The sequence below is a fragment of the Rhodococcus pseudokoreensis genome (assembly GCF_017068395.1).
In the GTDB taxonomy this organism is placed as follows: domain Bacteria; phylum Actinomycetota; class Actinomycetes; order Mycobacteriales; family Mycobacteriaceae; genus Rhodococcus_F; species Rhodococcus_F pseudokoreensis.
The window spans coordinates 6,192,870-6,423,555 of sequence record NZ_CP070619.1 but is presented as its reverse complement, the minus strand read 5'-3'; the positions used below and the strand labels follow the sequence as shown (position 1 = coordinate 6,423,555).

Annotated in this window: 203 protein-coding genes, 2 tRNA genes, 1 pseudogene and 2 riboswitches (1 of these 208 running past the window's edge); of the genes and pseudogenes, 84 read left to right on the top strand and 122 right to left on the bottom strand. The window is 68.5% G+C overall.

Going from position 1 to position 230,686, the window contains the following annotated elements:
• Both JWS13_RS34415 and JWS13_RS34410 read left to right on the top strand, forming a co-directional pair.
• Positions 1–425 carry the end of a glutamate ABC transporter substrate-binding protein gene (locus tag JWS13_RS34415; protein ID WP_206009906.1) on the top strand. The gene continues 550 nt to the left of window position 1, outside the view, so the window shows 425 of its 975 coding nt (coding positions 551–975); its start codon lies off the left edge, out of view; it ends in the stop codon at positions 423–425.
• 8 nt (positions 426–433) lie between these two features.
• Positions 434–2,794: a serine/threonine-protein kinase gene (locus JWS13_RS34410; RefSeq protein WP_206009905.1), complete on the top strand. Its 2,361-nt coding sequence runs from the start codon at positions 434–436 to the stop codon at positions 2,792–2,794.
• A gap of 3 nt (positions 2,795–2,797) precedes the next feature.
• On the opposite strand, the gene JWS13_RS34405 is transcribed toward JWS13_RS34410, so the two are convergent.
• Positions 2,798–4,000, bottom strand: a complete 1,203-nt coding sequence (locus tag JWS13_RS34405) for an acetate kinase (RefSeq protein ID WP_206009904.1) — start codon at positions 3,998–4,000, stop codon at positions 2,798–2,800.
• Positions 3,997–6,117, bottom strand: coding sequence for a phosphate acetyltransferase (gene pta / locus JWS13_RS34400; RefSeq protein WP_206009903.1), 2,121 nt, complete (start codon positions 6,115–6,117; stop codon positions 3,997–3,999). Before pta ends, JWS13_RS34405 begins: the two co-directional genes overlap by 4 nt.
• 70 nt (positions 6,118–6,187) lie before the next feature.
• Between pta and JWS13_RS34395 the strand changes: the two are divergent.
• Positions 6,188–6,517: pseudogene (locus JWS13_RS34395) on the top strand (nitroreductase/quinone reductase family protein); the annotation flags it as partial.
• A 32-nt stretch (positions 6,518–6,549) separates the two neighbouring features.
• On the opposite strand, the gene JWS13_RS34390 reads toward JWS13_RS34395, so the two are convergent.
• The gene (locus tag JWS13_RS34390) at positions 6,550–7,872 is read right to left on the bottom strand and encodes an HNH endonuclease (RefSeq protein WP_206009901.1); all 1,323 of its coding nucleotides are present in this window, start codon (positions 7,870–7,872) and stop codon (positions 6,550–6,552) included.
• A gap of 187 nt (positions 7,873–8,059) precedes the next feature.
• Between JWS13_RS34390 and JWS13_RS34385 the strand changes: the two genes are divergently transcribed.
• Positions 8,060–8,683 carry a CatB-related O-acetyltransferase gene (locus JWS13_RS34385; RefSeq protein ID WP_206011855.1) on the top strand — a complete coding sequence of 208 codons (624 nt, stop codon included), beginning with the start codon at positions 8,060–8,062 and terminating at the stop codon, positions 8,681–8,683.
• A gap of 1 nt (position 8,684) precedes the next feature.
• On the opposite strand, the gene JWS13_RS34380 is transcribed toward JWS13_RS34385, so the two are convergent.
• Positions 8,685–8,951 (bottom strand): hypothetical protein, encoded by a 267-nt coding sequence (locus tag JWS13_RS34380; protein ID WP_206009900.1) that lies wholly within the window; start codon positions 8,949–8,951, stop codon positions 8,685–8,687.
• 255 nt (positions 8,952–9,206) lie between these two features.
• Here JWS13_RS34380 and JWS13_RS34375 point away from each other — a divergent pair, with 255 nt between their 5' ends.
• Positions 9,207–10,121, top strand: coding sequence for an AurF N-oxygenase family protein (locus JWS13_RS34375; RefSeq protein ID WP_206009899.1), 915 nt, complete (start codon positions 9,207–9,209; stop codon positions 10,119–10,121).
• A 71-nt stretch (positions 10,122–10,192) separates the two neighbouring features.
• Here JWS13_RS34375 and fgd read toward each other — a convergent pair whose 3' ends face one another.
• Together fgd and JWS13_RS34365 are read right to left on the bottom strand one after the other, a co-directional pair.
• Positions 10,193–11,200, bottom strand: a complete 1,008-nt coding sequence (fgd, locus tag JWS13_RS34370; protein ID WP_206009898.1) for a glucose-6-phosphate dehydrogenase (coenzyme-F420) — start codon at positions 11,198–11,200, stop codon at positions 10,193–10,195.
• A 55-nt stretch (positions 11,201–11,255) separates the two neighbouring features.
• A complete protein-coding gene (locus JWS13_RS34365) occupies positions 11,256–11,597 on the bottom strand; it encodes a YidH family protein (RefSeq protein WP_073370691.1) in 342 nt (113 codons plus the stop codon).
• Between the two features lie 92 nt (positions 11,598–11,689).
• Here JWS13_RS34365 and JWS13_RS34360 point away from each other — a divergent pair, with 92 nt between their 5' ends.
• On the top strand, positions 11,690–12,649 hold the full coding sequence (locus JWS13_RS34360; RefSeq protein ID WP_206009897.1) for an alpha/beta hydrolase: 960 nt from the start codon (positions 11,690–11,692) through the stop codon (positions 12,647–12,649).
• Here JWS13_RS34360 and JWS13_RS34355 read toward each other — a convergent pair.
• The 27 genes from JWS13_RS34355 to JWS13_RS46555 form a co-directional block, all read right to left on the bottom strand.
• Positions 12,605–24,082 carry a non-ribosomal peptide synthetase gene (locus tag JWS13_RS34355; RefSeq protein ID WP_206009896.1) on the bottom strand — a complete coding sequence of 3,826 codons (11,478 nt, stop codon included), beginning with the start codon at positions 24,080–24,082 and terminating at the stop codon, positions 12,605–12,607. The two genes, JWS13_RS34360 and JWS13_RS34355, sit on opposite strands and share 45 nt — an antisense overlap.
• Positions 24,069–24,911 carry a 3-hydroxyacyl-CoA dehydrogenase family protein gene (locus JWS13_RS34350; protein WP_206009895.1) on the bottom strand — a complete coding sequence of 281 codons (843 nt, stop codon included), beginning with the start codon at positions 24,909–24,911 and terminating at the stop codon, positions 24,069–24,071. Before JWS13_RS34350 ends, JWS13_RS34355 begins: the two co-directional genes overlap by 14 nt.
• On the bottom strand, positions 24,908–29,329 hold the full coding sequence (locus tag JWS13_RS34345) for a condensation domain-containing protein (protein ID WP_206009894.1): 4,422 nt from the start codon (positions 29,327–29,329) through the stop codon (positions 24,908–24,910). The genes JWS13_RS34350 and JWS13_RS34345 overlap by 4 nt, the downstream gene beginning before the upstream one ends.
• Positions 29,330–29,349: 20 nt before the next feature.
• Positions 29,350–38,451 carry a non-ribosomal peptide synthetase gene (locus tag JWS13_RS34340; protein WP_241032451.1) on the bottom strand — a complete coding sequence of 3,034 codons (9,102 nt, stop codon included), beginning with the start codon at positions 38,449–38,451 and terminating at the stop codon, positions 29,350–29,352.
• Positions 38,444–40,018 (bottom strand): amino acid adenylation domain-containing protein, encoded by a 1,575-nt coding sequence (locus tag JWS13_RS34335; RefSeq protein ID WP_206009892.1) that lies wholly within the window; start codon positions 40,016–40,018, stop codon positions 38,444–38,446. Before JWS13_RS34335 ends, JWS13_RS34340 begins: the two co-directional genes overlap by 8 nt.
• Positions 40,015–41,067: an HAD-IIIC family phosphatase gene (locus JWS13_RS34330; RefSeq protein ID WP_206011854.1), complete on the bottom strand. Its 1,053-nt coding sequence runs from the start codon at positions 41,065–41,067 to the stop codon at positions 40,015–40,017. Before JWS13_RS34330 ends, JWS13_RS34335 begins: the two co-directional genes overlap by 4 nt.
• Positions 41,064–42,074, bottom strand: coding sequence for a 3-oxoacyl-ACP synthase (locus JWS13_RS34325; RefSeq protein ID WP_206009891.1), 1,011 nt, complete (start codon positions 42,072–42,074; stop codon positions 41,064–41,066). The genes JWS13_RS34330 and JWS13_RS34325 overlap by 4 nt, the downstream gene beginning before the upstream one ends.
• A complete protein-coding gene (locus tag JWS13_RS34320) occupies positions 42,071–43,168 on the bottom strand; it encodes an acyl-CoA dehydrogenase family protein (RefSeq protein WP_206009890.1) in 1,098 nt (365 codons plus the stop codon). The genes JWS13_RS34325 and JWS13_RS34320 overlap by 4 nt, the downstream gene beginning before the upstream one ends.
• Positions 43,165–43,464 (bottom strand): acyl carrier protein, encoded by a 300-nt coding sequence (locus JWS13_RS34315; RefSeq protein ID WP_072947118.1) that lies wholly within the window; start codon positions 43,462–43,464, stop codon positions 43,165–43,167. The genes JWS13_RS34320 and JWS13_RS34315 overlap by 4 nt, the downstream gene beginning before the upstream one ends.
• Positions 43,465–43,508: 44 nt before the next feature.
• Complete coding sequence (locus JWS13_RS34310; protein ID WP_206009889.1) at positions 43,509–44,651, bottom strand: LLM class flavin-dependent oxidoreductase; 1,143 nt, start codon at positions 44,649–44,651, stop codon at positions 43,509–43,511.
• A complete protein-coding gene (locus tag JWS13_RS34305; RefSeq protein ID WP_206009888.1) occupies positions 44,648–45,562 on the bottom strand; it encodes an LLM class flavin-dependent oxidoreductase in 915 nt (304 codons plus the stop codon). Before JWS13_RS34305 ends, JWS13_RS34310 begins: the two co-directional genes overlap by 4 nt.
• A gap of 2 nt (positions 45,563–45,564) precedes the next feature.
• On the bottom strand, positions 45,565–46,362 hold the full coding sequence (locus tag JWS13_RS34300; RefSeq protein WP_206009887.1) for a DUF1684 domain-containing protein: 798 nt from the start codon (positions 46,360–46,362) through the stop codon (positions 45,565–45,567).
• Entirely contained in the window at positions 46,359–47,723 is a 1,365-nt protein-coding gene (locus tag JWS13_RS34295) for an NtaA/DmoA family FMN-dependent monooxygenase (protein WP_206009886.1), read from the bottom strand. Before JWS13_RS34295 ends, JWS13_RS34300 begins: the two co-directional genes overlap by 4 nt.
• 4 nt (positions 47,724–47,727) lie before the next feature.
• The gene (locus tag JWS13_RS34290; protein WP_206009885.1) at positions 47,728–48,864 is read right to left on the bottom strand and encodes an LLM class flavin-dependent oxidoreductase; all 1,137 of its coding nucleotides are present in this window, start codon (positions 48,862–48,864) and stop codon (positions 47,728–47,730) included.
• Positions 48,857–50,515, bottom strand: coding sequence for a dipeptide ABC transporter ATP-binding protein (locus JWS13_RS34285; protein WP_206009884.1), 1,659 nt, complete (start codon positions 50,513–50,515; stop codon positions 48,857–48,859). Before JWS13_RS34285 ends, JWS13_RS34290 begins: the two co-directional genes overlap by 8 nt.
• The gene (locus JWS13_RS34280; RefSeq protein WP_206009883.1) at positions 50,512–51,432 is read right to left on the bottom strand and encodes an ABC transporter permease; all 921 of its coding nucleotides are present in this window, start codon (positions 51,430–51,432) and stop codon (positions 50,512–50,514) included. The genes JWS13_RS34285 and JWS13_RS34280 overlap by 4 nt, the downstream gene beginning before the upstream one ends.
• Positions 51,425–52,417 (bottom strand): ABC transporter permease, encoded by a 993-nt coding sequence (locus JWS13_RS34275; protein ID WP_206009882.1) that lies wholly within the window; start codon positions 52,415–52,417, stop codon positions 51,425–51,427. Before JWS13_RS34275 ends, JWS13_RS34280 begins: the two co-directional genes overlap by 8 nt.
• Positions 52,418–52,420: 3 nt before the next feature.
• The gene (locus tag JWS13_RS34270; RefSeq protein WP_206011853.1) at positions 52,421–54,052 is read right to left on the bottom strand and encodes an ABC transporter substrate-binding protein; all 1,632 of its coding nucleotides are present in this window, start codon (positions 54,050–54,052) and stop codon (positions 52,421–52,423) included.
• Positions 54,053–54,207: 155 nt separating this feature from the next.
• Positions 54,208–54,291 (bottom strand): putative leader peptide, encoded by an 84-nt coding sequence (locus tag JWS13_RS46235; protein WP_310794466.1) that lies wholly within the window; start codon positions 54,289–54,291, stop codon positions 54,208–54,210.
• Positions 54,292–54,295: 4 nt separating this feature from the next.
• Positions 54,296–54,389, bottom strand: a riboswitch (SAM riboswitch).
• Positions 54,390–54,436: 47 nt separating this feature from the next.
• On the bottom strand, positions 54,437–55,831 hold the full coding sequence (locus JWS13_RS34265) for an NtaA/DmoA family FMN-dependent monooxygenase (protein WP_206009881.1): 1,395 nt from the start codon (positions 55,829–55,831) through the stop codon (positions 54,437–54,439).
• A gap of 15 nt (positions 55,832–55,846) precedes the next feature.
• A complete protein-coding gene (locus JWS13_RS34260; protein WP_206009880.1) occupies positions 55,847–56,905 on the bottom strand; it encodes an LLM class flavin-dependent oxidoreductase in 1,059 nt (352 codons plus the stop codon).
• On the bottom strand, positions 56,902–57,963 hold the full coding sequence (locus JWS13_RS34255) for an LLM class flavin-dependent oxidoreductase (protein ID WP_206009879.1): 1,062 nt from the start codon (positions 57,961–57,963) through the stop codon (positions 56,902–56,904). Before JWS13_RS34255 ends, JWS13_RS34260 begins: the two co-directional genes overlap by 4 nt.
• A complete protein-coding gene (locus JWS13_RS34250; RefSeq protein ID WP_206009878.1) occupies positions 57,960–58,496 on the bottom strand; it encodes a GNAT family N-acetyltransferase in 537 nt (178 codons plus the stop codon). The genes JWS13_RS34255 and JWS13_RS34250 overlap by 4 nt, the downstream gene beginning before the upstream one ends.
• Positions 58,497–58,508: 12 nt before the next feature.
• Entirely contained in the window at positions 58,509–59,480 is a 972-nt protein-coding gene (locus JWS13_RS34245) for an ABC transporter substrate-binding protein (protein WP_206009877.1), read from the bottom strand.
• A 36-nt stretch (positions 59,481–59,516) separates the two neighbouring features.
• Positions 59,517–60,299: an amino acid ABC transporter ATP-binding protein gene (locus tag JWS13_RS34240; RefSeq protein WP_206009876.1), complete on the bottom strand. Its 783-nt coding sequence runs from the start codon at positions 60,297–60,299 to the stop codon at positions 59,517–59,519.
• Positions 60,296–61,168, bottom strand: coding sequence for an amino acid ABC transporter permease (locus tag JWS13_RS34235; protein WP_241032614.1), 873 nt, complete (start codon positions 61,166–61,168; stop codon positions 60,296–60,298). The genes JWS13_RS34240 and JWS13_RS34235 overlap by 4 nt, the downstream gene beginning before the upstream one ends.
• A gap of 266 nt (positions 61,169–61,434) precedes the next feature.
• Positions 61,435–61,509, bottom strand: a complete 75-nt coding sequence (locus JWS13_RS46555) for a putative leader peptide (protein WP_369426197.1) — start codon at positions 61,507–61,509, stop codon at positions 61,435–61,437.
• A gap of 7 nt (positions 61,510–61,516) precedes the next feature.
• A riboswitch (SAM riboswitch) is annotated at positions 61,517–61,613 on the bottom strand.
• Between the two features lie 212 nt (positions 61,614–61,825).
• Here JWS13_RS46555 and JWS13_RS34230 point away from each other — a divergent pair.
• The 7 genes from JWS13_RS34230 (at position 61,826) to JWS13_RS34200 (ending at position 67,890) form a co-directional block, all read left to right on the top strand.
• Positions 61,826–62,593, top strand: a complete 768-nt coding sequence (locus tag JWS13_RS34230) for a sulfite exporter TauE/SafE family protein (RefSeq protein WP_206009874.1) — start codon at positions 61,826–61,828, stop codon at positions 62,591–62,593.
• Positions 62,594–62,669: 76 nt separating this feature from the next.
• Positions 62,670–63,443: an HAD-IIA family hydrolase gene (locus JWS13_RS34225; protein ID WP_206011852.1), complete on the top strand. Its 774-nt coding sequence runs from the start codon at positions 62,670–62,672 to the stop codon at positions 63,441–63,443.
• A 220-nt stretch (positions 63,444–63,663) separates the two neighbouring features.
• Entirely contained in the window at positions 63,664–64,230 is a 567-nt protein-coding gene (locus tag JWS13_RS34220) for an alternate-type signal peptide domain-containing protein (RefSeq protein WP_206009873.1), read from the top strand.
• Positions 64,231–64,244: 14 nt separating this feature from the next.
• Positions 64,245–64,805 carry a hypothetical protein gene (locus tag JWS13_RS34215; RefSeq protein ID WP_206009872.1) on the top strand — a complete coding sequence of 187 codons (561 nt, stop codon included), beginning with the start codon at positions 64,245–64,247 and terminating at the stop codon, positions 64,803–64,805.
• Positions 64,805–65,377, top strand: coding sequence for a signal peptidase I (locus JWS13_RS34210; protein WP_206009871.1), 573 nt, complete (start codon positions 64,805–64,807; stop codon positions 65,375–65,377). Before JWS13_RS34215 ends, JWS13_RS34210 begins: the two co-directional genes overlap by 1 nt.
• Complete coding sequence (locus tag JWS13_RS34205) at positions 65,367–65,960, top strand: TasA family protein (RefSeq protein ID WP_206009870.1); 594 nt, start codon at positions 65,367–65,369, stop codon at positions 65,958–65,960. The genes JWS13_RS34210 and JWS13_RS34205 overlap by 11 nt, the downstream gene beginning before the upstream one ends.
• Before the next feature lie 7 nt (positions 65,961–65,967).
• Positions 65,968–67,890: a S24/S26 family peptidase gene (locus JWS13_RS34200; protein WP_206009869.1), complete on the top strand. Its 1,923-nt coding sequence runs from the start codon at positions 65,968–65,970 to the stop codon at positions 67,888–67,890.
• A gap of 7 nt (positions 67,891–67,897) precedes the next feature.
• Here JWS13_RS34200 and JWS13_RS34195 read toward each other — a convergent pair whose 3' ends face one another.
• Both JWS13_RS34195 and JWS13_RS34190 read right to left on the bottom strand, forming a co-directional pair.
• Positions 67,898–68,416: an LppA family lipoprotein gene (locus JWS13_RS34195; protein WP_241032448.1), complete on the bottom strand. Its 519-nt coding sequence runs from the start codon at positions 68,414–68,416 to the stop codon at positions 67,898–67,900.
• Between the two features lie 11 nt (positions 68,417–68,427).
• Positions 68,428–70,086 carry an alpha/beta hydrolase gene (locus tag JWS13_RS34190; protein WP_206009867.1) on the bottom strand — a complete coding sequence of 553 codons (1,659 nt, stop codon included), beginning with the start codon at positions 70,084–70,086 and terminating at the stop codon, positions 68,428–68,430.
• Between the two features lie 93 nt (positions 70,087–70,179).
• On the opposite strand from JWS13_RS34190, the gene JWS13_RS34185 reads away from it, so the two are divergent.
• Positions 70,180–70,500: a WXG100 family type VII secretion target gene (locus JWS13_RS34185; protein ID WP_206009866.1), complete on the top strand. Its 321-nt coding sequence runs from the start codon at positions 70,180–70,182 to the stop codon at positions 70,498–70,500.
• Positions 70,501–70,566: 66 nt separating this feature from the next.
• Here JWS13_RS34185 and JWS13_RS34180 read toward each other — a convergent pair whose 3' ends face one another.
• The 3 genes from JWS13_RS34180 to JWS13_RS34170 are packed head-to-tail and all read right to left on the bottom strand — an operon-like array spanning position 70,567 to position 72,707.
• On the bottom strand, positions 70,567–71,790 hold the full coding sequence (locus JWS13_RS34180) for an O-succinylhomoserine sulfhydrylase (RefSeq protein ID WP_206009865.1): 1,224 nt from the start codon (positions 71,788–71,790) through the stop codon (positions 70,567–70,569).
• Positions 71,787–72,206, bottom strand: a complete 420-nt coding sequence (locus JWS13_RS34175; protein WP_206011851.1) for a rhodanese-like domain-containing protein — start codon at positions 72,204–72,206, stop codon at positions 71,787–71,789. The genes JWS13_RS34180 and JWS13_RS34175 overlap by 4 nt, the downstream gene beginning before the upstream one ends.
• Positions 72,207–72,254: 48 nt before the next feature.
• A complete protein-coding gene (locus tag JWS13_RS34170; protein WP_206009864.1) occupies positions 72,255–72,707 on the bottom strand; it encodes an Rv0361 family membrane protein in 453 nt (150 codons plus the stop codon).
• Positions 72,708–72,920: 213 nt separating this feature from the next.
• On the opposite strand from JWS13_RS34170, the gene JWS13_RS34165 reads away from it, so the two are divergent.
• Both JWS13_RS34165 and JWS13_RS34160 read left to right on the top strand, forming a co-directional pair.
• Positions 72,921–74,312, top strand: coding sequence for an FAD-dependent oxidoreductase (locus JWS13_RS34165; protein WP_206009863.1), 1,392 nt, complete (start codon positions 72,921–72,923; stop codon positions 74,310–74,312).
• A 145-nt stretch (positions 74,313–74,457) separates the two neighbouring features.
• Entirely contained in the window at positions 74,458–75,213 is a 756-nt protein-coding gene (locus tag JWS13_RS34160; RefSeq protein ID WP_206009862.1) for an amidohydrolase family protein, read from the top strand.
• Positions 75,214–75,228: 15 nt separating this feature from the next.
• On the opposite strand, the gene JWS13_RS34155 is transcribed toward JWS13_RS34160, so the two are convergent.
• The 5 genes from JWS13_RS34155 to cobF form a co-directional block, all read right to left on the bottom strand.
• A complete protein-coding gene (locus JWS13_RS34155) occupies positions 75,229–75,993 on the bottom strand; it encodes a hypothetical protein (RefSeq protein ID WP_206009861.1) in 765 nt (254 codons plus the stop codon).
• 96 nt (positions 75,994–76,089) lie between these two features.
• Positions 76,090–76,572, bottom strand: a complete 483-nt coding sequence (locus JWS13_RS34150; protein ID WP_206009860.1) for a DUF456 domain-containing protein — start codon at positions 76,570–76,572, stop codon at positions 76,090–76,092.
• A complete protein-coding gene (purT, locus tag JWS13_RS34145; protein WP_206009859.1) occupies positions 76,569–77,780 on the bottom strand; it encodes a formate-dependent phosphoribosylglycinamide formyltransferase in 1,212 nt (403 codons plus the stop codon). The genes JWS13_RS34150 and purT overlap by 4 nt, the downstream gene beginning before the upstream one ends.
• A gap of 38 nt (positions 77,781–77,818) precedes the next feature.
• On the bottom strand, positions 77,819–78,685 hold the full coding sequence (locus tag JWS13_RS34140; protein ID WP_206009858.1) for an Fpg/Nei family DNA glycosylase: 867 nt from the start codon (positions 78,683–78,685) through the stop codon (positions 77,819–77,821).
• Between the two features lie 55 nt (positions 78,686–78,740).
• Entirely contained in the window at positions 78,741–79,481 is a 741-nt protein-coding gene (gene cobF, locus JWS13_RS34135) for a precorrin-6A synthase (deacetylating) (protein WP_124394924.1), read from the bottom strand.
• 86 nt (positions 79,482–79,567) lie between these two features.
• On the opposite strand from cobF, the gene JWS13_RS34130 reads away from it, so the two are divergent.
• The 5 genes from JWS13_RS34130 (at position 79,568) to JWS13_RS34110 (ending at position 83,059) form a co-directional block, all read left to right on the top strand.
• On the top strand, positions 79,568–80,371 hold the full coding sequence (locus JWS13_RS34130) for a thymidylate synthase (protein ID WP_087559049.1): 804 nt from the start codon (positions 79,568–79,570) through the stop codon (positions 80,369–80,371).
• Complete coding sequence (locus tag JWS13_RS34125; protein WP_206009857.1) at positions 80,371–80,865, top strand: dihydrofolate reductase; 495 nt, start codon at positions 80,371–80,373, stop codon at positions 80,863–80,865. The genes JWS13_RS34130 and JWS13_RS34125 overlap by 1 nt, the downstream gene beginning before the upstream one ends.
• 75 nt (positions 80,866–80,940) lie before the next feature.
• A complete protein-coding gene (locus JWS13_RS34120) occupies positions 80,941–81,267 on the top strand; it encodes a cupin domain-containing protein (protein ID WP_087559051.1) in 327 nt (108 codons plus the stop codon).
• On the top strand, positions 81,264–82,334 hold the full coding sequence (locus tag JWS13_RS34115) for a tellurite resistance/C4-dicarboxylate transporter family protein (protein WP_206009856.1): 1,071 nt from the start codon (positions 81,264–81,266) through the stop codon (positions 82,332–82,334). Before JWS13_RS34120 ends, JWS13_RS34115 begins: the two co-directional genes overlap by 4 nt.
• Positions 82,331–83,059, top strand: coding sequence for an SRPBCC family protein (locus tag JWS13_RS34110; RefSeq protein WP_206009855.1), 729 nt, complete (start codon positions 82,331–82,333; stop codon positions 83,057–83,059). Before JWS13_RS34115 ends, JWS13_RS34110 begins: the two co-directional genes overlap by 4 nt.
• A 12-nt stretch (positions 83,060–83,071) precedes the next feature.
• On the opposite strand, the gene JWS13_RS34105 is transcribed toward JWS13_RS34110, so the two are convergent.
• A complete protein-coding gene (locus JWS13_RS34105; protein ID WP_124394920.1) occupies positions 83,072–83,695 on the bottom strand; it encodes a Tat pathway signal protein in 624 nt (207 codons plus the stop codon).
• A gap of 117 nt (positions 83,696–83,812) precedes the next feature.
• Here JWS13_RS34105 and JWS13_RS34100 point away from each other — a divergent pair, with 117 nt between their 5' ends.
• Complete coding sequence (locus tag JWS13_RS34100) at positions 83,813–85,459, top strand: sensor histidine kinase (protein WP_206009854.1); 1,647 nt, start codon at positions 83,813–83,815, stop codon at positions 85,457–85,459.
• Between the two features lie 8 nt (positions 85,460–85,467).
• On the opposite strand, the gene JWS13_RS34095 is transcribed toward JWS13_RS34100, so the two are convergent.
• The 4 genes from JWS13_RS34095 to JWS13_RS34080 form a co-directional block, all read right to left on the bottom strand.
• A complete protein-coding gene (locus tag JWS13_RS34095; RefSeq protein WP_206009853.1) occupies positions 85,468–86,103 on the bottom strand; it encodes a response regulator transcription factor in 636 nt (211 codons plus the stop codon).
• 31 nt (positions 86,104–86,134) lie between these two features.
• Complete coding sequence (locus tag JWS13_RS34090; protein ID WP_206009852.1) at positions 86,135–87,025, bottom strand: universal stress protein; 891 nt, start codon at positions 87,023–87,025, stop codon at positions 86,135–86,137.
• Between the two features lie 49 nt (positions 87,026–87,074).
• Positions 87,075–88,115 (bottom strand): LLM class F420-dependent oxidoreductase, encoded by a 1,041-nt coding sequence (locus JWS13_RS34085; RefSeq protein WP_012689174.1) that lies wholly within the window; start codon positions 88,113–88,115, stop codon positions 87,075–87,077.
• A 73-nt stretch (positions 88,116–88,188) separates the two neighbouring features.
• Positions 88,189–89,073, bottom strand: a complete 885-nt coding sequence (locus JWS13_RS34080) for a universal stress protein (protein ID WP_124394916.1) — start codon at positions 89,071–89,073, stop codon at positions 88,189–88,191.
• Between the two features lie 248 nt (positions 89,074–89,321).
• On the opposite strand from JWS13_RS34080, the gene JWS13_RS34075 reads away from it, so the two are divergent.
• Entirely contained in the window at positions 89,322–89,795 is a 474-nt protein-coding gene (locus JWS13_RS34075; protein WP_206009851.1) for an RrF2 family transcriptional regulator, read from the top strand.
• Between the two features lies 1 nt (position 89,796).
• A complete protein-coding gene (locus JWS13_RS34070; protein WP_206009850.1) occupies positions 89,797–90,978 on the top strand; it encodes a globin domain-containing protein in 1,182 nt (393 codons plus the stop codon).
• 18 nt (positions 90,979–90,996) lie between these two features.
• On the opposite strand, the gene JWS13_RS34065 is transcribed toward JWS13_RS34070, so the two are convergent.
• Positions 90,997–92,505 (bottom strand): glutamate-cysteine ligase family protein, encoded by a 1,509-nt coding sequence (locus JWS13_RS34065; RefSeq protein WP_206009849.1) that lies wholly within the window; start codon positions 92,503–92,505, stop codon positions 90,997–90,999.
• Positions 92,506–92,623: 118 nt separating this feature from the next.
• On the opposite strand from JWS13_RS34065, the gene JWS13_RS34060 reads away from it, so the two are divergent.
• The gene (locus JWS13_RS34060; protein WP_005251602.1) at positions 92,624–92,884 is read left to right on the top strand and encodes a hypothetical protein; all 261 of its coding nucleotides are present in this window, start codon (positions 92,624–92,626) and stop codon (positions 92,882–92,884) included.
• Between the two features lie 4 nt (positions 92,885–92,888).
• On the opposite strand, the gene JWS13_RS34055 is transcribed toward JWS13_RS34060, so the two are convergent.
• Together JWS13_RS34055 and cycA are read right to left on the bottom strand one after the other, a co-directional pair.
• Complete coding sequence (locus tag JWS13_RS34055) at positions 92,889–93,677, bottom strand: M23 family metallopeptidase (protein ID WP_206009848.1); 789 nt, start codon at positions 93,675–93,677, stop codon at positions 92,889–92,891.
• A gap of 113 nt (positions 93,678–93,790) precedes the next feature.
• Positions 93,791–95,263, bottom strand: coding sequence for a D-serine/D-alanine/glycine transporter (cycA, locus tag JWS13_RS34050; protein ID WP_206009847.1), 1,473 nt, complete (start codon positions 95,261–95,263; stop codon positions 93,791–93,793).
• 133 nt (positions 95,264–95,396) lie between these two features.
• Between cycA and JWS13_RS34045 the strand changes: the two genes are divergently transcribed.
• A complete protein-coding gene (locus JWS13_RS34045) occupies positions 95,397–95,654 on the top strand; it encodes a hypothetical protein (RefSeq protein ID WP_206009846.1) in 258 nt (85 codons plus the stop codon).
• Between the two features lie 13 nt (positions 95,655–95,667).
• Here JWS13_RS34045 and JWS13_RS34040 read toward each other — a convergent pair whose 3' ends face one another.
• A complete protein-coding gene (locus JWS13_RS34040) occupies positions 95,668–96,438 on the bottom strand; it encodes a dienelactone hydrolase family protein (RefSeq protein WP_206009845.1) in 771 nt (256 codons plus the stop codon).
• A gap of 71 nt (positions 96,439–96,509) precedes the next feature.
• Here JWS13_RS34040 and JWS13_RS34035 point away from each other — a divergent pair.
• A tRNA-Arg gene (locus JWS13_RS34035) sits at positions 96,510–96,585 on the top strand.
• A gap of 325 nt (positions 96,586–96,910) precedes the next feature.
• Here JWS13_RS34035 and JWS13_RS34030 read toward each other — a convergent pair.
• Together JWS13_RS34030 and JWS13_RS34025 are read right to left on the bottom strand one after the other, a co-directional pair.
• Positions 96,911–98,101 (bottom strand): adenine nucleotide alpha hydrolase family protein, encoded by a 1,191-nt coding sequence (locus JWS13_RS34030; protein ID WP_206009844.1) that lies wholly within the window; start codon positions 98,099–98,101, stop codon positions 96,911–96,913.
• A gap of 130 nt (positions 98,102–98,231) precedes the next feature.
• Positions 98,232–99,002 carry an alpha/beta fold hydrolase gene (locus JWS13_RS34025; RefSeq protein ID WP_241032447.1) on the bottom strand — a complete coding sequence of 257 codons (771 nt, stop codon included), beginning with the start codon at positions 99,000–99,002 and terminating at the stop codon, positions 98,232–98,234.
• A 742-nt stretch (positions 99,003–99,744) separates the two neighbouring features.
• Between JWS13_RS34025 and JWS13_RS34020 the strand changes: the two genes are divergently transcribed.
• Positions 99,745–100,941, top strand: a complete 1,197-nt coding sequence (locus JWS13_RS34020) for an adenine nucleotide alpha hydrolase family protein (RefSeq protein WP_206009842.1) — start codon at positions 99,745–99,747, stop codon at positions 100,939–100,941.
• Between the two features lie 172 nt (positions 100,942–101,113).
• On the opposite strand, the gene JWS13_RS34015 is transcribed toward JWS13_RS34020, so the two are convergent.
• On the bottom strand, positions 101,114–101,989 hold the full coding sequence (locus JWS13_RS34015) for an amidohydrolase family protein (protein WP_206009841.1): 876 nt from the start codon (positions 101,987–101,989) through the stop codon (positions 101,114–101,116).
• 59 nt (positions 101,990–102,048) lie between these two features.
• Complete coding sequence (locus JWS13_RS34010; protein WP_206009840.1) at positions 102,049–102,591, bottom strand: ribonuclease H family protein; 543 nt, start codon at positions 102,589–102,591, stop codon at positions 102,049–102,051.
• Positions 102,592–102,663: 72 nt separating this feature from the next.
• Between JWS13_RS34010 and JWS13_RS34005 the strand changes: the two genes are divergently transcribed.
• From JWS13_RS34005 to JWS13_RS33970, 8 genes are all read left to right on the top strand, one after another.
• A complete protein-coding gene (locus JWS13_RS34005) occupies positions 102,664–103,590 on the top strand; it encodes a DNA-3-methyladenine glycosylase family protein (RefSeq protein WP_206009839.1) in 927 nt (308 codons plus the stop codon).
• Between the two features lie 127 nt (positions 103,591–103,717).
• A complete protein-coding gene (locus JWS13_RS34000; RefSeq protein WP_160094548.1) occupies positions 103,718–104,413 on the top strand; it encodes an energy-coupling factor ABC transporter permease in 696 nt (231 codons plus the stop codon).
• Positions 104,410–104,757, top strand: coding sequence for a PDGLE domain-containing protein (locus JWS13_RS33995; RefSeq protein WP_206009838.1), 348 nt, complete (start codon positions 104,410–104,412; stop codon positions 104,755–104,757). The genes JWS13_RS34000 and JWS13_RS33995 overlap by 4 nt, the downstream gene beginning before the upstream one ends.
• Before the next feature lie 2 nt (positions 104,758–104,759).
• Positions 104,760–105,524, top strand: coding sequence for a cobalt ECF transporter T component CbiQ (gene cbiQ, locus JWS13_RS33990; protein WP_206009837.1), 765 nt, complete (start codon positions 104,760–104,762; stop codon positions 105,522–105,524).
• Positions 105,521–106,315, top strand: a complete 795-nt coding sequence (locus tag JWS13_RS33985) for an energy-coupling factor ABC transporter ATP-binding protein (RefSeq protein WP_206009836.1) — start codon at positions 105,521–105,523, stop codon at positions 106,313–106,315. Before cbiQ ends, JWS13_RS33985 begins: the two co-directional genes overlap by 4 nt.
• A gap of 50 nt (positions 106,316–106,365) precedes the next feature.
• On the top strand, positions 106,366–107,436 hold the full coding sequence (locus tag JWS13_RS33980; RefSeq protein WP_206009835.1) for a class I SAM-dependent methyltransferase: 1,071 nt from the start codon (positions 106,366–106,368) through the stop codon (positions 107,434–107,436).
• A gap of 182 nt (positions 107,437–107,618) precedes the next feature.
• Positions 107,619–108,221, top strand: a complete 603-nt coding sequence (locus JWS13_RS33975) for a DUF8020 domain-containing protein (protein ID WP_087559207.1) — start codon at positions 107,619–107,621, stop codon at positions 108,219–108,221.
• A gap of 192 nt (positions 108,222–108,413) precedes the next feature.
• Positions 108,414–108,842, top strand: coding sequence for a hypothetical protein (locus tag JWS13_RS33970; protein WP_087559208.1), 429 nt, complete (start codon positions 108,414–108,416; stop codon positions 108,840–108,842).
• Between the two features lie 106 nt (positions 108,843–108,948).
• On the opposite strand, the gene JWS13_RS33965 is transcribed toward JWS13_RS33970, so the two are convergent.
• Positions 108,949–110,145, bottom strand: coding sequence for a CaiB/BaiF CoA transferase family protein (locus JWS13_RS33965; protein ID WP_241032445.1), 1,197 nt, complete (start codon positions 110,143–110,145; stop codon positions 108,949–108,951).
• A gap of 8 nt (positions 110,146–110,153) precedes the next feature.
• Complete coding sequence (locus tag JWS13_RS33960; protein ID WP_072947193.1) at positions 110,154–110,519, bottom strand: ArsR/SmtB family transcription factor; 366 nt, start codon at positions 110,517–110,519, stop codon at positions 110,154–110,156.
• Between the two features lie 168 nt (positions 110,520–110,687).
• Here JWS13_RS33960 and JWS13_RS33955 point away from each other — a divergent pair, with 168 nt between their 5' ends.
• The 6 genes from JWS13_RS33955 (at position 110,688) to JWS13_RS33930 (ending at position 116,852) form a co-directional block, all read left to right on the top strand.
• Positions 110,688–112,256 carry a long-chain-fatty-acid--CoA ligase gene (locus tag JWS13_RS33955; protein ID WP_206009833.1) on the top strand — a complete coding sequence of 523 codons (1,569 nt, stop codon included), beginning with the start codon at positions 110,688–110,690 and terminating at the stop codon, positions 112,254–112,256.
• Positions 112,253–113,314 (top strand): MBL fold metallo-hydrolase, encoded by a 1,062-nt coding sequence (locus JWS13_RS33950; protein WP_206009832.1) that lies wholly within the window; start codon positions 112,253–112,255, stop codon positions 113,312–113,314. The genes JWS13_RS33955 and JWS13_RS33950 overlap by 4 nt, the downstream gene beginning before the upstream one ends.
• Positions 113,311–114,072, top strand: coding sequence for a crotonase/enoyl-CoA hydratase family protein (locus JWS13_RS33945; protein ID WP_206009831.1), 762 nt, complete (start codon positions 113,311–113,313; stop codon positions 114,070–114,072). The genes JWS13_RS33950 and JWS13_RS33945 overlap by 4 nt, the downstream gene beginning before the upstream one ends.
• A gap of 47 nt (positions 114,073–114,119) precedes the next feature.
• Positions 114,120–114,998, top strand: a complete 879-nt coding sequence (locus JWS13_RS33940) for a LysR family transcriptional regulator (RefSeq protein WP_206009830.1) — start codon at positions 114,120–114,122, stop codon at positions 114,996–114,998.
• 4 nt (positions 114,999–115,002) lie between these two features.
• Positions 115,003–115,893: a LysR family transcriptional regulator gene (locus tag JWS13_RS33935; protein ID WP_206009829.1), complete on the top strand. Its 891-nt coding sequence runs from the start codon at positions 115,003–115,005 to the stop codon at positions 115,891–115,893.
• Between the two features lie 131 nt (positions 115,894–116,024).
• Positions 116,025–116,852, top strand: a complete 828-nt coding sequence (locus JWS13_RS33930; RefSeq protein ID WP_206009828.1) for an enoyl-CoA hydratase/isomerase family protein — start codon at positions 116,025–116,027, stop codon at positions 116,850–116,852.
• Here the strand turns inward: JWS13_RS33930 and JWS13_RS33925 are convergent, their stop codons facing one another.
• The 6 genes from JWS13_RS33925 to JWS13_RS33900 form a co-directional block, all read right to left on the bottom strand.
• Positions 116,853–117,485 carry a Dabb family protein gene (locus JWS13_RS33925; RefSeq protein ID WP_206009827.1) on the bottom strand — a complete coding sequence of 211 codons (633 nt, stop codon included), beginning with the start codon at positions 117,483–117,485 and terminating at the stop codon, positions 116,853–116,855. It lies immediately after the preceding gene.
• Positions 117,478–117,831 (bottom strand): hypothetical protein, encoded by a 354-nt coding sequence (locus JWS13_RS33920; RefSeq protein ID WP_206009826.1) that lies wholly within the window; start codon positions 117,829–117,831, stop codon positions 117,478–117,480. Before JWS13_RS33920 ends, JWS13_RS33925 begins: the two co-directional genes overlap by 8 nt.
• A gap of 79 nt (positions 117,832–117,910) precedes the next feature.
• Positions 117,911–119,560: a class I adenylate-forming enzyme family protein gene (locus tag JWS13_RS33915; protein WP_206009825.1), complete on the bottom strand. Its 1,650-nt coding sequence runs from the start codon at positions 119,558–119,560 to the stop codon at positions 117,911–117,913.
• A gap of 17 nt (positions 119,561–119,577) precedes the next feature.
• Complete coding sequence (locus JWS13_RS33910) at positions 119,578–120,342, bottom strand: SDR family NAD(P)-dependent oxidoreductase (protein ID WP_087559092.1); 765 nt, start codon at positions 120,340–120,342, stop codon at positions 119,578–119,580.
• A gap of 34 nt (positions 120,343–120,376) precedes the next feature.
• On the bottom strand, positions 120,377–121,510 hold the full coding sequence (locus JWS13_RS33905; RefSeq protein ID WP_206009824.1) for a thiolase family protein: 1,134 nt from the start codon (positions 121,508–121,510) through the stop codon (positions 120,377–120,379).
• Between the two features lie 84 nt (positions 121,511–121,594).
• Positions 121,595–122,923 (bottom strand): MFS transporter, encoded by a 1,329-nt coding sequence (locus tag JWS13_RS33900; RefSeq protein ID WP_206009823.1) that lies wholly within the window; start codon positions 122,921–122,923, stop codon positions 121,595–121,597.
• A gap of 211 nt (positions 122,924–123,134) precedes the next feature.
• Between JWS13_RS33900 and JWS13_RS33890 the strand changes: the two genes are divergently transcribed.
• Genes JWS13_RS33890 through JWS13_RS33880 form a run of 3 tightly spaced genes read left to right on the top strand, consistent with a single transcriptional unit; the run spans position 123,135 to position 126,315 of the window.
• Positions 123,135–124,328, top strand: a complete 1,194-nt coding sequence (locus tag JWS13_RS33890; protein ID WP_206011850.1) for an acyl-CoA dehydrogenase family protein — start codon at positions 123,135–123,137, stop codon at positions 124,326–124,328.
• 17 nt (positions 124,329–124,345) lie between these two features.
• The gene (locus JWS13_RS33885; protein WP_124391164.1) at positions 124,346–125,503 is read left to right on the top strand and encodes an acyl-CoA dehydrogenase family protein; all 1,158 of its coding nucleotides are present in this window, start codon (positions 124,346–124,348) and stop codon (positions 125,501–125,503) included.
• A 47-nt stretch (positions 125,504–125,550) separates the two neighbouring features.
• A complete protein-coding gene (locus tag JWS13_RS33880) occupies positions 125,551–126,315 on the top strand; it encodes a trans-aconitate 2-methyltransferase (RefSeq protein WP_206011849.1) in 765 nt (254 codons plus the stop codon).
• Between the two features lie 7 nt (positions 126,316–126,322).
• Here the strand turns inward: JWS13_RS33880 and JWS13_RS33875 are convergent, their stop codons facing one another.
• The 6 genes from JWS13_RS33875 to JWS13_RS33850 form a co-directional block, all read right to left on the bottom strand.
• Positions 126,323–127,264 carry a TAXI family TRAP transporter solute-binding subunit gene (locus JWS13_RS33875; RefSeq protein ID WP_206009822.1) on the bottom strand — a complete coding sequence of 314 codons (942 nt, stop codon included), beginning with the start codon at positions 127,262–127,264 and terminating at the stop codon, positions 126,323–126,325.
• The gene (locus JWS13_RS33870) at positions 127,261–128,682 is read right to left on the bottom strand and encodes a sensor histidine kinase (RefSeq protein ID WP_206009821.1); all 1,422 of its coding nucleotides are present in this window, start codon (positions 128,680–128,682) and stop codon (positions 127,261–127,263) included. The genes JWS13_RS33875 and JWS13_RS33870 overlap by 4 nt, the downstream gene beginning before the upstream one ends.
• Position 128,683: 1 nt before the next feature.
• Positions 128,684–129,343, bottom strand: a complete 660-nt coding sequence (locus tag JWS13_RS33865; RefSeq protein WP_206009820.1) for a response regulator transcription factor — start codon at positions 129,341–129,343, stop codon at positions 128,684–128,686.
• A 15-nt stretch (positions 129,344–129,358) separates the two neighbouring features.
• On the bottom strand, positions 129,359–130,726 hold the full coding sequence (locus JWS13_RS33860) for an MFS transporter (protein ID WP_206009819.1): 1,368 nt from the start codon (positions 130,724–130,726) through the stop codon (positions 129,359–129,361).
• A 138-nt stretch (positions 130,727–130,864) separates the two neighbouring features.
• Positions 130,865–132,019, bottom strand: coding sequence for a CaiB/BaiF CoA transferase family protein (locus JWS13_RS33855; RefSeq protein ID WP_206009818.1), 1,155 nt, complete (start codon positions 132,017–132,019; stop codon positions 130,865–130,867).
• Positions 132,016–133,188, bottom strand: a complete 1,173-nt coding sequence (locus JWS13_RS33850) for an acyl-CoA dehydrogenase family protein (RefSeq protein ID WP_206009817.1) — start codon at positions 133,186–133,188, stop codon at positions 132,016–132,018. Before JWS13_RS33850 ends, JWS13_RS33855 begins: the two co-directional genes overlap by 4 nt.
• 148 nt (positions 133,189–133,336) lie before the next feature.
• Between JWS13_RS33850 and JWS13_RS33845 the strand changes: the two genes are divergently transcribed.
• Positions 133,337–134,371, top strand: coding sequence for a LacI family DNA-binding transcriptional regulator (locus JWS13_RS33845; RefSeq protein WP_206009816.1), 1,035 nt, complete (start codon positions 133,337–133,339; stop codon positions 134,369–134,371).
• Here JWS13_RS33845 and JWS13_RS33840 read toward each other — a convergent pair whose 3' ends face one another.
• From JWS13_RS33840 to JWS13_RS33785, 12 genes are all read right to left on the bottom strand, one after another.
• Entirely contained in the window at positions 134,372–135,895 is a 1,524-nt protein-coding gene (locus JWS13_RS33840) for an acyl-CoA synthetase (RefSeq protein WP_206009815.1), read from the bottom strand.
• Positions 135,896–135,938: 43 nt separating this feature from the next.
• On the bottom strand, positions 135,939–136,547 hold the full coding sequence (locus JWS13_RS33835) for a hypothetical protein (RefSeq protein WP_206009814.1): 609 nt from the start codon (positions 136,545–136,547) through the stop codon (positions 135,939–135,941).
• 171 nt (positions 136,548–136,718) lie between these two features.
• Positions 136,719–137,501: an enoyl-CoA hydratase gene (locus JWS13_RS33830; protein WP_206009813.1), complete on the bottom strand. Its 783-nt coding sequence runs from the start codon at positions 137,499–137,501 to the stop codon at positions 136,719–136,721.
• A 43-nt stretch (positions 137,502–137,544) separates the two neighbouring features.
• Complete coding sequence (gene fahA, locus JWS13_RS33825; protein WP_206009812.1) at positions 137,545–138,726, bottom strand: fumarylacetoacetase; 1,182 nt, start codon at positions 138,724–138,726, stop codon at positions 137,545–137,547.
• The gene (locus tag JWS13_RS33820) at positions 138,723–139,592 is read right to left on the bottom strand and encodes a hypothetical protein (RefSeq protein ID WP_206009811.1); all 870 of its coding nucleotides are present in this window, start codon (positions 139,590–139,592) and stop codon (positions 138,723–138,725) included. Before JWS13_RS33820 ends, fahA begins: the two co-directional genes overlap by 4 nt.
• The gene (locus JWS13_RS33815) at positions 139,589–140,788 is read right to left on the bottom strand and encodes a homogentisate 1,2-dioxygenase (protein WP_206009810.1); all 1,200 of its coding nucleotides are present in this window, start codon (positions 140,786–140,788) and stop codon (positions 139,589–139,591) included. Before JWS13_RS33815 ends, JWS13_RS33820 begins: the two co-directional genes overlap by 4 nt.
• Positions 140,789–140,887: 99 nt before the next feature.
• Positions 140,888–141,442 (bottom strand): MarR family winged helix-turn-helix transcriptional regulator, encoded by a 555-nt coding sequence (locus tag JWS13_RS33810; protein ID WP_160094467.1) that lies wholly within the window; start codon positions 141,440–141,442, stop codon positions 140,888–140,890.
• 69 nt (positions 141,443–141,511) lie between these two features.
• Complete coding sequence (locus JWS13_RS33805; protein ID WP_206009809.1) at positions 141,512–142,849, bottom strand: MFS transporter; 1,338 nt, start codon at positions 142,847–142,849, stop codon at positions 141,512–141,514.
• A 10-nt stretch (positions 142,850–142,859) separates the two neighbouring features.
• The gene (locus JWS13_RS33800) at positions 142,860–144,290 is read right to left on the bottom strand and encodes an FAD-dependent oxidoreductase (RefSeq protein ID WP_206009808.1); all 1,431 of its coding nucleotides are present in this window, start codon (positions 144,288–144,290) and stop codon (positions 142,860–142,862) included.
• The gene (locus JWS13_RS33795) at positions 144,287–145,072 is read right to left on the bottom strand and encodes an SDR family NAD(P)-dependent oxidoreductase (RefSeq protein ID WP_206009807.1); all 786 of its coding nucleotides are present in this window, start codon (positions 145,070–145,072) and stop codon (positions 144,287–144,289) included. The genes JWS13_RS33800 and JWS13_RS33795 overlap by 4 nt, the downstream gene beginning before the upstream one ends.
• Complete coding sequence (locus JWS13_RS33790) at positions 145,065–145,901, bottom strand: SDR family NAD(P)-dependent oxidoreductase (RefSeq protein WP_206009806.1); 837 nt, start codon at positions 145,899–145,901, stop codon at positions 145,065–145,067. The genes JWS13_RS33795 and JWS13_RS33790 overlap by 8 nt, the downstream gene beginning before the upstream one ends.
• 50 nt (positions 145,902–145,951) lie before the next feature.
• Entirely contained in the window at positions 145,952–146,386 is a 435-nt protein-coding gene (locus JWS13_RS33785) for a nuclear transport factor 2 family protein (RefSeq protein ID WP_206009805.1), read from the bottom strand.
• Positions 146,387–146,596: 210 nt separating this feature from the next.
• Here JWS13_RS33785 and JWS13_RS33780 point away from each other — a divergent pair, with 210 nt between their 5' ends.
• Positions 146,597–147,268 (top strand): IclR family transcriptional regulator, encoded by a 672-nt coding sequence (locus JWS13_RS33780; RefSeq protein WP_206011848.1) that lies wholly within the window; start codon positions 146,597–146,599, stop codon positions 147,266–147,268.
• A 54-nt stretch (positions 147,269–147,322) separates the two neighbouring features.
• On the opposite strand, the gene JWS13_RS33775 is transcribed toward JWS13_RS33780, so the two are convergent.
• Genes JWS13_RS33775 through JWS13_RS33755 form a run of 5 tightly spaced genes read right to left on the bottom strand, consistent with a single transcriptional unit; the run spans position 147,323 to position 150,908 of the window.
• Positions 147,323–148,894, bottom strand: a complete 1,572-nt coding sequence (locus JWS13_RS33775) for a polyamine aminopropyltransferase (protein WP_206009804.1) — start codon at positions 148,892–148,894, stop codon at positions 147,323–147,325.
• 5 nt (positions 148,895–148,899) lie between these two features.
• Positions 148,900–149,370, bottom strand: a complete 471-nt coding sequence (locus JWS13_RS33770) for a DUF350 domain-containing protein (RefSeq protein WP_072947786.1) — start codon at positions 149,368–149,370, stop codon at positions 148,900–148,902.
• A gap of 28 nt (positions 149,371–149,398) precedes the next feature.
• Positions 149,399–149,821 (bottom strand): DUF4247 domain-containing protein, encoded by a 423-nt coding sequence (locus JWS13_RS33765; protein WP_206009803.1) that lies wholly within the window; start codon positions 149,819–149,821, stop codon positions 149,399–149,401.
• On the bottom strand, positions 149,809–150,315 hold the full coding sequence (locus JWS13_RS33760; protein ID WP_206009802.1) for a DUF2617 family protein: 507 nt from the start codon (positions 150,313–150,315) through the stop codon (positions 149,809–149,811). The genes JWS13_RS33765 and JWS13_RS33760 overlap by 13 nt, the downstream gene beginning before the upstream one ends.
• Complete coding sequence (locus tag JWS13_RS33755) at positions 150,312–150,908, bottom strand: DUF4178 domain-containing protein (RefSeq protein ID WP_206009801.1); 597 nt, start codon at positions 150,906–150,908, stop codon at positions 150,312–150,314. The genes JWS13_RS33760 and JWS13_RS33755 overlap by 4 nt, the downstream gene beginning before the upstream one ends.
• Positions 150,909–151,132: 224 nt before the next feature.
• On the opposite strand from JWS13_RS33755, the gene JWS13_RS33750 reads away from it, so the two are divergent.
• From JWS13_RS33750 to JWS13_RS33740, 3 genes are all read left to right on the top strand, one after another.
• A complete protein-coding gene (locus JWS13_RS33750; protein WP_160100390.1) occupies positions 151,133–151,780 on the top strand; it encodes an isochorismatase family protein in 648 nt (215 codons plus the stop codon).
• Between the two features lie 172 nt (positions 151,781–151,952).
• On the top strand, positions 151,953–159,020 hold the full coding sequence (locus JWS13_RS33745; protein WP_206009800.1) for an amino acid adenylation domain-containing protein: 7,068 nt from the start codon (positions 151,953–151,955) through the stop codon (positions 159,018–159,020).
• Entirely contained in the window at positions 159,017–160,081 is a 1,065-nt protein-coding gene (locus JWS13_RS33740) for an iron-siderophore ABC transporter substrate-binding protein (RefSeq protein ID WP_206009799.1), read from the top strand. Before JWS13_RS33745 ends, JWS13_RS33740 begins: the two co-directional genes overlap by 4 nt.
• A 16-nt stretch (positions 160,082–160,097) precedes the next feature.
• Here the strand turns inward: JWS13_RS33740 and entS are convergent, their stop codons facing one another.
• Complete coding sequence (gene entS / locus JWS13_RS33735) at positions 160,098–161,363, bottom strand: enterobactin transporter EntS (RefSeq protein WP_206009798.1); 1,266 nt, start codon at positions 161,361–161,363, stop codon at positions 160,098–160,100.
• Positions 161,364–161,509: 146 nt separating this feature from the next.
• Between entS and JWS13_RS33730 the strand changes: the two genes are divergently transcribed.
• The gene (locus JWS13_RS33730) at positions 161,510–161,758 is read left to right on the top strand and encodes a phosphopantetheine-binding protein (RefSeq protein ID WP_206009797.1); all 249 of its coding nucleotides are present in this window, start codon (positions 161,510–161,512) and stop codon (positions 161,756–161,758) included.
• A 111-nt stretch (positions 161,759–161,869) separates the two neighbouring features.
• The gene (locus JWS13_RS33725; RefSeq protein WP_206009796.1) at positions 161,870–163,213 is read left to right on the top strand and encodes a YhgE/Pip domain-containing protein; all 1,344 of its coding nucleotides are present in this window, start codon (positions 161,870–161,872) and stop codon (positions 163,211–163,213) included.
• A gap of 1 nt (position 163,214) precedes the next feature.
• On the opposite strand, the gene JWS13_RS33720 is transcribed toward JWS13_RS33725, so the two are convergent.
• The gene (locus JWS13_RS33720) at positions 163,215–163,424 is read right to left on the bottom strand and encodes a hypothetical protein (protein WP_061697828.1); all 210 of its coding nucleotides are present in this window, start codon (positions 163,422–163,424) and stop codon (positions 163,215–163,217) included.
• Positions 163,425–163,540: 116 nt separating this feature from the next.
• Between JWS13_RS33720 and JWS13_RS33715 the strand changes: the two genes are divergently transcribed.
• A complete protein-coding gene (locus JWS13_RS33715) occupies positions 163,541–165,082 on the top strand; it encodes a bifunctional 3'-5' exonuclease/DNA polymerase (RefSeq protein WP_206009795.1) in 1,542 nt (513 codons plus the stop codon).
• 83 nt (positions 165,083–165,165) lie between these two features.
• Entirely contained in the window at positions 165,166–167,388 is a 2,223-nt protein-coding gene (locus JWS13_RS33710) for an MMPL family transporter (RefSeq protein WP_206009794.1), read from the top strand.
• On the opposite strand, the gene JWS13_RS33705 is transcribed toward JWS13_RS33710, so the two are convergent.
• The 6 genes from JWS13_RS33705 to JWS13_RS33680 are packed head-to-tail and all read right to left on the bottom strand — an operon-like array spanning position 167,385 to position 171,195.
• Positions 167,385–168,236 carry a DNA-3-methyladenine glycosylase family protein gene (locus JWS13_RS33705; protein ID WP_206009793.1) on the bottom strand — a complete coding sequence of 284 codons (852 nt, stop codon included), beginning with the start codon at positions 168,234–168,236 and terminating at the stop codon, positions 167,385–167,387. The two genes, JWS13_RS33710 and JWS13_RS33705, sit on opposite strands and share 4 nt — an antisense overlap.
• Positions 168,233–168,889, bottom strand: a complete 657-nt coding sequence (locus tag JWS13_RS33700) for an alpha-ketoglutarate-dependent dioxygenase AlkB family protein (protein ID WP_206009792.1) — start codon at positions 168,887–168,889, stop codon at positions 168,233–168,235. Before JWS13_RS33700 ends, JWS13_RS33705 begins: the two co-directional genes overlap by 4 nt.
• Positions 168,890–168,894: 5 nt before the next feature.
• Complete coding sequence (locus JWS13_RS33695; protein ID WP_206009791.1) at positions 168,895–169,605, bottom strand: 2OG-Fe(II) oxygenase; 711 nt, start codon at positions 169,603–169,605, stop codon at positions 168,895–168,897.
• On the bottom strand, positions 169,602–170,204 hold the full coding sequence (locus JWS13_RS33690; RefSeq protein ID WP_087559124.1) for a methylated-DNA--[protein]-cysteine S-methyltransferase: 603 nt from the start codon (positions 170,202–170,204) through the stop codon (positions 169,602–169,604). Before JWS13_RS33690 ends, JWS13_RS33695 begins: the two co-directional genes overlap by 4 nt.
• On the bottom strand, positions 170,201–170,692 hold the full coding sequence (locus JWS13_RS33685) for an RNA polymerase sigma factor (protein WP_160100412.1): 492 nt from the start codon (positions 170,690–170,692) through the stop codon (positions 170,201–170,203). The genes JWS13_RS33690 and JWS13_RS33685 overlap by 4 nt, the downstream gene beginning before the upstream one ends.
• The gene (locus JWS13_RS33680) at positions 170,689–171,195 is read right to left on the bottom strand and encodes a methylated-DNA--[protein]-cysteine S-methyltransferase (RefSeq protein ID WP_206009790.1); all 507 of its coding nucleotides are present in this window, start codon (positions 171,193–171,195) and stop codon (positions 170,689–170,691) included. The genes JWS13_RS33685 and JWS13_RS33680 overlap by 4 nt, the downstream gene beginning before the upstream one ends.
• Positions 171,196–171,289: 94 nt before the next feature.
• On the opposite strand from JWS13_RS33680, the gene JWS13_RS33675 reads away from it, so the two are divergent.
• The gene (locus JWS13_RS33675) at positions 171,290–171,841 is read left to right on the top strand and encodes a ribulose 1,5-bisphosphate carboxylase large subunit (protein WP_206009789.1); all 552 of its coding nucleotides are present in this window, start codon (positions 171,290–171,292) and stop codon (positions 171,839–171,841) included.
• On the opposite strand, the gene JWS13_RS33670 is transcribed toward JWS13_RS33675, so the two are convergent.
• The 4 genes from JWS13_RS33670 to JWS13_RS33655 all read right to left on the bottom strand — a co-directional run bounded on the left by JWS13_RS33670 (position 171,838) and on the right by JWS13_RS33655 (position 175,525).
• Positions 171,838–172,575 (bottom strand): SDR family NAD(P)-dependent oxidoreductase, encoded by a 738-nt coding sequence (locus tag JWS13_RS33670; RefSeq protein WP_206009788.1) that lies wholly within the window; start codon positions 172,573–172,575, stop codon positions 171,838–171,840. The genes JWS13_RS33675 and JWS13_RS33670 overlap by 4 nt on opposite strands.
• A complete protein-coding gene (locus JWS13_RS33665) occupies positions 172,572–173,597 on the bottom strand; it encodes a phosphotransferase family protein (RefSeq protein ID WP_206009787.1) in 1,026 nt (341 codons plus the stop codon). Before JWS13_RS33665 ends, JWS13_RS33670 begins: the two co-directional genes overlap by 4 nt.
• Entirely contained in the window at positions 173,594–174,805 is a 1,212-nt protein-coding gene (locus JWS13_RS33660) for an acyl-CoA dehydrogenase family protein (protein ID WP_206009786.1), read from the bottom strand. The genes JWS13_RS33665 and JWS13_RS33660 overlap by 4 nt, the downstream gene beginning before the upstream one ends.
• Before the next feature lie 99 nt (positions 174,806–174,904).
• Positions 174,905–175,525: a TetR/AcrR family transcriptional regulator gene (locus JWS13_RS33655; RefSeq protein ID WP_206009785.1), complete on the bottom strand. Its 621-nt coding sequence runs from the start codon at positions 175,523–175,525 to the stop codon at positions 174,905–174,907.
• Positions 175,526–175,644: 119 nt separating this feature from the next.
• Here JWS13_RS33655 and JWS13_RS33650 point away from each other — a divergent pair, with 119 nt between their 5' ends.
• Positions 175,645–176,103 (top strand): SRPBCC family protein, encoded by a 459-nt coding sequence (locus tag JWS13_RS33650; protein ID WP_206009784.1) that lies wholly within the window; start codon positions 175,645–175,647, stop codon positions 176,101–176,103.
• On the opposite strand, the gene JWS13_RS33645 is transcribed toward JWS13_RS33650, so the two are convergent.
• The 6 genes from JWS13_RS33645 to JWS13_RS33620 all read right to left on the bottom strand — a co-directional run bounded on the left by JWS13_RS33645 (position 176,100) and on the right by JWS13_RS33620 (position 181,540).
• Positions 176,100–177,089, bottom strand: coding sequence for an NADPH:quinone oxidoreductase family protein (locus tag JWS13_RS33645; RefSeq protein ID WP_206009783.1), 990 nt, complete (start codon positions 177,087–177,089; stop codon positions 176,100–176,102). The two genes, JWS13_RS33650 and JWS13_RS33645, sit on opposite strands and share 4 nt — an antisense overlap.
• Positions 177,090–177,092: 3 nt before the next feature.
• Positions 177,093–177,851 carry a 3-oxoacyl-ACP reductase FabG gene (fabG, locus tag JWS13_RS33640; protein WP_072947717.1) on the bottom strand — a complete coding sequence of 253 codons (759 nt, stop codon included), beginning with the start codon at positions 177,849–177,851 and terminating at the stop codon, positions 177,093–177,095.
• Positions 177,852–177,918: 67 nt separating this feature from the next.
• On the bottom strand, positions 177,919–178,728 hold the full coding sequence (locus JWS13_RS33635; RefSeq protein ID WP_206009782.1) for an SDR family oxidoreductase: 810 nt from the start codon (positions 178,726–178,728) through the stop codon (positions 177,919–177,921).
• A gap of 123 nt (positions 178,729–178,851) precedes the next feature.
• A complete protein-coding gene (locus tag JWS13_RS33630; protein ID WP_206009781.1) occupies positions 178,852–179,547 on the bottom strand; it encodes a TetR/AcrR family transcriptional regulator in 696 nt (231 codons plus the stop codon).
• Positions 179,548–179,591: 44 nt separating this feature from the next.
• On the bottom strand, positions 179,592–180,353 hold the full coding sequence (locus JWS13_RS33625; protein ID WP_206009780.1) for an SDR family NAD(P)-dependent oxidoreductase: 762 nt from the start codon (positions 180,351–180,353) through the stop codon (positions 179,592–179,594).
• Between the two features lie 41 nt (positions 180,354–180,394).
• On the bottom strand, positions 180,395–181,540 hold the full coding sequence (locus JWS13_RS33620; RefSeq protein ID WP_072947707.1) for an acyl-CoA dehydrogenase family protein: 1,146 nt from the start codon (positions 181,538–181,540) through the stop codon (positions 180,395–180,397).
• Positions 181,541–181,680: 140 nt separating this feature from the next.
• On the opposite strand from JWS13_RS33620, the gene JWS13_RS33615 reads away from it, so the two are divergent.
• From JWS13_RS33615 to JWS13_RS33555, 13 genes are all read left to right on the top strand, one after another.
• Positions 181,681–182,280: a TetR/AcrR family transcriptional regulator gene (locus JWS13_RS33615; protein WP_206009779.1), complete on the top strand. Its 600-nt coding sequence runs from the start codon at positions 181,681–181,683 to the stop codon at positions 182,278–182,280.
• A gap of 103 nt (positions 182,281–182,383) precedes the next feature.
• Positions 182,384–183,727, top strand: coding sequence for an HNH endonuclease signature motif containing protein (locus JWS13_RS33610; protein ID WP_206009778.1), 1,344 nt, complete (start codon positions 182,384–182,386; stop codon positions 183,725–183,727).
• A 98-nt stretch (positions 183,728–183,825) separates the two neighbouring features.
• Complete coding sequence (locus JWS13_RS33605; RefSeq protein ID WP_338050692.1) at positions 183,826–184,161, top strand: hypothetical protein; 336 nt, start codon at positions 183,826–183,828, stop codon at positions 184,159–184,161.
• Positions 184,158–184,742 (top strand): DUF3558 domain-containing protein, encoded by a 585-nt coding sequence (locus JWS13_RS33600; protein WP_206009776.1) that lies wholly within the window; start codon positions 184,158–184,160, stop codon positions 184,740–184,742. Before JWS13_RS33605 ends, JWS13_RS33600 begins: the two co-directional genes overlap by 4 nt.
• Before the next feature lie 3 nt (positions 184,743–184,745).
• Entirely contained in the window at positions 184,746–186,101 is a 1,356-nt protein-coding gene (locus JWS13_RS46550; protein WP_206009775.1) for a hypothetical protein, read from the top strand.
• Positions 186,098–186,859 (top strand): ESX secretion-associated protein EspG, encoded by a 762-nt coding sequence (locus JWS13_RS33590; RefSeq protein WP_206009774.1) that lies wholly within the window; start codon positions 186,098–186,100, stop codon positions 186,857–186,859. The genes JWS13_RS46550 and JWS13_RS33590 overlap by 4 nt, the downstream gene beginning before the upstream one ends.
• Before the next feature lie 16 nt (positions 186,860–186,875).
• Positions 186,876–187,349 (top strand): DUF309 domain-containing protein, encoded by a 474-nt coding sequence (locus JWS13_RS33585; RefSeq protein WP_005251430.1) that lies wholly within the window; start codon positions 186,876–186,878, stop codon positions 187,347–187,349.
• Positions 187,349–187,987, top strand: a complete 639-nt coding sequence (locus JWS13_RS33580; RefSeq protein ID WP_037230959.1) for an LON peptidase substrate-binding domain-containing protein — start codon at positions 187,349–187,351, stop codon at positions 187,985–187,987. The genes JWS13_RS33585 and JWS13_RS33580 overlap by 1 nt, the downstream gene beginning before the upstream one ends.
• A 61-nt stretch (positions 187,988–188,048) precedes the next feature.
• A tRNA-Met gene (locus JWS13_RS33575) sits at positions 188,049–188,125 on the top strand.
• Between the two features lie 104 nt (positions 188,126–188,229).
• Positions 188,230–189,453, top strand: a complete 1,224-nt coding sequence (locus tag JWS13_RS33570; RefSeq protein WP_206009773.1) for a cytochrome P450 — start codon at positions 188,230–188,232, stop codon at positions 189,451–189,453.
• A 33-nt stretch (positions 189,454–189,486) separates the two neighbouring features.
• Entirely contained in the window at positions 189,487–191,085 is a 1,599-nt protein-coding gene (locus tag JWS13_RS33565; RefSeq protein ID WP_206009772.1) for a phytoene desaturase family protein, read from the top strand.
• A 70-nt stretch (positions 191,086–191,155) separates the two neighbouring features.
• Positions 191,156–191,995, top strand: coding sequence for an alpha/beta hydrolase (locus tag JWS13_RS33560; RefSeq protein WP_206009771.1), 840 nt, complete (start codon positions 191,156–191,158; stop codon positions 191,993–191,995).
• Between the two features lie 50 nt (positions 191,996–192,045).
• Positions 192,046–192,849 (top strand): transglutaminase-like domain-containing protein, encoded by an 804-nt coding sequence (locus tag JWS13_RS33555; protein ID WP_206009770.1) that lies wholly within the window; start codon positions 192,046–192,048, stop codon positions 192,847–192,849.
• A 4-nt stretch (positions 192,850–192,853) separates the two neighbouring features.
• Here JWS13_RS33555 and JWS13_RS33550 read toward each other — a convergent pair whose 3' ends face one another.
• Entirely contained in the window at positions 192,854–193,234 is a 381-nt protein-coding gene (locus tag JWS13_RS33550) for a MarR family winged helix-turn-helix transcriptional regulator (RefSeq protein ID WP_206009769.1), read from the bottom strand.
• A gap of 64 nt (positions 193,235–193,298) precedes the next feature.
• Here JWS13_RS33550 and JWS13_RS33545 point away from each other — a divergent pair, with 64 nt between their 5' ends.
• Entirely contained in the window at positions 193,299–194,795 is a 1,497-nt protein-coding gene (locus tag JWS13_RS33545; RefSeq protein WP_206009768.1) for an MFS transporter, read from the top strand.
• A gap of 1 nt (position 194,796) precedes the next feature.
• Here JWS13_RS33545 and JWS13_RS33540 read toward each other — a convergent pair whose 3' ends face one another.
• The 3 genes from JWS13_RS33540 to JWS13_RS33530 all read right to left on the bottom strand — a co-directional run bounded on the left by JWS13_RS33540 (position 194,797) and on the right by JWS13_RS33530 (position 197,908).
• On the bottom strand, positions 194,797–195,768 hold the full coding sequence (locus JWS13_RS33540; RefSeq protein WP_206009767.1) for an alpha/beta hydrolase: 972 nt from the start codon (positions 195,766–195,768) through the stop codon (positions 194,797–194,799).
• A gap of 160 nt (positions 195,769–195,928) precedes the next feature.
• Positions 195,929–196,480: a gluconokinase gene (locus JWS13_RS33535; protein ID WP_072947669.1), complete on the bottom strand. Its 552-nt coding sequence runs from the start codon at positions 196,478–196,480 to the stop codon at positions 195,929–195,931.
• Between the two features lie 33 nt (positions 196,481–196,513).
• Complete coding sequence (locus tag JWS13_RS33530) at positions 196,514–197,908, bottom strand: GntP family permease (RefSeq protein ID WP_206009766.1); 1,395 nt, start codon at positions 197,906–197,908, stop codon at positions 196,514–196,516.
• 167 nt (positions 197,909–198,075) lie between these two features.
• Between JWS13_RS33530 and JWS13_RS33525 the strand changes: the two genes are divergently transcribed.
• Positions 198,076–198,807, top strand: a complete 732-nt coding sequence (locus JWS13_RS33525) for a FadR/GntR family transcriptional regulator (RefSeq protein WP_206009765.1) — start codon at positions 198,076–198,078, stop codon at positions 198,805–198,807.
• Between the two features lie 36 nt (positions 198,808–198,843).
• Here the strand turns inward: JWS13_RS33525 and JWS13_RS33520 are convergent, their stop codons facing one another.
• From JWS13_RS33520 to zwf, 5 genes are all read right to left on the bottom strand, one after another.
• The gene (locus JWS13_RS33520; protein ID WP_206009764.1) at positions 198,844–200,295 is read right to left on the bottom strand and encodes a sugar porter family MFS transporter; all 1,452 of its coding nucleotides are present in this window, start codon (positions 200,293–200,295) and stop codon (positions 198,844–198,846) included.
• 227 nt (positions 200,296–200,522) lie between these two features.
• Positions 200,523–201,701 (bottom strand): ROK family transcriptional regulator, encoded by a 1,179-nt coding sequence (locus JWS13_RS33515; protein WP_206009763.1) that lies wholly within the window; start codon positions 201,699–201,701, stop codon positions 200,523–200,525.
• A gap of 28 nt (positions 201,702–201,729) precedes the next feature.
• Positions 201,730–202,356, bottom strand: coding sequence for a bifunctional 4-hydroxy-2-oxoglutarate aldolase/2-dehydro-3-deoxy-phosphogluconate aldolase (eda, locus tag JWS13_RS33510; protein ID WP_206009762.1), 627 nt, complete (start codon positions 202,354–202,356; stop codon positions 201,730–201,732).
• Positions 202,357–202,366: 10 nt separating this feature from the next.
• On the bottom strand, positions 202,367–204,220 hold the full coding sequence (gene edd, locus JWS13_RS33505; RefSeq protein WP_206009761.1) for a phosphogluconate dehydratase: 1,854 nt from the start codon (positions 204,218–204,220) through the stop codon (positions 202,367–202,369).
• Positions 204,217–205,695, bottom strand: coding sequence for a glucose-6-phosphate dehydrogenase (zwf, locus tag JWS13_RS33500; protein WP_206009760.1), 1,479 nt, complete (start codon positions 205,693–205,695; stop codon positions 204,217–204,219). The genes edd and zwf overlap by 4 nt, the downstream gene beginning before the upstream one ends.
• A 151-nt stretch (positions 205,696–205,846) precedes the next feature.
• Between zwf and JWS13_RS33495 the strand changes: the two genes are divergently transcribed.
• Positions 205,847–207,034 carry an ROK family protein gene (locus tag JWS13_RS33495; RefSeq protein ID WP_206009759.1) on the top strand — a complete coding sequence of 396 codons (1,188 nt, stop codon included), beginning with the start codon at positions 205,847–205,849 and terminating at the stop codon, positions 207,032–207,034.
• Between the two features lie 66 nt (positions 207,035–207,100).
• Here the strand turns inward: JWS13_RS33495 and catC are convergent, their stop codons facing one another.
• From catC to catA, 3 genes are read right to left on the bottom strand one after another with little or no spacing between them, the layout of a single operon-like run.
• Positions 207,101–207,382 carry a muconolactone Delta-isomerase gene (catC, locus tag JWS13_RS33490; protein ID WP_160100460.1) on the bottom strand — a complete coding sequence of 94 codons (282 nt, stop codon included), beginning with the start codon at positions 207,380–207,382 and terminating at the stop codon, positions 207,101–207,103.
• A gap of 16 nt (positions 207,383–207,398) precedes the next feature.
• Positions 207,399–208,520, bottom strand: coding sequence for a muconate/chloromuconate family cycloisomerase (locus tag JWS13_RS33485; RefSeq protein WP_206009758.1), 1,122 nt, complete (start codon positions 208,518–208,520; stop codon positions 207,399–207,401).
• A gap of 29 nt (positions 208,521–208,549) precedes the next feature.
• Positions 208,550–209,392 carry a catechol 1,2-dioxygenase gene (catA, locus tag JWS13_RS33480; protein ID WP_206009757.1) on the bottom strand — a complete coding sequence of 281 codons (843 nt, stop codon included), beginning with the start codon at positions 209,390–209,392 and terminating at the stop codon, positions 208,550–208,552.
• Between the two features lie 205 nt (positions 209,393–209,597).
• Here catA and JWS13_RS33475 point away from each other — a divergent pair, with 205 nt between their 5' ends.
• Positions 209,598–210,368 carry an IclR family transcriptional regulator domain-containing protein gene (locus tag JWS13_RS33475; protein ID WP_206009756.1) on the top strand — a complete coding sequence of 257 codons (771 nt, stop codon included), beginning with the start codon at positions 209,598–209,600 and terminating at the stop codon, positions 210,366–210,368.
• Here JWS13_RS33475 and JWS13_RS33470 read toward each other — a convergent pair.
• Positions 210,356–210,922 carry a dioxygenase family protein gene (locus JWS13_RS33470; RefSeq protein WP_206009755.1) on the bottom strand — a complete coding sequence of 189 codons (567 nt, stop codon included), beginning with the start codon at positions 210,920–210,922 and terminating at the stop codon, positions 210,356–210,358. The two genes, JWS13_RS33475 and JWS13_RS33470, sit on opposite strands and share 13 nt — an antisense overlap.
• A 233-nt stretch (positions 210,923–211,155) precedes the next feature.
• Here JWS13_RS33470 and JWS13_RS33465 point away from each other — a divergent pair, with 233 nt between their 5' ends.
• Positions 211,156–212,103: an acyl-CoA thioesterase gene (locus JWS13_RS33465; protein ID WP_206009754.1), complete on the top strand. Its 948-nt coding sequence runs from the start codon at positions 211,156–211,158 to the stop codon at positions 212,101–212,103.
• A 13-nt stretch (positions 212,104–212,116) separates the two neighbouring features.
• Here the strand turns inward: JWS13_RS33465 and JWS13_RS33460 are convergent, their stop codons facing one another.
• Entirely contained in the window at positions 212,117–213,055 is a 939-nt protein-coding gene (locus JWS13_RS33460; protein ID WP_206009753.1) for an AraC family transcriptional regulator, read from the bottom strand.
• 166 nt (positions 213,056–213,221) lie between these two features.
• Here JWS13_RS33460 and JWS13_RS33455 point away from each other — a divergent pair, with 166 nt between their 5' ends.
• Both JWS13_RS33455 and JWS13_RS33450 read left to right on the top strand, forming a co-directional pair.
• Entirely contained in the window at positions 213,222–213,782 is a 561-nt protein-coding gene (locus tag JWS13_RS33455) for a flavin reductase family protein (RefSeq protein ID WP_206009751.1), read from the top strand.
• A gap of 27 nt (positions 213,783–213,809) precedes the next feature.
• Complete coding sequence (locus JWS13_RS33450; protein WP_206009749.1) at positions 213,810–215,426, top strand: 4-hydroxyphenylacetate 3-hydroxylase family protein; 1,617 nt, start codon at positions 213,810–213,812, stop codon at positions 215,424–215,426.
• 22 nt (positions 215,427–215,448) lie between these two features.
• On the opposite strand, the gene JWS13_RS33445 is transcribed toward JWS13_RS33450, so the two are convergent.
• On the bottom strand, positions 215,449–216,396 hold the full coding sequence (locus JWS13_RS33445) for an AraC family transcriptional regulator (RefSeq protein WP_206009747.1): 948 nt from the start codon (positions 216,394–216,396) through the stop codon (positions 215,449–215,451).
• Positions 216,397–216,602: 206 nt separating this feature from the next.
• Here JWS13_RS33445 and JWS13_RS33440 point away from each other — a divergent pair, with 206 nt between their 5' ends.
• From JWS13_RS33440 to JWS13_RS33410, 7 genes are all read left to right on the top strand, one after another.
• The gene (locus JWS13_RS33440) at positions 216,603–217,814 is read left to right on the top strand and encodes a cytochrome P450 (RefSeq protein WP_206009745.1); all 1,212 of its coding nucleotides are present in this window, start codon (positions 216,603–216,605) and stop codon (positions 217,812–217,814) included.
• Positions 217,815–217,816: 2 nt separating this feature from the next.
• Positions 217,817–218,812 (top strand): 2Fe-2S iron-sulfur cluster-binding protein, encoded by a 996-nt coding sequence (locus JWS13_RS33435; protein WP_206009743.1) that lies wholly within the window; start codon positions 217,817–217,819, stop codon positions 218,810–218,812.
• A 179-nt stretch (positions 218,813–218,991) separates the two neighbouring features.
• Positions 218,992–220,368 (top strand): benzoate 1,2-dioxygenase large subunit, encoded by a 1,377-nt coding sequence (gene benA, locus JWS13_RS33430; RefSeq protein ID WP_206009741.1) that lies wholly within the window; start codon positions 218,992–218,994, stop codon positions 220,366–220,368.
• A gap of 14 nt (positions 220,369–220,382) precedes the next feature.
• Positions 220,383–220,892, top strand: a complete 510-nt coding sequence (gene benB / locus JWS13_RS33425; RefSeq protein WP_087559173.1) for a benzoate 1,2-dioxygenase small subunit — start codon at positions 220,383–220,385, stop codon at positions 220,890–220,892.
• A 35-nt stretch (positions 220,893–220,927) separates the two neighbouring features.
• A complete protein-coding gene (benC, locus tag JWS13_RS33420; RefSeq protein WP_206009739.1) occupies positions 220,928–222,478 on the top strand; it encodes a benzoate 1,2-dioxygenase electron transfer component BenC in 1,551 nt (516 codons plus the stop codon).
• On the top strand, positions 222,475–223,269 hold the full coding sequence (locus tag JWS13_RS33415; protein ID WP_206009738.1) for a 1,6-dihydroxycyclohexa-2,4-diene-1-carboxylate dehydrogenase: 795 nt from the start codon (positions 222,475–222,477) through the stop codon (positions 223,267–223,269). The genes benC and JWS13_RS33415 overlap by 4 nt, the downstream gene beginning before the upstream one ends.
• Positions 223,270–223,413: 144 nt before the next feature.
• Positions 223,414–224,766 (top strand): MFS transporter, encoded by a 1,353-nt coding sequence (locus tag JWS13_RS33410; protein WP_206009736.1) that lies wholly within the window; start codon positions 223,414–223,416, stop codon positions 224,764–224,766.
• Here the strand turns inward: JWS13_RS33410 and JWS13_RS33405 are convergent.
• Positions 224,742–225,809, bottom strand: coding sequence for a 2-oxoacid:ferredoxin oxidoreductase subunit beta (locus JWS13_RS33405; protein WP_206011847.1), 1,068 nt, complete (start codon positions 225,807–225,809; stop codon positions 224,742–224,744). The genes JWS13_RS33410 and JWS13_RS33405 overlap by 25 nt on opposite strands.
• A gap of 5 nt (positions 225,810–225,814) precedes the next feature.
• On the bottom strand, positions 225,815–227,746 hold the full coding sequence (locus JWS13_RS33400) for a 2-oxoacid:acceptor oxidoreductase subunit alpha (protein WP_206009734.1): 1,932 nt from the start codon (positions 227,744–227,746) through the stop codon (positions 225,815–225,817).
• Positions 227,747–227,886: 140 nt separating this feature from the next.
• Here JWS13_RS33400 and JWS13_RS33395 point away from each other — a divergent pair, with 140 nt between their 5' ends.
• A complete protein-coding gene (locus JWS13_RS33395) occupies positions 227,887–230,604 on the top strand; it encodes a helix-turn-helix transcriptional regulator (protein WP_206009732.1) in 2,718 nt (905 codons plus the stop codon).
• Positions 230,605–230,686 lie beyond the last annotated feature (82 nt).

Below are 230,686 nucleotides of genomic sequence, written 5' to 3'. Positions count from 1 at the left end.
TCGTGAAGGGCTCCCCGATCCGCAGCGCCGCCGACCTGGACGGAAAACGGGTCTGCGTCGTCCGCGGCACGACGTCGCTGACCCGGTTGCAGAAGGTCGCGCCGACCGCCGAGATCCTCACCGTCCCCATGTGGTCGGATTGCCTGGTGGTCCTGCAGCAGCGGCAGGTCGACGCGGTGACCACCGACGACACGATCCTCGCCGGCCTGGCGTCCCAGGACCCGTACCTCGAGATCGTCGGGGACAGCATGGGCGCCGAACCGTACGGCATCGGCATCACCAAGACGAACGAGGACCTCGTGCGGTTCGTCAACCGCACACTCGAACGGATCCGCGGCGACGGAACCTGGACCAGAATGTACGACCGGTGGCTGTCGGTGCTGGGCCCGTCCCCCGCCCCGCCGTCCGCCGTGTACCAGGACTGAGGGGACGCATGCCGCAACATTCGAAGAACCCCGAGTCCACCGACCCGGACCTCGCCACCCAGGCCGCCGTCCGGGAAGAACTGGACCAGGCCACGCAAGCCGCGGTCCGGGACGAACTGGACGAGGCCACGCAGGCAGCGGTTCGGGAAGAACTGGACGAGGGGCCGGTCACCCAGGCTGCTTCGCCGACGTCCCGGCCGTCCGGTGCGTCCGGTACCGGTCGCTCGACGCGCTCACCGCGCACCCGGTCCGGGCAGCGCCTGCGTCTCGGCGGCGGACTCGTCGAGGTTCCGGTCGTCAAGACACTCGACCCGGCGTCGGCGGTGATGACCGACCCGAAGGTCCCCGAGGCCAAGCGCTTCTGCTGGAAGTGCAACAAACCGGTCGGCCGCAGCGGCCCCACGTCCGAGGCCTCCGAGTTCGGTCTGTGCCCCTCGTGCGGAGCGACTTTCGACTTCCGGCCGCTCCTCGACCCGAACGACCTCATCGGCGGCCAGTACGAGGTGCAGGGCTGCATCGCGCACGGCGGCCTCGGCTGGATCTACCTGGCCATCGACCGCAACGTCAGTGACCGGTGGGTCGTCCTCAAGGGGCTGCTGCACTTCGGCGACGCCGAGGCTCAGGCCGTGGCGGTGGCCGAACGTCAGTTCCTCGCGGAGGTGGCGCACCCGAGCATCGTGAAGATCTTCAACTTCGTGGAGCATCCCCGGGCGGACGGCACCCCGATGGGCTACATCGTCATGGAGTACGTGGGCGGTCATTCACTGCGCGACGTCCTGTCGACGCACACCCGGCCCGAGCGCATGCCGGTCGAGCAGGCCATCGCGTACGTGCTCGAAATCCTTCCCGCACTGGCCTATCTGCACTCCACCGGTCTGGTGTACAACGACCTCAAACCGGACAACGTGATGGTCACCGAGGACGCCCTGAAGCTGATCGACCTCGGCGCCGTCGCCGGCATCGAGGACTACGGGTACCTGTACGGCACGCCCGGGTATCAGGCGCCGGAGATCGTCAGGACCGGCCCGACCGTGGCCTCCGACATCTACACGGTGGGGCGCACACTAGCGGTGCTGACGCTCGACATGCCGTCCGAGAAGGGCCGGTACCTCGACGGGATCCCGTCCCCCGAGCAGGCGCCTGTGCTCGCGGAATACGAGTTCTTCCATCGACTCCTGTTGCGCGCCACCGACCCCGATCCGAGCAGGCGTTTCGCGTCCGCCGAGGAGATGTCCGGTCAGCTCACCGCCGTACTCCGCGAGGTACTCGCGCAGCAGACCGGCGAGGAGCATCCCGGGCTGTCGACCGTGTTCAGCAAGCAGCGAACGACTTTCGGCACGGACGATGCGGTCGAGCAGACGGACGTGTACGTCGACGGCATCGAACGGGACAGGAATCTCGACCCGCTGTCGGTGGCGCAGGCGCTGGCGGTGCCGCTGATCGATCCGGCCGATCCCAACGCCCAACTCCTGGCGGCCGCGGTGCACAGCGAACCGCAGCAGACCCTGGATTCCATTCGGCACGCCCGTGAGAACGGGATCGAGCGGGTCGTCGACGACCTGGGCGTGTCGTTCTCCCGGGAACTGACCCTCGCCGAGATCAAGGCGCACCTCGACCTCGGGGACGCCGCCACCGCCACCACACTTCTCGGCGACGTGGAGGCAGAGATGGGCGGGAACTGGCGCGTCGACTGGTACGCCGGACTCGCGACTCTGATCGACGGCGAGCACGAGACGGCGTTTTCCCGGTTCGAGTCCGTGCTGCAGGCGATGCCCGGTGAGACGGCTCCCAAACTCGCGCTGGCGGCCACCGCCGAACTGATTCTGCAGCACTGCGAAAGCTCCGATTCACACCGGTGGCGGACGTTCGCCGAGACGTACTACCGGACGGTGTGGCGCACCGACCACAGCCTCGTGAGTGCCGCATTCGGGCTGGCCCGGCAACTCACCGAACGCGGTGATCTGCCCGGCGCCATCGCCGCCCTCGATCAGGTTCCCGCGACGTCCCGGCACTTCACCATGGCCCGGATGACGAGTGTGCTGATGCTGCTGTCCGGCAGGCCGATCGAGGAAATCGACGAGGTGGCGCTGCGCGAGGCGGCGCTCCGCGTCACCGCGCTCGCACCCGAGGAGAGCCGGGCGCTGCAGATGCGCACGCTCGTACTGGGCACGGCGCTGGACTGGATGCGTGCCGGTCACACGTCGGAGACGGAACTCGAGCAGATCCTGGGTGTGCCGTTCACCGAACGGGGACTGCGCACGGGCGCCGAGGCCGGTCTGCGCGCGCTGGCCCGCAACGCCCCCGAACGCACCCACCGGTACACGCTGGTGGACCTCGCCAACGCCATCAGGCCCAGGAGCCTGCTGTAACGCTCAGGCCCCGATCAGTTGCACCGCCGCACGGGCGATCGCCAACTCCTCGTTGGTCGGCACGACCAGCACCTGGACGTCGGACTCGTCCGCCGAGATGCGGCGGGCGTCCCGGGAACCCGCGCGGTTGCGGTCGTCGTCGACGACGATGCCGAGCCGGCCCAGCCCCGCCAGACTGTCGCGGCGGATGTCGACGTTGTTCTCGCCGACTCCCCCGGTGAACGTGATGACGTCCACGCCACCCAGTTCCACCAGGTAGGCGCCGATGTACTTGCGGAGCCGGTGCACGTACACGTCGTAGGCCAGCGCCGCGTCCTCGTCGCCCTCGCCGACGAGTGCCAGCAGCGCCCGGAAGTCGTTGACCCCGGACAGCCCCTTGAGTCCGGAATGGCGGTTCAACAAGTCGTCGATCTGATCGACGCCCATGCCGCTGCGATGCAGGTGCAGGATCACTCCGGGATCGACGTCGCCGGACCGCGTGCCCATGACAAGTCCCTCGAGCGGAGTCAGGCCCATGCTCGTGTCGACGGCCAGTCCCCCGCGGATCGCGGACGCCGACGCGCCGTTCCCGAGGTGCAGCACAATCTGATTCAGCTCCGACAGGTCCCGGCCGAGGAACTCGGCCGCCCGCCCCGACACGTACTGATGCGAGGTGCCGTGGAAGCCGTACCGCCGGATGGCGTGGTCCTGCGCGACGTTCCGGTCGATCGCATACGTCGACGCCTCCGCAGGCAGGGTGTGGAAGAACGCGGTGTCGAACACTGCGACGTGCGGGATGTCCGGCAACTCCTCCCGGGCCACCTCGATACCGATGACGTTCGCCGGATTGTGCAGCGGCGCAAGGGTCGAGAGGTCCGATATGGCCTGCACCACGGCGTCATCGACGATCGTGGGTTCGTAGAAGACGTCGCCGCCGTGGACGATGCGGTGTCCGACCGCGACGATCCCCGCCTCCCTCAGCGGGCGACCCACCTCGGCGACGATGTCCGACACCATCTTCAACCCCGCGCGGTGGTCGGCGATGTGGACGTGACGCTCCGCCAGCCCGGTGCGGTGGTGGTACACGATGCGCCCCTCGGGTTCCCCGATCCGCTCGATGAGCCCGGACGCCGACGACTTCCCGGTGTCCGGGTGGATCAGCTGGAACTTGATCGACGACGAACCGGAATTGACCACCAGGACGGAACCTTCGCTGCCTTCGCTCACTGCTCTGCTCCCTGTGCCTGGATCGCCGTGATGGCCACGGTGTTCACGATGTCCTCGACCAACGCGCCTCGCGACAGGTCGTTGACGGGTTTGGCGAGCCCCTGCAACACCGGCCCGACCGCTATCGCACCGGCACTGCGCTGCACCGCCTTGTACGTGTTGTTGCCGGTATTGAGGTCGGGGAAGATGAAGACCGTCGCCTTGCCCGCCACCTCCGAACCGGGCATCTTCTTGTCGGCCACGCTCTGCTCGATGGCGGCGTCGTACTGAATGGGGCCTTCCACCAACAGGTCCGGCCTGCGCTCGCGGACCAGTTTGGTCGCGGAACGCACCTTGTCGACGTCCGCGCCGCTGCCGGAGTCGCCGGTCGAATACGACAGCATCGCGATGCGCGGATCGATGCCGAACTGGGACGACGTCTGCGCCGAGGAGATCGCGATGTCGGCCAGCTGTTCGGCCGTGGGGTCGGGCACCACCGCGCAGTCGCCGTACGCGAGCACCCGGTCGGACAGGCACATCAGGAACACACTCGACACGGTCGACACACCCGGTTGCGTCTTGATGATCTCGAACGACGGCCGGATGGTGTGCGCCGTGGTGTGCGCGGCGCCGGAGACCATGCCGTCCGCAATTCCCAAGTGCACCATCATGGTTCCGAAATACGAGATGTCGGTCATCACCTCGCGGGCGCGGTCCACACTCATGCCCTTGTGGGCGCGGAGCCGCGCGTACTCCTCCGCGAACGGACCGGCATGTTCGGACGTCCGCGGGTCGAGGACCTGAGCTTCCGCGAGGTCGACACCGAGTTCCGCCGCGCGGCGACGCACCTGCACCTCGTCGCCGAGAATGGTCAGCTGCGCCACCTGCCGTTGCAGCAGCCTCCCCGCCGCCCGCAGAATGCGGTCATCGGCGCCCTCCGGGAGCACGACGTGCTTGCGGTCCCGGCGCGCGCGGTCGATCAGCTGGTACTCGAACATCTGCGGAGTCACCACCGACGGGATGGGCAGCTTCAACCGCTCCAGCAGTGTCGGCGCGTCCACCCGGAGTTCCATGACACTCAGGGCGGTGTCGATCTTGCGCTGCGAGCCGACCGCCACCCGGCCACGGGTCTGCGCGGCCGCACTGGCCGTGTCGAACGTGCCCAGGTCGGTGGTGAGGATCGGCAACCGCGGCCTCAGGCCGGCCATCAGCTTCGCGATCGCCGGGTGCGGCACCAGCCCACCGTTCATGATGATGCCGGCCAGCGACGGGAACCCCTCGGCCTCATGCGCATTCACCATCGCCAGCAGCACGTCGGACCGGTCGGCCGGGGCGATCACCACCGTGCCCTCCGTCAGCCGTTCGAGAATGTGCTCGGCCGTCATCCCGCCGACCAGCACCCGCAGCGCTTCGCGGTGCAGTAACTCGGGGTCGCCGCTGAACAGGCTGCCGTCGATCGACTCGAGAAGCTCGGCCATGGTCGGTGCGACCAGCAGCGGGATCTCGGGCAGGCTCCACGCGGGCACACCGGTGGACGCCAGCGCGTCGGTGACGGCGTCGAGTTCGTCGGGGTTGCATCGGTTGGCGACCACGGCCAGCAGGTGCGCGTGGTGGGCGGTCAGTTCACCGATGGCGAGTTGGGCGAGTTGCGCCACCTCCTCGGGGGTGCGCCGGACTCCCTTCACGGCGAGCAGCACCGGCGCACCCAGGTTCACGGCGATCCTGGCGTTGTAGCCGAGTTCGCTCGGGCTGGCCACGTCGGTGTAGTCGCTGCCGATCACCACCACGGCATCGCACTGCGCCGCCACCTGGTGATACCGGGCGACGATCTCGCTGAGCGCACCCTCAGGGTCGGCGTGGACATGCTCATACGTGACCCCCAGCGACTCGTCGTACCCGAGGTCGGCCGTCGTGTGCTCGAGGAGCAATTCGAGGATGTAATCGGTCTCCTCCGTCGACCGAGCGATGGGACGGAACACACCCACCCTCGCCGCCGACGCACACAGCATCTGCAGGACACCCAGCGCGATGGTGGACTTTCCGGTGTCCCCCTCCGGTGAGGCGATGAAGATACTCGACGGCTGAGGACGTGCAGGTGGATTCACGGGCGAAGGTGTCGCGGGCGCAGCCATGGCCATAGCGTATCCGGACGCCGACTCCGGGTGATTGACACCGCTCCCGCCCGGCGGTCAGATGGCGTATGGCCGAATCGCCCTGGTCCTGCTGACCACCACGGGTCGGAAGTCGGGCGCGCCGCGGACGAGCCCGCTCCTGTACTACCGCGAAGGGCAGCAGATCTTCGTCGTGGGCAGCAACTTCGGGCAGGATCACCACCCTGCGTGGTCGGCGAACCTCCTCGCCCAGCCGGACGCGAAGGTCACCATCGGCGGGAAGGACATCTCCGTCACCGCAACCCTGCTCGTGGAACCGGAGCGGACGCGGATCTATCGCGAATTCGACGAGATGGTGCGCGTCTACGGCGTCTACGAGCACCGAACGAACCGCACGATGCGGGTGTTCGCCCTCACCGCTTCGTGAGACGTTTCGCGCGGCGGAGACCCGATTCGAGTTCATGACGCTCGCAGATGTGCGATGAGGATGGCCTCGATTTCCGACCGTCGCGCCGCGGACGGCAGCCGCGGCGCCGCGGACCGGTAGTGATGCCCGGTCGGGGTGCCGAGGTCGAAGAGATGAGTACGGCCGTGCCGCCTGACGGGGCGAGCGGTCCAGCCGTCGCCTTCCTTCGCGTAATTGCACGCCGCGCACAAACCCGCCCCGTTCTGGGCCGTCGTGGCACCCTTGTTGCGGCGCGACAGAATGTGGTCGTGATGGCGGATCGGCGCATCACACCACGGCGTGCGGCACGTCCGGTCCCGCAGATCGATCAACTTCCGCAAGCCTTTCGGGAACATCCGCGACTGCGACTCCATCGCCGTCAACGCCCCCGACAACGGACACGAGTACACATTTCGCAAGGTCACTCCAGTATCACCATCCAGGGCATTCGCGACCAGCTGCCGGGCGATCCCCGCCGGCACCGGACCGAATCCCGCCACATCCGCCGCCTCGTTCTCACCCGCCAACAACGCCTCGTCGGAGATCACCAGATTCACCGCCACCGGCACCCCATCGGTGACCGAGGCCCCGGTGCCGCGGTCGAACAACAGATCCGCCATCAACTGATTCCGGGTCCGGCCGCCACTGTCGCCGGTGGCGATGAGACTGTCCGCGTCCCGGCCGAGTGTGGCCTGCAGGCACACCGCCTGCTCCATGGGCAGCAGCACACTCAGATACGCCATCGAATCCGGTGCCGGCCGGGTCGTCACCCGACGCTCGGACACCGCCTTGCGGTACCGGGCCACCACCGCGGCGGCGTCGGGTTCCACCGCGAGGGCCTTCGCCTTCGCCACGAGGCCGCGGTCGCCGACGCCGTCGAGAACGTCCGGGTCCGAACACAACCGGTGGTCCACCACCGCGCGATCCGCCGCCGACAAACACGCCGTCTCCCGCACCAACAGGGTGGCACGCCATTCGTTCAACCGGCCCGACCGCAACAACGCCAACGTGTGCGGCATCTCGTGCACCACCGACCGGGCGAACCCCAGATGCCGGCCACCACGGTTCGGGGACTCCCTGCGCGCCAACGCGATCTGCGAGGCGATGCCGCGGTCCCACTCCGCCCGCGGCAACCCCCGGGCCTTGCGGTCCTCCCGCATGCAGGTGGCGACATCATCGGTGACCACCGCCTGCACCGCACACCCCACCGACTTCAACGACTCCACCGCGTCGAGCCACTCGATCCCCAACCCGGCATCACCACACGCCTCCACACACCGCAACCGCGTCGTGAACGCCCGCAACTCCTCCAGATCCGGTGCCACCACTTCCCCCACGACCAGCCCTCCCCCGAGGTTGTTCGAAACTTTGTTCGACTCTAGCAACCATCCGTGGCTCATGGCAATAGCCGAATCCGCCGTAAAGCACGTGCAGCGCAGCGCCGTACGGCGCTATACAGGAGGTCGCGCACGCCTGCGCCGAGGAATGGAGAAGTAGTTGCCTACGAGTGCCGCACCGGATCCGATGACACTGCACCCCGTTTCGGGTCAGCCCCGGGTGGTCCTGCTCAAACCCCTGATCGACAATCCGCTGATCGAGGTCGGGGAGTACAGCTATTACGACGATCCCGAGTTCGCGGACGAGTTCGAGACGCGAAATGTCCTGCACCACTACGGCCCGGATCGGTTGATCATCGGCAAGTTCTGCGCGTTCGCAACGGGGACGACGTTCATCATGAACGGCGCGAACCATCGGATGAGCGGCGTCTCGACCTTCCCCTTCCCGATCATGGGAGGCGCGTGGGCCGAGCATGCCGATCTGATTGCGGATCTACCGTCGCGCGGCGACACCGTAGTCGGCAACGACGTGTGGATCGGGGGCAACGCGACGATCATGCCCGGCGTGCACATCGGGCACGGCGCGATCGTGTCGACCGGGTCGGTGGTGACGCGGTCGGTGCCGGACTACGCCGTCGTGGGTGGAAACCCGGCAGTCCACATCAAGGACCGCTATTCGGAATCCGACATCGCCGCGCTGGTGCGGATCGCGTGGTGGGACTGGCCGATCTCCGTCGTCACCGAGCATGTGCGAACGATCGCCGCAGGCACTGTCGAGCAACTTCAGGAGATCGCCGACGGACTCGACTGAATCAGCCGCACGCCGCCTTGGGCGACTCGGTGTCGAGGTCGAGTTCGCCATCGTCGGCGAAGACGAGGCGCCCGTCGTCGAGGGCGACGGCCCAGCGGTGCACGGGCGCCCAATCGCGTCCGAGGAGCCCCTCCGATTGGGACAGGTCCGCGAAATCCTCGATCACGACGCCCGGCGCGGGAGCATCGGCGTCTCGGCGGACCCGAACGCGAGCACCGACGGCGACATCGGGACTTTGGGGCTGCGCGGCACTCTTCTGATCAGACATGGGTTCATTCCGCTTTCTGCCGGGTGATGCCAGGGCAAGGGATCATCCGGGCCCGCTGCCGAGAACTCACTACAGACGATAGGCAAATTTTGAGCAAGCCTCGAGTCGGAGTTGTGGGGATCATCACCGAGGGCTTGACGCCCCGGAAACCCAGCTAGCGTTGTCCATAATTTGTACATCATACCTATTGACGTAAAGAGGATTTCAGTCCACGATTAGATGTAACTGTTGGTCACACTGACATGGAGGACATTCATGGCACGCTCGACGCTCGCTCTCGGCAATCCGAAGCTCACGGATCGCCAGGACACCGGCGCCCGGCTTCTCCATTCCTCCGCACGCATGTCGTACGACCCGACCGTCGAGGTGGACTGGGACGCGCCGATCCCCGACGACCTGTACGGCCTCACTCCCGAGTGGTCCTCGCTGTACGGCACGCCGATGTGGGACGAGATGACGTTCGAGCAGCAGATCAGGCTGACGAAGCACGAAGTGTCGTCGATCATGGGCACCGGCATCTGGTTCGAGATGATTCTCCAGCAGATGGTCATCCGGGACATGTACGCCAAGGACGCGTCGCAGGCACACTTCCAGTTCGCACTGACGGAGGTGGCCGACGAGTGCAGGCACTCCGTGATGTTCGCCCGCACCGCCGAGAAGTTCGGGTGCCCCTCGTACGTTCCGCGGAAGTCGGTGGTCACGCTGGGTCGCGGATTCAAGGCGCTCGCGTCGGGGGAGGTCGCGTACGCCGGCATTCTCGTCGCCGAGGAGATCCTCGACGTCATGCAGCGCGACTGGATGAAGGACACACGCGTCCAGCCGATCGTCCGCGTCACCAGCAAGATTCATGTGGTCGAGGAGGCCCGGCACATGCGCTTCGCCCGGGAGGAGACACTGCGCCGGGCCGAGGGCATGAGCAGGGTGCACCGCGCCGCGAGCCGCGCCTGCATCGCGATCGCGTCGAACCTGATCGTTTCCAGCATGATCAACCCAGCCGTCTACGCGGCCGCCGGCCTCGACACCGAACGCGCGGTGCGTGAGGCGAAGAACAACCGGTTCCGGGCCGAGAAGATCCGGGAGAGTTCGCAGCCGCTCATGAGGTTCCTGGACGAGGCCGATCTGCTGGGCGGTCCTTCCCGGCGGCTCTACAAGCGCGTGAACATGCTCTGACGGGCGCTTCGCGCTCGTGCGTGGTTGACGAGTCCCTGCACTCGTCAACCACGCACGGGCGGCGGAGCCGCCTACCCCCGCAGCCGGGGCGCGAGGTCGCGCTCGAAGAGTTCGAGGAACCGCTTCTGATCGTGCCCGGGCGCGTGGAAGACGAGGTGGTTCAACCCGGCGTCGAGGTACGGGCGGATCTGCGCCACCGCCTCATCAGGATCCGACGCCACGATCCACCGCTTCGCCACCTGCTCGATCGGCAACGCATCCGCCGCCTTCTCCATCTCGATCGGATCGTCGATCGAATGCTTCTGCTCCGGCGTCAACGACAACGGCGCCCAGAACCGCGTGTTCTCCAGCGCCAACTCCGGATCCGTGTCGTAGGAAATCTTGATCTCGATCATCTTGTCGATCTCCGCGACATCGCGCTCGGCCTTGGCAGCCCCCTCGGCGACCGCCGGCATCAGCTTCTCCGTGTACAACTCCATGCCCTTGCCGGACGTGCAGATGAACCCGTCACCGCTACGCCCGGCGTACCGGGCCACCACCGGGCCCCCCGCGGCGATGTACACCGGGATCCCGCCCTCGGGCACGTCGTAGATCGACGCCCCCTTCGTGGAGAAATAGTCACCCTCGAAATCGACGCGGTCACCCAGCCAGAGTTCCCGCATCAACCGCACCGCCTCCCGCAACCGCGCGAACCGCTCCTTGAACTCCGGCCACTCCCCGGCAAAACCGGTCGCGATCTCGTTCAGCGCCTCACCGGTACCGACACCGAGCATGATCCGCCCCGGATACAGACACCCCATCGTCGCGAACGCCTGCGCCACCACCGCCGGGTTGTACCGGAACGTCGGCGTCATCACCGACGTCCCCAACTGCAACCGCTCCGTCCGCTCCCCCACCGCCGTCATCCACGCCAACGAGAACGGTGCGTGACCGCCCTCGTGCCGCCACGGCTGGAAGTGATCCGACACCGTGGCCGAATCCATGCCGTGCCGCTCCGCCAGGACACCCAGCTCCACCAACTCCCGCGGACCGAACTGCTCCGCGGACGCCTTGTAACCGAGCTTGAGTTCGTGGGCCACCGTGTACTCCTTCGTCTTCACGTCCGGTTCGCGAGATGCAAACCTCTTCTGCAGGTTAGAGCGCGGCCACCAGGCTGGCGACCGCCGCTCCCAGTGCCACCACCGTCAGGGTCACCGCGAACAACCACAACTCGTGGGGCGGCGGCATCGGCGCGCCGTCGCGTAGTGCCTTCTCGACCTGCGACCACCGCCGCATGCCGACGAGGGCCGCGGCGGCGGCGAGGCCGATCAGGATCAGTCCGAGGGTCGTCCGCACCCACCCGGTGCTGAATTCGGGGACCAGGTGGATCATCGCGATGCCACCGGCCAGGAGCGCGAGTGAACTCCGCATCCAGGCGAGGAACGTCCGCTCGCTTGCGAGCGTGAAACGTTCGTCGGGCCGGTCGTTGTCGGTCACCGAATCATCTTTACACCGGTTCACGGGAACCGCACCAAGCAGGTACCCCGCAGTCCTAGATTGGAAGGGCAGGCCACAGCCAGGGGGCGTCCATGCGACCGTTCGAAGCTCTGCGATCCGCGATCTCTCTGCGTGTGCCGGCGGTGATGCTGCTGGTCTTCTCGGCGTGGGCGGCGCTCGGACCGTCGCCCGCTTCGGCGGAGCCGCGCATCACCAGGGTGGACGTCTATTCGGAGTCGATGGGCCGGTGGGTGGCCAACGACGTGATCTCTCCGGCATCGGGAGGTCCGGCGCCCACGTTCTACCTCCTCACCGGCATCGGCGGCGGCTCGGACGGGATCTCGTGGTTCAACAACACCGGTGTGCGGGACTTCTTCGCCGACAAGCACGTCAACGTGGTAATGCCGATCGGCGGGCAGTACAGCATGTACACCGACTGGGATTCCGACGACCCGGTCCTCGGCAGGAACAAGTGGCAGACGTACCTGACGAGCGAGCTTCCCGCCGCCATCGACGGCAGGTTCGCGACCACCGGGGCGAACGCCATCGGCGGGGTGTCGATGGCGGGCGGCGCGGTGCTCGACCTCGCGATCCAGGCCCCGGGGTTCTACCGGGCCGTCGGCTCGTACAGCGGGTGCGCCGCGACCAGTGGACTGCTCGGCCAGGCGATGGTGCGCTCGATGGTGGAATTGCGGGGCGGCGGCAATGCGACCAACATGTGGGGCCCTGCCGTGGACCCGCAGTGGCAGGTGCACGATCCGATGGTGAACGCCGAACGCCTGCGCGGCACAGAGCTGTTCGTCTCCAGCGGCAACGGACTTCCCGGCGGCATCGACAACCACAACCCGGTGCTGGTAGTGCCGCAGACGATCGGCGGCAGTGTGGTCGAGATGGTGACCAACGTGTGCGCGGCCGCGTTCCAGTCGCGGTTGCACTCGCTGCAAATTCCGGCCACGTTCGCGTATCTCTCGCAGGGCACGCATTCGTGGGGGCTGTTCGAGACGGAGTTACGGGAGTCCTGGCCGGTCATCGGCAGCGCGATCGGGGCGTGACCCGAGGGAGTTCTCCAGGATCGGCCCGATCACCGCGAGGGCTTCCGGTGTCGTCATCCGCAGATGATCGCAGTCCACCTTGTTCTCGACGATGACGCCGGTGATCGCGGGCTGCCAGACGCCCGGCGACGGCCGTTCGCCTTCCTCCCCTTCGGCGGATTGCGCGGCGCTGAAGAACAGCAGGTCGCCGTCGAACACGCGTGGGCGGTGTCCGGTGGAGATCTGCTTCGAGTTCTCCAGCCCGGTGCTGATGCGGCCGAGGAGGGTCGACGCGAACGCGGGGTCCCGGCCGAACGAGCGTCCGAGCATCTCGAGCAGTTGCTCGCGGTACGACGTGCCTGCGTCGTCGCTGCCCTCGAATTCGACGCCCAGGCCGTGCAGCCACTCCTCGGCGTTCACTTCGAGGTCGCCGAAGTCGTCGCCCTCCGCGACGTAGCTGTCCATCATCGCGAGGGTGCCGACCTCGGCGCCCGACTCACGGAGTTCCACGGCAATCGCCTGGGCGATGACACCGCCGAGTGACCAGCCGAGCAGGTGGTACGGCCCCCGGGGCTGGACGGCACGCATCTCGACCACGTACCGGTGGGCGAGTTGTTCCATCGACTCGAACGTCGTTCCGCCGCTGAGGATCGGCAGTTGCAGCCCGTACACCGGACGGTCGGGCGAGAGGTGCCCGATCAGTCCGGCGTAGCCCAGCGCGAGTCCGCCCGCGGGGTGCACGCAGAACAGGGCGGGTTGAGCACCGGTCGCCCGGAGCGGGACGACGACGTTCAGCACGTCGTCCGCCGGCATGCTTCCGAGCACCGACGGGTCGACGATCCGGCGGGCGAGGCCCTCCGGGGTCGGGTTGCGGAAGATCCACTGCAGGACGACGTCGGTGCCGAGCCGGTCCCGGAGCGCGGACGCCACCCGGGTCGCGACGAGCGAGTTTCCGCCGAGTTCGAAGAAGTCGTCGTCGGCCCCGACGCGGTCGATGCCGAGCACGTCGGCGAACACCTCCGCGACGGCCTCCTCCACCGGGGTGGCGGGTGCCCGGAACTCCCGGGGCGCGAGCACGGGAGCGGGCAGCGCCCGGCGGTCCAGTTTGCCGGTACGGCCGACTGGCAACCGGTCCAGAACCACCAGTTGGGCGGGCACCATGTACGGCGCGAGGTGCGACCCGGCGTACCGGAGGACCTCGGCGGTGTCGATACTCGCACCGGCCTCCGCCGTCACGTATCCCACCAGCCGGTCGCCGGTGCCGCTGTGCACGGCGACCGCCGCCCGTCCGACGCCGTCGCAGCGGGACAGCACGGATTCGATCTCGCCGAGCTCCACCCGCTGTCCCCGGATCTTCACCTGGAAATCGTTGCGTCCCACATACTCCAGCCGTCCGATCTCGGTCCACCGCACGAGGTCGCCGGTGCGGTACATGCGGGAGCCGGGTTCGCCGAACGGGTTCGCCACGAAGGACGCACCCGTGAGCGCCGGACGCCGGTGGTAGCCGCGTGCCAGCCCCGGTCCCGCGACGTACAGTTCCCCGATCACGCCCACCGGGACGGGCTGCAACCAGGTGTTGACCACGATGACGTCGACGCCCCGCCCCGGGCCGCCGACGTTCACCGATTCGTCGGGCGACAACACCTCGCTGATCGTGGTCTGCACCGTCGCCTCGGTGGGTCCGTATCCGTTGAAGACGAACCGTCCCGGGGTCCAGCGGTCGGCGATCTCGGGTGGGAACCGTTCGCCCGCGACGGCGAGAATCCGCAGGGACGGCAGGTCTTCGGGGCGGAGGGTGTCGAGGATGGTGGGGGTGAAGAATGCGTGCGACACGCGCTCGCTCGCGAGGAGTTCGGCCAGTTCCCGTCCCCCGAGCACCGTCGGCGGAACGACCACCAGTGTCGCGCCGACGGCGAACGCCATCAGCAGTTCGAACAGGGACGCGTCGAAGCTCGGCGACGCCAGGTGCGACACCCGCGCCCCGTGCATGGACGCGAACCGTTCCCTTTCCTCGACAGCGAGATTCGCGATGCCGCCGTGGGTGAGCACGACACCCTTCGGCGTTCCCGTCGACCCCGACGTGTAGAGCAGGAACGCGGCGTGGTCGACTCTCAGCGGACGCAGGCGGTCGGCGTCGGTCACCGGGTCGCCGGAAGATCCGTTCGCGATCCCGGGATCGTCGAGCAGCAGCCACGGCACCACCCCGGGCAACCGGTCGCGGTGCGCAGTCACCGTCAGCCCGAGCATCGCACCCGAATCCTCGAGCATGCCGCGGGTGCGCGCGGGCGGCAGGGCGGGGTCGACCGGCACGTAGGCGGCCCCCGATTTCGCGACCGCCCACACCGACAGCACCCAGTCGATCGACCGGGGCACCCCGATCGCGACGAAGGCGTCCGGCCCGGCACCGCGGTGGATCAGCGCCCTGGCCAGCCGGTTCGACCCCTCGTCGAGTTCCCGGTACGACAGCGTGACACCTTCGCACGACACCGCGGTCGCGCCCGGTGCGAGCGCGGCGCCGGCGGTGAGGACGTCCGGCAGCAGGCGTTCCGCGACCGCGGGGAAGCCGCGCATCGGTACGAGTTCGTCGCGTTCGAGGGCGTCGAGGATCTCGAGGTCGCCGACCCGGATCGACGGGTCGGTTACGGCGGTGTCGAGCATCCGGACGAACCGATCGGCCAGGCCGGCGACGGTCTCGGCATCGAAAAGGTCGGTGGCGTAGGCGAAACCGGCGGTGATCCCGGCCGGCGTTCCGTCGTCCGCGTATTCCTCGGCCAGCGTCAGCTGCAGGTCGAACCGGGCGATCGTGGCACCGAGGTCGATGCCGTGCACCTCCACGCCCGGCAGCGAGAGGTCGGGGCGCTCGACGTTCTGGAACTCGAGCAGCACCTGGAACAGCGGGGAGTGCGCCGTGGAGCGGGGCGGATCGAGTGCCTCCACGACCTTCTCGAACGGCACCTCCGCGTGCGCGTATGCAGCAAGATCGACGTCGCGTACCTGGTCGAGCAGGTCGGAGAACCGGTCCGCGTCGGACACCACGGTCCGCAGGACGACGGTGTTGACGAACATGCCTACGACGTCGTCGAGTGCGGCCTCGCCGCGCCCGGCGACGGGGGTGCCGACGGCGATGTCGCCGGTACCGGACATTCTCGCGAGGAACGCGGCCAGGGCGGCGTGCGCGACCATGAACACCGTCGACTGGTGAGTGGACGCCGTCGCCAGCAGCCGGCGATGCAGATCTGCGTCGATCTCGAATCCGACCCTGCTCCCGTCCGGTGTGCGTTGCAGCGACCGCGGGCGGTCGGCGGGCAGGTCCAGCGCGGCGGGGAGCCCGGCGAGTGTGCCGCGCCAGTAGTCCAGTTGCTGCGACACCAGCGACTGCGGATCGTCTTCCGAGCCGAGGAGTCGGCGCTGCCAGAGCGTGAAATCGGCGTACTGGACCGTGATCGGTGGCCAGTCCGGGACGTGCCCGGCCGCCCGGGCGGTGTACGCCGTCGTCACATCGCGCGCGAGCGGGACCATCGACACTCCGTCCGCGACGATGTGGTGGACCACCACCAGCAGCGTCCGGTCGGTGCCGGAGGTCTCGAACACCGCTGCCCGCAACGGAACCTGTTCGGTGACGTCGAATCCCTGCGCGACGGATGCCGACAGCAGGTCCCGCAACTCGGCCTCGCTCGACACCGTGGTGACGGGCAGGTCCGGGACGGCATCGGCGGCGGGCAGGATCACCTGCACCGGTTCCTCGCCGGCCATCGGGAACCGGGTGCGGAGCGTCTCGTGGCGTCGCACCACGTCGGACACTGCGGCCCGGAGGGCGTCGAGGTCGAGTGCACCGGTGAGGCGGAACGCCATGGCGATGTTGTAGGCGGGCGAGGAGGTGTCGAACTGGTTGAGGAACCACATGCGGGTCTGGGCCAGGGACAGAGGAATTCGCTCGGGTCGCGGCGCCGCCCGCAGTTCCGGCCGGTGTGTGGGCGCACCGGCCTTCGCCGCGCGCTCCGCGAACTCCGCCACGGTCGGCGCCTCGAACAGGGCGTGCACGCCGACGTCGATGCCGAGGGCCGCGTCGACGCGGGCGACCACGCGGGTGGCGGACAGCGAATCTCCACCCAGACGGAAGAAGTGGTCGTCGGCCCCGACGCGGTCGACGCCGAGGACCTCACCGAACACGTCGGCGACGACGGCCTCGAACGGCGTGGCCGGCGCCCGGAACATCCGTACCGGAGCCTCGGGTGCGGGTAACGCGGCGCGGTCCACCTTCCCCGACGCCGTCACCGGCAACTCCCCCAACACCACCACCACCGACGGCACCATGAACCCCGGCAACACCGACCCCGCAAACTCCACCACCGACGCCGAATCCACCTGGGCCCCCACCTCCGGCACCACATACCCCACCAACCCACCACCCGAACCCACCACCACCACAGCCGCACCCACCCCCGGACACGACACCAACACCGACTCCACCTCCCCCAACTCCACCCGCTGCCCCCGCACCTTCACCTGAAAATCAGCCCGCCCCACAAACACCAACGACCCCAACCCATCCCACCGCACCAAATCCCCCGTCCGATACAACCGCGACCCCACCCCAAACGGACTCGCCACAAACGACGCCGCCGTCAACCCCACCAACCCGTGATACCCCCGCGCCAACCCCACACCCCCCACATACAACTCCCCCACCACCCCCACCGGCACCGGCCGCAACCACGGATCCAACACCACCACCTCAACACCCACCCCCGGACCACCCACCGTCACCACACCCCCCGGCACCAACGCACCACTCACCGTCGCCTGCACCGTCACCTCAGTCGGCCCATACGCATCGAACAACTCCCGACCCACACCCCACCGCTCCACCAACTCCGCACCACACACCTCCCCCGCCACCACCAACACCCGCACCGACCCCAACGACCCCTCCACCGAACCCAACACCGACGGCGTCACAAAACAATGCGACACCCCCTCCCCCTCCAACCACTCCCCCAACACCGCACCCCCGAACACCCCCGGCGGCGCCACCACCAAACACGCCCCCACCGAAAACGCCATCAACCACTCATACACCGCCGCATCAAAACCCGGCGACGCCACATGCGACACCCGACACCCCGACCACAACCCAAACCGAACCCGCACCTCCTCCACCAAATTCGCCAACCCCCCATGCGACACCACCACCCCCTTCGGCCGCCCCGTCGACCCCGACGTATACATCACATACGCCGCATTCCCCACCCCCAACACACCCAACCGCTCCCCCTCCGACACCGCCCCACCCGACACCCCCTCCACCACCGACACATCATCAACCCGCAACCACTCCACCACCCCCGGCACCACCACCCCCGACACCGACAACCCCACCACCGCACCCGAATCCACCAACACCTCCCGCACCCGCACCTCCGGCAACCCCACATCCACCGGCACAAAAACACCCCCCGCCTTCACCACCGCCCACACCGCCACCACCAACTCCACCGACCGCGGCACCACCACCCCCACCACCACCTCCGGACCCACCCCACAACCAATCAACACCCGCGCCAACCGATTCGACCACCCATCCAACTCCCCATACGACAACTCCACACCCCCACACGACACCGCCACCCCACCCCCACCCGCAACCACACCCCCCGCCAAAATCTCCGGCAACAACCGCACACCCACACCAGCCACACCCCGCACCAACCCCACACCCGACCCCCACACACCCACCCCACCCAACCGAACACCCGGATCCGACACCATCGCCTCGAGCACCCGGGTGACCTGTTCCGCGGTCGAGTCGACGGTGGCCCGGTCGATCAGGTCGGGCCGGTAGTGGAATGTCATGCGCAACTGTGTGTCCACCGAGAAGGCGACGCTCAGCGGGTAGTGCGTCGCATCGACGCCGCGCACGTCGGCCACCCGGATGCCGGCGAGGTCGGTGTCCTCGGTCAGTCCTCCCCGGTCGATCGGGTACGACTCGAAGACGGTCGCGGTGTCGAACCCGATGTCGGTGCCGACCGCGCGCTGGATGTCGGCGAGGCCGAGGTGATGGTGGTCGAGGAGGGCTGCCTGTTCCGCTTGCGTCCGGTCGAGCAGGCCGCCCAGCGTTTCCCGGGGGTCGAGGGTGATGCGGGTGGGCACGGTGTTGACGAACAGCCCGATCATCGACTCCACACCGGGCAGGTGCGGTGACCGCCCGGACACGGTGCTCCCGAACGTCACGTCGTCGCGGGACGTCGCGGCGCCCAGCACGATGGCCCACGCCACCTGCGTGATCGTGTTCAGGGTCGTGTTGCGGGTCCGCGCGAGGGTCGTGAGTTCGGCGGTCACTTCCTCGGACACCGTGTACTGGGCGCTCTCGGGTGGAGCCGACAGTTGCCGCCCCCGAGCGTCGGGCAGAAGCAGTGTCGGACCGTCGATGCCGGCGAGTGCGGTCGCCCAGGCTTCCTCGGATTCGGCCGGGTCCCGGCGGTGCAGCAAGGACAGGAAGTCCCGGTAGGGCCGGGGCCGCGGCAAAGCCGACACGCCGGCGTCCCCGGCCACATAGAGCGCGAGCAGTTCGCGGATCGCGAGCGGCATCGACCATCCGTCGAGGAGGGTGTGGTGGTTGGTCCACACGAGCCGCGATTCCCGGCTGCCGGTCGACACGAGCAGGAACCGCACTAGGGGGGCCCGCGACGTGTCGAACGGCGCCGCCCGGTCGGCGGCGAGGACCCGCTCCAGTTCGGTGGCCCGCGCTGCCTCCGGCAGGCCGCTGAGGTCGAGTTCGCGGAACGGAACGTCGACGGCCGCCGGCACCACCTGCACGAATGTGCCGTCCCGCGCGGGCACGAACGCCACCCGCAGATTCGCGTGCCGCTCCAGGAGTGTCGCCGCGGCCCGACGCATCCGGTCCGGGTCGACTGCGCCCTTGAGGTGCAGTTCCACCTGCACCGTGTAGGCGTCGATCGACGGTTTCGCGAGCAGGGCGTGGAACAGCAACCCGGCCTGCAGCGGGGTGGGCGGCCACACGTCGGTCAGCGCGCCGAAGCGTTTTTCCCACGTGTCGAGGTCGTCCTGGGTGACGTCGACGAGGGGAACGTCCGAGGGCGTGAGCCCGCCTGCGACCCCGCTGCGCGCGTGGGACACCAAGGCGGACAGCGCCTCCTGCCACCGCGCCGCCAGCCGCTCCACCTCGGTGCGCGCGAGCAGGGTGTCCGGGAAACCGAAACCAACCCGGAGCCGGCCGCCGATCACGATCGCGTTGATCTCGACGGCGGCCGACGCCGGCATGTCAGGGTCCGGGACGTAGCGCAGGTCGCCGAACCCGTCGGCGGGGGTCCAGCCGGCCGCGGTGTCGCCGGCCGTCGGATCCGGGACCTGGCCGAGGTAGTTGAAACTGATCTGTCCCGGTTCGGTGTCCGGCAGGCTGCCCGCGGTGTCCGGGTTGAGGTACCGGAGCAGTCCGTAGCCGATGCCCATGTCCGGCACCGCCCGGAGGAATTCCTTCACCCGCTTCAGTGCGCTGCCCAGGTCGTGGCCGCCGGCGAGCGCGTCGTCGAGGTCGATGCCGCGGAGTTCGACGCGGACGGGGAAGACCGTGGTGAACCAGCCGACGGTGCGGGACAGGTCGGCGCCCGGCACCACCTGCTGCTCCCGGCCGTGGCCTTCCAATCGGATCAGCATCGACGTTCCCGGGATCCCCCGCTCGGCTCGCCACCTCGACGACGCCACCACCAGCGCCGTCAGCAGAACGTCGAGGGCGCCTCCGTGATACAGGTCCGGTAGCCGGGTGAGCAGCACGGACGTGTCGTCGAGGGAGGTCTCGACACTCACGTCCTGCAGGGCGGTCGCGACGTCCACGCCCGGGTCGAGGGCGCGGTCGGTGATCAGCGGGTCGGGTCCCTCGACGACGTTCTGCCACCACCCCAGTTCGGCGGTCCGCTCGCTCCGGACGGCTTCCTCCGCCAGCGCGTGCGCCCACCGGCGCATCGACGTCGCCGGTTCCGGGAGTGCCGGCACGTTCCCGGCGCTCACCTGTTGCCAGGCGGCCGCGAAGTCGGGCAGCAGAATCCGCCACGACACCCCGTCGACCGCGAGGTGGTGTGCGACCACGAGCAATCGCCCCGACGCGCTTGCCGCCCCGGGGTCGAGCCACACGAACTGGACGACGACCCCGTCGGACGGGCGGAGTCTCTCCACGGCAGCCTGATGCTCGGTCGCGATCAGGTCTGCCGATGCGCCGGGATCGGCCGAAGGGTCGAAGGCGACCCGTCGGAGCAGCGACGCGGCATCGACGTCGGACGGAGCGCGAGTCTCCATCTGCCACTGTCCGTTCGCGTCCCGCCACAATCTCGACCGCAGCATGTCGTGGCGGGCCAGCACCGCGGTGACGGTCGCGAGGATCCGGTCGGCGTCGACGGTGTGCGGGAGGTCGAGCAGCACGCTCTGGCTGAACCTCTCGTAGTGTCCGCCGCGCTCGATCAGGTACCGGACCACCGGCGTGGGCGGGAAGGTGCCGATTCCGCCGCCCGCGAATTCGGCGAGGGCGACCGTGGTTTCATGGTCGGCGATCTCCGATTCCGCTGCGAGCGCGGCCACCGTCCGGTGCTCGAACACCTGCTGCGGAGTGAACACCAATCCTTTTGCCTTGGCGCGTGACACGAGGCGGATGGACAGGATGCTGTCGCCGCCGAGCGCGAAGAACGATTCGTCGAATCCGACCTTGTCGACTCCGAGTACTTCGGCGAACACGGACGCCAGTGTTTCCTCCGCCGCAGTGCGCGGTGCGCGGTCCGGCCCGCGCGAGGCCGTGTCCGGGGCGGGTAGTGCCGCGCGGTCCACCTTCCCCGACGCCGTCACCGGCAACTCCCCCAACACCACCACCACCGACGGCACCATGAACCCCGGCAACACCGACCCCGCAAACTCCACCACCGACGCCGAATCCACCTGGGCCCCCACCTCCGGCACCACATACCCCACCAACCCACCACCCGAACCCACCACCACCACAGCCGCACCCACCCCCGGACACGACACCAACACCGACTCCACCTCCCCCAACTCCACCCGCTGCCCCCGCACCTTCACCTGAAAATCAGCCCGCCCCACAAACACCAACGACCCCAACCCATCCCACCGCACCAAATCCCCCGTCCGATACAACCGCGACCCCACCCCAAACGGACTCGCCACAAACGACACCGCCGTCAACCCCACCAACCCCCGATACCCCCGCGCCAACCCCACACCCCCCACATACAACTCCCCCACCACCCCCACCGGCACCGGCCGCAACCACGGATCCAACACCACCACCTCAACACCCACCCCCGGACCACCCACCGTCACCACACCCCCCGGCACCAACGCACCACTCACCGTCGCCTGCACCGTCACCTCAGTCGGCCCATACGCATCGAACAACTCCCGACCCACACCCCACCGCTCCACCAACTCCGCACCACACACCTCCCCCGCCACCACCAACACCCGCACCGACCCCAACGACCCCTCCACCGAACCCAACACCGACGGCGTCACAAAACAATGCGACACCCCCTCCCCCTCCAACCACTCCCCCAACACCGCACCCCCGAACACCCCCGGCGGCGCCACCACCAAACACGCCCCCACCGAAAACGCCATCAACCACTCATACACCGCCGCATCAAAACCCGGCGACGCCACATGCGACACCCGACACCCCGACCACAACCCGAACCGAACCCGCACCTCCTCCACCAAATTCGCCAACCCCCCATGCGACACCACCACCCCCTTCGGCCGCCCCGTCGACCCCGACGTATACATCACATACGCCGCATTCCCCACCCCCAACACACCCAACCGCTCCCCCTCCGACACCGCCCCACCCGACACCCCCTCCACCACCGACACATCATCAACCCGCAACCACTCCACCACCCCCGGCACCACCACCCCCGACACCGACAACCCCACCACCGCACCCGAATCCACCAACACCTCCCGCACCCGCACCTCCGGCAACCCCACATCCACCGGCACAAAAACACCCCCCGCCTTCACCACCGCCCACACCGCCACCACCAACTCCACCGACCGCGGCACCACCACCCCCACCACCACCTCCGGACCCACCCCACAACCAATCAACACCCGCGCCAACCGATTCGACCACCCATCCAACTCCCCATACGACAACTCCACACCCCCACACGACACCGCCACCCCACCCCCACCCGCAACCACACCCCCCGCCAAAATCTCCGGCAACAACCGCACACCCACACCAGCCACACCCCGCACCAACCCCACACCCAACCCCCACACACCCACCCCACCCAACCCCACACCCGGATCCGCGGCTGCGGCAGTGAGGATTCGGGCGAACTGCCCGGCGTCAGCCGGACCCTGCACGTCGACGACCCAGGTGCCGTCTCGATCCTCCACGTCCACGCGCACGCCGTCGCAGTGCCACCGCTGCACGACGGCGACGACACTCTCCCCGATGCGCTCGACGCCGAGGGGTTCGCGCATTCCGCCGGTCACCGACCACGGTTCCGCCGCAGCGTCTTCGGTGACGAGGAACCGGTGTCTGCGGGATCTGCGGAGCTGCAGTCCCACGTGCCGGGTCAGGGTCTCGAACGTGAGATACGGTGTGAGGGTGAGTCGCACGGGTGTGGTGAAGCCGCGCTCCCGGTATCCGATCACCACGTCGTCGATGCCGGTGTGGCTGTGCGCGTATATCGCCAGCGCGGCGAGCAGGACGGCTGCCGGGCCGCCGCCGCTGCCGCGCGCGAGCCGTGCGAGGGCGCCGTCGGCGGGAATGGTGGCGTGGCGCTGGTCCTCGTCTTCGGAGACCGGACCGGGTGGGCTCTCCTGTCGCGGCACACCGGCCAGCAATTGCTCCCAGTAACGCCGGTCGTCTGCCCACGCACCGCTCTCGCGGTAGCGGGCGTCCGATGTCAGCGGGACGGTGGGCGGCGCGAACGGCCGGGTCTCCGGCGGCGCGGCCGGGGCCGCCTCCCCCGACTCGTAGGCCTCGGCGGTGCGGCGGACGATCGCCGCCATGCCCGGGTCGTCGTTGACCAGGCGGTGGTAGCGCTGGAACCAGCCGTATCGGCCGTGCGGCAGCCGGAACAGGACGTGCACGTACAGCGGTCCGGTGGCGGGGTCCATCGGACGGGCCAGTTCCCGGTCGATCCACGTCGCCGCGTGCAGGCCGGGGGCGGTGACGTCGAGGACGTCGGGACCGGTGACCGCGGTTCCGGTGATCTGCCCGGGCTCGGGGCCGTCGAGCACGAAAGTGCTGTGCAGGCTCTGACATTCGGACAGCGTCCGGTGCAATGCGCGGCAGAACCGGTCTTCGTCGAGCGGGCCCTCGAGTTCGAGGTACTGGCCGAACGTGTTGTCGGGGAGGTGGGCGCGGAGTACCGCGATCTGGTCGTAGGTGAGGGGCAGCACCTCACCGGTACTCATGGAATCCCCGTCCGGTCTTGCGCCCCAGGTGGCCGGCCTCGACCAGCGCGACGAGCGTCGCGGGCGGGCGGTAGCGGTCGTCGCCGGTCAACTCGCGCAGCGCGGTCATCGTGTCGTGGACGTTGTCCAGGCCGATCAGGTCGGCGGTCCGCAGCGGCCCCATCGGGTGGCCGAGGCAGCCCTCGAACAACGCGTCGGTGGTCTCCGCGTCGGCGATCCCGTCGCCGACGGCGGCCGCGGCCTCGGCGATGCAGAGCATGAGGACTCGGTTCAGCAGGAATCCGGGTCCGTCGCCGACGACGATGCCGGTCTTGCCCAGCGAGGTGAGGAGTGCCAGCGCGCGGTCCAGCGACTGCGTCGATGTCCGCGGGCCCCGCACCACCTCGACGGTGTCCTTGAGCGGTGCGGGGTTCATGAAGTGCAGCCCGACCACCTGTTCCGGCCTGGTGGTGCTCGCCGCGAGCCGGTCGACGGGGATGCCCGACGTGCACGACGCGAGGAGGGTGCCGGGTGCGCAGACCCGGTCGAGTTCGGCGAAGACCTTCTCCTTGAGGTCGATTCGCTCGGGGACGCATTCGATGACGACGGCGGCGTCGCGCAGATCGGTGATCTGCCCGGTCCAGTGCACCCGCGCGGTGACCTCGGCGGGTTTCGGACCGCCGTTCCGGCCGAGGAGTATCGCCAGCCGCAGTGAGTCGCGCATCCGGGACCGGGCCTGTTCGACGGCCTGCTGGTCGGGGTCGACGACGGTGACGTCGTGGCCGGCCCGCGCCAGGCTTTCGGCCACCCCTGCGCCCATGGTTCCCGCCCCCACCACACCGATCCTCATCGCGCTGCCCCCGAGGTGAAGCCGGTGGTGAAACCGGTGTCGTCCTGATGCACGTATTCCATCGCCACCTCCTGAGTGGGCAGGTCGGGGTGAGCCACCAGTCCGGCGTGTAGCCTGCGGAGGTCGGCGAGCATCGCACCGGCGGTGCTCGCGTCGAACAGGTCGGTGGCGTAGTCGAGTTGGAGGGTGAGCGCCGAGGGGCCGCGGGTCCACGACAGCCCGAGTTCGACGGGTGACGGGCCCGCGGGGACGTCGCCGTCTCCGCGTTCACCGTCGCAGCGCACGGGGAAGTGCTGCGCCGCCGCGTCGGCCGCGCGGCGATCCGCGAACAACTCCCGGCGCACGGTCTCCACCAGTTCCGGGTAGGTGGGTTCGGCCGACAGGTCCACGGCCACGATCTGAGGCGCGGCCACCGCCACCTCGTCCTGCGCGGTGTACCAGGCGAGCAGCGTGAGCCAGGCGGCGAGCAGTTCCGGGAGGTCCGGGTGTCCGTCGAGCGTCGCCGTCACCCGTGCCACGGAATAGCTCGGCGGTCCGGTGCCGTCGGAGGGCTGCCGGGGCCGGTCGGCCGGAACCAGCGGCGCCGCGACCGGAGGCGGTGCAGGCGCCGGCGCGGACGACGACTCGGTGAGGAACACGGAGATCGTCTGCGTGCGAGTCGATCCCACGATGCCCTCCAGGATGCGGACGTATTCGTCGCACAGCGCGGCGGCGGTCTGCTCGGTGAACAGCTCCGTGCTGAACTCGAGTCCCGCGGCCATGTCGTCCTCGCCGCCCCGTTCCGTGGTGACGAGGGTGAGATCGAATTTGGCCGTGCCCGACGGCACCCCGCCGAACGCGATGGCGGCGGGGTCGTCCTGGTCGAACAGAGTCTCGGTGAGTCCGTGCTGCGACTGCAGCGCGGGCAGTTCCTGGTGGACGTGACAGACGTCGAACAGTGGTGTCCGGCTCAGGTCCCGGTCGCCGGTGAGCGCGGTGACGACACGGTCGAACGGGATCTCCTGGTGTTCGAGGGCACCGAGCACGACGTCCCGCACCCGTGCGCACAGTTCCGAGATGCTCGGGTCCCCGGACAGGTCGGCGCGCAGGGCCACCGTGCTGTTGAAGTACCCGATCATGCCGGACAGTTCCGGCCGGTTGCGTCCGGTCGTCGGTGTCCCGACAACGAGGTCGCGCTGTCGGCTGCGGCTCGCCATGAGGAGGTAGAACGCGGAGAGCAGCACCACGAACAGCGACACGGACTCCCGCCGCGCCACGTCCCGCAGGCTCCGTGTCAATTCTTCGGACACGGTGAACGTGTGGAACGCCCCGGTGAAGTTCTTCCGCTCCGGGCGCGGGAAATCGGTGGGCAGCCGCAGCAGCGGGACGTCGTCGAGAACTGCTTTCCAGTAGTCGAGTTCGCCGTCGAGCGCCGCGCTCGCGATCAGTTCCCGCTGCCACAGGGCGTAGTCCCAGTACTGGACGGGGAGCGGTGCGAGGCCGGCGGGGCGACCGGCGCGGCGGGCCGCGTACAGGGCGGGCAGTTCCTGCTCGAAGATCCTCGGCGAACCCCCGTCGTTGACGGAGTGGTGGGTGGTGACCTGCAGGACGTGCTCGTCCGGGGCGAGTCTGATGAGCAGTGCCCGCACGAGTGGGTCGGTGGCCAGGTCGAACGGCGCCGCCGCGGCCTCCTGTACGAGTGCCCGGGCCGCGGCCACCGGATCCGGTTCCCCCGACACGTCGGCGGTGCGGAAGAAGTCGCCGAGGGAGTCGCGGATCCGCAGTTCCGGCTCCCCGTCGATCTCGACGTAGTTGGACAGCAGCACCCGGTGCCGTGCGGCGAGGTCGTCCCACATTCCGCGGACGGCGGATTCGTCGATCGGACCGTGCAGGTCGCTGACCATCGGGAGGTTGTAGATGGTGGTGGCGGCGTCGAGCTGATGGTGGAACCACATGCGTACCTGCCCGAACGACATGACGTGCCGCCCCCGGGGTGTGATCGGGGGCAGCCCGCCGGCCGCGGACGTGCCGTCCGCGAGGAGCGCGGCGAAGTCCGCCACCTTCGGCCGCTCGTAGAGGTCGATGAGTTTGGGCCGGACCCCGTACCGGTCCGACACCCGGTCGACGAGTTGCATGCCGATGAGCGAGTTCCCACCGAGGTCGAAATAGTCGTCTTCGGCGTCGACGTCCCGCTCGGTGTGGAGCAGTTCGCGCAGTGTCGTCTGCAGCCAGTCGAGGCTGTCTTCCGGTGCGGCCGTCACCGGCCTCGGGTTCGGGTCCGCCGAGGGGACTTCCGGTGTTCCGGTCCAGTCTGGCCTGCCCGGAAGGTCGAACCAGCACCGCGAACCGCGCAGCGGGTGACCGGGCAGTCGCACCCGCCAGGCGGAGTCGTCGCCGACGTCGACGGCGGCCCAGTCGAGGTCGACGCCACGCTCGTACAGCCCGGCCAGGAGGTCGATGACCGCCTCGGATGTGTCCGGTGCTCGGAGGATGTCGGCGTCCCGAAGCGCGTCGGCGAGGAGTGCGCCGAGGCGCCCCGCCGGGCTCGGCTCGACGAAGGCGACGGGTCCGTCCGCGAGCATTCCTTTCGCGACGGCGACGAGCCTGTCCGTGTCGAACGCAGGGTTCGCGGCCGCGGCGGCGAGGTCGGCGGCGTCCACCGCCGACAGTGGGTCCCGCAGATACCGGGCGGCGTAACGGGACACTCCGCCGCTGAGGACGGCGTCGACGGTGACGCCGGCGGCGCGGAGTTCCCGGTGGACGGCGATCTGCCCGGCGAGGACGTCCGCCTCGTCGCCGGTGGCGGGAAGCTCCGGCGGCAGGTCGCGGCCGCGCAGCGCGGCAGGCATCCGGTCGGGTGACAGCAGCAACGCCACCGCAGGGCGCGGCGCGGTCGCCGGTGTGGAGTTTTCGCCGCGGGCGCCCAGTTCCGCGGCACGGGCGGCGAGCGACCGCGAGAGTTCCGCAATGCTGCGTGCCTGCACCGCCACCCGGTGGTCGTGGTGCGGCCGGCCGCGGTTGAGGGTGAAGACGACGTCGTCGAGGTCGTACGCGCGCACGGCCGTCGCCAGTTCGGCGCACAGCGTCGCCAGCGCGCCCACACTCTTCGCCGACACCCCGACCAGCCGGCTGGTACCGGTGCCGGGTCGGACGGCGACCGCACGCTCCGGTGGCTGTTCCACCACGCAGTGCGCGTTGATGCCGCCGAGGCTGAACGAACTCACCCCCGCCCGCCGCGGCCCGGTCTCGTCGCTCCACGTCCGGGCCCCGGTGACCACCTCGATGCCGATGCCCGCCAGATCGACCCCGCCGGTGGGATGTTCGAAGTGCAGCGACGGATACAGCTCGCCGTGTTCGACGGCCATGATCGCCTTCACGAGGCCGGACACCCCGGCCGCGTGGTCGAGGTGCCCGATGTTGGTCTTCACCGAACCGATCGGCAGGACGCCCGGCCGGTCCCGGAACGCGGCCGCGATCCCTTCGAGTTCGACGGCGTCGCCGAGCGGCGTTCCCGACCCGTGCGCCTCCAGGTAGCCGGCGTCGTCCGGGGTGAGGCCCGCGTTCTGCCAGGCCCGGGAGATAACGGCCACCTGCGCCCGGGCGCTCGGGGAGCTGATGGTCGCGGACGAATGACCGCTGGACACCGTTGCGGTGCCGCGGATCACGGCGTGGACCGGGAGGCGGTCGGCGCGGGCACGCGCCATCGTGGTGAGGAGAAGCGCTGCTCCGCCCTCGCCGACCGCGGTGCCGTCCGCGTTCGCGTCGAATGCCCGGCAGCGCGCGCCGGGTGACATCAGTTCCGCGGACCCCTCCGCCATGTCCTCGCGAATACCGTTCACGCGCAGGCTCACTCCGCCGGCGATGGCGAAGTCGGCGTCACCCGATCGCAGCTCCCGGCAGCCGTGGTGCACCGCGATGAGCGATCCGTTGCATCCCGAATCGACGGCGTAGCACGGTCCGGTGAGGCCGAGGTGGTACGCGATCCGGGCGGGGACGGCGAACGGAACGTTACCCAGCGTGCTCAGCACACCCGGTTCCGCCCACATCGCCGGATACGTCGACCCGGCGGCGCTGAACACCACCGCCGTGGCGCTGTCCCGGAAGTCGGTCACCGAGTAGCCGGCGTCCTCGACCGCCTGATACGCGAGGACCAGCGCGAGCCGCTGCTGCGGATCGATCAGCGACGCTTCCCGTTTCGACAGGGTGAAGTAGGAGTAGTCGAACGTGGAGATGTCCTCGACGAACCCCATCGGGTGGTAGTGGGACGGCGGCCCCAGCCCGGTCGCCTCGGCCCGGGACCGCGACAGCGGACGCACCGAGTCCCGGCCCGCCGCGAGGTTGGCGCGGAATTCCGCCAGGTTCGCGGCCTCGGGGTAGCGCGCGGCGATACCGACCACGGCAATGTCGTCGTCGTCCGGTGTGGGATGTCGCACGGTCACGGTTGCCTCCTCCCTGCTGGTCAGAACTCGTAGGTGGCGGGCGCGGACGCATCGCTGTCGGTGGAATGGGAAAGCGCCTCGGCCTGTGCCGCCACGGTGACGAGGTCGAACAACTGGCCCACCCGCAGGGCTCCGGGCCACTGTTCGTCGAGACGCCGCTGCAGTTCCACGACGCGGTGGGAATTGCCACCGACGTCGAAGAATCCGTCTTCGGGGCCGAAGTCGTCGTGCCCGAGCACGGCCGCCCAGTGTTCGGCCACCGAACGTTGCAGCGTCGTCCAGCGTGGCCGCGCCGCCGGCTCCGCCTCGGACACGAGTGCGCGCAGCGCGTTCTCGTCCACCTCGCCGCCCGTCGTTCGCGGGACGGCCCCGAGTGCGACGAACCGGGTGGGCACCGAGCGGGCGTCGAGTCGTCCGGCGCTGAACTCCCGCAGGTCGTCCGCCATCGGCAGCACCGCCGCCGCGGCGGCAGGCACCCAGAAGGCGGTGACGCCGGCCGCGGTCGTGAGGACCACCGCCTCACGGACCGCCGGATGACTCTCCACGACGTCGGCGACCGACCGTGCCGGGGATCCGGCGGCGTCGACCGTCAGCAGTCGTCCGGACCGGTTCCACCGGGCGAGCGCGCCCGTCCGGACCATCCGGGAGCCCGGAGTACCGTACGGGTTCGCCACGAACGTGGTGGCCGCCGCTCGCGCCGACGTGTGGTGCTCCCGCGTGTCGGAGACATACACCGCGCCGGTCACGCCCTCGGGGGTGAGCTGCAGCCGGGGGTCGAGCACGAACGTCCCGGCCGCCGCGCTCCATTCGCGAATCCTGGTGTGCTCGTACGGGGTCAGCAGGTCGACGTCGCCGACGGGGAAACTCGGATCCGCGACGAACGCGGCGAGGATCCGGGTGAACCGCTCGGCGAGGGCCTGCACGGTTGCCTCGTCGAAAATGTCGGCGGTGTAGGTGAATCCGGCCGTCAGCCCTTCCGGTGTTCCGCAGTCGTCGTACCGCTCCCGCACCGTCAGGTGCAGGTCGAACAGGGAGACCTCGACGTCGGGTTCGAGGACCTGGGCTTCGAGGTGCGGGAGGGCGAGATCGGGGTGCTCGGTGTTCCGGAATTCGAGCAACACCTGGAACAGCGGTGAATGAGACTGGGAGCGGGGCGGGTTCAGCGCCTCCACCACCCGCTCGAACGGGACGTCGGCGTGGGCGTAGGCCGCGAGGTCGGTGTCGCGGACCCGTGCGAGCAGATCGTCGAACGTCCCCGACACGTGGGTCCGCAGCACGAGCGTGTTGACGAACATGCCCACCACGTCGTCGAGGACGGCCTCGCCGCGACCGGCGACCGGCGAACCGATCACCACGTCGCCGGAACCACCCGAGCGGGACAGCAACACGGCGAGGGCCGTGTGCACGATCATGAACACGGTGCACCGCCGGGTCCGAGCCAACGCAACCGCCTCGCGGTGCAGATCGGCGCCGATCGTGAACGTCACCCGGTCGCCGGCGGCCGATCGGCGGGGCGGGCGGTCACGGTCCGTGGGCAACTCGGTCACGGCCGGCGCATCGGCGAGGGTGGACCGCCAGTAGTCGAGTTGCCGGGAGAGCAGGGAGTGCGGGTCGTCCTGCGAGCCGAGGAGTTCCCGCTGCCACACGGTGTAGTCGGGGTACTGCACCGGCAACGGCTCCCATCCCGGCGCGCAACCCTCGGACCGCGCGGTGTAGGCGGTCAGCACGTCGCGGGCGAGCGGGACCATCGAGAACCCGTCGGCCGCGATGTGGTGCACCACGACGACGAGGACGTGCTCCCGGTCGCCGAGAGCGAACAGCCGGGCCCGCATCGGCACTGCGGCGGCGACGTCGAACCCCGCGGACACGAGTTCCGAGATCTGGCCGGGTACGGGATCTTCGGACGTCGACACGGTGAGTTGCGCGACGTGCCCCGCGCCGACGATCACCTGGGTAGGTCCGGTGTCGCCGTACGGGTACCGGGTGCGCAGCGATTCGTGCCGCTCCACGACGTCGGCGAGGGCGGCGGTCAGCGCGTCGACGTCGAGGTCGCCCGCCAGGCGGACGATCATCGCGACGTTGTACGCGGGCGAGGACGGGTCGAACTGGTTGAGGAGCCACATCCGGTGCTGCGCCCACGACAGCGGCACCGGGTCGGGGCGCCGGGGCACCGCCACCGCAGGCCGGGCCTCCCCGCCCGCGGTCTCGCGGGCGATCCGCGCCGCGAGCGCCCGCACGGTCGGGGCCTCGAACACGTCCCGCACACCGACGTCGGCACCGAGCGCCGAGTTGATGCGCGCGACCACCTGCGTCGCGGTCAGCGAGTTACCCCCGGATGCGAAGAAGTCGTCGTCGGCTCCGACGACACCGGTCCCGAGGACCTCGGCGAACACATCGGCCACGGCGGACTCGAACGGGGTGCCGGGCGCACGGAAGATGCGGGGGGCGAATTCGGGCTCGGGCAGGGCGTGCCGGTCGACCTTGCCGTTGGCGCCGAGCGGAAGCCGGTCGAGGACGGTCACCGAGGCCGGCACCATGAACGGCGCGAGCACCGATCCGGCGAACTGCAGCACCTCCGTCGTGTCGAGATCCGCGCCGTCCTCCGCCGTGACGTATCCGGCGAGAACCGCCTCGGCGGCGGGTGTGCGGCGCACCACGACCACCGCCTGCGCGACACCGGGGCAGCGAGTAAGCGCCGCCTCCACTTCCCCGGGCTCCACCCGCTGGCCGCGCAGCTTGACCTGGAAATCGTTGCGGCCCAGATATTCCAGCCGACCGTCCTTCGTCCACCGCATGAGGTCCCCGGTGCGGTACATCCGCGAGCCGGGGTGGTCGAACGGGTTCGCCACGAACGCGGCGGCGGTCGCTCCGGCCCGCCGGTGGTAGCCGCGTGCCAGACCGTCACCCAGCACGTACAGCTCACCCACCACGCCGACGGGCACCGGCCGCAACCACTCGTCGAGGACGAGTTCACGGACACCGCGCATCGGGTGGCCGATCCGCACGGGGTCGCCGGGGGCCATCGGGTCGCCGATATTCGACATCACCGTCGTCTCCGTCGGGCCGTAGCCGACGAGCAGGGTGCGCCCGGACGCCCAGCGGGCCAGCAACTCCGGCGGGCAGCGTTCGCCGCCGACGACGAGGGCGCGCAGCAGCCGCAGACCGCGTGGGTCGATCGTGGCGAGAACCGCCGGGGTGGCGAAGGCGTGCGTGATCCGTTCTGCCGCGAGCAGTTCCGTCAGCGCCGCGCCGCCGTACACGTGGGGCGCCGCGATCACCAGCCGCGCGCCCGCACCGAACGCCATCAGGTATTCGAGCATCGTCGCGTCGAACCCGGGCGACGCGAGATTCAGGACACGGGACGCGTTCGTCGTCGAATACCGGGTGCGCTGATCGATCGTGAAGTTCTGCAACCCCGCATGGGGAATCACGACGCCCTTCGGTGCGCCCGTCGACCCGGACGTGTACATCAGATACGCGGGGTGTTCCGGTCGCAGCGGCACGACCCGGTCGTCGTCGGCGATCGACCGGGACTCCCACCTCCGCGTCGGACCCGGGTAGTCGAGGAGCAGCCATTCCACGCCGTCCGGCATCCGGTCGCGCTGTTCGGCGACGGTGAGGCCCACCACGGCCCCGCAGTCGGCGAGGATGTCGGTGATCCTCGCGGACGGCAGGCTCGGATCCACCGGCACGAACGACGCACCCGATTTCGCCACCGCCCACACCGCCACCACCAGTTCCACGGATCGGACGAGCCCGATCGCCACGTGGTCCTCGGGCCCGATTCCCCGGCGGATCAGCACCCACGCCAGGCGGTTCGACCAGTCGTCGAGTTCGCGGTACGACATCACCGCGTTGCCGTAGGACAGCGCGACGGCGTGCGGGTCGCGGGCGGCCGCGGCGGAGAGGATCTCCGGCAGCAGCCGGGTAGCGCCGGTGGGCCGCCCGCGGACCGGAACGAGCGCCTCGCGTTCGCCGGCGGACAGCAGATCGAACCGGGCCAGCGGAACGTCCGGGTCGGCGACCACCGTGTCGAGGAGCCGCACGTAGCGTTCGGCGAACTTCCGGACGGTCGCGGCGTCGAAGATGTCGGTGGCATAGGTGAATCCGGCACTGATCCCGGCGGGCGCCCCGTCCTCCCCGAACCGCTCGGCCAGGGTCAGCTGCAGGTCGAACGTGGAGACGGAGACACCGAGGTCGATCTCGTCCACGTCCAGTTCCGGCAGGCTCGGGGTGGGCCGCTCGACGTCCTGGAATTCGAACAGCACCTGGAACAGCGGCGCGTGGGCGGTGGTGCGCGGCAGCGCGAGCGCCTCCACGACCCGCTCGAACGGCACCTCCGCGTGCGCGAACGCCTCCAGGTCGCGGTCCCGCACGGCGGCGAGGACGGCGGCGAACGAGTCGGCACCGTGGACCGGGGTGCGCAGCGCCAGCGTGTTGACGAACATCCCGACCACGTCGTCGAGGACGGCCTCGCCGCGCCCCGCCACCGCGGATCCGATCATCACGTCGGCGGTGCTCCCCAGGCGGGACACCAGGACCGCGAACACCGCGTGGGTCACCATGAACACCGTCGCATCGTGTTCCCGCGCCAGGGCGACCACCTTCCGGTGCAGGCGGTCCCCGATGTCGAACGACTCCCGCGCACCGGCGAGCGTCCGGTGTTCCGGACGGGGGCGATCCATCGGCAGGTCCGTCACGATCGGCGCGTCGGCGAGCGCGGAACGCCAGTACCCGAGTTGGCGGGACATCAGCGAGCCCGGATCGTCCTCCGCTCCGAGCAGCGTCCGCTGCCAGACGCTGTAGTCGGAGTACTGCACCGGGAGCGGCACCCAGTCCGGTCCATGTCCCCGCACCCGCGCGGTGTACGCGGATGTCACGTCCCGGGCGAGCGGTCCCAGCGACAACGCGTCCGCCGCAATGTGGTGGACCACCAGGGCCAGGGCGTGATCACGCGCGTCGAGCTCGAACAGGTGCGCCCGCAACGGAACCTGCGCGGTCACCTCGAAACCCGCGGACAGTGCCGCGGCGAGCCGGTCCCGGAGTTCGCTCTCCCCCGACACCGGGACCGCGCGAAGGCGGCGCACTGCGTCCGCCGCCGGAATCACGGACTGCACGGGCGTGTCGCCGCGCATCGGGAAGATCGTCCGCAGCGCCTCGTGCCGTTCCACGACGTCCGTCAGCGCCGCATGCAGTGCGTCGACGTCGAGGGGGCCGCGCAACCGGAAGGCCGCCGCGATGTTGTAGGCGGGCGACGTCGTGTCGAACTGGTCGAGGAACCACATCCGTGTCTGCGCCAGCGACACCGGGGCCGCCGTGGACCGGTCTCTGGCGACCAGCGGCGGCCTGCTCGCCGAGTCCGCCCGGGCCACACGGGCGGCGAGCGAGCGCACCGTCCGCGCCTCGAAGACGTCGCGCACTCCCACGGCCGCACCGAGCACAGCCTGGATCCGCGCCACGACCTTCGCCGCGACCAGCGAGTTGCCGCCGAGCGCGAAGAAGTCGTCGTCGACACCGACCGCGGGCACGCCGAGCAGCGCGGCGAACACGACCGCGATCGACTCCTCGGCAGGCGTTCCCGGCGCCACGAATTCGGCACCCGAATCGATGGCGGGCAACGGAAGTGCCGCCCGGTCCAGTTTCCCGTTGACGGTGAGCGGCAGGCGCTCGAGGACCGTCACCGACGCCGGGACCATGTACGACGGCAGCGCGGTTGCCGCGAATTCCAGCACCGCCGCCGGGTCGACGACCGCACCCGCCTCGGGCACCACGTACGCGGCCGGCGCGGGGCCGGTCACCGGATCCTCGTGCAGCGTCACCACGGCCTGCGCGACACCGTCGCACCGGCCGAGCACCCACTCGATTTCGCCGAGTTCCACCCGGAATCCGCGGATCTCGACCTGGAGGTCGTCGCGCCCGAGGTAGTCGAGACTCCCGTCCCGCCGCCACCGCACCACGTCCCCGGTCCGGTACATCCGGGCCCCCGACGCATCCGCGACGAAGCGGGACGCGGTGAGCCCGGCGCGGCCCAGGTAGCCGCGCGCCACCTGTGGTCCCGCCACGTACAGTTCGCCGGCCACACCGACCGGCACCGGATGCAGCCGCGCGTCCAGCACCGACACCCGGAGCCCGGGAATCGCCCGCCCGATCCCGCTCGTCCACGCGGCGGCGGCGAGGGCGCGGCCGAGCGGGAGGTGCGTGACGTGCACCGTCGTCTCGGTGATGCCGTACATGTTCACGAGCACGGGCGCGTCGTCGCCACGGCGCGAGTACCAGCGTTCCAGCTGCCCGAAGTCGAGTGCCTCGCCGCCGAGCACGACGTAGCGCAACGACGTCGGGCCAGCGTCGCCGTCCGCATCGGTGGCCTCGATCAGCTGGGAGAACGCCGTCGGCGTCTGACTCAGCACCGTCACCCGCTCGCGGCGCAGCAGCGCGAGGAACGCGGCGGGTGTCCGGGCGGTGTCGAGGTCGACGACGACGAGGGTGCCGCCGTGCAGCAGCGCGCCCCACAACTCCCACACCGAGAAGTCGAACGCCGGGGAGTGGAACATCGTCCACACGTCGCTGTCGCCGAACCGGAACAGGTCGCGGGTGCCGGTGAAGAGGGAGACCACGTTGCGGTGCGACACCGCAACACCTTTCGGTCGACCCGTCGATCCCGACGTGTAGACGACGTAGGCCAGTGAGTCCGGATCGGCCGGTGCCCGTTCGGTGTCGGTCAGCGGGTCCGCGGATCGCCCGTCGAGTTCGGGGTCCGCCGAATCGAGAAGCAGGACCGGAATGTCCGACACGGGCAGTGCGGCCGCGGTGTCGCGGGTCGCGAGCACGCACACCGGATGGGCGTCGGCGACGACGAGTGCCGAACGCTCACCGGGGTGATCAGCGTCGACAGGCACGTAGGCGGCCCCGGATTTGACGACCGCCAGGAGTGCGACGACGAGCGCTGCGGTCCGCGGCATCGCGACGGCGACCATCGATTCCGGGCCAACCCCCAGCGAGAGGAGGTGCCGGGCAAGACGGTTCGACCGGGCGTCGAGGTCGCCGTAAGTGATTCGCTCACCGCCCGACACGACGGCGGTGGCGCCGGGGTTCCGCGCGGCCCGGTCGGCGAACAGCGCGCCGAGCGTGGTCTCGCCGGCGGCGTCCGCCGGACGGGTCGACCATTCCCGCAGCAGGGCGTGTTCGGCCGGGTCGGCGAGGTCGATGTCGCCGATCACGACGGACGGATCCGCGACGCCCGCGGCGGCGGTCCGCACGAACCGCCGGGCGAGCCCGTCCACGGTGGCGGCGTCGAAGAGGTCCGTCGCGTACGTGAAGCGGGCCGTCGTGCCGGACACCGTGACCCGCAGATCGAGGTCGCCGAGTTCCCCTCCGGAGTCCGAGAATTCGAGCAGCACCTGGAAGAGCGGTGCGTGGGACGCGGACCGCGGCAGGTCGAGGGCCAGGGCGATGGCCTCCACCGGTACGCCGCGGTGGGCGCTCGCCTGCGCGGCGGCGTCCCGGACCGTGTCGACGAACTCGCCGAACCGATCGGAGTCGCGCACCCGGGTCCGCGACACCACCACGTCGGTGTCCGTCCGCGTGCCGACAACGACGTCGCCGGTGCGAGCCGATCGTGCCAGCACCAGTGCCAGCACCGCGTGCGTGACGGTGGCGGCGTCCGTGCGGTGCGCATCGGCGAACGCTGCCAGCGCGCGCCGCAGATCCGGGTCCAGCTCGACGTCGACCGCAGCGCTGCGCCGCGACGGCCGGGCGGGGCGCGGACGGTCGGTGGGCAGATCCAGCAGCGGCGGCGCACCGGCGAGGGTGCGCGTCCAGAAGTCGAGCCGGGCAGTCTCCTCGTGGACGGTGCCGACGGGGGCGTCCGGGCCTGCCGCGAGGAAGTCGCCGAGCAGTTCCACGAACCGCCGGTGATGGGCACCGACCTCGCCGGCGTCGTACCGGTGGGGGTTGGCCAGGAAATGGACGACGGTCCGGACCGGGGAGCCGCTCTGGTACACGTTGACGAGCAGGTCCTCGACCGGTCCGGACGTGACGATGTGGTACTCGCCGACCAATGGCCCGAGGGCGAGTTCCTGATGGAAGAGCATCACATTGACCATCGGTCCCGACAGCGACTCCGCGGCAGCGGCGCCCGCGTCGCGCCGGATGTCGCCGAGCCCGAACCTCTGGTGCCGCAGCGCACCCATCAGGTCCAGTTGCACCCGCTCGACCAGTTGTCCCACGGTGTCGTCGGGGCGGATCCGCACGGGAAAAGGCACGACACCCGCGACCATTCCGCCGGACCGCCGCAGGATCGCGGTGGTGCGCGCCGATACCGGGATCTTCACGAGCACGTCCCGGCGTCCCGTCATCCTCGACAGGTAGCAGGCGAACGCGGCGATGATCGCGGCGGTTCCGCGGGTGCCCGCTTCGCCGAGCGCGCGCTCCGCCGCGTCCGGGAGGGGCCCGGCGGCGTCGGTGCTCGTGGCGACCGCGGGTCCCGGCCGCCGCGCCAGGGTCGATCCGGGTCCGAGACCGTCGATCCGATCAGCCCAGTACTGCCGGTCCGCGGCGAAGCGGTTCGACGACCGGTACTGCTGGTCGGCGTCGTACAGATGGCGGGGGTCCGCGGCCTCGCCGGGTGCCGGCTGTCTGCCGAGCACGTCCGCGGAGTACCGGGCCGCGATGCGGTTGAGCATCGTCATCGCACCGTAGCCGTCCAGCGCGACGTGGTGAATCTTGCTGTACCACAAGTAGTGCTCGTGACCGACCCGGAGGATCGACGATGCGACGAGCCGGTCGCGGGCCGGATCGAGCGGGGTCTCGCAGTCGGCGCGCATCCACCGGCGGGCGGCGTCCACCGGTTCGGCGTCGCCCCGGAAGTCCACGAACCCGATCGAGCGGTCCGCGGCGGGGTCGACCATCTGGAACGGCTGACCGTCCCGGTCGATCAACCGGAGGAACGGCGATCCGAATTCGTCCGCGGTCGCGACGGTGGCCGCCCGCAGGACGTCGACGTTCAGGTCGCCGTGGACCTCGACGTACTGGGCGATGCACAGCGGCACGTCGGGGGCCAGTTGCTGCGCCAGCCACGCCTCGTATTGCGCGGAGGACAGCGGGAACGGTGTGTGCTCAGGCAACGCCACCACCTCCGCCGGGGAGCAATCGGCGCAACGCCGCCTCGTCCACCTTGCTGCTCGGGGCGAGCGGGAGCGCACCGAGCGCGAGGAAGCGGTCGGGCACGGCCTGCGCGACGAGTCGCTCGGCGCAGTGCGCGATCAACTCGCGGGGGGTGGGCAGCACGGTCGCCGTGGCCGCGGGCACCCAGAACGCGGTCAGTGCGGTCTCCCCGTGTTCGTCGGCGGTCGCGAGGACCACGGCCTGGTGGATCGCGGGATGACTCTCCAGCGCGGCCTCCACCGCGTGCCTCTCGACGCGGGCGCCCCGCACCTTCACCTGCCCGTCGAACCGGCCGCAGAATTCGATGTCGCCGTGCGGGTCCACGCGCGCGAGGTCGCCCGTGTGATACATCCGGGCGCCCGGCCGCTCGGCGAAGGGGTCGGCGACGAACCGGGCCGCGGTGGCGGCCGGGCGAGACGCGTAGCCCTCGGAGATCTGGGGACCGCCGACGTACAGGTCCCCGACCGCCCCGTACGGCACTTCGACCAGTTTCGCGTCGAGGACGTACGCCGTGCTCGCCCCCAGCGGTCTGCCGATCGGCGCGATCGAGGCGGGAACGTCGCGCACCGGATGGGCGAGGCAGCTGACGGTCGTCTCGGTCGGACCGTACTCGTTGCTCAGCGGAACCCCGGGCAGCACCGCCCGGTGCTGGGCGACGAGCACACCCGGAAGCGCCTCTCCCGCAAGCGTCACCAACCGCAGGCGTTCGCGCAGCGGGGCTAGGTGCGACAGCAGCAGCCGGTAGAACGACGGGGTCGCCACCAGGTGGGTGGCCCGCCACGTCCGGGCGAGCGCGGCGACCGCCTCGGCGTCCATCAGTTCGTGCGCGGCCGGGAGCACGCTGGTGCCGCCGGTGCACAGCGCCCAGAGGGTCTTCAGCAGGGAGCCGTCCCACGTGAGGCGGAACGCGGAGAACGTGACCAGGTCGTCCTCGTCGTAGTCGTAGTTGCGGCCGTCGACCATGCTCGCGAGGTTGGCGCGGCTCGCGACGACGGCCTTGGGTATGCCGGTGGATCCGGACGTGGTGATCACGTAGGCGGGGGTGGCGGCGGGCACGTCCCCGGGAAGTTCGGCCGCCGGTTCGGCTTCGGGCTCGGGGCCTGCGTCCCGGTCGTGGAGTGCCGGAACACGTCCGCCCGCGCTGCGGGCCAGTGCCCGGACCGTCTCTGGTGACGTCTCCGGATCCGCGGACCCGAAGACGATGGCACCGCAGTCGATGTCGCCGAGGAGTGCGCGGAGTTGCCCCACCGGATGTCCGGGCTCGATCACGCACCACGCCGCGCCCAGCCGTAGCGCCGCGATCATCCCGACGACCGTCTCGACGCTCTGCCGCTGGTGGATCAGCACCACCTGGCCCGGTCGCACGCCGAGGGCCGCGAGCCGGCGCGCCAATGTCTCGCTCGCCGAGTCGAGTTCACGGTACGTCAGTGACCGGTCGCCCACCACGATCGCGACCCGGCCGGGAACCCGCCTGCACTGGCGGAGGATCCCGGACGTCACGCCGCCGCTCGAGACCACGTCCGTCATGGCGTCACGTCTCCCGAGAGGACCGTGACGTGATCGGCGTTCGGTGCCGCCGCACTGCGGACGTCGTTGCACCGCAGCAGCATCCGCTCGGAATCCGAGTCGACGACGTCGAACCCGGCGAACCGCAACGTCACCAGCATGACCCGGTTGACGTCGGTCGGCACGAACTCGGCGAGCGGTCGCCTGCCGCGTGCGCGGGCCCGCTCCACGACGTGCCGGATCAGCGCCGTCCCGACGCCACGCGACATCACCCGGCACGACATCAGCAGCAGTTGCAGGACGGAATTTTCGCCGCGGATCTCCGAGACCGCGAGACCGATCGTGCCGTACCCGCCGAACCGGTCTGCGAGCGACGCGACGAGCACCTCGTGATCGTCGGAGGCGCAGAGCCGACGCAGTTCGTCGATACCGAAAGTGCGTCCCGTCGTGTTGAGTTGATGGGACCGCACGGTCAGTTCGTGGGCGCGCTCGAGGTCGTCCTCGTCGGCTCGGCGGACCGTCATGACCAGGTCGAGCGAGGCCAGGAACTCGGTGTTCGAACCGTGGAACTCCTGTTCGCTCTCCTGCCGGATCCGTTCGGCGCGGTACAGCGCCCGCCGCTGCCTCGCCTCCGCGGTGACGGCAGGCGGAGTCAACTCGGGAAGGTCGGGGAACGACGCGATCTGCTCGGCGGGATAGCACCGCACGGGGGGTAGCGCCTCGGACACCTCGGCGCGCTCGACGGGATCGTTGTCGACGAAGGCGATGGTGTCGAGACCCAGGTTCAGGGTCTCCGCGATGCGGCGCACTGCCTCCGACTTCGGGCCCCACCCCACGTCGATGGCGCAGAACAGTTCCTCGATACCGTGCATCCGCAGGTGCGCGGCGGCGGGCTCGAATTCGCCGCGGCTCGCGACGGCGTGCAGGATTCCGCGCCGGTCCAGCACGTCCAGGGCGCGGAGGGCGTCCGCGGTCGGAACGGGGGCGTCCTGTTCGAGGACGACACCGTCCCAGATGGTGTCGTCGAGATCCCAGACCACGCACTTGACCGTCGGCACCATCGCGATCACGCCCCGCGCCCGGGCCGGTCCGGCAGGCGCCGGAGCAGCGCACTGCTCCACGCCGCGACCGGGCTGCTGTTCATGATCACGCAGTAGTCGCCGGGCGCCTGCGCGGACGCCACGCGGTCGAGGTTCGCCACCACGTCGACGGAACCGAGGTGGCCGTACCGGGCGAGGTTGTCGCGGCAGACGGGATCGATCGCGACGTCGAGCGCCTCCTGCCAGAATGCGAACGCACCGAGCGACAGGTTCTGCATGAGGAACACGCCGATCCCGTCCTGCTGCAGCCCGTTCCGGGCCAGCAGCTCCGCGTTGATCTCCGTGAACCGCTTCCGGCTCTCGACCGCCAGGCGAAACGAGTATGTGGGTTCGTCGGCGCATTCCTCGACCCATTCGGCTTCGCGGACGTCGCGGTAGTCGATGTGGAACAGGTCGGCGTATTTTCCGTCGCTGCGGATCATCTGGTCGACGAGTTCGTACCGCCCCGTCCCCGACGTCGTCAGCAGGACCGCGGCGGCGCCGTCACCGAGCAGCGTCATCGGCGACCGGTACCGCGATCGGGTGGGTGTCTTCGCCGCCGCGACGACGAGCACGTTCTGGCAGCGGGGGTCGCCGCGGAGCATCGCCGACGCGAGCGTGAACGCCGCCGACACGGACACGCACCCGAGGTCCCCCACCCCGGTCGTGAACGCCTGGGTCGCGCCGAGGCGGTGCTGCAACCGCGTCGCCTCGGACGCGAGCAGATACTGCGGAACCCGGCCCTGCACGAGCAGCAGCGCGTCGAGTTGGGTGGCGTCGAGGCCGGACGTGCGGAGCGCCTCCTCCGCCGCGGCCTGCGCCAGATCCACCTCGGACAGCCCGATTCCGATCCGCACCGTGTCGATGCCCAGTGCCAGCGCGTGCTCGCGCTGCGCGATCGGCAGTTCGTCGAGTTCCGGCAGTCCCGCCACGGTCACCTCGTCGTCGGGGAACCAGAGCGCGACGGACTCGATCGTGACCGGCGGGTCTGCCGTCATCGCACACCTCCCCCGAGCACGTAGTCACCGATCTGGAGTTCGGCGACCTCCGTCGAGCCCTCGATGATCTGCATGACCTTCGCGTCGCGGAAGAAGCGACCCACCCTGCTGCCCGGGGCACACCCGGCGGCCCCGAGCACCTGGACCGCCTGCTGGCTCACCGATGCGGCGACGCGGGCGGCGGCGTACTTCGCGGCGATCGTCGTGAACAGCGCGCTCGGCTCGTGCGCATCGCGTTGTTCGGCGGCCCGCTCGCACAGCGCGCGGGCGCCGGCCGCGTCGACCCAGCTGCGCCCGAGGATCGCGCGGACCGAGTCGTGCTCGGACAACACGGCGCTGCCCTGCACCCGGGTGGACGCGTGCGCGACGGCGTCGGCGAGGCACCCGCGCGCCATCCCGGCGCACCCCCACGCAACCGTGTACCGGCCGTGGTCGAGGGCCGTTCCGGCGACGTGGGACAGTCCGAATCCCGGCGGCGCGATCAGGTGATCGGCGGGAACGACGACGCCGTCCAGCGCGATGTGCGCGATCCGGGCGCCGCGCATGCCCAGCTGACCGTGAACCGGTTCGACGGTCACCCCCGGCGCGTCCGTCTCGACCAGCGCGGTGGTCAGCCCGGCCGGTGACCGGCCGAGGACGAGCAGTACGTCCGCCACCTCGCCGAACGTGACCCACAGTTTCCGTCCGGTGATCCGGTGGTCCGTGCCGTGCTCCTCGAAACTGGTAGCCACAGAGGAGAGGTCGCTGCCGGCCCCGGTTTCGGTGGCGGCGAATCCGGCGAGGAGCTCGCCGGTCGTCAGGGCGGGCAGCCACCGTGCCCGCTGTTCGGCGGTGCCCCACCGATCGACGGCGGCGTTCACCATCCCCTGCACGGTCAGCAGCGACCGCAGCGACGTGCAGACCGCCCCCAGTCTTTCTGCGACCGAGCCGAGTTCGGCGGCGTTCAGGCCCAGCCCCTTGCAGTCCGTCGTCCGGTCCAGCCCGAGAACACCCGCCTTCGCGGCGGCCTCGATGACGTCGCCCGGCAGCCCGGTCTCGTCCCAGCGGCCGGCGTCGGTCTCGGCGGAGGCGACCAGTGTGTCGATTCCGATCACGGCGACGCCCCGTCCGTCGCACGAAGCTGCTCGCCCCGCTTCCTCCGTATGAACCCCGCAACCCGGGCCGCGGTGCGGAAGTTGTCGAGGTCGAGATCCTCCACCTCGACCACGACGTCGTGGGAGCCTTCGATGTACGTGACGATCTCCAGTGCCCGCAACGAACTCACCAGTCCCAGGGTGAAGTAGTCGTCGTCGGGACCGAGTTCCGTCGACGTGATCGAGCTCAGGTACTGCCGTAGCTGCTCGACCAGCTCGTCATGGGACTCGGGCACAGGTGCATTTGCTGTGTCCATGGGCCAGGGATTCCCAATTGGACCAGCGTTCAATCATCGTGCTCTCAGGCGGCGAGCAGCCCCGGCAGTCCCCACTCGGCCGCGAGCAGTTCGTAGGAGCGCAACCGGTCGGTGTGATCGTGGGTGACGCTGGTGATCACCAGTTCGTCGGCGTCGGTGAGTCTTCGCAGACTGTCGAGTTTGTCCGCAACGGTGGCCGGGGCCCCCACGAACTGGGTGATCAGCCGGTCCTCGACGAGCGCGCGTTCCGTGTCGCCCAGCGGGGCGGTGTGCGCGGGGTCGGGGTACGGGATCGCGCCGTGCCCACTACGGATGCTGTGCGTCCAGTGCCCGAACGTCGACGCCAGTTCCTGCGCGGTCGCGTCGTCCTCCGCCACGACCGTGTCGGCGGAGACGACGACGTACGGCTTCGGCAGGCTCGGCGACGGGCGGAACGCGGCGCGGTAGGCCTCGACCGCTTCGATGGTCGTCGACGGGCTCACGTGATAGTTCGCGCCGAACGGCAGCCCCAGCCGGCCTGCCAGTTCGGCGCTCGGACCGGCGCTGCTGCCGAACACCCACACCTCGACGTCCGCGCCCTCACCGGGACTCGCGTGGAGCTCGATCCCGTCCGGGGTGCGGTACGTGCCGCCGAGCAGTGCCAGGATGTCGTCGACCTGCTGGTCGAATGCGGGCGACAATGCGCCGGGCTGCTGCAGTACCGACTGCGCCGCCGACAGCCGCGGGGACAGCAGGAGCCCGGACGGGTCGAACGGCGCCGGGATCACCACGCCGTCGCGGATCTCGGTCTCCCGCCGGGCCGGGGCCGGCTGGTTGTTGCGTTCGGCAACCGCTTTCAACGCCTCGGCCCGCCGCTGACCCGACCGTCCGAGCCCGAGGTCCAGGCGACCCGGGTACAGCGCGTCGACGGTGCCGAACGACTCGACGACGGCGGCCGCGGTGGTGTGTCCCAACTGCACCGCGGCGGCGCCGATCCGCAGCGTGCTGGTCGCCGCGGCCAGGATCCCGACGAGCACGGCGGGAGAGGAACTGGCGACACCGACGAAGTGATGCTCGGCCACCCAGTACCGCTTGTATCCCCACGCCTCGGCGTGCCGGGCGAGGTCGACGGTGTTCCGCAGCGCCGTGCGGGCGGTGGCGCCCTCGCTGACGGGCGACAGATCGAGAACGGACAACGGAGTGGTCATGAGGGCACTTTCTGGAGAGAGCGGGGATTGACGGCACGATGGCTGCGCGGGGCGCCGAGTCCGAGGTGCTGCCGCAGCGTGGCGGTGGTGTAGTCGGTGCGCAGAACGCCACGGTCCTGCAGAAGCGGCACCACCGTGTCGACGAACGGATCGAGTCCGTCCGGGGTGAGAAGGGAGGGCAGGACGAACCCGTCCGCGGCGTCCTCGCGCACCCACCGGACGATCCGGTCCGCGACGGACGCGGCGGTGCCCGCGAACGTCGCGGTGAACAGGACCTTCACCGCACCGGCAGGCCTGCCGGCGTCGACGGTCCGGCGCGCGAGGTCGGCGTGCAAGGCGCGAGCGGTCTCGAGCGTGCCGAGCGGAGCGATGATCGCATCACCGTGCCGGGCGGCGAGATCCCGGGCTTCCGGCCCGTCGCCGGACACGATCACCACCGGTTGCGCCTGCGGGCTGCGGGGGACGGTGAAGCGTCCGCCGATGTCGAAGTGCCTGCCCCGGTGATAGAACGCGCCCGCGGTGGGATCCGAGACGAACCGTCCCGCGCCGCGGTCGACGGTCACGACGCCCTCGGCCCAGGAATCCCACAGGGTGCGGGCGGTGTCGACGAACTCGGCGGCCCACCCGTCGGCAGGGGCCGCGGTGTTCCACGCCGCCCGGCCGCCGGACAGGTGATCGAGCGAGGCGAACCGGCGGGCCACGTCGAACGGTTCGGCGGAGGTCGTGTCCAGCGTCGCCGCGAGCCCCACCGCGTCGGTGTATCCGGCCAGCGCGTTCGCGGCGGTGACGCCGTCGATGAGGAAGAAGTCGAACCGTCCCCGCTCGGCGGTGCGGGCGGCGTCCGCGAGGACGGCGAAATCCGTCCGGCCCGCGGGCGCCGCCGCCCCGAGCACGACCTGCTTGTCGGTCATGCCTACCGCGGGTTCTTCTCGCCGGCCTCGACCGCGAGCGTCAGCCGGTTCTCGGCGGGCGCGACCGGGCAGGTGGCGTAGTCGGTGAACGCGCACGGCAGGTTGGACGCCCGGTTGAAGTCGAGGATCACCCGGCCGCCCGCGGCGGGGGCGTCGACGGCCAGCGACCGTGCCGCGGGGTACGTGCTGACCCCGCTGGTGGCATCGGTGAACAGCACCTGCAGCCCACCGTCCTTGCCCGCGAACGCCACGAGTTCGTGTGCGGTGCCGTCGTACTCGAAGGCCAGGGACCCCAGTGCCGTGTGGTGGTGCTCGAGCCCTTCGACGACGGCACCCGTCGTCACGACGCGGGACTGCGGGAACGCGGTGAACGTTGCCGGCACCGCCCACTGAGCCGCCGGGAGGAACGCCGGGATGCCGGTGAACGCGGCGAGGGTGGCGGCCTCGGGGTCGTGGATCCGCAGGGCGACGTCGCCGGTCCGGCGGATCACCTCGATCGTGCGGTTTCCGTGGCGCACGAGCAGACCGGGGGCGCCTTCCTGCGGTGCGAGGGTCGCCGTGCCGTCGACCGCCTCGCCGTCGATCTCGAGACCGGCGTCGGCCGGGGCCGTGACGATCAGGCCGTCCGCGTCGGCCCGCCATTTTCCGGGCAGGTCGGGGAACGTGGTGTCGGTCTCGACGAGCCAGTGCAGCGCCGTGAGGCTCAGCCAGCCCAGCGGTTCGCGGAAGTAGTCCTCGCGCGCCGAATGCCAGTCCTGCCAGCCCTGCTCGAATGTCGCGTCTTCGGTGACTGCGGTCATGATGCCCGAACTCCTTCTGTCTGATGATGCGGATGGCGCAGTCCGAGATGGCTGCGCAGGGTCGTTCCCGAGTACTCGGAGCGGAAACTGCCGCGGTTCTGCAACTCCGGGACCACCTTCTCGACGAATTCGTCCAGCCCGGCCGGGGTGAGGTGCGGTACCAGGATGAAGCCGTCGCACGCGTCGGCCTGCACGTAGCGGTCGATCTCCTCCGCCACCTGGGTGGGGGTTCCGACGAACTGCTGGCGGGTGGTGACGGCGATGATCAGTTCGCGGATGCTGAGTTTCTCGGCTTCCGCCTTCGCCCGCCACTGGCCCGCGATCTCGCGCGGGTCCTTCGCGTGCCGGACCCGGCCCCGGGTGATGGTGGAGTCTTCTGCCGGTTCGACGTCCGGCAGCGGCCCGTCCGGGTCGTACCCGGAAAGGTCACGCCCCCAAACCTGTTCGAGGAACGCGATCGCGGTCTGCGGTCCGACCTGCTGGTGCCGGATGTGGTCGGCGCGTTCGGCCGCGTCCGCCGCCGAGTCGCCCAGCACGAACGTCGCGGCGGGCAGCACCTTGAGGTCGTCGTGGCCGCGCCCGTACTTCGCGAGCCTGCCCTTGACGTCCGAGTAGAACTTCCGGCCGTCCTCGAGCGATCCGTGGATCGTGAAGATCGCGTCCGCCTGCGCGGCGCCGAATTCGCGGCCCTCGTCGGAATCGCCGGCCTGCAGCAGCACCGGGTGCCCCTGCGCGCTCCGGGGAACGGTGAAGCGCCCCCGGATGTCGAACTGTGCACCGGAGTGCGTGACCTCGCGGATCGACTGGTCCGGGGCGAACACTCCCCGGGCGCGGTCGATCTGCAGTGCGTCCTGATCCCAGCTGTCCCAGAACTTTCGGGCGCCCTGGATCACTTCGCCGGCGCGGACGTAGCGGTCGGCCTTGTCGAGATATCCTCCGCGCCGGAAGTTCTCCCCCGTGAACGCGTCCGACGACGTCACCATGTTCCAGGCGGCCCGGCCGCCGGACAGATGGTCGAGTGAGGCGAATTGCCGTGCCAGTTCGTACGGTTCGTTGAACGTGGTATTGATCGTCCCGGCCAGGCCCAGGTGGGTGGTCGCGCCGGCGAGTGCGCCGAGCACCGTCAACGTGTCGGGGCGGCCCACCACGTCGAGGTCGTGGATCCGGCCCCGGTGCTCGCGCAGGCGCAGGCCCTCCGCGAGGAAGAAGAAGTCGAACAGGCCGCGTTCGGCCGTCTCCGCGAGGTGCACGAACGACGCGAAGTCGACCTGACTCCTCGATTCGGGGTCGCTCCACATGGTGGTGTTGTTGACGCCGGGGAAGTGTGCGGCGAGGTGAATCTGCTTGCGCTGGTTGCTCATGATGTCAGTCCTGTCCGGCGAATCGATTGGCGGGACGGGTGAAGCCGAGTCGTTCCCGGAGCAGTCCGCCGCCCGGGGCCGGGTCGCCCGAGCCCAGCAGGGGCAGGACGTCCCCGGTGATCGCGTCCAGCCCCGACGGCAGCGCCAGCGGCCGGAGCGTGACGCCGTCGACGTCCCCGGTGGCCGCCACATCCGTGATCAGCCGAGCCAGCCCCGGCGCGTCGCCGCGGTAGAGAACCGACGCCGGCTCGTACCGGGCGCCGGACCAGTTCTCGAGTTGCGCGAGATCACGCTCGGCGGCGTCGGCGGTCTCGGCGATCACCACCTCGAGGTCGAGCAGGATCCGCAGCGACGCGGGGTCACGACCTGCCTCGGTCGCAGCACGCCGCACCCGGGCCGCGACGTCGCGCGCCGCGTCCACGGTGGGCGCGGCGATGCGGATCACGTCGGCGCGGGCGGCGGCGACCCGGGTGGAGTACTCGTCCCGCGCAGCGATCACGATCAGCGACTGTCCCTGCGGCGACCGCGGCGTGATCGACGGACCCTTCACGGAGAAGTGGTCTCCCTCGAAATCGATGTAGTGCAGCTTGTCCCGGTCGATGAAACGGCCGGTGGCCACGTCGCGGATCTCGGCGTCGTCCTCCCAGCTGTCCCACAACAGGCCGACGACCTCGATCGCGTCGGCCGCCTCCGCCCACAGGCTCTCGGCGCCCTGTGCATCCTTGCGCCCGAACAGATCCGCCTGGACCTGACCGGAGGACACGTCCACCTGCCACCCGGCGCGGCCGCCCGACGCGTGGTCGAGGCTGGCGATGGCCTTGGACACGTGGAACGGTTCGGTGTGCGTGACGGTCACCGTGGGGACGAGGCCGATGCGCTCGGTGGACGCGACGGCACGGGCGGTGATCGCCACGGCGTCCAGTTGCCCACGCTGATCGGCATGTCCGGTGGTGGCGATCGCGAAGGAATCGCCGACGAACGCGAGGTCCACGCCGGCCGAGTCGGCCTGTCCGATCAGTCCGGTCCAGTAGGCGGCGGTGAAAAGGTCCTCGGCGCGCGAGTCCTGGCGACGCCAGGACTGCGGATGAATCCCGGTGCCGTACAGATCGACGGCGACGAGGGGACGGTGTGGCTCAGGCATGAATCGATTCCTCCAGCTGTGCAGAACGGGGGCGCCCGACGGACCGTCCCGGGATGGCGTCGAGCAGCTGCCGGGTGTAGCCGTGGCGCGGGTTGTCGAATATGTCGGCCGCGGTGCCCGATTCGACGATGCGGCCGGACCGCATCACCGCGACCGTGTCGCTGATCTGCCGGACCACGGCGAGGTCGTGCGAGATGAAGAGGTAACTCAGCCCGAGGTCCTGTTGCAGGTTCTCGAGCAGTCCGAGGATCTGCGCCTGCACCGAGACGTCCAGCGCCGACACCGGTTCGTCCAGGACCACGAGTTCGGGGCGCAGAGCGAGCGCGCGGGCGATGGCGACCCGCTGTCGTTGCCCGCCGGACAGCTCGGCCGGCCGGCGTTCGAGGTAGGTGCGCGGCAACGCGACCTGTTCGAGCAGTTCGGCCACCCGCGTGGCCCGCTCCGCCCTGCTTCCGACCCCGAACGCACCGAGCGGTTCCGCGACGATGTCGGCGATCGCCAGTTTGGGATCGAGGGAGGCGTACGGGTTCTGGTACACGATCTGCACCCGTCGGCGCAGGGCCCGCAGCGCGCCGCCGCGCAGGGCGGTGATGTCCCGGCCGTCGAACTCGACGCGGCCCGCGGTGGGCGACTCCAACCGGATCGCGATCCGGGCCACCGTGGACTTGCCCGACCCGGACTCCCCCACCAGCGACAGGGTGCGCCCGCGGGGAACCTCGAACGACACGTCCCGGACGGCGTCGATGGACGTGCGCCGGTCGATCCGGAACGTCCTGGACACCCCGGACACGCGCAGCAGGACGTCGGGGCCGGCTCCGTTCGCCTCCTCGCCGCGGGTGCGTTCCTGTCCCACCGACAGGCTCGGCGCCGCGGCCAGGAGGGTGCGGGTGTATTCGTGCTGTGGGTTCTCGAGGATCTGACGGGTGGGGCCGGCTTCCACCACCTCGCCCTGGCTCATCACCACGATCCGGTCGGCCCGGTCGGCCGCGACACCCAGATCGTGCGTGATCAGCAGGACCGCGGTGCCGGATTCGGCGATCCGCGCGTCGAGATGATCGAGGATCCGGCGCTGCACGGTGACGTCGAGGGCGCTGGTCGGTTCGTCGGCGATCACGAGTTCGGGGCTGCACGCCAGCGCGATCCCGATCAGGACGCGTTGCCGTTGCCCGCCGGACAGGTCCTGCGGGTACTGCCGCGCCCGCACCTCGGGTTCGTCGATCCCGGCCTCCGCGAGAATGCGTGCCGCCTCGATGCCCGCGGTCCGCCGGTCGGCGAGACCGTGGATCCGGAGCACCTCCGCCACCTGGGCGCCGACCCGCAGGACGGGGTTGAGCGACGTCGTCGGGTCCTGCGGAACGAGGCCGATCCGGGCGCCGCGGACCCGTTCGAGTTCGCGTTCCGACTTGGTGTCGAGACGCTCACCGTCGAACGTGACGGTGCCGGCGACGGCCCGCCCTGATCCGCTGAGCAGTCCGAGGATGGCGTGCGCCGTGGTGGATTTTCCGGAGCCGGACTCGCCGACCACGGCCACCACTTCCCCGCGCGAGACCGTGAGGTCGACGCCCTTCACGGCCACGACGGGTTCGCTCGCGCTCCCGTACGCCACCCGCAGTCCGGAGACCTGCAGAAGCGGAGTGTCGTTGGCGCTCATCGCACTTCCCTCTGTTCCAGTGCATGCCCGAGCCGGTGCGCCGACAGCACGACGGCCACGATCACCAGGCCGGGCAGGGTTGTCATCCACCACGCGGTGGCGAGGTAGTTCCGTCCCTCGGAGATCAACGAACCCCATTCCGGGGTGGGCGGCACAGCGCCGAATCCGAGGAAGCTCAGCGAAGACACCGCGAGGACCGCCATGCCGAACTCGACCGCAGCCAGGGCGACGACGGGCGCGTAGGAGTTCCGCAGCACGTGGCGGCGCAGCACCGTGTGCCAGCGGACACCCGAGGCGAACGCGGCTTCGACGTACAGCGACCTCCGCACCCGCAGCACCTCCGACCGCATCACGCGGGCGAAGTTCGCGATCAGCGACACGCCCACCGCGATCGCGATGTTGACCGTGCCGAATCCCAGTGCGGTCACCAGTGCCAGCGAGAGCAGCAGCGCGGGGATCGACAGGAGGACGTCGACGATCCGCATCAGGACGGCGTCCAGTGTGCCGCCGAGAGCGCCCGACAGCAGTCCGATCAGCGAGCCGGCCACCAGGGCGATGCCCACCGCCAGCAGCGTTGCGGTCAGCGACAATCCGGCTCCGTGCACCACCCGGGTGTAGACGTCGCGGCCGATGTTGTCGGTGCCGAACCAGTGCGCGGCACTCGGCGCCTGCAGTTTCTGCGCGGGCACCCCGACCAGCGGGTCACCGCTGGCGAACACCGACGGCGCCACCGCGAATCCGACCGCTCCGAGGAGCACCGCCGCCGAGGCGACGAGCACGAGGTTGCGACGCCACCACGCCACCACGCGGCGTCCGCGACCGTGCGGACGGGGCACGACTGTCGGAGGCGTTTCGACCGGCGGAGGGCCGAAACCCTCGGCCTCCTCGATCAGTTCTCTGGTGAGGATGTCAGACATGAACCTTCTCCTCCTCCTGCTCGACGGTGTCGCTTTGCTCGGAACTCCGCCTGCCCTCGACGATCCGGGGGTCGATCAGCGGGTAGAGCAGATCGACGGCGAGATTGACGAGGACGTAGACGAGGGAGCTCAGCACCACGATGCCCTGGACCACCGGAATGTCCTGGGCCATCACGGAAGTCTGGGTGAGCCGCCCCACCCCGGCGCGGGAGAACACCGTCTCGACGACGACCGATCCGGCGAGCAGATTGCCCACGAGCACACCGGCGATGGTGAACGCGGGAATACTCGACAGGCGCAGCGCGTGCCGGGTCTGGATCTGCCAGCGGGACGCCCCCTTCGCCCGCGCGGCCTCGATGAACGGCTGCCGCCACGTGGTCTGCAGACTCGCCGCGAGCACCTGGGCGATCACGGCCCCGGTCGGGAGCGCGAGTGTGACCGCGGGCAGCACCAGCGTCGCGACCCCCTGGTCGCCGAACGCCGGGAACGCCTTCAGCCGGAACGAGAACAGCTGCAGCAGAATCAGGCCCACCCAGAACGTCGGCACCGCGACACCGAGCGGGGGCAGGGAGAACAGCAGGTTCCGCACCCAGTGGACCCGCGTGTAGGTGGCGAGGAACGCGACCCCCGCCCCGAACACGACGGCGAGAATCAGCGCCGTGGACGCCAGCGCGAGTGTGCTGGGCACCGCGTTGCCGATGGCCTCGGTGACCGACTGCCCGGTGGCGATCGAGTACCCGAAGTCACCGCGGACGGCGTGGCTCAGGGAGTTCCAATACTGCACCCACACCGGCTGGTCGAGCCCGTACCGCGCCTGCAGTTCCGCGACGGCGGCCGCGTCGACCGTCGTTCCGGTGGACGCCGAGTCGACGGCGATGCTCACCGGGTCGGACGGCAGGAGGAACAGCACGGCGAACGACACGGTGAACGTCGCCCACAGGACGGCGATCGCCTGCAGCACGCGGAGTCCGAGGTAGCGAATCATGCGTCAGCGTCCGCTGATCCAGGTGTCGAAGAACTGGAGCCGGGCCGAGGCCTCGAACTTCAGGTCCTGCACGTTCGGGCCCGCACCGATCGCCTGCGACAACTCCACCGTGGGGATCCACAGGCCGTTGTCGAGCACCTGCTGCTGGGCGTCGGCGACGAGTGCGCTCCGCGCGGCGGGATCGGTGGTGGCGAGCTGCTTCGCCAGCACGTCGTCGAGCGCGGGAATCGGGCCGCGGCTGTTCAGGTTGCGGCCTTCGAGTCCGAACTGGGTGCGCAGGATGTCGCCGTCGGCGCGGGTGCTGTTGTAGTAGGTGGCGTCGAAATCCTTGGAATTCTGGCGGGCGGTGGCTTCCGGGGTCGACACGAGGTCCAGTTGCAGGTCCACTCCCACCGCTCTGAGCTGCTGCTGCACCAGTTCCAGGATGGCCTGGTTGCCGGCGAACACGGAGCTGAACAGCACGGGGAAGGCGAGCTTCTGACCACCCTTCTCGCGGATGCCGTCGGCGCCGGGCACCCAGCCCGCCTGATCCAGGATCGACTTTGCCTTCTCGGGGTCATACGTGACGTCCGGCAGTGCCACGTAGCCCGGGGTGCGGCTGGCCAGGGTGCTGGTGGCCGGCTTGAAGTTGGGGCCGAGCACGGTGTCGACCAATTCCTGCCGGTTGATCGCCGGGACCAGCGCGCTGCGCACGGCGGGGTCGACGAGCGGTCCGCGGGTCACGTTGGGCTGGAAGCCGAACGGGGTTCCGGGATTCGACGTGGTGAGCACCTGCCCGCCCGCACCTTCGATCTGCGGGGCGTCCTGCGGCAGCGCGTCGCTGATCGCGTCCAGCTGTCCCGAAGACAGGCTGCCGGTGCGGACACCGGATTCGGGGACGACGGTGAACTCGATGGTGTCGAGGTAGGCCTCGCCCTCGTGGCCGAACACGTCGGAGCCCCAGTTGTATCCGGCGCGCTTGGCGAGGGTGACCGACCTGTCCTGCTGGTAGTCGGCGTACGTGAACGGCCCGGTACCCGAGATGTTGCCGGTGCACCGCTCTTCGGCGGACTTCGCGACGGACGCGTCGGACAGGATGCCGAGCTGCGGGGTGGACGACGCCTGGAGGAACTGCGCGTTGGGTGCGGCGAAGTCGACCTGTGCGGTCTGCGGGTCGATCACGGTGGTGCCGGTGTACCCGGTGAGGTAGCTGGCGCCCAGTGCGGCCTTGGCCCCAGTCAGGGTGTTCACGATCGCGTCGAGGTTCTTCTTCACCGACTCCGCAGTGAAAGGTGTTCCGTCACTGAACGTCACCCCCTCCTTCAGGTGGAACGTGAAGGAGGACGCGTCGGCGTCGGTGTCCCAGCTCTCGGCCAGCCACGGCTTCAGTTCGCCCGTCTCCGGGTCCTGGTCGGTGAGCGAGTCCACCACCTGACGGGCCACGTAGATCGTCTGGTTGGTGCCCGACTGCGCGGGGTCGGCGCACGTGGGTGCCTGGGACAGGCCGTAGAGGAGGGTGCCACCGGGCTGCGGCGGGCCCGCGTCCGCGGAGGAACTGCTGGAACCGCCGCCGCACGCGGTGAGCGCCGTGGCCAGCACGGCGGCGGCGCCGATACCTGCGGCGATGCGGCCGCGGTGGGACGAGGACAAAGGCACTGATGGCACCGAGAACTCCGTGATCTCGAAGACGTGCCGTGCGCGCTGCCCGTCGAGTGGGCGGCGCTCACGCGCACAGAAAGGTGAGGGACACCGGATCCGACGCGGATGCGGTGTGTAGAGCAGGAACCCCGGGCAGGTGCCGGGGTGTCAGGTCAGCTGTGACAGATCGAGGTGGACAGCCGGCAGAGATCGACGTGCAAACGCCCCCAGGCGCTCACGAAGCCTTCGGTCAACATCGTTCCTCCATCGATCCCGGCGGTAGCACCCGCACCCGCAGGGCGGGGGGTTGCTGCGACGTCAACGAGCCAGGTCTCTCGGTCGCTCTGGATGGTCGTTACCGAGTGTAAGAGATCGCCGGTCGCCGCGCCACACGGCCCCCCGCTACCCGACTGCCTGCCGGGGCAGGAGTTCCCGTCGCGACAGCGGCGGGCGGAGACCGAGATGCTCACGCAGGGTGGAGCCTTCGTATTCCGTTCGGTACGAGCCGCGCTCCTGCAGTTCGGGCACGAGCAGGTCGACGATCTCGTCGAGTCCGGTGGGCACCAGATACGGTGAGACGTTGAATCCGTCGGTGGCACCGCTGCGAACCCACCGGGTGAGTTCGTCGGCGACCTGCCCGGGGGTGCCCGCGAATCCAGACCGCTGGGTCGTCGCGATCGCGACCTGCCGCAGCGACAGGTTCTGCGCCTCCGCCAGGGCGCGCCACTCGCGGGCGATGGCGAGCGGATCCTTTCCGTCGCGCGCGGCCCCGCGGGTGCCGGAGATCGGCGCGGGCACCGGATCGAATTCGGGCAGTGGACCGTCCGGGTCGCGATCGGACAGATCACGACCCCATACCTGCCCGACCAGCGACAGCGCCGTCTGGCCCGTGTATTGGCCTTCGAGGACCCAGCGGACCTTGTCCTCCACCTCGGACGCGTTCTCCGCGAGCACGATCTGGGTACCCGGGAGAATCTTGACGTCGTCCTCGGGGCGTCCTGCGCGGCGCAGCCTGGCTCTGATGTCCTCGGCGAAGGCGAAAGCCTCGTCGAAATGGGTTCCGTGCCGGGAGAAGATCACGTCGGCGTGCGCGGCCGCGAAGTCCCGGCCTGCCGGTGAGTCGCCGGCCTGGAAGATGACGGGATGGCCCTGGGCGCTGCGCGGCAGGGTGGGGGTGATCGTGACGTCGAACTGCGACGTGCGCCGCGACACGTCCTGCACACTGCCCGCGGTCGCCCAGGACGGCGCCTCGGTGCTGGTCGCGACGGCGTCGTCGGCCCACCCGTCCCAGATCGCCCGGGCCGTGTCGAGGAACTGCCCGGCCCGCTCGTACCTGTCGGCGTGATCGAGGAAGCCGCCGCGCCGGAAGTTCTCGCCGGTCCACGCGTTGTCCGTGGTGACGGCGTTCCAGCCGGCGCGGCCGCCGGACAGCAGGTCCAGCCCGGACAGCCGCCGGACGAGGTCGGCCGGTTCGTTGTAGGTGGTGTTCTGGGTGGCCACCAGCCCGATGTTCCGGGTGATACCTGCCAGCGCCGCGAGTTGGGTGATCGCGTCCGGCCTGCCCACGATGTCGAGATCGAGGATCTTGCCTTCCTGTTCGCGCAGGCGCAGGCCCTCACCCAGGAAGAAGGCGTCGAACAGGCCCCGCTCGGCGGTGTGTGCCACCCGCCGGAACGTTTCGAAGTCGATCTGCGATCCGCTGGTCGGATCGGACCAGATCGTCGTGTGGTTGACGCCGTGGAAGAAGACACCGAAATGCACCTGGGCACCGGGTCGGGCGTACGAGTTGTCGGTCATGATCTCCACAACCTTTCAGCGAGAGGATTCTTCGAGGCGCTCGGCCCGGAATCGGTTGACGGGACGGTCGAGGCCGAGCGTGCTGCGCAGGGTCGAACCGGGGACGGGGCGGTGGGCGACACCGGCGCGCAGGAGTGCCGGGATCACGTACCGCGCCAGCACCGGAAGGTCCTCGTCGACGACGGCGGGATGCAGGCGCACACCGTCGACGTGCGAATCCAGTGCGCGCAGCAGATCCACCAGTCCGGTGGCCTCGCCCGCGAACGAGAGCCGCCCGCTCGAGGGGGCGGGAGTGGCTGCGCCGAGCGCCACGTCGAGTTCGGCGAACACCAACGTCGCCCCGGAGTCCTTCGCCCGTGCGGCCTCGTCGGCTATGTCACCGGCTGTCGCCCCGGACACCAGCACCACGTCGACCTCGGACGGATCGGTCTGCCCGTCGAATCCGAACACCACCAGTTGCCCCTGCGGCGGTCGCGGGACGATCGCCGGACCCTTCACCGAGTAGGCATCACCCTGGAAGTCGATGTAGTGCAGCCGGTCGCGGTCGACGAAACGGCCGGTGGCATAGTCGCGGATCACCGCGTCGTCCTCCCAGGAATCCCACAGGTCCCGGACCACGGCGATCGCGTCCCGCTCCTCCCGCGCGACGTCGGCGGGTGCGGTGACCTCGGTCCGGCCCAGTGCCCCCGCGACCCGCTGGTCGGTGTCGCGTGCTGCGATCCAGCCGCCGCGGCCCCGCGACGCGTAGTCGAGCGTCGCGAGCTGGGACGACGTGTGAAACGGCTCGGCGTAGGTCGTGCCGACCACCGGTACGAGGCCGATCGTGCTGGTGGTCGCGGCCACGAACGCGGCGCGGTTCACGGCGTCGATCCGGCCGGCGGGGCCCCCGTCGGCGCCGGGTGGCAGCAGCGAATCGTCGAAGGACGCGAAGGTGAAACCGGCGTTCTCCGCCGCCGCGACCCGGTCCGCCACCGTTCGGCCGGTCAGCAACCGGTCGGGTGTGTGCGCGGCGCGCCGCCACGCCTCGGGATGCGTTCCCTCGCCGTCGAGTTCGATGCCCAGATGCAGGCTCATGCCTGTCGCTCCTCTGTGTCGGCCGCGAGGGGGCGGCTCGGAATGGTCTCGCGCAGCGCGGGCGCCACCTCGGCCTGGAACAGCTCGAGGCTCTCGCGGTGCTGCTTGTCGCTGCCGACGCGGTCGGCGCTCAGGTGGATCACCTCGTGGCCGAACTGCTCGTGATAGCGCTGCACCTTGTCGATCACCTGCTGCGGGCTGCCGATCAACGCGGAACTGCGGTCGACGAAGTCCTCGAGGGTCTCGAACACCACCGGAAGCCCTGCCCGGCGGGCGAAGTCGAGCCGGGCAGCGTGAATCGGGCGCCACACGTCGAGCGCATCCTGCGAGTTCGGTGTCACGTAGAACCCGGCGGTCCCGGCGCCGACGAGGGCGCCGGCGGGATCGTGACCGTAATGGGCCCACCGTTCCCGGTAGTGCCGGACGAGTTCGGCGTAGGAGTCGATGGGGTACGTCACGTTCGCGGAGAAGATCGGATCCCCGTAGCGGGCCGCGAGATCCACCGACTCCTTGCTCGTCGCACTGCCGTGCCAGATCCGGATCCGCGGCTGCAGCGGCCGTGGCAGGACGACGGCGTGCTCGAGCGACGGCCGGAACGCGCCTTCCCAGGTGACGTCCTCGCTCTCCCACAACTGCCGGAACAGCTCGTACCCTTCGCGGTTGCGGTCCCACTGGTCGTCCGGTGTGACGTGGAACAGCTGTGCCTGCGCGGTGCCGTTCCCCTTGCCGATGATGAGCTGCAGCCGGCCACCCGACAGGTTGTCGAGCGTCGAGTAGTCCTCGAACGCACGGACCGGGTCGAGCAGGCTCAGCGTGGTCACCGCGGTCCACAACTGCAGGGTGCTGGTCCGCGCCGCGATGGCGCCGAGCACCACGGGCGGTGACGAGGACAGGAAGGGATGTTCGTGGCGCTCGCCCACCGCGAAACCGTCGTACCCCAGTTGCTCGGCGAGGACGGCAGAGTCCACGACCTCCCGCAGCCTGGCCGCGGTGCCGATCTTCTCCCCGGTCACCGGGTCCGGTTGGTGAGTGATCAGGCTCATCAGCAGAAACTTCATACGGACTCGTACTCCTTTGCGGCGCAATCGGAAGGCAGGGCGGTGTGCAGGAGCTTCTCGAATCCGTGGATTCCGATGTCCTGCGGTGGGAGGGAACGATCGAACAGTGCCGTGTACCCCGCGGCCAGGTACAGGGCCACCGCCTCGGGCTGCCGCGGCCCGGTGGTGAGGAAGATGCGTGAGTAACCGGCCCGGACGATCTCCGCCTCGAGTTCCCGCAGCACGATGCGCCCGAGTCCGCGTCTGCGGTGCGAGGACGAGGTCCAGATCCGCTTGAGTTCCGCGGTCGTGTCGTCGTAGCGGCGGAAGGCCCCGCCCGCCACCGACGTCCCGTCCTCGACCACGACGAGCAGCGCGCCACCCGGCGCGGCGAACTCCTCCGCCGGATACGTGCTGAGGTCCTCGTACATCTGGTCCCGGGAGCGCCCGTACCGAGTGCTGTATTCGGTCGCCAGTTCTTCGAGCAGCGGCGCGGCCAGTGGATCGGTCTGATCGACGAACACGGTCTGCACGGGGTCGGTCCTCTCGCTCACGGTTCCTCCTTGTCAGCTGGTCTTCGGGAGCCCGGGCGGGTTGACGACCGACGTGTTCACGGCCTCGTTCGCGATGTTCCAACGGTCGAGAACCTCTGCGTACATGCCGTTCTCGATGACGTGGTTGATGGCCTCGTTGACTGCGGTGATCAGCCCGTTGTCCTTCTTGGTGAGCACGGCGATCTCACCCTGGAGCGCGTCGCCCGCGCCCGAGAACGTTCCGGCGATCTCGGTCTCCCCGGCCTGTGCCACGTGGAACGACGACGACGGGTTGGGCCCGAAGTAGGCATCGATGCGGCCCGACGCGAGGGGCAGGTAGTAGTCGGTGGCGTTCTGGTAATAGGTGATGTCGGTGGGTTCGAGGCCGGCCGCGACGTTCTGCTCGCTCCACTTCACCAGCAGCGCTTCCTGATTGGTGCCGGAGGAGACCGCGATCTTCAGGCCCGCGACGTCCTTGGGTTCCTTGATCTGGATTCCGCTGTCCTTCTTCGTCTCGAACGCGACCGTGTCGAGGCGGTACGTCGAGAAGTCGTACTTCTCCTTCCGCTCCTCGGTGACGGTGACGTTGGAGATGAACGCGTCGGCCTCCCCCGAATCGATCCGGACGAAGTTCTGCGCCCAGTCCGCCGCCTGGAGGTCGACCTTCAGACCGAGAACGTCGCCGATCAGGTATGCGAAGTCGGTCTCCGAGCCGATGAGCGTCTTGTCGTCGTCGGCGTAGAAACGCAGCGGCGGAGCAGAACCGGCGCTGCCCGTCACGATGAGCGTGCCGCGGTCGCGGATCTGCTGGGGAACCTTCGCGGCGATCGACTCGACCTCGTCGGTGGTGACGCGATTCTGATCCGCGGTGAGGTTGTAGCCGGCGGCGGAGGTCGGCCCCGCCCCCTCGTCCTCGACGTCGCCGCCACCGCACGCGGCGGCGAGGAGAGCGACGGTGGTGACGGCCGAGGCCAGAATCTTCTTACGGAACCGTGCGGTGGACATGTATGCCTTTCGGGGATCCACACCGGAGTGTGGAGGTCAGAGAACTCGGGAGAGGAAGGCTTTGGTGCGGTCGTGCTGCGGGTCGTCGATGACCTGCGCGGGCGGGCCCTGCTCCACGACGACGCCGCCGTCCATGAAGACGGCCGTGTCGGCGACCTCCCGCGCGAAACCCACCTCGTGGGTGACGATGACGAGGGTGGCGCCGTCGCGTGCCAGTTGTTTGATGACGGCGAGGACCTCACCGACCAGTTCGGGGTCGAGCGCCGACGTGGGCTCGTCGAACAGGATCACGGCCGGGCGCAACGCGAGAGCCCGGGCGATCGCGACCCGCTGCTGCTGGCCGCCGGACAGTTGCCGCGGGTACTCGTGGGCCTTGTCACCCACGCCGACCCGTTCCAGCAGTGCGATCGCCTCGGCCTCGACCTCGGCCCGGTCGCGGCCCTGCGCCGACACCGGTGCCTCGACCACGTTCTCCAGCACCGTGAGGTGGGGGAACAGGTTGAAGTTCTGGAACACGAATCCGATCCGGGACCGCTGCCTCAGGATGTCGCGTTCCCGCAGTTCGTGGAGCTTGTTGCCCTTGCGCCGGTAGCCGATGAGGTCGCCGTCGATCCGGATGGTGCCCCGGTCGACCTTCTCCAGGTGGTTGAGCGTGCGCAGCAGCGTGGACTTGCCGGAACCCGACGGGCCCAGGATCACCGTCACCTCACCCTTGCGGACCAGCAGGTCCACACCCTGGAGGACGTCGAGTGCGCCGAAGGACTTGTGGACTCCGCGGACCTCCACCGCGAACTCCGCCTGCTGGATGTCGGTGGTCATTTCGTGGCCCCTCTCGGTACGGAGACGCCGGCGTCGCGGATCTCGGCGAATTTCCGGGTGACCTTCTGCCACGGAGTCGGGGGCAGCGCCCGAGCCGATCCGCGCGCGTAGTGCCGCTCGACGTAGTACTGACCGATCGACAACAGCGTGGTCAGGATGATGTACCAGATGGTCGCGACCATCAGCAGGGGCACGACGCGACCGTTGCGGCCGAAGATCACCTGAACCTGGTAGAACAGTTCCGCGATCGCCATGGTCGACACGATCGACGTGCCCTTGAACAGGCTGATCACCTCGTTTGCGGCGTTCGGCAGGATACCGCGCATCGCCTGGGGCAGAACGATCTTGAAGAACTGGCGACGACGCGGAATGCCCAGTGACTGCGCCGCCTCGATCTGCCCGTGGTCCACCGAGATGATGCCGGAGCGGATGATCTCGGCGGAGTACGCGGCCTGGTGCAGCGCCAGACCGATGACGGCGGCGGTGAAGCCGCTGATGACGCCGTTGACCTCGAACGTGAAGAAGCCCGGTCCGAACGGAATACCCAGCGACAGAGTCTGATACAGGTACGTGATGTTGAACCAGAACAGGAGTTGCACGATCAGCGGGATCGACCGGAACGCCCAGATGTACACCCAGGCGATCACCTGCAGCACCGGGTTGTGCGACAGGCGGCCGACCGCCAGCACCACACCGAGCGCGAATCCGAGGACCGTCCCCCACAGGGTCAGCTTCACCGTCATCCACAGCGCCTGCAGCACGGACCCGGCGGTGAAGTACTTGGCGAACGTCGCCCAGTCCCACCCCGGGTTGGTGGCGAGGCCGTGGACGAACTGGGCGAGCAGCACCAGCACGGCGGCGCTGACCACCCACCGCCACGGGTGCCACCGCCGCGCGACCTCGAGCGCGGCGTCCCCGGCGCGGTCACCGGCGCCGAAGGGTTCGGAATCGAGGGGCGCGGCCGAACGCGCCCGGACGGGGGCGCTCACGCTCGCTCACCACTGGGAACAGACATCACGGAGGCGGCCTTTCACCTGGAAACGGGATGGGGAGGAGGGCGCGTCTTCCACGGGATGCGGGCGCGCATCAGGCGCTCACCTGGCGTTTTACCCGGTGAGCGTGCTGTGAGACCTCGTCAACAGTGGCAGGAGGTGGTACGGCACAGGTCGATGTGCCGTCTGCGCCACGCGGGGCGCGCGGGGTAGTTCATGTGCTGCCTTCCATCGATCCTGGCGGTAGCACCCGCACCCGAATGATTCGGAAGGGTTGCTGCGACGTCAACGAGCCAGGTCTCTCGGTCGCTCTGGATGGTTGAAGCGAACACTAGCTGCATTCCCGGAGGTCGTCAACACGGGGTATTTCCCTGCACCACAGGGGAAATGGTGCCGAGCGAACGCAAGAATCACCGTGCGCAGAAGTGCTGACAAGTGGCCGGGGATGCGGTTGGATGGGACGGGCAGTCGCGTATCGGCACCGTCGCCTGACCCGGCTGCCGGGCGGTCCGAGGCCCTTGTAACGTCGCCTCGGTGACACCACTCGAAGTCATCGCGATCCTGGTTGCCGGCGTCGGCGCGGGAGCGATCAACGCCATCGTCGGCAGCGGCACGCTCATCACCTTCCCCACCCTGGTGGCTTTCGGGTTCCCTCCGGTGACCGCCACGATGTCGAACGCGATCGGCCTGGTCGCCGGTGGCGTGTCCGGCACGTGGGGGTACCGGCGGGAGCTGGCCGGGCAGGGACCGCGGCTGCGGTGGCAGATCCCGGCGTCTCTGTGCGGTGCGGTTCTCGGCTCGTGGCTGTTGCTGCACCTCCCCGAAACGGTGTTCGAACTCGTCGTCCCGGTACTGCTGATCCTCGCCCTGATCCTGGTGGTGCTGCAGCCGAGGATCCAGGCCTGGGCGAAGCAGCGCGGCAGCCACGAGGCCGGCCTGAGCACGACGCGGCTCACCCTGCTGACCGTCGGCACGTTCGCCGTCGGCGTGTACGGCGGATACTTCACCGCTGCGCAGGGCATTCTGCTGATGGGCGTGATGGGCGCGATCCTGCCGGAGAGCCTGCAACGGATGAACGGCGCGAAGAATCTGCTGTCGCTCATCGTCAACGTCGTCGCCGCGACCGCCTACACCCTCGTGGCCTTCGACCGGATCAGCTGGGCAGCCGCCGGCCTCATCGCGGTGGGCTCGCTGATCGGCGGCGTCCTCGGCGCCCGCTACGGCCGCCGCCTGTCCCCCACCGCACTGCGGGGAACCATCGTCGTCGTCGGTCTCATCGGCCTGTTCCGGCTGCTCGCATAGTCGCGCATGCACCCTCCCGCTCCCCCATACTGAGTCGGTGAGCAACGAAGTAGAGCACCCGGGCTGGACCTATCTCATGGACATGGACGGCGTTCTCGTCCACGAAGAGCATCTGGTCCCCGGCGCCGACCTGTTCCTGGCCGAACTCCGGGAGTCCGGAACCCCGTTCATCGTCCTGACCAACAATTCCATCAGGACACCGCGCGATCTCCGCGCCCGGCTGCTCCGCACCGGCCTCGACATTCCCGAGGAATCGATCTGGACGTCCGCCCTGGCCACCGCGACGTTCCTGGCGAACCAGCGCCCCGGCGGCAGCGCCTACGTCGTCGGCGAATCCGGGCTCACCACCGCACTGCACGACATCGGATACGTCCTCACCGAGAACGATCCCGACTACGTGGTCCTCGGCGAAACCCGCACCTACTCATTCGAGGCCATCACCACCGCAATTCGTTTGGTGGAGAAAGGCGCTCGTTTCATCGCCACCAACCCGGACCCCACCGGACCGTCGCGCGAGGGTTCCCTTCCGGCCACGGGATCCGTTGCGGCACTGATCAGCAGGGCCACCGGCCGCGACCCGTACTACGTGGGCAAGCCGAACGCGCTGATGATGCGCTCGGCCCTGCGAGCCATCGGCGCACATTCCGCGAACACGCTGATGATCGGTGACCGCATGGACACCGACATCGTCTGCGGACTCGAGGCCGGGCTGCAGACCATCCTCGTCCTCACCGGAATCTCGACGCGGGATTCGGTGGAACTGTTCCCCTACCGCCCCACTGCGGTGCTCAAATCGGTCGCCGACCTGGTCGGCCGCACGTCGGATCCGTTCGACCGCGCACACAGCTGACGGTTCAATTCCCTGGTACACATGCACAATTGGATTGATCCAGTTACCGAGACCTCGGGTGCCTGCAGCCTTCGGGCCGCCGAATAATTCTTCGGCGTTCCGAAGATCGCGAGATGGCAACAATACATTCGAGGAGGTAACAAGAAACCGACCGGCCGGGATAGTTGGTACGGCATCGAGATGTGCCACCTCCTTTCCCCGCCCCCAGAAATGACACGCCATGAACAAGCAGACCAAAGCTGCGCTCGCCGCAGGCGCAGGCGCACTCCTCCTTCTCGGCGGGGCAGGCAGCCTCGCGTACTGGCACGACGAGACGGACATCGGCGGCAACGCCGAGATCCAGTCGGGCACCCTCGCGCTGGACGACTGCGCGGCGGGCGGCGCCGGATGGTCGGATGTCAGCCCCGACGCCACCACCGGTGGACCGATCGCCGACATCACCCAGTTCCTGCTGGTCCCCGGCGACACCCTCGAATACACCTGCGATTCCACCATCACCGCGTCGGGCGACAACCTGCAGGCCACCCTGACCGCCGACACGTCGACCATCAGTGGCGACGCCGCACTGATAGCCCGTCTCGACAAGACCGTGACGGCCACGGTCGGGGGCGCCCCGATCGCCGCGAACACCATCACCTCGGCCGACGACAACGCCGCCATCCAGGTGAAGGTCCGTCTGCACTTCCAGAACGCGACCGGCGACGGCGTCGGCAACGGCGGCGAAGCGCAGAATTCCGCCGTCAACCTGTCGGCGATGAAACTCGTCCTGCAGCAGAACACGCGGTAGAACCGTCACCGTCGATGACACGTCTTCGCTGGTGGGCACTCGCCACGGCGTCGGTCGGGGTGCTGATTCTCGTCTCCGCACAGCAGACCGGCGCCGTGTGGCACGACAGCACACCGATCAGCAACGCCACCATCCGATCCGGCACCCTCGCGCTTGCCGTCGGTGACGCGAGTTCCCAGTCCGCGGCTTACAAGCTGAGCGCGTTCGGCGGAACGAATCTCACGCAGAACGCGGCGGTGCAGCAACCCCTCACCGTCGCCAATGCGGGCTCGGTGGACATGAACTACCGATTGGATTCCGTGTCTCAGACCACGACGACCACGAACGTCCCGTTGCGACTTGCCGTGTGGTTGAACCCTGCGTCCTGTCCGTCGACGGGGGCGCCCACCGGCGGGGCCCTGATCTACGACGGCGCCATGAACGGCGCCGCAGCGCCTACCACCGGATGGGCGCCCGCACTCGCACCGGGAGCGAAGTCGACGTGGTGCCTTAGAGCGACGGTCGGCAGCCTCGCCGACGGATTCGACGTCGCCCAATCCTCCACCGTCACCTTCCACTTCACGGCGAACTCCTGATGGACACCACGACCACTCCTCCCGGCACCGACCACACCGGACCCCTCTGGTGGGTGCGCACCATCGCGAGCTGGGTTCTCCTGCTCACGATGTGCGCGATCCTCGTCGTGACGATCCTGATCCCGATGGTCGCGGGCGCTCAGCGATTCACGGTGCTGACCGGCTCCATGACCCCCACGTATCCGCCGGGGACACTGCTGGTCGTCACACCTGCCGACCCCGGCACACTCGGGGTCGGAACGGCGATCACCTACCAGATCGAGTCCGGACGGCCCGCCGTCGTCACGCACCGCATCGTCGCGGTCGAGCAGAACACGATCGGCGAGCGCACCTTCCTCACGCAGGGCGACGCCAACCGCACGCCGGACGAGAAACCCGTTCGGGGCGAACAGATCCGAGGACGGGTGTGGTACTCCGTCCCCTACCTCGGGCACGTCAACAGCTGGCTCACCGGTCAGCAGCGCACCTGGATCCTGGGCGCCGTGGTGACCGGGTTGTTCGGCTACGCCGCCTACATGTTCCTCAGCGGGGTCCGCGACGGTCGCCGGGAGAAAGTCCGCGATGACGCATAGTCTCCCGTCCGTCAGCGTCCGCGTGCGGGCGGTTCTCTCGCTCGGCATCCTGCTGGGGCTCGGCGCTGTGGGCACCCTGGCGGTGTGGAGCGACGACGCGACCGCGACGTCGGGCACGTTCACCACCGGGACGATCGACATCCGGGCCAACGCCGTCGACTCCTACACGTTCGGTACCCTCGCTCTCGCGAACATGCTGCCCGGGGAGAGCGTCGCTCAGCCGCTCGTCGTCAACAACGTGGGAACCGCCGCGTTGAAGTACACGATGTCGGCCACCACCCCGGCGGGCAGCCCGGCGCTGGCGTCCCAGCTGACGGTGTCCGTCTACAACGGCGGATCGGCAGGCAACGCCACCGGCAACGGCATGCGGACCGGAACTTGTTCGGGTGGTGCACTCCTCGGACAGTCGGCGCTGGCGGCCGGCGGCCCCGCCCCCGTGATCACCGCACCGCAGACGGTCGCTGGGCTCAACGGCGCCCAGAACCTGTGCTTCGTCGCCGCGCTCGCGCCCACCGCGCCCGTTGCGGTGCAGAGCCAGAGCGTCGGTTCCGCCACCTTCACGTTCTCCGCGACGGCGGGGTGAGCCGACCATGACCACCCCCCGGCGCACGCCCGGACATCTGATCCGGGAGTGCGCGTTGACAGTCGGTGCCGTCGCCGGACTCGTCTGCATTTTGGCGACCGCGGCCTCGCTGTTCTTCGGCGTAACGCCGCTGATCTTCCGTTCCGGCTCGATGGAGCCGACCATCGGTTCCGGCGCCCTCGCCCTCGCCGATTCGGTGCCCGCCACCGCTATCGGAGTCGGCGACGTGATCAGCGTGCCCGACGGGCAGGGCAGTCGAATCACGCACCGTGTCGTCGGCATCGACTCGGTCGTGGGCGACACCGCGGTCCTGCGGATGCAGGGCGACGCCAACGAGCAACCCGACGCGGCGCCGTATTCCGTCACGTCGGCGGAACGGGTGTTCGCACACGTCGACGGGCTCGGCTACGTCGCGGCGTGGCTGTCCACGCCGGCCGCGGTGCTGCTCGGCGTCCTCCTCGCGGGCGTTCTCGTCGTCACCGCGATCCGGCCCGGCGGTGGCACCTGCGGTCCGCGGACCGGAGCTGGCGAGGCGCCGAAACACGCCGTCCAGCACGCGCGGCGCCCCGTCCTCCGGCGATCCACCACCTCGTGGATCACCGGGCTGGCTCTCTTCACGGTCCTCGGGCTCCTCCTGGTTCCCGGGACCGGCGCCACCTACACCGACTCCGCCACGGCGACGAGCGGCCCGTTCACCTCGCGGGCGGAGTTCGTGCCCCGCATCAACCAGGTGGTCAGCGGAAGCTCGTACGTCACCTGCACCAACGTCCCGACCCCGGCACCGGCACGCGCCACCCTCGCGTGGAAGCATCTGGGCGCGCCGTACCAGTACAAGGTGATCCTGCGCGACGGCAGCGGAGTGGAGCGATCCTCGTGGACCGTCGTTCCCGCCTCCCCCAGCGCCGGGGACACGGTGTCGGTCACCGTGGACGGGTCCGCCCTCGCCACGTTCACCTCGGCGATGCAGTACGTCGCCGGGGTGCACACACTGCTGCCGTCCAGCGGCGCCGTGTCCTCCACGTGGCGAGGCTTCACCCTCAACCAGGCCGCATCTACGAAAGCCCTCGCCTGCAACGGAACACAGGACACCTATCCCGATCCGTCGCTGCCGGCGCCGTCGGGGTTGAGCTGCGAGACGCAGGGCATCCTCAACATCATCGCGAACTCGGCCAAACTGAGCTGGACGGCGGTCGCGCCCTACACCTACCGCGTCATCGTCCGGGACGCCGGCACCATGGCGGTGACCAACAGGCAGAACGTCACCGGCGGAACCGCAACCGTGTCGTACGGACTGCTCGACCTCAGCCAGCTGGGCGGCGCCAACCTCGTCGCCCAGATCTACACGGTGAACGGCTCGGCCGTGTCCACGAACTATGTGTCGTACGGACTCACCGTCGGCATCCTCAGCGGACTGAGCGGCGTCAGCTGCGGTGCACCGATCCAGCAGGTCGCCGCACGGGCGGCGGCGCCGACTAGCAGTGCGGCACCGACGAGCAGCGTGGCATCGACGACGAGCAGCGTGGCGCCGACGACGAGCAGCGTGGCGCCGACGACGACGGTGACCAGCGCCTCGGCACCGGTGACGACCACCACCGCGGCGGTCACGACAACGGACGTCACTACCACCGACGTCACCACCACCGAGTCGGCTCCCGAACCGACAACCACGACCACGACCCCTGCCCCGGAGCCGGAACCGGAACCGGCGGAAGAGGCGGTGACGCCGGCGGTGTTTTCGGGGACGTATTCGGCGCAGGTGGTGCAGACCGCGGCGGGACCAATGGCGGTCGTGACGGATTCTTCCGGCGCCGAGGTCGCACGGACCACGGTCGGTGCGGACGACACCCTGCAATGGCGGGAGGGAACCGATGAGCTGTGGATCGTCGATGCCTCCGGCACCCGTGAGTACTTATTAACCGCCGGACGTTAACAAGTACTCACGGGTGGCGACAGCCGGTGATGCCCCTGAGAGCGGCTGCCTTGTACGTCCCGAACGTGATCCGGTTTCCGTCTTCGCCGGCGAACGTCACATCGTGACGTCCGGGCTCGTCGACGTGGACGTCGAGGCGATCCATCCCGGCGTCGGTGGCGACCGCGCGGGCCGCCGCCAGCACTGCCGGCCAGTCGGCGTCGCGGATCGGATTGTCGGACAGTAGCACTCGCGTGGTGACGGACTGCCCTTCCGTGTACGCATACGGTCCGGGGCATCCGCCGCCCTGGCTGCGTTCACGATGCCAACGCCACCGGACGTCCGGAGCGATCGCGCCGACGGCTTCGCTGATCCGCACCAACGCATCGGTGACCTGTCTCTCGGTGACGGCGAGCGTCGGCCTGCCGGTCAGGCTCTCGGCCGCCGCCGCGATCTCCTCGTCGCCGAAGTTGTACGGGTTGTCCGTCACGCCACCACATCCGCTCGTCAGGATCGCCGCGCCGATCACGGCGAACGTTCTCGTCACCCACCGGATCGTCACCGGAGCGCCAGCTCCGGCAGACCCGCCGCGATCACGGCCATGTTGTAGCCGGACGCCCGTAGTTCACCGTTGCTGCTCGGCCGTGGATACTCGCTGTGCCCGTTGGCATCTTCCCGCCGGACGCCGTCGGGGGTCGTCGCCTCACGCACCGACAGTTGCTCGAGGTCGGTCTGCACCGGATCCGGTCCGAGCCGGCCGAACCCGTCCGCCAGGGTGATCGGGTCGTCGTGCGCGCGCATCACGAATCCGTGGCCGGGTGCCAGTCCGAGGTCCGATTCGTCGTTCGCATCGAAGCCGGGCGAACCGTAGAACACGGCGTCGTCCACAGGCTGCCGCGGTCCCGCGTCCTGCAGGGCCAGGCCCTGGGTGTACGAACCATACGAATGCCCGAGGGCGGTGATGTGCGGATCCGGCGTCTGCGAGGCGACGTCGAGGCCCTCGTAGAACGAGGCAAGCTTCGGGGCTCCCGCGGTCGCGCGGTCGGACTGCCACGCGTCGAGGAGCCATCCGCGCCCGACGTTCTGGTCGAGGAACGGGACGTCGTAATTGCCCGGACCGGTGGTGGTCGGCGGCTGATACCCGAGCCACGCGATCGTCGACACCGTCTCGTCGGTTCGGCCGGAAAGGTCCAGCTGCCGTTCGATTTCCGCCTTCAGCGCCGACGCCTCGTCGGTCATTCCGGCGAGGGAGCCGACAGTGGTGTCGATACCCGGGGTGGTGACGGAGATGTGATCGGCGGTGTCCGGGTCGCCGAGCGCGAACGCGGCCATCGTCCGTTCACCCGACCGCAGGTCCAGCAGCATCAGCCTGCCGTCCGGATGGTCGCGGACGAGCGACTCGAGGTCGTCGAGGTCGCGCAGCTTCTGCTCGGCGTACCACAGCCGCGCATCGTCGTCGGTGAAGACGCCGCCGAACACGTTGTGGTCCAGCCTCTCCCGGAGACGGTCCCGTTCCAGCTCCCACCGCGACCGCTCGTCGGCGAATCGGCTCACGTTCGCCTCGTGCCGCACCGCGGACGGAATGCCGTCGCGATTGCACACCCAGTCGGGATGCCGCTCGATCACCTCCCGCCGCTGGGCTGCGGGCAGGGCGTCCCAGTACTCGCGGTTGGCGAGCGGGGAACCATCCGGTGGTGGGGCCGGGGCGGACAGTGCGCGACCCACCTCACCGGGTCCGGCAGCGCCGTCCGCGGCCCGGGTCAGGACGGCCGCCGCGTCCGCGACGAGGTCTTCCGCCTGCAGGATCAACGCCCGGGCCGCGGCACGCAGTTCTGCGCGAAGTTCCTCGCGCGAAACCGCGTCCGGGATGTCGACCGCGTCCGCAACGTCACCGTTGTCCGACAGGGCCATACCGTGGGCGACAGCAGTGTCCCGGACGCCGTCGAGTTCGGTCTGCAGGTGCGTGACCGCGTCGAACAACTCGCGGGCCAACGATTCGACGACGGCGACCGCAGCCGCCTCACTGCTCAGATCATCGGCGGCGGTCCGGAACCGCCGACGTGCGGCGTCCGCGGCGTCGTCCTGCCATGTCGGTAACCGGCCGATGTCCGCGAGACCGTCCTTCACGAACGCGATGGTCGCCGCCCGCTCGGACAGCGACCGTTGCACGGCCTGCAGCGCGCGGACGTCCCACTGGGCTATGTCCCTCAGATTCACGATCCCCCCCAGGATGCATAATGCCCGTACCCTAGCGGATCGATCGCGTCCGCGGGAGTCCGATCTCGTCTCGACCGACACGAAGGATCGAAAATGAGCGGTTCCACCCACGTCGACACCGGTGCCCTACAGGCGGCGGCCGGTCAGCTCGACGCCCTGTTCGACGATGCACTCTCACGGCTGAACCCCATCGACGCGGCCGTCGCCGATTCGAGGGCGGCGTGGCCGGAGGCGGCCGGCGCCGGGTTCGACCGGTTCACATCCTATCTGGACGGCAGGCGGGAGTCGTTGCAGCGCACCCTGGCCGAGATGTCGGCGACACTCGTCGAGTGCGCACGCCGGTACGAAACCCAGGATGCGACTACCGTCGAGCGCCTTCACGCGGTCGCGCAGACCACGAGCCTCGACCTCTAGGCCCTCCGGGCTCGTGCGCCTTTGTGGTTGCGGGAACAACCAGAAAGGCGCACGGGCGCGAAGCGCCTAACCCAGTGCCTGCTCCAGGTCAGTGAGGAGGTCGGCGGTGTCTTCGAGTCCGACGGACAGCCGGACGACGCCGTCGGTGATGCCCACTGCCGCACGACCTTCCGGCCCCATCGCCCGGTGGGTGGTGGTGGCGGGATGCGTGATGAGGGACTTGGAGTCGCCGAGGTTGTTGGAGATGTTGACCAGTCGCAGGCCGTCGAGGAGTTCGAATGCCCGCTTCTTCGCTTCGCTCTCGGACGCGTTCAGCGCGAAGGTGACGACGGTGCCGCCGCCGCTCATCTGCCGCTTGGCGAGGTCGTACTGGGGGTGCGACTCGAGGTACGGGTACTTGACCCAGTCGACGGCGGAGTGCCCCTCGAGGAACTGGGCGATCTCCAGTGCCGAGCCGACGGAGTGCCGCACGCGGATCGGCATCGTCTCGAGCCCCTTGAGGAGCGTCCACGCGTTGAACGGGCTCAGTGCCGGCCCGGTGTGGCGCATGAGGTTCTGGACGGGACCCTCGATGTAGTCCTTCGGCCCGAGGATCGCCCCGCCGAGCACGCGGCCCTGACCGTCGATGTGCTTGGTGCCGGAGTAGACGACGATGTCGGCGCCCAGTTCCAGGCTGCGCTGCAGCAGCGGGGTCGCGAACACGTTGTCGAGCACGACCTTGGCGCCGGCGGCGTGTGCGAGTTCCGCCACCCGGGGCACGTCCACGAGTGTCTGCATGGGGTTCGACGGCGTCTCGAAGAACACCGCGGTGGTCGGCTCGGACAGAGCCTTCTCCCACTGGTCGAGGTCTTCACCGTCGACGAACACCGTCTCCACACCCCAGCGGGGCAGGATCTCGTTGCACACCACGAAGCAGGAGCCGAACAGGCTGCGCGCCGCGACGAGGCGGTCGCCCGCCTTCAGCAGCGCACCGAGGGCGGTGAACACCGCGGACATTCCGCTGGCGGTGGCGAAGCAGGCCTCCGCGCCCTCGATCAGGCGCAGCCGCTCCTCGAACATCTTCACGGTGGGGTTGCCGTAGCGGGAGTAGACGAAGTGGTCGATGTCGCCGGTGAACGACGCCTCGGCCGCTCCGGCGCTCTCGAACACGAAACCGGAGTTCAGGAAGATCGCTTCGGACGTCTCTTCGAAGCCGGACCGGAGGGTTCCTCCGCGCACGCTGATCGTGCCCTGGCCGATGTCGTCCGGCAGCGCCTTCTGAAACGCGCCGCCTTGAGGAATTGCACTCACCACTGCCTCCACGGCAGGCCCAGAGCCCGCCAGCCGACCGCCCCACGATGACCGTCGGCGTCCAGGCCGCCTTCGAAACCGTCGAGCACGTTGTACGACGGGCCGATGCCCGCCGCTGTCGCGGCTTCCGCCGCACCGATGGACCGCTGGCCGGAGCGACACAGGAAGATCACCGGGGCACTCTCGCCGCCCGCGATCCCGGCCTCCTTCAGCTGGTCCACGAAGTTGTCGTTACGACTGCCCGTCGGGTAGCTGACCCATTCGATCAGCACGGTCTTCCGCCCGAGGGAGGTCGTGTCGGGGACTCCGACGTATTTCCACTCGGCGTCCGTCCGCACGTCCACCAGCACAGCGTCGGGATGGTCGCGGAGCAGCTCCCAGGCATGCTCCGGCGTTATGTCGCCTGCGTAACTCACCATGTCAGCTTTTCACAACCCTGTTCTGTGCGCCCTTCCGGGCAACGGTCAGTTGCAGACGACCCATGTGTCGCCGTCCCGCGTCAATTGCCATGTATCGGTCGTCTCGCCCTTGCCGTCGTCGGCGCTGACCCGGACCTCCGCCCGGGCGCGGTCGCCGTTGACCTCGGACGACTCGACGCCCTGCAGCGTGACCTCGCCTTCCCTGCCCCGCAGCACCGACCGGTCGTCGGACCACGACGGACAGACCAGCGTCTTCTGCAGATCGGCGTCGTCGTGGTTGTGGGCCTGGATGAAGTCCGCGACCGAACGGTTGATGCGATCCGCTTCCGTGACGTTCTCGTCGGCGGGCGACAGCATGCTGGACACCACGATGGCGACGAGGATGACGACGATGACGGTGACGGCGGCGATGAACGGCACCGCCGTGATGCGCCGGGGATCCACCGGATCTTCCGCGCCTCCCGCGTCGTGCTGAGGCGATTCGCTCGAACCGGACATGACTTCCCTTCGATCTCGGCTGGCCACGAGTGTATAGAGCTGCCCCTACAAATCGTGTTTGTGACCCCCCAACGCGGAGGCGACTACCCTCTACAGGCGTGAGTCCCGAGAATGGGCTTTGCCCTGTCTGCTGCACCTCGGCCACCCGATTAGGCTGGGCTTAATTTAAGCTGAGGTTTCGTTGTCCGCCCTTCAGAAGGTAGTTCGCTCCAGATGACTGATCAGACACGTCCGTTGCGCGTTGCAATCGTGGGTGCCGGCCCCGCCGGTATCTACGCAGCCGACGCACTCATGAAATCCGATGCCGCGTCTGACGGCGGGATCAGCATCGACCTCTTCGAGCGGATGCCTGCCCCCTTCGGTCTGATCCGGTACGGCGTCGCCCCCGACCACCCGCGCATCAAGGGCATCATCACCGCCCTGCACAAGGTGCTCGACAAGCCGTCGGTCCGCCTGCTGGGCAATATCGACTACGGCAGCGACATCACCCTCGAAGACCTGCACAGCTTCTACGACGCGGTGATCTTCTCCACCGGCGCCAACGCCGACCGCGCCCTCAACATCCCGGGCATCGAGCTCGACGGCAGCTACGGCGCCGCCGACTTCGTCTCCTGGTACGACGGTCACCCCGACGTCCCGCGCACCTGGCCCCTCGAGGCCGAGAAGGTCGCCGTCCTCGGTGTCGGCAACGTCGCCCTCGACATCGCGCGCGTCCTCGCCAAGACCGGCGACGAACTGCTGCCTACGGAGATCCCCGCCAACGTCTACGAGGGACTCAAGGGCAACAAGGCCGTCGAGGTCCACGTGTTCGGCCGCCGCGGACCTGCACAGGCCAAGTTCACCCCCCTTGAGCTGCGTGAACTCGATCACTCGCCGACGATCGAGGTCATCGTCGATCCCGAGGACATCGACTACGACGAGGGCTCCGAGCAGGCGCGCCGCAACTCCAAGCAGGTCGACATGGTCGCCAACACCCTGCAGGACTGGGCCATCCGCGACGTGGGCAACCGCCCGCACAAGCTGTTCCTGCACTTCTTCGAATCGCCCACCGAGGTGCTCGGCGAGGACGGCAAGGTCGTCGGCCTGCGCACCGAGCGCACCCAGCTCGACGGCACCGGCAACGTCAAGGGCACCGGCAAGTTCAACGACTGGGACGTCCAGGCCGTGTACCGCGCCGTGGGTTACCTGTCGCAGAACATCGCGAAGCTCCCGTTCGACGAGCAGGCGGGCACGGTGCCGAACGAGGCCGGACGCGTCATCTCCGACGACACCGCCGAGGGCAACGACCGGTTCATGCCGGCCACCTACGTCACCGGCTGGATCAAGCGCGGCCCGGTCGGCCTGATCGGCCACACCAAGGGCGACGCGAACGAGACCGTCGCGAACCTGCTCGAGGACCGGACCGGCTTCCCCGAGCCCGCGAACCCGGGCGAGGACGCGATCATCGAGTTCCTCGAGGGCAAGCAGGTCCCCTACACCACCTGGCAGGGCTGGTACCGCCTCGACGCGCACGAGCGCAGCCTGGGCGAGCCCGAGGGCCGTGAGCGAATCAAGGTCGTCGAGCGTGAGGACATGCTCAAGGCCAGCGAGCCCGACAAGGCCTGATCTTCCGGTTCGGTGCGAAGGGAACCTCCCGCGGGAGGTTCCCTTCCGTCGTCTCGGCCCAGGTGTGTCCGGATGGCGGCGAGGCTCACCCCGAATGCCGACGCGAAGTCCCGCGCCGTCGCCCGCACAAGGCAGGATATGAGTCGTGTTTGACGCCCACGTTCACATCATCGATCCCCGGTTCCCGGTGGTCGAGAACCACGGCTACCTTCCGGAGCCGTTCACCGTCGCCGACTACCGGGCGCGCACGGAAGGCTTTGGTGTGGACGGCGGCGCCGTCGTCACGGCCTCGTACCAGGGCACCGATCAGAACTACCTGAAAGCCGCGCTCGCCGAGCTCGGCCCCAGCTGGGTGGGTGTCACCCAGATGGAACTCGACACCACCGACGAGAGCATCCTCGAACTCGACCGCGCCGGGGTCCGGGCCGTCCGGTTCAACCTTCGGCGCAGCGCGACCGACGTGAAACTCCTCACCAAGCAGGCCCTGCGGGCGTACGAGCTGGCGGGCTGGCACGCCGAGTTCTACGTGGACGCCACGCTGCTGTTGTCGCTCGAGCCGGTGTTCGCCAAGCTGCCCGCCGTGTGCATCGACCACCTGGGGATGTCGACGCGGGGCCTGCCCTACCTCCTCGATCTCGTCGACCGGGGTGTCCGGGTGAAGGCCACCGGGTTCGGGCGGACCACCATCGAGAACGTCGGCGACGTGCTGCGCAAGATCCACGCCGTCAACCCCGAGGCGCTGATGTTCGGCACCGACCTACCGGGCAGCCGAGCCCGAAGAGTGTTCCAGGACAGCGACATCGACATCGTCGCGGACGCGGTCGGCGACGACTTCGACAAGGTCATGGGCGGCAACGCGCGTGCGTGGTACCGCTGCGACACTCCGGGCGGACGCTGCTAGCACGCACGCCCCGTGTCAGCAGCCTTCCATCTGCATGCTGTTCATCGACACCATCTCCGCCACCGGCGGAGTCTGCGGTTGCGCCACCAGCCACGTGTTGTAGTTGGTCATCTCGCCGCAGTCCAGCTGCTCCCGGCGTTCCTGCCGCCGCTCCCGCTGCCGGTCGTCCATGTCGTCGCCGTTCCGGTCGACGGCAATGCCACCGGTGGTCGATCCGTTGGCCTGCCGTTCGAGCCCCCGGACGCCGTCGGGGGTCATGATCCAGCCGAGGGTGTAGTCGGTGCCGTCGTGGTTGGTGGTTGCCCGGAACAGCCCGTCCTCCGCGCCGACCGGTTTGGCCGTGAACGCCTTGTCAGGCATGCCCGGCGCGCTGACCTGCCCCGTCACGGTGCCGTCGCTCATCGACGCGGTGAGCGTTGCTCCGTCCGGCGACGACATCGACGCCTTGTCGCCGTCCATCGTGCCGGTCATCCACGTCCACATCTCGTCGCCGTCGCACAGGAAGGCGACCATCTCGTCGCCCGACCTGGCCAGCGCGATGTACGCGTCGGTCCCGTCGACCGACCCGACGTACGTCGGGTCCATCTGCGGGGTCATCACGAAGGGTGACGGAATCTTCTCCATCATGTTCGACGCGGGCGCCGCTTCGCCGCTACTCGTGGTCTCCGCGGCGCTGGTGGCGCTCGGCGCGGACGAGTCGGACGAGTCGTTGCCGCAGCCACTCAGTGCGAGGGTCGCGGCAGCGAGCGGGGCCAGGATCCAGGTCGTCTTCTTGTTCACGGCGCATTCCTCCGCTAGCCGGGAAGATCAACATCCGCGTTTCATCATCGCAGGTGGAGGTCGCTCCTGGATACCCCCGGCGACGATTTCGGCGACCTACGTCGCGACCACCGCGGTCAGCCACACCCCCGAGGCGAGCAGGGCGCCGAGCAGTTCGATCAGCATCGACAGTCCGACGGCCTTGCAGGCGTGCCACGTCGACGCCCACGCCCGGTTGTGGGCACGCAACCGGTACAGCTCGGCGACATACGTTCCCGCGATGAACCCGAGGAACAATCCCACCACGGGAACGACGAAGAACCCGACGATCCCGAGCAGTCCACCGACGATCAGCGACACGTTGGGGACGCCGGCGGTGCGCATCCGCTTGCCGGGCCAGGTGTATTTGACGACGCCGCTGATCACCAGGAACAGCGCGGCGACCGCGAACACCGTCCACGCCGTCGCACCGCCGGTCATGATGGCCCACACCAGGATTGCCGCGAAGATGAGGATCGTTCCGGGCAGGATCGGGATGACGATCCCGACGAGCCCGACCACGATGGCCAGGCCGACAAGAACTTCTGCGCTCGGACTCACGCGACGGGCTCGACGCGGGACGCCGCCTCCCGCGCGCGGCTGCGCGCGGTCTCGACGTCCGGCCCCGTGGACACGGCGACGCCCATCCGCCTCCGCGCGAAGCTCTCCGGCTTGCCGAACAGCCGCAGGTCGGTCTCGGGGACGGCCATCGCGTCGGCGACACCCTCGAAGCCGATCCCGGCGGCATCGAGTTTGCCGTAGATCACCGCGGACGCACCGGGTGCCGTGAGGGTGGTGTCGACGGGCAGCCCGAGGATCGCGCGGGCATGCAGTTCGAATTCCGAGAGTCGTTGCGTCCGAAGGGTGACGAGCCCCGTGTCGTGCGGGCGGGGGCTGACCTCGGAGAAGTACACGTCGTCGCCCGTCACGAACAGTTCGACCCCGAAGATCCCGCGCCCGCCAAGCGCCGACGTCACCTTCTCGGCCACCTCGCGCGAGCGGGCCAGCGCCGTGTCGCTCATCGGCTGCGGCTGCCACGACTCCACGTAGTCACCCGAATCCTGCAGGTGCCCGATCGGCTCGCAGAAGAAGGTGCCCACCTCGCCGTCGCCGCCGATCGCCCGGACGGTGAGTTGGGTGATCTCGTAGTCGAAGTCGACGAACCCCTCCACAATGACGCGGCCGTAATTGACGCGGCCGCCCGCGAGCGCGTAGTCCCAGGCCTTCTCGACGTCGCCGGCGGCGCGCACCGTCGACTGCCCCTTCCCGGACGAAGACATCACCGGCTTGATCACGCAGGGAAAGCCGATGCGTTCGGTGGCCGCCCGGACCTCGTCGAGCGATTCGGCGAACTCGTACGGCGACGTGGGCAGTCCCAGTTCCTCCGCGGCGAGACGGCGGATTCCCTCACGGTTCATGGTCAGCTGCGTCGCCCGCGCGGTGGGCACCACGACCGCGGCGCCGCGCTCCTCGACCGTGGCCAGCGCATCGGTGGCGATGGCCTCGATCTCGGGGACCACGAAGTGCGGCTTTTCGGCGTCGACGAGCCGCAACAGCGCCTCCGGGTCGCTCATGTCGATCGTGTGCGCGCGGTGCGCCACCTGATGGCCCGGCGCGTTGTCGTAACGGTCGACGGCGATCACCTCGACCCCCAGCCGCTGGAGGGCGATGATCACTTCCTTGCCCAGCTCACCCGACCCGAGCAGCATGACGCGGGTCGCGCCTGCCGTCAGAGGGGTACCGAACCGTCCGGGTGCCTGTTCACGCATGGTCACAACTATATGCGGGCACGCGTGTACGCCCGCGCCTACTTCAGCAGCCGCGACATCCGGCGGTCGGCGAGCACCTTGCCTCCGGTCTGACACGTCGCGCAGTACTGAAAAGACTTCTCCGCGAACGACACTTCCCGGACGGTGTCACCGCAGACGGGGCAGGGCAGGCCGGTCCGGGCGTGGACGCGCATCCCGGATCGCTTCTCCCCCTTCAGCCGCGCCGCGTCCTGACCGAGCGACCTCTCGACGGCGTCGGTGAGCACGGACCGCATCGCGCCATACAGCACGTGCACCTGGTCTTCCGGCAGGGTGCGCGACGTCGCGAAGGGGGAAATCTTTGCAGTGTGCAGGATTTCGTCGGAGTAGGCGTTACCGACGCCGGCGAGCAGCGACTGGTCGACGAGCCCATTCTTGATCCGCGCCGACGTGGTGGACAGCAGCGCCGCGAACTCGGGTTCGGTGACGGCGAGGGCGTCGGGCCCGAGCCGGGCTATCCCCTCCACCTCCCGAGGGTCGTGCACCAGCCACACCGCGAGCCGCTTCTTCGTGCCGGCCTCGGTCAGGTCGAACGCCGGCGTCGCCCCCTCCGGGGTGAAGAAGTGCACCCGCAGCGCCAGCGGTCCCTTCCCCGGTTTCGGCGGCGCCGCCGACGGATTGTCGGTCCAGCGCAACCAGCCCCCACGCGACAGGTGGGTGACGAGCCACAACCCGGAGCAGTCGAGTGCGAGGTGCTTGCCGAACCGGGCGGCACCCGTGACGTCGCGGCCCTGCAGGGCCGTGATCGGGGGGTCGAACGTCTTCAGCACGCTCAGGGCCGCCACGTCCACCCGGCCGACGACCGCTCCCACGGCGTGTTCACGCAGGAACTCGGCTAACGCCTCCACCTCGGGCAGCTCGGGCATGTCCCCAGGCTAACGGCATGTGAGCGAGAAAGTGTGCTCCTCCACACTTTCCCACTCACCTGCGGAGGAGGTAGGTGTCCATGATCCAGCCCTTGCGTTCGCGCAGTTCGGCGCGCACCCGCTGGATCTCGTCCTCGACGTCCCGGAGGCGACCGGAGATCAGCACCTCGTCGGGGGTGCCCAGGTAGGCGCCCCACCAGATCTGGACGTCGTCGCCGGGGACCTGCGTGAACGTGCAGTGGGCGTCGAGCATGACCACCGCGTTGTCGACGCCGTCGGGCAGACCCTCGGCGAGGCGGCGCCCGGTGGTGACGTGGACGGGTTCGCCGATCCGGTTGAGCACGATCCGATGCTGGGCGGCCAGCGACTGCACGCTGGTCACGCCCGGGATCACCGAGTAGTCGAACGACACGTTGCCGCGGGCGAGCACCCGCTCGACGATCCGCAGCGTGCTGTCGTACAGCGACGGGTCGCCCCATACGAGGATCGCCCCGACCCCCGGCTCCGACGCGAACTCGGCCTCGAACAGCGCCGCCCGGCGCTCGTGCCAGTCGTCGACGACACCCTCGTAGTCGGACGGCGTGCGGTTGCGCGGCGGATCGACGATGTCCACGACGCGGTACGGACCGGTGACGTGTTCCTCGAGGATGCCGGTGCGGAGATCGACGAGGTCCTGCTTCTCGTCGCCCTTACCGATGACGAAGAACACGTCCGCCTTGTTCATCGCCTTGATCGCCTGGACCGTCACCTGGTCGGGGTCGCCGGCGCCGATGCCGATCACAAAGAGTTCACGCATGCGGGCAGGCTAACGGTCGTGCGCCTTTCTGGTTGCTCCAGCTACCGGAAAGGCGCACGGGTGGCGGAGCCGCCTATGCTCGTACCGTGACATCTGTGCCGACCCCGTACGAAGACCTGCTCCGACTCGTCATGGACACAGGCACCCCGAAGGCCGACCGCACCGGGACCGGCACGAAGAGCGTCTTCGGTCATCAGATGCGCTGGAACCTCGCGGACGGGTTTCCGCTGATCACCACGAAGAAGGTGCACCTCAAGTCGATCGTCTACGAACTGCTGTGGTTCCTGCGCGGCGATTCCAACGTGAAGTGGCTCCAGGACAACGGCGTCACGATCTGGGACGAGTGGGCGGACGCGGACGGCGAACTGGGCCCGGTGTACGGCGTGCAGTGGCGCAGCTGGCCGACCCCGTCGGGCGAGCACATCGACCAGATCAGCCAGACCATCGAGACGCTGAAGTCGAACCCGGATTCGCGTCGCATCATCGTGTCGGCGTGGAACGTCGGCGACATCCCGCAGATGGCGCTGGCGCCGTGCCACGCGTTCTTCCAGTTCTACGTCGCGGACGGCAAGCTGTCGTGCCAGCTGTACCAGCGCAGCGCCGACATGTTCCTCGGCGTGCCGTTCAACATCGCGAGCTACGCGCTGCTCACCCACATGGTGGCGCAGCAGGCCGGGCTCGAACCGGGCGACTTCATCTGGACAGGTGGCGACTGCCACATCTACGACAACCACGTCGACCAGGTCACCGAGCAGTTGAGCCGGGAGCCGTTGCCGTATCCGACGCTGAAACTGAACCGGCGGGATTCGATCTTCGACTACACGTTCGAGGACGTGGAGATCGTCGACTACCGGCACCATCCGGCGATCAAGGCGCCGGTGGCCGTCTAGTGGCGGCCCGGCAGGTCAAGCTGGTCTGGGCGCAGGGTGCCGGCGGCGTCATCGGCCGCGACAACACGATCCCGTGGCACGTCCCCGAGGACATGGCGTACTTCAAGAAGGTGACGCAGGGCCACCCCGTGATCATGGGCCGCAGGACGTGGGACTCGCTGCCCCCACGATTCCGGCCCCTGCCGGGACGGCGCAACATCGTGATCAGCCGTCAGCCCGACTGGGCCGCGGAAGGAGCGGAGGCCGCCGACGGCATCGCCTCGGCGCTCGCGCTCGCCGACGAGGACGTCTGCGTCATCGGCGGCGGTCAGATCTACACGGCGGCAATGCCGTTCGCCACACAGCTGCTGGTCTCCGAGATCGACGTGACGATCGACGGCGACGCCTGGGCACCCCCGATCGACGAGTCCTGGCACCCGCAGGACACCGGCGAGTGGCTCACGTCGGCGAAGAACGGCACCCGGTACCGCTGGATCACCTACACCAAGCGCTGACCGGCCACCTGTTTGCCACCGCACCGTTACCCCATTCGACGGGTGACGGTGCGCGCAGTGGTTCATACTCACCTCATGGACAAGAAGTCACTGACCGCCCTTGCCCGTCAGCAACTGAAGTTGGCGGGCGGGACGTCCAGCGGCCGCAGTTCGCAGACCGTGTACGGCGGCCATCGGCGCAGCCTCAGGCAGACCGTCATCGCCCTGGCCGCGGGCCAGAAGATGGCCGAACACGAGAGCCCGGGCGAGGCCACCCTGTTCATTCTCAGCGGCAAACTGAACCTCGTGGCCGGCGAGGACTCGTGGAAGGGTTCCACCGGCGACCTGCTGGTCCTCCCGACGGACCGGCACAGCGTCGAGGCCATCGAGGACGTCGCGTTCCTGCTCACCGTCGCCATGTGACGGTCGTGCGCGATCGGTTCGCCGATTCTGTTCGGAGTCTGAACCCGGCCTATTTCGCGATCGTCATGGCCAGCGGCATCATCTCGGTGGGTATGAAACTGAGCGGCTTCGACGTGCTCTCGGTTCTGCTGCTGATCGTCTGCGGCACGGCGTACGTGACGCTGGTGGTCCTCACGGTCTGGCGGATCGTGGCGTACCGCGGTGAGGTCGTCGGCGACCTGACCGACGCGAGCCGCGGATTCGGTTTCTTCACGTTCATCGCCGGGACCGACGTGTTCGGTGTGCGCCTTGCGATGGACGGCCATTACGCCGCCACCGCGGTGCTGCTCACCGTCGCCGGGCTGACCTGGATCGTGCTCGGTTACGTCGTCCCGTGGACCGCCGTCCTGGGCACGTCGGAACGTCCGGTGGTGGCGCGGGCCAACGGAACCTGGTTCATCTGGGTGGTCGCCGCCCAATCGGTGGCTGTGGCCGCCGCGACCCTCGAACCGGTCTACGACAGCGCCCGCCGGTTCCTGGCCGTGGTCGCCGTCTTCTCCTGGTCGATCGGGGTGTGCCTGTACGGCGCGGCGGGGATCTTCGTCGCCGCACGGATGTTGCTGTATCCGCTGCGGCCGCAGGACCTCACCGCGCCGTTCTGGGTGTCGATGGGTGCGTGTGCGATCACCGTCCTCGCCGGCGCCCGCATCGTCGAGATGGAGGACGCGCCGATGGTGAACGCCACGCGTGGGCTCATCGGCGGATTCGCGGTGGTGTTCTGGGCGTTCGCGACCTGGCTGATCCCGGTCCTGGTGGCCGCCGGATGGTGGCGCCACATCACCAACAAGGTGCCGCTGCGCTACGACGCCGCCGTGTGGAGCATCGTCTTCCCCCTCGGCATGTACGCGGTCGCCGGCATCTACCTGGGCCGGGCGGACCACCTTCCGCTCGTGGGTATGGTCGGTAGTGCCGAACTGTGGTGTGCATTCACCGTGTGGTGCGTGACGTTCGTCGTCATGGTGGTGCATCTCCTCCGGTCGGCGGTGCAGGTCGGACCGGCAACAGCGGAGACGCAGGAGAGCGCATGACGGAAACCCCGCCCGTGATCGAGGTATCGGTGGCTGCGGCGCCGTCGGTCGTGTGGCCTGCGCTGCGCGACCCGCAGTTGCTGCGGCGCTGGCACGGCTGGGATATCGAGGGCCTGGACGACGAGATCAGGGAAATCTACTTCGGCGACGACGTGACGGAGGACTCCGAGACCTTCACCCTCGCCCTGGGCGGCGCCGACCGGTTCAGCCTCCACGAGCACGACGGCACCACGCTGGTGCGGATCACCCGGCCGCCCCGGGACGCCGATCCCGCCGCGGACGACTGGTACGACGACGTCACCGAGGGCTGGACGACGTTCCTGCAGTTCCTCAAGTTCGGCATCGAACGGCACGGACTCGACGAGCGTCGCACGCTGTTCCTCGAAGGCCCGGTCTCGGACGGAGATTCGGCGCGGCACCTGCTCGGCCTCGACAAGATCGCGGGCATGAAGGTGGGCGATCACTTCACGGCGGTCGCGGAGACGGGCGATCTGCTGCACGGGGTGGTGTGTTTCGTCGGCGAGCACCAGACCGCGGTGAGCGTCGACGACCTCGGCCCCGGACTGCTGCAGTTCGGCGAGCAGCCCGTCAACACCGCACGCCCGAACGGCGGCGCGCAGATCCTGCTCGCGGCCTACGACCTGGACGACGAGGAGTGGGCCGAACTCGAACAGCGCTGGACGGAGTGGTGGCAGGCCCGGCCGGGCGCCGAACCTGCCACCTGAGTTCTCGACAGGTCAGGCGAGCACGGTGCCCAGGGTCGGCCACCAGATCGTGCTCTTGACGACGTTCGGCCCCACCTGGTGGTTCAGCGAGCCGTACACGGCCGCGACGACCAGGCCGCTGCCGAGTCCGGCGACCGGGGCCGTGGACACGACCGTGGGAACCGCGACGTTGTTCTGGTCCAGCTTGACGATGCCGCTGGCACCGGTGGCGAAGCTGTAGTACACGACGTCGAGTTCGGCGCCGGCCTGGTCGTTGGCGATGACGCCCGGTCCGCCGAAGAAGCCGAAGCGGAACTGGTTGCTCATGTTGGTCGCCACACCCGCGCCGTACAGCTGTCCGAGGACGGGACCGCCCTGGCCGGTGTCGGAGTACGCGGGGACCTGGAAGATCTGGCCCGGCAGGGCGATGTTCGTCGCCGCCGTGTCGGTCGGGGATGCGGCAAGTCGCTCGATGGCGGCCTCGGCCTCGGGGTTTCCGGCGGCCACGGTGCGCAGCTTCGCGATCGCGGTCGCCGGGTCGACGACGGAAGCGGAATCTGCGGGCTGCGCCGACACGACACCGGTGAACATCATCGTCGCTGCCACTGCTGCGGTCAGACCTGCCGCGACCCGTCGTGCGAAGTGCCGTCGATTCATTCTTCTTCTCCCTCGTCGCGTCAATGGGTAAGCATTAGTTCGGATGAGTAAACACTCGAGCACTTATCGACGCCGTGGTTGGCGGTGTTACGTCTCCCCCAGACCTATGCTGCTGACATGGGAGCGGATGGTGGGCACGAGGCGAGGATCAGCGAGTTCCGGGAGGGGCTCGCCGACGTGATCCCCACTCGTCGGAGTCTGCAGCGCCTGTTCGAGGCGGTCCTGGTCGTGGGGTCGGGGCTCGAGCTGGATTCCACCCTGCAGCGCATCGTCAATTCGGCCACGTCCCTGCTCGGCGCCCGCTACGGCGCACTCGGTGTTCACGCACCGGACGGCGGGCTCTCGGAGTTCGTCTACGAGGGCATCACGCCGGAAGAGCGTGCGCGCATGGGCCACCTGCCCGAGGGCCGCGGACTGCTGGGACTGCTGGTCCACGACCCCCGCCCGGTGCGCCTCTCCAACCTGGCCGATCATCCGGGGTCGCTCGGCTTCCCGCCCAACCATCCACCGATGAAGAGCTTCCTGGGCATGCCGATCATGATGCGGGGCAATGTTTTCGGGAGCATCTACCTGACCGAGAAACTCAGCGGACCCGAGTTCACCGACGAGGACGAGGTCATTCTGCGCGCGCTCGCCACTTCGGCCGGCGTGGCCGTGGAGAACGCCCGGCTGTTCGAGGAATCGCGGACGCGGGAGCGGTGGTTGACGGCCGTCGCGGCGATCACCTCCCGGCTGATGGTCGGCGGATCACTCGACGAAACGCTGCACACCCTCGCCGCAGAGGTACGCGAACTGTCCAGCGGTGACGAGGTCTTCATCGTCGTCACGCTCGGCGAGGGCGCGGTGGTCGGGGCGGACACCGCGGTGCGGCCGCTGCGCGCCACCTTCCGAACCGCCACCCAGGCCGAGCCGTTCGCCGAAGTGCTGCGCTCCCGCACCCCCGCACTGCTGACGGGCATCGACGGTCTCGCACCGTTCTCCACCGAGGCGGGCCGCGCCGCGGTGCTGCCACTGTCGACGGCGTCGGGGGTCGGCGGGGTTCTGGTGGTCACCGCGCGGGGCACCGCTCCGTGGGATCCGGACGAGGTGGCCCGACTCGAATCGGTGGCCGACCTCGCCGCCGTCGCGGTGGAGTTCGCCGACCAGCAGAGCAAGCAACGCCTGCTGTCGGTGCTCGCCGACCGCGACCGGATCGCGCGTGACCTGCACGACAACGTGATTCAGCGATTGTTCGCCACCGGCATGAGCCTGCAGAGCACTCACGCGGTCGGGGACGTTCCGGACGGCGTGCGCTCCATCGTGGCCACCGCGGTCGAGCAACTCGATCGGACGGTGCGCGAGATCCGCACCACAATCTTCGATCTGCAGGCCACCGGCATCGCGTCGGCGACCAGTCTGCGCCGCCGCCTGCTCGACGTGATCGGCGACCTCACCTCGCATTCGCCGGTCGCGCCGAACGTCCAGTTCACCGGCGCCATCGACACTCTCGTGCCGAGCCGCATCCACCCGCACGCGGAGGCGGTGTTGCGTGAGGCCCTGAGCAATGCGCTGCGGCACGCGCGGGCCACCACCATCGACATCTCGGTGGCCGCCGGGGACGACCTCGTCGTCACCGTCGCGGACGACGGCATCGGAATCGCGGACGGCGCCCGGCGCAGCGGACTGGACAACCTCGATCGGCGCGCCGAGCACTGCGGCGGCACCTGCACCGTCGATTCCGGCGGTGGAGGGACCGTCGTCACCTGGCGGGTCCCGTTGACGTGACGGAACTTTCAGTGCTGTTTGCGTAACTCGGTGGCCAGCACCGCCGCCTGCGTGCGCCGCTGCATCCCCAGTTTGGACAACAGCCGCGACACATAGTTCTTGATCGTCTTCTCGGCGAGGAAGAGCCGCTCGGCGATCTCCCGGTTGGTGAGCCCCTCGCCGATCAAGTCGAACACGGCACGTTCCTGCTCGGACAGTTGCACCAGCGGGTCGTCCCTCCGGGCCGACCTGATCCGGTTCATCAGCGCCGACGTCGCCCTGCTGTCGAGCAGCGAACCGCCCTCCCCCACCGTCCGCACGGCCGCCACCAGGTCGGTGCCGAGGATCTGCTTGAGGACGAATCCGGACGCCCCGGCCATGATGGCGTCGAACAGCGCCTCGTCGTCGGAGTACGACGTCAGCATCAGGCACCGCAGTTCGGGCAGCGCGGCACGCAGGTCCCGGCACAGTTCGACACCGTTGCCGTCCGGCAACCGGACGTCGAGCACGGCGACGTCGGCGCCGCTGCCCGGGACCCGCGCCATCGCCTCACCGACCGACGCGGCCTCCCCGACCACCTCGAGGTCGGGCGCGCTGCCCAGTAGATCGACCAAGCCTCGTCGCACGATCTCGTGGTCGTCGACCAGGAACACCCGCGTGGTCATGTGTGCACCTCCAAGCGACTGAAAGTTCGCGCTAGCTCTCCGGCCGGACGATCATCACCGGGCAGTCCGCGGTGTGGAGCAACGCGTTGCTGGTGGAGCCCAGCAGCATTCCCGTGAAACCACCGCGGCCGCGGCTGCCCACGACGATCAGTTGCGCTTTCTCGGCGAATTCGCTGAGCACCCGCACCGGGCGGTCGCGCGCGACGACGCGTTCGACCGTCACGTCCGGATACCGCTCCTGGTACCCGGCGAGACGCTCCGAGAGCACCACTTCCTCGCCCGTCTGGATGCTGCTCCACAGCGGGTCGTCCGGGCTGGCGCCGAGCGACGGCTGCACACTCACATCGCTCCACACGTTGACCGCGACCAGGCTCGCACCCCGCGCGGCGGCCTGCTCGAACGCCACTTCCAACGCGGCCCTGCTGCTTTCCGAACCGTCGACACCGACCACGATCGGTCCCTCGGTCGGCGGCTGCCCGTCCATGGTGCGCCCCCGCACGACCACCAGCGGGCAGTGGCCGTGCGCGGCGACCGCGGACGTCGTGGAACCGATCAGCAGGCCGGTGAACTCGCCGTGCCCGCGCGAGCCGAGCACCACCATGTGCGCGTTCGCGGACAGTTCGATGAGGGTCTGACTCACCTTGGCCTCGAACTGTTCGGTGGTGATGTCGAGCGGCTCGTCCACCGTCTGCTTGGCGTGCACCCGCGCACTGCCCAGCCGGGCCTTCGCCGTGTCCTCGAGTTCTTCCTTGAAGCTCTCGGCGAGATACGGCTCGGTGTAATAGAAGGCAGGAATGTGGACCACTGTCACGATGTGCAGCGGGAGCGACAGTGCGGCGGCGGCCCGAGCGGCCCACGCCACGGCGGCCGACGCCGACTCGGATCCGTCCACACCCACGACGATCGGCTTGATTCCGGTCATGGTCACCTTTCCTGATTCTTCCGGCTGTGCACTGCTGAGGTGTGCGGCGCTACCCGCAGATCTTGCGGAGCTTCTCGACCAACGCGACACGTCCCGCACGATCCGCGGCGAGCGGTGTGACGGTGAGCGTGGTGACCCCGGATTCGGCGAACGCGGCCACCCGCTCCGCGACGTAGCTCTCCGGACCGATCAGCGACACGGCCCGCACCAGGTCGTCCGGCACCGCGGCGGCTGCCTCGTCCTTCTTGCCCGACAGGTAGAGGTCCTGGATGGTCTCGGCTTCCTTCTCGTAGCCGTACCGGACCGCGAGGTCGTTGTAGAAGTTCTTGCCCTTTGCGCCCATGCCGCCGATGTAGAGGGCGAGACCGGGGCGGACCCAGTCGAGCATGTGGTCGACGTCGTCGCCGATGGCGAGGGCGGGCGACGCGAAGACCTGCAGGTCGCCGAGGCTCGGGTCGCGCTTCGCCTTGCCCTTGGCCAGCGGCTCGCCCCACACGCTCGCGGCCTTCTCCGGGTGGTAGAAGATGGGTTCCCAGCCTTCGGCGATCTCGGCGGTCAACTCCACGTTCTTCGGTCCGAGCGAGGCGATGACGATCGGGATGCGATCACGCACAGGGTGGTTGATGATCTTCAGCGGCTTGCCCAGTCCGGTGCCCTTCTCGGCAGGCAGCGGAATCTGGTAGTACTTGCCCTGGAACTCGACCTTCTCGCGGCGCCACACCTTGCGGCAGATCTCGACGACCTCGCGGGTGCGGCCGAGCGGGGCGTCGTATTTGACGCCGTGGAAACCCTCGATCACCTGCGGGCCGGACGCGCCGAGCCCCATCACGAAACGTCCGTCCGACACGAAGTCGAGGCCGGCGGCGGTCATCGCCGTCAGGCTCGGCGTGCGGGTGTAGATCTGGAAGATGCCCGAAGCGAGTTCCAGGGTGGTGGTCTTGGCGGCGAGGTAGCCGATCTGGCTCACCGCGTCGAACGAGTAGGCCTCGGGCACGAACGCGATGTCGAGCCCGGCTTTCTCCAGGTCGGCGACCTCGTCGACCGTCTCGGCGAAACCGCCGCTGTAGTTCAAGCCCATACCTATGCGCACGTCGTTCCCCAATCCTGGCGTTACCTGCAACCTGTTCCTGCTTCGATCCAGAACACTACTGCGCGTAATCGCCTCAGGGGCGTGCAGGCCTCACGACGACTACCGGGCACTGTGCCCCGCCGACCAGGCTGTTGCTGGTCGAACCGAGCAGCATCCCCTTGAATCCTCCGCGCCCCCGGCTGCCGACGACCAGCAGTTGCGCCTTCTTCGACCAGTCGAGCAACCGTGCCCGCGGGTTGTCGATGTACACCTCGCGGGTGACCCGCACGTCGGGGTATTTCTCCTGCCAGCCGGCGAGGCTTTCGGCGAGGACGGCGCGTTCGTCCTCCTCGAGTCCCTGCGGAACCAGGGCCGCGGCCCGCGGATCCTCGAACGCCTTCGATCCGAGGTCGCTCCACACGTGGACGGCCACCAGCGGAGCATTCCGCATCGACGCCTCCTGGAAGGCCACCGAGATCGCCCGTTCGCTGGTGGCGCTGCCGTCGACACCGACCACGACGGGCCCGCCTGCGTGGGCGTCTCCGCGGACCACGACGACCGGGCAGTGTGCGTGGCTGGTGACGTTGATGGCCGTGTTCCCGAGCAGCGCGGTGGCCGCCGCCCCGGACCCGGACGCGCCGACCACCACGATCCGGGCGTTCTCGGACAGGTCGACGAGCCACTGGGCGCTGCTCCCGATCGACAGTTCGGTGCAGACCTCGATGATCGGATTGACCGCGAATGCCTGCTCCTGCGCCTCGGCGAGAATCGCCTTGCCGCTCGCCTCGACCCACTCGTACACGCCGCCCGAATCCATGTACGGGCCGCCGAACCCGTACGGGGCGAAGTCGAGCGCGTGGATGATCTTCAGGTTCAGTCCACGTTCGGTGGCGAGTTCGGCAGCCATCCGGACAGCGGACTTCGAGCTGTCCGATCCGTCGACACCGACGACGACGCTGTTGCGGTCCCGTGTGCTCATGGCTTCACACTATCCCCGGCCTGCTTTTCGCGTCTGCCGCCCTTCACGTTTCGACATGGGACTTAAGTCCCCACCGATTTGGGCTCTCCGGCCGTAGCCGCAGCGGCCGGATTGCGCGATGATTAGAAGTGGATTCGTGTGCCTAGATCGAATACGACTGCGCCACTGCCTCTTTCGAACGATCCGACCCCGCGCGATGTCCGTCACAAATTTGGTATCCGAGATGAGAATTAAAGTACGTTCGGGTCATGCAACTCACACAGTTCACCGACCTCGGACTGCGGGTGGTCATGCGACTGGCCGTGGCCGGGGACGGCGAACGGCCGGGTAGCCGGGCGATCGCCGAGGAACTGTCGGTGTCGTACACCCACGCCGCCAAGGTGATCACCCGACTCGGCGAACTCGGCATCGTCGACGCACGCCGCGGACGTGCCGGCGGCCTGGCCATCACCGAACTCGGGCGTACCGCGTCCGTCGGCTGGCTCGCCCGCCGACTCGAAGGCGACGGGGAGGTCGTCGACTGCGACGGCGCCCAGCCGTGCCCGCTGCGATCGGGGTGCCTGCTGCGGTCGGCGCTCCGGCGCGCGCAGAACGCGTTCTTCGAATCGCTGGACGGCCTCACCGTCGAAGACCTCACCCGGACGCCCACCGGAACCGTGCTGCTCGCTCTCCCGCGGGTGGCCGCCACTACTTCCCAGATTTCTCGAACGATCGGAGAATGACATGCTCTCGCCCACCTCGACGGACGTCATCCGCGCCACCCTGCCCGTGGTCGGCGCCGCGATCTCGGACATCACGACGCTGTTCTACCGCAGGATGTTCGACGCCCATCCCGAACTCGAACGAGACCTGTTCAACCGCGGGAACCAGAAGCAGGGCGAACAGCAGAAGGCGCTCGCCGGCGCCATCGCCGCATTCGCCGCTCTCCAACTCGAGCCCGATCAGGCGCGCGTCGACCTCATCCTGTCGCGGATCGCCAACAAGCACGCGTCGCTGGGGATCGAACCGTCGCAGTACGCGATCGTGCACACGCACCTGTTCGCGGCCATCGTCGAGGTCCTCGGCGACGCCGTCACTCCCGAGGTCGCGGCCGCCTGGGACGAGGTGTACTGGCTGATGGCGGAGACCCTGATCGCGATGGAGGCCGGCCTGTACGCGTCGGCGGGTGTGGCCGCCGGTGACGTGTGGCGCGACGTGCGGGTCCGCGAGCGCAGGCACGAGTCCGCGGACACGGTGTCATTCGTGCTCACCTCCGTCGACGGCGCACCGCTTCCGTCGTTCGCTCCGGGGCAGTACCTCTCCGTCGCCGTTCGCCTGCCGGACGGCGCACGCCAGATCCGCCAGTACAGCCTGTCCTCGGCCCCGTCGCGCGGCGACTGGAGGATCTCGGTGAAACTTGCCGGTGAGGTGTCGAACTTCCTGTACCACAACGTCTTCGAAGAGGATGTCCTGACGGTGTCGACGCCGTTCGGCGATCTCGTCCTGCAGGACGACGACGCACCGCTGCTCCTGGTGTCCGCGGGCATCGGGTGCACCCCGATGATCGGGATGCTCAGCCACCTCGCCGACACCGACGACAGCCGCCCGATCTCGGTGCTCCACGCCGACCGGTCCGCCAGCAGTCACGCGCACCGCGCGGAGCTCACCGAACTGGTGGAACGTCTGCCGTTCGCGGTGATGCACCGCTGGTACGAGGACCTGGGCACCCGACGTCCCGGGGGCGGCCTGCGGGAGGGACGGGCCGACCTCGGTGAGGTCACGATCGCGCCCGGCACCCGCGCCTACCTGTGCGGCCCGCTGCCGTTCATGCTCGGAATACGCGAAGCGCTCCTCGCCAAGGACGTGCCCGCCGAGAACATCCACTACGAGGTGTTCGGACCCGACAGCTGGTCGGCCACCGTGTGAGAGCGGGCGCGGCGCCGTTCACACCGGCCAGGTGTGGACGGGGCCGCCCTCACGCATGTTCTCCACGTACTGACGCAACATCGCGGCCAGGGCTTCCCGGCGGCTCAGCCCAGCGTTCTCGTGCCGGACCACCTGCGCACGCTGCCACGACGCCCCCGTCTGCCGGGTGACGCACCGGCCTTCGATGACGCTGAGGTACCGGTCACGGGCCTTCGCCGACAACCCGAACGCGGCGAGCCCGTCGTCGGCGATCGGCAGCAGCCGCCGCAGGACGAGTTCGTCGGCGCCCGCGAACCCGACACCGGGCCAGTACAACTCGGCGTCCATCCCGAACTTCGCGCCGGCGTGCAGGTTCTCCTCGGCCGCGTTGAACGACATCCGCGACCAGACCGGCCGATCCGATTCGACGAGCCCGCGCAGCGCGCCGTAGTAGAACGCGGCGTTCGCCATCGTGTCGAGCACCGTCGGGCCCGCGGGCAGCACCCGGTTCTCGATCCGCAGGTGCGGCTTGCCGTCGTCGCTGTCGTAGACGGGGCGGTTCCACCGGTAGATGGTGCCGTTGTGCATCTGCAGTTCGTTGAGGTCCGGCACCCGGCCCGCGTCGAGTTCGGCCGACGGGTCGACGTCGGACACCTCCGGCAGCAGCGCCGGGAAGTACCGGGAGTTCTCCTCGAACAGGTCGAACACCGACGTGATCCACCGCTCGCCGAACCACACGCGGGGTCGCACCCCCTGGTTCTTCAACTCCAGGGGACGCGTGTCGGTGGCCTGCGCGAAGATCGGGATGCGGGACTCGTGCCACAACGCCTTACCCGCCATGAACGGCGCGTTCGCCGCGAGCGCCACCTGGGCACCGGCCAGGCACTGCGCGGCGTTCCAGTGGGCGGCGAATTCGTCCGGCGCGACGCGCAGATGCAATTGCAGAGACGTGCACGCAGCCTCCGGGAGCACCGAATTGGCGTCGACCTTCAGCTTTTCGGCGGCCCGCCCCTCGAGCGGCACGCCCTCGAGGTCGAGTTCGATGTCCTCCCCGCGCGCGGCGAAGATCTGGTCGTTGAGCTGCTCGTAGCGGGGGTTCGCGGTGATCCACTCGCGGCCGAGATGCTCGAGTTCCAGTGTGGGCAGCATGCCGACCATCACCAGCTGGGCGTCGTGCCCGTGGATCCGGGCGTCGGCGACGTGCAGCGACGCCCGCAGGGTCCGCTCGAGCTCGAACGTCCCCTCACCGTTCAGCGGACCCGGGCGGACGTTCATCTCGACGTTGAACTGGCCGAGCTCGGTCTGGAACACGGCGTCGTCGTCGATCGACTCGAGGACCGCGAGATTCGACATCGCGGGCGTCATGTCGGCGTGGACGAGATTGAACTCGATCTCCATGCCCAGCATGGGCCGCGGCGGGTCGACGTCGTCGGCGAACGCTCCCTCCCGCAGCATCCGCTCGAGCGCGTCGACGCACATGAGCACCTTCTGCCGGAACAGGCGCCGGTCTTCTCGGGTGAATGTCCGAGACGTCACTTCGCGACCCATACCACTCCCCAACTGCGCGTCGAACTGCGCTCACGGGGGAGCATATCCGTTCAGCCCGCGCGAATGAGGGATGGCGGGCTAACCTCGAACCAGACGCTGGTGAGCGGAAGGACCGGAGATGACGCCTGATACCGACTCCAAGAAGAAACCAGAGTTCTCCGTGGGCACACGCGTGAAAACGCGGCACTCGGCCGATCACGAACTGGCCGAGAAGAAGTGGCCCCTGGAGGCCGGCGTCATCGTGGACGATTTCGCCGGCGTCCAGGACATCAGCAACGATTCGTACGGCCGGGACTGGGCCGTGTCACGCCGCTGGGCGATCGCCCTCGACAGCGGACCACTCGTGTTCCGCAACGACGACGATCTCGAGCCCGAGTAGGCCCTTACGCGTTGGCGCCCGCGTTGCCCCAGGTGACGGACACGCCGCGCTCCTGCAGCCAGCGCCCGGGATCGATCTTGTTTCCGCTCGCGTCGTGCACCTCGAAGTGCAGGTGCGGTCCGGTGGACTGGCCGCGGTTGCCGACGTGGGCGATTTCCTGCCCTGCGGTGACGCGCTGCCCCACGCTCACGGTGTAGTCGTTGACGTGTCCGTAGACGGTGACGGTGCCGTCGTCGTGCAGCAGACGCACCCACAGTCCGAAGCCGGACGCCGCACCGGCGTCGATGACCTGGCCGTCGGCGGCCGCGAGAACCGAGGTGCCGATGGGCGCGGCGATGTCGATGCCGCCGTGGTGGGCTCCCCATCGGGAACCGAAATCGGAGGTCAGCTTGCCCGACACCGGCTGAACCGTGTGGGGTTTGACCGGGTTGACGGAGGACAGCCACTGCTGAGCCTGGGCGCCGAGGTCCGGACCGCCGAGATTCTGGGCGGCGGTGCCGAGGTCTGCGGGCAGTTCGAATCCGGCGGGGAGGACTCCGGCCGGGATCTCGAACGGCAGACCCGGCAGGGTCTGTGCGCCGCTCGTCTCGTGTGAGTCGACGGGCGCCGCGGCGGCGTTTCCGGCGCCCAGCTGGGCTGCACCGACCACGATGGCTCCGGTGGCGGCCGCGACAGTCGCGGCCTTGATGCCCACACCCGCTCCGGCCTGCTGGTTGCGATGGCGCCCGCGCGCCGCGTCCGGATCGATCTCGAAGCGAATGGAAGACCCGCTCGCCCGGTGGTGGGAACCCACAGTTAATACCTCGTCAGTCGTCGGATTGCAGCTCTCCCCATCCGGGGTGGGCTCCTCTGTCTGGCGACGAATGTAACAAAACGATATAGGCCCGCGCCACCGTTACCGAACGTTTATGTTCGGCGCTCCTCGAGTTCCGCCTTGAAGGCGGCATAACGAGCGCGGTGCGGGGCACGCCGGCGAATCACCGCCCACGCGATCCCGAGCACGATGAACCATACCGGGGTGACGAGGAGCGCCTCGAGGGTGTCGTCCTCCTGCGTCAGCGCCCAGATGAGGAAGACGAAGAAGGCCAGGACAACCCAGCACATCACGACCCCGCCGGGCATCTTGAACTTCGACGCCTCGTGCAGTTCGGGGCGGCGCTTCCGGTACACGATGTAACTGGCCAGGATCATCGTCCACACGAAGATGAACAGCACCGATGAGATTGTCGTCACAGTCGTGAATGCCTCGATGACCGAGTCGCCGGAGAACAGCAGCGCGATCGCCGACAGCAGGAAGGCACACGAGAACATCAGCGCGTTGGCCGGAACCTTGCGGGAACTGAGCCTGCCGAGCCCGGCCGGTGCGTCACCCTCCTGCGCGAGGCCGTAGACCATCCGGGACGTCGAATAGATCCCCGAGTTGGCCGAGGACGCCGCAGACGTCAGCACCACGAACTGGATGACTCCCGCCGCGATCCCCAGACCGGCGAGCGTGAACATCGCCGTGAAGGGGCTCACCCCGGGGACGACCTCACGCCACGGTGTGACCGAGATGATCACGATCAGCGACACCACATAGAACAGCAGGATGCGGATCGGGATGGAGTTGATGGCCTTCGGCAGGTTCTTCTCCGGATCCTTCGCCTCGGCCGCCGTGGTGCCGACGAGTTCGATACCGACGAACGCGAACACCGCGATCTGGAATCCGGCCACGAAGCCCATCGCGCCGGTCGGGAACATGCCGCCGTCGTTCCACAGGTTGTCGAATCCGGCCTCCGAGCCGTTCGGCGACGTGAAGTGGGTGAACACCATCACGAGTCCGACGACGATGAGGCTGAGGATGGCGATGATCTTGATCAGCGCGAACCAGAACTCGGTCTCGCCGAACGCCCGCACCGTCGGCAGATTCAGCAGCAGAAGCGCCGCGATGGCGACCAGCGCCGGGATCCACAGCTGGAGGTCGGGCCACCAGTACCGCACGTAACCGGAGATCGCGATGATGTCGGCGATACCGGTGACGATCCAGCAGAACCAGTACGTCCACCCCGTGAAGAACCCGGCCCAGGGTCCGAGCAGGTCGGCCGTGAAGTCGGAGAACGACTTGTAGTGCAGGTTGGAGAGCAGCAGTTCCCCCATCGCCCGCATCACGAAGAACAGCATGAAGCCGATGATCATGTAGACGAAGATCACCGACGGTCCGGCCAGCGAGATCGTCTTCCCGGACCCCATGAACAGGCCCGTACCGATTGCTCCGCCGATCGCGATCAGCTGGATGTGCCGGTTGGCGAGCTGCCGGGAGAGATGTGGTTCGCCCCCCGCTCCCGTCCCCGGGTCGCCGCCCGATCCGATCGAGTCCGTCGAGGAAGTGCGGTCAGCCATGGAACACCTGCAACCCTTCTCAGTCCTTGCTGTCACCGTCCGAAAGCGTGGGTCACGTTACGCCGGGGACTTGACAGAGGCCGAGTAGCTAAGGCTAACCTCAGTTTGTTACTTCGAGGCGAGGAGCCTGCACATGATCGAGGACCTGATCGAGATCGCGTACGCCCAGGGCGCTGTCACCTGCGTGGCTCAGGCCGCCGGCGGCGTCGACGAGTACGAACTCGCTCGGGTCGATTCGGTCGCGTCCAGCGTCACGGTCACGGTGCGGGCCGACGGCAAATTCGCGAAGGCCACAAGCGTCGAGGGATACCTCAGCCTCGGCCAGGTCGTCCGGGCCTGCGGACTCGACTACCGGCACGCCACCTCCAGCGCCCGCCAGTACATCCACTGATCGACTCAGGTGCTCAACCCAGGTGCTCCCCGAAGAAGCCGTCGATCCTCGTCCACGCATCGGCGGCGGCTTCCGGGTCGGGCACCATCCCCGTGACCTTCATCAGGGGACGCATCACCTTCGGCCCGGCCAGTGCGTCGTTCAGGAACGTATGGCCGGATCTCGGATACTCCTTCACGTCGTGGACCACACCGGCCCGGGTCAGCGCCGACTCCAACTTGGCTGCCGCCTTCGGCAGGGCGAAGTCCTTCCCGCCGTAACTGGCGACCACCGGGCACGCTCCCGCCACCGCCGCGTCCAGGTCACGCGGCAGGACCCCGTAGTTCGGGGCCGCCGCGTCGAACCCGGTGCGCAGCGTCATCAGAGCGAACCCTCCGCCCATGCAGAACCCGATGACCCCGATCTTCCCCGTGCAGTCCGAAGACCCGGACAGCCACTGACGTGCCGCCTCGATGTCCCCGTACGCCCGGCCCTTCCCCGAGAGCATCGCCCGCATCGTCGACACCAGGCAGCGTCGCGCACCGCCCGCACTGAACAGATCCGGCGCCAGAGTCAGAAACCCCGCCGACGCCAGCCTGTCCGCCTGACGCCGCATCACGTCGTCCAAGCCGAACGCCTCGTGCACCATCACCACCCCCGGCCACGGACCCTCCCCCGACGGCCTCGCCAGATAGCCGTGCAAGTTCAGCGAACCGTCGTGCCGCGCAGCGAGGTCGGTCAAGTCGATCTCGGACATGTGCGTCTCCCGTTCCGTCGTCACTTCCAGAACATCTGCGACAACCATGCCCTCCCCATCGCGAGCGCACCACCATTCCCGCTACACTCACCTCGGTGTGCGCCCCGCGCGTGCACCGCGCCTTCGTAGCTCAGGGGATAGAGCAACCCTCTCCTAAAGGGTAGGTCGCAGGTTCGAATCCTGCCGAGGGCACCACGCTCGCTCAGGTCCGGCAGAATTGCCGATCCAAGTCCGGAGCGAATGCAGACGTCAGCCCGCGCTGTCAATCGTCGCCGTCATCGGGGAGTCTCTCCCACTCCCGAGTCTCGTCAGGATCCTCCCGCCTGCGGGGTCGGCAACCTCGGCATCAGGCACACCCTGCCCCCCGGCGAGGGGGCGTGCGCGCCGACCGAGCCGAGGACGAGGACCAGCTTCCCGTCTACGACGTGTGTCGAGGAGACCTCGACGCAGAACTGTTCGGCTACGAAAATGCCGCCATCACAGCACCGTCAGATGACGGCTCAGCCCGCGATCGCCGGACTCATGAAGCCGTCGTCTTGGCGGGCCGGTTGCTGCCGAAGAGTTTTCGCGCCTGGTATCGCACCAGCCCGAATCCCACGTCGATGACGTAGAAACGCGCGGTCACGAGGAATTCCTGAAACTTGTTGCGGTTGACCGCATAGTTCAGGGAACGGACGAGTTCGGTATCGGTTTCGCCGAGTTCCGCCAGCCGCTCGAGGTTCTCGCGAGCGAACAGCTCACCGCCCTCCCCGGCGGCGTTCAGGTACATGCGGCGGACCGCCCTCGACGGGATCTCCCGGGGCAGGCTCGTGCACTGTCCGGACGCACCCACGATATGGAGCCCGATCATCGTCCGCAGGCACTTCTCGCATCTGCCACAGTTGTATTTGCTCGCCAGATTGAACCAGCACACCCGTAGGTGATTCATGGCGACCGCGGACTCCTTGATGCGGGCCAGTTTGGCAACACGGTCCGCTTCGATGCCGTCGTGCACGATCTCCACATCACTGCTCGACCACAGTGGATCGAGGTCGGGATGCGTCCCGAGCGGGGCGAGCCGCGATTCGTCGTCGGACGCCGGAATGTAGACCTTGCGCAGGTGAGGGGCCAACAGTAGCGAAACGTGGGCGAGGAAGGCGCCGTGTGCCTGACTCTGCCAGTGCGGTCCGTGCTTGGCGTGGAGCAGGCGAACGTTGGATCGGACCTCGATCAGTTCTTTTCCGAGTTCGGCCGCCATCGTTCGGGCCCGATCGACCGCCTCCTCCCACAGCACGTGGTTGTCGAGGCTGATATCCAGTCCGTGGATGATGATCAGGTGCGTGATCTCATCGAGATTCTTCAGTGCGGTGTAGAAGGAATCCACGCCGCCGGAGAAGAAGCACCCGACCCCTCTACGGTCCTGCTCCGCCGGGCTGGGTGCCACGGTCTCGGCCTGCGTGGAGGTGCGCTGAAGCATCTCGGGGAACCAGTCGAGGAGCACGTCTTGGGCAGCCAGGCTGCCCTTCAACGCGGTGTGGTCGACGGCCGGGGTGATTGCGAGCTGCAACCCTTTCCGCATCGCTGTCACACGAAGCGTGGGCAGCCACGGGGTGCCGGTGACGTCGACGGCCACGTCGGATTCGGTCCACACGGTGAACGATTCGCCGTCGATCACCAGTTCCGCAGTCGAGCGGTACGTGTCGTCAACCGACACCGAAGCCTTCAGTTCCATTGCCGCACCTCAATATCGGTATGCATTCGCGTTCCTCGTTCAGCTCTGTGTGACTCTCGCAAGTTACCGCACCGTGTCGTCGTCGGCCGAGCAAGCATCGGTGTGGGCCCGAGGACGAAGGAAGCCGGCGTCACCGAGCACCGGGCCCCGCAGCGGCGCCCACCTGCCTGACCAAGTCCCGAATCTCCTGCGCGACGAGATGGGGTTCCACCAGCGGTATGTAGTGATTACGGTTCTCCGAATAGACGTGCCGTCCGGACGGGGAGAGTTCCGCGGTTCGGCGGTGCGCGGCGCCGAGGAAATCGCGAGCGCGATCCTTCTCGGGTGGGATCCTGTTCGACGAAATCGTGGTGAGTGAGACGTCGGGTATGTGGGGGCCACTGTCGTGAAGTGCAGTGAAACTTTCGCGGAAGGCTCGCCACTCGGCCCACGCCGCGCGGACGGAGTTCATCGTCGATCCTTCGTCGATCGCTTCCTGCAGCGCCGCACCCTGCAAGAAGCGGTAGTACGACTTCCCCAGCAGCGGGCGAAGAAGTTTCAACCGCGCCAGAATCACCTGCGAACCGTACAGCACCGAAGCACCCCGCATGGCTGCCATCATCCGCTCGGGTTTGCAGATCTCCGACACTTCGTCGACGAGAGCGACGGCCTTGATCGTGCCCGGTCGACGGTTCGCCGCCACGCGTACCACCGGGCCGCCGTAACTGTGTCCCACAACGACGCAGGGGCGGTCGACGGTGGCGTCGAGGACGGCCAGATGGTCGTCGAGTATCCGATCGAAATCGCGTCCGGTCTCGTCCGGGTCGCTGAGTCCGTGCCCCGCGCGGTCGTACACGATGGTGTGTGCAAACTCGGCAACCAGCGGTTGAACAAGCGACCAGGTCGATCGACTCTTCCCCATCCCAGCCTCGAAGAACACCGACACCGATCCATCTCCGGCAGTGCAGTAATGCAACCGACGATCGGCGATCAGAACAAAATCGGACTTACTTTCAACAGGCATGGTGGAGCGGCCCTTCGGTCTGGCGCCGTGCGGCAGCGACGTGTTACGCCTCGAAATACACCGCTACGCGCCTAATTTCCTGCTCGGTGGTCTCTCGGAAGTTGGCACAGTTACTGATTCGAACTGATTCACCATACCGAGCATCGAAAATCGACGTGCCATCCCCATCGTCCTCGATGACAGCCGGACGGGGACGCGTGCGGGAATTCATGGACCTGCAGTACCCGAGGTCGGTTACCAGACGATCTCACGAACTTGATTGTCGGACTACCCCTTCGAAATCGGACTCGGACCGTCAGGTCGATACACTGCGCCCACCTGACCACCCTCGAACGCGTAACTGCGCGAGCGCGGGGTTGGTTTGCAGGTACGCGACATCGCTCCTCAAAACCATTGCCGTAATTGCCAACCCGTGGACCCAGTGGTCGACATAGCCTGTACCGTGCGCGGCGACTGTCCGATTCGCGCCGGAGCTCGATCTGCCTGAACACATCCGTGCGGCGTTACTGTGCGGGTCACGTTCGGGAAGATCGATCCGGTACGGCACACTTCGACGGAGATGGTGGAATCGGGATTCGGTGGTGTGACGACCGGGCACGCGCGTGCCTGGCATCATCACCGTGAAGAGAGGGATCAAGGCATGGCAGTGCAGGCATCCATCGACCTCGTCGGGGTGAACGTCGTCAAGTCGGTGTTCTCCATCGATGGCAAGAAATTCACCGTGCAGACATCTGCCAACGTTTCCCTGGATCGGAGCGGAACGCCATGGTTGCCCCCGGGAGTCGTGGTGGCGATGACGACCGAGCAGGACTTGGAACTCGACGCCCCGGTCGATCCGGCCGCTCTGTCCGGTGCCGAACAGGCACGTGACCTACTGCGCTCGTGGTACCCGCAACTCCACACCCCGAGCGTCGACGCGCCTGTCATGTCGACGAGGGATAGCGAGGGCGACGGCGTCGGATGCTTCTTCAGTGGCGGCCTCGATGCCTTCTACTCCGTTCTGAAGAATCGAGCGGAGATCACACACCTCATCCTGGTGCACGGATTCGACATCGATCCTCGTCGCCCGGAACCGTACGAGCAAATATCGGCAGGTGCGCGCGAAGTTGCTGCCGAGATGGGCGTAGAGCTGATCGAGATTCGTACCGACCTCCAGTTTCTCCACGCGAGACACGGAAACAACTGGGGTAGCACCGCACATGGCGCTGCGCTCGCGCATGTGGCGCTCCTTCTTTCACCCCACCTGCGCAAGGTGATCGTGGCCGCGTCGGGATCGTACGACTCGGGCAACATGACCCCGCACGGGAGTCATCCGGATCTCGATCCGCTGTGGTCGAGCGAGAATCTCCAGATCGTTCAGGACGGCACGGAGGCGAACCGGGTCGACAAGGCCGCGGCCATCAAGGACAGCGATTTGGCGATGCGCCACCTGCGCGTGTGCAATTTGAACTGGGACGGCGACTACAACTGCGGGAAGTGCGAAAAGTGCATCCGCACAATGATCAACCTTTACATCGCCGGCGGGCTGGAGAAATGTAGGACGCTTCCCCACACGATCCCGACCGAACGAATGAGCCGCATGCACGTCACGTCGGGCGCTTTTCCCTTCGCGAAGGAGAACCTCGACGCGATGCGCGCCCGGGGAATCCACGACGCCGAGCTGGAAGCCGCTCTGCAACGCATTCTCGATCGCACTCCCCTCGAGCAGCGAATTCTCGAGTACCGGTGGTTGCTCCTGGAAGTTGCGCCGCGCGTACCGCGCGTCTTGATCGGCCTATTGGTTCAGCGAGGCCGCACAATTCGCGCTGATCGATCAGCGCACTCTTCGCAGCGTTGACCGGGTCTCGAGCGAGCCGAGAGAGAAGGGACCTTCGTCGCGTGGGAATCGCAGCGTAGACGCGCCGACCGACATGTCACGGACCGTCGGTCACGGTACCTGTCTCGGCGTCGGCAACGACGCCGAATGACGGTGACGCGGACCCCGATAGCCGCGGCACCGCACGACGGTGTCAGTCGATCGCGAAGAGGCGCGCCGCGTTGTCGTGGCACACCGCCCGCAGCCACGGCTCGCCGAGGTCGAAGCGGGTGAGACCCTCGAGCGCGTCGAGGTAGGGGTACGGGATGTTGGGGAAGTCGCTGCCGAACACGATTCGTTCCTGCAGTTCCGCAAGCCGGTGCACCTGGTCGCGCGGAAACGGCGTGGCTGCTTCGGTGTAGTCCGTGAACGTCATCGTGGTGTCGAGATACACGTTGGAGTACTGATCGGCCAGGTCCAGGAATTCCCGGTACTCCGGCAGCCCCATGTGAGCGATGATCAGGTGCAGCCGCGGGTACCGCGACAGCAACTCGGCGATCGGGCCCGGGCCCGTGTGGGTGCCGGGCGCCGGCCCCGACCCGCAATGGATGACCACGGGGACACCCGCCTCCTGCAGCACGCCCCACACTGGGTCGAGGAGCGGATCGTTCGGCGAGTAGTCGCCCACCTGGATGTGGGACTTGAACACGCGCGTGCCCGACTCGATCGCCTCCGCGACATACGTGGCCGCGGACTCCTCCGGGTAGAACGTGGACGTCCGCAGACAGTCCGGGGTCTGCTCGGCGAATTCGGCCGACCACTGGTTCAGCCACGCGGCCATCTCCGGCTTGTGCGGGTAGATCATCGACGTGAACCGTCGGACACCGAACCCGCGGAGGTGCTCGACGCGGACGTCCTCTTCGTGCCGGTAGTGGATGGGCCACTCACGTCCGGTGAGGGGACCGACGGCGTCGAAGTAGCCCCACACCTTCTCCATCACGTTCGCGGGCATGAAGTGGGTATGGACGTCGATGATGCCGGGCAGCCCCAGCGCACGCCAGAACTCCTGCACCCGCAGATCCTCGGACAACTCTCTTCTCCTCGACGCAGTGCCGGATCACGGACCCCGGCGGATCGGAACGGGCCGACTCAGAACAGCGTGAACGCGTCCTCGGGCTCGGGTGCCGGCGCGACAGGCGCCGGTGCAGCGGCAGGGGCCGGGGCCGGGGCCGGGGCAGCGACCGGCGCCGGTGCGACCGCGCCGGATGCGACGGCACGGGCCGCCTCGCCGGCGAGGACGTCGGCCATCTCGTTGTAGTGGTTGCCGACGTGGCCGCGGACCCAGCGGAAACGGACCGGCCCGGGGCGTTCGGCGATGGCCCGGTCGATGGACTGCACCAGTCCGAGGTTCTTGACGGGAGCGCCGCCCGCCGTCTTCCAGCCCTTGCGTTTCCACCCGGGCAGCCATTCCGACGCGCACTTGATGGCGTACTGGGAGTCGGATTCGATCAGCAGCGGATCGGCGCCGGGATGCGCGGTGATCGCTTCGAGCAGCGCCCGCAGCTCGGCGATCTGGTTGGTCCCGGAGGGTTCGCCACCCGATTGGCTGGGACCCTCGTGATTGACCCATGCCCAGCCGATCGCCCCACCGGGGTTGCGGAGGCAGGATCCGTCGGTACTCACGATGATCATGGCTGGGACTTTACGTGCGCGCTCCGACAGCCGCCGGTAGCGGTCGCCTTCACAGTGGATACGCTTCATTTGATGACGGCTTCACTGGAGGTGGTCGAGACCACCGTGACCGCGCGGCGTCCCCTGGACGTCGCCATGTCGTTGCAGCCGTTGCAGCGCGGGAAGGGCGACCCCTGCCACCGGCGGACGGCCGACGGCGCGATCTGGCGGACGTCGGTGCAGAGGTCGGGTCCGGTCACCTATCGCCTCACCCAGATCGACCGGCACTCGGTGCGCTGCCAGGCGTGGGGTGCGGGTGCCCACGAGCTGGCCGCGGGACTGGGCGGCCTCGTCGGCGACCACGACGAGTGCGCCGACTTCGCCCCCGACCATCCGATCCTCGTCGAGGCCCATCGGCGTTTCCCGCACCTGCGGCTCGGCCGCACGGACCGGGTGCTGGAGGCCCTCGTGCCCGCGATCCTCGAGCAGCGGGTGCACGGTATCGCCGCGTTCGCGTCGTGGCGGCATCTCGTGTGGAAGTTCGGCGCGCCTGCTCCCGGTCCGGCCCCGGACGGGATGCGGCTGCCGCCGACCGCGGACGTGTGGCGGCGGGTGCCGTCGTGGGAATTCCACCGGGCCAACGTCGACCCAGGCCGATCCCGCACGATCGTCCGCTGCGCGCAGGTCGCCGATCGGCTCGAGAAGATCGTCGACCTCCCCCGCGAGGAGGCGAATCGCCGGCTGATGTCCATTCCCGGCGTCGGGATCTGGACGGCGGCCGAGGTGTCGCAGCGCGCGCTCGGCGATCCCGATGCCCTGTCGGTCGGCGACTATCACCTGGCCGCGATGGTCGGGTGGTCGCTGCTCGGGAAGCCCCTCGACGACGCCGGGATGGTGGAGTATCTGGCCCCGCTGCAGCCGCACCGCCAGCGCGCCGTGCGACTGCTCGAGGTGAGCGGGCAGGCCGTCAAACCCAAGTTCGGGCCCCGCACGACGCTCGTCGACCACAGCTGGCACTGAACCTCGTTCGCACACTCCACCTACCGGCATTCCGTTACCTATGAACACCTGTTCAAGTGTTCATACGAACAACTAGACTTCGAAGGATCAGCTGCCGGCCGGAGGAGACGCCGTGGAATCCGTGGCAATGCACATGAGCGACGGCCTGATCAACGCACCGACCTCCCTGCTGTTCGTCGTCGTCGCCGCGCTGGGACTGTCGATCGCCGCGTGGCGCGCGCGCTCGGAACTCGACGAACGCACCGCGCCGATGGCCGGTCTCGTCGCGGCCTTCATCTTCGCGGTCCAGATGGTCAACTTCCCGATCCTTCCCGGTGTGAGCGGCCACCTCCTCGGCGGCGCGCTCGCCGCCATCCTGGTCGGCCCGTACACCGGCATGCTCTGCATCTCGATCGTGCTGATCGTGCAGGCCCTGCTGTTCGCCGACGGTGGGCTGACAGCACTGGGGGCGAACATCACCAACATGGCGATCATCGGGGTGGTCGTCGGATACGGCGTCGCGGTGGCGTTGCGTCCGCTCGTCGTGCGGCAGGAACGACTGCGATTCCGCGTCCTCGGCGGGATTTCGTTCGCTGCGGCCTTGTGCGGAACGGTGGCGGCGTCGATGGGCTTCGTGCTCGAGTACGCGATCGGCGGACACGTCACGTCCGGGGAGTCGACCTCGCTGGGCGCGGTGGCCGCCTACATGCTCGGGGCGCACGTGCTGATCGGCATCGGCGAGGGCATCATCACGGCCGTCACGGTGACGGCCGTCGCGAAGGCCCGCCCCGACCTCGTGTACCTGCTGCGGACGGCGCCCCGGCGAGTGGAGGTGCGCGCGTGATCTCCCTCCGCCGCTTCCTCATCGGCTTCGCGCTGGTGGCGCTGCTCGTCGCCGGTGCGGTCTCCTACCTCGCCAGCCCGAGTCCGGACGGTCTCGATGCCGCGACGACGCGCGGGTGCGAGACCGTGCAGACCGATACCGGGGAGGCGCTCGTGGGTGACTGCATCGCCCGGAACGCGTCCGCGCATCACTTGTCGGACTCGCCGCTCGCCGACTACACGGTGGGCGGCCGGGCGCATCTCACCGGGGTCGCGGGCGTCATCGGCGCGACCGCGACGTTCGTCGTCGCGGGTGGCCTGTTCTGGCTGCTGTCCCGCGCGCGGCGCAACCGAACGAGCCCCTGACCGTGGGAGCCGGTCACGCCCATCCGCTCTACCTCGACGGTGCCTCCCCCCTGCACCGACTTCCCGCCGAGGTCAAGATCGTCTGCGCCGTCGTCTTCGTCTTCGCGGTGGTCGCGACGCCACGCGAAGCGTTCTGGGCGTTCGCCGGGTATCTCGCCGTCCTGATCGTGATCTGGCGGATCGCCGGCATCGCGCTCACGTGGATCGGGCCGAGGATGCTGATCGAGTTGCCGTTCGTGACGCTCGCGGTGCTGCTGCCGTTCGCCGAGGGCGGCGCCCGCGTCACCGTCGCCGGACTGTCGCTGTCCGTCGCGGGCCTCTACGCGGCCTGGGGCATTCTCGTGAAGGGCACTCTCGGCGTCCTCGTCTCGTTGACGCTCGCCGCGACGACGCCGGCCCGCGACCTGCCGTTGGGTCTGGCGCGGCTGCGCGTGCCCGCGATGCTCACCACGATCGTCGTTCTGATGCTGCGCTACCTCGACCTGCTCACCGCCGAGGTCGAGCGGATGCGCACCGCCCGGCTGTCCCGCGGCGACGACCCCCGCACGTTCCGGCAGATCGGCGCCGCCGCCCGGGGCGTCGGCGGATTGTTCGTGCGTTCCTACGAGCGCGGCGAGCGCGTCCACCTGGCGATGCTCTCGCGCGGGTTCACGGGTTCGGTTCCCACGATCGGGGCGCCCCCGGCGACCGCTGCGGCGTGGCGGACGGGGCTCGTGCCCGCGGTGTGCGCGGTGGGAATCTGTCTCACGACGTGGGTGCTCCGATGACCCCGGCCGTGCACCTCGAGAGCGTCTCGTTCGCGTATCCGGACGGCCGGGCCGCGCTGCACCGGATCGACCTCACCGTGGAAGCCGGCGAGCGGGTGGCCGTCCTCGGTCCGAACGGGGCCGGCAAGACCACACTGATGCTGCACCTCAACGGCATTCTGACGGCCACCGAAGGCAGCGTCACGGTCGGCGGGCTGGCGCTGTCGCAGGGGGCGTCGCGGGACACGTTGCGCGAGGTCCGGCGGCGGGTCGGGATCGTCTTCCAGGACCCCGACGACCAGTTGTTCATGCCCACCGTCGCGCAGGACGTCGCGTTCGGTCCGGCCAATTTCGGGGTCACCGGAACCACGCTCGACGAGCGGGTGCGCGACGCGCTGGCGGCCGTGGACATGACGGCGCATTCCGGCCGCAACCCCGCGCACCTGTCGGTGGGCCAGCGGCGCCGGGTCGCGCTGGCCACCGTCCTCGCGTGCGCCCCGAACGTCCTCGTGCTGGACGAGCCGTCGAGCAATCTCGACCCCGTCGCCCGGCGCGAACTGGCCGAGGTTCTGCTGGGTATCGACACCACGCACCTGCTCGTCACGCACGACCTCCCGTACGCCGCCCAGTTGTGCACGCGCGCCGTGATCCTCGACGAGGGGCGCCTGGTGGCCGACGGTCCGATCCTGGAGTTGCTCGGCGACGCCGAGTTGCTCGCCCGGCATCGCCTCGAGTTGCCGTGGGGTTTCCGGCTTCCCACGACCGGGCCTCATTCGCCCGGCGAACGATCCGTGACACCGCCGACCGGGTAGCCCACGATGGAGTGACGAAGCTTCGCCCGCACTCCGACCGGAGGTCAGCGATGTCCACACCCGAAGCCGACGCCGCGACGGTGTCCCAGCGCATTTTCGACGCGTCGCTCGGGGCCATCGACCTGCTGGCCGTCCATCTGGGAGACCGCCTCGGCTGGTACCGCAGTCTCGCGTCGGAAGGCCCGGCGACCGCGGACGAACTGGCCGAACGCACCTCCACTCATCCGCGGTACGCGCGCGAGTGGCTCGAGCAGCAGGCCGTGTCCGGACTGCTCACGGTGGACGCCGCGACGCCGCCGAAGTTCACGCTCCCCGCCGGTGCCGCCGAAGTGCTCACGGACGAGCAGAGTCTCAACTATCTGGCACCGCTCGCGCGGATCTTCGTCGCCGCGACCACGCAGATGCCCGCACTGCTGGAGGCGTATCGCACCGGCGGCGGGGTGGGGTGGTCCCAGTACGGCGCGGATGCCCGTGAATCGCAGGCCGATATGAATCGGCCGTGGTACGAGCAGGTTCTTCCCGGTGCGCTGGCGTCGGTCCCCGAGGTGGACGCGCTGCTCCGGACGCCCGGCGCCACCATCGCCGACGTCGGATGCGGCGGCGCCTGGTCGACGATCGCACTCGCGCGCGCCTACCCGGACGCCACGCTCCACGGCTACGACATCGACACCGCGACCGTCGAACTCGCGAGGTCCAACGTGCACGAACGACCGGATGTCAGCGATCGGATCACGATCACCGAATCGGATGCCGCGGGAATCCCCGAGGGCAGTTGCACCGCGGCCTTCGCGTTCGAGTGCATCCACGACATGCCCGCGCCGGTCGAGGTGCTGGCCGCGGTCCGCAGGGCGCTGGCCCCCGGCGGTGCGATGATCGTGATGGACGAGGCCGTCGACGACGAATTCTCCGCGCCGGGAAGCGACGTCGAACGACTGATGTACGGCTTCAGTCTCACCGTGTGCCTGCCCGACGGCATGAACCACACTCCCAGCGTGGGCACCGGAACGGTCATGCGCCCGAGCACATTGCGCGGTTACGCCGAGTCCGCCGGTTTCGGCACCATGGACGTCCTGCCGATCGAGGATTTCGGGTTCTTCCGGTTCTACCGGCTGACGGTGTAATCCTCGCACCGGTACCCCGATACGTACGTATTTTGCGGAAAGGCCGAAAACTGGGGCGCCCGAAGGGGGAAGATGTCTGCAGTAGGCAGGTTACGGACGCTTTCGCCGGTCGGGGCAACTGTGAAGCGCCAGGTCGAACCAGATTTGTCGTTTGTCATCCGCTACTACGCATGGGAAACACCATGAAACTGCATAGAGTGACAGCGCCCGCAGCGCTGTTGATCGCCACCCTGTGCGTCGGAATGGGTACCGCGTACGCCGCCCCCACTCCCGCCGACCAGGCCGTCATCTCGCACACCAGTCTCAGTGCCGACGGCCGATCGGTCGGCACCGCACTCGACGCGGGACAATTCACGCTGTCGCGGACGGCCGCCGCCGTCGACATCGTCAACGATTCGGGAACTCCGGTGGGCACGATCCCACTGCGCTACTCGATCGCCGGTGTGCAGTTCGCGATCGATCCGCTCGTCACCGACGGCGGCCGGTTCCTGAGCCTGACACCCACGACGACCCCCGTCGCGGGAACACTCGCGCTCACCCCTGTCGACAGGGATTCCGCGTACGCCAACATGATGACGCAGCTCGAGATCGGCTGGGTGAACGGCGGCGGGACCGCGACCGCGATCGGCGCAGGCATCGGATTCGTCGCCGGGTGCATCTTCCTCATCCTCGGCGGGTGTCTCCCCGGTGCCGCGGTAGGCGCGGCGATCGGCGCCGTCACCGGGATCAGCAACGCGAACCCCGCTGCGACACCGGCGGTTTACGAATTCCTCGGAACCCTGTAGCAGGGCTTCCGTTCCGACCTCGAGCGACGATTTCGGGAGGACTATGGGTTAGTTCGCACACGGGGAGCATCACCGCGCACCCACATATGCATGTAGCCGTTCCGGTTTTCCAGCGAATATGGTCCACGCACAACGATGTTCGGTGCACTCAGGTGGGGATCGTGTTCGTCCTACGACATGGTGGGAATTTCCATGAAACTCTTGAGAACTCTGGCATTGTCCATATTCGTCGTGTCCGCGATGGCCGTCGGGGCGGGAACGGCGTACGCCGATCCGGCACCGCAGGGAATCGACTGGTCGCAGCCGCTCATGACCCCGGCCGCCGACGGCGGTAGCAGCCAGGTGGCCGAGCAGTTCTTCCCGGAGAACGAGACCAAGCAGGACGCCTTCGACACAATGACCAACGAGATCAATACCGGCTGGAACAACGCGGGCCTGCAGGGCATGGCGATCGGTTCCAACGTGGGCATGGCCATCGGGTGCGTGTCGATCTTCCCCAACTTCATCGCAGGCTGCATCGTCGGCACCGTGGTCGGCACCATCGCCGGCGCCGTCATCGGTATCGGTGTGGGCAACCCCAATGCCCAGCCTGCCGTAGAGAAGTTCTTCGCCACACCCTGAGCGAAGAGCGGGCTGCAGCCCCGGCCTCACTCGGGCCGGGGCTGCGGCGTGTCCGCCCACGACTGGTTGATGCATGACCAGTTAGTGCGCTAACTGATCTGCCGGGTCAGCCGACGACACCCTCTGCGCGGCGGCTCGCGATGTCCTCCGCCGACCAGCCCAGCTCCCCGAGGATCAGATCGGTGTGCGCGCCGAGCGCGGGCACGTCCCCCATCCGCATCTCCACGTCGGAGAACGTCATCGGCGGCAGCATCGCCCGGATCGGCCCGGCCTCGGTCCCGACGTCACGCCAGCGGTCGCGCTGCTCGAGTTGCGGGTGCTCGATCAGCCCGCCCAGGTCGTTGAGTTCCGCCGCCGGGATCCCGGAGTCCGCGAGCGCCTGGTCGAGGGCGGCGCTGGTGAAACGTTGCGTCTCCTCGGCCACCAGGGCGTCCACCTCCGCCCGGTGCTGCACCCGCAGCATGTTGGTCGCGAACCGGGGATGGTCGGCGAGGTCGGGTCGTTTGAACACGTCCGTCACCAGTTGCCGCCAGCCGCGGTCGTTCTGGACGCCGATGAGGATCTGCCCGTCCAGGGTGGGATACGAGTCGTACGGGACGATCGCCGCGTGCCCGAGCCCGACGCGCGGGATCTGCTTGTCGGCGTACATCTTCATGTACATCGGATGGCCCAGCCACTCCGCGGTCGCGTCGAACATCGACACGTCGATCCGCGCTCCCACACCGGTGCGCTGCCGCCGGAACAGGGCACCGAGGACCGACGTCATCGCATACATTCCCGCCGCGATGTCGGAGACCGGTACACCCGTCTTGGTCGCGGTGTCCGGGGTGCCGGTCACCGAGATCATCCCCGTTTCCGCCTGGACCAGCATGTCGTACGCCTTGCGTTCGCGCCGCGGCCCGGCCGAGCCGTAGCCCGACATGTTCACGACGATCAGTTCCGGATGCCCGGCGCGCAGTGCGTCGGCGCCGAACCCGAGGCGGTCGGCGGCGTCGGGTGCGAGATTCTGGATGAAGACGTCGGCCTTCGCGATCAGCTGGGCGACGGTGTCCCGCCCGACCTCGGACTTCAGGTCGACGCCGATCGATTCCTTCGACCGGTTCAGCCACACGAAATGCGAGGCCTGCCCGAACACCGCGTCGTCGTAGTTGCGGGCGAAGTCGCCCTCCCCCACGCGTTCGATCTTGATGACCCGCGCGCCCATGTCCGCGAGATGGCGGGTGGCGAGCGGAGCGGCCACGGCCTGCTCGAGTGCCACGACGGTGATGCCGTCGAGCGGCAGCAGTCCGGGGTCGTTCTCCATGTCGGGATTCACCTTTCTTCTTCGGCGCCCGTGTGATTGTGATAGTGCGTGGCACCGATGGTGTGCAGCAGTTCGTGCACGGTGTCGTCGGTGAGCCGGTACCGCATCGAACGGCCGTCCCGCGTCGCCGACACCCACCCCTGGTTGCGGAGCAGCCGCAGCGCGTGCGAGACGGCGGTCCCGGTCATGTCGAGGGCCGCCGCCAGGTCGCCGACGCAGATGTCGGGGGCGTGGTGCAGGCACAGCAGCAGCCGGAGGCGGTTGCCGTCCGAGAGCAGTTCGAACCGGTTGGCCCAGCCGTCGATGTCGGGGGTGTGCAGTGCCGCCGCCGCACGCCGAACGTCCTCGGGGTTCAGGGCGGGGGTGGCGGCCATCACGCCAGTCTACAAACGCCGCGAACACGCCCGGCCCGGCATCCATAGGCGATTCCTCACTGTCCGTTCGGCTCTGTGACTTTGTTTCCGCACTCACACCGGTGGTCGACTGGCACCACACGTCACCCAGTCCCCCGGCGGCGTCGACGACTCATCGAGGAGCCTGATGTGAGCGGTCTGCATCTCCCCCAGCGCGTGCGGCACCACGCCGCGGAACGGCCCGGAGCACCCGCGGTGACGTGCGGTGATACCACACTGACGTACGCGGAACTCGACTGGCGGACCAACCGGATCGCAACAGCGCTGTCCACGTTGACATCCCGGGGAGGCCGCATCGGGGCACTGCTGCGGATGCGCACCGAGGGCGTCGAGACGTTCGTGGCCGCTGCCAAGTCGGGGCTCGTGTTCGTCCCGCTCAACTGGCGGCTCCCCGCCGCCGAGGCCGCCGCGGTCGCGGTCGACGCCGGGCTCGAGGTGCTGATCGTCGAATCCGAATTCGCGGCCACCGCCGACGCCGTCCGCGACGCACTCCCGCAGGTCGTCGTGGTGGTCGTCGATGCGGCCGACGGCGACACCCTTCCGCCCGGCGCCTGGACGTGGGAACGGCTGGTCGCGTCGGGCACCGCCACCGACCCGGGGCTCGGCGACGACCCCGCCGCCGAGGTGCTGCAGCTCTACACGTCGGGCACGACCGGGCGTCCGAAGGGTGTGGTCGCGACACATCGCAACCTGCACAACGAACCCGACGGCCTGCTGATCTACCACTGGAAACCCGACTCGGTGGCACTCGACGCCTTGCCGCTGTTCCATATCGCGGGCGCCGGCTGGCTGAGCACGTGCCTGTCCGCGGGCGTCCACGTGGTGTTGCTCGGTGCGTTCGATGCCCGGCAGGTCGCCGAACTGATCGACCGGCACCGCATCACCCACGCCTTCCTGGTTCCCTCGACCATTCAGATGCTCCTCGACGTGCCCGGCCTCGAACGCTACGACGTGTCGAGCCTCGAGCTGGTCGCGTACGGTTCGGCGCCGATCACCACCACACTGCTGCGGCGGGCGATCGATCGCCTCGGCTGCGGATTCGTGCAGCGCTACGGCATGACGGAGACGACGGGCTCGGTCACCGCCCTCGCCGCCCGGGACCACGACCCGTCCGGGGACCGCGCGCATCTGCTGCGGTCCGCGGGAAGACCCATGCCCGGTGTCGAGGTCGAGATCCGGGACGTGCTGACCGGCGCCCGGCTCCCGGTGGGCGAATCCGGGGAAATCGTGTGCCGCTCACGCAACAACGTCGCGGGCTACTGGAAACAGCCCGACGAGACGGCGAACCTGCTCACCCACGACGGTTTCCTGCGCACCGGCGACGCCGGGCACCTCGACGCGGAGGGCTATCTGTTCGTCACCGACCGGGTGAAGGACATGATCATCACCGGCGGCGAGAACGTGTACCCGATCGAGGTCGAAACGGTGCTCGCCGAGCATCCGGCGGTGGCCGAGGTCGCGGTGGTCGGTGTGCCGCACCGGACCTGGGGCGAAACCGTGACGGCGGTCGTCCGGCTCGTCGATCCGTTGGACGCACCGGACAAGCAGGACCTGATCGCGTTCACCGCCGACCGGCTCGCGTCGTACAAGAAGCCGCGCGAGATCGTCTACGTCGCCGAACTTCCGCGGGGAGCGAGCGGCAAGGTCCTCAAACGCGCCCTGCGCGAAGGACTCCGCGACACGGAGGTGTCGTCGTGATCGTCACCGAAGACGTCGGTACCGTCCAGCGTGAGGCCTGGGCCCGCGGCGTGCTGCCACCCGTCGAGCAGGTGCGCCCCGGATTGTGGTCGATCCCGGTTCCCATGCCGCGAAACCCGTTGCGGTACGTCCTGATCTACGCACTCGTGATCCCCGATGGTCTCGCGCTGATCGACGTCGGCTGGGATTCCGAGGAGTCGTGGCGGGCCCTCGTCGACGGGATCGCGCAGACCGGGCACCACGTCACCGACGTCCGGTACGCCGCCGTCACCCACCTGCATCCCGACCATTTCGGTCTCGCACCCCGGCTGCGGGAGGTCAGCGGGGCCGCGCTCGCGATGCACGGCGCGGATGCCGCACTGCTCGGCCACCATTCGCCGGCGGACACCGCAGCCGACGAACACACGTGGAACACCCAACTCGCCCAATTGGGGGCACCCACCGGCATCCTCGCGGCGGCCCGCGTCGACCTCGTCCGGCTCGGGCCGGGCGAATCCATGGACGTCGTACTCGGCGACGGCACTCCCCTGGACCTGCCCGGCTGGGATCTGCGGGCGGTCTGGACACCGGGGCACACGCCCGGTCATCTGACGTTCGTCGACGGCACCCATGGCCTCATGTTCAGCGGCGACCACATGCTGCCGCGCATCAGTCCCAACATCTCGACGGTCCCCGGCGAACTGGAAAATCCGCTGCACCGGTATCTGCTGTCGCTGCACGCCACCACCACGATGCCCGACGGCGAGGTGCTGCCCGCGCACGAGTACCGGTTCCGGGGTATCGCCGACCGCGCCCGGCAGCTGATGGGTCATCACGAGGAACGCTTCACCGAGATCGTCGCCGCTCTGAGCGTGCGCCCCGAATCGACGGCGTGGGAGATCTCGCAACACATTTCGTGGTCGCGTCCGTTCGACACCATGTCCGACCGCCTGCTCCGCCTCGCGGTCCGCGAAACTCACGCCCACCTGCTCGTTCTCGCCGACCGCGGAAGCATCCGCTCGGTCGGCGGCCACCCCGAACGCTGGACCCCCACCTCCCGTAAGGAAGTCACCCCATGAGTGTGGTTCTCACCGAATTCGCCGACGGCGTCGCCGTCATCACCCTGAATCGCCCGGAGGCGAAGAACGCCGTCGACCTCGAGGTCGCGAAGGCACTCGCTGCCGCGATCGACGAATTCGAGGCGCGGCCCGACCTGACGATCGCGATCCTCACCGGCGCCGGGGGCACGTTCTGCGCGGGCATGGACCTGAAGGCGTTCAGCCGCGGCGAACGGCCGTCGCTGCCCGGCCGCGGATTCGGCGGACTCACCGAGGCCCCGCCGACGAAGCCGCTGATCGCCGCCGTCGAAGGGTGGGCGCTCGCCGGCGGCTGCGAGTTGGCGCTGTCGGCCGACCTGATCGTCGCGGCCCGCGACGCCAAGTTCGGCATCCCCGAGGTCAAGCGGGGCCTCGCCGCCGCAGCGGGCGGTCTGCTGCGGCTGCCGAAGGTGCTGCCGTACCCGATCGCGATGGAAATGGCGATCACCGGCGATCCCCTCACCGCCGAGGTCGCGCACGCGCACGGACTCGTCAACCGGCTCACCGAGCCCGGTCAGGCCCTCGACGCCGCGCGCGAACTGGCGGCCCGGGTCGCCGCCAACGGTCCCCTCGCCGTCCGGGCCACCAAACAGGTCGTCGCGATGTCGGCCGCCTACACCGACCCCGACGCGTTCGCCGGGCAACGCCGCTTCCTCGATCCGGTGTTCGCCTCCGAGGACGCCCAGGAGGGTGCGCGTGCGTTCGCAGAGAAGCGCCCGCCGGTGTGGCGTGGCCGATAGCCGCATGACCGGCACGGCCCGCGTCACAGCTTCCGTACGATGACGGCGTGGACCTGCATCTCGTCACCTACTTCGTCGCGGTAGTCGATCACGGCGGGATCACCAGGGCCGCGCAGTCCCTCTACATCTCACAGCCGTCCCTTTCGCAGGCCATCCGCACACTCGAACGCCGCCTCGGTGTCACCCTGTTCGACCGCACCGGGCGGCGTCTCGAACTGACCGAGGACGGCCGCACGCTCGACGTCGCCGCCCGGCGCATCCTCGCCGACGTCGAGCGGGCCAAGGCCAAGGTCGCTGCCGTGCGCGAACTCGTGTCCGGCCGCGTCGACGTCGTCACGTACGCGGCGTTCTCGATCGATCCGATCGTCGACCTGGTGCGCCGGTTCCGTGAGCAGTACCCCCGGGTGACGGTCCGCGTCATCGACGCCGACGGCCCCACCGGCGTTCTCGGTGCCCTGCGCCGCGGCGAGGCCGAACTCGGGGTGATCGATCTGTCCGTCGACCACAGTGCGCTGCACTCGGTCCCCATCCGCGATCAGGAACTGGTCCTGGCCCTGCCGAACGCGCTCGCCGAGACCCTCCCCGATCCGGTGCCCCGCTCGGCGGTCCGGGACATTCCCCTGATCCAGGATCTCGGCGACAAGAGCGACGCGGCCCTCATCACGGAACTGGTGGGCGACCCCGCGAACGTCGTCGTCGACTGCACCCACCCGGGCGCGACGTGGGAACTGGTGATGCGCGGCGCGGGGGCCACGGTCCTGCCCCGCCTGGTCGCCGAGGAACAGTTGCGCGGGGTCGCGATCCGGTCGATGACGCCGAAACTGACACGCCCCGTCGGTCTCGTCCAGCGGTCCGGCCCGGGATCGCCCGCGGCCTCGGCGTTCGTCTCGATCGCGCAGGCCACGGCAACTCGAGAGGGGAACTGACCACATGGAGTTGCGTCAGGTCGAGTACTTTCTCGCTGTCGTGGAACACGAGGGCATCAACGGGGCCGCGGCGTCGCTCGGCGTCGCACAACCCACCATCTCGCAGGCACTGCGCGGGCTCGAGCGGGAACTGGGCGTGCAACTGTTCCACCGCATCGGCCGCGGCATGGTGCTCAGCGCCGCAGGCCGCAGCCTGGTCGGGCCGAGCAGGCAGATCCTGCGCGACGTCACCGCCGTCGAAGACCTACTCGCCACCTCCGACGGGGCACTCGCCGGCCGCCTCGACGTCATGGCGTTTCCGGCGCTGGCAATCGGGCCCCTCGTCGACCTCGTCACCGAATTCCGGCGGACCCACCCGAATGTGCTGGTGCGCTTGGGTGAATTGAAAGACGAGGCCCAGGCCGGGTCGCTGATCGAGGACGGGCACTGCGAATTCGTGGTGGCGCACCTCCCGCTCGACGACGCCCGGCTGGACGTCCTCGAACTCGGCGAACAGGAGTACTGGCTCGTGTACCCGCCGGGCACCGACCTGCCGGAGGGACCGGTTCCGCTCGCCGACCTCCCCGACGTCCCGATGGTCTTCGTTCCCCGCGGCCACTCCGTCGCGAACGAGATCGAGGAATCGATCCGTCACGCCGGAGCCCGCCCGCACCTCGCGGCGCTGTCCGATCACCGCGAGGCGCGACTTCCCCTGGTACTCGCGGGGATCGGCGGAACCCTGCTGGAACGGTCGATCGCGGAGGCGGCCCAGGACCGCGCCGTGGTCCGCCGGGCGGAGCCGACGTTCGCCCGCACGTTCGGGATCGCGTTCGACCCCGACATGCTCTCCCCCGTCGGGCACGCGTTCGTCGAACTGGTGCGGGCGCACACCTCGAACCCTGAACAGAGTTCATAGGTTTCGCCTCATCCTGTGTGTCCCAGAACGACCTTGCGGTGGAACGTCTCCGGTGATCGACTGGCTGGGAGCGGCACGGCGCCGGCCACCCGGGGCGTCGCCGAGAACCGCGCCGACGTCTGGAGCCGCGCATGAGCATCGAATCCCTCACCTCCACCCCCGAGGCCGCAGCGGCAGAATCCGACGTCGTGATCAGCCGGGACGGCGCGGTCGCGACGATCACGCTAAACCGGCCCACGCGGCGAAATGCGATGACCCTCGACTCGTGGATCGCGTTGCGCGAGGCACTCGCCGAACTCGCCCTCGACGACGCCACCCGCGTCGTGATCATCACCGGGGCGGGCAGCGACTTCTGCACCGGCGCAGACCTCGACAAGCGCGCCCCGATGCACCCACTGACCCGGATGCGGCAGATCAACGCGACGGCGCTGGCGGTCGCGGAGTTCCCCAAGCCACTGATCGCGAAGGTGCGCGGCTACGCCGTCGGGGCGGGCTGGAACCTGGCGCTGCTGTGCGATCTGCTCATCGCCTCGCGCGACGCGCAGTTCAGCCAGATCTTCGCCAAACGCGGCCTGTCGGTGGACTTCGGCGGCTCCTGGCTCCTGCCGCGCATGGTGGGACTGCACCGGGCGAAACGGCTGGTCATGCTCGCCGAGATGATCGACGCCGAGCAGGCGGACGCGCTGGGGCTGGTCAGCGAACTCGTCGAACCGGAAGAACTGGACGCCACGGTCGCCCGGTTCGCCGCCGGCCTCGCCGCGTCGCCGACCGTGGCCGTCATGCAGTCGGCGCGACTGATCGAGGACGGCACGACGTCGTCGCTACGGGACGCACTCGAGAACGAGGCCCGTTCGCAGGCGGTCAACTTCGCGACCGACGCACCGGCGGCTTTGCGCGCCTTCGTGGAGAAGCGTCCCCCCGCCTTCAGCGGCGAATGGCAGGTGCCGCAACCGTCGTAGTCAGATGATCGCGCCGTCGATCGCGCAGAAGCTGTGGCAGAGTCGGGTGACGATCCGCGGCCCGCGTTCGGGATCGAACCACCGGTCGATGTGCGCCCAGTGGTAGGGGTGCGTCATGTACGGGCCGGACAGTCCGTCGAGGTCGGCGTACTCCTGCTCCCAGACGTGGGTCCACGGCGCCGAACCGGCCGACGCGTGCACCCGGCTCAGCTGCGACGTCCCGATGGTGCGGATGTAGTCCGGCATCGCCCGCGTCTCGGATTCGAACTGCTCCACCACTGCCGGGTCGGCCGAATTTTCGACCGAGACGAGGAGTGTCCGGTACACGGCCGGTTCGAGGGCGCGTGGGGCGGGAGTGGGCAAGCCCGTGTAGCCGACGCTGTCGACGTGCTCGATCTCGGGGATGGACAGCTGTGCGGTGATGTCGGGTTCGACGGCGCGCCAGTCGGATTCGTCGTCGAAGTGGAGGTGCGCGATCATGTCGCCGCCGTTGATGCCACCGGCCAGGGTCGGTGCCACGAGAACGCGCCGAGCCCGCGGAGCCGCGACGTCGCGCAGCCTGCCTGCCAGCGACGCAGCGGCGGAGTCGTCGGACTCGGCGACGAGGTGAATGAGCTTGGTGACCTTAAACATCGGCCGCGACCTCCACGTCCGCGGGCGAGCAGGAGATGGTGCGACGCCGGATGGTGAGAAGCTCGTCGGCGTCCTCCCACCAGCGCAGCACGTCCGCGTCGTGGCGTGCCAGAAGACTCTGGTGCCACCAGGCGCGAGCGCCGCGCACGGTCCAGCTGACACTGACGGTGTTGGACTGGTCCTCGAGCCATACCGGCGGCGAGACGAGCACGCGGTCCAGTGTCAGGCCGCGCGCAATCGCGCCGGGCGCATAGCGTTCCAGGTAGGCGGCGAGAAGCGCGCGCGCCCGGCCGGGCGTCACCACCATCTCGTCGACGATGTACACGATCGGTTCTGCCGCAACCATCAGCGCTCCCTCCTTCCCACTACCAGGACGGTAGGGGACGGAGGGAGCGCGTCACAGGGTTTCGTCCACCCAGCGGGAGCTACGTCGCCGCGGTCGCGAGTTGCTCGCGCAGCTTCGTCTTCAGGATCTTCCCGGCCGCCGAGGTCGGCAACTGCTCGACCACCACCACGTCGCGTACCTTCTTGTACGGCAGCACCCGCTCGGCGACGAACGCGGACAACGCATCCCCGTCGATCGTCGCGCCGGGCATCGGCACCACGAACGCCACCGGTTCCTGGCCGACGCTGCCCGCCTCCCGGCCGACGACGGCGGCGGAGGACACGTCCGGGTGCGAGACCAGGATCTCCTCGAGCTCACGCGGATACACGTTGTAGCCCTTGTAGATCAGCATGTCCTTGGTGCGGTCGCAGATGAACAGGTACCCGTCCTCGTCGAGGTAGGCGATGTCGCCGGTGTCGAGCCAGCCGTCGACGAACTGCTGCGCCGTGATCTCCGGATGGTTCAGGTAACCGTCCGTGACCTGCGGTCCCCGGACCCACAGCTTGCCGCGGGCGCCGGCGTCCAGTACGGCACCGGAGTCGTCCTGGGCGCGGATCTGCACCTCGGTGTCGAAGACCGGCAACCCCACACTGCCGAGCTTGTAGGCGACGGAGCCGGTCAGCGGCGCGGAGGCGACCAGGCAGGTTCCCTCCGTCAGCCCGTATCCCTCGACCACGCTCGCCGCCGGGAACGCCCGCCCCAGCGCCTCGAGGGTCACGTGGTCGATCGGTGCGGCACCCGAGGAGACCACCCGCACCGAATCGGTGTCCCGGGTGGCGGCGTCGGGATGCGTGGCGACGGCGTGCCACATCGCCGGGCTCCCGGTGATGTACGTGGCGCGGTTCGTCTCGATCAACTCCAGCATCCCGCCGGGCTCGAAGCGTCCGGCGAACACCTGCGTCGCCCCGCACAGCAGCAGGAACGACATGTTGATCAGCGCGTGCGCGTGGAACAGCGGCGACACGACGACGGTCGCGCCGGCCCCGGGCACCACACCGCGGTCGCCGAGACTCTCGATGGGACGCAGTTCGATTCCGCCGTCGGCGGTGGCCCGCACCTCGTGGCCCGCCCGCCACGCGATCATCTGGGTCACGTTGGCGAGAACGTTGCGGTGCAGTACCCGCACGCCCTTGGACAACCCGGTGGTGCCGCCGGTGTAGGCGAGGTGGGCGACGTCGTCCCCGGACACCGCCGGGGTGAACGGCGCGGTGGCGTACCCGCGGACGAATTCCTCGAACCCGAACTGACCGCGACCGGCGCCCGCCGGGAGGCCGGCCACCACGATGGTGCGGACGGTGGTGCCGCTCGCCGCCTCGGTGAGGGTGTCCAGCTGCCCGGGCTGGGTGACGGCGGCGACCGCAGCGGTGTCGAGGATCTGCGAGCGCAGTCCGGGGCCGGGCTGCAGCGGGTTGACCAGGGTGACGGTCGCCCCTGCCCGCAGCGCGCCGTAGTAGGCCACGACGAACTCGATGCAGTTGCCGAGGTGCAGGAGCACCACGTCGCGCTCGGTCACCCCCGCATCCCGCAGCGCGGCGGCGAACGCTCCCGACCGCTCGTCGAGTTCGCGGTAGGTGCACACGGCGTCGCCGTCGACCACCGCGGGCCGGTCGCCGTACAGGAGTGCCATGCCGGGCGGGAACGCCGCCATCGTCAGTTCCGGATAGTGCAGTGCCGGTGCGGGATTGTTCACGTTCGGTCCCCTACTCGTCAGCGGGGTGCCATGCGGATGGCACCGTCCAGGCGGATGGTCTCGCCGTTGAGGTAGCCGTTCTCGAGGATCTGGCAGGCGAGCTGCCCGAACTCGCTCGGCTTGCCCAGACGCGACGGATTCGGCACCGACTTCTCCAGCGACGCGCGCACGTCGTCGCGCAGCCGGGCGAGGAGCGGGGTGTCCATGATCCCCGGGGCGATGGTGCACACCCGGATGTTACGGCTGGCGAGGTCGCGGGCCGCGGTGACCGTCATGCCCACGATGCCGGCCTTCGACGCGGTGTAGTTGATCTGGCCGATCTGGCCTTCGAATGCGGCGACGGACGCCGTCAGCACGACCGCGCCGCGCTCGCCGTCGATCTCCTCCTGCCGCGCCATCCGCTCCGCCCCGAGCCGCAGGGCGTTGAACGACCCGACGAGGTTGAGCCGGATCACGAACTCGAAGTCCTCGACGGAGCCCGCCTTGCCGTCGGAGTCGAGGATGCGCATCCGGCGTCCGGCACCGGCGCAGTGCACGAGGCCGCGCAGTCCGCCGCGCTCGTCGGCGACGTCGAGTGCGGCCGCGAACTGCTCGGAATCGGTCACGTCGGCGGGGGCGAACTGGGCGGCGCTGCCCAATTCCTTCGCCGCCGCCTCACCGTCGGAGTTCGGCAGGTCGATGAGCGTGACCTGGGCGCCCGCGTCGACGAGCCGGCGGGCCGTCGCCAGCCCGAGACCGGACGCGCCGCCGGTGACCGCGGTCGAGATTCCCTTGAGTTCCATCGTGCGTGTGTTCCCTTCGAAAGATGTTGTCGGATCAGAGAAGTTCGAGAATGGTGGCGTTGGCGAGGCCACCCGCCTCACACATCGTCTGCAGTCCGTACCGAATGCCGTTGTCCCGCATGTGGTGGACGAGCCTGGTCATGAGGATCGCCCCGGATCCGCCGAGCGGGTGCCCGACTGCGATGGCGCCGCCGAGCGGATTGAGCCGGTCGGTCGCGGCGCCGGTCTCCGCCTGCCACGCCATCGGGACGGGAGCGAACGCCTCGTTCACCTCGAAGGCGCCGATGTCGTCGATCTTCAGTCCCGAGCGGGACAGTGCCTTCTCCGTCGCGGCGATAGGTCCGGTCAGCATGATCACCGGGTCGTCGCCCGCGACGGCGCACGTGTGGATGCGGGCCATCGGGGTCAGGCCCAGCTGGGCGGCCTTCTCGCTCGTGGTGATGAGCAGCGCACCCGCTCCGTCCGAGATCTGCGAGGAGTTGCCGGCGTGGATCACGCCGTCCTCCTTGAAGACGGTCTTCAGCTTGCCGAGCGATTCGAGGGTGCCGCCGCGGCGGATCCCCTCGTCCCCGGCGAGGACGTCGGAGAGCGGCGCGAGTTGCCCGTCGAATGCGCCCCGGTCCGCGGCCTGCGCCGCGAGTGCGTGGGATCGCAGCGCGTACTCGTCGAGTGCCTGTCGGGACAGTGCCCACTTCTCGGCCATCATCTCGGCGCCGGTGCCCTGACTGAACCCGCCGACGCCGTACCGGTCGAGGACGGCCGCCGGGAAGTGCTCACCGTTCGTGCTCGCGCTGCCCATCGGAACCCGGCTCATCGACTCCACACCACCGGCGACGACGATGTCCTCGTGGCCCGCGATGACGGTGGCGGCGGCGAAGCTCACGGCCTGCTGGCTCGACCCGCACGCCCGGGTGAGGGTGGTGCCCGGGACGGTCTCGGGCCAACCGGCGGCGAGCACGGCGGTGCGGGCGACGTTGCCTGCCTGCTCCCCCACCTGGCTGACGCAACCCCAGACGACGTCGCCGACCTGATCCGGGGACAGTCCGGTGCGCGCGGCGAGGGCCTCGAGAACGTGCGCCGACAGGTTTGCGGGGTGGATTCCGGACAGGGAACCGCCACGCCGCCCGATGGGCGTGCGGACGGCGTCGACGATCACTGCATCGCGCATGGTGTGTTCCTTCGATCTGAGGGGGTGACTCGAATCAATCACGGGCGAAGTCGTCAGCACAACGACTTTCGGCCGATCGCAGCGTTAGTTCGTGCCTATGACCGCAGCGTCGCCCCGGACCAGCTTCTTGTCGCGCTCGGGGTTCGCGAAGAGGAGCGCACCGACGGCGCACACGGCGGCGACGAGTCCGAGGGCCTGGAACGCGGTGGCGTACCCCTCGGCGGGCGAGGAGGCCGCGTCGACGATCAGACCCGTCGCGTAGGGGGCGACGAGTCCGCCGATCGCCATGACGGCGAGGAAGACGCCCAGGGTGCCCGCGGTCTGGCGGGGCGGGCAGATCTCCGAGATCGCCGCGTTGAGCAGCGGGAACACCGACGCGGCGAAGCCGTAGCCGACGGAGACGACGAGGACGGCCACCGCGGGCGCGGTGATGGACGGGAGGGCCAGCAGGATCGCACCGCAGATCAGCACCCCGACGGCGGGGACGACGACGCGGACCACGCGGGACGTCGAGCCGCGTGCGAGCAGGCGGTCGCCGATGACGGACGACAGCAGCATCAGGATCAGCCCGGCGATGCTCGGGAACGCGAACATGGAGCCGGCCTGCAGGCGGCTGTACCCGAGGCCCACCTCGAAGTACGACGGCAGCCACGTCAGAACCACGGCGACCAGGGCGTACACGCTCATGACGAGAAGCGCGCCACTGATGAATGTGCGGGTCCGGAAGATGCGACCCCACGGCACCGCCGGTTCACCGGCGTCACCGGCAACCGCGGAATCGGCGCCCTTCCCGCTGCGGATGTACGGGCCCTCGCTCCAGACGGTGAGCCAGACGACGCACCACAGAACTCCGATGGCGGCCAGTGCGACCAGCGCGTAGCGCCATCCGAACGTGACGGTCACGAATGCGAGAGCAGGCGCGACGGCGATCTTCGCGATCGATGCGGCGCCGGCGAGCAGGGCGCTCGGCAGTCCGCGCTTGGCGGGGGCGTGCCACGAGTACGCCCCCGTGTGAAGCAGAGCGGAACTCGGACCTTCCGCGAGCCCGAGCAGCAGGCGGCTGACCAGGAGCACCGCGAAACTCGCGACGACCACGAGCGGAAGTATCGCGACGGACCAGGCGATCGCGAGCAACAGCAGCGCCCACCGGAGCGACAACCAGCGGTTCAGAGCACCGGCGAAGAAGCCGCCGACGGTGAACGTCAGAAAGAAGAGGCTGCCCACCAGCCCGATCTGCGAGGCGCTCAGCCCCAGTTCGTGGGCGAGGGGCTGGGCGATGATGCCGAGGACGGCCTTGTCGGCGTAGTTGACGACGTAGAGCAGCACGAGGAGCGCGGTCAGGCCCCAAGCGCGGCTGCGGGACTCGGAACCGATGGCGACGGCCCGGTCGAGGGTGGCAGAGGAGCGGGTCACGTGGTGATCCCTTCGGAGTATGTCGTGGCGTGGGTCACAGTGTCTCGATTCATTGAACGGACCGGGAAGCCGTCGATCAATACGTACTCGGCGAAGGCACCGGCTACGTCAGCCTATGGGTCGCCGGGGTGCGGGTGCATTGGACTGCGCTATCCGACAGATAGCCCGAACACCTCTAGAAGGGCACCCGCGGATCGGGCATTCTGAAACCATGAGCCGCCTCGCCCACACCCTCGGTCTGACCGAATTCCAGACCGAGATCGTCGACACCGTGCGCACTTTCGTCGATCGCGACATCATCCCGGCCGCACAGGAACTCGAACACTCCGACACCTACCCCCAGGCCATCGTCGACAAGATGCGCGACATGGGCCTGTTCGGGCTGATGATCCCCGAGGAGTACGGCGGGCTGGGCGAATCCCTGCTCACGTACGCGCTGTGCGTCGAGGAACTCGCCCGCGGCTGGATGAGCGTGTCGGGTGTGATCAACACCCACTTCATCGTCGCGTACATGATCCGTCAGCACGGCACCGACGCCCAGAAGGACCACTACCTGCCGCGGATGGCGACCGGTGAGGTGCGTGGCGCGTTCTCGATGTCCGAGCCCGAGCTGGGTTCCGACGTCGCCGCGATCCGCACCAAGGCCAAGCGCGACGCCGACGGCGACTACGTGATCAACGGCCAGAAGATGTGGCTCACCAACGGCGGCAGTTCGACGCTCGTCGCCGCACTGGTGCGCACCGAGGAGGGCGCCGCCAAGCCGCACGACAACCTGACCACGTTCCTGATCGAGAAGCCCGCCGGTTTCGGTGAGGTCCGCCCTGGCCTCACCATCCCGGGGAAGATCGACAAGATGGGCTACAAGGGCATCGACACCACCGAGTTGCTGTTCGACAACTACCGCGCTTCTGCCGGCGACGTCCTCGGCGGAACCCCGGGCCGCGGGTTCTCGCAGATGATGGACGGTGTCGAGGTCGGCCGGGTCAACGTCTCCGCCCGCGCGTGCGGGGTCGCGATCCGGGCGTTCGAGCTCGCCGCCCGGTACGCGCAGCAACGCAGCACGTTCGGCAAACCGATCGCCGAACACCAGGCGGTCGCGTTCAGCCTCGCCGAGATGGCGACGAAAGTGGAAGCCGCGCATCTGATGATGGTCAACGCGGCCCGCTTGAAGGATTCCGGGGAACGCAACGACGTCGCCGCGGGCATGGCCAAGTACCTCACCAGCGAGTACTGCTCCGAGGTGACCCAGGCCAGCTTCCGCATCCACGGCGGCTACGGCTACTCGAAGGAGTACGAGATCGAGCGTCTGATGCGCGAGGCACCGTTCCTCCTCATCGGCGAGGGCACCAGCGAGATTCAGAAGATGATCATCAGCAAGGGCGTACTGCGCAGTTACGCACTGTAATCCGAAGGAGACAACCCGTGCAGCGTACGGTGTTCAACGAAGATCACGACGCGTTCCGGAAGACGATCCGCGACTTCATCGCCAAGGAAGTCGCGCCCGTCCACCACGACTGGGAGGGCGAAGGGCATCCGCCTCGCGACTTCTACCGCCGGCTCGGCGAGCTCGGCGTGCTCGGGATCCAGGTGCCGGAGGAGTTCGGCGGCGGCGGTGAGAAGAGTTTCAAGTTCGCCGCGGTGGTCGGCGAGGAGACGGCGGCCGCGGGTGTCACGTTCGGCAGTTACTCCGTGCACACCAACCTGATCCTGCCGTACCTGCTCGAGTACGCCAGCGACGAGCAGAAGCAGCGGTGGCTCCCCGGATTCGCGTCCGGCGACATCATGTTCGCCATCGCGATGACCGAGCCGGGCACCGGTTCCGACCTCGCAAACATCGCGACGTCGGCCAAGCTGTCGGCGGACGGGTCGCACTACGTCCTCAATGGCGCGAAGACGTTCATCACCGGCGGCGCGCTCGCCGACCGGATCCTCGTGGTGTGCCGCACCGCGCCCAGCACCCCCGAGGACCGCCGGGCCGGACTGACCATCCTCGTCGTCGACACGACCGCCGAGGGTTTCGCGGTGGGCCGCAAGATCGAGAAGATCGGCCTGAAGGCGTCGGACACCGCCGAACTGTCCTTCACCGACGTGCAGGTGCCCGTGGCGGACCGCCTCGGCGAGGAGGGGGCCGGGTTCAGCTACCTCACCCACAACCTCGCGCAGGAACGTCTGTCCATCGCGCTCGGCGGGTCGGCGACCGCGGCCGCGGCGTTGCAGCACGCGATCGCGTACGTCAAGGAGCGCAAGGTGTTCGGCAAGCCCGTCGCGGCGTTCCAGAACACCAAGTTCGTGCTCGCCGAGTGCGCCACCGAGGTCGAGGCGATCCAGCTGATGGCCGACCGCGCACTCGAACTGCACGACGCGGGCGAACTGACGGTCGCCGACGCCGCGAAGGCGAAACTGTTCTGCACCGAGGCCGCGGGCCGGGTCATCGACAAGTGCCTGCAACTGCACGGCGGTTACGGCTACATCCTCGAATACCCCATCGCGCGCCTGTACGCGGACACCCGGGTGTCCCGCATCTACGGCGGGACGAGCGAGGTCATGAAGACGATCATCGCGAAGGATCTCGGCCTCTGACCCCACACGGCAACAGTATGGGCGTACCGTTTGAAGGCGTGGACGACATCTGGGATCCGGACAAGTACCTCGCCTTCGCGGACCATCGCGGGCGCCCGTTCTACGAGTTGCTGTCGCGCGTCGACACGCGGTCACCCCGCCGCGTCGTCGACCTCGGCTGCGGCCCGGGAAACCTGACCGTCAGCCTCGCCCAGCGGTGGCCGGACGCCGTCCTGGAGGCGTCCGACAGCTCAGCCGAGATGGTGCGGGCCGCACGTGACCGCGGACTCGACGCCGCCCGGCTGGACGTGCGCGACTGGACGCCGCAGCCCGACACCGACGTCGTCGTCTCCAACGCCGCCCTGCAGTGGGTGCCCGAGCACCGGGAGTTGTTGCGCCGCTGGCCGGCACAGCTGCCGTCGGGGGCGTGGATCGCGGTGCAGGTTCCCGGCAACTTCGACGCGCCCTCGCACGCGATCGTCCGGGACCTCGCCGGGGCCGAGCGGTGGTCCCGGTGGTTGGCGGACGTGCCGTTCCGGGCGGAGAACGTCGTCGACGATCCCGTCGGGTACGCGGGACTGCTCGCGGACGCCGGGTGCGTCGTCGACGCCTGGGAGACCACGTACGTCCAGCAGTTGACCGGGGACAACCCGGTGCTGGAATGGATCACCGGGACGGCGCTCCGACCGGTCAAGGATGCCCTCTCGGCGCCGGACTGGGACCGCTTCCGCGACGAACTCGTCCCGCTCCTCGACGAGGCGTATCCCCGGCGACCGGACGGGAGCACGTTCTTCCCGTTCCGGCGCATCTTCGTCGCCGCCCGGGTGCAGTAGACCCCGGTCAGCCGTGGTGCCTGCGGTACGCCGCGGCCGCTCCGGGATGCAGCGGCACGCCGGCGGTGACGATCAGCGACTGCCGGTCCAGGAACTGGCTGCCGGTCGCCTGATCCGGCACCAGTTCCGCCGCGTGGTCGATGAGCACCTCGACGATCGCGCCCGCGGCGTCGTCGGACACGGACGGGTCGGCGAGAAGCAGGTTCGCGAGACCGATCGTCGCGACCGACGTCTGCTGTCCGTACGTGCCGGGCGGAATCAGCACCGGCTCGTATCGTGGGCCGAACCGCACCCGCAGTAGCTCCAGTTCGGCGGACAGGTCGAGCAGTCGCAGCGGGATCCCGAGATCCGCGAACGACGGCGTCGGCACCCCGCCCGCCCACAGCACCGCGTCGACGGTGCCGTCCCGTAGGGCCTGCCCCGCGTCGGTCATCGACAGGTGCAGTCGCGTCACGTCTTCCGGACCCGCCAGGCCCAGGACGTCGAGGATACGTTCGCCCGTCAATTCCGCGCCGGAGCCTGTGGCGCCCAGACTGATTCGGGTGCCCCGCAGCTGCGCGGTGTCCGTGATCCCGGAATCGGCGCGCACCGCGAGCTGCATGTAGTTCTCGTACACCTTGCCGAGGGCGGTGAATGCGGCGCCGGCCTCCATCGCCGACACGGCGGCGTCGGCGAGGCTCAGGGCCAGTTCCGCCTCCCCGGACGCCAGCGCCGCCAGATTCTCCATCGACCCGGCGGTCCGGAGCGGGACGATCCGCACCGGCAGTGCGGCACGTTCCGCGGCCGCGGCCGTCAACTGGGCGAACTCCCAGAAGAATCCGCCCTCCTCACCCGCGGCGAGCCGCAGCGGATCGGCGCCGCCATCCGAGCATGCGGCGAGAACCGCACCCGTGGCCGCGGTCGCGCCCGCGGCGAGGACGCCGCGCAGCAGTGTTCGTCGCGTGATCACGCCGGCACCGCCGGTTCCGGAAGCGTCAGCGTGACCTGCAGCCCGTGCGGCCGGGCCGCAGCGACCGTCAGCGTTCCACCGCCGCCCTCGACCAGTGCGGTCGCGATGGACAGTCCGAGCCCGGTGCCCTGCTGCGCGGCCCCGGACCCGCGGAAGAACCGCGAAGACAGTTTGCCGATCTCGTCCTCGCTCACCCCGACGCCGTCGTCGCTGACCCGGATCTCGATTCCCGAGGCGGATCTTCCGGTGTCGATCCGGACCGTCGCCCCGCGGCCGGCGTACGCGTGCGCGTTGCTGAGCAGGACGTCCAGGACCTGGGACAGGTGACTGTCCCGGAAGTCGGCGACCAGCGGTTCGGCCGGTGGCCGGAACGCGAGGGCCATCCCCGAATCCCCGAGGGCCTCCGTCCAGGCGTCGGCACGGTCTGCGAGAACGGCACCGATGTCGCACTCGCCGCGCGCGGACTCGTCCTCGCCGGCGTCGGCGGGTGATTCGGCGACGGCGAGCGCCAGCAGTCCGTCCAGGATTCCGCCGAGCCGATCGACCTCCATCCCCGTCCGGCGGTAGGTTTCGGCACCGGCCTCGGCGACGTGCGGGCCGAGGGAATCGAGCCGGATGTGCAGGGCCGCGAGCGGGTTTCGGAGCTGATGGGCGGTGTCCGCGATCAGCTGACGCTGCGCCTGACCCGACGCCTGGACGGCGCCCGACATGGTGTCGAACGCCTTCGAGAGTTCCTGCACCTCCGGCGGTCCGCTGTACCGGCCGGAGGGCCTCCCGGAGTTGCGACCCGCCCGCGGGCGCGGCGACGGGACCGCCTCGGTCAGGGCGCCGACCCTGGCGGTGAGCGCCCCGAGCGGGCGAACGGTCCACCGGGACAGCGCGATCGCGACGGCCGTGACCGCTGCCAGCGCGCCGAGCGCCCCCGCGACGATCACCAGCCACGACGTCCGGATGGATTCCCGGGCGGCGCGGGTGGACACGTCCAGCACGACGGCGCCGTCCACCTGCGCCCCGGTGCCGACGGGCACAGCCGACAGCACCCGGTTCGCCGACCACGGGGTCAGCGAACCGCTGATCCCCTGCTTCTGGTTGCGCAGTCCCGCCGTGATCGCCGCGGCGACGTCGGTGTCGTCCGGCGACAGTCCCGCCCCCGCGCGGACGTTGCCCCTGGCGTCGACGATGAGGACGCCCTCGCCGTACAACTCGTGGTAGCGGGCCACCTCCTCCCGCAGCAGCGTGGTACTTCCGGGGGCCTGGGTCTGCCCGGCGAGGCTCGCGAAATGCGTCGCGTCCGCCTCCCGACTCAGCCGCAGGGCCTGAGTCCGCCCGGCGCTGGTGGCCAGCGCAAGGGGGACGGCGAAGGCCACCACTGCGACGGCCGCGAACACCAGCAGGACGGCGAGCACCCGGCGGCGCACGTCAGGTGCCCCAGCGGTAGCCGTACCCGCGGATGGTCGAGATGAGGCCGGGGCGGCCCAGTTTCGCGCGCAGCCCCGTCATGTGCACGTCGAGGGTGCGGGAGATTGCCACATACGCGTCGCCCCAGACGGCGTCCATCAACTGCTGCCGGCTCACCGCGGCGCCGGGACGGGTCACGAGCACCTCGAGCAGCTCGAACTCCTTGGCCGTCAAGGTAACCTGCGTCCCGCCGACCTCCACCTCGCGTGCCGCCAGATCGACCACCACATCACCCTCGGTGACCGTCTCCCCGGCCGAGGGTCCGGTCGCGCGCCTGCGCTGGGTCACGACGTCGAGCCGGGCCAGCAATTCCGCGAGCCGCGCCGGTTTGACGAGGTAGTCGTCCGCACCGCCGCGCAGTCCCCGCACGACCGACCGTTCGTCGTCGCGGGCCGTGAGGATCACCACCGGAACGTCGCTGACGGCCCGCAGCTGCCGGAGCACCTGCAGGCCGTCCGCGTCGGGGAGACCGAGGTCGAGGATCACCGCGTCCATACCGCGATGGCCGAGAAGGAGATCGGAGCCGCGGCGCATGCGCACCGCCTCGTGGCCGTGGGTTCCCAGCGCCTCCACGAGTGCGTCGCCGACTCCGTCGTCGTCCTCGACCACCGCGATCTGCACGTCACTTCCCTTCGATCAGCTCCGCGAGTCGACCAGCTCGACGTCGTCGTCCGGGGTGTCCTCCCGGCTGGCCGGCCGGTCGAGGGGCGAACCGTTCGAAGTCTCACGCATGAAGACGTAGACGACGAGCGAGATGGCGATACACCCGGTCACGTAGTAGAAGAATAGCGATTCGTGGCCTGCCCGCTTCAGGGCGAGGGCGACGGTCTCGACGGTTCCGCCGAAAATCGCCAGTGTGAGGGCGTACGGCAACCCGACGCCGAGCGCGCGGACCTTCGTCGGGAACAGCTCCGTCTTCACGATCGCGTTCACCGACGTGTAGCCGGTGACGACGATCAGCCCCAGCATCATCAGCGCGAACGCGACGAGCGGGTTCGTCGTCTTCCCGAGCACGGTCATCAGCGGCACGGTCAGGACGGTTCCGCCCACGCCGAAGAAGATGAGCAGCTTCCGGCGGCCGATGCGGTCGGACAGTGCGCCGCCGATCGGCTGCAGCACGATGAACACCAGCAGGGCCGCGAAGTTGATCCACGCCACCGTGTCCTTGGAGATGCCGGAGGTGTTGATCATGTACTTCTGCATGTACGTGGTGTACGTGTAGAACGCCACGCACCCACCCAGCGTCAGCGCGCACACCAGCAGGCATTCGCGGGGGTACTGCAGCAGCATCCGCAGCGAACCCTCCTTCGGCCCACTCGCCGGCGCGTCGTCGTCACGCGTGGCCTCCACCTCTTCGGTGAACGCCTCCGACTCGTCCATCGTGCGACGGAGCCACATCACCGCGACGGCACCGGCGGCGCCGATGAGGAACGGGATCCGCCAGCCCCACGACTGCATGGCCTCCGCAGGCAGCGTCAACTGCAGGACGATCTGCACACCCAGCGCGATCAGCTGACCGGCGACGAGCGTGACGTACTGGAAGCTCGAGTAGAACCCCCGCCGGCCGGGCGACGCGACCTCCGCCAGGTACGTGGCGCTGGTGGCGTACTCGCCACCGACCGACAGTCCCTGCAGCATCCGGGCGATCACCAGCAGCACCGGTGCCACGATCCCGATGCTCGCGTACGACGGCGTGACGGCGATGACGAGCGAACCCGCCGCCATCACCGTCACCGACAGGGTGAGCGCCGACCGGCGCCCGTGCCGGTCTGCGTACCGGCCCATGATCCAGCCGCCGATCGGCCGCATGAGGAACCCGACCGCGAAAACCGCTGCCGTGGAAAGCAACTGCGCGGTTGTGTCGCCCTCGGGGAAGAACTCCTTCGCGAAATACACACTGAACGCCGCGTAGACGTACCAGTCGTACCATTCGATCAGGTTGCCGACCGAACCCTTCAAAACATTGCCGATGACTCGGCGCTCACCCGTCGATGTGGTGCTCACGCGGGACTCCTCTCGATGCCATGGATCTCTGCGTTCACACCACAGTGGGTCACGTCACATCGATACGGAAGGGCCGCGGAGCCTTCCTAACACTCCCTTAGGAAAGAGCCCCCGTGAGTACTTATCAACGTCCGGCGGTTAACAAGTACTCACGGCTGGGGTGTCCTCGCCCAGCCGCGGCGGGGCGCTGCGATAGCTCGCCGGAGTGGCGCTGAGCCGGATCGGGTTCGCCACCTGCCGCACCGGCCGGTCCCTGCGCGGATCGTCGATCTCGACCACCGGGTTCAGCCCGAGCCGCTCGGCGAGCGCCACCGCGTCGGCGATGTCGTTGAGCGGCCCGCACGGGACACCCTGCTCGGTCAGCTTCTCGAACCACACGTCCGCGGAGTCCACGGACAGCGCGTCGGTGATGTCCCGGACCAGTTGCTCGCGGTGCGCCACCCGTTGCGTGTTGGTCGCGTACCGCTCGTCGCCGGCGAGTTCGGGCACACCGAGAACCTCGACGAGAGAGGCGAACTGACGGTTGTTCCCCACCGCCAGCACCAGCGGACGGTCGCCGGTCCGGAACACCTCGTACGGCGCGATGCTGGGATGCCGGTTGCCCATCGCCTGCGGGACGACACCGGCGCCCACATACCCCGACGTCTGGTTCGCGAGCGCGGACAGCAGCGACGACAGCAGGTTCACCTCGACCCGCTGCCCCTCCCCGCTCCGGTCGCGGTGACGCAGCGCCGCCAGGATCCCGACCGCGGCGTGCAGCCCGGTGATGACGTCGACGACGGCCACCCCGACCTTCGTCGGAACGCCGGGTTCCGGACCGGTGATGCTCATCAGCCCGCCGACGGCCTGGATGAGCAGGTCGTATCCGGGGAGGTTGTTCTGGCCGCCGAACCCGGTCACGGAGCAGTAGACGACGTCGGGATTGATCTCCCGCACGGCGTCGTAGCCGAGCCCGAGCCGGTCCATGGTGCCGGGCAGGAAGTTCTCCACCACCACGTCGGCCCGGGCGGCCAGTTCCCGTGCCTGTTCCAGGTCGACGGGGTCGCGCAGATCCCAGGCGAAGGACCGCTTGTTGCGGTTGACGGACTGGAAATAGGTGGACTCGTCGCCCACCCACGGCGGACCCCACTGCCGCGTGTCGTCGCCGACGCCGGCGCGCTCGATCTTCACGACCTCGGCGCCGAGATCGGCGAGCAGCATCGTGGCGTACGGCCCGGCGAGCACCCGCCCGAAGTCGGCGATCAGCAGGCCCTCGAGCGACCCACTCCGAGCAGATTCGAGCGACCCGCTCACCGGAACGCTGCCTCGCCCGTCAGCGCCCGGCCGATCACCAACTGGTGCACCTCGGACGTCCCCTCGTACGTCAGCACCGACTCGAGGTTGTTGGCGTGCCGGATCACGGGGTATTCCAACGTGATTCCGTTGGCGCCGAGAATCGTGCGGCACTCGCGGGCGATGGCGATGGCCTCGCGGACGTTGTTCAGCTTGCCCGTGCTGACCTGCTCGGGGCGCGCCTCGCCGCGATCCTTCAGACGTCCGAGGTGGTAGGCCAGCAGGTGCCCCTTGCCGACCTCGAGGGCCATGTCGGCGATCTTGACCTGAGTGATCTGGTAGGCGGCGAGCGACTTGTCGAACACCTGACGGTCCTGCGCGTAGGAGATCGCGGACTCGAGGCAGTCGCGGGCGGCGCCCATCGCACCGAAGATGATGCCGAACCGGGCCTCGTTGAGGCAGCCCAGCGGGCCGCCCAGCCCCTTGGCCTCGGGCAGCATCGCCGATTCGGGCAGCCGGACGTCCTCGAGCACGAGTTCCGAGGTGACGGACGCCCGCAGCGACATCTTGTGCTTGATCTCGGGCGCCGAGAAGCCGGGGGTGTCGGTCGGCACGACGAATCCGCGAATGCCGTCGTCGGTGCGCGCCCACACGACGGCGACGTCGGCGACGGATCCGTTGGTGATCCACATCTTCGTGCCGTTGAGGATCCAGTCGTCGCCGTCCCGCTTGGCGTTGGTGCGCATGCCTGCGGGGTTGGAGCCGAAGTCGGGCTCGGTCAGACCGAAGCAGCCGATCGCCTTGCCCGCGGCCATGCGGGGCAGCCACTCCTGCTTCTGGTCCTCGCTGCCGTAGTGGTGGATCGCGAACATCGCCAGCGAGCCCTGCACCGACACGAGGCTGCGGATTCCGGAGTCGACGGCCTCGAGTTCCAGGCAGGCCAGGCCGTAGGCGGTGGCGCTCATGCCGGCGCAGCCGTAGCCGTCGAGGTGCATGCCGAGGACGCCGAGTTCGCCCAGCCCCTCCGCGAGCTCGCGCACGGGCAGCGCCGCCGCCTCGAACCATTCGCCGATGTGGGGGCGGATCTTCTCGTCCGCGAATCGGCGCACGGTGTCGCGGATCGCGATCTCCTCGGTGTCGAGCAACGAGTCGAGGGCGAACAGCTGGGACAGGGACTGCGAGTCGGACATTGTTCCTCCACGGGGCCGGTGGGGCTGATGTGCAAACGTTCGCGAGAACGATTGCACGAACGATTTCGTCACGTAGACTAGGGCGCGTTCCGGCGGACGTCAACACCGAGGTCTGCCAGGTCCCCGACCCCGACCGCGAGGATTGCCCGTGAACCTGCCGGACCGCCCGACACGCACCTCCGGGCGTCCGCCGACCCTCCGCGAGATCGCCGAACGCGCCGGCGTCCACGTGTCGACGGCGTCCCGGGTGCTCCGGCAACCCGAACCCGCCGACGGCTGGTCCGAGGCCGCACTGCGGGTGCGCGAGGTGGCGGTGGAACTCGGCTACCAGCCGAACCTGTGGGCCGCGAGCCTGCGGACCCGCAAGACCACCACCCTCGGCGTCGTCATGCCGCGACTCACCGACGGGGTGGTCGCGACCATGTTCCAGGGCATCGAGGAGACGGCCACGCAGGCCGGCTACTCGGTGCTGCTGTCGAGCCCACCCGACGACCTCGACGCCCAGCGCCGCGCCATCGAGTTCCTCGTCAGCAGGCAGGTCGACGGCCTCCTACTCAGCAGCCTGCACAGCCCCGGCCGCGAATTCGTCGACTCGCTGTCGGTGGGATCGCTGCCGATGCTGCAACTCAACCGGCACGCCGACGTCGGTCTGCCGTTCGTGTCCGGCGACGACCACCGCGGCGGCTACCTCGCCGGACGCCACCTCCTCGACCGCGGGTTCACCGAGATCGCCGCCATCGCCGGCCCCGACCACGCCAGCACCTCCCGCGACCGGCTCGCCGGATTCCGGGACGCACTGGCCGAGAACGGCATCGAACTGGGACCGGACCGCGTCGTGCGCTCCGACTTCGACGTGTCCGGCGGTGTCGCCGCGGCCACCGTCCTTCTGGAGTCGGATTCGCGCCCCGAGGCGATCTTCACCGTCAGCGACACCATCGCGATCGGCGTCCTCGGCGTCGCCCGCGACCTCGGACTGCACATCCCCGACGACCTCGCACTGGTCGGCTACAACGACATTCCGGTGGTCGCCCAGCTTCCGGTCCCGCTGACCACCATCCGGTCACCCGCCCGCCTCATCGGCGCGACGGGTGTACGTCATCTCCTGTCGATCATCGCCGGCAACGACGTCGAATCGGTGAAGCTCCCGGTCGAACTCATCGAGCGGGCATCGACGCTGCGATAGTCAGAGCTTGGCGCGCAGTTCGCGTTTGAGCAGCTTGCCGCTCTGGTTGCGAGGCAACTCGTCCACGAACACCACCTGCTTGGGCACCTTGAACGGCGCGATGCGCTCCTTGACGTGGGCGATCAACCCGTCCGGGGTCACGCCGGACGCGTCCTCCCGCAGCACCACCACCGCGGTGATCGCCTCGATCCACTTGTCGTCCGGCGTCCCGATGACGGCCACCTCGGCGACGGCCGGGTGCGTGTAGACGGCGTCCTCGACCTCCCGCGACGCCACCAGGATGCCGCCGGTGTTGATGACGTCCTTGATGCGGTCGACGACGGTGATGTACCCCTCCGGGTCCCGCGTCACCAGATCGCCCGAATGGAACCAGCCGTCGCGGAACGCGTCCGCGGTGGCGTCGGGATTGTCCCAGTACCCCAGACACAGTTGGGGCGAACGGTAGAGCACCTCGCCCGGCGTGCCGTCCGGAACGTCGTTGCCGTCCGGATCCACCACCCGGGTCTCGACGAAGAACACGGCCTTGCCGCACGACGACGGGCGCGCCTCGTGTTCGGCGGGCTGCAGCACCGTGGCGAGCGGCCCGATCTCGGACTGCCCGAAGCAGTTGTAGAAGCCGAGGTCGGGGTAGCGTTCGCGCAGCCGGTTCAGCACCGTCACCGGCATGATCGACGCACCGTACTGCGCCTTCTTCAGCGACGACAGGTCGCGGGTCTCGAGATCGGGATGTCCGGCGAGCGGCACCCACACGGTCGGGGCCAGGAACAGCGAGCCGATGCGATCGGCTTCGATGCGCCGCAGGATCTCCGGAATATCCGGGGTCTGCATCAGATTCACCGAGGCGCCCACCGACAGGTACGGCAGCATGAACACGTGCATGCCCGCGGAGTGGTACAGCGGCATGCAGATCAGCGGATTGTCCCCCTCGCTCAGCGCGAGGGCGATCACGGAGGAGACGTACTCGTGCACGAGCCCGCCGTGAGTCATCATGGCGCCCTTCGGCTTCGACGTCGTCCCCGACGTGTACAGCAGTTGCGCCAGGTCGATGGACGCGACCGGAGTGGCCACTGCGGGCACGTCGCCGGAGCCGCTGTGGGCGAGCAGGGAATCCTCGGCGTCGCGCAGCGGCACCACGTGGCGCAGGTCCAGCCCGTCCCGGACCGAGTCGAGGGTGCCCCGCAAGGCCGGATCGACCAGCACCGCGGCGCTCCCGGACTGCGACACCAGATAGGTCAGCTCTTCGCCCTTGAGCGCATAATTGACCGGAACGTGCACGAGACCCGCACGCGCGCAGGCCAGGAACCCGATCGTGTACGCGTCCGAGTTGGTGCCGTACGCGGCGACGCGCTCACCGGCCGACAGTCCCAGCGACTGCAGGTAGGCGGCAGCGCGGCTGACCCCGTCGTCGAGTTCCCGGTACGTCCACGTGCGGTCCTCGAACGTCAGCGCCCTGCGGTCGGGGAACTTGGCGGCCGAGCGCCGCAGCACTCCGTCGACGGTATCGGTGCGCGCATCCAGACTCATGCACGAAGGTTATAGGACGTCCAACTACCTCGCCAGAGGTTCGCTACCTCCCAGCCGACACCAGCATCGGCGAATGCATGTCGTAGTACGTCACGTCGTCGGTCAGGCGGCCCTCCTCCTCGAACAACGACCTCAGGTCGTCCGGTATCTCCAACTTCTCGTGGGAACGGGCCTCCGCTTCGGATGTGAAGTACACCGCCTCGACGTATCCGCCGTCGCCGTACGTGCACAACGTCCCACCGAGGATCTCCGGTCGCAGTTCGTGCACCCGGTCGGCAGCCTCGTCCAGCAACTCCCGCATCCGGTGCGCGTCCGTCGTGTGGCCCTCCATGACCTGCACGAACGTCGCGTCGTCCGAACCGCCGCCCATCCACTCGGCCACCTCGGGGCAGTCCATGAAGGACACCGGGCCGTCGAAGCACCGCTCGGTCTCCGCCCACCAGGCGCCCTGCTCGGGACGCTCACTGTTGAGCCGGGCCGCTTCGGCGGATTCGAATCGCGCCAGTGCGATGAACGTTCCGTCGTCGCACAATCCCTGGGTGCATCCGAGGAAGCCCGTCGCCCCCGGACGGATGTCCTCGGTCCAGCGGTCCATGCACCGGACGAGGCCGGCCTCGTCCGACACCTTTCCTTGAATGATCTGAATGAACATCGATGTCACCTCCCGCGGGACAGTCGCCCCGCAGTGAGAACATTCTCGGTGGCCGGCCTGTCGCGGTCCACCGTCGGCGGGCGCCGACGGCCCGCGGCCGCAGCCACTGCACCCCTGATCTTTCGCCGGTTCGCTACACCACGCAATGCACGCAGGGCCTGTCGCGGAGGGCTATTTTCCCTGCCACTGCGGGGTGCGCTTCTCGACGAACGCCTGCATGCCTTCCTGGGCGTCGCAGGTGACGGCGTTGGTGGCCATCGTCTCGGCCATCGCCCGGTACGCCTCGTCCTGGGGCAGGTCGATCTGGCGGTAGAACGCCTGCTTGCCGATCTTCACGGTGAGCGGGCTGGCCTTCGTGATCTTCGCGGCGAGCGCCCGGGTCTGCACGTCGAGTTCCTCCGGCTTGACCACCAGGTTCACCAGACCCCAGTCGGCCGCGGTCTCGGCATCGATCGTCTCGCCTGTCAGCAGCATCTGCAGTGCACGCTTGCGTCCGATCGCGCGGCTGAGCGCCACCATCGGGGTCGAGCAGAACAGGCCGATCTTCACTCCCGGCGTCCCGAACACGGCGTTCGACGACGCCACCACCAGGTCACACGACGCCGCGAGCTGACAGCCCGCCGCAACCGCCGCGCCCTGCACGGACGCGATGACCGGCTGCGGAATGTCCTGCACGGCCTGCATCATCTCGACGCAGGTGTCGAAGATGGCCTGCTCGTCCTCCAGCGTGCGGCCGATCATCTCCTTCAGGTCGTGACCCGCGGAGAACACCGGTCCTGCAGCCCTGATGACGACGACGCGGGTGGTGTCGTCGTCGCCCAGCTTCCGAAGCGCAGCGGTGACATCCCGCATGGCCTCGGACGACAGCGGATTGCGCTGGTCGGGGCGGTTCAGGGTGAGGAACGCGACGCCGGTGTCCGGCAAGGCAGTGGTCTCGACGAAGTTCTCGGTCATGACTACTGCCTACCACCCGTGAGTACTTGTTAACCGCCGGCGGTTAAGAAGTACTCACGGGGGGAGCAATGCGGGCCCGCACCTCACCGAAGCCGATGCGGGTGCCGTTCGGGCCCGGGGCGGTGGCGGAGATGGCGATCTCGTCGCCGTCCTCGAGGAACGTGCGCTTCTCGTCGCCCACGACGACGGGTTCCTGCCCACCCCACGTCAGTTCGATGAACGCACCACGCTGGTCCTTCTCGGGTCCCGAGATGGTGCCCGACGCGAACAGATCACCCGTGCTGGCCGTGGCACCGTTGACCGTGGTGTGCGCGAGCATCTGCGCCGGCGACCAGTACATCTGCGCGTACGGCGGCCGCGACACGACGTGCCCGTTCCATTCGACGGCCAGGTCGATGTCCAGACCCCACTTCTCCTCGCCGCGCAGGTACGGCAGCGGCTGCGGATCCTGGATCGGGGTGTCGATGCGGGCCGCCTCGAGAGCCGCCAGCGGCACCACCCACGGGGAGATGGACGTCGCGAAACTCTTCCCGAGGAACGGGCCGAGCGGAACGTACTCCCAGGCCTGGATGTCGCGGGCAGACCAGTCGTTCACGACGACCGCGCCGAACACGTAGTCCGCGAATCGATCCGGGGTGATGGTCTCCCCCAGCTTCGTCGGGACGCCGACGAGGAAGCCCATCTCGGCCTCGATGTCGAGGCGGCGGGACGGCCCGAAGTCGGGGGCGTCCTGATTCGGGGCCTTGCGCTGCCCGCACGGCCGGACCACGTCGACGCCCGACACGATGACGGTGCTCGACCGCCCGTGGTATCCGACCGGCAGGTGCTTCCAGTTGGGCGTCAGCGGCTCGGAGTCGGGGCGGAACAGTCGTCCGAGGTTGGTGGCGTGATTCTCGGACGCGTAGAAGTCGACGTAGTCCGCGACGGCCACCGGCAGGTGCATCGTCACGTCCTCGACCGCGAACACGGCCGTGTCGGCGACGTCGCCCTGGACGAGTTCGGTGATCTGCCGGCGAACCTCGCTCCAGCGGTCCGGGCCCTGCGCCATGAACGCGTTGAGGGTGGGCTGCGCGAAGACGTCGTCGCCCAGGGTGGCGGCGAGATCCACGACGGAATCTCCCACCCGCACACCGACCCGGGGGGCCGAGTCCGCGGTCGAGAACACGCCGTACGGCAGGTTCTCCAACCCGAACAGGGAATCGGCGGGAATCTCGAGGGCGGTCATGCGTGGGCTCCTTCATCAGCGGAAGCGTGTTCATCGGCGAGGGCGGACGTCGGCACGAGGTGCAGTGCGACGAGATCTTCGAGGGGCTCGAGGATGCTGCACGTGCCGAAGGATCGGAAGGCGGTGCGGACGGCGCCGACGACGTCTGCGGGGAGGTCGCTCAGCTCGCGGGCGATCCGGGTGCCGTCACGCTCCGCGAGGGTCGCGGCGATCCGGTCGGTGTCGGCGCCGTCGAGTGCGTGCCGGGTGGCGAGAAGCACGTTGAGGAACCCGTGCTGCTCGAAGCCGGTGTGCGGATCGGTGTTGCGGACGGCGTGGTGCAGTCCGGCCGTGGCCTTGAACGGGACACGAGTCGTGACGGCGGCGCGCACAGCGGACGCGAGTTCGCGCTCGTCCGGGTAGGCCTCGGCGACAACGCCTCCCGTGCGGAACTTCGCCGCGAACGGGCCGCCGACGAATGCGGCGAGGAAGTCGGCCCGGCGCTCGCCGCGCGGAACCTCGACGAACACCTCACAACCGGAGATCAAGTCCGCGGCGGCGTCCAGTGCGGCAAAGAACTCCGTGGCCGTCTGTTCGGCGGGCGCCGCGATCTCGAGTGCGACAGCCTTGGCACCGTCGATCTGCGCGAGGCGGTCCAGTGCGGGTTCGAGAGTAGCCGGGCCACCGGGCAACGTCAGGCTCAATTCGATCGCACCGGCCGTCAGTTCGTCCAGCCGGGCGACGGGAAACACGAAGGGGCCGACGAGATCCCCGTACGGCGCCGACAGATGCCTGGCGTGCGCGGGCAGAGCGTCGGGGAGCGGCGCGTTTCCGGGCGGAAACAGCGCGGCGTCGTCGCAGAGACCGGAGAAGAGAGCGGGGATCACTGCTTCGGCCCCCGTCCCGCCCAGGTCCAGGCATAGCCCGAGTCCTCGCAGGCGAGTGCGCCCTCGCCGAGTTCGAGCGGACGGAACGTGTCGACCATGACGGCGAGTTCGTCGAAGAACTCGGCCCCGATGCTGCGTTCGTACGAGCCCGGCTGCGGTCCGTGCGCGTGGCCGCCCGGGTGGATCGAGATGGAACCCTGCCCGATGCCGGAACCCTTGCGCGCCTCGTAGTCTCCGCCGCAGTAGAACATGATCTCGTCGGAATCGACGTTCGAGTGGTAGTACGGCACCGGAATCGACAGCGGGTGGTAGTCGACCTTGCGGGGTACGAAGTTGCAGATGACGAAGTTGTTGCCCTCGAACGCCTGATGCGCCGGCGGCGGCTGGTGCACCCGTCCGGTGATGGGCTCGTAGTCGGAGATGTTGAACGTGTACGGGTACAGGCAGCCGTCCCAGCCCACGACGTCGAAGGGATGCTGCGGGTAAACCATTCGCGTGCCGACGATCCCGTGTGACGTCCTGTGCTTGACGAGCACCTCGACGTCCGTGCCCTCGGACTGCAGCGTGTCGGACGGCCCGTGCAGGTCGCGCTCGCAGTACGGCGCGTTCTCGAGCAGCTGGCCGAACCGGGACAGGTAGCGCTTCGGCGGGACGATGTGGCTGTTGGCTTCCATCGCGTAGGCGCGCAACGGTTCCGGGCCCTGTGGAATCCAGCGGTGCGTGGTCGACATCGGAATCAGGACGTAGTCGCCCTGCTTCGCATCGAGCGCACCGAACACGGTTTCGACGGTGGCGGCACCGGATTCGACGTACACCATCTCGTCGCCGATCGCGTTGCGGTACAGCGGCGACTCCTTGGCCGCGACCACGTAGGAGATGCGGACGTCGGCATTGCCGAGGATCAGCCGGCGTCCGGTGACCACGTCCGTGTCGGCCCAGACCGTCTCCGGGAAGAGGTCGTGCAACTTCAGGTGGCGCGGCTTGAGCGGGTGATTGGGGGTGGTGCTCTGGTCGGGCAGCTCCCACACCGTGGCGTCGACGATCGCCGACGGGATGTGGCGGTGGTAGAGCAGCGAGGAGTCCGAGGAGAAGCCCTCTTCTCCCATCAACTCCTCGAAGTAGAGCTGACCGTTGTCGTCACGGTGCTGCGTGTGCCGCTTGGGCGGAATGTTGCCCACGTGCCGATAGAACGCCATGACCGGCCTCCCTAGAAGTGCGTGTCCGTAGTAGTAAACACATTAACTAAATTGAGGGCGTGATGGCAAGCACGGGTTTTTCGGGGAGGCCAAGCAGGGTCAGTTACGGCCGCGGACGTCGAACTGGCTGCGGTTGGTGATCAGCTTGTCGAGCAGCATGACGAGAATGCGCTGCTCCGGCTCGGTGAGGACACTCGCCCACGCGTGTTCGCGCTCGTTCTGCTCGCGGTAGATCTCGCCGATCTCGCTGCGACCCTTCTCCGTGAGCGACAACTGGACCGACCGGCCGTCCCGCTCGTCCGGAGCCCGCTCCATCAAACCACCACTGACCAGCGTTTTCGTCAAATTCGACACGGCGGCCCGGCTCATGCCGGTGAGCTTGGCGGCGGTCTTCGACTCGACCGGCCCCGCCAGCCACGTCACGAACATCAACCGGAACGCCGACCACGACAGCCCGCGCGGTCGGTGGATCGACGACTCCAGGTCGTACGTCACCACGTTCGACGCACGGTTCAACGTCAGGAGCACCTGCGTGGCGAGTTCGTGCGTCGAACCGTATTCGGTGCTCAGACGCCTGTTCGCCAGTTCGATGAACGACCAGAAGTCGAGGCTGTCGGGCACCTCGACAGGCACCGGCGCTACGTCATCGGTCATGGGGGAACCCTATCGCGAGCCGGTGGCGGGCCCAGCGCCCGCCACCTCCGCTTTTAGTATATCCATGAACTAGTTGACGCTGGCTGTTTCTTCCAATTCGACAGGCTCCGTCTTCGGGATCTTCAGGAACGCGAGCATGACGGCACAGACCAGCAGGCACCCGATCGGGAAGTACAAGCCGATGGTGACGTCGTCGGCCGTGGCGTTCTTTCCGATCACGTAGGGACCGAAGAATCCGCCCATCGCGGCGATGGTGTTGATGGCTGCGAGACCGACGGCGGTCTCGGCGCGGGTGAGTACCTGCGCCGCCATCGCCCAGTACGGTGCCATGTACCCGAGAACACCGACCGCCACCATCGACAGCGACGTCAGCGCCAGCACCGGCGAGTGCCGGAACAGGATGGTGCCGAACAACCCCACCGCGGCGAGGACCATCAGGCCGATGACGAACAGCTTGCGCTCGCCGGTCCGATCCGAATAGCGGCTGATCAGGAGCATTCCGACAGCCCCGACCACGAACGGCACAGCGCCGAGGAATCCGATGTTGGTGGCCGAGTAGCTCGGATCCATCTGCTTGACGATCTGCGGCAGGAAGAACGTGAAGCCGTACAGCCCGCACGCTGCGAACAGGTTCGCGACGGCGAGGTGCAGGATCTTCCGGTTCTTGATCGCGCCGAGCTGCTCCTTCACACCCGCGTGGGTGTCGGGCTCCTGGTACTCCGCGGTGATCTCACCTTCGAGCCACTCGGATTCCTGCGTGGTCAGGAACTTCGCCTCACGCGGTCGGTTGGGCAGGTAGACGAGGACGATCAGGCCCAGCACGATCGTCGGCGCACCCTGCAGGATGAACACCCAGCGCCAGCCGCTCATATCGAACCAGGAGATGTGGTCGAGGATCAGACCGCCGGTGAAGGAACCGACGATCATGGCGATCGGCTGCGCCATGGCCATCATGGCGATGGCCCGGGCACGCTCACTCGAGCGGAACCAGAACGTCAGGTACAGCAGCAGTCCGGGGAAGAGACCGGCCTCGGCGATGCCGAGGGCGATGCGGGCCACGTAGAGCTGCGTGACGCTGTTGACGAAGCCCATGATCACGGTGACGATGCCCCACGTGATCGCGATGCGGGCCAGCCAGATGCGCGCGCCGAACTTCTTCAGCGCCATGTTGGAGGGGATCTCGAACACGACGTAGGCCAGGAAGAAGATCGACGCCACGGCGCCGAACGTCCCGACCGTGATGCCGAGCTCGTGCTGCATCCCCAATTGCGCGTAGCTGATGTTGGTGCGGTCCATGTAGTTGAAGATGTACAGCAACATGACGAAGGGAAGGATGCGGTACGACACCTTCTTCAACGTCCTCGCACCGATTTCGCTGTCGTGAACAGCGGAGCGGGTAGCTCCCATGACATTTCTCCTATGAGGGGTGGGGTCCTTGTGCGGTCTTCGCCGCGTTTCGGCCCGCGATGCGGCCCATGGTCAGAGCGTTCGCCACGGCATTGCCGCCACCGACATACCTGAGTCCCAGGATGCCTGCACCGGCTTCGCCCGCCGCGAAGAGGCCCGGGATCGGGCGTCCCCGCACGTCGACGACGGCGGCGTTGTGATCGATTTCCAGGCCCGCGTGGGTGCACACGAGCTCGGCGGGGAGGATCTGCGCAGCGTAGAACGGAGCCTCGCCGATGGGGTCGGGGTTCTCGTCCGAACCCTTGTTCCGGAGTGTCCGGTGCCGCAGGAAGTCCTCGTCGACGCCGGCGGGTAGCTGGTCGTTCCAGCGAGCGACGGTGGCGGCGAGGGTCTCGGCGGGCACCTGGATCTGTTCCGCGAGTTCCCGCAGGCTGCCTGCGGCGAAAGCGCGCCCGGCGGCCACTTCGTCGGCGATCCGTTCGGGTGTCCAGTCGGCGTAGCCCGGCGCGAGGTTCACGCGAGCCTTCTCGTCGAAGATCATCCAGGCGTGGCCGCCCTGGGATTCGATGATGCCTGTCGACACGGCGTAGGACGCGTCCTCGTCCATGAACCTCCGGCCGTCCCGGTTGACGTACACCCGCGACTTGGGGGGGAACCCGGACTGCCAGTGATGGAACCGCTGGAAGTACACGGTCGGGAGCATGAGCCCCCAGCCGTCGCCGGTGACTGCGGCGTCGACGGCGCGCGCGAAGCGGAGGTGGTCTCCTCGACTCCCGTGGGCCGCGACCACGAACAGCGAGTCGCCGGCGTTGTTCGCGGCCGGGTAGTGGCGGTCGACCAGCTCGGGGTCCTGCGCGAACCCGCCGGACGCGACGACGACGGCGGCGGCCCGGACCTCGATGTCGTCGGCGACGACTCCGACGACTCGGCCGTCCTCCTCGATCAGCCGCTGCACGCGGGTGTTGAGGATCGCCTCGACGCCGTGCTCACGGCGCGCCCGGTCGAGCACCTGGACCAGACCGTACCCCTGGTCTTTGGGGACGTGCCCCCGCCAGACGTCCTCGACTCCGGCCTGGCAGAGGCCGGGCTGGTGAGCATTGGAGGAGACCACTGCCGGAATCTCGACGCCGAGTTCGATCAGCCATTCGAGGGTCGGTCCGGCGTTCTCGCAGAACGTGCGGATCAGACCGGGCACCAGCATCCACTGGTTGAGGTCCATGTAGTGCTGGAAGAACTTCTCGGCGGAGTCCTCGACACCGAGGCCACGTTGCACGCTGGTGCCGGCTGCGGTGAACAATCCCGCCGACAATTGCGTCGAGCCGCCGAGTTCTGTTTCCGATTCGAACAGCAGCACCGCGGCGCCCTGTTCGGCGGCAGAGACGGCCGCGGCGAGTCCGGCCCCGCCGCCGCCGACGACGATCACGTCGAAGTCCTCGTTCATGAAAGGTTCGCTCCCGTCTCGGCAATGATGCGGTGGTACAGGCCGTTCGACACGAGGCCGCCGTCGACCGTGACCTCACTTCCGGTCATGTAGGTGGATCGGTCCGACAGCAGGAAGAGGACGGCGTTCGTGATCTCGTCGGGGGTGCCCATTCGGCCGAAAGGAATGCTGTCGACCGCGGCCCGGACGAAGTCGTCGGCGCCACCGAGCAGCGTCGTTCCGACCAGGCCCGGGTGCACCGAGTTGACGCGGATACCCCACCGGGCGAAGTTGCCGGCGGCCGACTTCGACAGCCCGGTCAGTCCCCACTTACTCGACGAGTACGCAGGCGAGAAGTACCCGATCTGCCCCGAGATCGACGAGATGTTGACGATGGACCCGCCGCCGCTGTCGCGTAGAAGCGGCGCGACGGCCTTCATGCCGTAGAAGGGCCCGAAGAGGTTGATCTTCATGGTCTGTTCCCAGACGTCGTCGGGTGTGTCCAGGAACTCCAGCCGCCGCGAGATGCCCGCATTGTTGACCAGTCCACCCAGTTCGCCTCGGGTGTTCTGGATCTCGTCGACGACCCGCGCCCAGGCAGTGGTGTCGGTGACGTCGAGTTCGTGAGCGGACGCCGATCCCCCTGCCGCCGTGATCTCCTCGACGACGGCCGAGCAGTCCGCCACGTCGGCAATACATACGTGCGTTCCCCGGGCCGCCAGGGCGCGAGCGTGATTCGCGCCCATACCGCCGGCCGCTCCGGTGATCAGAACGACGCCGGGGTAGTTCACCGACTCAGACATGCCGCGATCCACCGTCGACGGCGATGCTGTGACCCGTCACGTAGCGTGCGCTGTCCGACAGCAGGAACAGCAGCGGTCCGAATACCTCCTCGGGTGAGCCGAGGCGGTGCAGCGGGACCACGTCGAGGGCGTGCTTCAGCGCGGCCGGGTCGTCCTGCACCCACTGCGTCATCGCAGTGTCGATGTACCCGGGCGCAATGGAGTTCACTCGAATACCCTTGTCCCCGAACTCGACCGCGAGAGACTCGGTGAGATGCGCGACCGCAGCCTTCGACGTGCAGTATGCGCCGCGACCCTTGCGGACCCGGAGCGCCGACACGGACGACATGTTCACGATCGCACCGCCGTGCTGCATGTGGCGTGCCGCCGCCTGAGCACCGAACAGGACGCCCTCGACGTTGACGGACAGCGTGGCACCGATCTGTTCCGGTGAGATCTCTTCCGCCAGGGCGAAGGGGAAGATTCCCGCGTTGTTGATCCAGAAGTCGATGCGGCCGAACTCTTTCAGCGCCACCTGTGCGAGAGCCTCGTGCTCGTCCGCTTTGGTGACGTCGATCCGCGCGCCGACGACGGTCCCGGGCCGATCCGCCAGGGACTTCGACGCGAGAGCGGTCGCGATCTCCTCCGCGGTGAGCTTCATCTGGTCTTCGTTGATGTCGGCGCCCACCACGTGGATACCGCGGGTGGCGAGGCCGGATGCGAATGCCGCACCCATGCCCTGGGCTGCGCCGGTGACCACCGCTACCTTGCCCGCCATCTCCGGGTAGTGCGCGGTCATCTGCGCGGTCACGGTACGGCCGGGGTTGGTCTGGTCTGCATGTGCGGTCATGATGTTCTCTTCCTCTGTCATGTCGAAATGTGCTCTCGGCCCGGCGGGCACTACTGGGCGTCGTCGCGCCGGACGTCCCGGCGGGCGATCCTCCACCGGTCGCCGACCCGTACCACGCGGTCGGTGAACGTGGTCATCCGCACGAGTCGCGACTCACCACCGATCGAGGTGGCGACGATCTGGAGATAGGCCCGCACGGTGGCGGCGCCCTCACCCGGCTCGTCGATCGCGAGGTTGGTGATCACGTGGCGGTGGACCTCGTTCGCAGCCCGCGCTGCGGCATGGAACCGTTCGGCGAAGGCGATCAGCGCGTCGGTACCCGCCACCGGCTCCGGGTAACTGGGGGAATGGAATTCACCGTCGTCCGTGAACGTCTGCGCCCACCCGGAGGTGTCGCCACCGTCGATGAAGTGACTCTGCCGTCCGTACAGCTGATGCAGCTCGGCGACGGTCGCTGCGTCGACTTCCCCGGTTCCAGTGCTCATGGAGTACTCCCCGGGCTCGCTCTCCGCGCTGTTCGCGGACGCTTGCCCTGCTCGAATCATTTGTGCGATAATCGCACGCACTGTGCGATATGGTGATAGAGTAGGTGTCGCACCTCACAGACGTCAAGGAGGGTGGGTAAGGCAGTGAGCACGACCGATGAACGGCCGCCGGGACTTTCACGCAAAAGCGCAGTTCAGCTCGATGCGGGGATGTCGAAGACTCTCCACCACGGGCTCGAGATTCTGGAGTTGCTGACGGACCATCCGCACGGACTGTCCGTCACCGAGGTGGCCGACGGGGTCGGCGTCCACCGAACCGTCGCGCACCGCCTGATCCGCACCCTCGAGGCGCATCGGCTCTGCCGGAAGGACGGGTTCAAACGCGTCACGCTCGGTGCGGGACTGGTGACCCTGGCCGAACCCGTCGAGCAGGATCTGCGCACGTTGGCGCGGCCCGTACTCGAAGAACTCGCCGACGCCGTCCAGGCCACCGTGCACCTCGTCGTTCGCGAGAACACCGCCGAAGTACGGGCCCTGATGGTGGTGGAACCGCGCAGCGCGAAAGTGCACGTGGCATTCCGCCCCGGCCAGGTCGACCCCATCGACCGGGGGTCGGCAGGACTGGCGATCCTCGCCTCGCTTCCCGCCGTCGAGGGCGAACGCGAAGAGGTCACCGTCGCGCGCGGCCGCGGCTACGCGGTCACCGAAGGCGAGGTGATCCCGTCCGTACTCGGCGTCTCCGCCGCCGTTCCCGGACGTCGTGGCGATGCACTTGCGAGCGTCGGCGTGTCGGTGTTCGAGATCCCCGACGAAGCTGCACTGGGTTCAGCGGTCGTCGCCGCCGCCCGCAGGCTCGGCGGCCTTCTTGCCTTCGGCCCGTGAGTACTTGTTAACCGCCCGACGTTAATAAGTACTCACGGGCGGCGGAGCCGCATATCACCGCTCGTAGCCCTTCCGCATGTCGTCGACGATGCGGGGCCGGTCGAGGGTCGAGGGCTCGAGTTCGCGGCGGGGACGGTCGCGCGGGAAGATCGCGGACGCGGCGAGGGTGGGTTCGTCGAGGAAGCGGAGTTCGGGGACGTCACGGGGCAGGCGCAGTGCCGGCGGTTCGGGACCGCGGCGGGCGAGGACGTACCCCCAGTCCCCGAAGCTGGGCACCAGCACGTGGTACGGCGTGACGGCCAGACCCGCCGACGCGACGGTCGACGTGGTGCGCCAGAACGCGTCGGGCGTCGAATAGGGGCTGCCCGACTGCACGACCATCAGGCCGCCGGGGTTGAGGGCGGCGGCGGCGAGACCGTAGAACTCGGTGGAGTACAGGCGGCCGAGCGCCGGGGTGTCCGGGTCGGGGAGGTCGACGATGACGGCGTCGAATCCCGAGTCGGGTGCGTCGCGGAGCCAGCGGAACGCGTCGTCGAGGACGACGTGCACGCGCGGGTCCTGCAGCGCACCCTGGTTCAGCCCGGACAGTCGCGTGTTCGCGAGTTCGATGACCGCCGGGTCGAGTTCGACCTGCACGATGTCCTCGACGCCGGGTAGTCGCAGGACCTCTCGGGCGGCGAGGCCGTCACCCCCGCCGAGGATCAGTACCCGTTTGGGGTCGTCGGCCATCGCGGGGTAGACCAGCGATTCGGTGTACCGGTGTTCGTCGACGCTGGAGAACTGGAGGTCGCCGTCGAGGAAGAGTCGCACGTCTCCCCCACGCTCGGTGACGACGATCTCCTGGTACTGCGACCTTTCCGCGGCGACGACGGGATCGGTGTAGAGGCGTTGCCGGGACGTGGTCTCGATGCCGTCGGCGCGCACCAGCAGCACCGCGATGCAGGCGGCGGCGACGAGCAGCGCCACGACGGCGAGGAGTCGCGTGCGCAGGCTCAGCTGCCACCGCAGCAGGATCAGCGCCACGACGGCGGCGGCGGCGAGGTTGATGATGCCGGTGATGGCGGCGCCGCGGATCATCCCGGCGACGGGCAGCAGGACGAACGGCCAGAGCAGTCCGCCGACCAGGGCGCCTGCGTAGTCGGCGGCGTTGAGGTTCGCCAGCACCTTTCCGGTGCTCTCTGCGTCGGTGTCGTTGCGGCCCGACTGCAGCAGCGTCATCAGCAGCGGCACCTCGGCGCCGACGAGTACACCGATCAATGCGGTGGCGAGCACCAGAACGATTGCGCTGGAACCGAAGAACGTGAATGTCACGTACAGGGTCACCGCGCTGAATCCGCCGACGAGTCCGAGGACGATCTCGACGACCACGAACGACGCGGCGGCCGTGGAGAGCAGCGGTTTGGCGGCGAGGGCTCCGACCCCGAGTGCGGCCACGAAACCCGCGACGATCAGCGACGTCTGGGTGATCCCGCCGCCGGTCAGGCTGACCGACAGCGTCAGCAGTGCCAGTTCGTAGATCAACCCGCACGCTGCGCACGCGGCCACGGCGGCGAGCAGGAACGCCCGGGCCCGCCCGCCGAGAGCGCGGGTGGTGGAGGAATTCGGCTCTGCCGCTGTGGTGGTCACGTCGATCAGGTGAGTGCGGCGGCGTTCACGAGGCCGATGGCGAAGAGGCTCGCACCGACCGCCCAGGCGGCACCGCACATCTGCGGGTTCCCGACCAGTCCGACGAGTTGCCCCGGCAGCAGCACGTTCATGAGACGCAGCGCGATGACCTGTAGCAGCACGCCGAAGAGGCCGTAGACCGCGGAGTCGGCGAGTCCCTGTGCGAATCCGTCGGAACTGGTGAGGATCGCGGTGACCACGACGACGGCGAGGGCGAGGTGGTTCGAGGCCAGCAGGATTGCCGCGTTGGGGTTCTTGTCTACGTACACCTGGTGCCGGAGATTGCCGGGGGTGGCGAGGTCGAGGACGGCGAAGCCGACGCCGAGGACGGCGATGCCGATGACGAAGTACGCCAGGGTGCCGAGCATGCCGACGGCGAGCAGTCCGACGTCGACGCTGCCGATTTCCGTTGCTGCCGCGGTGTAGGTGGTGTTCACGCGCTTCTCCCGAGTCGAGTGGTCTCTGTCATTTCGCGCTGCCGGATCCGCCGCTGCCGCTGGCACCGCCCGCCGGTGAGCCGGGATTGAACCCGGACCCCAGATAGGCGTATCCGCCGCTTCGGTAGCGTCCGTCGATGTCTTCGACGCGCACGAGGCTGCCGCCGCCCGGCGCGGCGCTGACCGTGACGATGTCGTCGTCGTAGCGCAGGTATTCGCTGCCGCCGTCCGCCTTCCGGGCCGCAGGCTGCTCTTCGGCGACGATCGACGAGACGGTCGTGCCCACCGGGTCTTTCGACGTGTACGTCTTCGCGTCGCCCGCGGTGTTCTGCAGTGCGTACGTGTCGGCGATGTAGTCGCGCACCCCGCCGCCGCACGCGGTCGCGGCCAGCACCAGGAGCAGCATCGGGGCGAGCCGCACCCATGTCCCGAACCTGCTCACGGCAGCCACCTGCTTCGTGTCTTCACGATCACCCCACCCTTGTCTACCGGATACAGATGCCAGGTCTGCCAGGCCCATCCGCCGGAATGCTCACGCGTCGCCGTGAGCGCGGTCAGTGCGGTGTGGTCTCCGGGGAACGCCCCGCAGATCCACCCCTCCACCTCGGTGGCCTGCCGCCGCAGCCAGTCGGCGGTCTGCTCGAGGTGGGCGCGGTCGACGGTGTCGGTGGTGGAGTCGAATCGGTACCCGCCCGCGCTGTCGGACACCGGCAGCGGTCTGCCGCCTGCCTGGATCGCGTCGCACGACACCTGCTCGGTGATCGTGCTGTCCGCCGCGGACGCCGTCACCGCGTGCGACGCCCCGAGCACGCCGAGGGTCACCCGCTCGTCGCCGTAGGTGATGGTGAGTTCGGCTAGTGGACGCGGGGTTTCGGCGTTCACGACGAGACCGAGCGCCTCCGCCGTCACATCCCGGGATTCGATGTCGAGGACGTGCAGCGTCACTGCGGCGGACCGGAATGGATCACGGTGAGTTCGCCCCGGGTGACGCCGCGGCCCGTGGAGACCTCCCACGACTGCGTCCGCGCCCAGCGTTCGAAGGACAGCAGGCCGGTCTTGTCGGCGGTCTCGTAGTCGGCGTAGTCGACGATGCCCTGGGGTGCGGTCCCGGTGGTGCCTTCCGCCGTGAACGAGGCGGTGCCGCGCTCGATCTGCCGGTGCACCCTGTCGTCGAGGATCACGTCACCGCCCGGTTCGAGGCCGGTGCCCTCGCGGCGCATCCACAGCGTCATGTCGAGGTTGCCCTCGTCGTTCTCGACGGTGAGCCATCGCTGACCGGTCGACCCGTCGAGGAGGTGTTCGTGCCAGATGTATCCCTCTTCGTCGAGGGTGATGGTTCCGCGCACGACGTGATCGATTCCGGCGTACGTGATGATGTCGCCGACTCCGATCTTGTACGGGTCGTAGACCTCCGGGTAGTCGGCGAGCGGATCGACCCTGGCAGCAGGAGCTTTGTTCTTCCCGGCCCGATTTCGCAGGATCAGCACGATGCTCACGATCACGACAACGATCAGCAGCAGTAACAGCAGCTTGGTCAACGGTCTCTCCTGGTCGGCGGCTCCGGCGCGGGAGGCCAACGCCCGGCCCCCACCGGTCAGTCACCTTACTGTGCGCCTCAGACCCGCACACGTAGCGATTGCAGAAGCCAGGTAGCAAAGGCTAGCCTAACCGAACGCGCGAGCGGTGGGGCGGAGCGCTGTCGTTCACCGAGATTCGCGCGGCATACGCCCTGAAGTCGACAGAACCGACAGTGAGGAACCATATGGCCATCCCGCCCATTTCGACCTACACGATCCCGGAGATCCACGAGGTCCCCGAATCGAAGGTGTCCTGGCGCCTCGACCCCCGGCGCTCCGCACTGCTGGTCCACGACATGCAGAACTACTTCATCGACGCGTACGACGTGCGTGCGGAGCCGATGTCGACCGCGATGGCGAACATGGTCCGGATTCGCGAACTCTGCTCGGAAGCCGGGATTCCCGTGATCTACACGATGCAGCCGGGTGACCAGCATCCGTCACGTCGCGGCATCCTCGCCGACTTCTGGGGTCCGGGACTGACGTCGGGTCGCGACACCGAGGTGGTCGAGCCGCTCGCTCCCCGCGACGGCGACATCCAGGTGACCAAATGGCGCTATTCGGCCTTCCAGCGCACCGACCTCCGGCAGTTGCTCGGCCACCACGGCCGCGACCAGCTGATCGTGACGGGCGTGTACACGCACATGGGCTGCATGTTGAGTGCCGCCGAGGCGTTCATGTCGGACGTCCAGCCGTTCCTGGTCTCCGACGCGACTGCGGATTTCAGCCGTGACGAGCACCTCATGGCGCTCACGTATGCGGCGAAGCGCTGCGGTTCGGTGACCACCACGGATGCGCTGGTCTCCGCGCTGTCCCCGCTCGAAGTCGGCTGAGCCGACCCCGACGACCCCACTCCGGCGCAAGCCTCGTTCCGAGGCCTGCGCCGGTGTGCGTAGACGGTCGGATCACCATAGCCCGTGTGGTTAGGCTAACCTGACACGCTGAGTAGCTGAAAGCCCGAAAGCCCCAAGCCCGAAAGCCGAAAGCATCAGGAGCGCCTGTTAGATGTCCCTTTCGATATCGTCGCCGTCCACCCTGCAGACCGGGGCGGACACCGACGTCAGCTTGACCGCCGCCCAGCGCGAACTGTGGGCCGGGCACCAGCTGGACCCGACCCGGTCGGCGTTCACAACAGCCGAATACGTGGAGGTCGCGGCCCCCGTCGACCTCGACGCTCTCGCCGCGGCGATACGCACGGTTGTCGAGGAGGCCGAGGTCCTCTCGATCCGATTCGAGGGCGAAGCAGACGCCGATTCTGCCGACGTGATCCAGGTACACGATCGACATCACGCACCCGAACTCGAGCGCCTCGATCTCGACAGGGCCGCGGCTGTGGAGTGGATGCGCGAGGACGTGCGCCGACCACTTGATTTCGACACCGCTCCCCTCGTGCGCACGGCGCTGATCAGCATCGAATCCGGTGCGATCTGGTACCTCCGCGCTCCCCACGCATTGCTGGACGCCTACGGGTATTCGCTGCTCACCCGCCGTGTGGCGGCGCTGTACGCGGCCCGACTCGCGGGCACCGAACCCCGACCTGCGAAGTTCCCGCCGCTGCGCGAGCATGTCCGGGCGGCACAGGAGTTCGACGCCGCGGCCCCAGACGGCGCGCCGCCTGCCGCATCGCGTCCGGTCGGATTCAGCGACACGGTGCGCCGGCCGGCCCCCGATCCCCATCGGTGCACGATCCCGATCGACCCCGACGTCGCACAGAGCCTGCGCGCCGCGGCGACCGCGCAGGCGACCACGTGGGCGGAGGCGGTGTACGCGGCCGCCGCCGCGTACCTGGGCGCCCACACGGGAGCCGAGGAGGTGACGCTCCGGGTTCCGGTGCTGGCCCGCAACGGAATCGAACTGGCGTCGCCCGTGACGGCCACGAACATCGTGCCGCTCCGCATTCCCCTCGACATAAGTTCGACGTTCGCCGACGTGATCGGACGGGTGGCCACAGCACTGTCCGACACTCGCCCGTTCCAGCGCGTCCGGGACGCCGGCAGCCGCGTCACCGGCGGTGCGGTGGTGAACGTCAAACCGTTCGCCGCCAGAATCGCTTTCGGTCCCACCTCCGGGTCGGTGCACCAACTGGCCACCGGTCCGGTGGAGGACGTGGTGATCTCCGTCTCCGACGCCGGTGACGAACTCACGCTCGAATGGGCCGGAAACCCCGAGGTCTACACGGACGTCGACATCCGGAACCATGCACACCGCTTCGCGCACTACCTCCGAAGCATTTCCGTGGCAACCGAACCCGTCGCCGTCGTGGACGTCTGCGCCCCGGACGAGCTGCACTCGTGGCGGTCGGTGGCCGGGCTCGACCGGCGCGCGGCCGCAGCGGCACTTCCCGACAGCATCGTCTCCGCCTTCCTCGCCCAGGTGCGCACCCACTCGGACCGCCTCGCGGTGAACGAACTGACGTACCGGGAACTCACGGATCGCAGTGCCGCCCTTGCCCGCCGGCTGAGGTCGGCCGGCGCCGGGCGCGGCACGGTCGTGGCCGTCAGCCTCCCTCGCGGCACCGATCTGATCGTCGCGGTCCTCGCGATTCTCCGCAGCGGCGCGACCTACCTGCCGATCGATCCGTCCTCCCCGGCCGAGCGAGCCCGGTTCATCCTGCACGACGCGCAGCCGACGCTGGGCATCGGATCCGCCGAACTGCTCGGCGACCTCCCCCGCGTCGAGGAGGGCGCGCCGCAGTCCGGCGCCGGAGAACTCGACGACCCGGTGCGCGCCGACGACATCGCGTACATCATCTACACGTCCGGATCCACCGGTGTGCCCAAGGGCGTTCCGATTCCGCACCGCAACGTGATGCGCCTGTTCGACGTGTCCCGGGCATGGTTCACGTTCACGGAGGACGACTGCTGGCCGCTGCTGCACTCGTATGCGTTCGATTTCTCCGTGTGGGAGATCTGGGGTGCGCTGCTGCACGGCGGCCGCCTCGTCACGGTCGACGAGACCACCCTCACGTCACCGGCCGACCTCGCCGCCCTTCTCGTCGACGAGGGTGTCACCGTCCTGAACCAGACGCCGTCCGCATTCGGGCATCTCGTCGACGCCCTGGTTCGCGCGGACTCGTTCGACCGCCTGCGACTGCGGTACGTCGTGTTCGGCGGTGAGGCCCTCGATCCGGCCGTCCTGCGCGCCTGGTTCGCCGCCGCGGGTCCGGATGCGGAAACCGCCCTAATCAACATGTACGGCATCACCGAGACCACCGTCCACGTCACCGCCACGAAGGTCACCGCCGCCGACGTCGTGGACATCGGCGTGCCGCTCGGCGACCTGTGCACGTACGTACTCGGGCCGGGACTGCGACCGGTGCCGCCCGGCGTCACCGGTCAGATCTACGTGTCCGGCCCCGGACTGTCCCCCGGCTACCTCCGGCGTCCCGACCTGACGTCGGCGCGCTTCGTCGCCGACCCGTTCGCCTCGGCCGGGACGCGCATGTACCGGACCGGCGACCTCGCCCGGTACGACGCGACCGGCACCCTCCACTACCACGGCCGGATCGACGACCAGATCCAATTGCGCGGTTACCGTGTCGAACTCGGCGAGATCACCGCCGCGATGACCGCGGTTCCCGACGTACAGGCGGCGGTCGCGACGGTGCACGAACAGGCCGGCGGCGACCAGCGGATCGTCGGGTACGTCGTTCCCCGTCCGGGCAGCGCGCCCGACACGGTCGAGGAGGACGTGCGGGCGCACCTCGTCCGCTCGCTGCCCGGGTACATGACGCCATCCGCGCTGGTGATGCTCGACCGGTTGCCGTTGACCCACAACGGCAAGGTCGACAAGGACGCGCTGCCCGCCCCCCGGTGGCTCGGACAGTCCGGCGACACACCCCGCACCGGCACCGAGGCCCGGATCCTCCCACTGTTCACCTCGATCCTCGGCGCCGAGCAGGTCGGCGTCCACGACGACTTCTTCGCGCTGGGCGGGAACTCCCTCCTCGCCGCCGCCCTCGTGTCGGCGATCACCGCGGAACTCGGTGTGCCGCTGCGGGTCGCGACGGTCTTCGAGAATCCCACCGTGGCCGCGGTGGCCGCGCAACTCGAGGACGCCGGGGAGCGGGTGCAGGCGAGCAGGCCGTCCCCGCGGGACCTCCCCGAGGGCACCCCGGTGCCGTTGTCCCCCGCGCAGGAACGCCTGTGGTTCCTCGACAGCGCGGCCGGCGGCGGGACGTACCTGCTGGCGCTGGCCGTCGATTTCGGGGACGGCCTCGAACCCGGCGCCCTGTCCGCGGCGCTCACAGATGTCGTGACCCGGCACCAAGCGCTGCGGACGGTGTTCCCCCTCGTCGACGCGGTGCCCCACCAGGTGGTGCTTCCCGCCGGGGACGCGAAGGTCCGGCTCGAGCGTGTCGACAACGTCGGCAACATCGAGGGGCACATCGCGGCGATGACGACGGTGGGGCTCGGACTCACCGAGCAGCCGCCGCTGCGGGCCGTGCTGTACGAACCGCAGCACACGCTGGTCCTGTTGATGCACCACATCATCGGCGACGAATGGTCGCAGTCGAAGCTGCTGGACGATCTCGCGTTCGCGTACAACGCCCGCCGCGCCGGGCGGGCACCGGAGTTCACGCCGCTGCCGTTGCAGTACCCGGACGTCGCCGTGTGGCAGCGCGAACGGATCGGCGCAGAGGACGCGACCCCGTTGCTGACCGGTCAGCTCGACTACTGGCGTGAGCAACTCGCCGGTCTGCCGCTCGAACTGGGCTGGCGCACCGACCGTCCGCGACCGGCCCTGCCGACCAATCGCGGCGCGAGCGTCCACCGCACGCTGTCGCCGTCGCTGCACGCGGCGGTCGATGCGCTGGCCGCCGAGCGGCGCGCGAGCTTCTTCATGATCGTCCACGCCGCGGTGGCCGTGCTCCTCGAAAGGCTCGGCGCCGGAAAGGACATCGCCCTCGGTGTGCCCGTCGCCGGTCGCAGTCACCCCGACCTCGACGCCATGGTGGGCTGCTTCGTCAACACGGTGGTCCTGCGCACCGACGTCTCGGGCGACCCGACGTTCGACCAGTTGCTGGACCGGGTCCGGGCCGTCGACCTCGACGCCGTCGACCACGCCGACGTGCCGTTCAACCGCATCGTGGAACTGGTCAATCCCCCGCGGTCGTCGGCCCGCCACCCCCTGTTCCAGGTGATGCTCTCGCACTGGAAGCAGGACGGGACGGCGGAGCGGTTCGACGGGACGACCGCGTCCGTGCGGATGCTCGACGCCACGTCCGCGAAATTCGATCTGGCACTGCGCTTCCAGGAACGCCCGGACAGCGGCGGCGTCGACGTCACGTTCGAGTACTCCACCGAACTCTTCGACGCTGCCACGGTCGAATCCCTCGCCGACCGCCTCGCCGTGATAATCGAGCGACTCGTCGCGAACCACGAGCAGCGGATCGGTCTGCTCGACATCCTGACCCCGCAGGAGCGGGAGCGGGTGCTCGGCGAATGGTCGCACGCGGAGCACTCCATCCCCGCGCGCACGTTCGACGAGTACTTCTCGGAACAGGTGGCCCACACCCCCGACGCCGAGGCCCTCGCCGTCGGATCCAGCGTGCGGCCCGCCGTCTCGCTCACCTACCGGCAGCTGGACGAACGCGCGAACCGGATTGCCCACCTGCTGATCTCGCGGGGCGCAGGCCCCGGCGACGTGGTCGCGCTCGCCCTCGACCGGTCCGCCGAGCTGATCATCAGTGTTCTCGCCGTGCTGAAGAGCGGTGCCGCATATCTTCCCGTCGACCCGACGTACCCGGCCGACCGGATCGCGCACATGCTCGCCGACGGCGCCCCGGTCGCGATCCTCACCTCATCCGTCGGTGTGCCCGACCGGAGTCCGCTGGGCACCGACGTGCCCATTCTCGACCTGGACGATCCGGACCTGCAGACGCTGCTGGGCACCCAGCCGGTCGGCACCCCCACGGACGCCGACCGCAGCAGGCCACTGCAACTCGACGACGCCGCGTACCTCATCTACACGTCCGGGTCGACGGGAGTTCCCAAGGGCGTCGTCGTCCCGCACCTCGGCATCGCGGACCTGCTGTCGCTGCAGTCGGACGTGATCGGCATGGACCACCGCACGCGGGCGCTGCACTTCTCGTCCATCAGCTTCGACCTCGCGTTCTGGCAGATCATGTGGGGAGTGCTGTCGGGCGGAACGCTGGTGGTCGCGACGGACGCCGACCGCATCCCCGGCGAGCCGCTCGCCCGGGTCATCAACGAACACGACGTGAACTTCGTCGGAGTGCCACCGTCTTTCGCCGCCGCGTTCCCACCGGAGCATCCCATCCCGGACGGCGTCGACCTGATGCTCGGAGCCGAGAAGCTCACCCCGCAACTGATCGAGCGGTACGCACCCGGCCGCCGGCTGTTCAACGCGTACGGACCCACCGAGTGCACGGTCAACGCCACCCTGGCCCTCGTCGAACCGGGACACGAAGGTCCCGTCCCCATCGGCGTCGTCGACCCGGGCAAGCATGCGTACGTCCTGGACCACGCGCTGCGGCCGGTGCCGCCGGGCGTGTCCGGCGAGCTGTATCTCGCGGGCGACAGCGTCACCCGCGGATACCGCAACCAGAGCCCCAAGACGGCGGAACGCTTCATCGCCGACCCGTTCGCGGATCCGGGCAGTCGCATGTACCGGACGTCGGATGTGGTGTGGTGGGGCCGCGACGGTCAGATCTACTTCACCGGCCGCGCCGACTCGCAGGTCAAGGTGCGCGGGTTCCGCATCGAACTCAACGAGATCGAGGCCGTGCTGTCCGGTGACCCGGACGTCGAGCACATCGTCGTCGTGGTCCGCGAGGACCGGCCGGGCGATCAGCGGCTGGTCGCGTACGCCACGTCGGTGCCGGGCGGCCGGATCGACCCCGACCAGTTGCACCGCCGCGCCGCCAGCCGGTTGCCGGACTACATGATCCCGGCCGCGTTCATCGCGGTCGACGAGTTCCCCACCCTGCCGAACGGCAAGCTCGACCAGTCGTCGCTCCCCGTTCCGCACCTGTCGCTGCAGGTGTCCGAGCGGGGGCCGCGCACGGCCCGCGAAGAGGTGCTGTGCCAGTTGTTCGCGGAGGCCCTCGGTATCGAGCGGGTCGGCATCGACGACAGCTTCTTCGACCTCGGTGGCCACTCGCTGATGGCGGCCGGGTTGATGAGCGCGATCTCCTCCCGCCTGTCCGTCACCGCGACGGTCGCGTCCCTGTTCGCGGCGCCGACCGTGGCCCAATTGGCGGGGCGCCTCGACGACGATCACGACGCCGACGCCCTGGCCGTGCTGCTTCCGTTCCGCACCGAGGGCTCCCGGCCGCCGGTGTTCTGCTTCCACCCCGCCGGCGGGATCAGCTGGGGTTATTCGGGACTGCTGCGGCACATCGACGACGACTACCCGCTGTACGGCGTGCAGGCGTCCAACCTGTCGACGTCCAAGCGGCCGCCGGAAACACTCGAGGACATGGCCGCCGAATACATCGAGCACATGCGAACCGTGCAGCCGACGGGCCCGTACCACCTCCTCGGATGGTCGCTGGGCGGCGTCGTCGCACACGCCATCGCGGGCGCTCTGCAGAACCAGGGCGAGGAACTCGGCATGCTCGTCATGCTCGACTCCTTCCCGTCGGATGCATGGGCGTCGATGCCGACGGAGCAGGACGCGCTCGCCGCGCTGCTGTACATGGTCGGCTACGACCCCGAACCGCTCCTCGCGGACGGTCTCGACCGGCAGCAGGTGATCGATATCCTGCGCGGCGAGGGCAGTGCCCTCGCCGGGATCAACGAGCACACCCCGGCCGCGATGATCGACAACTTCGCGAACGCCGTGCGTCTCGAATCCGAACCCTCACAGATCGTCGTGGACTCCGACATGCTCTTCTTCACCGCGGCCAGGAATCCAGCGACCGCGGCGACGTACGACTTGTGGCGGCCCTACCTGACCGGCACCATCGTCAACCACGACCTCGACTGCGAGCACAAGGACATGACTCAGCCGCGTTGGATCGGCGAAGTCGGCTCCGCCGTGAACGAGGCACTCGCCTCGTTCGGCTCGCACACGAACCCCATCAACAAAGAACAGGGAGATCGATGAAAACGTCCGGAAGATACTGGCGTAGAGCCGGAATCGTGATGATGGCGGCAACCGCGCTGTTCGCGGGTGCCTGCAGCGAGTCGACGACCGACTCGACCGACGCGGCGGGATCCGCCACCGGACAGGCCGACGCGTCGGCCTTCCCCGTGTCGATTCCGTCGGCGCTCGGCACCGCCGAGATCCCGGAGGCACCGGAACGGGTCGTCACGCTCGGCTGGGGCAGCGAGGACGCGGCGCTGTCGCTCGGCGTCGTGCCCGTGGCCGTGCAGAACATGAAGTCGGACACCGGAACCGACGACGGCCTGCTGCCGTGGTCGCGCGCGAAGCTCGAAGAGCTCGACCCGAACGCGGAACCCGCGTTGCTGACGGCGTCGAGCAAGGAGATGCCGTACGAGCAGATCGCGGCACTCGCCCCCGACGTGATCCTGGCCGTGCACTCCGGCGTGAACCAGGAGCAGTTCGACAAGCTGTCGGCGATCGCCCCCACCGTGGCGTACCCGGAGCGTCGCTGGGCGACCAGCTGGGAAGACCAGATCACCACCGTCGGCAAGGCCCTCGGCCGGTCGGCACAGGCCGAGGCGCTGGTGACGCAGACGCAGGACACCCTGGCGCAGGCGAAGTCGCAGCACCCCGAATTCGCCGGCAAGACGGTGGCCTTCGGCAGCGGCACCGAGCCGGGGTCGTACAACTTCTACTTCGACACCGACCCTCGCCTGAAGATGCTGGCAAGCCTCGGTTTCACGGTCGACCCGCTCGCCCAGAAGTTGCGCGAGAGCAGTGACCAGACCAAGTTCGCCGCCCCGGTCAGCATGGAACTGCTGCCGACGTACAACCCGGATGTGCTGCTCGCCTGGTACCTCTCGCCCGAACTGCAGAACGAGGTCCAGTCGAACCCGCTGTTCGCCGGCGTGAAGGCCGTGCGCGACAACGCCTACGTGGGTCTGACCGATCCGCCGCTGGTGTTCGCGTCGAGCTCGCCGAACGTGCTCAGCGTGCCGTGGCTGCTCGACAAGCTGCTCCCGCAGCTGTCGCAGGCCGCGAACAACGCTCAGGCCAGCTAGTTCCCGCCTGACAGCGTCACTGTGCCGCTGCCGAGAGGTCGTCCTCTTCGGCAGCGGCACTGCTGTAGGTGCGTAGTCCCTTCAAGGCCACCGCGAGAACCGCCAGCACCACGATGCCGCCGGTCCCGTAGAGGAGGAACGCCTCCCGCGGGCCCACCGCGGCGCCGACGGCGCCCGCGACGAGCGCTCCGGCCGCCGAGCCGGTGGAGATCTGGGCGCCCCACACACCCGCGACGCGTCCGCGGTATTCCTCGGGGGTCTCGGTCTGGATGACCGCGTACCGGAGGATGTCGCCGAGCACACGCCCGAAACCGTGGGCGGCGAGACCGAGGAACGTGACCGCAATCATCGGGACCGCGCCGACGCCGACCAGCCCGGCCGACGCGATCATCGCCGCGAGGAACACGATCAGGCCACCGCGCCGCGCGGTACCCGTCCAGCCGCTCGTGAGCGACCCGGTGAGGGCGCCGACGGCGGGCGCGCTGTAGAGAAGCCCGGTGGCGGCCGGTCCGGCATGCAGCACCTGGCTCGCGTAGGCGGGCAGCAGCACGTTCCAGCCGGTCAGCATCATCGCGCAGAAGCCGACCAGCAGCGTTCCGCCGACCACGGAGTCCTTGGCGGCGTACGTGAAACCGCTGGCGATCGACCGCAGCGGACTTTCGGTGTTCTTGACCGGCGGCGGCAGCGACGGCAGCCTGGCGATGCAGTACGCGGTGATCCCCGACGACACCGCGGCGAGAACGTAGTTGGTGCCCACGGACGTGGCCGCGATGATCACACCGCCGATGGCGGGCGACGCGACAGTCCCGAGATCGGCCATCACGGTCATCAGGGCGCCGGCGGCGGCCATCTTGTCCTTGGGCAGCAGCGACGGGATCACCGCCATCAGTGCGGTCGCGGAGATGCCGCCCGCGAGGCCCTCGATCACGCCGCACAGGTAGATGATCCACAACTGGGGTGTGGGGAGGAACGCGTTGACCGCGAGGATCGCGAACGCCACACCCGCGGCGGCGCGGGCGAGCGAGATGACCGGCCTGCGGTCGTACCGGTCGGCGATCACGCCGCCGAACAGGGTGCCGACGAACACCGAGGAGCCCACGACGATGCTCGCCGCGCCCACTGCCAGTGTGGAATTCGTCATGTCGTACACCTGCAGCGGCACGGCCACCAGAAGCAGACCCAGACCGAAGATGGAGATCGTGCGGGCGATGAAGATGTATCGGAACTCGCGACTCGTCCGGAGAGGCGTCAAGTCGATTGCGTATCGCGATAATCCAGCCATTGTCATCCATTCACATTCGGTTGCAACAGCTCTCCGTTTCGCCGTTCGCGCGGAGAGCAACTATGCTTAGGCTTCACTAACCCAGCAACCTACCCCATGCGGCCGAAGCGGCTCAACGCGCCGTGGTCCGGCCGACGAACCGGAGGATGACAGTGAGTTCCGCTCCCAGCACAGTTCCGACCCGCGACCGAATCCGCGCCGACGTCGCCGACGTCCTCGACGTCCCGGTCGCCGACATCGACGACGACGCCAACCTCCTCGACGAGGGAATGGACTCCGTGCGCGTGATGGCGCTGGTCGAACGGTGGCGGGCGGACGGCGTCCAGGTCGATCTCGTCGACCTCGTCGGAGAGCCGACGCTCGACGCCTGGTTCGAGGTCACCGCCGCGCGATGACCGACGCGGCCCGGTCGTCCACTCGGCCCTGAAATTCCCGCCCCACCGCTTACGCTTGACCGGGCTGGTCGATCCGGGGAGCGACACGGACACGGGAGGACGCGAGGGGCCATGGCACACGAAACCAGCGATACCAGCAAGATGAGCGTGCTGCGGACACCACGGTTCTGGATAGCCCCCGTACTCCTCGTCTCCGTCGTCATGTCCCTGCTCGCCGCTCTCTACATGGGCGGCATGCTCAATCCCCCCAAGCACCTCAACCACTTCCCCATCGCCCTCGTCAACCAGGACGAGGGCGACACCCTGCCCAACTCCGATCCGCCGCAGCAGCAGAACTTCGGCAACCAGATCGCCGCAGGTCTTCTCGAGGGCGTCGATCCGAACAAGATCGAACTGCGGCAGATCGGGATCGCGCAGGCCCAGTCCGCACTGGACAACGGCGAAATCTACGGCGCGATCGTCATCCCGAGCGACTTCACGAAACGCACCTTCATCCTCGCCCAGGCGAGCGTGATCCCCGGGGACGTCGAGCGACCCGTGATCACCATCTACACGAACCCCCGCGCCGGCACGATCAGCGCGAACCTCGTCCAGAACATCGGTGAGATGGCGATGGACAAGGCCAACCAGACGATGGGCGAGCAGCTCACCACCCAGGTGACGCAGCAACTCCAGACGACGGCCCCCGACCTCCAGCTGTCGGGGGCCAGCCGGCTGGTGCTCGACGACCCCATCGACGTGCGGGTCGTGGCGCACAACCCGCTGCCGGACGGCACCGGTTTCGGGCTGGCTGCGTTCTACTACGCGCTGCTGATCGTCCTGGCCGGATTCACCGGTGCGACCATCGCGAGCACGCTGATCGACGGCATGCTCGGATTCACCCCGACCGAGGTCGGGCCGCTGTACCTGCACAACGAGGCGGTCCCGATCTCCCGGTTCAACACCCTGCTGATCAAGTGGGCGGTGATGGTGGCGCTGGCGATGATCGTGTCGGGGTTGTACCTGTGGATCAGCTCCGCCCTCGGGCTGCCGATCACCGATCCGCTCGCGCTGTGGGAGTACGGCGCGTTCGCGATCGCCGCCGTCGGGATCACGGCGATGTCGGTGATGGCCGCGTTCGGGAACCTGGGCCTGCTCATCAACCTGATGGTCTTCGTCGTCCTGGCGCTCCCCTCGTCCGGGGGCACGATCCCGCTCGAGGCGGCGCCGCGGCTGTACAGCTGGCTCGGTGAGTTCGAGCCGATGCACCAGATCTACATCGGGGTGCGCGCCATCATGTTCTTCGGCGCATCAGGCGACGCCGGCCTCATCCACGCCGTGTGGATGACCCTCGCCGGCCTGCTCATCGGCCTCGTCTTCGGTGCGGTCATCACCCGGTTCTACGACCGCAAGGGCCTGCACCGCCGTCACAAGGCACAGACCGAACCCGAACAGGTGGACGCGGCCGGGGCATGAGTCACGCGGGCGCGGACGACCAGGCCGTGCCGAACTGTTCGTACCAGGGATGCGGGGCGGGCACCGCCGCCAGGATCCGCTCGACGAACCGATCGGGGTCGCCGAGTTCGGCGAGTCCGACTCCGCGGCGCTCGTAGTCGGCGAATCGGTCGTGCAGTCCGGCGATCACCTTGTCGGTCACCGTCTGCTCGAACTCTTCGATGGTTGCCATCGGATGCCCCTCCTTCCGGCGAGAAGCGTCTGCGTTCAGTGTAGTGCCGACCTGCGGATTCACCCCCGTCCGGCGGCGGATTATCGCCTGTCGGTGGCGCAGAGCAGACTGGGCCCGTGAGAGTGGTCATGGTTCCCGGCGCCGAGGGTGGCGCGACGACCGTTCGCACCGATCCCGCGGGAGTTCCGGTCGAGTCGCCGCGTCGGCACTCCGACGCCGTGGCCGCGGTCCGCGACATCGAAGCAACCGAACACCCTCGCTGGGTGTGGACGAGCACCGCCACCGTCTATCCGGCGCTGCTGCGGGCCGGGGTGCGGGTCCGGCGCTGCCACGACCTCGCGCTCACCCACGCAGTCCTCAGCATGCGCGACGGTGTTCCCGCGCCGCCTCCCGACGAACCCGTCGACGAACGCCCCGGCCTGTTCGACACCGCACCCGCCACGGATCCGGCGCAGGTGGTCGCCGACTTCGCGGAACAGCGGAAGACGATCGGTGACGACGCGAAACTCGACCTGCTGGTGGCCGCCGAGTCCGCGGGAGCGCTGGCCGCCGCGGAGATGAGTTTCGACGGTCTGCCGTTCTCCACCGCCGCCCACCGCGCGTTCCTCGAGACGACGCTCGGGCCCCGGCCCGCCGGGTACGACCCGCCGCAGCGCATCCAGGACGTCACCGTGGAGATCGGGGCGGCGTTCGGCCGTCGCATCAACCCGGCATCCCACGTCGAGGTCGTCGACGCCTTTCGCCGGGAGGGCATCGAACTGGCGTCGACCCGCAAGCGCCTGCTGCGCGAGATCGATCACCCCGCCGTCCCGCTGCTCCTGCACCATCGGGATCTGTCCAAGCTGTTCAGCACGAACGGCTGGCAGTGGCTGGAGAGCTGGGTCCGCGACGACCGGTTCCGCCCCGTCTACGTTCCCGGCGGCGTGGTGTCGGGCCGCTGGGCGAGCCGCGGCGGCGGCGCACTGCAGATTCCGAAACCGCTGCGGTCGAGCGTGATCGCCGACCCGGGCCATACGTTCGTCATCGCCGACGCCGGCCAACTCGAACCCCGCATCCTGGCCGCCATGTCGGGTGATACCCGCATGGTCGCCGCCGCGGGCGCCGACGACCTGTACGCACCGGTCGCGGCGGAGACGTTCGACGGCGACCGCGGCAAGGCCAAGGTCGCGATCCTCGGGGTGCTGTACGGCGCCACCGCCGGCGAGGCCCGTTCCCTGCTCACGCTGTTGCGCACCCGCTTTCCCGTCGCCGTCGAATACGTCGAGCGGGCGGCCCGCGCCGGTGAACGCGGCGAGGTCGTGCACTCGTGGCTCGGCCGGGCCTGCCCGCCGCCGTCCCCCGACTTCTGGTCCCACGGCGATGCGCGGTCCCGCGGCCGGTTCACCCGAAACTTCGTGGTGCAGGCCACGGCATCCGAGTGGGCGCTGTGCGTGCTCGCCGACCTGCGACGCAGGCTGGCCGACGAACCGGACAGCGAACTGGTCTTCTTCCAGCACGACGAGGTGATGGTGCACACCCGGGACCCGGAGTCCGCGACGCGGCACGTGCTGGGCGCGGTCGACGTAGCCACCCGGTTGCTGTTCGGCAAGACGCGGGTGCGATTTCCCATGGATGTGGCCGTGCGCGACTGCTACGCGGAAACCTCCGACGAGGCCTGACCCGCGCAGGTTTCCGGTGTCGCGGGTGCGCCCGGCATGGTGTACTGGGACGCACTGCTGGCGGGGGCGGCGAAGGAGAACCCATGACGAAGTTGGATTCGACGGACTCGAGCACGAGCGGCGAGAAGTCGCGCAGATTTCGCTGGCCCGCGTTCACCATCGTGGCCATCGCGATCGTCGCGTTCTTCGCGGGCGGATTCGGGGGGACGTTCCAGGGGAAGCTCACCGAGGTCCAGAAGAACGACAACGCCGCCTACCTGTCGAGTTCCGCCGAATCGACGATCGTCACCAACGAAGCGTCCAAGTTCCTCACCGTCGAAACCATCCCCGGTTTCGTGATGTTCCACAGCGACGCACCGCTCACCGACCAGGACAAGGCCGCCGTCGCCCAGGCTCACGACGCCATCGCGGCCGTCGACGGCGTCGACGCCGAAGGCATGTCGCAGCCGCAGTTCTCGGAGGACGGCACCACGGCGTCGATCTTCGTACCCCTCGTCGCGAAAGAGGACGGCACGGCGGTCGCCGGCGACGTGCTCGCCGCCACGGAGGAGAACGTCCTCACCGCCGCGAAGGACGCGGCCACCGGACTCGAGGTGCTCCCCGCCGGTCCCGGCGGCCTACTGGTGGCGTTCATCGACGCGTTCGCGGGTCTCGACGGCGCTTTGCTGGGGGCGGCACTGCTCGTGGTGGTCCTGATCCTGCTGGTGGTATACCGCTCCCCGGTGCTGTGGTTCTTCCCGCTGTTCTCGGCGCTGCTCGCGCTCGGTCTGGCGTCGATGGTCATCTACTTCCTCGCGAAGGCCGACGTGCTCACGCTCACCGGGCAGAGTCAGGGCATCCTGTTCGTCCTCGTGATCGGGGCGGGCACCGACTACGCGCTGCTCCTGATCTCCCGCTATCGGGAAGAACTGCACTTCTATCCCAGCCGGTTCGACGCCATGATCAAGGCTTGGAAGGAATCCGCTCCCGCCATCACGGCGTCGGCGGTCACCGTCATCCTCGGTCTGCTGTGCCTGACGTTCTCCGAACTGAACTCCAACAAGAGCCTCGGGCCGGTCGCCGCGATCGGCATCGCGTGCACCTATCTCGTGATGATGACGTTCCTGCCGGTGGCACTGTCCGCGGCGGGACGGTGGGTGTTCTGGCCGCGGAAACCCAAGGTGGATCAGGCCGCCGACCTCACCACGCACGGCCTGTGGGGCAAGATCGCCGCCCAGGTCGGAAGCAAGGACCGATCCCTCTGGATCGGCACGACGGTGCTACTGGCCGTGCTGTTCCTGGTGGGCATCGGCAGTCTGAAGACGGACGGGCTGTCGTCTTCGGAGAACTTCACCAACCGGCCCGACGCCGTCGTCGGCCAGGAGTTGTACGACTCCAAATTCGATCCGGGCGCAGGCGCGCCCGCCGTCATCGTCACCAACGCCGATCAGACGGACGCGGTCATCGCGGCCGTGAGCGGCGTGGAGGGTGTGTCGACGGATCCCGGCGCGGTGTGCCCGCAGGTCGATGTCGAGAAGCTGTCCGCCCTCGTCAAGTCGAACCCGGCGGCAGTGGCCTCGGCGGCCGGGCAGGGGTGCGCACCCGACTTCCTCACGGCCGCACCGATCGACGGGCGAATGGTCGTCAACGTGACCCTCGCCGACTCGTACGATTCGCCAGAAGCCCTCGAGACGGTGAAACGACTGCGGGACGCGGCGCACGCCGTGCCCGGCGCCGATGCGCTGGTCGGTGGCAGCACGGCAACCACTCTCGATGTGCAGACGGCGTCGGTGCACGACCGGAACCTGATCATCCCGATCGTTCTCGTCGTCATCTTCGTCGTGCTGTCCCTCCTGCTCCGCGCGTTGCTCACCCCGATCATCCTCATCGCGACCGTAGTCCTGTCATTCGCGGCGACGCTCGGGGTGTGCGGGCTCTTCTTCACTCACGTCTTCCATTTCGCGAACGCGGATCCCGCGTTCCCGCTGTTCGCGTTCGTGTTCCTGGTGGCCCTCGGCATCGACTACAACATCTTCCTGATGACGCGGGTCCGCGAGGAAACCGAGGAACACGGCACCAAATCCGGTGTGCTGCGCGGACTGGCGGTGACCGGTGGGGTCATCACGTCGGCCGGTGTGGTGCTCGCCGCGACGTTCGCGGTGCTGGGTGTGCTGCCTCTGGTGTTCCTCGCCGAGGTCGGCTTCGCGGTCGCGTTCGGCGTGCTGCTCGACACGATCGTCGTGCGCAGCATCCTCGTCCCGGCGCTCTCCCACGACATCGGCAAGAAGATCTGGTGGCCGTCCGCCCTGGCGAAAGCCAAGGACTAATACGCTTCGTCCGTCCACAGGTGGAACAGGGCGTAGGCCCGCCAGGGCCGCCACGCCTCGGCGAGTTCCGCTGCCTGCCTGCCGGTCTTGACCCCCAGCGCGCGTTTGAGGACGAGGTCGTCGGGTGTGAACGCGTCCGGGTCGCCCAGTACCCGCACCGTCAGATAGTCCGCCGTCCACGGACCGATGCCGGGCAGCGCGAGCAGACCGGCCCGGAACTCGGCCGGGTCGGTGTCCGCTCCGAGGCGAAGTCCGTTCGACGCGGCCTCGGCGAGTGCGAGCACCGTCCTGGCCCGGGCCCCGGTGAGACCGAGGGTCGAACGGAACTGTTCGGGTGCGAGCGCCGCCAGCGTCTGCGGTGCGGGGAACGCGAAGAAGCCGTCGTGAACGGGTCGGCCGTACGCGGCCACGAGGCGGCTGCCGAACGTCCGGGCAGCGGCCAGCGAAACCTGTTGCCCGAGAACGGTCAGGACCGCCGTCTCGAACCCGTCCACGCTCCCCAGGCGCCGCAGTCCCGGCCGCTGCGCCACCAGCGGAGCAAGCTGCGGGTGGCGGCTCAACGCGACGTCGATCGGCAGCGGATCCGCATCGAGGTCGAGCCAGCGCCGGATCGTGGCGGTCAACGCCTCGACATCGTCCGGGTCCGCCGGTGTCAGGTGCGCCTCGACGTACCCGTCGGCGGAACGCACGAGAACGGACACCAGCGCAGGCCCGTGCGGTCCGTCCACCACCCGGGTGTGGGTTCCGTCGGGGTCGTGCCGCTCGAGCCCGGACACGGTGTGCGCGCGGAGCGCACCCCACAGCGGTGCATGGGTGAACGGACCCCGATACGGCAAGCGCACTCTCATGTGTCCTCGAGACCCGTCACCCGCAACGTGATGTTCAATCGGCCCGTAGTCAACCCGCAGTCCGGATCACTCGTGCCGGGAAACACTTTCGGCACTCCGTGATACGCGAAGCGGGACTCGCCGCCGAACACGAACAGGTCGCCGGACAGCAGTTCGACGTCGGTGTACGGCTTGGTGCGGGTGGCGGTGTTCCCGAACCGGAACGTGCACGTGTCGCCGATGCTCAACGACACCACGGGCGCGTCGGATCGTTCCTCCTTGTCCTGGTGCATGCCCATCTTCGCGGCGTCGTCGTAGAAGTTGATCAGCGCGGCATCGGGTGTGTACCCGGCGGCGGGCTGCCCGTAGGCCTCGCCGACCGCCCGCCTGCCGAGTTCGACCAGCCAGTCGGGCACCGGCGCGACACGCCCACCGCCCGCGTCGTCGGCGGTCCGCGAGTAGGAATACGGCTTCCAGTGCCAGCCGAGGCACACCGTCTGCACCGACATGCGGTGGCCCGTCGGCAGTTGCGCGGCCCGCATCGGGACCGGCGCGGTGGCCCATCCCCGGCATTCGGCCACCAGGTGGCGTTGCTCTTCCAGCGTGAGCCAGTCGGGGACGTGGACGGCACCGGGCGCGACCACGGTCCGGGGGCGGGGTATCAAGGCAGACATCACGGTCACTCGGCATCGTGCAGGACCAGGCCGAGGGTCCGGCGGGTGCCGCGTCTGATGGTGCTGACGCCGTGCCGTACCGGTCCCGTCGACCAACCGCGGGTCGAACGTACGGGACGGTCCCGGGTGGTGAAGATCAGCGCATGCCCTTGCCGCAGCGTCGTCACCGTGCCTCGCGACTGGGCGCGGGGCCGCTGCTCCACCAGCATGAACTCGCCGCCCTCGTGATCCACCCCCGGACGGTCGAGTCCGATCACCACCTGCAACGGGAACACGAGTTCGCCGTAGAGATCGCGGTGCAGGGCGTTCCAGTCGTTCGCGCGGTAACTGAGCAGGATCGGCGTGGCCCGTTTCTGACCGGCGTCGTGGCACAGATCAAGCCATTCGTCCAGGGTGTCCGGCCAGGGCGACGGCTGCCTCAGCTTGACCGCCCAGTCCCGAGCCACGGGAAGCAGTTTCGGGTAGAACGCGGCGCGGAGTTCGGCCACGACCTCCGGCAGCGGATAGTCGAAGTACCGGTACTGTCCCGAGCCGAAGCGGTGCCGGGCCATGTCGACGGTGGACCGGAAACGCTCGACCTCCTCGTACATGTCCGCGATCTGCCCGCACTCCTCGGCGGTCAGGATCTGCTCCGATTGCGCGCATCCCGCGGCGTCGGTCTCGGCGTGCAGTGTCGGCCAATCCAGAGCGTTCACGCGGTGCGTCACGGTGCTCATGCCGCCGCCTCCAGGGTCAGCAGAATCGACTTGGCCTCCGGCCCGCCGGCGTATTGGCCCATGCTGCCGTCGCTGCGGACCACCCGGTGGCAGGGCACCACCACGGGCAGCGGATTGAGCGCGCACGCGGTGCCGACCGCACGCACCGCTTTCGGACTGCCCGCGGCGACCGCGACCGCAGCGTAACTGGCGGTGTGCCCGTAGTCGATGTCGGGGAGATGGCGCAGCACCTCGAGCCGGAATCCCTTGGACAGCCGGAAGTCCAGCGGGACGTCGAAGCTCGTGCGCCTGCCGAGGAAGTACTCGTCGATCTCGTGGGCGACCCGGTCGAGCCGGGCCGGTGCGCGCAGGATCCGGGGACTGATCTGCTCGGCGAGGGTCTGCAGCACGGCATCGTGATCCTGGCTGGGGAAGGCGACCCGCACCAGCCCGCGATCGGTGGCGGCGAGCAGCAGCGAACCGACCGGGGTGTCGAGTGTCCGGTACGCGACGTCGAGGAGCCCGGCTTCGGCGGCGGCGACGGCGAGACGCTCACGCAGTTTCTGCTCCACCGGGGAGTCCAGCGGGTACAGGGAATAGACGATGTCGGGCATGTTCATGTGATGTCTCCACTCACAGAGATCGAGAGGGTCTTGCGTAGCGCCGCAACGCCGTCCGCGGCCGCCCGCCGCGACGCGGCCGGGGAGTTGCCCAGGATCACCGCGATCTCCGTGTACGGCAGCCCGGCCAGGTAGTGATACGCCACCGCTGCCCGCTGCTTCATCGGCAGGGCGCCGACCGCCTTCCACAACTCCGGGTCGTGGCCGCCGGGAAGTCCGCGGTCGGTGGTCTGCTCCGGCAGTTCGTCGGTGGGGACGGGCCGCCGGTCGCGGGCACGGATGTGGTCGAGCGCCTTCCGGTGGGCGATCGTCACCAGCCACGCCTCGACGTTGCTCTCCGGACTCAGGTCGGGGTACGCGCGCATCGCGGCGATGAACGTCTCCGACCAGGCGTCCTCGGCGTCCACCGGACCGACCACGGCCCGGCAGACCCGCAGGACCGTCGGGCCGTGCTCGGCCACGACGTCTTCGAACGGCTTCAGGGTCATCGGCTCAGCCGGAGCCCCGCCCGTTCCGCTTCGCGTTCGAGCAGGAACCGTTTGCGGTCGAGACCGCCCGCATACCCCGTCAGGCTGCCGTTGCTCCCGATCACTCGGTGACAGGGAATGATGATGCTGATCGGATTCCTGCCGTTCGCCGCCGCCACCGCGCGCACCGCAGTCGGGGTGCCGAGGGAATCGGCCAGCTGACCATACGTCCACGTGTCGCCGTACGGGATGGTGCGCAGTGCGTCCCACACCCGTTTCTGGAACGGGGTGCCCCGCGCGGCGAGCGGAACGGTGAAATCGGTGCGCCGTCCGTCGAAGTATTCGGCGAGCTGAGTGGTTGCCTCGTCGAACCCTGCGGTGTCGCGGTCCCCGAACGTCGCGGGATTCGGCTGGTGCCGGTGTTCGACCATGTAGATGCCGCTCAGCACCCCGCCGACGCTCGCCAGCGTCAGGGGGCCGATCGGCGAATCGATGACAGTGTGTGCTGCTCGGTCGGCATTCACGGTGCCAATCCTTCCAGGTGTACGGGCGTCTGAAAGGTAGACGTCTGCCACGACCGAAACGTGAGGTGCGGAATGCATCAGGCAGGATGGGCCGATGTCTCTCGTACAACTCGGCACCCGCGACCTGGTGCGTACCGTCACCGGAATCGCCCGGTGGTCGGCGGACACCGCTGAACTCGTCGTCTCCCTTCCCGGCCGGATCGGCGTCCTCCTGGACCAGGTCGAGGTGCTGATCGCCCGCATCGAGGCGATCAGCGGCGGCGCCGAGATCGCGGTGGCGCGGGCGAACGCGGTTGCGGAAGCGGCGGCCACCGTCGTCGCCACGGCGGGGACCACGTCCGCGTCGGCGCAAACCCTGATCGACCTGTACGAACCGCTCGCGACGAAGGCCGCCCCACTCGCGCAGCGGTTCGTCGACGACCTCACCGAGGAGGAGATTCACGCCGCGATCGGGTTGGTGGACCACCTGCCCGAGCTGACGATGCGCATGGAGGGGCTCATGCCGATCCTGGCGACCCTCGACACCGTGTCGCCGGAGATCCACCAGCTCCTCGAGGAGGTCCAGGGGGTGCGTCAGGCGATCCAGGGCGTCCCCGGGTTCAAGTTCTTCCGCAAGCGCGGCGAGGCGCAGGAGGACGAGGACTAGGCGCGGTACCCGTCCGTTCCGGCACGTCCGACGACGATCTTCGGGACCACCGCGCGTGAGGACAGCCGCAGCACGGCGTCGACGAGTTCGACGATGTCGTTCACCTCGATCATCGTCTCGGGTGGAATCGTGTCGTGCGTCCACGCGGCCATGTCGGTGTCGACGTAGGCCGGGGCGAGTGCGGTCGCGGAGATCCCGTTGCCCGACTCCTCCACGTTCAGCGTCTCGGTGAGCGAGATCAGCGCGGCCTTGGTCGCCCCGTAGACGGCGAGCCCTGCCTCGGCGTACACACCGGTGATCGATGCCAGGGCGACGACCTTGGATCCGCGTCCCGGGTTCTCCGCCGCACCCGTCCGGAGCAGCGGCAGCGACTGCTGCAACAGGCTGAACGGCGCCCGCAGGTTGACGCCCAGGCTCTTGTCGAATCGGCGCATCGGGAATTCGCCGATGGCGCCGGCGGTGCCTACCCCGGCATTGAGTACCAGTGCGTTCAGCGAACCGAAGCCGTCGGCGTGCGCCTCGACGACTCGTCCCGCCGACTCCTCGTCGGCGAGATCCCCCGCGACCACGACGACGTCCTTCGCGCCTGCGGTCCGCAGGTCGGCGGCCACCGCGTCGAGCCGTTCCCGGTCGCGGGCCGTGATCGTCAGCCCGTACCCCTGCTCCGCGAGGCGGGTGGCGATGCCGAGTCCGATGCCACGCGAGGCGCCGGTGATCAGTGCGCTGCGGCTCATACGGTCTGTCCTTTCAGGGCGCGCAGGCCGGCCGCGATGAATTCGGGCACGGCGTCGCCTGCCTTGTCGAAGCCGTCTCCGACGGTGGCGCCTGCCCGGTAGCGGTGGTTGATGCCCTCGGCGATGACGGCGAGCTTGAAGTTCGCGAGGGCCAGGTAGAAGTTCCAGTGCACCAGGTCACGCCCCGACGCCACGGTGTAGCGCTGCGCGAGATCGTCGGCCGACGGCAGTCGCGGGCTCGTCCACGCCGCGGGTTCGCCGAGCACCAGGTCGAGAGCCGGATGCCGGTAGACGCACATCAGAGCGACGTCGGTGAGCGGGTCACCGAGGGTCGAGAGTTCCCAGTCGACGACGGCCGCCACGGTGCTCACGTCACCGGGCGCGAGGATCGTGTTGTCGATGCGGTAGTCGCCGTGCACGATCGACGACTCCGACTGCTGCGGAATCGACTCGGCCAGCGCGGCATGGAGGCGGTCGACGTCGGCGGAATCCGTCGTCTTCACCCGCGCCCACTGACTCGCCCACAGCTTCACCTGCCGGGCCACGTACCCGTCCGGGCGGCCGAGTTCGCCCAGGCCGACGGCGTCGTAGTCGACGTTGTGCAACGCGCCGAGCACGCGGACCAGTTCGTCGGTGCACGAGTCGATGTCCGCGTCGGACAGCGCATCGAGGTCCGACTTGGTCCGGATCACCTGGCCCGTCACGTGTTCCACCACGGTGAACGACGCGCCCATGACGCTGTCGTCCTCGCACAGCGCGACGGTCGCGGCGACCGGCACGTCGGTGCCCTGCAGCGCCGAGGTGATGCGGAACTCGCGGGCCACGTCGTGCGCCGAGGGTGTGAGCCCCGCGGTGGGCGGCCTTCGCAGCACCCACCGCGAGGAGTCGTCGTGAATGGCGTACGTGAGGTTGGACTTGCCGCCCGAGATCAGGTCGGCTCGCAACTCGCCATTCAGAGGGACATTCGAATCGGACAGGAACTTCTGCAGGGCAACGAGATCGAGGCCGCGGTGTTCGGTCATGCGCCTGCCTCCCGCGCGGCCTTCTTCGCGGCACCCACCACGCGCTTGGCGATGGCCCAGCGGTGCACCTCGGACGGCCCGTCGTACACGCGGAACGGCCGCACCTCGCGGGACAGCCGGGCGAGGGGCAGGTCGCCGGACACGCCGAGACCGCCACACATCTGCACGGAGTTGTCGACGATCCGGAAAATCGCCTCCGCGGCGTAGGTCTTCGCGATGGACGTCGAGTTGCTCGCGTGGCCGCCCTGATCGAGTTCCCAGCAGGCCTGAGTCAACAGTGCCCGGGTGGCGGCGATGTCGATCTCGTTGTCCGCGATCATCTTCTGGACCATGCCGAGATCGCCCAGCTTGCCGCCGAAACCGTCACGCTGCGCGACGTGCGCCACGGCGACGTCGTGGCCGCGGCGCGCGGCGCCCAGCCAGCGCATGACGTGCGTCATCCGGGCGGGCCCGAGCCGGACCTGGGCGTAGGCGAATCCCTGGTCCACCTCGCCGAGGACCCCGCTGTCGGGGACGAACAGATCCTCGAAGAACACCTCGCAGTGCCCACCGATCATCGAGCGGTCGAGGGTGTCGATGTGACGCCCCACCGTCAGCCCCTCGGCGTCGGCCGGCGTGAGGAACATCGTGGCGCCGCCGCGGTCGCCGGGCACGCCGGACGTGCGGGCGAAGATGATGAAGAATCCGGCGCCGTCGGCTCCGGTGATGAAGTACTTGTGGCCGTTGATCTTCCACCCGCCCGGCACCTTCTCGGCGCGCGTGGTCAGCGCGGACGGGTCGGAGCCGGCTCCGGGCGACGGCTCGGTCATGGCGAACGCCGACCGCACGTCGCCGTGCGCCAGCGGAGCGAGGAACCGCTCCTTCTGCTCGGGGCTCGCGATGTGCGCGAGCATGTGGACGTTGCCCTCGTCGGGTGCGGCGATGTTCAGTGCCGTCGGTCCGAATAGCGAGTAACCGGCGGCCTCGAAGACGGGCGCGCGGTCGGTCATGTTCAGGCCGAGTCCGCCGTACTCGACGGGTGCGTGCGGGGCGAAGACTCCGGCGTCCTTGGCCGCCTTCTGCATCTGCACGCGCAGGGTGTCGCCACCGGCGGCGGTGATGTCGCCGCCGTGCTCGTCCTCGATGGGGAGCACGACTTCGCGGATGAACGCCTCGGTCTTCTCGACGAGTGCGGTCACCTCGGGTGCATAGGACAGATCGATCGCCACAACTACCTCCAGTCAGTACGGCGACTCCGGTACCGACCGATCACTCGCTCGGTCGGAGTCGTTCCCGAGAATCCCACAGGTTCGGAACGGGGTCAAGCCTCAGCCGGATGCGCCGACGGCGCTCCTCGCGATCGCCAGGTACCGGTCGACCAGTTCGTCGGGCGACAACGGCCCGTCCTCGCGGTACCAGGTGGACACCGCGACGCACATGGTGACCACGGCACGGCTCGCGTCCTCCGGGAACGGTGTCCGGAAATGCCCGGCCGCCACCCCGTCGCGGACGATGTCGTCGAGCATCTCCTGCTGCTCGTCGCGCAGCGCGATGTACGCCTGCCTGCTCTCCGGTTCCATGCTCCGCGTCTCACGGGAGGCGACGAAGGCCTGCTCGCGGCGGTACATGTGGAACCGCAGCAACGACTCGATGACCGCGTCGAACCGCTCCCCCGGTGTCGGGCCCGCCTCGGACACCGCCGCGCGACTGCGATCGAGGAGATCTCGCATCACGACATTCGTCAGCCCCACCAGCAACGCCTGCTTGGACGGGTAATGGTGATAGAGACCGGGGACCGAGAGCCCCGCACGTGACGCGATCTCACGGATCGACGCGCCGTCGTACCCCTTCTCGACGAACGCCGCCAGCGCCGCGGCCAGAACCTTCGACAACCCCTGGTCGGTGTACTCGCGCCAGGAGCTGCTGCGCTGGGCGCCCTCTACCGTCATGGGTCCTACGGTAGAACAGGTACCCGCCGGTCCCCTGCCGTGGTCGCGGGAGTTGACTAGAGTCGAACGAGGTCGCCCAGATCGACAGCCTTCTCCGACAGAGAGCCAGGGACCACCCGATGATCCATGTCCGTCACTCCGCGATCGCAGCCGTGCCCCTCCACGTGGCCTTCGCGTACATCGACGACTACCGGACGGTGCCCGACTGGATGTTCGGGGTCTCGGAGTTCCGTCCGATCGGCGAATTCGACCAGGGGCTGGAGTCGACATTCGACGCCGCGATACACATCGGCCCGAGCACCCTGCGGTCCCGTCTCGAGGTCACCGAGTGGGTGCAGGACCGGGTCATCACCCTGGCGTCGCTCGACGGCGCCGCCAACTCCTCCACCTGGGAGTTCACCGCGCACGGTGAGGACAAGACCGAGATCAGCGTGGACTTCGCGTACAAACTCCCCGGCGGTCTCACCGGCAAGGCCCTCGGTCTCATCGTCGAACCGTTCGTCGAAACGGCCGTGAAGAACACCGAGGCCACCCTGCGGCAGAACCTCGAGGAGTTGTACGCGAAGCGCGCCCGCTAGCGTCCGGGCAGGAACGCCAGCCGTCCGACCGTCGTCCCGTCGCCGAGGCGTCCGATGCCGTCCGCGACGTCGGTGAGTCCGAGTCGCTCGCTGATCATCGGTTTGATCTCGCCTGCCGCGGCCATCCTCGTCAGCTCGTCGTGACACTGCCGGATGGCGGCGGGGTCGTAGGCGTTGTACAGACCCCAGTGCAGCCCGATGATCGAGTAATTCTTGATCAGCGCATGGTTCAACCCGGGTGACGGGATGGTGCCACTCGCGAACCCGATCACGATGATGCGTCCCTCGAACGCGATGCACTTGGTCGACTTCGTGTAGGAGTCGCCGCCCACCGGATCGAACACGACGTCCGCACCGCGGCCGTCCGTGAAGTCCTTCACGACCTGGACGAAATCGTCGCTGTGCCGGTCGATGACGAGGTCGGCACCGAGTTCCCGCGTGTAGGCGGCCTTCTCGGGCCCGCCGACGACGCCGATCACCTTGGCGCCTGCCGCCTTGCCCAGTTGCACGGCCGCGCTGCCCACGCCACCTGCCGCGGCCTGCACGAGCAGGGTTTCGCCGGGCCGGATCTGCGTTCTGCGGTGCAGCGCAAACCATCCCGTCTGGTACCCGATCGACAGTGCCGATGCTTCGGCGTCGTCGAGGGCCTCAGGGGCGGGGAACGCGGTGGCCGCCGACATGACGGCCAACTCCGCGAACCCGCCGTTCGGCAGGCTCGGCATGCCGATCACCCGGTCGCCGACGGCGAACCCGGTGACGCCTTCTCCCAGCTCCACCACCTCGCCGCACAGCTCGACGCCGGGAGTGAACGGAAGCGGCGGCTTGATCTGGTACTCACCGCGGCACAACAGCACGTCCGGGAAGTTGGCGGCCGCGGAGAGCACCTTGACCAGCAACGCTCCGGCCTTCGGCTCGAGGTCGGGGATGTCCTCGAACGTCAGGACGTCCCGCGGCTGACCCAGTTCGTGTACACGCCACGCCTTCATCGATCAGTCCTTCGGTCCACCGGCGACGTAGACGACCTGACCCGACACGAATCCGGCGCCCTCGCTGACGAAGAACGACGCGGTGTGCGCGATGTCCTCGGGCTGCCCGACGCGGTTGACGGGGATCTGCGACGCCGCCGCCTTCTTGAAGTCTTCGAAGCCGACACCCACCCGCTCGGCGGTCGCGGCGGTCATCTCGGTCTCGATGAATCCGGGGGCGATTGCGTTGGCGGTGACCCCGAACTTGCCGAGTTCGAACGCCAGGGTCTTGGTGAAGCCCTGCATGCCGGCCTTCGCTGCCGAGTAGTTGACCTGGCCGCGGTTGCCGAGCGCGGACGTGCTCGACAGGTTCACGATGCGGCCGAACTTGGCGTCCACCATGTGCTTCTGCACGGCGCGCGACATCAGGAACGCGCCACGCAGGTGCACGTTCATCACGGCGTCCCAGTCGTCGACGGTCATCTTGAACAGCAGGTTGTCGCGGGTGATTCCGGCGTTGTTGATCAGGATCGTCGGGGCCCCGAGTTCGGTCGCCACCCGTTCGACGGCCGCGGCAACGGACGCCTCGTCGGCGACGTTCGCGCCCACGGCCAGGGCTTCGCCGCCCGCGGCCTTGATCGCGTCGACGGTGCCGGCGCACGCGGCCTCGTCGAGGTCGAGCACGGCGACGGCGTACCCGTCGCTCGCCAGCCGCTTCGCGACGGCGGCGCCGATGCCCCTGGCCGACCCGGTGACGATGGCGGTTCTACGTTCCTGGCTCACTTGTTTCCTCCATGCTGGTTGTTCTCGGTCTTCGTACGGTATTCGCGCAGTTCGCTTCTCGGTAGGGTCAGGACGGCTGGGCCAGGAGCGTCGCCTGATAGCGGCGCATGCCCCGGATCCATCGGTCGTAGTCGGCACCCTTGTGCCGGTACATTTCCAGCACCTCGGGGTGCGGAAGGATCAGGAATTGTTCGGCTTCCATTGCGGCGAGCACGCATTCGGCCACCTCGGACGGCTCGAGCACGGAACCCGCGGTGGTGACGGCGCGTGCGGCGGTGGCCGACAGGGCGGCGTCGTCGGTGAGCAGTTTGGTGTTGACGCCCATCGGGCACAGGCAGCTGACGCGGACGCCCTTGTCGCCGTAGGTGACCGACAGCCATTCGGCGAATCCGACGGCGGCGTGCTTGGTCACCGAGTAGGGGGCGGAACCGATCTGTGTGAGCAGCCCGGCAGCCGACGCCGTGCTGATGAAGTACCCCTCCCCGCGCTCGATCCAGCCGGGAACGAGGCGGCGGGCGGCCCGGATGTGCGCCCGGACGTTCACGTCGAGGGCGAGGTCCCACACGGCGTCGTCGGGTTCGAGTTGGTCGCCTGCCGCGACACCCGCATTGGCGAAGTAGAGGTCGACGGGGCCGAAGGCCTGCTCCGCGGCGTCGATGACCGACGCGATCTGAGCGTCGTCGGACGCGTCGGCCTGCACTGCCAGGGCGGCGCCGGGATGGTCGGCGTCGATTCTCCGGACGATCGCTTCCAGCCCGGTGCCGTCGAGGTCGGTGACGACGACCTTGGCACCCTCGGCGGCGAGCCGCTCCGCGAGTGCACTGCCGATTCCACCGCCGCCACCGGTGACGACGGCGACCTTCTGCGCAACCTGCACGAGATTCCTCCCTCGGGGGGACACGGACGTGGCCCCAGTCTTCCACAGAAATAACTTGAACCCGGTGTCGGATTCAGTTTTCTGGACCGAAGTGTCCCACACGCTCACGCCGCCGGCGAGAGCTCAGCTCCGCTCGGGGAACCTCAGTCCGTTCGCCCAGATCCGCGTCGTGGTGAACACGACGTCATCGAAGTCGACGGGAGTGCCGTCGGTCCCGTTCGCGCTGGCCACGAACACGTTGTACGCCAGCCTGCTGACCATCCCCGACAACGCCCGCGACGCCAGCATCGGATCCAGTTCCTTGTCGGCGATGCCCCGCGCCTGCAACTCCGCGATACCTCGCGCGTTGCGCGCGATGAACGCGTCGGCCCGCTGACGCCGCAGATCCGCGAACGCCGGATCGATGTGCGCCACCTGCTCGAGCAGCCCCATCAGCTTGGCGTTGCGCCGATAAGCCTCCAGGTAGGCGCGGTTGCTCGCCTCCAGCACCGCGTAGGGGTCGTCGGTGTCCTGCACCCGCTTCATGCCCGGGTGCATCATGTCTTCCTGCGCGACCTCGAGGACGGCGGCGAAGACCTGCTCCTTGTTGTCGAAGTACGTGTAGAACGACCCCGTCGAGCAGTTCGCTTCCTTCGTGATGTCGGTGAGCCTGGCGTCGAGGTACCCGGACCGCTCGAACACCGTCCGCGCGGCCGCCACCAACGCCGCGCGCGTGCGTGCACCGCGAGGGGTCGCCGGAGGCTCCCGCAGCAGATCGGTGGCCGCCATCGACGGGGCGGGCTGATCGTCCCACTCTTCATGGACGGTGCGCGTGGTCATTTCCTACTTATACGCCAGCACCGCAGCCCCGCCCAACCCGGCGCTCAGGTGATCGTGATGCCGCCGTCCACCGCGATCGTCTGACCGGTGACGTACGCCGCGGCGTCCGACGCGAGCCAGACCACGGTCGCGGCCAGCTCCTCCGGATCACCGAGGCGACCGAGAACCAGACGCGATTTCATCGATTCGAGGTACCCGTCCTGGTACTGGTCGGTCATCTCCGACTCGAAGAACCCGGGAGCGATCGCATTCACCCGGATGCCCTTGCGAGCGCCCCACTGCTGCGCGAGGTCGCGGGTCAGACCGATGACCCCGGCCTTGCTCGCGGCGTACGCGGCCTGCGGAAGTCCCGCGGTCGTGAGGCCCAGCACGCTCGCGATGTTCACGATCGCGCTGCCCGGCTTCATGACCCTGCCCGCCGCCTGCGCCGCCCAGTAGGAGCCGTTCAGGTTGATGTCGACGACCTGCCGGAACTGTTCGGGCGTCTCCCTCGTCGCGGGGACGGCCGTACCGACGCCCGCGTTGTTGACGAGAACGTCCACGCGGCCGAACTTCTCCATGGCCGCGTCGATCATGTTCTGCGCCTGCGCCGGGTCGGCGATGTCCGTCGCGACGCACAGCGCCTCACGTCCCGCCGCCCGCACCAGTTTGGCGGTCTTCTCCAGACGGTCGGTGCGGCGCGCAGCCAGCACCACGTCGGCGCCTGCCTCCGCCGCCGCCTGCGCGAACGCCACCCCGAGGCCCGACGACGCACCGGTCACGACGACCACCCGATCGGTCAAGCTGAACTTGTCGAGAACGGACATACGAAGCGACTCCTTTGTCGTCGGGCTGTGGGGGTGCGGACTCAGAGGCCGAGGTCGCGGCCGATCAGTTCCTTCATGATCTCGTTCGAACCCGCCCAGATCTTGGTGACACGGGCATCCATCCACGCACGCGCGGCACGGTATTCGGTCATGAACCCGTAGCCACCGTGCAGCTGCACGCAGTGGTCGAGGACCTCGTTCTGCACCTGAGCAGTCCACCACTTGGCCTTCGCGGCGTCCACTGCCGTCAGCTCGCCGTCGGCGTGTGCGGCGACGCAGTTGTCGACGTAGGCCTGGGTGACCTCGACGCGGGTGACGAGGTCGGCGAGCAGGAATTTGTTCCACTGCAGCGACCCGATGGGCTGCCCGAATGCCTTGCGGTCCTTTGCGTACTGGATCGTCTCCTCGAGAATCGGCGCGGCGTGCGCGATGTTCGAGACGGCGGCGCCGACACGCTCCTGCGGCAGCATCTCCATCATGTGGATGAATCCGCGGTCGATCTCGCCGATGATGTTCGTCGACGGCACCCGCACGTTCTCGAAGAACAGCTCGGCGGTGTCGGACTCGTGCTGGCCGACCTTGTCGAGCTTGCGTCCACGTTCGAAGCCCTCCATGCCCGTCTCGACGGCGAACAGGGTGATGCCCTTGGACTTCTTCTCGGGGCTGGTGCGGGCGGCGACGATCACCAGGTCGGCGTTGTAGCCGTTGGTGATGAATGTCTTGGAACCGTTGATGATCCAGTCGTCGCCGTCCTTGACCGCGGTGGTCTTGAGCGAGGCGAGGTCGGAACCACCGGAGGGCTCGGTCATGCCGATCGCGGTGAGCAGTTCACCGGTGCAGAACTTGGGCAGCCAGCGCTGCTTCTGCTCCTCGGTCGTGAGCTGCACGAGGTAGGGCGCGACGACGTCGGCGTGGATACCGAAGCTCGACGACACTGCGGCGCTTGCGCGTGCGAGTTCCTCTCCGAGGACTGCGTTGAACCGGTAGTCGCCGGCCTCGCTTCCGCCGTACGCCTCGGGGACCTCGAGGCCGAGGAAGCCGTTGCGGCCCGCTTCGAGCCAGATCTCGCGGTCGATGAAGCGCTGCGCGATGAGCTTGTCTGCCACCGGCAGCAGGTTGCGGTTCACGAACTCCCGGACCGATTCGCGGAACGCCTCGTGATCGGGGCCGTACAGGGTGCGTCGCATGACCGCTCCTTCTGGATGTCGAGCTTTGACTGGTTCACGCTTCGAGCATGTAAGCGTCTGCTTATTTTCTAAGCGCTTGCTTATACTGAATGTGTGACGCGGTATTGTCAACAGCCGCGCAGCCGAGGATGGAGACAGACATGAGCGAATCACCCAGCCAGGTGATCAGCCCGTCCAAGGCTGCCGCCCGCATCCGAGCCGCAGCCGTCGACGCCTTTGCTACCAGCGGATACGGCGGCACCACCACTCGCGAGATCGCCGCCCGCCTCGACATGAGCCCGGCCGCGATGTACCCGCACTACCGCTCCAAGGAAGAACTGCTCTTCGCGATCAGTTACGAAGGCCACACCGGCGCACTCGACATCGTGAAGAACGCCGACCTACCCGACGAGTCGCCGTCAACGAGGCTGCAGGCACTGATCGGCGCGTTCGCGAGCTGGCAGGCCACCCACCACGCGCAGGCCCGCGTCGTGCAGTACGAACTCAACGCCCTCACGCCGGAGCACTACCGCGACGTGGTCAAACTCCGCCGCGACATCACCCACATCGTCCGCTCCGTCGTCGACGCCGGCGCGGCATCCGGCGAATTCACCGTCCCCGACGGCGAAGGCGTCACACTCGCCCTCATGTCACTGTGCGTCGACATCTGCCGCTGGTTTCCCGCGGGCGCCTACACCGAACCGGAAGCCGTCGCGGACCTCTACGCCGGCCTCGCGATGCGACTGGTCGGGGCAGCGTAGGCATTGCCTGAGGGATCGCCTTGGGTATTGCCTGCGCCCCCGGATCGGGCTAAGATAGAACATACGTTCGATTCGGGGGATTCGACAATCGTGGGGGGTCGGGGTGGATGCAGGGGCGGTAATCGCGTTTCTGGCCGAGTTGCCGAAACTCGATCGGGACATCGACGATGCGACGCGCATCGATGTACTCCGCGTGTTGGAAGAAGTGAAGGCCGCATGCGCCGGCGTGCAGGCCCGGGTTACCGCAGACCTCGACGCCTCCATCCGAGCCGAACGAGCGAACCGCAATGTGCCGCTGCCGCAGCGAGGGCGCGGCATCGCCAACCAGGTGGCGCTGGCACGACGGGACTCGCCATTTCGCGGTGGTCGCCACCTCGGCATGGCGACCGCGCTCGCCCACGAGATGCCGTGCACCCTGGCCCTGCTCGAACGAGGGGCGCTCAGCGAATGGCGTGCAACGATCCTCGTCCGCGAAACCGCATGCCTGACCAGAGAGGACCGCACGGCACTCGATCACCTCCTGTGCGGCGACCCGGCGACGCTGGACGGTCTCGGCGACGGGGCGGTGTGCGCGAAAGTCCGCGCGGCCGCCGCAGAAGTCGACGCCGAGGCCGTGGTGCGACGGGCCCGCAAAGCCGTGTCGGATCGGCGGGTCACCTCCCGTCCCGCCCCGGACACCATGGCCTACGTCAGCGCCCTGCTGCCGGTCGCGGAAGGCGTCGCAGTGCACGCCACCCTCGCACGTGACGCCGATTCGATCCTCGCCGCCGGCGACGAACGCACGCGGTCGCAGATCATGGCCGACCTTCTCGTGTCCCGAATCACCGGCACGCACCACACGGCGACGACACCTCCGATCACCGTGAACCTGGTGATCTCCGACCGTGCCCTCCTCGACAGAGGATCCGAACCCGCCTACGTGCAGGGATACGGTCCCGTTCCCGCCGAACTGGCGGGGCACTGGATTTCCGAGGCAGTCCAGGCCGCGATCGATCCGGACACCGGGGATGCGACGCGGGTGAACCTGCGCCGTCTCTACGCCAACCCGCAGTCGGGAGCGCTGACCGCGACCGAGTCCCAGGCCCGTTGCTTCCCCGCCGGGTTGGCGAGGCTGATCGATCTACGCGATCGAACCTGCCGGACACCCTGGTGCGATGCCCCGATCCGGCACCACGACCACATCCGACCCCGCGAAAGCGAGGGCCCGACCACCGCGCACAATGGCGCCGGTCTGTGTGCAGCCTGCAACTACGCCAAGCAGGGCGCAGGGTGGAACGCCACCCCTCGTCAACGGCCCGGAGGTCTGCACCAGATCGAGGTCTACACCCCCACCGGACACCGGTACCGATCGACGGCACCACCACTACCGAAACCATTGCCATTCCGCGAAGTTGAGACCAACTCACCCGTCGAACGCATCCTCATCGAATTCCTCAACGCAGCCTGAGTATCACAGCGCTGCGCACTAGACCGAGTGACACACCCGTGCGGTAGCATCTCCGCACGCGGCCGAGGGGGTCCTGTCGAGCACTGGGGGGGATGGGAATGAGCAAAACACTGCGTCTGGAAGATGACGCAATCGAGAAGTGTGTTGGCGTGTGCAACACGATGCTCGAGCAACTAGACGATGCGGTGATGTTGGCCGATCGACTTCGGTTCGTCAGCGGCTTCGGTGGGTTCGACTCGGCACTGGAACTCCAAGCTGGGTACACGAGAAAGTTCACCGGCGATGGCGGCTCAGTTCATGAACGATTGAACCAGTTTCGCGATGCAATCACCTTGATGCGAGACACGTTCTTGGCTGGAGGGGACGCATTCGCTGACGCTGACAGTGCAATTGGCAACGCCATTGTTGCGATCCGGGAGCAGATAGACAAATGAATCGCACAAGAGAAGTCATAGGCGTTGCGTCGGTCGCTTTGATCCTCGTTGGCTGCAGCACTCAGGCCACGACGGCATCAGCCGGTTCGGACAACTCTGAAGTACAACCCACAATTCGAGCACCGCGTCATGTCGACAAATCCGATCGCCCGCAAGTCACTTTTGATCCATGCCTGGACATCCCTGACTCAGCGTTGATTGAGGCTGGCTATAACCCTGCGACTGAGAAGAACGCGGACTTCACTCCAGACGAGTACACCTTCCTCGGATGCAGCTATAAGACGCCTCAGCGGCTTTATGGGATGAACGTACTCTCAGGAAACATCACTTTTGCTGAGGAAGAAGAGAAGTCGAGAGAACACTCCACCCCGATCGAAATCAACGGGCGACGAGGACTCTTGAAGTTCAACAGCGGCGTCACAAACTCGTGCGATCTCAGCATGGAAACTTCGTATGGAATCTTCGGCCTCACCCGCAGCATATTTCCCGACTATTCAGGCGCCGCACCGGAAGCAGAATGGTGCGCCGGCTTGGAGGACACGGCCCGCATCTTCGAACGCTATATACCGAAGGAGAGCTAGGCGATGGCACCTAAGGACCCACGCTCCGTGATCCTTGACTCGCTGAGCCCTCACGGCGCAGACCATCAACGACGATCAAGCTTGCAGGATTCTGCCGACAAGCTATCCCACGGTTCTCAGCCCGACGATCCGTACATCAACACCATGGAGAGCTTCCACGGCATGAGCCATGTGGAGATGTACGACAAAACCCAAGCCATGGTTCCCGACGCGATCGGTGATCTCGCCCAGGTCTGCCACAGCATCTCGAATTCGCTTCCTCTTGCATTCGGCTTCGCGATTCTTCGCAACACGATTTCCGAACGTTGGGAGGGTGCCGCGGCGGACGCCGCGGCACAGGCGACCGAGAGACTCGCTGCAACGAGTGGTCAGTTGACATCGAGTATCGCGGCAATCGCCGTCAAGCTCGATATCCTGAGCAGTGCGGCTGCGGATGTGAAAGCCTCTGTGCCTCAGCCGGCTAGTTCCGAAGGTGTCCTGTCTCAACTCCCGCTGAGTCCGCTCGCGGCCGAAAGGTCCGAGACCGAGAGGGAAGCTGCACGTCTCGAGGCGGTTCGGAGGTTGGAAGCGATCTACGTGCCGAACTACCGGGATGTCGGCACGAACGTCCCGCAGTTGCCGGAGCCCTATACCCCATCTGGCGACGGTTCCGGCTCCGGTGGCGTGCCGAGTACGTACGGAACGGTGCCACAGGGTTCGAACCCCTGGAGCGCGTCCGACAGCAGTACCTCCTCCGCGTCGGGATATGGCGATGCGTCTGTGAATGGCGAGACCCCTGGGGACGCGGAGTCCGCGGGGGATGATGCCGCGACCACGTCTGCAGCGAATGCCGAGGCCGCTGCAAATCAGGCCGCCGCAAATCAGGGACCCGGCGCCAACGCCGGATCCGGTTCGGCTGCACAGACTGCGGCTGCGAATGCGCAGAACGCTGCTGGTGCGGGCCCCCAGGGCAGCGGCGCGGGCGGCGCGGGTTATGGCGGAATCGGCGGTAGTGGGAGGTCCGGTGCCGGCGGGTCGGGCGTCGGGGGTTCGGCGTCGAGCACGCGCCGGAAGAACGACAAACGCGACTCCGAGTCCAACTCGGGCGGTGTGGTTCCGGGTGGCCCGATCCCGTCGGGGGGTGCCGCAGCGGGGGCCGGGGCGGCTGCCGCTGCCGCAGCGGCGACACCGGTGAAGCCGAGCATGAGTCGTCCGGGGATGGGTATGGCACCCGGCATGATGGGTGCGCCCGGCCGGGCAGGCGGACACGGCGAGGGCGACACGGAGCATCAGACGCCGAGCTACCTCATCACCGTCGACAACGGCAACGAACTGATCGGCAAACTCGACCCCGTCGCACCGCCGGTGATCGGCGCATGAACTGGCGGCTGACGTCAGCCCAATTCATGTACCTTTGGGAGGCAACCGATCTCGACCGGATGCCGTACCCACTGAAGTACCGGTCCGCGGCCGCAACGGAAGACCAGTATGCGATCCAGCAACGCGAACTGGAGCAGTGGCGGTCCGCGCTCGACGAACCGAAACTGGTCGCGGCGATCCAGGCGCTGCGGAACCCACAAGTGTCCGTCACGGTGCTCGCCCCCTCCCCCGAACTCGACTCCGGGATTCGGCGGCGGGGCAGCATCCGGGGCCGGGTCGCCGTCGTCGCCGAACAACTCCGCGGCGAACCGGGCCGCGGCGACATCCGCATCGACGCGGGCGCGGAGAGCGTCGACGGGTTCACCGACCGACTTCTGGACGACCTGCCCGACTGCGCTCCCGGACGAACTCCGTCGCTGACCGCGCACCCCGACGACGTCCAGAACCGAGGCACCGGCACTTCCGTCCTGCAGAATGCCCGAGCCTCCGACGGCACTCGGCTGCGCGGGATCGTCGGCCGACCACGGACCGGGATCGGGTACATCTGCATCCGCGGTGCGCGCAGCGGGCTCGACGAGCCGGTTCTGGGCGAACTGACGTGGATCGATGTGGAAGCGGACGGCCGCTACCTCTATCACCAGGACGACCGTGTCCACCTGCGGTCGGCGACGGTCCGGGTGGTTCGCGACGAGCTGTCGAAACGCGTGGCCGCGGCCCTTGCCAACACCTCTGCCAACCCTTCGCCGACCCGCGGCTGAGCGTTACCCTTGTCCCATGACCGATCGGGACAGGGACGGGACGGGCAAGCCCCTCAACGCACGCCCCCGCGACGAACTCGGCCGGCCCCTGCCTCACGACGCCGAGGGTGTGCCGCGCGTCCCCGACGACCTGCGGTTACCGCCCGACGAGGCGATCACCGAGGCTCAGCGGCTACTCGACCACGGCATGCCGTTCCACGCCCACGAAATCCTCGAGGGAACGTGGAAGATCGCCCCCGAGGACGAGCGGGAACTGTGGCAGGGGCTCGCGCAGCTCGCGGTGGGTCTCACCCACCTGATGCGGGGCAACAAGACCGGTGCGCGGTCACTGCTGCGCCAGGGCCACGACCGGATCCGGCATTACGAGGTGGAGGCGCCACACGGCCTCGACATCGCCGGCCTCCTGACGTGGTCGGAACACCTGACGGACGAGATCGATCGCGTCGACCCGTTGCCGGCGACGCCCGTACCCCGATTGAGAATCCCCTGATGACTCTGCTCCCCATGTTCCCGCTGGGCTCGACGATGCTGCCCGGTCAGCAGCTCCCCCTCCACGTCTTCGAACCTCGCTACCAGGAACTGGTCCGCGACTGCCTGGACGCACCGGACGGTCCGCGATTCGGGGTGGTGCTCATTGCTCGCGGCAACGAGGTGGGCGGCGGCGACGTGCGCCACGATGTGGGCACGATCGCGCGGATCGAGTCCCACGCGTCGATCGGCGACGGCCGGTACGAGTTGTTCTGCCGCACCGAGGAACGCATCAAGGTGTCGAAGTGGTTGCCGGACAATCCGTATCCGATCGCCGAGGTGGATGTGTGGCCGGATGAGAACACCGGCACCCAGACGGCGGATTACGAATTCCCGTCGCTGATCGAGAGACTCGAATTCCTGTACGGCCTCCTCCGCCGTCTCGCGACGGAGACGGGGAATGTCCCGCCCGATGTTCCGGTCATCGGCGGGTTCCGCGGGTCGCTCGGTACGAGGCTGTACGAGATCGCCACCTACATTCCGATGGGCGACGCCGACCGCCTGCAGATTCTCGCGGCGGCCGGCGCGGACGAGCGCCTGCGGGAAGTTTCCGAGGCGATCGAGAACGCCATCGAAATGGTCCAGTTCCGGCTGATGTGACCTAGCCCTCCCCGGGGTTGGTCAAGAGCACTCCGGGAAGGGTGTAGTGTTGTCAATGCAACGCGGGGTGGAGCAGCTCGGTAGCTCGCTGGGCTCATAACCCAGAGGTCGCAGGTTCAAATCCTGTCCCCGCTACCAAGTGGAAACGGCTCCGGAGATTCAATTCTCCGGGGCCGTTTTCGTTGTCTCCACATCCTCCAGGACTAGAACGTATTCTCGTACGTGAGGCCTCAGGAGGGACCGTGCAGCTCGCCGACGTCGATCTCTACAACCCGGACACCTTCGTGCAGGGCGTGCCCCACGAGATGTTCGCCACGTTGCGGCGCGAGGCCCCCGTCTACCGGCACCTCGACGAGCGCGGCGACCCTTTCTGGTGCGTCACCCGGCATGCGGACATCGTGACGGTGAACCGGGACGCCGAGACGTATTCGTCGTGGCGGGGCGCCACCTACATCGACGATCTGGCCCCCGACGACCTGGCGGGCCAGCAGCTGATGATGCTGAACATGGATCCACCGGACCACACCGCGCTGCGGAAGATCGTGAGCAAGGGCTTCACGCCCCGACGGATCGGCCAGTTGCACGACATTCTCGCGGAGCGCGCCACGAGCATCGTCGACGCGGTGATCGAGCGCGGCGAGTGCGACTTCGTCGTCGACGTCGCATCCGAACTGCCGCTGCAGGCGATCGCCGATTTCCTGGGCGTGCCCCAGGAGGACCGCAAGCTGATCTTCGACCTGACGAATCAGATGATCGGCTCGTCCGATCCCGAATTCCACCGCGAGGAAGGTCAGGAACGCGCGGCGGCCGGCCAGATGTTCGCCTACAGCCTGGAGATGTTCGAGGACCGCAAGCGGCACCCGCGCGACGACATCGCGACCGCTCTCATCCAGGCCGACGTGCACGGCGAGAAGCTCGGCGAACTCGACTTCAACATGTTCTTCATGCTGCTCGCGGTCGCAGGCAACGAGACCACCCGCAACGCGATCTCGCACACCCAGCTGGCGCTGATGGAGCATCCCGACGAGCGCCGCAAGGTGCTCGAGGATCCGTCGAAGCTCGACGCCCTGATCGAGGAGGGGTTGCGATGGGCCACACCGGTCATGCAGTTCCGCCGGACCGTGACCAGGGACACGGTGCTGCACGACGTCGAGATCGCCGAGGGCGACCGGGTGGTCATCTGGCACATGTCGGGGAACCGTGACGAGGCGGTGTTCGACGACCCGTACACGTTCGACATCGACCGGCCCACCGGCCACTACTCCCAGCACATCGCGTTCGGCGGCGGCGGTCACCATTTCTGTCTCGGCGCCAACCTCGCTCGCGCCGAGATGAAGGTGATGCTGAGTGAGATTCTGCGTCGGATGCCGGACATGGAGCAGACGGCGCCGGCCCAGCGGCTGCGCTCCAACTTCATCAACGGGCTCAAGCATCTGCCGGTGACGTTCACACCCTCGTCCCTCTGAGCGGAGCGCCGTCTTTTCTGACAGCCTGGTCGGGTGAGCAACGTCGACGCAGTGGTCATCGGATCCGGTCCCAACGGGCTCGTCGCGGCCGCGACGCTCGCCGATGCGGGCTGGGACGTCGCGGTCGTGGAGGCGCAGCCGACGCCGGGCGGCGCGGTGAAGTCGGCCGAACTAGTTCCCGGTTTCACGTCGGACCTGTTCAGCGCGTTTTATCCCCTGTCGACCGTGTCCCCCGCAATTCGCGGGCTGGACCTCGAGTCGCACGGGCTGCGGTGGAGTCATGCGCCGCACGCGGTCGGGCACGCCCGCTCGGCCGCCGACGAGGATGCGCCGGTGATTCATCCCGACCCGGCGGACACGGCCGCCGACCTCGAACGCAGGCAACCCGGCGACGGCGTCGCGTGGACGGCGCTGGTCGAGCAGTGGCATCACATCAAGGAACCGCTGCTGAGCACCCTGTTCAGCCCGTTCCCGCCGGTGCGTGGTCCGAGCGCACTGCTGCGCAGGCTGGGCACCGCCGAGTCGCTGCGGGTGGCCCGATTCCTGCTCCTGCCTGCGCGGCGGATGGCGCACGAACTGTTCCGCGGCGAGGCGGCACGACTGCTGTTGCTGGGCAACGCGATGCACGCCGACACTCCTCCGGACGCACCGGGCAGCGGCGTCATGGGGTACATCCTGACGATGCTCGCCCAAGACGGCGGGTACCCGGTCCCGGTGGGCGGCGCCGGCGAGTTGTCGGCCGCGATGGTGCGCCGGGCCGAGCACGCGGGCGCGCATTTCCACTACGGCGACGCGGTGACCGGGATCGATGTTCGGTCCGGTCGCGCCGTCGGCGTGCTGACCGCGTCGGGTGTCCGCTACACGGCCCGCCGGGCGGTGATCGCCGACGTCTCGGCGCCCGCGCTGTACGGGTCGCTGCTCCCGGACCACGCCGTCCCCGCCCGGGTGCGCGCCGACCTCGAGCATTTCGAGTGGGACACGCCGGTGTTGAAGGTCAATTACGCCTTGTCACAGAAGATTCCGTGGCGTTCGCCCAGCCTGAGCGGTGCCGGGACCGTCCACCTGGGCGCCGACGACAACGGCCTCGTCCGCTGGATGGCCGACCTGACCACCGGCACCGTCCCGGCCAGCCCGTTCCTGCTGTTCGGGCAGATGACGACCGCCGATCCCAGTAGGTCACCGGAGGGCACCGAAAGCGCCTGGGCATATACACATCTGCCACGCGACATCACCGACGACGCGTCCGCCGATCTGCTGGCAGCGCGGGTCGACGACGTCCTCGAGGCACACGCGCCGGGTTTCGCGGAGCGGGTCGTCGGGCGTGTCGTCCAGCGCCCGTCGGATCTCGAGACGGCCGACGCGAATCTCGTGGGCGGCGCCGTCAACGGAGGTACGGCGCAACTCCATCAGCAGTTGGTCTTCCGGCCGGGGCCGGGCATCTCCCGCTCGGAAACCCCTGTTCAGGGCCTGTACCTGGGCAGCGCGTCCGCGCACCCGGGTGGCGGCGTGCACGGCGTGTCGGGCCTCAACGCCGCCCGCGCCGCGCTCGGCGAGGACGGACCCCGCGGATGGCTGCGGCGACGCACCTCCCGCGCCGTGATCGACCTGCTGTCGAAGGGACCGATCCCCTAATTTTCCGCTTGTCGGGGTACCTCACCGTGCAATGATCTGAGTCGTCGAATTCGGACCACGAAGGGGCATCATGCAGCATCGAGAATCGTCCTTCGCCGGCGTCGGCGGAATTCCCATCGTCTACGACGTATGGCTTCCCGAGCGGCGCCCGCGCGGCGTGCTGGTGCTGTGCCACGGCTTCGGCGAGCACGCCCGGCGCTACGACCACGTGATCGAGCGACTCGGCGAACTCGACCTCGCGATTTACGCGCCCGACCACCGCGGACACGGGCGGTCGGGCGGCAAACGGGTTCACCTGAAGGACTGGCGCGAATTCACCGACGATCTGCACCAGTTGTTCGGCATCGCGTCGACGGACTGGCCGGGCACCGACCGGTTCCTCCTCGGGCACAGCATGGGCGGTTCCATCGCACTGACGTACGCCCTCGACCACCAGCAGGATCTGAAGGCACTCATGCTGTCCGGGCCCGCGGTCGACGTGACGAGCGGGACACCGCGCGTGGTGGTCGAGATCGGCAAGCTGGTGGGCCGATTCCTCCCCGGAGTGCCCGTCGAGTCGCTCGACGCGAAGCTGGTGTCCCGGGATCCGGCCGTCGTGGCAGCCTACGAGGAGGATCCCCTCGTCCACCACGGGAAGGTGCCCGCGGGGATTGCGCGCGGAATGATTCTGGCTGCCGAACATTTGCCGGAGCGCCTCCCGTCGTTGAAGGTTCCCCTGCTGCTGCAGCACGGGCGGGACGACGGGCTCGCGAACGTGCACGGCACGGAACTCATCGCGGAGTACGCCGGGTCGGAGGATCTCACGGTGGAGATCTACGAAAACCTGTTCCACGAGGTGTTCAACGAACCGGAGAACGAGGAGGTACTCGACGACCTCGTCGAGTGGCTGCGGCCACGCGTTCAGGCCTGACTCCGCCGGGGGATTCTGCACCCCCGGACGCGGGATGCCAGGATGGGCGGATGAAACGTCACGTCACCGCCACCCTGGACATCGAGGTCACCGACGCCACCAGTCTCGAATTCAAGATCGCGGTGGCCCGGACGCCCGGTTCGGAGCTGTCGGAGTCGCTGAAGTTCACCCTCGACGGTAACCCGGTCGAGGCACGAGAGATGTTGGCGGAGCACGGTACTCGCGTCCACCTACTGGACAGCCCACGCGGCTCGCTGCACGTCGAGTACGCGGCTTCGGTTGTGGGTAAGTCTGATTCGCCTCCGGTCACCGACTACGACCTGTCGAAGTATCTGCGCCCGAGCCGGTATGCCGAGGCGGACAAGTTCTTCGGTTTCACCGGCGGGGAGTTCAACCTGTCCAAGCCGCACCCGGAACTGCTGCAGGACATCACCACATGGGTGGGGTCGCGGCTGCTGTATCAGGCGGGATCGAGCAGATCCACCGACAGCGCCGTCGACACGATGCTGTCCGGGGCCGGGGTGTGCCGTGACTTCGCCCACCTCACGGTGGCGCTGCTGCGGGCCGTCACCATCCCGGCGCGGCTGGCGGCGGTGTATGCGCCGGGGTGCGATCCGATGGACTTCCACGCCGTCGTCGAGGCGTTCGTCGATTCCGAGTGGCGGGTGGTCGACGCCACCCGACTGGCCCCGCGGTCGGCACTGCTGCGGATCGCGACGGGGCGCGACGCCGCGGACACCGCGTTCCTGGACAATCACGGCGGGGCGATCACACTCGAGAACACGGTGGTGACCGCCGTCGTCGACGGCGAGTTCCCGTCCGACGACTACGCGACACCCACCTCGTTGACGTGACGAATCAGGTTGTTTCCGCAAGCCTTTCGGCGAGCACGCCCAGCTGAATCTTCTTGGCGTCGGCGTGCACCTCGCGGCCGGCGTCGGTGACGTCGACGAAGACGCCCCGGCGGTCCGCCTCGCACAGCGCCCTGGCGACCAGGCCCGCCTTCTCCAGCCGGGCCACACTCCGGGACAGGGCGCTGGGGCTGAGATACATCTCGGCGGCCAGGTCCTGCATCCGCGGGCGGTCGCAGGTGGTGTCCATCAGTCGGTCGAGCGCCTCGAAGTCACTCATACTCAGCCCGTGCGCGTGTTGCATCTCACGATCCAACTCGCACGCAATCGAGTTGTATCGGCTCGCGAGCAGCCGCCACGTGTCGCGCAGGTCCGCTTCTGAGCTCATGATCCGCACCCTAGCGCGCAGACGAAAAACGTGCAAGCGAATTAAATGCAAACGAAATTAGTGCTTGCGCATTGATTGCACGTGCATCTACATTCTTCCTGTGACTATCAGCGACGCCACCCCGGACCTCGCCACCTCGTCGGGCGCCACCACCGCCCCGCCGACCGACCAGGCCTGGACTCCCCGCCTCTGGGGCGTCCTGGCCGTGCTGTGCCTCGTGATGTTCCTCGACGGTCTCGACGTCTCGATGGTGGGTGTTGCGCTCCCCTCCATCGGAACCGAACTCGGGCTGTCGACCACCTCGCTGCAATGGATCATCAACGGATACGTCCTCGGCTTCGGTGGTCTGCTGCTGCTGGGCGGACGCACCGCCGATCTCCTCGGACGCCGCCGCGTCTTCCTGATCGCGCTGACCGTGTTCGCGATCGCGTCCCTGGTCGGCGGACTCGTCGACAACGGCACGCTGCTCATCGCGAGCCGCTTCGTGAAGGGACTCGCCGCCGCGTTCACTGCGCCGACCGCGATGTCGATCCTCACCACCACGTTCAAGGAGGGCCCCGCCCGCAACCGGGCGCTGTCGATCTTCTCCGTCTTCGGAGCCAGCGGCTATTCGTCCGGCCTGGTCCTGGGCGGACTGCTGACCAGCGCCGGGTGGCGCTGGACGTTCCTGATGCCGGTGCCCTTCGCGGTGCTCGCCCTGGTCGCAGGCACCGTCCTGATCCCCCGCGACCGTGCCGCCGACACCGGCGGCCACGACATCGTCGGAGCCGCGACGCTGGTGTCGGGCATGCTGCTCGCCGTCTACACCGTCGTGTCGGCGCCGGCCCGCGGCTGGGCCGATCCGCTCACGCTGGGCTCGTTCGCACTGGCCGCCGCCCTGCTGGCCTCGTTCTTCGTCGTGGAGAACCGGGTCGCGCACCCGCTCGTGCGGCTGAGCATTCTGCGGGTCGGCTCGATCGTGCGGGCGAATCTCAGCATCGTCGCCCTGTTCGGCTCCTACCTGAGCTTCCAGTTCATGATGACGATCTTCCTGCAGTCGGTGCTCGGATGGTCACCGCTGGAGATGGCGCTGGGTCTCCTCCCCGCGGGCATCATCGTGGCCTTCGGGTCGCCGTTCGTGGGCCGTCTGATCGACGCGTTCGGCACCGCCCGGATGATCATCGCGGCACTCACGTCGCTGAGCCTCGGCTACCTGTGGTTCCTCTTCGCCGGGAGCGATCAGCCGAACTACACGATCGCGATCCTGCCGAGCGTGGTGCTGCTGGGCGTCGGTTTCGCACTGGGCTTCACGTCGATCATGGCCCAGGCCACATCGGGTGTCGACGACTCCGAGCAGGGGTTGGCGTCGGGGCTCGTGCAGACGTCCGCACAGGTCGGTGCCGCGCTCGTGCTGGCGCTGACCACCGCGCTCGTCACCGCGGGCTCGCACACCGCCACCGGCATCAGCGGCGCCGGGTTCCACCAGTTCCACTCCGGCCTCGTGCTCGTCACGGGAGTCGCGCTGCTGGGACTGCTGATCACGGTGTCACCGCTGCTGCGCAGGGTGCTCAACCCCGCGTAACTCAGGCCGAGTGCCGCTTCGACTCCGTGAGTGCGCGGGACGCGAAGTCGACGGTGAGACCGATGATCGTGCGGCTTTCCCGCAGCACCTTGCCGATCACCGGGAACGCGTGGATCTGCCCACTCCAGATGTGGGTCTCGATCTGCCGGCCCTCTCGGTCGAACCGGTCGGTGAGGATCTCGACGTCGGGCCGCATGATCTCGTATTCGGCGGCGGTGAGGAAGACCGGCGGGAACAGTCCGGGATCCGCGTTCACCGGCGACTGGGCACCCGGAATCTGGTCGGGCCCGGCCAGCCAGCGGTCCTTCAGCTTGGCCACCTGCGACATCGGCAGGTACGCGTCGCGCTTCATGAAATCGGGGTCGTGATCCTCGAGGTCGAGGTTGAGCAGCGGGGAGTATCCGATGACGGCCGCCGGCCGGGTGATGCCCCGCAGCGCGGCGACTTCGGCGACCTTCATCGCGAGGTACCCGCCCGCCGAGTCCCCCGCGACGATCACCCGACTGGGGTCGTCGCAGACCTTCAGTACCTCGGTGTATGCGGTCATGGCGTCCACCAGCGACGCCCCGATCGCACCCTTGGGAAGCTGCCGGTACTCGACCGAGACGACGGGCGCACCCGACCGCGCGGCGAGCAGACCGCACAGCGCCCGGTGGGTGGCGAGCCCGCAGAACACGAATCCGCCGCCGTGGAAGTAGAGGATGGTGGCGCCGTCCATCGAGGTGACGGTGGGTCGCGGGTGGGTGATCTTCTCGCACGGCACACCGCCGAGCGAGATCACTTCGATGTCGAGCCCCTTCGGCTTGGGTAGCCGGTCGATGAGTTCGTCGAGGGCCGCCAGCAGTTCGATGCCGCGGTCCGTCGTCGGCCATATCGTGAACAGCGGTTTGACGAAAGCCCTGGCAAACCAGAACGTCATGCGCGCCCGTCGACTGACATCCCAGTGCCACACGATCGATCCTCGCGTTCGCATACTGCCCTCCGTTGTATCGGACGCTTGTCCAGCTAACTGGACACCCTAGGGCGATCCGGGGAGAAACGCACCCATATCCCCCGGGACCTCACGCCACGGTAAGTCGAAGCCGCCCGTTACCGAGCGACTTCGACTGAATTTCCGTCCGATTACCGGAAGTTCACCGGCCGAGCCGCTGCTCCAGCCGAGCGATGATCTCGGTCGCCACCTGTGTCGGCGATCCACCCACGTCCACCACGATGGCGTCCTCGTCGGGTTCGATCGGCTCGAGCGTCGAGATCTGCGTGTCCAGCAACGACGGGGGCATGAAGTGGTCCAGCCGGGCAGTCAGCCGTTCCCCGATCTGCGCGCGCGACCCGGCGAGATGCACGAACACGACGTTGTCTCCCCGCAGGACGTCGCGGTAGCTGCGCTTGAGCGCGGAGCAGGTGATGACCCCGGGAAGACCGTTGTCGGTGTGGTCCCGGATCCATCCCGCGACGAGATCGAGCCACGGCCAGCGGTCCTCGTCGGTCAACGGCTGCCCCGACGCCATCTTCGCGACATTCGCGGGTGGGTGCAGCGCGTCGCCCTCCTGCAGGTCCCAGCCCATCGCGCCGGCGATGATTCCCGCGACCGTCGACTTCCCGGACCCGGACACGCCCATCAGCACCAGGACGGGATCCGCGGTCTGCGGCGTGCGTCCTACCGGTTCGCGCGTACTCACGTGCATCTCACCAACCTCACTCGACATTCTCGACCCCCTTTAGATGAACACGCTGAGCGCGAGGACACCGGCCAGACCGGTGACGGAGATGATGCACTCCATCACCGTCCACGTCTTCAGGTTCTGTACCACCGTGACGCCGAGGTATTCCTTCACCAGCCAGAATCCCGCGTCGTTGACGTGCGACAGGAACAGCGAGCCGGAGCCGATCGCGAGCACCATCAGCGAGACGTGCGTGGACGTCAGCTCGGCGGCGACGGGCGCGAGGATGCCGGACGCGGTGACGGTCGCGACGGTGGCCGATCCGGTGGCGACCCGGATCAGCACGGCCACGAGCCAGGCGAGGAACAGAACCGGAAGGGCACTGCCCTTGATCGCTTCGGCGATCACGTCGGCGATGCCGGTGTCGATCAGGACCTGCTTGAATCCGCCGCCCGCACCGACGATGAGGAGGATTCCGGCGATCGGGGGCAGCGAGCTCTCCAGCGAGGCCGCGATGGCGTTGCGGTCCATGCCACCGCCCCGGCCGAGGAGCAGCATTCCGGCGAGCACCGCGAGTCCGAGGGCCACGACCGGCGTTCCGAGGAAGTCGAGCAGTGCCTTCGCGGGCGAGTCCGAGTCGGCGGCGGCGACGTCGGCAATCGCCTTGCCCAGCATCAGGACGACCGGGAGCAGGATGGCGGACAGGGTGGCCGCGAAGCTGGGGCGGCGACGCTCGGCGGCGACCTCCGCGCCTTCCCTGTCTTCGACGGTCACGTAGAGCTCGGGGACGGGCACGTCCACCCAGCGTGCGGCCAGCTTGCTGAACAGCGGTCCGGCGACGATGACGGTCGGAATCGCGACGACGACGCCGAGCGCGAGGGTGAGTCCGAGGTTCGCATTGAGGGCCGCCACCGCGACCAGCGGCCCGGGGTGGGGCGGAACGAGACCGTGCATCGCCGACAGACCGGCGAGGGTGGGGATCGCGATGCGCATCAGCGACAGCCCCGAACGGCGCGCGACGAGAATGATGACCGGCATCAGCAGAACGAGGCCGATCTCGAAGAACATCGGCAGGCCGATCACCGCGCCGACCAGTGCCATCATCCAGGGCAGCGTCCGCGGTCCTGCACGCCCGACGAGGGTGTCGACGACGCGGTCGGCGCCACCCGAATCGGCGAGCAGCTTGCCGAACATGGCACCGAATCCGATCAGGATTCCGACGCTGCCCATCGTGGCGCCGAAGCCCTCGACGAACGATTTCACCGAGTCCGTGGCGCCGAGCCCTGCGCCGATGCCGACGCCGACGGCGCCGATCGACAGCGCGAGGAACGGGTGGAGTTTGAGCCAGGTGATCAGCGCGATGATGACGGCGACGCCGACGACGGCAGCCGTGATCAGCTGCGCGTCGGTGCCGGCGCTGTCGGCCGCTGCGAGTAGTGACGCGGTACTCATTCTGTTGCTCCAGGGAGATCGGTGTTGGAATGACCGTTGTTCGTGACTCAGGTCACTCTGCCTCATAAACCATATGATTTCAAGGCAGAACTCAAATAAGTACTACTTAGAAGTGCGATCGCGCGCCAACGTGTGTTCAGCAGGGTTGGCCGTGGGACCATCGGCGGATGACCAACGCAGAGGGCGCCGAGTACCGGCAATTGCACGAAACGGTGCTCGACCGGCTCGGCAGCGACATCGTGGCCGGAGCCCTGGCACCCGGCACCCGCATCTCCGCCGACGACGTGGTCACCCAGTACTCCGTCTCCCGCACCGTCGTCCGCGAGGTGGTCCGGGTTCTCGAATCCCTCGGACTCCTGGCCGTTCGTCGCCGCGTGGGGATCACCGTCCTCGGCGAGGAGCACTGGAATTCTCTGGATCCGAGCGTGATTCGCTGGAAGCTCGCCGGACCGCAGCGGTTCGAACAGCTGTCGAGCCTGAGCGAACTGCGGTCGGGCATCGAACCGCTCGCTGCACGTCTCGCGGCGACACGGGCGACGCCGGAGCAGTGCGGGGCGCTCACGGCGGCCGTGATCGGAATGTCGTCGACGTCCCGTGCGGCAGACACGGACGCGTACCTGGCCCACGATTCCGACTTTCACCGCACCCTGCTGACCGCGTCGGGAAATCCCCTGCTGCGTGCGATGTCGCAGATCGTCGTGGAGGTATTGGAGGGCCGCACCCGGCACTCACTGATGCCGCACGTCGCGGAGACCGAAGCGATCCGCCTGCACGGCGTGGTGGCGTCGTCCATCCAGATGGGCGACGCGGACGCGGCGGAGGCGGCCATGCGCGCGATCGTGAGCGAATCCGCGACCGCCGTCGAGCAGATGAAGGACGACGAAGACACCCGCGAGTGAGATCTCGCGGGTGTCGTCGTCGTAGCGCAGCAGGGTCTACACGACCGAATCGGAGTGCATGGCTTCGAGTTCCACGCCCTTCGTCTCCTTGACCCAGCGCAGCACGAAGACGAGCGACAGCACCGCGCAGACGGCGTAGAAGCCGTAGGAGATTCCGAGCGAGAAGTCCTTCATGGACGGGAACGTCACGGTGATCAGCCAGTTCGCCGCCCACTGGGCACCCGCGGCGAGCGACAGCGCGGCGGCCCGGATGCGGTTGGGGAACGCCTCGCCGAGCAAGACCCACACGACCGGGCCCCACGACATTCCGAAGGCGACCACGAAGAGGTTGGCGGCGACGAGCGCGATCGGGCCCTGCAGCCCGGTGAGCTGCGGAGTCGTGACACCGTTCACGACGGTCGTGGAGGCGGTTCCGAAGATGAACGCCATGGTCGCGAGCGTCACGGCCATGCCGGCGGAGCCGATGATGAGCAACGGTCGACGGCCCACCCGGTCGATGTAGGCGATGGCGATGAGGGTGGTGGCGATGTTGACCACGGACGTGATGACCGTGATCTTCAGGGAGCTGCCCTCGTCGAAGCCGACGGCCTGCCACAGGACGCTCGAGTAGTAGAAGATCACGTTGATGCCGACGAACTGCTGGAAAACCGAGAGTCCGATACCGATCCACACGATCGGCATCAGGCCGAACGCGGAGCCCTTCAGATCGCGGATCGACGGCTGCGTCTCGCGGGCCAGCGTCGAACGGATGCTCTCGATCTTGAGGTCGAGGCCCTTCTCGCCGAGCAGAACCGCGAGGATGCCGCGGGCCTCGGCGATGCGTCCCTGAGCGATCAGGTAGCGGGGGGATTCGGGAATCGTCAGCGACAGCAGACCGTAGGCCAGCGCGGGCACACACATCGCGAGGAACATCCAGCGCCAGGCCTCGAGCCCGAACCACAGTTCTTCCTGCGATCCGCCGGCGAGCGCGGCGAGGGCGTAGTCGACCAGGAGCGAGACGAAGATGCCGGTGACGATCGCGAGTTGCTGCAGCGATCCGAGACGTCCACGCACCCGGGCGGGCGAGATCTCGGCGATGTAGGCGGGTGCGATGACCGAGGCCAGACCCACACCGATGCCGCCGACGATCCGGAACGTCACCAGCATCTCGACATTGGCCGCGAATCCGGTGCCGATGGCGCTCAGCAGGAACATCACCGCGGCGGCCCGCATGGTGACGAGGCGTCCGTACCGGTCGGCGATCCGCCCGGCCAGCATCGCTCCCGCCGCGGCACCGAGCAGTGCCGAGGCGATCGCGAATCCGAGGAGTGCGGACTCGACCTGGAACTTGCCCTCGATCGCCGACACGGCGCCGTTGATCACTGCGCTGTCGTAGCCGAACAGTAGGCCGCCGAGTGCGGCGACGGCCGCGATCCGGACGGGAACCGAAGTGCCCTCTGCGGTGTCACCGGGCGCTTCCGCGCCGGGCAACAGGACGTGTTCAGTCATGGGACTCCTCGTGAGCAAGGGGTGATCGAGACTCGGATCGGGCCGAGGCCTGCGCAGAGTGCGCAATCGTTGTGGTGTGGAACACAGTAGGCAACGAAACCACGAATCGTCAAGACATGAACATATGAAGGCGTATTTGTCCGATTTATATTCACTAATGAACACAAGTATCGCGTCGAGCGCAGGACTCAGCCCCTGACCTGGAGCGGGAATTCAGCGGCGAACGGTCAGGCGGGAAGCGCGGATCGGAGACCCAGCGCGACGGCGCCGAGCACCTGAGCGCGGGGGCCGAGTTCGGCGACGCGGATGTCCAGGGAGCGGACCGCACTGGGCACCGCATAACGGCCGACGACCTCACGCATCGGCCCGAGGAGCAGTTCGCCGGCCAGCGCGAGTTCGCCGCCGATGACGAGACGTTCGGGATTGACGAGGTTGCACAGGCTCGCTGCCGCGACACCCACGTGCCGGCCGGTGTCGGCGAGTACCCGGATGCAGGCGGCGTCGCCGCCCTCGGCCATCGCGACGATGTCGGCGATGCTCAGATCGGGACCGCGACTCGGGGCGAGCAGCCCGATCACGACGTGCGAGGCGACGAGGGTCTCGAGGCAGCCGCGGTTGCCGCAGCGGCACACCTGCCCGAACTCGTCGAGGGTCAGGTGGCCGATTTCGCCTGCGGTGCCGCCTCTTCCGCGGTACAGCCGGCCGTCGAGGACGAGGCCGGCACCCACACCGTCGGACAATTTGATGTAGGCGAGATCGGTGGTGCCGCGGCCCGCTCCCCACATGTGTTCGGCGAGCACACCGAGGTTCGCGTCGTTGTCGACGTGCACGGCGGTGCCGAGATACTCCGACGCGATGGCGGCCGCGTCGACACCCACCCAGCCGGGGAGGATGGACGGTCCGCCGACCTCGCCCGTGTCCGTCTCGAGCGGCGCGGGCAGACCCATGCCGACCGCGAGGACTGAGGTGCGGTCGCAGCCGAGTCGATCGAGGGCCGCGTCGAGAAGGGCGCCCGCCTGCACCACGCCGTCCTCCGCGCGGTGACCCGCACCGAGTTCGACGCGCTCCTCGGCGAGCACCTCGTGTGCCATGTCGGCGACGGCGACGGTGAGATGGCGGTGCCCGAAGTCGATCCCGACCGCGAGGCCCATCCGGCGGGTCAGCCGGACCGCCCGGCCGCGCTGACCGGGATGGTCGCCGCCGGGCACGGCGACCATCCCGGCCGCGGTCAATTCCTTGACCATGTTGGAGACGGTGGCGGGGGCCAATCCGGTGCGACGCGCGATCTCCGCCTGGGTGAGCTCACCCGACGTCTGGAGCGCGCGGACCACACGGTGCTGGTTGGCGGATTTCAGCGAGGACTGAGAACCCGGCCGCTGGGAATCACCGTTGTCACTGTCGCGCACGATTCACCGTACCGCGCCGCTTCACGCGCTACCGGGCGAGTGCCGCCGCCTCACGTGCGAGTCCGCTGATGCGGTCCCAGTCCTGCTGCTTCACGGCGTCGGCGGGCGTGAGCCAGGATCCGCCGACGCAGCCGACGTTGGGCAGCGACAGGTAGTCGCCGACGTTCGACGTGGAGATACCGCCGGTGGGACAGAACCGGGCCGCCGGAACGGGTGAGTGGATCGAGCCGAGGAACTTCGCGCCGCCCGACGCCTCGGCGGGGAAGAACTTGAGTTCGCGGTAGCCGTGCTCGAGCAGGAACAGCACCTCGGAGACGGTCGCCGCGCCCGGGAGGTGCGGCAGTCCGGTGTCCGTCATCGCCTTCAGCAGGGTTTCGGTGCTGCCCGGCGAGACCAGGAACTGCGCTCCCGCGTCGGCCGCCTGCGCCGCCTGCACCGGTTCCACGATCGTGCCCGCGCCGACGCAGATCTCCGGCACCTCGGTCGCGATCGCCTTGATGGCGTCGAGGGCGCACGGAGTCCGCAGGGTCAGTTCGATCATCGGGATGCCGCCGGCCACCAGCGCGCGGGCCACCGGCACCGCGTCGCCGAGGTCGTCGACGACGACGACGGGGATGACCGGGACGCGGTCGAGGAGGGAGGGGCTGTTCGTCACTGAATACTCCTTAGACGGGTTGGGGGTGGAAAACGCTGGCGCCCTGGGTCGCCGGTCCGACAGCGGCACGCAGGCCGGCGAAGAGTTCGCGGCCCGTGCCGACCCATTCGTCGGCGCCCGGCGCACGACCGGTCGCTGGGCGGGCGGCCAGTTCTTCGTCGCTCAGGTGCACGTTCACGGATCCGGTCACGGCATCGACGGTGAGGACGTCGCCGTCACGCACCCGCGCGAGCGGTCCGTCGGCCGCCGCCTCGGGGGTGAGGTGGATGGCCGCGGGCACCTTCCCGGACGCGCCGGACATCCGGCCGTCGGTGACCAGTGCGACCTTGCGGCCCTGGTCCTGCAGCACACCGAGTACCGGTGTGAGCTTGTGCAATTCGGGCATGCCGTTGGCGCGCGGCCCCTGGTACCGGAGCACGGCCACGAAATCGCCGGTCAGCGTGCCCGCCTCGAACGCGGCGAGGAAGTCGAGCTGATCGTCGAACACCCGGGCCGGGGCCGTCACCACACGGTGGTCCGGGTGGACCGCCGACGTCTTCATCACGCACGAACCCAGGTTTCCGGTCAGCATCTTCAGACCGCCGTTGACGTCGAACGGATCTTCCGGTCCGCGCAACACGCTGGTGTCCAGGCTGATTCGGGTGCCCGGCTGCCATTCGACGCCCTCGCCGGACAGCTTCGGCTCCTCGGTGTACCGGCGGAGCCCGGCGCCGACGACGGTCTTCACGTCCTCGTGCAACAGTCCCGCGTCCAGCATCGACGACACGACGTAGCCGAGGCCGCCCGCCGCGTGGAAGTGGTTTACGTCCGCCGAGCCGTTGGGGTAGATCCGGGCGAGCAGCGGCACCACCGCGGACAGTTCCGACAGGTCGTCCCATGTGAGGGTGATGCCTGCGGCGCGGGCGATCGCCACGAGGTGCATCGTGTGGTTGGTCGAACCGCCGGTCGCGAGCAGTGCGACGCAACCGTTGACCACGGCCTTCTCGTCCACGACCTCACCGACCGGTGTGTAGTCGTCGCCGAGCGAGGTGAGACCGGTGACGCGCTTTCCCGCCTCCCAGGTGAGGGCTTCCCGCAGCGGGGTGCCCGGGTTCACGAAGCTCGATCCGGGCAGGTGCAGGCCCATGACCTCCATGAGCAGCTGGTTGGAGTTGGCCGTGCCGAAGAACGTGCAGGTGCCGACACCGTGGTAGGACGCGGCCTCGGCGTCGAGCAGTTGCTCGCGGTCGGCCTTGCCCTCCGCGTACAGCTGGCGGACGCGGGACTTCTCGTTGTTGGGCAGACCGGACGTCATCGGCCCGGCGGGCACGAAGATCGTCGGCAGGTGACCGAATCCGAGTGCGCCGATCAGCATTCCGGGCACGATCTTGTCGCACACACCGAGCATGAGGGCGCCGTCGAACATGTCGTGGGACAGGCCGATCGCCGTCGCCATCGCGATGACGTCGCGGCTGAACAGCGACAACTGCATTCCGTCGCGGCCCTGGGTGATGCCGTCACACATGGCGGGGACGCCGCCGGCGAACTGGGCGATGCCGCCTGCCTCCATGACCGCGGCCTTCAGCTGCCGGGGGAAGTGCTCGAACGGCTGGTGCGCCGACAGCATGTCGTTGTACGACGAGACGATCGCGATGTTGGGCTTGACGAAGGCGCGCAGCGCCTTCTTGTCGGCCGGGCCGGACGCCGCGAAGCCGTGCGCCAGGTTCGCGCAGGCCAGCTTGCCGCGTGCCGGACCGCGGTCGGCGGCCTGCCGGATGCGGTCGAGGTAGACCGTGCGCTCGGGCCTGCTGCGCTCGATGATGCGTTCGGTGACGGCGGCGAGGACGGGGTGTACGTCGGCGGTGGGTGTGGGCGCGTCGGTCATGCGGTAACTCCTTCGTGCCAGGCGCGGCCGTCGCGCTCGATCAGGGTGGTCGCGTCGGTGGGTCCGTTGGTGCCGGCCGGGTACCGCCGCGGTGCGCGCTCGGACTTCTGCCACCCGACGAGGATCTGCTCGACCCACTCCCAGGCGGCCTCCACCTCGTCGCGGCGCATGAACAGGGTCGGGTTGCCCCGGACCACGTCCATCAGCAGCCGCTCGTAGGCGTCGGGCGACGGACGCTTGAACGTTTCGATGTAGTTGAGGTCCAGCGACACCGGCTTGAGGCGGATACCGCCGGGGCCGGGTTCCTTCGCCGTCATGTGCAGCCGCATGCCCTCGTGGGGCTGCAACTGGATGACCAGGCGGTTGGGTTCGCTGTGACCCTCGCTGCCCGGGAACATGGGGTGCGGGACGGGCTTGAACTGCACGACGATCTCCGAGCAGCGCCGGTCCATGCGCTTGCCGGTGCGCAGGTAGAACGGCACGCCGGCCCACCGCCAGTTCTGGATCTCGGCCTTGACGGCGATGAACGTCTCGGTGGTGCTGTCCGGGTTCTCGACGTCGTCCTGGTATCCGGGGACGGCCTTGCCGTCGGCGAGCCCGGGGCCGTACTGGCCTGCGACCGTGCAGCGTTCGACGTCCTGCGGGCTCATCGGCTTGAGGGCCTGGAGCACCTTCAGCTTCTCGTCGCGCACGGTCTCGCGGTCGACGTAGGTGGGCGGCTCCATCGCGACGAGGCAGAGCATCTGCAGCAGGTGGTTCTGCAGCATGTCGCGCAGCGCGCCCGCCGACTCGTAGTAGCCGCCGCGGCTGCCCACTCCGAGCGACTCGGCAACGTTGATCTGCACGTGGTCGATCGACGAGGAGTTCCACAGCGGTTCGAGGAACGTGTTGGCGAATCGAGTGACCAGCAGGTTCTGGACGCTCTCCTTGCCGAGGTAGTGGTCGATGCGGAAGATCTGCGATTCCTCGAACACTGCGCCGACCGCGTCGTTGACGGCGCGGGCCGAGGCGAGGTCGTGGCCGATGGGCTTCTCCAGCACGACGCGGGACTGCGCGTCGGCGAGACCGTTCAGGGCGAGGTTCTCGCAGATCGGCCCGAACAGGCCGGGGGCGCACGCCAGGTAGAAGACCCGGATGGCACCTTCCCGGTCGACGAGACAGTCCTGCAGGCCCGCCCAGTCCGCCGAGTCCGCGACGTCGACGGTGACGTATTCGAGGCGATTGAGAAATCGCTCACAGGTGTCCGAATCCAGCTGATCGCCGGAGACGAACCGCGCGAGTTCTCCTCGCACCTTGTCGCGGTAGCCGTCGGTGTCGAGACCGGCTCGCGAGGCACCGATCACGCGGGTTTCGGCGGGCAGCTGACCGTCCCTGTCGCGCAGGTAGAGCGCGGGAAGCAGCTTACGAACCGCCAGGTCGCCGGTGCCGCCGAACACGACGAAATCGCACGGTTCCACGGTGGTCGCTGGTGACATGTCATCTCCCTCTGAAAGCCGGATGTGTGGGCCATCACAGACGAGAGTAGGCGACCTTTGGCTTTTGATCAATACAGACTTAAGTATTTTCACGAACAAAGATCTGAACCTTACGTTGTCAGACGCGTGTCCGGTTGGTTGAATGGCCTGCATGCGGACGCCTCGCTCGACGACCTCCCCGGCGACGGGTGGCGACGTTTTCGCCCTCATTCGTGCAGGGCTAGCCACCACGCGCACCGAGATCGGCAACCTCACCGGGCTGTCCCGCACGGCCGTCGCGGCCCGGGTGTCGTCACTGCAGGCGTCGGGACTCGTCGTCGAACGAGAAGAAGGCGTCTCGACCGGCGGACGCCCGCCGGTGAAACTCTCGTTTCACGTGCAGGCCGGTGTGGTGCTGTCGGCCGCCATCGGCCGCAGCCGCACCCAGCTGGCCATCTGCGACCTCGCAGGCGACGTCCTCGTCGCCGAGGACGTGGAGCAGGAGATCGGCACGAGTCCGGCCGAGCTGATGCCCGTCATCGCGAGGCGCCTCCTCGCGCTGCGCGAGGGCCTGGGCGAGACCGCGGGGCGGACGGTCGGGATCGGGATCAGCCTCCCCGGCACCGTCGACACCGAACGGGGGTGCAGCCTGAACTCCCCCATGATGTCGGGCTGGGACGGCGTCCCGCTGCAGCCGTTCCTCGCCGACGTCACCGACGCGCCCGTCTTCGTCGACAACGACGCCAACGTCATGGTCCTGGCCGAGCGGCGCGGGGAACGCCGCGACTTCGCCGACATGCTGCTCATCAAGGCATCGACCGGGCTCGGCGCCGGACTCGTGTCCGGCGGCGTGCTGCAGCGGGGCGCCCTGGGCGCGGCAGGCGAGATCGGACACACGAAAACCGCAGCGGCACAAGGAGTGGTGTGCCGCTGCGGTGATGTGGGATGTATCGAGGCCGTCGCCGGCGGGTGGGCACTGGTCCGCAACCTGCAGGAGCAGGGACGCGAAGTCACCCACATCCGCGACGTGATCACCCTCGCGCTCGCCGGCGACGCCGAGGCCCGGCGGATGATCCGCGAGAGCGGGCGTCAGATCGGCGAGGTCCTGTCGGGGGCGATCAACCTCCTCAACCCGGAGGTCGTGATCGTCGGCGGCGACATGGCGCAGGCGTACGACACGTTCGTCGCCGGGCTACGCGAAACCCTGTACGGCAACGCGATCGCCGTCGCCACCCAGCAGCTTCAGATCCTCCCCTGGACGCACGGGGAGCTGTCGGGTGTCGTCGGCAGCGCCACCATGGCGCTCGACCACGTGCTCAGCGTGCGGGCCGTCGACCGGCTGCTCGCGCAGCAGAAATAGGCGGCTCCGCCGCCCGTGCGTGGTTAACGAGTCCAGAGACTCGCTAGGCACGCACGGGCCGGAGGCCTACTTGATGTCGGAACCGTGCCGGGTGAGCGGCATGATCTCGATCTTCATGTACGGGAACAGGGGAAGGTTCCACAGGATCTCGTGCAGTTCGTCGGCCGACTCGACGTCGAAGATGCTGATGTTGCTGTACTGACCGACGATCCGCCAGATCTCGGGCCACTTGCCGGAGCGCTGGAGCTCCTGCGAGTAGGCCTTCTCCTTGGCAATGGTCTCGTCCCGGACCTTCGGGTCGAGGTCGCGGGGAATGGCGACGTCCATGCGGACGTGAAAGAGTGCCATCGGGGTGGTGTCCTCCTCAGTTCCTGGTCCAGGTCTTGACTGCGTCCATGTTGAGCTCGACTCCGAGTCCGGGGCCTTCGGGCAGGGACACCTGGCCGTCGGCGTAGCGGATCGGTTCCTGCAGCAGTTCCTCGCTGAACAGCAGGGGCCCGAACAGTTCGGTGCCGAAGTTGATGCCGGGCTCGGCGCAGGCGAACTGGATGGACGCCGCGGTCCCGATCGGGCCTTCGATGGACGTGGCTCCGTGGCAGGCGATTCCGGCGGCCTTGGCGATGGCGACCACTTCGCGGCTCTTGGCGAGGCCACCGCACTTGGTGGTCTTGAGCGCGATGACGTCGGCGGCGCCGCGGCGGGCGACCTCGAGCGCGTCGTGCGGAGTCTGGACGCTCTCGTCGGCCATCACCGGGACGGGGACGAGGCGGTTCAGTTCGGCGAGGACCTCGAGTTGCTCACCGGGCGTGGGCTGCTCGATCAGTTCGACGCCGCCCTCGACGAGCCGGGGCACGTACTTCAGCGCGGTCAGCCGGTCCCATCGGGCGTTGACGTCGATCCGGACGCCGGCCTTGCCCTCGAGCGCCTGCGCGATCCGGATCACCCGCGCGGTGTCGACGGCGGGGTCGAGCGCGCCCATCTTCAACTTGAAACTGAAGTGCCGCTTCGACTCGACGAGACCCAGGGCCTCCTCGATGATCTCGTCGGCGGGTGCGGCGCCGAGGGCCCAGGTGACGTCGACGCCCTTTCGGAAGGCGCCGCCGAGCAGCGTGTGCACGGGCACACCCAGGCTGCGCGCCCAGGCGTCGTGCAACGCGACGTCGACGGCGGCCTTCGCGAAACGTGCGCCCGCGACCACCCTTTCGATGTCCGACATGATGCCGGTGATCTCGTCGACACCGCGCCCCAGCAGGACCGGGACGATGTACTTCTCGATGATCGCCTGCATCGTCTCCACCGACTCACCACCCCACCAGGGGCCGCCGGGGACGACGCCCTCGCCGTGGCCGGTCACGCCGCCCGCGGTCCTGACCGCGACGAGTAGGAGCGGTTGCGCGGTCATCGACGTGGTCGCGAACTTGTGGGGACGCACCAGCGGCACATCGAGGATCGTCGTTTCGACGGAGACGATCGACAGGTCGGTCATCGGATCACTTTCTGTACGGGTGGAACGGGTCACGCGGGGTCGAGCACGAAGTTGTAGGTGACGTAGTTCTTGCCGTCGTCGCCGGTCTTCGGGTCGAGGATCAGTTCCGGCTTGGTGGCCGACGCGACGTCGCTGTCGATCCACTCGCCGCCCTTGAAGTACAGCTGCGTGGTGACCGACTCCTTGCCGGGCGCCGACACGATGAGGTGCAGGTGCGCGGGACGCCACGGGTGGCCGTTCTGCGCCTCGATGAACTGGCCGGTCGGGCCGTCGGTCGGAATCTGGTACGGCGCCGGCTGGATCGTGGTGATCTCGTAGCGACCCTCGTCGTCGACGATGATCGTGCCGCGCAGGTTCCACTCGGGCAGGTGCGGTGCGAACTGCGAGTAGTAGCCGTCGTTGTCGGCGTGCCACAGTTCGACCTTCGCCCCGGCGAGGCCGTTGCCGTCGAGGTCGGTGACCTGGCCGGCGAAGACGAGCGGGGTGATCTTCTCGTCCTCGGCACGCATCGGCAGGGTGCACTTGGACGGCAGTTCCGGCGAGTTCTCGATGTAGTACGGGCCCTCGATGCTGCCCTTGGTGCCCTTGCGGGAGCGGGCGAGGACCTCTTCGACGGAGTGCTCGATGAACACGTCGAGGAACAACGGCCATTCGCCGCCCTCGCCGACGTCGATGAGCCACTGCTTGAACACGCGGTACTCGGGATAGGTGACACCGTGCTTCAGGATCACGTCGTTGAGCGCGCCGAGGGCGTCCTTGGCGATCGCCGCGAGTCGCTCGGGCGAGGTGTCGGCGGTGACGCGCTCGGACTTGAACTTGTCGGTGGCGGCGGAACCGGAACCGGCTGCGGTGGGGCTCTCGGTGGTGGTCATCGTTTCTCCTCGGGCTGAAGGAATTCGGACAGGGCGGTTATCGAGTTCTGGGCGACGCGGTGGGTGTTCACACGCCGGGGGTCTTGCATCTGTACGCTATGCGTACTAACATCACGCTGTGCGTACACCACTACTGTGCGCGCAGTCACATTGAAATGTCAACCCCGAGTCCGAAGAAGCACACGAATCGCTGGTGGAGGCCGCAATGACCGAGAGCGATCGCGATTACATCCAAAGCATCGAGCGCGGTTTCGCAGTGCTCCTGGCGTTCGACGCCCAGCGCCCGAACCCGACGCTCGCCGAACTCGCGACGGAAGCGGGACTGTCGCGCCCCGCCGTCCGCCGGATCCTGCTCACCCTGCAGAAGCTGGGGTACGTCGCGGGGGCGGGAGGCCGGTGGTCGCTCACCCCTCGCGTGCTCAGCATCGGACAGCACTACTCGGAGTCGCACGCGCTGATCGAGGCGGCGATGCCCCGACTGCTCGAAGTGGCCGAGAAGACTCAGGAGTCCGCGTCGCTCGGCGTGCTCGACGGCGCCGACGTGGTCTACGCGGCGCGCGTCCCCGTCCGGCGAATCATGAGCATCAACGTCTCCGTGGGCACCCGCGTCCCCGCGTACGCCACGTCCATGGGCCGCGCCCTCCTCGCCTGGGCCCCCGCCGACGTCGTCGAGCGGGTGATCGCCGAGTCGACGTTCCAGAAGCTGGGGCCGGAGACCATCGGCTCCGCGGCCGAACTCGACCGCGAACTCGCCAAGGTCCGGGAGCAGGGCTTCGCGCTCACGGCCGAGGAACTGGAGAAGGGGCTGATCTCGCTCGCCGCACCCGTCCGCGACGCCGGCGGCACGGTGGTCGGCGTGGTCGCATGCTCCACGTCGTCGGCACGCAACACTCCGGCGCAGTTCCGGGAACAGGCCGTTCCGTGCGTCCTCGCCGCCGCGGCCGCCCTGAGTGCAGACATGGGCTACACCGGCTGAGGGCCGCACGCCGGTCGGATCGGGTCGAGCACGAAGTCGCAGGAGACCGCACCGCCGGCATCGACGTCGACGAATGTCTCGACGGCGGACTCCCCCACCACTCGCGCACCGCCCACACTGGGAACGACGCGCGTCTCGAGCGGCCGGTAGCCGCGCGCGTGCACGATCACGTTGAGGTGACCCACGTCGGCATCACTTCGGGCACTGGAGAATTCGCACGGCGCGGGCTGCACCGTGGCAATGTCGAAGCGACCGCCCGCACACGTGACGACGATACCGCGCAGGTTGTTGCGCAGGATCTCCACGGAGTACCCGGAATAGCATCCGTCGGCGTCCGCGTGCCAGATCTCGATCTCCGCACCCGACAGCGGTTCGCCGGTGCGGGACCGGACGACGCCCGTCATCCGCAGCGGCGTCCCGGGCTCGCCGGGAAGCGCGGCGAGGTTCGCGGTCCACGGCAGAACCCGCTGGGCGGGGAGGTAGAACTCCCGGTCCACGTAGTCGAGGCGGGCCAGATCCGCCCGGGGTGCGGTCGTCGTCGACGTTGAGGTCATCACCTGATCCGATCACTCGTGCACGCTGTGCGTACACAGGGAACGCTGTGCGGTACTGGTCGAGTGTGCCCGCAGTCACAGGCGTTCGTCAACCGCGGTCCGTTCACATCGCGAACGGGTCGGTCCGGGGCAACTGTGGGATAATTTCCCCGCCACCGGCGGACAACGACGTTTCGCCGTCGCCCGGTGCGCGCCCTCGCGCCGGCCACGTCGAACACCCGAGGAACACATCGATGAGCACCCCTCCCCGCAGCATCACCCTCCGCTTCCTCGCCGCACCCACCGAGGTCGCGACACTCGGAGGTGCAGTCCAGGGCGGCCGCATCCTCGAATGGATCGACAAGGCCGCGTATGCCTGCGCGGTCGGCTGGAGCGGGAGTTACTGCGTCACCGCGTACGTCGGAAACATCAAATTCACCCGGTCCATCGAGTCCGGACACCTCGTGGAGGTCGAAGCGCGGCTCGTCCACACCGGGCGCTCCAGCATGCACATCCAGTGCACGGTCTCGTCCGCCGACCCGCGGACCGGCCAGTTCACCGAGGCCAGCAACTGCCTGATCATCTTCGTGGCCGTCGACGACTCCGGAAAGCCGACGACCGTGCCGCCGTGGAAGCCCGTCACCGCCACCGACCACGCCGAGTCCGAGGAGGCCGTCATGCGCATCGGCCTGCGGGCCGACATCGAAGAGGCGATGAGCAAGCAGACCTACACCGACGCGGGCACCGCACCGGAATCACTGACCCGTTTCCTGGCCGCGCCCACCGACGTCAACTGGGGCGGGAAGACGCACGGCGGGACCGTGATGCGCTGGATCGACGAGGCCGCCTACCTGTGCGGCACGTCGTGGAACGGCACCCCGTGCGTGTCCGTGTACGCCGGCGGTGTCCGGTTCTACCGTCCGATCCAGATCGGGCACGTCGTCGAGGTCGACGCCCGCCTGCTGCACACGGGCGCGCAGACCATGCACATCTCGGTGCACGTGCGATCGGGCGACCCGCGTACCCGGGAAATGAACCTCACCACCCACTGCCTCACCGTCGTCGCCGCTGTCGACGACGACGGCGCGGCAACGGCTGCGCGGCAATGGGTTCCGCAGTCGGACGAGGATCGCAAGCTGGAAGCGCACGCCCGCGAACTCATCGCCCTCCGCGACCGGGCGCGAATCGGCGCCCTGGCGTAACCCGTCCGGGCCGTCAGCCGCGGAGCGCCTCCGAGGGCGCCACACCGTACTTGCGGCGGTACGCCGCCGCGAACCGGCCGGTGTGGGTGAAACCCCAGCGCATCGCGACCTCGGCGACCGTGTGTGCACCGTTCGCGCGCAGCAGGTCGTCGTGGACGCGTTCGAGTCGCACGTCCAGCAGGTAGTCGCGGGGGCTCACCCCGACGTAGTCGCGGAACCCTTCCTGCAACCGGCGGACGCTGACCCCGGCGACCTCGGCCATGTCGGCCGCCGTCCAGGCGCGGGACGGGTCGGCGTGGATCTCGTCGACCACCCGCTTCACGATCCGCGGACGGGCGCATCCCACCCCGGCCCCGTCGTCCGGGACCGCGGCGAGCACGAGCGCGGTGGTGACCGCGCCCGACAACTGCTCCGCGACGAGCGCGTTGTTCAGCACCCCGTCGGACTCCAGCATCTGCTTCAGCAACGACCGCACCAGCGCGAGCCAACTCGCACCGTTCTCCGTGGTCACGTCGATCTGCGGCGGTAGCTGGATGTCGGGCCGGGCGAGGATCCGCGACATCTCCCGGTGCAGGTGGTCCCGGTCGACGCGGACCCCGATGATGGAGCACTCCTCGCTCCAGGTGGTGATGACCGTCGACGTGTCGGGCGGGCAGATCATCCCGGAACCCGGCGCCGAGAGCACCTCGTTCCTGCCGGTCACCGACTCGAGGTGCCCCGACAGCGGGACGTTGACGGCGTACGCGCCGGGGTGGTCGGACCGGATCGACACGTCCGCACCCCAGCCGATGTGCGTGATCTTCACCGGGCCCAGTTCTACGGCCTCCGCGACCGTATTGGTCGCCTTCGACCTGCTCAGCGGTGTGAGGGTGTGCGGGAAGTACACGTCCGACACGACGTGTGACGCCTCGTCCCAGTCCTCGGGGCGGGAAATCTTCGACGTGGCCGACATGGCACCAGTGTGACCGCGCACACTCCGCAATGCAATCGAGGCCCCCGCCTCAACTCTCCGCGCAAAGCGGATCACCTCCGCGCTCAGCGGATCGACGCCCCGTTCCCGCAGTCGTACGTTTCTCCGTACCTCAACAGCGCCCCGGACAGGAAGGGAGGCTCCGAACATGGAGCAGCGCGAACTCCGAAACATTTTCGGGCAGTTTGCCAGCGGAGTCACGGTCATCACGTGCGCCAACTCCGACGGTCTGCCGCACGGAGCGACGGTCACGGCCTTCACCGCCGTCTCGATCGAACCGAGGCTGTGCCAGATCACCCTGACCCGAAAGTCGAAGGCCTGCAATTACTTGAGCAAGTCTCCGTTCGCCGTCAACATCCTCGCCGCGGACCAGGTGGACACCGCGATGCATTTCGCCGGCCGCCCGCAGAACCCCGAACCCGTGTGGGCCGACGGACCGACGGCCCCCGTCATCTGCGGCGCCGCGGCCACGCTGTCCTGCGATCCGTGGGCGGAGTACGACGGCGGCGACCACATCATCTTCATCGGTGAGATCGTGGCCGCCGAATCCAGCGGCAAGGATCCGCTGCTGTTCTACCGGAGCACCTTCCACGATCTCGGTTCGCCGTCCGCGTCGGCCGCGTGGAACGGATCGATGGACGATCCGAACAACGGATGGTTCGACTCCACCGCCACCTTCACCCCATTCCATCTTCAGCCCGCCCACTGATTGCCGAATCCGAAAGGACTTCACTCCATGACCACCACCGAAAGCGCTCCCGAGACCGCGGTCGACCCGACGAAGGTCAACCCCGCCGCGGACTGTGAGGCCAACCGCACCGCCAACTTCGCCACCCGCCCGATGACCGGCGACGAGTACATCGAGTCGCTGCGCGACGACCGCGAGATCTGGCTGCACGGGGAACGGGTGAAGGACGTCACGACGCATCCCGCGTTCCGCAACCCGATCCGGATGACCGCCCGCCTCTACGACTCGATGCACACCGGCGAGCACGTCGACAAGGTCACCACCTCCACCGACACCGGCAACGGCGGCGTGACGATGCCGTTCTTCAAGGCGCCGAAGTCCTCCGACGACCTGCTGAAGGAACGCGACGCCATCGCCACCTGGGCGCGCATGACGTACGGCTGGATGGGCCGCTCCCCCGACTACAAGGCGTCGTTCCTCGGCACCCTGCACGCGAACAAGGAACTGTATTCACCATTCCAGGACAACGCCGAGCGCTGGTACAAGGAATCGCAGGAGAAGGTTCTCTACTGGAACCACGCGATCATCAACCCGCCCGTCGACCGGCAACTGCCGCCGGACGAGGTCGGCGATGTGTTCATGAAGGTGGAGAAGGAAACCGACGCGGGCCTGATCGTGTCCGGCGCGAAGGTCGTGGCCACCGGATCGGCGATCACCAACTACAACTTCATCGCCCACTACGGCCTGCCGATCAAGAAGAAGGAATTCGCCCTCATCTGCACCGTCCCGATGGACGCGCCCGGGGTGAAGCTGATCTGCCGGTCCTCGTTCACGCAGAACGCCGCCGTGATGGGCACCCCGTTCGACTACCCCCTGTCGTCGCGGATGGACGAGAACGACACCATCTTCATCTTCGACAAGGTGCTCGTGCCGTGGGAGAACGTCTTCATGTACGGCGACGTGGACAAGATCAACGGGTTCTTCCCGCAGTCGGGGTTCCTGCCCCGCTTCACGTTCCAGGGCTGCACGCGTCTCGCGGTCAAGCTCGACTTCATCGCAGGCATGCTGATGAAGGCGCTCGACGCCACCGGAGCCGGCGGGTTCCGGGGTGTGCAGACCCGCGTCGGTGAAGTGATCGGCTGGCGAAACCTGTTCTGGTCACTCACCGAATCCATGGCCCGCAACCCCGAGCCGTGGATCGGCGACACCGTCATCCCCAAGCTCGAATACGGCCTCACGTACCGCATGTTCATGATCCAGGGCTACCCGCGGATCAAGGAGATCATCGAGCAGGACGTCGCGTCCGGCCTGATCTACCTGCCGTCGAGCGCCCGCGACTTCAAGTCGCCCGACGTCCGCCCGTACCTCGACAAGTACGTCCGCGGCTCGGACGGCATGACCGCCGTCGAACGCGTGAAGATCATGAAGGCCCTGTGGGATTCGATCGGCAGCGAGTTCGGTGGCCGCCACGAACTGTACGAGCGGAACTACTCCGGCAACCACGAGAACGTCAAGGCCGAACTGCTGTTCGCCGCCGAGAACCGTGGCGACGTCGCCTCCATGAAGGGCCTCGCCGAGCAGTGCCTCGCCGAGTACGACCTCGACGGCTGGACAGTACCCGACCTCATCGGAAACGACGACGTCTCGTACTTCGGTAACAAGTAGCCACACACACGCGCACTCCCCGTCAGAAGCGAACGAGCTCTGACGGGGATTTGCCGTACCTGCGGCGGTACGCGGCGGAGAACCGGCCCGCGTGCGTGAAGCCCCACCGGGCAGCGACTTCGGACACGGTGACACTCGACCCCAGCGCCTTCAGGTCTTCGTGGGCGCGGCTCAGCCGGATGTCGAGGAGGCATTCGGACGGGCTGCGCCCGACGTACTGCCGGAACCCTTCCTGCAGGCGGCGGACACTGGTGCCCGCCAGCTCGGCCATGTCGGCCGCGGTCCAGGCACGGGCCGGATCGTCGTGGAGTCCGTCGAGGACGCGTTTGACGATCCGCGGCCGCGGGGCGCTCGGGCGGGCGTCCTCGTCGGGGGTGACGGCGAGGATGAACGCCGACGTGATCGCGCCGGCGAGTTGCGGGCCGACCACCGGGTTCGCGAGGAGGTCGGCCGGCTCCCGCAGTTGCGCGGTCAGTGAGCGCACCAGACGAAACCAGCTGTTTCCCGCGGCACCGGTGAGATCCAGCTGTGCGGGCAGGCGCAGCCCGGTCCGCAGCTCGGAACCGAGGATCCGGTCGGCCTCCTGCTCGAGGAAGTCGCCGTCGAATTTGACGCCGAGCACCGAGCAGTCGCCGCTCCACCGGGTGATCAGGGTCGGTTCGTCCGCCCGGAAGACGGTGGCCTGCCCCGGCCGCGACACCACCGTGCCGCCCGGCGCACTGGACTCCAGCGAGCCGGACAGCGGGATGTTGACCTCGTAGGCGCCCGGGTAGTCGCATTCGATCGACACGTCCGCGCCCCAGCCCAGCCTGCCGAGCGTGACGGGACCGAAGTCGACGGTCCGCATCGACAGGGTCATCGCACCGCCCGACGACAGGTCGGTCAGTGTATGGGGAAAGTACGCACCGGCCACCGCTCGCGACGCCGCATCCCAGTCCCGGGTCTCGGTGATCGTCGATGCCATCGTCATGCACCTGCCTCGCTGAAGTATCTCTTCCGACCAATTGAAGCTGCGCCGGGACTCCGAGTCGAGGGTAACTGAGATGCCGATCACAACTTGTCGCGCACATCGTCCAGGCCCCGCGCAGAGTGGCTAGACGGCCCGCCGGCCTGCGCAATACGTTCTCCTCCACGCCGCCACGGCCGCGAAAGTTGTTTCCGAAGAGGAGAATTGACATGACCGCCACGCTGTCCTGGATCGATGAGATCACGATGACGGAACTGGAGCGCAACCCGTATCCGGTCTACGAACGGCTGCGCGCCGAGGCGCCGCTGGCGTACGTCCCGGTCCTCGGTTCGTTCGTCGCGACCACCGCCGACCTGTGCCGCACCATCGCCAACAGCCCCGACTTCGAGGGGATCATCACGAAGGCGGGCGGACGCACGTTCGGCCACCCGGCGGTGATCGGAGTCAACGGTGAGATCCACCGCGACCTGCGGTCGATGGTCGACCCGGCGCTGCAACCGTCGGAGGTGGATCGGTGGGTCGACGGGCTCGTCCGGCCCATCGCGCGGCGCTACGTGGAGCAGTTCGAGAACGACGGCAGCGCCGATCTGGTGTCGCAGTACTGCGAGCCGGTCAGCGTGCGCGCTCTCGGTGATCTGCTGGGCCTGAACGACGTCAGCTCGGACACGTTGCGCGACTGGTTCCACCGGCTGTCGAACTCCTTCACCAACGCGGGCGTGGACGCGAACGGAGATTTCACGAACCCGGAGGGCTTCGTGCAGGGTGACGAGGCGAAGGCCGAGATCCGGGCGGTCGTCGATCCGCTCATCGACAAGTGGACCGTCGACCCCGACGACAGCGCCATCTCGCACTGGTTGCACGACGGCATGCCCGAGGGGCAGGTCCGCGACCGCGAGTACATCTACCCCACCCTGTTCGTCTACCTGCTGGGCGCGATGCAGGAGCCCGGCCACGGCATGGCGTCGACGCTCGTCGGTCTGTTCACCCGCCCCGAGCAGCTGGAGGCCGTCGTCGACGAGCCCGCCCTGATTCCGCGGGCGATCTCCGAGGGAATGCGCTGGACCTCCCCGATCTGGTCGGCCACCGCCCGCATCAGCACCCGGGACGTCACGCTCGGCGACGTGTTCCTTCCCGAGGGTTCCGTGGTGCTGCTGTCCTACGGTTCGGCAAACCACGACACCGCCGTCTACGACGCCCCCACCGACTACGACATGACGCGTCCCCCGCTCCCCCACCTGGCGTTCGGTTCCGGAAACCACGCATGTGCGGGCATCTACTTCGCCAACCACGTGTGCCGGATCGGCCTGGAGGAACTGTTCGAGGCGATACCGAACCTCGAACGCGACTCCGGCGCGGACGTCGAGTTCTGGGGCTGGGGTTTCCGCGGCCCGACCGCACTGCGGACCACGTGGGAGGTGTAGCCGTGACCTTCACCGTCTCGGTCGGCACCGACAGCGTGGACTGCCGCCCCGACCAGCCGATACTGGACGCGTTCCTGCGGGGCAGCGTGTGGATGCCGAATTCGTGTAATCAGGGCACATGCGGGACGTGCAAGCTGCGGGTGGTGTCGGGGTCCGTCGACCACGGACCGTCGCCGAAGAACACCCTGTCCCCGGCCGAGCGCGAACAGGGGTTCGCGCTGGCCTGCCAGGCGACCCCGTGCAGCGACACGGTGGTCGAACGCCTGGACGCGGCTCCCGCGGGCGACGTCCACGCATTGCGGGACCTCGTCGGCACCGTGAGCGCGATCGAGGACGTCGCCCGCGACACGAGGCGCGTTCTCGTCACGCTCGACAGCCCGCTCGAATTCTCCGCGGGGCAGTACGTCGAACTGCGGGTCCCCGGCACCGGCCACGGTCGCCAGTACTCGATGGCGAACACGCCGGGCGAGTCGAAACAGCTCGAGTTCCACATCCGTAGGCAACCGGGCGGACTGGCGACGGACGGCTGGGTGTTCGGCTCGATGTCCGTCGGGGAGCGAGTGGACATGGTTGGCCCGCTCGGCGACTTCCGGCTCGACCCGGAGGAAGCCGGTCCGATGATCCTGCTCGGCGGCGGAACCGGTCTCGCCCCGCTGAAATCGATAGCTCGCCAGGCACTGACGACGCAACCGGACCGGGCGGTCCACCTGTATCACGGGGTGCGCGGGGAAGCCGACCTGTACGACGTGGACCTGCTGCGGGAATGGGAACGGGCCCACTCGGGGTTCCGATACGTTCCGTGTCTGAGCGACGAGACGTGGTCCGGGCGGTCCGGGTACGTCACCGATGCGTTCGTGGCGGACTTCGACACCTGCCGCGGCCACTCCGGGTACCTGTGCGGGCCACCCGCGATGGTCGACGCCGGGATCAAGGCGTTCAAACGCCGGCGGATGGCTCCGCGGCGCATCTTCCGGGAGAAGTTCACCCCCGCCGGCTGATCACCGCACCGACGCACGCCGGGGCCTCCGAGACCCCGGCGTGCGCATGCCGAACACGTCCTAGTCAGTACTCGGTAAATGCCTAGTGTGATGCAGCGCACAGGCTGCAAGAGTGGAATCCATTGCCGGACCCGGGCGCCCTCGCAGGGCGCAAGCCCCCGGAGATCTTGGAGGATCCCATGACTGAAACCCTGTACTCAGCGCCGTCCGAGGACGTGCGCGCCAAGCTGGCCGACGCGCTCATCGAAGACCCGGAAACCGGCCGCTACCAGGTGCGACGCAGCGTCTTCACCGACGAGGACCTGTTCGAACTGGAGATGAAGCACATCTTCGAGGGCAACTGGATCTACCTGGCCCACGAGAGCCAGATCCCGAACGTCGGCGACTACTTCACCACGTACATGGGCCGCCAGCCGGTCGTGATCTCCCGCAACAAGGAGGGCGAACTCAACGCCCTGGTGAACGCGTGCAGCCACCGCGGTGCCATGCTCTGCCGGCGCAAGACGGACAACCGGACCACGTTCACCTGCCCGTTCCACGGCTGGACGTTCAACAACTCCGGCAAGCTGCTCAAGGTCAAGGACCCCCGCGAGGCCGGCTACCCGGAGCAGTTCAACAAGGACGGCTCCCACGACCTCACCAAGGTCGCTCGGTTCGAGAACTACCGCGGATTCCTGTTCGGCAGCCTCAACGCCGACGTCCCGCCGCTCGAGGAACACCTCGGGGACACCACGAAGATCATCGACATGATCGTCGACCAGTCGCCCGACGGACTCGAGGTGCTGCGCGGTGCGTCCACCTACACCTACGACGGCAACTGGAAGCTGCAGACCGAGAACGGCGCCGACGGCTACCACGTGTCCGCCACGCACTGGAACTACGCGGCGACCACGTCGAGGCGCGAGTCCGGTGAGTCCACCAACGCCACGAAGGCGATGGACGCCGGCAAGTGGTCGAAGCAGCAGGGCGGCTACTACTCGTTCGACAACGGCCACCTGCTGCTGTGGACCAAGTGGGCCGACCCCGCCAACCGCCCCCTCAACGAGCGCCGCGACGAACTGGTCGCCGAGTACGGCGAGGACCGCGCCGACTGGATGATCGGGGTGTCCCGCAACCTGTGCCTGTACCCGAACGTGTACCTGATGGACCAGTTCGGTTCGCAGATCCGGCACTTCCGCCCGATCTCCGTCGACAAGACCGAGGTCACCATCTACTGCATCGCCCCGAAGGGTGAGAGCCGGACGGCCCGCGCCGCCCGCATCCGCCAGTACGAGGACTTCTTCAACGCCACCGGTATGGCCACCCCGGACGATCTCGAGGAGTTCCGCTCCTGCCAGAAGACGTACCAGGCCGGGGCCGCACCGTTCAACGACCTCAGCCGCGGTGTCACCCACCAACTCCAGGGGCCCGACGAGGACGCCAAGAAGATCGGCATCAACCCGATCTCCAGTGGCGTGAAGACCGAGGACGAGGGCCTCTACCCGATCCAGCACGGCTACTGGGTGCAGGCGCTCACCAAGGCGCTCGACGCCGACGTTGCCGCGAACAACCGCTGAGGGAGACGATCACCATGACTGCAGTAGCCGAAAGCACCGTCACCCAGCACGACATCGAGCAGTTCCTCTACCGTGAGGCCCGCTACCTCGACGACCGCGAGTTCGAGAAGTGGATCGAGTGCTATCACCCCGACTCCGAGTTCTGGATGCCGGCGTGGGCCGACGACGGTGAACTGACCACCGACCCGATGACCGAGATCTCCCTGATCTACTACGCCAACCGCGGCGGCATCGAGGACCGGGTGTTCCGCATCAAGACCGACCGGTCGAGCGCGACGAGCCTTCCGGAACCGCGCACCGGGCACAACATCTCCAACGTCGAGGTGGTCGAGCGCCGCGGCGACGTCGTGGATGTCCGGTTCAACTGGTTCACCCTGTACTTCCGGTACAACACGGTCGACACGTATTTCGGGAATTCGTTCTACACGATCGACTTTTCCGGTGAGCAGCCTCTGATCATGAAGAAGAAGGTCGTGCTCAAGAACGACTACATCCACCACGTGGTCGACATCTATCACATCTGATTTCCTTCCATTCTTCGCGAATCGAGCTGTTTTCCATGACTTTCCAAGTTGCACTGAGTTTCGAGGACGGGATCACCCGCTTCATCAAGTGTGACGGCGACGAGACGGTCGCCGACGCGTCCTACCGCGCACGCATCAACATTCCCCTCGACTGCCGGGACGGGGCGTGCGGCACCTGCAAGTCGCTCTGCGAGTCCGGCACGTACGACGGCGGCGACTACATCGAGGAAGCGCTCACCGACGACGAGGCGGAGCAGGGCTACTGCCTCCCGTGCCAGATGATGCCGGAAAGCGATCTGGTGCTGCAGATCCCGACGACGTCGGACGTCGCGAAGACGGCGGCAGGCACGTTCACGTCGACGATCACGGAGATCCGCAAGTTCTCCGACACCACCATCGGGTTCACCATCGACATCGCGAACCGGGACGACCTCGTCTTCCTCCCCGGGCAGTACGTCAACATCACCGTTCCCGGGACGGAGGCGACGCGCTCGTACTCGTTCAGCACCGGACCCACGTCGAAGGAATTGTCGTTCCTGGTCAAGATCACCGACGGCGGCCTGATGTCGGAATACCTCCGTGACCGCGCCCAGGTCGGCGACACTCTCGAGTTCACCGGCCCGATGGGAAGCTTCTTCCTGCGCGAGCAGAAGCGCCGCGCCCTGCTGCTCGCAGGCGGCACCGGGCTGGCCCCGCTGCTGTCGATCCTCGACAAGATGCGCGCCGACGCCGCCGACCACCCCGTGCACCTGATCTACGGTGTGTCGTCCGACGCGGACCTGGTGGAACTGGAGAAGCTCGAGGACTACGCGAAGTCGCTGCCGCAGTTCACGTTCGACTACTGCGTGTCCGACCCGGCGAGCAGTGCCCCCAACAAGGGGTACGTGACCGGCCTGTTCGAACCCGCGCACCTGAACGACGGCGACGTGGACGTGTACCTGTGCGGCCCGCCTCCGATGGTCGAGGCGGTGCGCGACCACCTGAAGTCGGAGGGCGTCACGCCGGCGAACTTCTACTTCGAGAAGTTCAACAACGCGGCCACGCCGAGTGGGTCCGAAGGATCCGCAGCACCGGCGGCCGACCCGGGCGCGGTCGCGGCCCCGACTGCGCCCGAGTACGAGATCGGCGAGGAGCACCAGCCGCTGTCCGAGTCGGACGCGCAGTTCGACGCCCGCATGGCCCTCGAACTGGGTGCGATGGAACTGACCATCGGCCGGATGACGCGGGAACAGCTGTCCGAGTACCGGATCCTCGCCGAGACCTCCTGCGAATCGATCGAGAACGACCACTTCACGGACGCGGGCGCGTTCACCGACACCAACGCCTCGTTCCACGAGTTCCTGTTCCGGTGCACCGCCAACGACGTGCTGCTGGAGGCGTACAACCGCCTCGAGGTCACGCAGCTGATGACCAAGGTGCTCCGCACCGCGGACTGGGTGGACGAGCACATCCAGCACGACCACCTCGACATCGTCGCCGCGTTCGAGAAGGGCGACCGCGCTGCCGCCCACGACCTGATCGTCAGCCACAGCGCGCACGCGAAGGCCACCATGTGCCGCGCCATCGAGAGGAGTGCCGTCGCATGAGTGGATTCGTCACTCCGCACCGTTTCGACGGCAAGGTCGTCGCCGTCACCGGCGCAGCGCAGGGCATCGGACTGACGGTCGCGACCCGGCTCGCGGCCGAGGGCGCGTCGCTGATCCTCATCGATCGCGCCGACCTCGTCCACGACGTCGCGAAGGGATTGCGGGAGAACGGCACCGAGGCGCACAGCATCACCGCCGACCTGGAGCAGTTCGCCGACGCCGAGGCGGCGATCGGTGAGGCGCGGCAGCAGCACGGCAGGCTCGACGTGCTGATCAACAACGTCGGCGGCACCATCTGGGCCAAGCCGTACGAGCACTACACTGCCGAGCAGATCCAGGCGGAGGTGCAGCGCTCCCTGTTCCCGACCCTGTGGACGTGCCGCGCCGCCCTCCCCCACCTCATCGCGCAGCAGTCGGGCACCATCGTCAACGTGTCCTCGGTGGCCACCCGGGGCGTCAACCGCGCGCCCTACGCGGCGTCGAAGGGCGGGGTCAACGCGCTCACCGCCGCCCTCGCACTCGAAGCGGCGCAGTACGGAATCCGCGTGGTGGCCACCGCCCCCGGCGGCACCGAGGCGCCCGCACGCCGTGTTCCCCGCGGCCCCGGCGCGGACACCGATCAGGAAAAGGCCTGGTACCAGCAGATCGTCGACCAGACGGTCGACTCGTCCCTGATGAAGCGGTACGGCACGCTCGACGAGCAGGCCGCCGCGATCGTCTTCCTCGCCTCGGACGAGGCCTCCTACATCACCGGCTCGGTCCTGCCCGTCGCCGGTGGCGACCTCGGCTAGCCCCCACAGATCTCGACCGCCTCATCGGCGGGGCGCGTTGCACCGCCTCGCCGATGGGGCATTTCTCTACCCGAATTCAACTGTGACACAGCACACTTTCATGCAAGGCCCGATTCCCCGTCACACCACCGAGCGGAGATCACCATGACTCAATCAACCCCCGGCACCTGGGCAAGTCCGAGACACCGCAGCGCCGTCACCTGGATCGTCGCCATCGCCACGATCGCGATCATCTTCGACGGGTACGACCTCGTCGTCTACGGCACCATCCTCCCGACGCTGATGAACGATCCCGGCCAACTCGGCGAGATCTCCGCCCAGCAGGCCGGCGCCCTCGGCTCGTACGCGCTGATCGGCGTCATGGTGGGCGCACTCACCGCAGGCGCGGTGGGCGACTACCTCGGCAGGCGGCGGATGATGCTCGTCAACATCGCATGGTTCTCCGTCGGCATGGGACTCGCCGCGCTGGCCACGAACGTCACCATGTTCGGCCTGCTGCGATTCTTCACCGGCATCGGCGTCGGCGGCCTCGTCGCCACCGCGGGCGCGATGGTGGCGGAATTCGCCCCTCCCGGAAAGCGGAACCTGTACAACGCGATCGTCTACAGCGGCGTCCCCGCAGGCGGAGTGCTCGCCTCCCTCCTCGCGATCGTCCTGCGCGACACGATCGGGTGGCGCGGTCTCTTCTGGATCGGCGCACTGCCCATCGTGATCCTCCTTCCGCTGGCGCTTGCGAAACTGCCGGAGTCGCCGAAGTGGCTCGTCGCCCGCGGGCAGGAGGACAAGGCCCGTCGCGTCTCCGAACGGACGGGTATCCCGATGCCCGGCGCCGAAGAGATCGCCGCGGAGCGGGCGTCGGTGGAGAAAGTCGGCTTCGCGGCACTCGCTACCCGCCGTTACGCCTGGGGCACGGCACTTCTCGGCCTGATGAGCTTCTCCGGACTGCTGCTCACCTACGGGCTCAACACGTGGCTCCCGAAGATCATGGAGGACGCCGGCTTCAACGCGAAGGGGTCGCTGTCGTTCCTGCTCGTCCTCAACGGCGGTGCGATCCTCGGCGGCTTGATCGCCTCGAAGGTCGCCGACGGCATCGGACCGCAACGCGTCGTCGCCACCACGTTCGGTCTCGCCGCGCTGGCCCTGATCCTCCTGACGCTCGGCTTCCCGCTTCCGGTGCTCCTCGCGTCCGTCGCCGTCGCCGGAGTCGGCACCATCGGCACCCAGGTCCTGATCTACGGATTCGTCTCCAACTACTACTCGACGTCCGCGCGCGGCGCCGGCGTGGCCTGGTGCGCCGGATTCGGCCGGTTGGGCGGCATCTTCGGCCCACTGATCGGCGGCGCCCTGATCAGCGCCGGCATCAGCAGCCAGGTGGCGTTCTACGTCTTCGCGGGCATCGCCGTCCTGGGCGGGATCGTGACGTTCTTCGTCCCGCGCCAACGGGATACGGTTGCGACCACCAGCGAGGAGTCCTACTCCACCGTCCAGGTGTCGTGACCGGTCAACAACCGCTGCAGCGAACCGTCGTCGACGGGATCCGTCTCCCGGGCGATCTCGTTCTGCAGGCGCACCATGTCGTCGTACGTGTCCCGCGCGACGCTGCGGAACACACCCGTCACGGTATGGGTGAGGTCCTGGTCGGACAGCCTCGACAGAGCGTAGGCGTAGTCGGGATCGTCGGTGTGGGCGTCGTGCACCACGATCTCGTCCCGGTCGACGTCGGCGGTCGCGACGACCTTCAGACCGAAACCCGATCGGACGACGCAGTATTCGCCTGAACCGCCGAACACGATCGGCTCGCCGTGGGTCAGCGGGATCAGGCGCTGCTCCGAACCGTCCTTGCGGAGGACGTCGAACGAGCCGTCGTTGAAGATCGGGCAGTCCTGGTAGATCTCCACGAAGGACGTGCCGCGGTGGGCCGCCGCCTGCCGCAGCACCTCCGTCAGCCCCTTGCGGTCCGAGTCCATCGCGCGGGCCGCGAACGACGCCTCGGCGCCCAGCGCGAGGGACAGCGTGTTGAACGGGTGGTCCACCGACCCCAGCGGCGTCGACTTGGTGACCTTCCCGACCTCCGACGTCGGGGAGTACTGGCCCTTCGTCAGCCCGTAGATCCTGTTGTTGAACAACAGGATCGTCAGGTTGACGTTCCGGCGCAGGGCGTGGATGAGGTGGTTGCCGCCGATCGACAGTGCGTCGCCGTCGCCGGTCACCACCCACACCGACAGGTCCGGACGCGTCACCGCGAGCCCGGTCGCGATGGCGGGCGCGCGGCCGTGGATCGAGTGCAGACCGTACGTGTCCAGGTAGTACGGGAACCGGCTCGAGCATCCGATGCCGGAGACGAACATCAGGTTCTCGCGTCGAAGTCCCAACTCGGGCAGAAAACTTCGGATCGTCGCGAGAATGACGTAGTCTCCGCACCCCGGACACCAGCGGACCTCCTGGTCCGACGTGAAGTCCTTCGCCTTCTGCGGTTCGTCGGTCCGGGGCACGTGCGCCGTGGCACTCAGTCCCAGATCCGCACCGACACGACTGATCATCCGCGTCACGCCGACTCCTCCTGCCGGGGTCCGGTCGATCTATAGGTCGCCGACGCGAGCGCGTCGGAGGTCTTCGCGAGTTCGTGCTCCCGCAGCGTCCCGGCCAGCGCGGAATCGATCACCTCGTGCAGTTCGTCGCCGAGGAACGCGAGGCCCTTCACCTTGGTCACCGACTGCACGTCGACGAGGAACCGCGAGCGGAGGATCATCGCGAGTTGTCCCAGATTCATCTCCGGGGCGACGACGGTCCCGTAACTGCGAAGCACCGCACCGAGGTTCGCGGGCAGCGGGTTCAGGTTGCGCACGTGAACGTGGGCCACCTTCTTGCCCTCACGGCGAGCACGCCTGCACGCCTCGCCGATCGGCCCGTACGAACTCCCCCACCCGACGAGCAGCAGGTCGGCCTCCCCCGATGGGTCGTCGACGACGGCGTCGGGAACGGTGATTCCGTCGATCTTGGCCTGGCGCAACCGGACCATCAGGTCGTGGTTGGCGGGATCGTAGGAGATGTCGCCGCTGCCGTCGGCCTTCTCGAGACCGCCGATGCGGTGTTCGAGCCCGGGAGTTCCCGGTATCGCCATGGCACGCGCCAGCGTCTCCCGGTCGCGGACGTACGGTGCGAACTCGCCGTCCGCCGGTGGCGCCGTCTCGACGCCGGGGTCGATCCGGTCCAGTGCGGACACGTCCGGGACGGCCCACGGTTCGCTGCCGTTCGCGATCGCACCGTCCGACAGCAGAAGCACCGGAGTGCGGTACGTGAACGCGACCCGGGCCGCCTCGACCGCCGCGTCGAAACAGTCTGCGGGTGAGCACGGTGCGATCACGGCGACCGGCGATTCGCCGTTGCGTCCGTACATCGCCTGCAACAGGTCCGACTGCTCGGTCTTCGTCGGAAGACCGGTGGACGGACCGCCGCGCTGGACGTCGATGACGAGCAGCGGAACCTCCGTCATCACCGCCAGCCCGATCGCTTCGCTCTTCAGCGCCAGCCCGGGCCCGGACGTGCTCGTGACCCCGAGCGCACCGCCGATCGACGCGCCCAGCGCCGCGCCGATCCCGGCGATCTCGTCCTCCGCCTGGAACGTGGTGACACCGAGGTTCCGGTGCTTGCTCAGCTCGTGCAGGATGTCCGACGCCGGGGTGATCGGATAGGTGCCGAGGAAGACGTCCCGCGACGCCAGCCGCCCCGCGGTCACCACCCCGTAGGCCAGTGCCGTGTTCCCGGTGACCTGGCGGTACGTGGCCGGGGGGAGCGTCGCCGCCGACACCTCGTACGTCGTCGCGAAACTCTCCGTCGTCTCCCCGTAGTTCCACCCGGCCTTGAACGCGAGCAGGTTGCCCTCCGCGATCTGCGGCTTTTCCGCGAACTTGACCTGCAGGAACCGCTCGATGCCGTGGGTGGGGCGGTTGTACATCCAGGACAGCAGCCCGAGCGCGAACATGTTCTTCGCCCGCTCGCCGTCCTTCCGGCTCAGTCCGGCGGGTTCCACCGCGCCCGACGTCAGCGTCGACATCGCCACCGGATGCACCACGTAATCGTCGAGGGAGTCGTCGTCGAGCGGGCTCGTGGCGTACCCGACCTTCGCGAGATTCCGCTTGGTGAACTCGTCGGTGTTCACGATGATCATGCCGCCGCGCGGCAGATCGGCCACGTTCGCCTTCAACGCCGCCGGGTTCATCGCGACCAGGACGTCCGGGCGGTCGCCGGCCGTGAGAATGTCGTAGTCCGCGATCTGGATCTGAAACGACGACACCCCGGGCAGGGTGCCCTGCGGCGCCCGGATCTCGGCGGGGAAGTTGGGCTGGGTGGCGAGGTCGTTGCCGAACGCCGCCGCCTCCGACGTGAACCGGTCGCCGGTCAACTGCATACCGTCGCCCGAGTCGCCGGCAAAGCGGATCGCCACCCGCTCCAGCTTCGTGGAGTTCGCCTCCGTCATGAATGCACCGTCGTCATGAATTGCACCGAATCCTTCGACTCGTGTTCGCTCTGACCAGCAGCTTCTAACCTCACCGTACAAGCGTTCCCAATTTTCGCCAGGAAGACGCCGAAATAGCGCGTCGCGATACGGTGTGTGACGTGAGTGACCCAGGGAAAATCGAGTTCGTCGGACGTTCCCGCGAGCTCGCCGAACTCGAGGCGGCCCTGCACGAGACGACCCGGAACGAGACGACCCGGAACGCGCCCGTCGTCGTGGTCGTCGAAGGCGTGCCGGGCATCGGCAAGACGACTCTGGTGGAACATTTCCTCACCGCGCATCCCGACATGCCCGCGTTCTCCGCGGTGTGTGCCCGGTGGGCGTCGAGCCGTCCCTTCGGAGTCGCCGAACAGCTCCTGGGTACGGCCGTCACGTCGCAGGACCCACTCGACGTCGCCCGTGAATTCGTCACGGCGGTGGGTCCGCGTGCCGGTGATGCGCCGTTTTTCGTCGTGGTCGACGATGCGCACTGGGCAGACCTCGCGTCGCTGCAGTCACTGACCTCCGCCGTGCACCTGCTCGACCGTTCGGCCGTGATCGTCCTCGTCACGAACCCGGAACCACCCGACGGTGTTTCCGCGGACGTTCTCGACGTTCTCGACCGGCACAGCCGCCATCGGGTTCATGTCCGCCCCCTCGACGCGTCCGACGCTCGCGCCCTCGCGAGCAGCCTCGCGCACGTCGACCTTCCCGCCCCGCTCGCGCACCACCTGGTCCAGCACACGGCCGGGAACCCGCGGCACCTCACGCAACTCCTCCAGGAAGTCGATCCGGTCGCCTGGGGACGCTGGCAGGCGGTCCTCCCGGTGCCCCACACGTTCGCGGCGAAGGTACGGTCGCTGCTGTCCGAGGCCTCACCGCAGGCCCGGGCGCTCGCCGAAGCGGCCGCAGTCCTGTCCGGGAATCCGAGATTCGCCGACGCCGCCGCTCTCGCCGGCATCGAGCACCCGGTGGACGCGCTCGACGAACTTCACCGGGCAGGCCTCCTCACCGCCGGTGAGCACCGCGGTGTGATCGTGCTGACCTTCCCGTCGCCACTCACCCGCGCCGCCGTCTACCACAGCCTCGGGCCGATCCGAAAGCGCGACCTGCACGATCACGCCGCACGGATCGTCGAGGACGAGGGCAGGCGACTGGACCACCGCGCCGCGGCGTCCCCGTTCGCCGACCCGGCTCTCGCAAACGAACTCGACCGCTACTCCGCGAGCAGGGCGACGGTCGGGGCGTGGTCGGCGGTCGCGGACGCGCTGATCAAGTCGAGCCGCCTCACCGCGGATCGGCGGGAACGCGAGCAGCGGTTGATTCGCGCCGTCGACGCCCTCCTCGGCACCGGAAACCTGTCCCAGGCAGTGGCTTTCGCCCCGGAGATCGAGAGTTTCCCGGAAAGCCCGTTGCGCGACGCCGTGCTCGGCTATCTGGCGATCCAACGGGGCCGTCGCGCGGAAGCCGAGGCGCTGCTCACCCAGTCCTGGGCCGCCTGCGACCCGGAGACCGATCCGGCCACCGCGGCCTTGATCTGCCAGCGGCGCGTCCTCGACTCGCTGGCCCGCTGGCACGGCCCGGACCTCGTCGAATGGGGTTCCCGGGCAGTCGCTCTCGTCGATGCGGCTGATCCGTCGGCCGTCGAATCCGCGGCGATCATGGGGCTCGGACTCGCGGCCACCGGCCGGATCGCGGAGGCGAGGGCACACTACGACACCCTGTCCGCGAAGATCGCCCTCGGCGCCCAGTCCCAGCGCTTCGACATGGCCCGGGGCTGGCTCGACCTGGCACTGGACGATCCCGAAGCGGCGCGCCAGGAACTCGAGAGTGCCGTCCCCACCGCCTTCCGGATGGGCTCCACCCGCATCTCGCTGTGGGCGCAAGCCTGGCTGGCGCGAACACAATTCGCCCTCGGCGATTGGAACGGCGCCATCGCCACCGTCGACCGTGCCGCGCACCAACTCGAGGACGCCACGCTCGACCTCCTCCGGCCCCTCGTCCATTGGACCGGCGCGCAGACCCACGCGCTGCGCGGGAACTGGCCCGCGGCACAGGAGCATCTCCGCCTCGCCGCCGCGAGTTCGCACGACTACCCGATGATGTTCATTCCGTCCGCCCTGGCGCGCGCCCAGTGCGCCGAAGTGGAGACCGACTACGCCGCCGTCATCAGGGCGCTGGAGCCCCTCACCCGTCTGGAACCCCGGGAGGGCGTCGACGAGCCCGGATTCTGGCAGTGGCCCGACGTGTACGCGAATGCGCTCGTAATGACCGGGCACGTCGACGACGCGGACGCGTTCCTCACCCCGCACGAGGAACGGGCCGCAGAACGTGGGCACCGGTCCGCGATGGCGCGTCTCGGCTACGCCCGCGGTCGCATCGCCGGTGCGCGCGGCGACATCGACACCGCCCGGGACGTGTTCGAGAATGCGCTGACCCAGCTCGACACGCTGCCCCTCCCCTACGACCGCGCCCGGGTGAACTTCGCGTACGGCCAGACCCTGCGCCGGGCAGGCAAGCGACGCGAAGCCGACGCCGTCATGCAGGCCGCGCGGGAAGGGTATTCCGCGCTCGGCGCCACCGCCTACGTGCAGCGGTGCGACCGCGAACTGAAGGCAGGCGGCCTCAACGTCAAACGCAGCCGGTTCACGCTCGAGGAACTGACCCCGCAGGAACGGGCGGTGACCATACTCGTCGCCGGTGGAGCCAGCAACAAGGAGGCGGCGGGCGAGCTGTTCCTGTCCGTCAAGACCGTGCAGTACCACCTGACCCGCGTCTACGCGAAGCTCGGCATCCGCTCGCGCAGTGAACTCGCGGCGCAGTTCCGCGACCAGGAGTGACGTCCCGGGTGGCGGGAACCCACCCCGAGGGTGCCTGTTCCGGGCGCCGCCGTCCGGCCAGGCTGGATCTCGACCGATGCAG

Coding starts and splice junctions, on each gene's coding strand:
- JWS13_RS34410 (WP_206009905.1), top strand. CDS start 434: ATGCCGCAACATTCGAAGAACCCCGAGTCCACCGACCCGGACCTCGCC.
- pta (WP_206009903.1), bottom strand. CDS start 6,117: ATGGCCATGGCTGCGCCCGCGACACCTTCGCCCGTGAATCCACCTGCA.
- JWS13_RS34385 (WP_206011855.1), top strand. CDS start 8,060: ATGACACTGCACCCCGTTTCGGGTCAGCCCCGGGTGGTCCTGCTCAAA.
- JWS13_RS34380 (WP_206009900.1), bottom strand. CDS start 8,951: ATGTCTGATCAGAAGAGTGCCGCGCAGCCCCAAAGTCCCGATGTCGCC.
- JWS13_RS34375 (WP_206009899.1), top strand. CDS start 9,207: ATGGCACGCTCGACGCTCGCTCTCGGCAATCCGAAGCTCACGGATCGC.
- JWS13_RS34360 (WP_206009897.1), top strand. CDS start 11,690: ATGCGACCGTTCGAAGCTCTGCGATCCGCGATCTCTCTGCGTGTGCCG.
- JWS13_RS34355 (WP_206009896.1), bottom strand. CDS start 24,082: ATGAGTACCGGTGAGGTGCTGCCCCTCACCTACGACCAGATCGCGGTA.
- JWS13_RS34350 (WP_206009895.1), bottom strand. CDS start 24,911: ATGAGGATCGGTGTGGTGGGGGCGGGAACCATGGGCGCAGGGGTGGCC.
- JWS13_RS34335 (WP_206009892.1), bottom strand. CDS start 40,018: ATGACGGACGTGGTCTCGAGCGGCGGCGTGACGTCCGGGATCCTCCGC.
- JWS13_RS34325 (WP_206009891.1), bottom strand. CDS start 42,074: ATGACGGCAGACCCGCCGGTCACGATCGAGTCCGTCGCGCTCTGGTTC.
- JWS13_RS34315 (WP_072947118.1), bottom strand. CDS start 43,464: ATGGACACAGCAAATGCACCTGTGCCCGAGTCCCATGACGAGCTGGTC.
- JWS13_RS34310 (WP_206009889.1), bottom strand. CDS start 44,651: ATGACCACTCCGTTGTCCGTTCTCGATCTGTCGCCCGTCAGCGAGGGC.
- JWS13_RS34305 (WP_206009888.1), bottom strand. CDS start 45,562: ATGACCGACAAGCAGGTCGTGCTCGGGGCGGCGGCGCCCGCGGGCCGG.
- JWS13_RS34300 (WP_206009887.1), bottom strand. CDS start 46,362: ATGACCGCAGTCACCGAAGACGCGACATTCGAGCAGGGCTGGCAGGAC.
- JWS13_RS34295 (WP_206009886.1), bottom strand. CDS start 47,723: ATGAGCAACCAGCGCAAGCAGATTCACCTCGCCGCACACTTCCCCGGC.
- JWS13_RS34290 (WP_206009885.1), bottom strand. CDS start 48,864: ATGCCTGAGCCACACCGTCCCCTCGTCGCCGTCGATCTGTACGGCACC.
- JWS13_RS34285 (WP_206009884.1), bottom strand. CDS start 50,515: ATGAGCGCCAACGACACTCCGCTTCTGCAGGTCTCCGGACTGCGGGTG.
- JWS13_RS34280 (WP_206009883.1), bottom strand. CDS start 51,432: ATGTCTGACATCCTCACCAGAGAACTGATCGAGGAGGCCGAGGGTTTC.
- JWS13_RS34275 (WP_206009882.1), bottom strand. CDS start 52,417: ATGATTCGCTACCTCGGACTCCGCGTGCTGCAGGCGATCGCCGTCCTG.
- JWS13_RS46235 (WP_310794466.1), bottom strand. CDS start 54,291: ATGTTGACCGAAGGCTTCGTGAGCGCCTGGGGGCGTTTGCACGTCGAT.
- JWS13_RS34265 (WP_206009881.1), bottom strand. CDS start 55,831: ATGACCGACAACTCGTACGCCCGACCCGGTGCCCAGGTGCATTTCGGT.
- JWS13_RS34260 (WP_206009880.1), bottom strand. CDS start 56,905: ATGAGCCTGCATCTGGGCATCGAACTCGACGGCGAGGGAACGCATCCC.
- JWS13_RS34255 (WP_206009879.1), bottom strand. CDS start 57,963: ATGAAGTTTCTGCTGATGAGCCTGATCACTCACCAACCGGACCCGGTG.
- JWS13_RS34245 (WP_206009877.1), bottom strand. CDS start 59,480: ATGTCCACCGCACGGTTCCGTAAGAAGATTCTGGCCTCGGCCGTCACC.
- JWS13_RS34240 (WP_206009876.1), bottom strand. CDS start 60,299: ATGACCACCGACATCCAGCAGGCGGAGTTCGCGGTGGAGGTCCGCGGA.
- JWS13_RS34225 (WP_206011852.1), top strand. CDS start 62,670: ATGGACATGGACGGCGTTCTCGTCCACGAAGAGCATCTGGTCCCCGGC.
- JWS13_RS34220 (WP_206009873.1), top strand. CDS start 63,664: ATGAACAAGCAGACCAAAGCTGCGCTCGCCGCAGGCGCAGGCGCACTC.
- JWS13_RS34215 (WP_206009872.1), top strand. CDS start 64,245: ATGACACGTCTTCGCTGGTGGGCACTCGCCACGGCGTCGGTCGGGGTG.
- JWS13_RS34210 (WP_206009871.1), top strand. CDS start 64,805: ATGGACACCACGACCACTCCTCCCGGCACCGACCACACCGGACCCCTC.
- JWS13_RS34205 (WP_206009870.1), top strand. CDS start 65,367: ATGACGCATAGTCTCCCGTCCGTCAGCGTCCGCGTGCGGGCGGTTCTC.
- JWS13_RS34200 (WP_206009869.1), top strand. CDS start 65,968: ATGACCACCCCCCGGCGCACGCCCGGACATCTGATCCGGGAGTGCGCG.
- JWS13_RS34185 (WP_206009866.1), top strand. CDS start 70,180: ATGAGCGGTTCCACCCACGTCGACACCGGTGCCCTACAGGCGGCGGCC.
- JWS13_RS34170 (WP_206009864.1), bottom strand. CDS start 72,707: ATGTCCGGTTCGAGCGAATCGCCTCAGCACGACGCGGGAGGCGCGGAA.
- JWS13_RS34165 (WP_206009863.1), top strand. CDS start 72,921: ATGACTGATCAGACACGTCCGTTGCGCGTTGCAATCGTGGGTGCCGGC.
- purT (WP_206009859.1), bottom strand. CDS start 77,780: ATGCGTGAACAGGCACCCGGACGGTTCGGTACCCCTCTGACGGCAGGC.
- JWS13_RS34140 (WP_206009858.1), bottom strand. CDS start 78,685: ATGCCCGAGCTGCCCGAGGTGGAGGCGTTAGCCGAGTTCCTGCGTGAA.
- cobF (WP_124394924.1), bottom strand. CDS start 79,481: ATGCGTGAACTCTTTGTGATCGGCATCGGCGCCGGCGACCCCGACCAG.
- JWS13_RS34120 (WP_087559051.1), top strand. CDS start 80,941: ATGGACAAGAAGTCACTGACCGCCCTTGCCCGTCAGCAACTGAAGTTG.
- JWS13_RS34110 (WP_206009855.1), top strand. CDS start 82,331: ATGACGGAAACCCCGCCCGTGATCGAGGTATCGGTGGCTGCGGCGCCG.
- JWS13_RS34105 (WP_124394920.1), bottom strand. CDS start 83,695: ATGAATCGACGGCACTTCGCACGACGGGTCGCGGCAGGTCTGACCGCA.
- JWS13_RS34100 (WP_206009854.1), top strand. CDS start 83,813: ATGGGAGCGGATGGTGGGCACGAGGCGAGGATCAGCGAGTTCCGGGAG.
- JWS13_RS34095 (WP_206009853.1), bottom strand. CDS start 86,103: ATGACCACGCGGGTGTTCCTGGTCGACGACCACGAGATCGTGCGACGA.
- JWS13_RS34090 (WP_206009852.1), bottom strand. CDS start 87,025: ATGACCGGAATCAAGCCGATCGTCGTGGGTGTGGACGGATCCGAGTCG.
- JWS13_RS34080 (WP_124394916.1), bottom strand. CDS start 89,073: ATGAGCACACGGGACCGCAACAGCGTCGTCGTCGGTGTCGACGGATCG.
- JWS13_RS34075 (WP_206009851.1), top strand. CDS start 89,322: ATGCAACTCACACAGTTCACCGACCTCGGACTGCGGGTGGTCATGCGA.
- JWS13_RS34070 (WP_206009850.1), top strand. CDS start 89,797: ATGCTCTCGCCCACCTCGACGGACGTCATCCGCGCCACCCTGCCCGTG.
- JWS13_RS34065 (WP_206009849.1), bottom strand. CDS start 92,505: ATGGGTCGCGAAGTGACGTCTCGGACATTCACCCGAGAAGACCGGCGC.
- JWS13_RS34060 (WP_005251602.1), top strand. CDS start 92,624: ATGACGCCTGATACCGACTCCAAGAAGAAACCAGAGTTCTCCGTGGGC.
- cycA (WP_206009847.1), bottom strand. CDS start 95,263: ATGGCTGACCGCACTTCCTCGACGGACTCGATCGGATCGGGCGGCGAC.
- JWS13_RS34045 (WP_206009846.1), top strand. CDS start 95,397: ATGATCGAGGACCTGATCGAGATCGCGTACGCCCAGGGCGCTGTCACC.
- JWS13_RS34040 (WP_206009845.1), bottom strand. CDS start 96,438: ATGGTTGTCGCAGATGTTCTGGAAGTGACGACGGAACGGGAGACGCAC.
- JWS13_RS34030 (WP_206009844.1), bottom strand. CDS start 98,101: ATGGAACTGAAGGCTTCGGTGTCGGTTGACGACACGTACCGCTCGACT.
- JWS13_RS34025 (WP_241032447.1), bottom strand. CDS start 99,002: ATGGGGAAGAGTCGATCGACCTGGTCGCTTGTTCAACCGCTGGTTGCC.
- JWS13_RS34020 (WP_206009842.1), top strand. CDS start 99,745: ATGGCAGTGCAGGCATCCATCGACCTCGTCGGGGTGAACGTCGTCAAG.
- JWS13_RS34010 (WP_206009840.1), bottom strand. CDS start 102,591: ATGATCATCGTGAGTACCGACGGATCCTGCCTCCGCAACCCCGGTGGG.
- JWS13_RS34005 (WP_206009839.1), top strand. CDS start 102,664: ATGACGGCTTCACTGGAGGTGGTCGAGACCACCGTGACCGCGCGGCGT.
- JWS13_RS34000 (WP_160094548.1), top strand. CDS start 103,718: ATGCACATGAGCGACGGCCTGATCAACGCACCGACCTCCCTGCTGTTC.
- JWS13_RS33985 (WP_206009836.1), top strand. CDS start 105,521: ATGACCCCGGCCGTGCACCTCGAGAGCGTCTCGTTCGCGTATCCGGAC.
- JWS13_RS33980 (WP_206009835.1), top strand. CDS start 106,366: ATGTCCACACCCGAAGCCGACGCCGCGACGGTGTCCCAGCGCATTTTC.
- JWS13_RS33975 (WP_087559207.1), top strand. CDS start 107,619: ATGAAACTGCATAGAGTGACAGCGCCCGCAGCGCTGTTGATCGCCACC.
- JWS13_RS33970 (WP_087559208.1), top strand. CDS start 108,414: ATGAAACTCTTGAGAACTCTGGCATTGTCCATATTCGTCGTGTCCGCG.
- JWS13_RS33965 (WP_241032445.1), bottom strand. CDS start 110,145: ATGGAGAACGACCCCGGACTGCTGCCGCTCGACGGCATCACCGTCGTG.
- JWS13_RS33960 (WP_072947193.1), bottom strand. CDS start 110,519: ATGGCCGCCACCCCCGCCCTGAACCCCGAGGACGTTCGGCGTGCGGCG.
- JWS13_RS33945 (WP_206009831.1), top strand. CDS start 113,311: ATGAGTGTGGTTCTCACCGAATTCGCCGACGGCGTCGCCGTCATCACC.
- JWS13_RS33935 (WP_206009829.1), top strand. CDS start 115,003: ATGGAGTTGCGTCAGGTCGAGTACTTTCTCGCTGTCGTGGAACACGAG.
- JWS13_RS33930 (WP_206009828.1), top strand. CDS start 116,025: ATGAGCATCGAATCCCTCACCTCCACCCCCGAGGCCGCAGCGGCAGAA.
- JWS13_RS33925 (WP_206009827.1), bottom strand. CDS start 117,485: ATGTTTAAGGTCACCAAGCTCATTCACCTCGTCGCCGAGTCCGACGAC.
- JWS13_RS33920 (WP_206009826.1), bottom strand. CDS start 117,831: ATGGTTGCGGCAGAACCGATCGTGTACATCGTCGACGAGATGGTGGTG.
- JWS13_RS33910 (WP_087559092.1), bottom strand. CDS start 120,342: ATGGAACTCAAGGGAATCTCGACCGCGGTCACCGGCGGCGCGTCCGGT.
- JWS13_RS33905 (WP_206009824.1), bottom strand. CDS start 121,510: ATGCGCGATGCAGTGATCGTCGACGCCGTCCGCACGCCCATCGGGCGG.
- JWS13_RS33890 (WP_206011850.1), top strand. CDS start 123,135: ATGAGCCGCCTCGCCCACACCCTCGGTCTGACCGAATTCCAGACCGAG.
- JWS13_RS33850 (WP_206009817.1), bottom strand. CDS start 133,188: ATGTCCGACTCGCAGTCCCTGTCCCAGCTGTTCGCCCTCGACTCGTTG.
- JWS13_RS33840 (WP_206009815.1), bottom strand. CDS start 135,895: ATGAGTCTGGATGCGCGCACCGATACCGTCGACGGAGTGCTGCGGCGC.
- JWS13_RS33835 (WP_206009814.1), bottom strand. CDS start 136,547: ATGTTCATTCAGATCATTCAAGGAAAGGTGTCGGACGAGGCCGGCCTC.
- JWS13_RS33830 (WP_206009813.1), bottom strand. CDS start 137,501: ATGACCGAGAACTTCGTCGAGACCACTGCCTTGCCGGACACCGGCGTC.
- fahA (WP_206009812.1), bottom strand. CDS start 138,726: ATGACCGCCCTCGAGATTCCCGCCGATTCCCTGTTCGGGTTGGAGAAC.
- JWS13_RS33815 (WP_206009810.1), bottom strand. CDS start 140,788: ATGGCGTTCTATCGGCACGTGGGCAACATTCCGCCCAAGCGGCACACG.
- JWS13_RS33810 (WP_160094467.1), bottom strand. CDS start 141,442: ATGACCGATGACGTAGCGCCGGTGCCTGTCGAGGTGCCCGACAGCCTC.
- JWS13_RS33805 (WP_206009809.1), bottom strand. CDS start 142,849: ATGGGAGCTACCCGCTCCGCTGTTCACGACAGCGAAATCGGTGCGAGG.
- JWS13_RS33800 (WP_206009808.1), bottom strand. CDS start 144,290: ATGAACGAGGACTTCGACGTGATCGTCGTCGGCGGCGGCGGGGCCGGA.
- JWS13_RS33795 (WP_206009807.1), bottom strand. CDS start 145,072: ATGTCTGAGTCGGTGAACTACCCCGGCGTCGTTCTGATCACCGGAGCG.
- JWS13_RS33790 (WP_206009806.1), bottom strand. CDS start 145,901: ATGACCGCACATGCAGACCAGACCAACCCCGGCCGTACCGTGACCGCG.
- JWS13_RS33785 (WP_206009805.1), bottom strand. CDS start 146,386: ATGAGCACTGGAACCGGGGAAGTCGACGCAGCGACCGTCGCCGAGCTG.
- JWS13_RS33780 (WP_206011848.1), top strand. CDS start 146,597: ATGTCGAAGACTCTCCACCACGGGCTCGAGATTCTGGAGTTGCTGACG.
- JWS13_RS33750 (WP_160100390.1), top strand. CDS start 151,133: ATGGCCATCCCGCCCATTTCGACCTACACGATCCCGGAGATCCACGAG.
- JWS13_RS33745 (WP_206009800.1), top strand. CDS start 151,953: ATGTCCCTTTCGATATCGTCGCCGTCCACCCTGCAGACCGGGGCGGAC.
- JWS13_RS33740 (WP_206009799.1), top strand. CDS start 159,017: ATGAAAACGTCCGGAAGATACTGGCGTAGAGCCGGAATCGTGATGATG.
- entS (WP_206009798.1), bottom strand. CDS start 161,363: ATGGCTGGATTATCGCGATACGCAATCGACTTGACGCCTCTCCGGACG.
- JWS13_RS33730 (WP_206009797.1), top strand. CDS start 161,510: ATGACAGTGAGTTCCGCTCCCAGCACAGTTCCGACCCGCGACCGAATC.
- JWS13_RS33725 (WP_206009796.1), top strand. CDS start 161,870: ATGGCACACGAAACCAGCGATACCAGCAAGATGAGCGTGCTGCGGACA.
- JWS13_RS33720 (WP_061697828.1), bottom strand. CDS start 163,424: ATGGCAACCATCGAAGAGTTCGAGCAGACGGTGACCGACAAGGTGATC.
- JWS13_RS33710 (WP_206009794.1), top strand. CDS start 165,166: ATGACGAAGTTGGATTCGACGGACTCGAGCACGAGCGGCGAGAAGTCG.
- JWS13_RS33705 (WP_206009793.1), bottom strand. CDS start 168,236: ATGAGAGTGCGCTTGCCGTATCGGGGTCCGTTCACCCATGCACCGCTG.
- JWS13_RS33700 (WP_206009792.1), bottom strand. CDS start 168,889: ATGTCTGCCTTGATACCCCGCCCCCGGACCGTGGTCGCGCCCGGTGCC.
- JWS13_RS33695 (WP_206009791.1), bottom strand. CDS start 169,605: ATGAGCACCGTGACGCACCGCGTGAACGCTCTGGATTGGCCGACACTG.
- JWS13_RS33690 (WP_087559124.1), bottom strand. CDS start 170,204: ATGAACATGCCCGACATCGTCTATTCCCTGTACCCGCTGGACTCCCCG.
- JWS13_RS33685 (WP_160100412.1), bottom strand. CDS start 170,692: ATGACCCTGAAGCCGTTCGAAGACGTCGTGGCCGAGCACGGCCCGACG.
- JWS13_RS33675 (WP_206009789.1), top strand. CDS start 171,290: ATGTCTCTCGTACAACTCGGCACCCGCGACCTGGTGCGTACCGTCACC.
- JWS13_RS33670 (WP_206009788.1), bottom strand. CDS start 172,575: ATGAGCCGCAGCGCACTGATCACCGGCGCCTCGCGTGGCATCGGACTC.
- JWS13_RS33665 (WP_206009787.1), bottom strand. CDS start 173,597: ATGACCGAACACCGCGGCCTCGATCTCGTTGCCCTGCAGAAGTTCCTG.
- JWS13_RS33655 (WP_206009785.1), bottom strand. CDS start 175,525: ATGACGGTAGAGGGCGCCCAGCGCAGCAGCTCCTGGCGCGAGTACACC.
- JWS13_RS33650 (WP_206009784.1), top strand. CDS start 175,645: ATGATCCATGTCCGTCACTCCGCGATCGCAGCCGTGCCCCTCCACGTG.
- JWS13_RS33645 (WP_206009783.1), bottom strand. CDS start 177,089: ATGAAGGCGTGGCGTGTACACGAACTGGGTCAGCCGCGGGACGTCCTG.
- JWS13_RS33630 (WP_206009781.1), bottom strand. CDS start 179,547: ATGACCACGCGCACCGTCCATGAAGAGTGGGACGATCAGCCCGCCCCG.
- JWS13_RS33625 (WP_206009780.1), bottom strand. CDS start 180,353: ATGTCCGTTCTCGACAAGTTCAGCTTGACCGATCGGGTGGTCGTCGTG.
- JWS13_RS33620 (WP_072947707.1), bottom strand. CDS start 181,540: ATGCGACGCACCCTGTACGGCCCCGATCACGAGGCGTTCCGCGAATCG.
- JWS13_RS33615 (WP_206009779.1), top strand. CDS start 181,681: ATGAGCGAATCACCCAGCCAGGTGATCAGCCCGTCCAAGGCTGCCGCC.
- JWS13_RS33605 (WP_338050692.1), top strand. CDS start 183,826: ATGAGCAAAACACTGCGTCTGGAAGATGACGCAATCGAGAAGTGTGTT.
- JWS13_RS33600 (WP_206009776.1), top strand. CDS start 184,158: ATGAATCGCACAAGAGAAGTCATAGGCGTTGCGTCGGTCGCTTTGATC.
- JWS13_RS46550 (WP_206009775.1), top strand. CDS start 184,746: ATGGCACCTAAGGACCCACGCTCCGTGATCCTTGACTCGCTGAGCCCT.
- JWS13_RS33590 (WP_206009774.1), top strand. CDS start 186,098: ATGAACTGGCGGCTGACGTCAGCCCAATTCATGTACCTTTGGGAGGCA.
- JWS13_RS33585 (WP_005251430.1), top strand. CDS start 186,876: ATGACCGATCGGGACAGGGACGGGACGGGCAAGCCCCTCAACGCACGC.
- JWS13_RS33580 (WP_037230959.1), top strand. CDS start 187,349: ATGACTCTGCTCCCCATGTTCCCGCTGGGCTCGACGATGCTGCCCGGT.
- JWS13_RS33560 (WP_206009771.1), top strand. CDS start 191,156: ATGCAGCATCGAGAATCGTCCTTCGCCGGCGTCGGCGGAATTCCCATC.
- JWS13_RS33555 (WP_206009770.1), top strand. CDS start 192,046: ATGAAACGTCACGTCACCGCCACCCTGGACATCGAGGTCACCGACGCC.
- JWS13_RS33550 (WP_206009769.1), bottom strand. CDS start 193,234: ATGAGCTCAGAAGCGGACCTGCGCGACACGTGGCGGCTGCTCGCGAGC.
- JWS13_RS33540 (WP_206009767.1), bottom strand. CDS start 195,768: ATGCGAACGCGAGGATCGATCGTGTGGCACTGGGATGTCAGTCGACGG.
- JWS13_RS33535 (WP_072947669.1), bottom strand. CDS start 196,480: ATGCACGTGAGTACGCGCGAACCGGTAGGACGCACGCCGCAGACCGCG.
- JWS13_RS33530 (WP_206009766.1), bottom strand. CDS start 197,908: ATGAGTACCGCGTCACTACTCGCAGCGGCCGACAGCGCCGGCACCGAC.
- JWS13_RS33525 (WP_206009765.1), top strand. CDS start 198,076: ATGACCAACGCAGAGGGCGCCGAGTACCGGCAATTGCACGAAACGGTG.
- JWS13_RS33520 (WP_206009764.1), bottom strand. CDS start 200,295: ATGACTGAACACGTCCTGTTGCCCGGCGCGGAAGCGCCCGGTGACACC.
- edd (WP_206009761.1), bottom strand. CDS start 204,220: ATGACCGACGCGCCCACACCCACCGCCGACGTACACCCCGTCCTCGCC.
- zwf (WP_206009760.1), bottom strand. CDS start 205,695: ATGTCACCAGCGACCACCGTGGAACCGTGCGATTTCGTCGTGTTCGGC.
- JWS13_RS33495 (WP_206009759.1), top strand. CDS start 205,847: ATGCGGACGCCTCGCTCGACGACCTCCCCGGCGACGGGTGGCGACGTT.
- catC (WP_160100460.1), bottom strand. CDS start 207,382: ATGGCACTCTTTCACGTCCGCATGGACGTCGCCATTCCCCGCGACCTC.
- JWS13_RS33485 (WP_206009758.1), bottom strand. CDS start 208,520: ATGACCGACCTGTCGATCGTCTCCGTCGAAACGACGATCCTCGATGTG.
- catA (WP_206009757.1), bottom strand. CDS start 209,392: ATGACCACCACCGAGAGCCCCACCGCAGCCGGTTCCGGTTCCGCCGCC.
- JWS13_RS33475 (WP_206009756.1), top strand. CDS start 209,598: ATGACCGAGAGCGATCGCGATTACATCCAAAGCATCGAGCGCGGTTTC.
- JWS13_RS33470 (WP_206009755.1), bottom strand. CDS start 210,922: ATGACCTCAACGTCGACGACGACCGCACCCCGGGCGGATCTGGCCCGC.
- JWS13_RS33465 (WP_206009754.1), top strand. CDS start 211,156: ATGAGCACCCCTCCCCGCAGCATCACCCTCCGCTTCCTCGCCGCACCC.
- JWS13_RS33460 (WP_206009753.1), bottom strand. CDS start 213,055: ATGTCGGCCACGTCGAAGATTTCCCGCCCCGAGGACTGGGACGAGGCG.
- JWS13_RS33455 (WP_206009751.1), top strand. CDS start 213,222: ATGGAGCAGCGCGAACTCCGAAACATTTTCGGGCAGTTTGCCAGCGGA.
- JWS13_RS33450 (WP_206009749.1), top strand. CDS start 213,810: ATGACCACCACCGAAAGCGCTCCCGAGACCGCGGTCGACCCGACGAAG.
- JWS13_RS33445 (WP_206009747.1), bottom strand. CDS start 216,396: ATGACGATGGCATCGACGATCACCGAGACCCGGGACTGGGATGCGGCG.
- JWS13_RS33440 (WP_206009745.1), top strand. CDS start 216,603: ATGACCGCCACGCTGTCCTGGATCGATGAGATCACGATGACGGAACTG.
- benA (WP_206009741.1), top strand. CDS start 218,992: ATGACTGAAACCCTGTACTCAGCGCCGTCCGAGGACGTGCGCGCCAAG.
- benB (WP_087559173.1), top strand. CDS start 220,383: ATGACTGCAGTAGCCGAAAGCACCGTCACCCAGCACGACATCGAGCAG.
- benC (WP_206009739.1), top strand. CDS start 220,928: ATGACTTTCCAAGTTGCACTGAGTTTCGAGGACGGGATCACCCGCTTC.
- JWS13_RS33415 (WP_206009738.1), top strand. CDS start 222,475: ATGAGTGGATTCGTCACTCCGCACCGTTTCGACGGCAAGGTCGTCGCC.
- JWS13_RS33410 (WP_206009736.1), top strand. CDS start 223,414: ATGACTCAATCAACCCCCGGCACCTGGGCAAGTCCGAGACACCGCAGC.
- JWS13_RS33405 (WP_206011847.1), bottom strand. CDS start 225,809: ATGATCAGTCGTGTCGGTGCGGATCTGGGACTGAGTGCCACGGCGCAC.
- JWS13_RS33400 (WP_206009734.1), bottom strand. CDS start 227,746: ATGACGGAGGCGAACTCCACGAAGCTGGAGCGGGTGGCGATCCGCTTT.